This window comes from Paraburkholderia sp. CNPSo 3274 (genome assembly GCF_024206475.1).
Classification (GTDB): domain Bacteria; phylum Pseudomonadota; class Gammaproteobacteria; order Burkholderiales; family Burkholderiaceae; genus Paraburkholderia.
Genome location: NZ_JAMBPR010000004.1, coordinates 55991 through 217491, shown reverse-complemented (window position 1 = coordinate 217491; position 161501 = coordinate 55991). Strand labels below are relative to the sequence as shown.

Here is a 161501-nt window from a genome sequence, read left to right as displayed (position 1 = left end):
CCCTTGATGTCGGCCTCGTACATCCCGGCAAACAACCGATCCATCTTCTCCAGTGCTTCATTCGCCATCACGCGGATCGAACGCAACGGATGCGACTTCGGAACGAAGTCGTCCAGCTTGCGCATGGAAAACAAACTCTCGGTGAATGTGTCGGCGCCGCGCATGATCTCCAGGGGGCAAGTGGGGGTCTTCCATCAACGCTTCAGGGGCCTTCCTCGATGACGTTACCGCCGGTATTTCAGCGGCCTGATAGGGCTTCTAGCGTCTGCTACTGCGGTTGCGCCGAAACTACCGACCGATTCAGTTAAAGAAGACGCTCTTCACTATCACGTACACGATGAAGCCCAAGATCGCGGTGAAGGCAATAACTCCGACGATCTTCTGACCGCGTGTCTTAGGAGCCGACCCCGGAATTCCAACCATTTTCTCCACCTGATTCCTGTGTTGCCACGGTCTTCGAGCCAATACCGGCGCCTGCCGCACCCGCGATAGCACTGCCCACCCCGCCGCCCAGGCCCGCTATGACAGCCGCGCCCGCCGCCTGCATCTCCGCACGCTTGCTGCCGCCTTCAGCCGATCGCCCGCCCATCCCGCGCGGCGTGTCACCGGCCAGCAGTCACTACCGCCTTCGTGGATCAAGCTCTCGGGACGTTGCCGCAAGCGCCAGCGTGCCCTTGTCGAGCACGGCAGGCTCGTCATCACGCCATTCCCCGATTGATTCCACATACAGCAAACCCGGCCGCAGCCGGGGTTGTTGCTTTAACGGAAGAAGATGTTTTTCACCACCACGTACACGATGAAGCCCATCATCGCAGTGAAGGCGCACCACCAGACGATCTTTTGCGATCGCGTCTTTGGCGTTGATGTAATCGAAGGTCCCATATTGCTACCACTTGATTCCGGTTTTGCCTTGATCGTTAGAGAAGCCCCAGCCCACTGACACAGGATTGTCGGTTTTACCTACATTCGTACCTGCACCGAATCCAATGATGGTCGCAGTCCCATTTCCAGGCGACACCGTAATGCCGCCGCGCAAACCACCATATAGAGCGGAGCCACCTCCGGCATATCCGCCGGCGAAGTTGTTCGTCTGCCCTGGCCGGACCAATGTTGTGTTGTTTACCACCAGCCGCGCATCCAAGTCCCGACGTACACGCCCAACTCGAAGGCTGGGCCTGTTGTTTCAGCTAAAGAAGATGTTCTTTACGATTAAATACGTAATAAAGCCCATTCCTATCGTAAAACACGCCCACCAAATAACTTTCTGCGTACGCGTTTTGGGAGACGATGCTGGAAATGGCATATTTACCACTCCGTCCTTCACTTCGTAGCTCCTGCGCACCTTCTTGTAGCTGTTGTCGAACGGCTTGATCTTCAGCAGATGTGCTCTACTCGCATACCCACCAACAGCAGCGACGCCCAATCCCAACAGCAGCAGAAAACCTCCAAATGGCGCGGGTGGCACGTACTCATACGCGATAACCATAGTTAGAAGACCAACAATGAGCAGGCTAGTCCGTACCCAACGTGCGAAGTTCCCATCCTCAATGAACCGGATCTTCATCGCCTACTGCTCCAGTAATTCACGAGATCAGCCCAGTATTTATTCAAGGAATTTTGTACCTGTTGGCCTGCGTTGCTATTATTAAACGTGTTTGCAGTCTCGTTTATCGCTGGCCCTAACGCCGGAACCCGATCCGACAGGTTTCCTGCAATCAATCCCGTGGCTCCCGAAACTGCGTACTGGCCTACGTTCGGTCTGACGAGTTGTGCCAGAGCATCAGCGGCAAATCCAGCGACCGTTGCAGTATAAGCTGCCGCTGAGAGCCCACCTGAATAAGGTGATGGAATGGTTGCAGCAGCGGTTGCCGCCGCACTGAATCGCCCTGCATTAGTCGAGATCATTGATGCAGTATCAGCTGTCGTATTTCGCATGGAGTCTGCATCCGATTTATCGAACTTCGTGAACGGCCCTGTGATGTTGATCGAACCTGTGTTACCCGTTAGCGCATAAGTGAACTGGCTCGGCACGCCGCCCGGCGAAGCCGCGTTGTAGTTCGCGAGGATATACGACTGCAGTTCGGGGTTCGCCTGCGCCGTTATCTGCGTGAGGATCGGTTTGCCATCAGCCGCTGTGCCGCCGGACATCCATTGTGCACCCGAATCCGTCGGCATCAGGCCGACCAACGTGGTCGGCGCACCGGACTCGTTCGTGCCGTTCGCGCTCACGCCCATGATACGCAACTGGTCCTCGACCTGCGCCTGTGTGTATTTCCCGCCGCTCTCGTCCGCAAGCTGCTTGGCCAGCATCTTTTCTTCGGGATGCAATTGCCTGTTGTACCGGTCCTTTTCGCGGGACTGTACCTGCATAGCTTCAGACCAATCCACGACCATTCCACACCGAAATCGTGCCAGCGATGGCAACGCCACGCGTCAATTTCAGATTGCGGTCGGATTGCGCAGCTATCGCTAGTGCAGCGACGCCCGTGTTGATGAGGAATATGCCCCAAACAATGGGCCAGATGAGGCCTGTACAGCGCTTCAAGCACCGAGCTAGCAAAGCGCACCCGACGGTAAAACAAAGTATGTTGACGACCGGATTAGTGGTCATCGAGACACGCCGCGTTGTCGAGGCTTTGGGAGTAGTACCGAGGGTTACTGCCCCGGTGGCCATCATTAACGAAGCTACCACTCTCAGGAGCGCAAACAGATAAAGTGCCATCTGTGCGAGGGCAAAATTGCTTTTTATAGTTACCTCGTCGAATGTCGCTCCGCTCATTTCGGTTCATCCTGCTTATCGTCCTCGACTCTATAGCTCTCGCGCGCCTTCTTGTAGCTATTGTCGAAAGGCTTCAAGTGAAGCAAGTTGGCCCGCTCCGCATAAGTACCCGTCGCCAGAACGAGCATCCCAATCACGACGCCAATGAACATGGGCAAGCCAGTTAAAAGGAAATAAGAACCAACTGCTATTGCTATACCTGCAGCCCACAACAGAATGCGAAACCAGGCCGTGAAGTTGCCATTGCTGAGGATTTTCATTTTTTATTCTGCGCCGCGTTGTTGAGCCGGTTACTGGCATCATTGAACGTCGTGGTGTTCTTGATCCAGGTTCCAAATTCGGCAAAGAAAGTTCCTGCTAATGGGTACTTATTCGCCACGCCTCCGAGTGTCAGGTCCACGACGCCTCCGGCCACATAAGCGCCCGGATTAGGCCGGGCCATTTGCGCCGCGAAATCCGCCGCCCATCCCGTGACAGTCGCGCCGAAGGCTATTCCTTCGTAAATTGGTGTATAGGGCGTTGGCAACGCTGCTGCCGTTGCAGCTGCCGAACCAATACGGCCCGCATTCGCAGACACCATCGACGCTGTATCGGCTGTCGTAATACGCATGAAGTTCACATCCGACTGATCGAACTTCGTAAACGGTCCCGTCACATTGATCGATCCGCTGTTTCCCGTCAGCGCATACGTGAATTGACTCGGCACCTGTCCCGCCGACGCGCTGTTGTAGTTCGCCAGAATGTATGACTGCAACTCGGGATTCGCCTGCGCCGTTACCTGCGTGAGGATCGGTTTGCCGTCCGCCGCCGTCCCACCCGATATCCACTGTGCACCCGAGTCCGTAGGGGCCTGACCAATCAAGGTCGTCGGTGCGCCCGACTCGTTCGTCCCATTCACGCTTACGCCCATGATGCGCAGCTGATCTTCAACCTGTGCCTGGGTGTACAGTCCATCACTCTTGTCGGCAAGCTGTTTGGCGAGCGTCTTTTCATCCGGGTGGAGCTGCCGGTTGTAAAGGTCAGATGATCGGGTCCGGACTTTCATACCTTCTGATCACTCCGCGCCCGTTCCATATCGATATCGCGCCGGCGACAGAAAGGCCACAAGTCAAGACTGGATAGGGGTTGGGCTGAGCGGCAATCGCTAGTGCAGGCGACGCCTGTGTTGAGCAGGAATATGCCCAACGCAATACGCCACACCAGTGGTGTACAGCGGTTCAGACACCGCGCCAGCAGCACGTAACCCACCGCAAAGCAAAGAAGGTTGACGGCCGTATTTGACGTCGCCGACAGGCGCTGCATTGTCGAGGCTTGCGCAGCGATGCCGAGCGGAACCGCCCCGGTCGCAGTCATCAACGTGAGTACCACCTGCAGAATCGCAAACAGGTAGAGCGCAACCTGGGCGACGGCAAAGTTATCCTCGACCGCGACCCTGCCAAGTTCTGGTTCATTCATTCTCGCTATTCCTGTTTGTCGTCCTTGGACTTGTAGCTGTCGCGCGCCTTTTTGTAGCTGTTGTCGAAGGGCTTAATGTGTAGCATTCGGGCCCTACTACATAGGCCACCAACCGCCATAAGAACGAATCCAAATAGCGCCAAGAAAGCGCTCCAGATTGAGGAAGGTGCGCATTTGAACGTTACGTATGAAATCCCAATGCCAACCGCGATTAGCGTGGTACATGCCCAACCGGATAAATTACCGTCGTCTATAACTTTCATTTTTTCACCGGCTCAGTAACGAAGCTATTCCACGATGAATTTACGAAATCCTGAATTTTTTGAGAAAAAGTGCTGGCATTGAATGCGTTTGCGGCCTCATTGAATACAGGACTCGCGAGCGGATATCTCGAAGAGAAACGATCGGAAATCATGGCGCTGCCACTATTCGTCCAGTATTGCCCCACATCTGGACGGATGGCTTGACTAACCGCGTCTGCACCAATTCCGACAACTGTACCTACATAGGCAGCCGCCTCAAATATAGGTGAATATGGGGAGGGCACTGCAACTGCAGCGGCGGTCGCCGCGCTAAACCGTCCCGCATTGGTTGAAACCATCGCCGAGGCATCTGCCGTCGTATTACGCATGAAGTTGACATCCGACTGATCGAACTTCGTTAGCGGCCCCGTGATATTGATCGACCCGGTGGCGGACATTGGCGGATATTGAACCACGCTCGGCACCTCGCCCGGTGAAGCCGAGTTGTAGTTAGCGCGGATATATTCTTGCAATCGCGGATCCGCCTGCGCGGTCATCTGTGTCACGATCGGCTTGCCGTCCGCTGTCGTGCCGCCAGAGATCCATTTTGCACCTGGGTCTGTTGGAGTTTGTCCGATCAACGTATCGGGCGCGCCCGACTGGCACTTACCATTCGCGCACATGTCCATGATGCGCAACTGGTCTTCAATCTGCGCCTGCGTATATTCCCCGCCACTTTTGTCGGCCAGTTGCTTCGCAAGCGTGCGCTCGTCCTTGTAGGGGTCGCGGTCTACGTGCAACTGCCGATTGTAAAGGTCCACGGTCGAACTGCCAAACGCACCCGCGCCACCCGCTGCCGCACCCGCGCCCGTCGCGATTACGTTCGCCAGGATGTTGCCGAGCGCGGCGTTCATGTTCGCATCGCCGGTCAGGTTCGACGCCGCAATCGAATCGCTGACCTTGTTCAGCTCGCCCCCCATCTTCGAGCCAATACCCGCGCCTGCTGCACCCGCGACAGCACTGCCCACACCGCCGCCCAAGCCCGCTACGACCGCCGCGCCCGCCGCCTGCATCTCCGCACGCTTGTTGCCGCCTTCAGCCCATGCGGGGTCACCCGTCGCGCTGGCCTGCGCGTCCGCGTAGTCCCCGATGCGCTGCGCCACTGCCTGCCCTGCGGCCTGTGCAGCGTTCATGCGGTCCCCCTGCTGGTTCAGCAGGACACTCACGTCAGGCAGCTTCGACACAGTACCGTTCGTGTTCGTCGTGTCCCGGGAGAGATTCGCGACGTCCTGCCTCTGGTTTTCCCCGTCCGTCACAGTGATCGCACCTGCACTTACGGCGCTGCGCGTGGTCGCATCCGCCGATCCGCTGTCGCTCTGCGGCAACATCGGCGCCACGCCGCCCTTGTTCGACCCCGAGCCGGGGCCTACCGCCTTGCCCGTATTCGCAATCCCCACGCCCGCACTGACGCCGTTGCTCGTCGCATCGTAGTGCGAGTGGTTCGCGATATCGCTGTACGTCAGCGTCCCGGTCGTCAGGCTGTTTTGTGCTGCGTCTGCCGCACTCGTTATCACGCCGCCCTTCAGGTCCGTGTTCCCCCTCACGCTGATATCGAAGCCACCACTACCCGCATTGATCCCCGCCTGCTCGTTCACGCCCGCATAGTTCGAGTCCGCATGGCCTTTCTGCGCGCTGAAGCTCGCGCTGCCGCCGCCCTGGCTGATCGTGAAGCCGCCGCCCGCGCTGCTCTGGTGCGCGGCGCTGTTCGTCACGTCCTGCACACTCGCGATATTCAGGTTGCCGCCCACGTCCGCGATCACCTTGCCGCCGTTGATCTGCGAGCCGGTGATGTTCGTGTCGCCGCCCGAGATCACCGTCACGCTGTTCGTGCCGTTCACGTGCGAGGCATTCTGGATCGCCGCGTCGCTGTTCGCATCTCCGTGCGCATTCGCCATCGCAGCCGACACACCAAAGCCGCCGCCCAGCGTGTACTGCACGCCAATGCTCGCGCTACTGGAACTGTTCGAGCTGCGCGTCGAATCGGTGTTCGTGGTGTTGACCACGTCCACCTGGTTCTTCGCGGCCAGCAGCACATCGTTCGCGCTCACGTTCGATCCTGCAATCGTGACGTTGCCGCTGCCGGGTGTACCGTCGCCCGTTGCAACCAACACCGCCGTACCGCCCGCCGCCACGTTCGAGCCTCGCTGCGTCGTCATGTCCTCCGACGACTGGCTTTGGCTCTTGCTCGAACCGATGCTCACCTTGATGCCGATATCGGGCTTCGCGCCATCCGCAAGAGCCTTCACCCCCGTGCCGGCCACTGCCGCATCGCTCCCCGCTGCAATCGCATGCAGCGCCGCCGCGCGGTCATTGCCGCTGCCCGCAGAGTGGCTGACGGCGCGACCTTCCGAATACGCGTTGTTGATCGCATCGCCCACCGAACCGGCGAGGCCAATCGTCAGGCCGCTGCTTTGCGTCTATCAGAAAGGCCCTATATCAAGAATCCGTATTGCACCGCTGAAACGGCCTCTCTGGAGAGCAACCTCGACTTGCTCGCCTTCGCTAACGCGTTCATATTTCCACTGGACCGGTGCGAATTGCAGCGGCTGATTTTCGATATCAATTTCAAGTGCACTCTCCCGCCGGAACGCCCCGTTCAGCGGCAGTTTTAAAACGGCCCGATATCGTCGAGTACTTCGGCTCGGGTTAGGCGACCGATGCGCAACAGAACATCAACTTGGTCACCTTCGTTTACTCTTTCGTATTTCCAATCTGATGGCCCAATCACAAACAAGTGGCCCTCCACGTCCACCTCCAGCATATTTCTAGCCGGCACCTTGACCAAAAGCCGACCTTGCTGCTCGGTGTGTTCCGGCACGACGAATTTTCGTGTTACCCGGCCCTTCTTTGTTGCCGGACTCACGACACTGAAGTTGAGTAAGCCAAGTGAGATTTTGAAAACGATGAAAACTAGCAATAACCCTATAGCGAAAAATAGGCACCCGACAACGGCGCTTAGCCCGCCTTGATTGATCAGTTCGAACGGAAAAACTAGCAAGCGACTCATGAGAGCGATCTCATTTTGAGGAATTCGGATTGTTCAAGCTATTCTGGACCTTCGTTTGCGCTGGCCCGGAGAGAATTTGGACAACGTGGTTTGCAATATTGCCCGTGAGACCGGGGAGCCAAATTTGCGCTGCCGTGCCAACGCCATACGCGGTTGCCGAAGTCGCTGCGAAAGCGGACGGATCGCTCGATGGATTGACCATTCCGCCCCCTGCGAACGCTCCCGTCGCGCTTACAAGCCCGTTGTAGGTGCCGACCGCGATCTTCGCTCCGATACCACTTCCAAGTGTATCCAGAGGAAGTCCAAGTGGTGTCAAGGCGGCAGCCGCACCTCCAACTATCAGAGACTTCCCAGCGTTCGGGGCGTCGCTGCTCGTATGGGTAAGGTAACTGATCGCGTCACCTGAGAAATCGTAGGCGGTATTAAGAGCCCAAGCTCCTGCGAGCAATGGCGAAACAGTACCGACTGCGACCATCGCGAGAGCGCCTCCTGCTGCAACGCCAACTTGCGGATGAGCGTCGTGTCCTGGCAGGGCCTGTTGTTCCGGCGAGAGCGAATGGTCCGCGTTGCCATAGAGGAACGGACTGTTGTACTCAGTTGGTGCCGCACGGAACATGCTTCCACCATTCTGGCTGATGAGCGCCGTCGCGTATTGGTTTCCGTCCGGCGCCGGTCCTGCGCTTGCTGCGGCATCAACCAACCGGTAGCCGCTTGCCAACAACATCTGCTGCGCCTGGTCAGCCGTGATCGTCTGTCCGGTCTGATCTTTATAGAACTGCGCGAATTTGCTTGCGTTGTCCTTCGCCCACTGCCGCTCATCCGGATGCAACTGCCTGTTGTAAAGGTCCACGGTCGAGCTGCCAAACGCACCCGCGCCACCTACTGCCGCACCCGCACCAGTCGCGATCACGTTCGCCACGATGTTGCCGAGCGCGGCGTTCATGTTCGCATCGCCGGTCAGGTTCGACGCCGCAATCGAATCACTGAGCTTGTTCAGCTCGCCCCCCATCTTCGAGCCAATACCCGCGCCTGCTGCACCCGCGACAGCACTGCCCACGCCGCCGCCCAAGCCCGCTACGACCGCCGCGCCCGCCGCCTGCATCTCCGCACGCTTGTTGCCGCCTTCAGCCCATGCTGGGTCACCCGACGCCCTGGCCTGGGCGTCGGCGTAGTCCCCGATGCGCTGCGCCACTGCCTGCCCTGCGGCCTGTGCAGCGTTCATGCGGTCCCCCTGCTGGTTCAGCAGGACGCTCACGTCAGGCAGCTTCGACACAGTACCGTTCGTGTTCATCGTGTCCCGGGAGAGGTTCGCGACGTCCTGCGTCTGGTTTGCCCGGTCCGTCACACTGATCGCACCTGCACTTACCGCGCTGCGCGTGGTCGCATCCGCCGATCCGCTGTCGCTCTGCGGCAGCATCGGCGCCACGCCGCCCCTGTTCGACCCCGAGCCGGGGCCTACCGCCTTGCCCGTATTTGCAACCCCCACGCCCGCACTGATGCCGTTGCTCGTCGCATCGTAGTGCGAGTGGTTTGCGATATCGCTGTACGTCAGCGTCCCGGTTGTCAGGCTGTTTTGTGCTGCGTCTGCCGCACTCGTTATCACGCCGCCCTTCAGGTCCGTGTTCCCCCTCACGCTGATATCGAAGCCACCACTACATGGCTGATGCCAATCTTAAGCGACGTTCATCGCCTGCGCACGCGCAGCACAGCCGCTGCGTGACACTGCGCACGACGCCCGACTACGGCCTCGCGCCACCCACTGAAGCTTTCATGCCGTGGACGCAGGTCGCTGACCTCTACCTGCAACGCGCCGGCTTTGAACCCGGGCAACCCATGCGCCTATCCTTCGACTACCGCAACAACTGCCTCACCATCTCGCCCGAGCACATCTGATGCCCCCAAACAACAAACCCAGCTCGAAGGCTGGGTTTGTTGTTTCAGACTGCTGGGTTTGTCGCTCTAGCCGTATAAATTAGAAGAAGAATTTCTTTGCAAAGACTAGAACCAAGATACAAAGGACAACGCCAATAAATATTTTATAGGCCGTCTTCTGCTCCGGGGTCATGCGCTTCCATTCTTCGTCCGTTGGACCTCGCATCGTGTTCCTCCATCGTCACTTCTTCTCGTTGAGTGGGGTCGAATGACTCCAGGGCACCACGCCCGCCGTAATTCCTCCGGGCGAGGTTACGCCTACCTCAAGAGCCGTTGAACCGCCATAAGCGTGCGTAACAGCACCCATCAAATTAACTCTACCGAAAGGAACGGAAACGTAAACCTGGTTTCCATCTCCATTCATGAATGCATTCGTCGACGACGCATCACGCGCACCCCAAATCCAACCAAGCGTGGCTGTTGCGCCTGGCGCCCATGATGCAGGCGGAAACGACTGACTAACGCTGTATGACGTATAGACCGTACCATCGTAAAGATTGACCGCACTGCCCACCGCACCTGACAGGCTACCCGCACCGACCGTCGCGTAATTGGGCTGGAGAGTGCCCGCAGCCGCCTCCGCATTTGCTCCTTGTGCATTGATCGCTGCCGTCACCAGCGATTCACTGCATGGGCTCATGCCACTACACACCTGCGCAACCAGATCATTCTTCTTCCGGTGCATGGACTGGTTATACAGCTCGACGTTCGATGCCGTGGCTGCTCCCGCCCCACCACCGACCAGCGCACCGCCAACGCCTGCCACAACATTCGCAGCCAGGTTGCCGAGCAGCTCCGAACCCGTCGCCGATCCCACGCCCTTATAGATATCGTCCAGCTGCTTCGCCATCGCTGCCGAAACACCCGCACCCGCTGCGCCCCCAATGGCACTGAATGCACTACCGCCACCCAGACCGCCAATTAGTGCACCACCCGCAATGTGAAGGGCGGTTCGGTTACTTCCACCTTCGTCCCACGAACTCGCCTCGGCCTGGTACTTCGCGTAACCGTCCATGTCGCCCGCAGCCTGCGCCGCGTCAGCCGCTGCCTGCGCAGTCTCCTGTTTGTTTTCCGCATACGCGCCGATGCCTTGCGCCACCACCTGGCCCGCCGCCTGTGCGGCCTGCATCGTATCGGCCTGCTGGTTCAGGATGTTGTTCACGTCCGGCGTTTTCGCAACTGTTCCGTTCGTGTTTGTGGTGTCGCGCGACAGGCTCGCGATGTCCTGCTTCTGGTTCACGGCGTCGGTCAAGTTGATCGCGCCCGCACTGATCGCGCTGCGCGTCGACGCGCTCTGGTCGCCGCTTTCGTTCTGGCTCATCATCGGTGACACAGCGGGCGTACCACTCACCGAGCCTGGCCCGATCGCCTTGCCCGTCACGCCAACCCCCACGCCCGCACTGATGCCGTTGCTCGTCGCATCGTAGTGCGAGTGGTTCGCGATATCGCTGTACGTCAGCGTCCCGGTTGTCAGGCTGTTCTGTGCTGCATCGGCCGCACTCGTTATCACGCCGCCCTTCAGGTCCGTGTTCCCCCTCACGCTGATATCGAAGCCACCACTACCCGCATTGATCCCCGCCTGCTCCTTCACGCCCGCATAGTTCGAATCCGCATGCCCGTTCTGCGCGCTGAAGCTCGCGCTGCCGCCGCCCTGGCTGATCGTGAAGCCACCGCCCGCGCTGCTCTGGTGTGCAGCGCTGTTCGTCACGTCCTGCACGCTCGCGATGTTCAGGTTGCCGCCCACATCCGCGATCACCTTGCCGCCGTTGACCTGCGAGCCGGTGATGTTCGTGTCGCCGCCCGAGATCACCGTCACGCTGTTCGTGCCGTTCACGTGAGAGGCATTCTGGATCGCCGCGTCGCTGTTCGCGTCTCCGTGCGCATTCGCCATCGCAGCCGACACACCAAAGCCGCCGCCCAGCGTGTACTGCACGCCAACGCTCGCGCTACTGGAGCTGTTCGAGCTGCGCGTCGAATCGGTGTTCGTGGTGTTGACCACGTTCACCTGGTTCTTCGCGGCCAGCAGCACGTCGTTCGCGCTCACGTTCGAACCGGCAATCGTGACGTTGCCGCTGCCGGGTGTACCGTCGCCCTTTGCGACGAACGCCGCCGTACCGCCCGCCGCCACGTTCGAACCGCGCTGCGTCGTCATGTCCTCCGACGACTGGCTTTGGCTCTTGCTCGAACCGATGCTCACCTTGATGCCGATATCGGGCTTCCCACCATCGGCAAGGGCCTTCACCCCCGTGCCGGCCATTACCGCGTCGCTCCCCGCTGCAATCGCATGCAGCGCCGCCGCGCGGTCATTGCCGCTGCCCGCAGAGTGGCTGACGGCGCGACCTTCCGAATACGCGTTGTTGATCGCATCGCCCACCGAACCGGCGAGGCCAATCGTCAGGCCGCTGCTGCTGGTCTTTTGCGTCTGCGCCTGGTGCGCGGTATCGGTGGCCGAATCGATGAGGATGTTCGACGCCATGCCCGTGACGTTGCCACCCGCCAGGAGGTCACTACCCGTCACATGCAGCGTATTGCCCGCCTGGATCGCCAGATTGCCATTGATCGATCCCACCGTGCTCGCGTTGTTCGTGACACTCGACTCCTGGTCGGTTGTTGCGAGCTTGCTGGTGCCGACCGTCACTGTCAGGCCGCTCGTGCCCAGGCCCGTGCGCTTCTCCGCATAGCTGCCCGAGGACTGCATGGTGTCCTGCGTCGTGCCGATGTTCACGTCATGCGCGGCAGCGAGCGCCACATCGTTCGTCCCGACAACCGTACTGCCGTTCACGTTGATATCGTGGCCGACCGAGATCGACACGCTATCCGCCGAGATCGTGCTGCCCTGCGAAAGCGTGACGGTCGTATTGCGCGAACTCGCCACCTCCTTGCCGCTGACCACGTTGCTGTGGCTGTGCTGCTCCTGCGAGTTATCGACGTGCGTTGCGATCGCCGCACCAATATTGACATCGCCCGTTGCTGCAAGCGCCAGCATACCCTTGTCGAGGTTGACCGAGCTGCCGTTGACGTTGATGTTCTTGCCCGACACCACTGCGAGCGAATCCCCGGCGTTAAGCGTGGTCGCCGTCAACGCATCGTGCGATCTGTGCGATGACTCCGAATAGCTGCCGTGACCGTCGCTGCCGGAACTGTTGCTATCGATGGTCGAAGTTGCCTTCGCTGCATCGAGCGTGACGTTGCCCTTCGCTGCGATGGTGCCCCCGCCGCCCAGGTTGATATTCGCGCCGCTCGCCGTCAGGTCGCCGCCCACGCCTATCAGCGACACACCGCCCACGTTCACGGTGCTGCCCGTCACACTGTTGATGTTCGTGTCCGACACGCCATTCGCGCGCTCGACCACCTTGCGCTCGCCCGTCTGCACCGTGCCGATATCGTAGTTGCCGCCTACGGCCATACCGAGGTTACCGCCAACATTGAGGTTGCCCCCGTGCTGCTCGAAGTTGCCCCCTGTGATGATCGCCGCGTCGCCCGCCACGTTCATGCTCGCAACTGGCCCCATCGTCGTGCTCACGCGCGTGGCCCCCGTCGCACTCACCTGGTTGAGCGTTTTCGTGGCCGTGTCGAGGATCACGTTGCCGCCCGCGTTGAGCACAAGACTCCCGGCGTTCACCTTCGCAGAGGTCAAATCGACGTTGCCTGCTGTCGCCAGCGCCATGAGGCCGCCGCTCGTAAGCGCGCCGAACGCGTTGTTGATCGACTGGCCGTCTATCTGCATCGAGTTCGCCGCCTGCACCGTGCCGCTGTTCGTGAAGGTCTGCGCGTTCTTGAGGTCGATATCGGTCGCCGCGATGAGTGGCCCGTCCATGTTCTGCTGGCTCGCCTTCGCGAGATAGACCACGGGCACGAGCACCGACTGTCCGTCCACAAGCTGCGTCTGCATGATGATGACGTTGCTCGTGAGCTGCGCCACTTGTTCGGGCGACAGGCTCATGCCGAGCGGCAGGTCCAGCGACTTCGAAAGCGACGCGCCCGCCGCAAGCATCGCTTCATACATCGACTGGAGATCGGTATAGGGCCCAGGTACCGCCTTGCCGGTGAGCGACGTGATCTGGTTGCGCACGAGTTGCTGCTCGTAGAAGCCATCGCCCAGGCGCTTTTCGGTCGTCTGCGGATTGAGGCCAAGCTGTTGCAGGTAGTAGTCGCTCGATATGAACGCTTTCTGGTTCGTGAACGCCGGGTTCGTCTCGATCAGGTAATTCACACCGGGTATGCTCACCGGCCTGAAGAGACCGCCCTGGGGGATCGTGAGGTTTTGCAGCACGTTCTGTGCGGTCGCGCTCGCGATGACCGGATCGACCATGCTCCCGCCGCCCTTGACCGAGGCCGTGCCGCCCTTCGTGCCGCCGGCATTACCGCTCACCGCGCCGATATCCACACCGGTCAGCGACTGGCCAGCGGCAAGCCCGAGTGACGGAATGCCCGCGTTGGCCGCCGTGTTGTCGATGCGGATGCCCGTACCAGAAAGCGTGCCACCCGCGACGAAGCTGGATTCGTAACTCGGCAACGCGTAGTTGCGGATATCTGCGGGCGCGTTGCACTTGCTTGCGCAGAACGCGTAGGTCCAGTCGGGAATGCTGCCGTCATAGTTGCGGTAGTGGTAGAACCCCGAGTACGTGACCTGCACGCCAGGCGCTGCCTGTCCCGTCCAGCTAACCTGGTCGAGCGTCATGGGCGCAGCAATGTCGCCAACCGCCGCGACCGCGCTCCAGTCATTCTGGAACGTGCCGACCGATGACGTGTCGAGCCTGCCGCCCGAGACGATCTGCGCCTGCGGACTGATGCCCGCAATCAGGTTCGCGACCGCCACGCCCGTATAGGACGTGTACATGTAGTCGCTATTCATCTGGCCGCCGTGCGGCGGATCGATGTACACGCCGCCGATGCTGTTCGGGTCCGGCGTGTTGACCTTGCCCGTGCGGCCCGAAAGGCTGATGCCACGCTGCGCCAGCAGGTCAGGATCGACAGGCTGGTTAAAGCCAGTTGCGCTCACTTCGCGCCGCGTGTTCGTCACCTGACCGGCGTGCAGCTCCATATCGCCCGCCGACTCGACCAGCGCCGACTGATTGCGGATCAGCGCCGCGTTGGTGTAGTTCCCGTTCGCATCCTTGCCGCCCGCCAGCACGACCCTGCCAAGCCCGTAGATCGCGGTCGTCGCCTGCGAGTCGGTCGCCGTGGTGTCGTCGCGGTTCTCGATATCGTTCGCAAGCAGTTCCAGCGTGCCGTTGCTGTCAGTTGCACCGATGAGCGCAGTCGGTCCAACGTTGCTCAGGCCGCGGTTCGCATTCAGCGACACGCTGCCGCCCACCATGGCGCCCGTGTTCTGCAGTGTGCCCGAGTGCGTGGTGAGCGTGCCGCCCGCCATCATGGTCCCGCTATTGAAGATATCGTCCGCGTTGACGCCGAGGTTGTTGGCCGCCTCCACCAGCGCCGCATTGGTGAACGTTCCTGGCAGCGTGAAGGTGAGGTCGTGACCGGAGTTGAACTGCACATCGGCCGCGGGCGCGAAATCGCCCTGCATGCTGATCGCCACGTCATTGGCTGCGCTGTACGCGCCGCCGCCGCCCGTGAGCGTCGATGCGCTCACCGCAAGGTCGTGGGTCGCGCCGATCTGGCCGTTCGTGTTGTTGATCGCGCCCGCCGTCGTGACCATAACATCGCCGGTCAGGCCCGCAACGTTGCCGATTGCGCCGCTGGCGTTGTCCAGGTTATCACCCGTCACCGTGACGTTCGCGCCGCTCACCTGCGCGCCCTGGGTGTTCAGGATCGACGACGCATTGACGTCGAGATTGCCGTTGCCCGTGACCTGGCCGCCCGCATTCAGGAGTTCGCTGCCGCCCCGGACAGTCGTGTCGCCCCTGCCGAGGTTGCCGATGACACCGCGTGTGTTGTCAGTGGACGCAGCCCGTACGGCGAGCGTGCTGCCGTCGCCTACGGCCCCGGTGCCGGACTGGATCTGACCGTTCACGTTCGTGAGCGCACCGCCGCTGTCGATGGAAGCGGAAGCAAGCGAGCGCACCACACCCTGCGTGTTGTTCAGGACACCCGAGATGGTGGCCGAGAGATAACCCTGCGCGGCGAATACGCCCGACGTGTTGTCGACGCTCCCCGCGTTCGCGACGAGTTCGCCCGCCGTGATGATCCTGCCGCCCACGTTCGAGAGCGCACCCGCGCCGTTGCCCGGTGCAATCGTGAACGTGCCCGTGCCGGCGTGGAGGATCGAGCCTCCGTTGTCGTTGAGCGCCCAGGGCGTGAGCGAGAAGTCGGTGCTGCTGGTTTGCAGCGTGCCGCCCGACGAGTTGTCGAATGTCCCGCTGATGTTCAGGGCCATCTGCACGGCGCCGTATTGCGTGATCGTGCCGCCGTGGTTCAGCAGGTCGGTGGCCGAGAGCGCGAGCTGGTTTGCCTCGATATCGCCTTCGCTGTTGTCCAGCGTACTGGCGCTCGAGATCGTGAGGTTTGGCGCGACGACCTTGCCGCCGCTGTTCGTCATCGCACCGGTGTGGATCGTCCCGTTGGCGCCCGCGCCAAGCTGGCCGTTATCGTTCGTGAGTGTGGCGCTTGTGACGTTCAGGTCCGTGTTCGACAGTACCTTGCCGCCGGTATTGTCCAGCGTGCCGCTGACCGTCGCCGTGACGCCGCGCTGACCGCTGATCGAACCCGTCGTGTTGTTGAACGAGCCCGCCTGGGCCATGACATTCCCGTTGCTTGTGATCGCACCACCGGCGTTCGATACCGCTCCCGCGCCGTTGCCCGCGCTGACCGTCAGCGTGCCCGTACCGGCGTGCGCAATCGCGCCTGCGTCGTTATCAACTGCTGCTACCGTTACGCGCAGGTTCGTCGCGTTCGACGCGATCTGCCCGCCGTTCGAATTGTCCAGTCTGCCGCCCGCGCTCACGGTCTGCGCGCTGCTGCCCGTCTGCGTGATTGCGCCGCCCTCGTTGTTGAGGTTTCCCGGCGTCGAAACGGCTACGGTGTCCGCATCGATGTTGCCCTTCGCGTTGTCGATGGACGCACCCGTGACCGTCACGGTCGTACCCGAAAGCGTGCCGCCTGCATTGGAAAGCGCCCCGGTCGCGGTAGCCGTCAACGCATCGCCCGCGCTCGCCGAGCCGCTGTTGTTCAGGTTCCGTGCACTGAACACGGCGTTATGCAGTGCGCTGACCTGCCCCGCGTTCGTGAAGGTGTAGGCGCTAATCTGCACATTGCCGTTACCGCCGATCACGCCACCCAGGCCGTTCAGCAGCGTGCCCGTCACGCCGAGGTTCTGGCCGTCGCCGTTCAGTGACGTAATGCGGCCTGCCGTGTTGTCCAGTGACGTGCCGGACAGCGAAAAGCCCATCGCGCTCTGCATCGTGCCCTGGCCGTTGGCGATGGCCCCACCGCCGCGCACCTGCATCGTGCCCTGCGAGACGAGCACACCGCCCTCGTTCGACACATCGCCTGCCGCCGTCGCATTGAGCGGCCCCTGCGCCGAGACGTTGCCGCCCTGGTTCGAAAGGCTGCCCGCGTTGAGCGTCACGGCGCCGCCCGACATCGCGCCGTGGTCGTTGACCATTGCGCCCGTTGCCTGCGCGTTCACTGCGCCCTGGGCGCTCGTCGTCGCGCCCGAGAGATTCAGATCGCCTGCGTTCGCAGTGAGCGACAGGTCGCGGTTCGCCGCCGTCTCGCTGCCTGCGAGATCGACCAATGTACCCGAGAGCGACGCATCGCCGCCCGCGACGTTATGGCCCGTGGCTGAAAGCGCGCCCGACGAGACGACATTCAAATTCGCCGCCTGCGTCACCACGCCATCGCTGTTCACGCCCGAGGCAAGCGAACCGGTCGAATTCATCGACCCCGCGCCTGCTTGGAGTACGCCCTGCGCCGCGAGCGTGCCGCTGTTCGTGAGATCACCTGCAGTATTCACTGCAAGCGAGCCCTGCGCGTAAGCGGTGCCTGCGTTCGTAACGCCTGTATTCGAGTTCAGGGCGACGTTGCCGCTTGCGGTCGTTCTGCCCGTGAGCAGGACACGGCCATCCGAACTCAGCGTGAAGTCACCTGCCTGAGCGGCAATCACACCCGCGTTCGACACGCCCACGCCGTGCTCGTTGGATGCCAGATAGATCTTGCCCGCGTACATACCGCCTAGCTGGCTGACGTCGATCGATATGGGCGCGGGAACGCCATTGCCCGGGATCGGCGTCGCCACGAGCGTATCGTGATTGACGTTGTTCGCGCCCGCGATGACGTTCAGGCTGTTGGCATAGACCGCCGCATTGATTTGCACGGCTCTTGCCAGTAAATCCACCTGATCGACATTCGACGCGTTAAAGCCCGCGCCCTGTACGGTGATATTGCCGCCCGTGACGTTGTAGCCCGTGAGCGCGCCGTTTGCGTCGAGTTGCGGGATACCGGTCGTCAGAACGGCCCGGTTCGTATTGATGAAGTTGCCGCCATTGACAGCAATCCCTGACGGATTGGCCAGCACGACCGTGGCACGTTGACCCGCAACTTCGAGTGGGCCATTGAACTGCGAAGGGTTCGCACTGTTGACCTGGTTGACGATGATCCGCGCCGACTGGCCCGGCGCATAGTTCGGATTCCCGTTGATCTGCCCCGCCAGCTGCGTGTTCACGATCGTCGGCGAATTATTGAGAATCGCGCCGCGCTGCTGGACGTCGAACTGCGAATAGCTGTTCATCGACACGCCAACACCCGAGGGGCGGTTGACGTTCACCTGCTGCAGGCCATTGGGCGTGTCGATGACGCCGGGCGCATGGGCCCCCGATGGAATGACCTGGGCATGCGCGAGCAGCGGCGCTCCAGCCAGCAGCAACACGGTCGCCGCCAAGGCGGCCTCGCCGCTCCCCCGCTTGCCACATGCCGTCGCGCTCTCTTCGACTGCGACAAGCATGTTGCGCGCACGGCTGAACACCAGCCTGTAAATCTTGTTCATCATCGCCCGACACTTTCAGTTGGTCAGGCGATTCTGGTCAGGCGGCTATCTCAAAACACGTCAAAAATTGTCAAAGCGGCGATTGCGCAGGAGTTTCAGATTTGTCCTAGATGTATTGACCCGTTGCGCATGAACCGTGTCGCAAACCGACAACGGCAACACCGGGTTATGAACGAGCAAAGCGTCGCGCTACGCTTCGCCCTCGCCGAACACCTCCGCACAAAACGCGCGCCCCTCATCCGACAAACTCGCCGTGCCGGTTCCATCTTCGGCCTGCGTCGTCACCACCAAGCCGCTGTCCACGAGCGCCGTCAATTGTCTGCGCAATCCGCTCATCGGCACGCCGGCCTGCTTCGAGAGTTTCGCGAGCGACCACGCCCGGCCCTGAGTCTCATGCCGCTCGTGCTTCTCGGACTCGGCGCGCCACAACTGCTCGAGCACCGCAATCAGCACCGGGTCGACGCCCTGCTCGTCTGCGTCGTCGTCTTCGCGCTCTTTGTCTGCGTTCATCGCCTGTCTCCTCATGCCATCTTTGCGGCCATTTCGCCTAGCGTCTTCAGCGCGGCTTCGGTCTGCGCGTTCCATGGGTAGCTGTAGTTCAGCCGGATGTAGTGGTGGTACTCGTTGCGCATCGAGAACATGTAGCCGGGCCCGATGGTAATGCCCTGCGCGAGCGCCGCCTGATAGAGCCGCATCGAATCGACGCGCGGCGGCAGTTCCACCCACAGCACGTAGCCGCCTTGCGGCTCCGAGGTGCGCGTGCCCGCCGGAAAGAAGCGCTCGACCATCGCCCGCATGAGCCGCGCCTGTTGCCGGTAGAAGCGCCGCACGCGGCGCAGGTGCCGGTCGTAGCCATCGTGGCGCAAGTAGTCGGCCAGCGCCACCTGGGGAACCGAGGGTGTCGTGAGCGTGTTGAGGAACTTGAGCTTTTCGACCTGCGCGCGGTAGCGTCCCGGCAGCGCCCAGCCAATGCGGTACGACGCGGAGAGGCTCTTCGAAAACGAGGCGCAATGCAGCACGAGGCCGCGCGTGTCGAACTGCTTGAGCGTGGAAGGCCGCGTCTGCCCGAAGTAGAGCTCCTGATAAACGTCGTTCTCGATCACGGGCAAGTCGTGCGCCTCGGCAAGCGCCACGAGCCGCGCCTTGTTCGCGTCGGGCATGCGAAAACCGAGCGGATTCTGGAAGTTCGGCATCACCATGCAGGCCGCGACCTTCTGGCGCACCAGTACGCGCTCCAGCGCGTCGAGGTCGATGCCGGTATCCGCGTTCGTGCTCACTTCAATCGCGCGCATGCCAAGACGCTCGATGGCGTGCAGCATCGCGTAGTAGGTGGGCGACTCGACGGCCACCGTGTCGCCCGGCTTGGCCACGGCTTGCAGGCTCAGGTTGATCGCCTCGGTCGCGCCCACGGTGATGACGATTTCCTCGGGATCGACGCTCACGCCGTTTTCTGCGTAGCGCCGCGCGATCTGGCGGATCAGCTCGGGGTTGCCGGGCGGCAGGTCGTCGATGAGGTTCCAGCTCGCATGGCGGCGCGCAATGGCGTTGGCGTACTGGTTGATGCGCCGCCAGGGGAACAGCGCCGGGTCCGGGTACGGCGAGCCGAGCGGCACGGCGTCCTGCGCGCCGATGCTGCGCAGGGTGGAAAGCACGAGGCGGCTCACGTCCACGTTGGCGGGCACGGGTTGCCTCGGCGCGCTCGCCCGGCGCGGCTTGCCAGGGGAAACGGCGTCCTTGCCCTCTGACCCTTGTGCGCCCACCGCGCCGCGCCCTTGCGGCGCACCCACGCGCGCACGCACGAAATAACCCGATTGCGGCCGCGACTCGATCACGCTGCGGCTTTCCAGCAGCGCATAGGCGCGCAGCACCGTCTTGATGCTCACGCCGTGCTGCTGGCTCGCGCGCCGCACGGAGAGAATGCGCTCGCCGGGGCCGAACACGCCGCGGCGCACGGCGGCTTCGATATCGTCGGCGAGTTGCTCGTAGCGGGTCACGTTCGGGTTGCGTTCAATCAGGCGAAGGGGTGGGGCCACGCGCGCGGGGCCGATCCCGGCAAGTCTATGACAAAACGCCGCAACTGTATCCCTTGCTTTTTGGTTTTTCTGTGATCTCCGGGGGCACAGGAACACAGTAGCCTTGGGCCATCGGGCAGACCGCCCTGGAAAACGAAAAGCCAACCGCATCATGAAGAAGCCGCAAGGTCGCATCGAGCCGTATCACCACCCCGCCGCCGGCTGGGGCGCGCTCAAGCAGGTCGCCATCAACCTCATCAAGGAGAAGGTGACGGGCGGCAATTACCGCACGCTGCTCAAGCAGAACCAGCCCGACGGCTTCGACTGCCCCGGCTGCGCATGGCCCGACCGCGAGCACGCTTCCACGTTCGAGTTCTGCGAGAACGGCGTGAAGGCCGTGGCGGCGGAAGCGACCAGCAAGCGCGTGACGCCCCAGTTCTTCCAGGAGCACACCGTTAGCGAGCTGATGGCGCAATCGGACTACGAGCTGGAGCAGCACGGCCGCCTGACCGATCCGCTCGTCTACGACGCGCTGCAGGACCGTTACGTGCCGATCGAGTGGAACGACGCGTTCAAGCTGATCGCGAAGCACCTCAACGCGCTCGACGATCCGAACCGCGCCGCGTTCTACACTTCGGGGCGCGCGAGCAACGAGGCCGCGTTCCTCTATCAGCTCTTCGTGCGTATGTACGGCACGAACAACTTCCCCGACTGCTCCAACATGTGCCACGAGGCCACGAGCCGCGGCCTGCCGGGCACGGTGGGCATCGGCAAGGGTACGGTCACGCTCGACGACTTCGAGCACGCCGACACGCTGCTCATCTTCGGCCAGAACCCGGCGACGAACCATCCGCGCATGCTCGGCGAGTTGCGCGACTGCGCTAAGCGTGGCGCGACCATCGTCTCGATCAATCCTTTGAAAGAGCGTGGGCTGGAGCGTTTCGCGAGCCCGCAGCACACACTCGACATGCTCTCTCCCAAGGGCGTGCAGATCAGCTCGGTGTTCATCCGCCCGCGCGTGGGCGGCGACTTCGCGCTCATCAGGGGCGTGGCCAAGCGCGTGATCGAACTCGACGACGAAGCGCTCGTGCAAGGCACGGAACGCGTGCTCGACGTCGACTTCATCGCCGAGCACTGCGTTGGATTCGACGCCTTCGCCGTCGACCTGCGCGCCGAATCGTGGGACACCATCGTCGCCGAAGCGGGTGTGCCGATCGAAGAAGTGCTCAAGCTCGCCGATATCTACGTGAAGAGCCGTGCCGTGATTTCGACGTGGGGCATGGGCCTCACGCAGCACAAGAATTCGGTGGCGACGATCCAGTTGCTTTCGAACCTCATGATGATGCGCGGGAATATCGGCCGCCGTGGCGCGGGACTGTGCCCCGTGCGCGGCCATTCGAATGTGCAGGGCGACCGCACGGTAGGCATCGAGGAAAAGCCCACGCAGGCGTTTCTCGACCGCCTCGGCAAGGCTTACGACTTCGAGCCGCCGCATGAGCACGGTTATGACGTCGTGGAAACCATCCACGCGATGCTCGAAGGCCACGTGAAGGTGTTCATCGGTCTCGGCGGCAACTTCTCGATCGCCACGCCCGACACGCCGCGCACGTGGGAAGCCATGCGCGCGTGCGCACTCACGGTGCACGTGACCACGAAGCTCAACCGCAGCCACCTGGTTCACGGCCGCGACGCGCTCATTCTGCCCACGCTCGGCCGCACCGAGATCGACCTGCAGAACGGCGTGCCGCAAGGCGTGAGCGTCGAGGACTCGATGAGCATGGTGCACATCTCCTACGGCATGAACCGGCCCGCTTCGACGAACCTGCTTTCGGAAATCGCAATCGTCGCGCGCATGGCGCACGCCACGCTAGGTAGCGACAAGGTGGACTGGCTCGACCTCGCCGCCGACTACGCGAAGATCCGCGACGGCATCGAGAAAGTGTTCGACGGCTTCGAAAACTACAACGAGCGCCTGAAGCACCCCGGCGGCTTCCACCTGGGTGTCGCCTCGCGCGACCGCGTGTGGAAAACGCCCAGCAACAAGGCGCAGTTCGTCGTGCACGCCATCGCGCTCGATACGCCCATTCACCGCGCGCGCGCCGAGCATGGTCCGCGGCTCATGACGCTCATGACCACGCGCTCGCACGATCAGTACAACACCACGATCTACGGTCTCGATGACCGTTACCGCGGCGTATACGGCCTGCGCCGCGTGCTGTTCGCGAACCGCGAGGACATGACGATGCTCGGCTTCGAGCCGGGCCAGCACGTGGACATCACGAGCGTGTGGGACGATGGCGTGGAGCGCCACGTCGAGGACTTCATGCTGGTGGAGTACGACATTCCGCGCGGCTGCCTCGGCGCGTACTATCCCGAGACCAACCCGCTGGTGCCGCTTTCGTCCATCGCAGACGGCGCGGGCACGCCGACCTCGAAGTCGATTCCGGTGCTGCTGAGCCCGGCCACGGCTAACGATCACGCCATCGCGGCGTGATGTCTGGTCTGAAGGCCCCGGCAATGGCGCTGGCGCCTTTTTGCATGCGCTGCGCTTAGCTGGCGAGCTTGCGGAACGTCTCCAGCACCGCTTCGCCCTTGAAAGGCTTGACGATCCAGCCGCGCACGCCGGCCGCCTTGCCACGCTCCTTCATGGCCGGGCTGCTTTCCGTGGTCAGCATCACCACGTTCACGGCCGTGTTCGCCAGCTCGCTGCGGATCTTCTCGACCATCGTGAGGCCGTCCATGTTCGGCATGTTCACGTCGCTCACCACGAGCTTCACGCCGGGATTCGAGCGCAGCTTCGCCAGGCCGTCCTTGCCGTCCACCGCCGTATCCACGTCCAGACCGTTCTTGCGCAGAAAGCCGGCCACTTCGTCGCGCACCGTGCTCGAATCGTCCACCACCAGAATCTTTGCCATGTTGTTCATCTCCTTCGCGCCGCGTATGGCGCGTCTTGATCAAAATAATTCGAGTTCGCCGCTGGCCTGCTCGTCAACGGCTGCAGCCGCGGCCTGCGCGGCCGTCTCGTCAAACCCTTCGCGCGACCAGCCGAGGCTGAACACGAACCGCTGGTCGATCACCACTGCGCGGCCCGTATTCGGGCACGTGAGCCGGTACTTGATGCACAACTGAGGATTGTCGGAGCCAAACGACAAATAGCGCCGCCGATGATTGATGAGCAGCGGCACCTGCACCTGCGCGCGGCCCCAACCCGCCTCGTCGGCAGCGCGTGCGTTACCCAGATAGCGGTTACGGAACGCACCCCATACGAGATTCGTGAGTTCGGCGAGCACGCCGTTCACGTCGCGGAAGTCGCTCGCTTCGTCGCGGCCCGCGCGCGGCGGCAGCAGCTCGATCAGCGGCGCCTCCTCGGTCTGCATGAGAAGCCAGCCGCGACACCACGCGGTCTCGATCGGAATGAGCGTCAATACCTCGCCGAAGATGATGCGGTCGCGCACAATGCTCGGCGTGTCCCAGTTCACTTCGAGTCCGGCAAAGAGGCCACGCAGGCGCCCGAGCGTCATGTCGGTGATGCCGTCCACGAGCGGGTCCGGATAGTCGTGCGAGAACACATGCGCTTCGAGCGCCGCGATCAGCGTTTCAGGATCGCTTTCGTGCCAGTTGGCGCACGGCAAGCGACGCAATGGCTCGGGCAAGGCATCGCTGTGTTCGCTTGCTGCGCGCCGCAGCACGACGGGCAGTTCGGGGCGCTCCGCTTCCAGCGCGACGGCCACCGCCGCCGCGGCTTCGAGCGAGCCGCCGAAGTCCTCGCCCAGCAGCACGCCGCCCAGATCGTAATGCGTCTTCAGCGCCGCCGAGAGCGCTTCGCGTCGCACCGGCACGCACACGCAATCGTGTGCGGCTGCGGTTTGCGCTATCGCCTCGGCGCGCGCCGTATTGCTTTCCAGCAGCAACAGCTTGCTGACTGGCTTGTTCGCGTTCATGTTCCTTTCTCTGCCTTCAAAACAATTCGAGTTCGCCCGCGCTGTCGTGCACTTCGACTGCAGCGGTACTCACCACGAAATCGAGCGGCGCTTGCGTGCATACGCACAGCGTGGCGCCGATCCGAACGTCGTGATCGATCGTGAGCGCATACGACTGCACGTAGTCCGGCTTCAGTTCGCGCAGATACGGCAGGCATCCACTGCTGAGCGCATAGGGCGTGGACATGCCGAGGTCGGGGAAATGTTCGACCAGTTGCTGGTTCATGGCCCCGCAGCACAGGTTGCCGAACTCCATGAAGCATTCGGTTAGCTCACGCGAGGCATCGCCCACGTAGTAGCGCTGCGTGCGCTCGTCATCTTCGAAGTGCAGGAGCAAGAGCAGGCGGAACTGCATCGACGAAATCGTCAGGATGACCAGGTGCTCGCCTTGGGGCGCCTCGCCCACACGAGGCTCGATTTCGCAGCTGTGCTGCGCGTCGGTCACGAGACGCATGCGCGCAGCCGCGAAAAAAATCCGCTCGATGCTGTCCTTCGCGTGCGTGCCGATCATGCGTGCGCCCCGGCGCGCGTCGCTTCGAGCTGGTGACGCAGTTGCTGCGACGACGCTTCCACGCTCGCCAGCGTCGCCGCGATCATCTTGCCGCCCGCCTGAATGTCCTGGAACGTCGCGGCCGTGATGAGGTCGTTGCGGTTCAGGCTGTCGCGATAGCTCTTCGAAAGGTCCTGCGAGCGCGTGGCGAGCGAGCGCACTTCGCCCGCCACGATCGAGAAGCCGCGCCCGGCCGCGCCCGCGCGCGCCGCTTCGATCGAAGCGTTGAGCGAGACGATCAGCACATGGCTCACGATCGACGACAGCTCCTGGTTCTTCTTGTGCATGTCGTTGTTCTGCGCCATCAGCGAGATCATCTGCTCATGCCAGCGCTCGAACGTCGACGACATGAGCTTCAGGCGCGAGGCCTCGCTCGCGATACGCGCCGCGTGCTGCATGGCGTCGTCACGCTGCGCGCGCTCGCTGGCGAGCGCCGCTTCGAGTGCGTCGGCCACGGACCTGCGCTGCGCGAGTTCCGCGCGCAGCGACTCGATCTGCGCAGCCAGCGCCGCGTGTTCGCGTGCGGCGTCTTCCTGCTGCGCCGTGTGGTGCGCTTGAGCCTGTGCAAGCGCGACTGCGTGCGCGGCGTCCTGCGCGCGCGCTGCTTCACGTGCCTGCGTTTGCGCACGCTTGCCCCACACGACAGCCATGCCGGCCGCCAACGCGATGAGCGCCGCGCCTTCGATCAAATACGGTAAGACCACTTGCCACCCCCGCCATGCGCTAGCTCGCCAGCGCTGCTTCTTGCTTTGCTTGCGTTGCGTCCACCATCTTTACGGCCCACTGCTGCGGCAAACGCACGACGGTCTGGAAATTCCGGTAATCGGCGCCCTGGCGGTCGTCAGTGAAACGCAGCTCGATTGCGCCGCCCTCGCGTTCGAGGAAATCGCGCACCGCGTCCATGCCCACGCCACGGCCCGAGACTTCGGTCACGTTCGTCGCCGTCGAAAAGCCGGGGCGGAAAATGAACGCCGCGATCTCCTCGTCCCTCACCGCTTCATACGCCTGCAGCCAGCCGCGCCCCATCGCAATGCCGCGAATACGCGCGAGCGCGAGGCCGCGGCCGTCGTCGGCGAGCGTCATTTGCAGCGCATCGTTGTGCACGTTCACGTCGATGTCGATATGACCCGACTCGTCCTTGCCAATTGCGCGGCGTTGCGCCGGCATTTCAATGCCGTGGTCGAGCGAGTTGCGCAGCAGGTGCATGAACACGTTCTTCACCGTGCCGGCGGCCTCGCTGCGCAGGCGATAACCGTTGTCGGCAATCCGCACCGCCGGTTCAACCTTGCCGAGTTCCAGGGCGAGCGATGGCAGCGAGCCGGTCACGCCCGCAAGCGCATCGGCCACGCGCTCGGTGCCGATGGCGCGCAGCGTAGCGCGCAGTTCGACGCGCATCGCGCGCAGTGCGAGCAGGTCGTTGTCGTCGGTGCGATCGACAATGCGCAGCGTCTCTTCGATCGCTTCGCGCGTGACCGTGAGGCTCGCTGCGCCGTTCTGCGCGCCAGCCGCACGCGGGCCGCGCCCGAGGCTCACTTCGTTGATGCTCGAATAGTGCTCGAGCGCCGCCTTCACGCGCTCCAGATCGGCGATGAGCGCCTGCTGGTCCCACGTGTGGCTCGTGTCTTCGCGGCGCAATGCGTCGTAGCGCTGCTCGACTTCGTGCACCACGCCCGTGAGATGCTGCAAGCTATACGTGCGCGCATTGCCCTTGATCGTATGCATGTTGCGGAACAGCGCTGCAATTGCGCTCGTGTCCGCGCAGTCGTGCTGGCGAATGATGTGCTCGTTCTCGTGAATGAAGCCCGCCGAGCTTTCGACGAAATGCTGGAACTTCTCTTCGCTCACCGCGAGAATTTCGCCAATCATCTCGAGGCGACGTTTTTGCTCGCCCGCTTCGGCCGCGAGTTCGCGCAGCTCCGTCACGTCGCGCACGCACAGCATGAGGCGCACGACCACGTCGTTTTCGTCGGTGATTGCCGACCAGCTCAGGTCGAGCACCTTCGCGCGGCCATCGGGCAGCCTGCGCGTGATTTCGTTCACGAGCAGATGCTGATTGAACGCGAAGTTCACGTCGTCTTCACCAAGGCACGCGTGCACGGCGGCGTCGATTTGCGCGAGGGTGTCGGCGTCGAGATCCGTATGTGAGAACACGAGGTCCATGAGCGAACGGCCCGCAATCTCCTTCGTTTCGAAGATTGCCTCTAGATACGCCGAATACTCGTTGTGGATCGTCGCACCTTCCACCACCGTGAGAATGCCCTGCTGCATGTTCTGCAGCATCGCCTGAATGTCGGCGGTCTTGCGCTTGAGCTGCGCGGAGCTGTGCTGGATCTTCTCGATCATGCCGTTGAAGGCGACGATCGAATGACCGATTTCGTCCATGCGGGCGACGGGCACGCGGCGCGTGAAGTCCTGGCTCGACGCGATCTCGCTCATCATGGCCTGCATGCGCGAGAGCGGCCGCGTGATCTGGCGGTAGAGTAGCGCGCCGATGAGCGTGAGCAACAGCACCGCGCCGCCCGTCACGCCAGCAATGGCGCTCGTCGTGGTGTCGAGCGTGCCGTTGAGGGTGCGGATTGCGTCGTCCTTCTGGCGGTTCTTTTCCACGCGCATCGTCGTGACGATGCCTTCGAGTTCGTCGCGGTACTGCGCGACGTTCGCGAAGAGATAGGCCTGCGCGAGTTCGTTCTTGCCGTTCGCCTTCATCTTCGCGGTGTCGTCGATCGCGGAGAAGTAGTTCGCGAGGCTTTCCTGCGCCTGCGAAACCAGGCCTTCCTGCGCGTGGCTGGCTGCCGCCTTGCGCTGCAAGTCGAGCGCGGCGCGCAACGCGGCTTCCTTGTCCTTGAGTTCGTTTTGCGCGAGCGACGCGACCGTGGCGTCGGGTGCGTAGACGAGCGCCATGGTCGCGAGCTGCACGTCTTTCACGAGCGACACGAGGTCGGATGAAGCGAGCGCGCTCGGCACGACGCCCTGGGTAACCTGGCGGACGTCGGTGGCGCTGCGGCGGGCCTGCCAGGCCGCGTAGCCGCCGATGGCGGACAACGCGACGAACATCAGGACGATGAGTAGCGTGATGCGGTGACGAATGGTCATGTCGAAATCCCCGGACCTTCGGCGTGCCGGTCGCGCTATGGCTACGCGACTCGTGACACGGAGGCCAATTTATTCGCGATGGATTATCGACGCTCAGGTATGACGAAATGATGACCAGGCACAATTCGCCCGAGTGCACTGTGCGTTACACAACACTTGACGTTCGCGGTCTGTTGCGCACTGACCGGCCACGACGTGGCGCTTAGTCGGGCACGGCGGGGGCGTCGAGAAAGAGCACCATGAGTTCGTCGTCGGCATACTCGCCGTCGATGCACAGGCCGCGGGGTTCGACGCCGTAGCGCACGAAGCCGCACGAGCGGTAGAGCGCCTGGGCACGGGGGTTCAACACGCTCACCACCAGTTGCACCTGGAGCAAGCCTAGCGCACGGGCGTGAGCGATGGCTCCCTCCATCAATTGCCTTGCAATGCCGGCACCTCGCCATGCAGGGTCGACAAAGACGCCCCAAATGAGCCCCTTGTGTGCGAGCTTGCGTCGCGGTTCGCGCATGAGTCCGGTGATGCCGACGAGCGTGTCGCCCACGAATGCGCCGAATACCACCTGGTTCTCGGTGGCGCGCACCCGGACCCTGCTTTCTTCGGGCGTGCGCTGCGATTCCTCTTCATAGGTCGGGACGATCCCGGCGGGATAATTTTCGGTCGCGTACAAACGCATGGCGTGAAACGCTTGCGCATCTTGCTCGGTCAATGGACGAATCGTTGTATTCGTTGGCTTCGTTTCGTTCATGTGCAGTGCCTGGCAATGGAAAGAGAATGACTCGCGCGATTCGAGCAAGCCTATCACGTCCCCCTGCTCGCTCGCCTTGCGCTAATATGGAACACCTGCGTCGCTTCATGCGCGCAGCATCACTCCGAGGTCTCTCATGCCGCAAGCCACAACGTCCGACGCACAACCTTACTTCTGGCGCGATGCAGACCTGCCGTTCATTGAAGTACGCGCGATCGCCGACGGCCGCAAGGTACGCTACGGCCGTCACGCACACAGCACGTTCTCGATCGGCGCGGTCACGGGCGGGCGCAGCACCTACCTGAACGGGAGCACGCTCTCGCATATCAGCGCGGGCGCGGTGGTGGTCATCAACCCGGAGGTCGTGCACGCATGCAACCCGGCCGCGGACGAGCCTTGGGCCTATCGCATGTTCTATCTCGACACGGCGTGGCTCGCGAATTTACAACACGACTTGGGCTTCGGAGCGCACGAGGGCTTTCGCCCGTTCGAACAGACCTTGAGCTGGGAGCGTGATTTGTCCGATGGGCTCAACGCGCTCTACGCGTTGCTCGTCGACACGAATGAGTCGGCACTTCGCAAGGAATGCGCCGTCGTGGCTTACTTCTCCAGGCTCCAGCAGTCCCTGAATCCTGCGCCGGTTAGCGCACGCGAACCGAACGAGCGGCTCGCGCGCGCAGCGGAATTCATCGACGGCAACTACACGCGTACGCTCAAGCTCGAAGAGATCTGCGCCGCCGCCGATCTTTCCCCTTCGTACCTGATACGCGCGTTTCGCGAGCAATATGGCATGACGCCGCACGCGTACGTCGTGAACCGCCGTATCGAATTCAGCCGCGCGCAACTGCGTCGCGGGCACGCTATTGCAGACGTCGCGGCGCAAGCGGGTTTCGCCGATCAAGCGCATCTGCAGCGCGCGTTCCGCCAGTTCGTTGCCGCGACGCCCGGCCAATATCGCGGCTAACGTAGTCGTCGCGCGCTCAGCCAAGCACCAGCCAAACCGCACTGCCCGCCAGCAACAACGCCATCGCGCGGTTCACGAAGCGCACGCGCGACGGTTCGCGCAAGGCCTGGCGCAGCGACGCGCCCGCCCACGCCCAGCAAGCAATCGACAGGTAGCACACCACAAAATAGATCGCGGCGAACCGCCAGACCAGCGCATTCTCGCCGGAAGCCGCATATAAGCCCATGGCCGCCACCGAGGCGAGCCACGCCTTGGGATTGAGCCATTGCATCGTGGCGCCCACCATCAGCGAGGGCCCGCGCGCCGCGTTCGGGGAGTCGATGCGGCCATCGTCGGTGGCGAGCCGGTACGCAACGTAAAGCAGGAAAGCCACGCCCGCCCATTCGAGCGCGCGCGTGAGAAACGGCAAGCGCGCCAACAGTTCCTGCATGCCGAGGCCGATCAGCAGCAGCAACAATACGAAGCCCACGGTCGCGCCAGTGACGTGGCGCAGGCTCGCGCGCAGCCCGTAGCGCGCGCCAGCACTCAGCGCGACGATATTGACGGGGCCAGGGGTGATGGAAGTGGCCAGCGCGAAGGCGGCCATCGACAAAGCAGTGCTCACGGTTATCCTCGCTATGCTCATGGGCAATCAGTAAGCGTCGAGGGTAGACCCGCGCGCCGGCGGCGTATTGAAGAAAATTGCCCTGCCCGCGAGCGCGGCACAGCGCCGAACTCGCGCTATCATTGCGCCGCACCGACGACTCCCATTCCGGAACTGCAACGTGAAAAAGATCCTCATCATCGGCATCGGCGCGGGCGATCCGAAGTACCTGACCGTGCAGGCAATCGAAGCGCTCAACGCCGCCGACGTGTTCTTCGTGATGGACAAAGGCGCTGCCAAGGACAAGCTCGTCGCGCTGCGCAAGGAAATCTGCGCTCGCTTCATCAAGGACCACGACTATCGCATCGTGGAAGCAACGAGCCCTGAGCGACGCCGCGGCGAAGGTCTCGATTACAGGGCCGCCGTGGACGAGCTCAACCGCGACAAGCAGCGCGTATTCGAAGGCCTGATCGAAGGGGAATTGACCGACGGCCAATGCGGCGCGTTTCTCGTCTGGGGCGACCCGTCGCTCTACGACAGCACCATCCGCATTCTCGATTCGACCCTGGCCGAAGGTCGGCTCGCGTTCGATTTCGAGGTGATTCCCGGCATAAGCAGCGTGCAAGCGCTCGCGGCGAAGCATCGCGTGCCGCTCAACTTCATCGGCAAGCCGGTGAGCATCACGACGGGAAGGCGGCTCGCGGAGGGCGGTTTTCCACCGGACGTGGAAAGTGCGGTGGTCATGCTCGACGCGCAGAACGCGTACGCGCAACTCACGGGCGAAGAACTCGATATCTACTGGGGCGCTTATGTCGGCACCCCTGACGAGATCCTGATGTCGGGCCGACTGGAAGACGTGAAGGACGAGATCGTCCGCGTTCGCGCACAAGCACGCGAGGCGAACGGATGGATCATGGACACGTATTTGCTGCGCAAGCGCGGCGTGCAAGACTGAAAGGAAAACGGAACGCGAACATCGGCGTTCGCGCCCGTTGCCTGGTTCACACGCTGAGGCTTAGGCCAGCCCCACGCATACCGCCACGATAATCGAGCCGAACAACAGCACGGCGCCCACCGTCTTGCGGTTGTGCAGCTCCGTCCACAGCAGCACGCCCGTGAGCGAAAGCAGAATGAGCGCCCCGGCAAAGCTGTCGATGAACAGCACCCAGCCGACGCTCATGCCCGTACCCTTGTGCAGGTTCGTGATCGTCGAGACAAGCGAGTTATCGTTGCGCTTGAGCGTGAGCTTGTCGTTGCCGACCCAGTACTCGACCATCACGCTCTCGCCGGGAGACGTGAACATCATCTGCCAATGCTCGGGCTGCACGACTTTGCGATCGCCCCAGGCCACGTCGTGCTCCGGCTCCTTCTGCACGCGGCCCATGCGCGCGGGCAGCTTCAAATCAGGTTGCGCGCGCAACCATTTCACCATCTCTCGCGGCGTTTCGGGCGCAGGGTCGGGCACGGCAATCTGCACCGTCGAGACTTGCGGCGCGCCCGGCGAAATGCGCAGCGGCTCGGCGCGATGGTTGAGCACGAACCCCGTTGCGCCGAACAACACGCCGAGCGCCGCGCCCCACAGGCCCACCCAGCCATGTACCTTGCGCAGCCACTTGATGAAGGTCGCACGGCGCGAGCGCTTCTCGCGCTTCTCGCGCTCGTCGCGCTGTTCAGCGTCGAGACGCGTACGCGGCATTGCCGGCGCGTCGATCTCGGCGGTATCGGGAAAGCTCATGTTTCACTCCAGAGTCGCAAAAGATTGTGGTAGCAGCCCACGAGGCTGCGCCGCGCCTCTACGTCGGCGTCGCTCGCGTTGAGGCGCTGGATAGCGGTGTCCATGTCGAAGAGCAGCGCGCGCTTCGTGTCGTCGCGCACGAGGCTTTGCACCCAGAAGAAGCTCGCCACGCGCGCGCCGCGCGTGACCGGCGTAACCTGGTGCAGGCTCGTGGCCGGATAAACGATCATGTCGCCCGCCGGCAGCTTGACCTCCTGCACGCCGTAGGTGTCTTCGACCACGAGTTCGCCACCATCGTATTCGTCGGGCGACGAGAGAAAGAGCGTGCAGGAAAGGTCGGTGCGCAGCTTCACGCCGTTGGGCAGCACACGCACCGCGCCATCCACGTGACTGCCGAACGTCATGCCGCCTTCATAGCGGTTGAAGAGCGGCGGATACACCTGGTTGGGCAGCGCCGCGCTGATGAAAAGCGGATTGCGCTCGATGGCCGCTAGCACCATGTCGCCGAGCTCGCGTGCGATGGGCGTGTGCTCGGCGATCTGCACATTGCGCTTCACGGGCGCACCTGACCAGCCGGCCGTTGCGCGGCCGTCCACCCAGGCGTCGCCCGCATTGTCGACCCGCGCGCGCAACGTGCGCACCTGCTCGAGCGTCAATACATTGGGGACGTGAACCAGCATCGTCAAATCCTTCGTTGTGCCGCATAAGCGGCAAAGCGGCCGCATTCAAGCGCATGCGCGCAGTTACGCAAAAAGCCCGCACTATGCGGGCTTCGCGCGATCGCACGCAAAAACGCTCGGCGCGCGTGTAACACGCGGGCGTCAGAACCGGTAATCGGCCGTCGCGAGGAACGTGCGACCGATACCCGGCACCGACCGCCCGCCGTCCGACGGGATGAGGGCGTCATAGTAGAACTTGTTGGTCAGATTCAGCAGATTGAGCCGCACATCCCACTTCTTTTCGTGGTACGCGGCCGTTGCGTCCCAACGTGTGTAGCCGCCGGTTTCCACGTAATTCGTGTTCGCTGCGTAACGCGCCGACATATAGGTCGGACCGCCGCCAATTTCCCAATGCGGCGTGAATGCATATGTGGTCAACAGCGTGAAGGTATTGCGCGGCGTATTCGCCGGTGTGTTGCCCTGGGTGCCGTCGAGCGCCTTGAGAATCACACCGTCCATGTAGGTGTAGCCTGCGAACACCTGCCACTTGTTGGTAATGTGGCCCGTTGCGCCCGCCTGGAAGCCGCGCACGCGAATATCGCCTTCGAGCGTGTACTCGCCCGTCGAAGTTTGCGTGCGCGCGTTGTCCATCTCCTGCTGGAAGAATGCTGAGGTAACCGAAAGATTGCCGCCCAGCAGGTCCCACTTCGCGCCGACTTCATACGACTTGGTGTGTTCCGGCGAGAGATTTTGCGTGTTGTTCGTGACCGTGAGCGCTTCGAGCGACGGATCGAACGACGTGCCGTACGAGAAGTAGTACGACTGCCAGTCGGTCGGCTGATAGATCGCGCCCGCGCGCACGCTCGTGAACGTGTTGGTCTGATCCGCGTAGGCTGGCGCGCTGATCGTGTTGGCGATATGCGCCTGGAAGCGATCCCAACGCACACCGCCAATGAGCTTCCAGTGCTCGCCGATCGACATCGTTTCGTTGAAATACGCCGCGAACGTGTTTGCGCCCGACTCAGCGTGATTGCCGACCGTCGCCGTGACGTTCGAGGGCGTCGAAATATAGACCGGGTCGAGCAGCGAGAGAATCGGCAGGTTGTTGCGCGTGTAGGCCTGATTCGTGTAGCTGTCGTGGCCGACCTCGATGCCCGCGAGCATCTCGTGCTTCAGGAAGCCCGTGGTGAACTTGTATTGCGCCATCGTATCGTTGTAGATCGAGTGGTTCTCGATCACGCGATCGTGGCTCGCCAGCTTGATGTAGAGATCTTCGAGCGGCAGGTTCGTGAAGTTGCCATTCTTGAGCGCCGTGCTCGACGAGAGCGGGCCCGTGAGCACCGCGCCAGGCGCAGTCTCGCGCGCGTCCGTGAGCGAGTGCGAGAACTGCGTCTGGTTGGTGATCTTGAACTGATCGTTGAAACGGTGATCCACGCGAGCCTGAACGATCTGCACGTCCTGGATCGTGCGGTCGTCGGTCAGGCCGTAGAACGTGCTCTTCGAAGGCGCGAACGGATGGCCGTTGATCGCTTGCACGCCGTAGTCCGGCATGTCGTAGTTGTGCTGGATGAGCGCCGAGATCGTGACCTCGGTCGGCGTGCCAATGCCAAAGCGCAACTCGGGCGCGAAACCGTAGTCCTTGTTTTTCATCACGTCGCGCGTCGAGCCCATCGACTGGCCGAACGCATTCAGACGAAATGCAGCGTGATCGCCGAGCGGACGGTTCACATCGAGCGTCGCGCGATAGCGGTCGTCGGTGCCGATGGTGGTCGACACTTCGGTGAGCGGCTTGAGGTTCGCCTGCTTCGTGACCTGATTGATGACGCCGCCCGTGGAGCCGCGGCCGAACAACATCGACGAGGGGCCGTATAGCACTTCGATCGATTCGAGGTCGAAGGTATCGCGGTAGTACTGGTTGCGGTCGCGAAAGCCGTCGAGGTAAATATCGTTTTGTGCCGTGAAGCCGCGCAGGTTGATGTTGTTGCCGATCTGGCCGCCTTCCGCGCCGCCGATGGTGATACCGGGAGCGTTGCGCAGCGCATCCTGGAACGACGTGGCGCCCTGCGACTGCATCACGGCCTTGTTGATCACCGTGACCGACTGCGGAATGTCGCGCAGCGCCGAGGGCGTTTTCGCGCCGACGGTCGAGCGATCTGCCTGGAAATCCTGATCATCGCTTTGGCCGGATACGGAGATCGTGGGCAGCGTGGCGGTGTTCGTGGCGCTTGCCGCCGTTGCGGCGGCAGGCGCGCTTTGCGCGAGTGCAGACGAAGCGAAAGGTACGGCAAAGGTCAGCGCGAGCGCACTCGCGAGCGGCGTCCGGTTCAACATGAGGTCCCTGTACACGGCGTATGACCCGGCCGTGCGACACGCGGACAACTGGCGCGGACGACGCGGGTCGATTGGCTGGCTGGGCCGCCCCGAAAGGACCGAGGGAAACGACGCTAGGCTGGCTGGTCTTGTTGTTTGGCCGCGGAAGTGTCCACGGTAATGAGAATCGATATCATTCCATATGTTTCGATGCCTTTCAATCGATTTCGGCGTTTGGGCAACAGTTTGGTGGCGTGTTCGGCAAGGCTCGGCATCATTAAGGCAAATGTAATTTTCGCGACTGGAATCATCCAGTTGATAAGGACTTGATTCATCCGATCAATTGCCGGCGGGGCTGACATATTGATTGGGATATCGAATCAATATGCGAAGCCTCGCGCTACGCTGCCTGAGCGCATTCGCGGGCGCACCGCTGCCGTTCGCAAGCGGATGCCCCGCCCGCACGACGACGAGGAGCGACTCCGTATGGAGATATTCGAACGACACGCCCTGCATGATCGCCGGCTCGGCCATGCGCCCCACCATCAGGTCGAGGTCGCCGGCTTTCACTGCCCGCGGGAGTTCGGCATTCGAGTCGGTATGAATCTTCACGCCAACTTGCGGTCGCAACGGCGCAGTAGTTGGGACTTCGAACCTTCACATCTACGCCGCCATGCGTGGAGAGACGCTCGATGATTTCCTCAAAATGCGCAATACGCGAGTGCTCTACCCGGTGGCGGGAGAGGTAAAAGCGACCGAAGAATGGCAGGATGGGGAAGCGAAGTAAGCGTGCGTTGCGTGGCGGCCGCCCGGTTGCGGCCGCCGCCTAAAAATCCTGCAATCAGTCGAGCGCCCGATCATTGGGATGCGCAAACAGCGCCCGATTTTCGTTGGACAACGGATAGTTCAGGTTCATCCCCTTGGGCGGAACAGGCTGCGTAAACCACTTCGTGTACAGCCGCTCCGCTTCACCCGAAGTCTGCAGGCGAGCGATCACGCCATCGGCCAGTTTCTTGAAGACGGGATCGTCTTTGCGCACCATGCAGCCATAAACCTCCGAGAGTGGCGGCGTGCCAGTGATCAGGTAGTCCTGCTGGTTCGCCTCCTTGGCCCGCGCGCCGTACAACAGCGGCTCGTCCATGACGAACGCGACAGCGCGCCCCGTCTTCACGTTGAGAAACGACTCCGCGTGGTCTTTGGCGGCGATGAGTTGCATGTCCATCTTCTTGTCGTTGTTCATCTCGCGCAGCAGCCGGTCCTCCGACGTGCCCGCCGTGGTCACAACCGTCTTGCCTGCGAGATCGGGGAAATCCTTGATGCCAGAATCTTTTTTCGCAATCAGGCGCACGCCGTACTGAAAGAAGCTGTTCGTGAACGCGACCTGGTTGTCGCGATCCCTGGTGTGCGTGGTCGAACCGCACTCGATATCGATCGTGCCGTTCTGGACCAGCGTAATGCGGTTCTGCGAAGTGATCGGAATTTCCTTGACCGTGAGCTTGTCGAGCTTCAGCTCATTTTTCACCTCGTCGACGATCTTCAGCGCGATGTCCTGGGCGTAGCCGATCGTGTGTTGCTCGCTGTCGTAGTAGGAGAACGGCACCGACGATTCCCGCACGCCCAGGGAAATCACGCCGGTATCGCGGATTTTTTTGAGGGTAGCGCTCGTGGCGTCTTGCGCCTGAACAGGCGCGAGATACGCGCATCCCATGACGACTGCAGCGAGCGTTGCAACTTTTTTCATTTAGTCTCCTCCGGATGGTCCTTCGGCGCTTCGTGCGCCGCACCCGAGTATTCATGCCTCGCAGCGATGCGGCAATTGAAATCAGTTACGTCGACATAACTCAAGGTTAAGTCGCCAGTGATGGAACCTGCGCAGCCGTCGAGGCCAGTTTCGTTGGCAACACGAAGCGTTCCGCGCCATGACTTGTCCACACTTTTTGTTGGCAGCCCTGTGTGTAACCCTTGGAAGACCGCATCAAGTCCTTGATGCGTTTCGGTTAACCCACGGCGTTCCCAATCGCGGCATCACAGTCCCGCATCGCCTCGAAACCCACCCAACTTTTCCACAGATTTTGTTGGCAGCCCTGTGCACAACGTCTGGACAGCGAAGCTAAGTCCCTGATCGCAAACACCAATACGCCACGCGACAGAGAAGTTGCACGTTTTGGAGGCACTGGACTTGTCCACAGTTAACGGGGAAAAGTCTGTGCATATACCCCCCAACATCCGCGCCAATCCATTGATAGCACAACGGATTTTCTCTCTGCACGCAGATCGGCTCATACGCGCCTCACGCGCGCACATCCCTAAAGTTTGTAAGGGAAATGCCGTTATGCCTCGCTGTGTTGTTGGGTCTCAAGCGGCCCCATCGAAGGAATCTCATGCGCAACAATCAACCCGTCACGCAACAGGAATTCGACTATCCCGCTTCGCAGATGCTCGTCTCGGCCACCGACCTCAAGGGCCGCATTCAGTACTGCAATCCTGCGTTCGTCGCGGTGTCGGGCTTTACGAAAGAAGAGCTGATCGGCAAGGCACATAACATCATTCGTCATCCCGACATGCCGGCCGAAGCGTTCGCCGACTTGTGGGAGACCGTTCGCGAAGGCCGTCCCTGGACCGCGATCGTCAAGAACCGCCGCAAGTCCGGCGACCACTACTGGGTGCGCGCGAACGTAACGCCGGTCTCCGAGCAAGGCACGGTGGTCGGCTATCTGAGCGTGCGCGTGAAGCCCACGCGCGAGGAAGTCCGCACGGCCGAAGCCTTCTACGCGCAAATGCGCGAGGGCCGTCTGCAAGGCGTGCGGCTGCGCCACGGCTCGGTGGTGCGCACGGGCCTGGTGGGCGCGCTGCAGTCGCTCCTGCGCGTGCCTATCGCCACGCGTATCGCGTTCGGCTATGGCGCCGTGCCCGCCGTGTTCGCCGCGGCCGGCTTCGCCGCCTGGCAGGGCCTGCCGCCGCTGCCGTTCTGGGGCGCCTTCGGCGCGGCCTGCGTTTGTGCGCTCGGCGCCTGGCGTCTCACCACGCGCCACCTCGGCGCGCCACTCGCGCAGATGACCACGGCCTCCACGCGCATGGCCGCGGGCGACCTCACTGCCACGCTCGCGGTCGCCACGAACGACGATCTCGGCGACGTGCTCCAGGCGCTCAACCAGTTGCAGGCCAATCTCACGGCGATCGTGTTCGACGTGCGCTCGCAGATCGACGGCATGCTCGACGCCGCGCACGAAATCTCGAGCGGCAATCTCGATCTCTCGCGCCGCACCGAAATGCAGGCCGCATCGCTCGAAGAAACCGCCGCCACGATGGATCAACTCACGACCACCGTGCAGGCCAACGCCGAAGCCAGCGCCCGCGCGCTCGATCTCGCGCGCGACGCGCAGTCCGCCGCCGCCGAGGGCGGCTCGATCGCCGCGCAGATGGAGCGCACGATGACGGGCATCACCGACGCGTCGCGCCGTATCAGCGACATCACCGGCGTAATCGACGGCATCGCGTTCCAGACCAACATCCTCGCGCTCAACGCCGCTGTCGAAGCTGCGCGCGCGGGCGAGGCCGGCCGCTCGTTCGCCGTCGTGGCGGGCGAGGTGCGCACGCTCGCGCAGCGCTGCGCGGCGTCGGCCAGGGAGATCAAGCAGGTCGTGGACGCCAGCGTGCACGAGATCGCCGAGGGCACGCGCCTCGTTGGCAACACGACCGCGCAGATGCGCTCGATCGACGAAGCCGTGAGCCGCGTCTCGTCGATCATCACCGAGGTCGCGAACGCAAGCGGCGAGCAGGCCGAAGGCATCCGCCAGGTCAATCAGGCCGTCGCGCATCTGGACAGCGCCACGCAGCAGAACGCCGCGCTGGTCGAGCAGGCCGCCGCCACGGCGCAGCGACTGGCCGAGCAGGCCGACGTGCTCGACGAGGCCGTGCGCCTCTTCACCGTGGCGGGCGCCGAGACGCTCAAGCGCTCGAAGCCCGGTCGCACGCCGGCGCGCCGCCAGAGCGTCAATCTTGCCGAAACGACCGAGGACCTCGCGGCATAACGACCGGCACCCACGCCTCGCCGCAAGCGCAGTCGAGCCGCTTCGTCCATTGGTCTGAGAGATCGGCGTTAGTCCCATCTCGACAGTGCGGCGCGCGGCCGGCACCATGAAAACCGTCAGCAAGCCGTACCACGGTTTGCTGATCCGAGTAACAACGGCGTTTTAACGGCTCACCCGGCCTGCCCGGGCGGGCCGTTTTTTCTGGTGCGTACGCTTGGCGCCTGGCATTGCTTTGCTTCGCAACCATGACAGCGGTGCAACGCGCAACGCATTTCGCATGGCCCGTTGCAGGGCGCGCAAAAACGGACGGTGCTGCGGCAAGTCGCGTTAAACTGGCTGGCCAGGGTCGCGGCACAGCGATCTCGCTGTGTGTGTCTGCGCTCACTTGCATAAACACGCCGCGCAGCCGACCCCGTACAATGGCTCGACCACCCAACGCACGAGGACAACATCAATGCGCACGACCGGGTCTTCCGGAAACATGACCCTGCTCACCGAGCATGACGACGCGACCGGACGCGAACTGCGTTCACTGCGCCTCGAATCGGCGGCCGACGGCAAAAGCCTCTTGCTGGTCGAAGTCGACGAGCGTAAGCCGGGCATCCATCGCGAAGTGCGTTACGAAATCACGCCGGCCGAGCTGATCGCGGCTATTCGGGCACAAGGCGCCGAGTTGCCCGGGGAATCACACACGCGTTAAGCGCACGGAAACTGGCGGCACGAACGCGGCACGCGTAGTCTCGTGCCGCGTTCTGTCGCTTTCCGCTCATCTCGCGCTCGTCTCGCGCACATCTCGCGTTTCCCACTTTTCAATCCGGCGCTTTTTCACATGCGTGCCCCACTCGGCAGGCATTCTCACGCGCGTACAGGGGGTCGCTTGCACGCCTTCGAAATGCGTCCATAATCTTTACGTTACCCTCCTATCTTTCCCGTTCCTCGCCTCAAGGCGCAACGGAAGTAAGCCGATGCTACATGACCTCATCGCGCAATACGGGCCTGCGCTGGTGTTTATCAATGTGCTCGCCGGATCGCTTGGGCTGCCCGTGCCCGCGATGCCCGCGCTCGTGTTGTTCGGCGCGATGGCGGCCATGCATCCCGGTTCGATCGGCCAGCAGGTCGCGCCGGTGCTCGGGCTCGCCATCTTCGCCATGCTGATTGGCGACAGCGTGTGGTTCATGGCCGGGCGCCTCTACGGCGGCAACACGCTCAAGACGCTCTGCAAGCTCTCGCTCTCGCGCGACACCTGCGTGAAAAAGACCGAGCGCTTTTTCGGCCGCTGGGGCGTGCGCGTGCTCGCCGTCGCCAAGTTCGTGCCGGGGCTGTCGCTCGTTTCCGTGCCGATGGCCGGCGCGATGGGCGTGCCCTACCGCCAGTTCGTCGGCTTCGACGGCATTGGCGCGGCGCTGTGGTCCGGCACCGGCCTGCTCATCGGCGTGATGTTCGCGCCGCAGATCGACATGCTCATGAGCGGCGCGAGCCGCCTTGGCCGCTTCGCCCTCGTCGTGGTGGTCGTGCTGCTGGTGCTCTACGCGACCTACCGCTGGCAGCGCCGCCGCCAGCTCATCAAAAAGCTCGCGAGCGCGCGCATTACGGTGGAAGACCTTTGCCGCGCGATGGGCGCGAAGCCGCCGCCGGTCGTGTTCGACATTCGTTCAGAAGAAAAGCGCAAGCTCGATCCGTACATCATCCCGGGTGCGTTGTTCGCCGACGAGCGCAAGCTCGACGAGATCGTCGGCAAGTTTCCGAACGACCAGAAGCTCGTGATCTACTGCTCGTGCCCCAATGAAATTTCCGCGGCCTGGATGGCGAAGAAACTCGCCGAGGCCGGCTTTACCGATGTGGTGCCGCTCCTTGGCGGTCTCGATGCGTGGCGCGATGCCGGCCGCACGCTCGAGTCGCTCCAGCTGCTCGCCCACGCCGACGTCCCGGTCAACATCACGCCTAAAGCTGTCTGATCCGGGCGGCCCGCTCCCGAGCCGCCCGCACGAGGAGAACCGCCAGATGGGCACGATCACCGAAGCCGAAGTTCCCGAATCCGCGGAACTTCCTTCCGCGAGCCGGCACTCCGACACGCAGCCGCAACCCGCCGAAGCGCCATTCTCGACGCTCTCCACGCGGCGCCATCAGATGTTCCCCCAGCTCACCGACGACGAAATCGCGCGCCTTGCGCGCTTCGGCGAGCAGCGCCAGTGGGCGACGGGCGAACTGCTCTTTCGCACGGGCGAAACCGGCCCCGGCATGTTCGTGCTGCTCTCCGGTTCGGTCAAAGTGTTCCAGCGCGACGGACTGGGCCGCGAGCGACTCATCGTCGAGCACGGGCGCGGGCAGTTCCTCGCCGAAGTGGGCCAGCTTTCGGGCGGCCCGGCGCTCGTGGACGGCCTGGCGCTGGAACCCGTCGACGCGATCCTGATTCCGCCCGAGCGGCTGCGCGCAGCCATCGTCGCCGAAGCCGAACTCGGCGAGCGCATCGTGCGCGCGCTGATCCTGCGCCGTGTATCGCTGATCGAAAAGGGCGCGGGCGGCCCGATTCTCGTGGGCAAGCACGACGATCCCACGCTCGTTTCGCTGCAAGGCTTCCTCTCGCGCAACGGCCATCCGTATTCCGTGCTCGACGAGCGCGACGAAGGCATGCTTTGCGGCGTGATCGAGCGTTTCGCTGCGCGCTGCGAAGACCTGCCGCTCGTGATCTGCCCCGACGGGTCGGTGCTGCGCCATCCCAGTGCCCCCGAACTGGCCACGTGCCTCGGCATCCTGCCCGAGCTCGACGGCGAGCGCGTCTACGACGTCGCCGTGGTGGGCGCGGGCCCGGCCGGTCTCGCCACGGCGGTCTATGCCGCTTCCGAAGGCCTTTCGGTGATCGTGCTCGACTCGCGCGCGCCCGGCGGCCAGGCGGGCGCCAGCTCGCGCATCGAAAACTATCTGGGCTTTCCCACGGGCATATCCGGCCAGGCGCTCGCGGGCCGCGCGTTCGTGCAGGCGCAGAAGTTCGGCGCGCACGTGGCCATTCCGGTCTCGGTGCGCAAGCTGATCTGCGATGAAGAACCGCGCCGGCTCGAAACCTGCAGCGGCGACGTGCGCGCGCATACGGTCGTGATCGCGAGCGGCGCCGTGTACCGCAAGCCCGCAATCGAGGGTATCGATCGCTATACCGGGCGCGGGATTTACTACTGGGCCTCCCCGGTCGAGGCGAAGCTTTGCAAGCACGAGAACATCGTGCTCGTGGGCGGCGGCAATTCGGCGGGCCAGGCGATCGTCTATCTCTCCACGCATGCGCGCCAGATCGACGTGCTGATCCGCAAGGCCGGTTTTGAATCGACGATGTCGCGCTATCTGATCGACCGCGTCGCCTCGCTCTCGAACGTGCGAGTGCATGGGCACAGCGAGATCGGCGGCCTGGACGAAGACAGCAGCGGCCTCGCCGCGGTGCGTCTGAAGATGCCGTGCCCGGAGGGCGTCGACCATTTCGATTCGCGCCACCTGTTCCTCTTCACGGGTGCGGACCCGAACACTGGCTGGCTGCGAGCGTGCGGCGTGAAGCTCGACCCGCACGGCTTCGTGCTGACCGGCGACAACGAGTCGTGCAGCCTCGCGACTTCAGTCGAAGGCGTCTACGCGATCGGCGACGCGCGCGCGGGTTCGACCAAGCGCGTGGCCGCGGCGGTGGGCGAAGGAGCGGCCGTGGTCGCGCAGATCCATCAACGGCTCGCTGCGCTGCGACCGGTGACGGTGGTTGCGGGCGTCCATGCGTGAGCGCGCTGTGGATGTTGCAGAAGCGCCCACGGTTGCCGAAGCCAGTTCCTCGCTAAATCTGCCGCTCGCGGCGGCTCGTACGCTGCACCTCGCGGCGCAGGGGCTGCTCGCGCCGCCGCGCCGCAAGGCTACGCAGGACGACGTGCTCGACGCGATCCGCCGCATGGCGCAGTTGCAGATCGACACGATCCACGTGGTCGCGCGCAGTCCATATTTCGTGCTGTTCAGCCGCATTGGCGCGTTCGAGCCGGCCTGGCTCGACGCGCACCTCGCGCAAGGGCGCCTGTTCGAATACTGGGCGCACGAGGCCTGCTTCCTGCCCATCGAGGACTACGGGCTGCTGCGCCATCGCATGCTCGATCCTTCCGGCATGGGCTGGAAATACGCGGCCGAATGGCATGACCAATACCGTGACGAGATCGACGCGCTGCTCGAGCGCATTCGCGCCGATGGCGCCGTGCGTTCCGCCGACTTCGCGCGCGCCGAGGGCGCGAGAGGCAGCGGCTGGTGGGACTGGAAGCCGGAGAAGCGGCATCTGGAAGTGCTGTTCGCCACCGGCGCGCTGATGGTGGCCGAGCGGCACAACTTCCAGCGTGTGTACGACGTGGCCGAGCGCGTGCTGCCGCACTGGAACGACGCGCGCGACCTGCCGCCACGTGCCGAAGCGGAACGCGAGCTGCTCTTGCGCTCCTGCCGCGCGCTCGGCGTGATCCGCGCGGACTGGGCCGCCGACTACTTCCGCCTGCCGCGCCGCCCGTATGCCGATGCCCTGCACGCACTCGCCGACGCGGGCGCGTTGCTGCCCGTGCGAGTGGAAGGCTGGAAACACGACGCATTCGTGCATCGCGAGCACGCGGCGCTCATCGACGAAGCGGCGAGCGGCAAGCTCGGCTCCACGGTCACGACCCTGCTCTCGCCCTTCGATCCAGTGGTGTGGGACCGCAAGCGAGCGCTCGCGCTATTCGACTTCGATTACGCCATGGAATGCTATGTGCCGGCTGCGAAACGCAAATACGGTTACTTCGTACTGCCGATCTTGAATCGCGGGCGGCTTATCGGGCGAATCGACGCAAAGGCGCATCGGGCGCAACAGGTGTTCGAGGTGAAGTCGTTGCATCTGGAACCCGGCGTACGCGCGAGCGGCCGTCTGGTGGCCGACTTGCGCCGGGCGCTGCAGCGTTGCGCTGACTGGCACGGCACGCCGGCGCTACGCATCGGCGCAGCGCCGGACGGCCTCGCGGCCGCCCTGCTGGCTGCGTGAGCGTGCGGCTGCTTACCCGGCAAAGCCGCCGCACGCGTTGAGAACGACTAGTGCTCCAGCTTGGCGCGCAGTTCGCGCGCGGCTTCGAGCAACCCTTCGTAGCCCGAACGCGCGTGTTGCGGCAGGTCGGGGTCGCCCACCAGCGCGCCCAGCGTTTCGACGAGGCTGAAGACGAGGCCTTTGGCCGCGCCCGCCGCGATCTTGCCGGATTTCACGCCCTCGTCGACGTGACTGAAGGCGGCGTTCAGACTCTCCAGATCCGGTTGCGATGAACCGGCGCCAGGCTTTTGAGCGTCCTGCTTTTGCGTGTCGTCGCTCGTCATGATGAACTCGATCTCCCTTGGTGAGCAGTAGTCAAAAGAACCCCGCACTTTTCAATGTTATATACCCATCGGGTGCGGGCGTCCATTCGAGGCCCGGCAGCGCGAGGGTCAACCCAAAGCGCACTCCCGAATCTTCTCACCTTTGCCGCACACGCGCAGCGGCCGCGAGCGCGACGGCTTGTCGCTTCGTCACGCACGGCGAGTAAAAAACGCCTTGAAATCAGGGCTAATATGGATTCCGCACGATGGATAGGCAGGTGCCTCGCCTCGCTGCACATGATCGCCGATGGCGCACTCCAGCCTCTCCCGAAAACGCTCACCTTTGTGCTTTGAAGCGCGGATCCACGCCACTTTGAGTGCGTCTGCCGATCGGTTCTCGCTCACCGCATCACGCGCTGGCTTTGCGTTTCGCCCTTGTTTTCAAGGTATTTTTGCTCGTGACGGCACAGTCCACGCGCTCGCTCAATTCCGTTCAAGGTGCGTCGACACGTGCAAACATGCTCACTCCCGAAAAGCCTCACCTCTCGCGCGAACGCCCCTATGGGCGGCAAAGCGAACCCTGAACGATGCCGCGCGATGCGGTATCGTACGTAGATGTCTGCAGATGCCAATACGAGGAATCACGCGATGAACTACGCAACGAACGCGCCCGCCCGCAAGGAAATCGACTCGCTCAGGGGGGCCGCCGTCGTCGAATTCGGCACCGACTGGTGCGGCTATTGCCAGGGCGCGCAACCGCTGATCGGCGCGGCGTTCGAGCGCAATTCACAGGTGCGTCGCCTGAAAGTGGAAGATGGACCGGGCCGCGCGCTAGGCCGCTCGTTTCGCGTGAAGCTCTGGCCCACGCTGATTTTCCTGCGCGACGGCGTGGAAGTCGCGCGCGTGGTGCGTCCGCAAAACGCCGCCGAACTCGACGAGGCGTTCGCTTCGCTCGCGTAGTCGCGCCAGGCCCTCATACGAGGTCCGAACTATCCGCGCGAACCCTCCCGAAAAACCTCACCTTTGCTCGCGAGCGCGCCTGAAGTCGCGCCACGCTCACTCCTCCAGCCCGGCGAGCAGATCGTCAATCGCGCGATACACACGCTCGACGACCTCCGGCCCCACCTCCGCTTCCAGCGCCTTGTAGCGCGCCTCCAGCTCCTTCGAAATCGCTTTCACGAGCTGATGGCTCTTCTTCGTGAGCGAGACGAGCACGCGCCGCTGGTCGTCGGCGAAACGCTCCTTCGTCACGAGCCCGAGCGCCTCCATGCGCGCGAGCACACCCGCCATGCTCGGGCTGGATATCGTGCACAGGTCGGAAATCTGCCGCGGCTCGAGCGGTCCGCTTTCGTTGAGCGCACGTATCACGCGCCACTGCTGCTCGGTGAGGCCGTGCGACGTGATGAGCGGGCGAAAGCGTTCCATCATCTTTTCGCGTGCGCGCAGCAGCAGCATGGGCAGGTTGCGGTGCGCGACGCGAGTGGTCGGACGCGAAGTATCGGACATGGCGGTTTCAGCTAAACGGGGAATTCGAGGAACTGGGCGGCCCAGGGGAAACCCGGAAAATTCTCATCGACGATTGACGACGGATGATAGCAAGCGCACTATCACTCACATATTAGTGTTTCCGTGAAGCCAATCCAAGCCATGTTTTCCGTTGCCGATCATCTGCTGCACGTCGAAGGCGAGGCCTTGCCGCGCGACGTAGCCGCCGCTGCCATGCGCGCGCTGCTCGCCACGGGCACGCGTTGCCGGGCACCCGTGAGCGGCGCTGTCTACGGCACGCTGCTCAACGACCGCCACGCGCTAGAAGCGCTGGGCGACGCCGTGAACGCGCCCCCTTATAAAACGCCGCCGCGCGCGCCCATTCTCTACCTGAAGCCGCGCAACACGCTCTCGGGCCACCGCGCGCGCGTGGTCGTGCCCGGCGATGATGGCGTTCAAGTGGGCGCGTCGCTCGGCGTCGTGATTGGGCGGACTGCCGCGCGCGTCGCAGCACATGAAGCATTCGATTACATCGCGGGTTATACGCTCGTGGCCGATCTGAGCGTGCCGCACGCGAGCGTCTATCGCCCCTCGGTGCGATTTCGCGCGCGCGACAACTTCTGCGTAATCGGCCCCGCCGTGGTCGCGCGCCGGCATGTGGCCGATCCCGATCGGCTTGCCATTGCGGTGCACATCGAAGGCGGCGCGGCCTTCCATGCAACCACGGCCACGAGCGTTCGCGGCGTCGCCCAGTTGCTCGCCGATGTCACCGACTTCATGACGCTCGCCCCCGGCGACGTCATCACGCTCGGCGTGCCACATGGCGCACCCGTGGTTCAAGCCGGTGCGCGTGCAGCGATCTCCATTGGAGACTGGGCGCCGCTCGAAATCGAATTCGTCGCGGCAGGCGTGGCGCGGGGAGCACAAGCATGATGCGCGGACGCGTTGCCTATGCAGGCGCCATACACGAAGCCACGCCCGAAGGAAACCGCGTGCGGCTCGCCGACGGCCGCGTGCGCGAGGAGCACGAAGTCGTCTGGCTCGCGCCTTTCGAGCCCGGCACGATCTTCGCACTTGGGCTCAATTACGCCGAGCACGCCAAAGAGCTGCAATTCTCGAAGCAGGAAGAGCCGCTCGTGTTCCTCAAGGGGCCGGGCAGCGTGATCGGCCATCGCGGCACCACGCGCCGCCCCGCCGACGTCACGTTCATGCACTACGAGTGCGAGCTTGCCGTCGTGATCGGCCGCACCGCGCAAAACGTGAAGCGCGCGGACGCCATGCAGTACGTGGCCGGCTACACGATCGCGAACGACTACGCGATCCGCGACTACCTGGAGAACTACTACCGCCCGAACCTGCGCGTGAAAAACCGCGACGGCGGCACCGTGCTGGGCCCCTGGTTCGTCAACGCCGCCGATATCGCCAACGTCAACGCGCTCGGCCTGCGCACTTACGTGAACGGCGAACTCAAGCAGAACGGCAACACGCGCGATTTCGTCACCGGCATCGCGGATCTCATCGAGTATTTGAGCGGTTTCATGACGCTCGCCCCCGGCGACGTCATTCTGACCGGGACGCCCGAAGGCGTCGTCAACGTGAATGCGGGCGACGAAGTGGTGTGCGAGATCGACGGTCTGGGCCGTCTCGTCAACACCATCGCGAGCGACGCCGACTACGGCCGCTGATCCGCCAACGAATCGAACACGGAATACGTTAGACATGCGCATCGATCATCTCATCAACGGCCGCGCGCACACCGGGCGCGACTACTTCGAAACCGTGAATCCGGCGAACCAGGACGTGCTCGCGGAAGTGGCGCGCGGCGGCGCGGAGGAAGTCGATCTCGCGGTGCGCGCCGCGAAGGACGCGTTTCCCGCATGGGCGGCAAAGCCCGCCGCCGAGCGCGCGAAGGCGATTCGCAAGCTCGGCGAGCTGATCGCGAAGCACGTGCCCGAAATCGCGCAGACCGAAACGAAGGACACGGGCCAGACCATTTCGCAAACCGGCAAGCAACTCGTGCCGCGCGCCGCCGACAACTTCAGCTACTTCGCCGAAGTCTGTACCGCCGTGGACGGCCACACCTACCCCACGTCCACACATCTGAACTACACGCTGTTTCATCCCGTGGGCGTGTGCGCGCTCATCTCGCCCTGGAACGTGCCGTTCATGACCGCAACGTGGAAGGTCGCACCCTGCCTCGCGTTCGGCAATACCGCTGTGCTGAAGATGAGCGAGCTATCGCCGCTCACGGCCTCGATGCTCGGCCAGTTCGCGCTCGACGCGGGCATTCCGGCGGGCGTGCTCAATATCGTGCATGGCTATGGCAAGGAAGCGGGCGAGCCGCTCGTTGCGCACCCCGATGTGCGCGCGGTTTCGTTCACGGGCTCGACGGCCACGGGCAACCGCATCGTACAGGCCGCGGGCCTCAAGAAGTTCTCGATGGAGCTGGGCGGCAAATCGCCGTTCGTGATCTTCGACGACGCCGATTTCGAGCGCGCGCTCGACGCCGCCGTGTTCATGATCTTCTCGAACAACGGCGAGCGCTGCACGGCCGGCTCGCGTATTCTCGTGCAACGTTCGATCTACGCGAAGTTCGCTGAGCGCTTCGTCGAGCGTGCGAAGCGCATTAGCGTGGGCGATCCGCTCGACGAGAAAACCATCGTCGGCCCGATGATCAGCCAGGGCCATCTCGCGAAAGTACGCAGCTATATCGAACTCGGGCCGAAGGAAGGCGCGACGCTCGCGTGCGGCGGCCTCGACGCGCCGGCGCTGCCCGACGCGGTGAAGAAGGGAAACTTCGTTCAGCCGACCGTGTTCGTCGATGTCGATAACCGCATGCGCATCGCCCAGGAAGAAATCTTCGGCCCGGTTGCGTGCCTGATTCCCTTCGAAGACGAAGCTCACGCGATCCGCCTTTCCAACGACATCGCCTATGGTCTGTCCAGCTACGTGTGGACCGAGAACACTGGCCGCGCGCTGCGCGTGGCCGCCGCCGTCGAAGCGGGCATGTGCTTCGTGAACAGCCAGAACGTGCGCGACCTGCGCCAGCCGTTCGGCGGCACGAAGGCTTCGGGCGTGGGCCGCGAAGGCGGCACGTGGAGCTATGAAGTGTTCCTCGAGCCGAAAAACGTGTGTGTTTCGCTCGGCTCGCATCACATTCCGCACTGGGGCGTGTAATGGGCAAACTCGCGCTGGCGGCCAAGGTCACGCACGTGCCTTCGCTGTACCTCTCCGAACTGGACGGCCCCCACAAGGGCTGCCGCCAGGCGGCCATCGACGGGCATCACGAGATCGGCCGGCGCTGCCGCGAACTGGGCGTCGATACGATCGTCGTGTTCGATGTGCACTGGCTCGTGAACAGCGAGTATCACATCAACTGTGCGCCGCGCTTCGAAGGCATCTACACGAGCAACGAGCTGCCGCACTTCATCAAGAACATGCCGTACGCGTATCCCGGCAATGCGCAGCTTGGCCATCTGATTGCCGATGTCGCGAACGAAATGGGCGTGAAGACGCGCGCACATAGCGAAACGACGCTCGACCTCGAATACGGCACGCTCGTCCCCATGCGCTATATGAACGGCGACGAACATTTCCGCACGGTTTCGGTGGCGGGCTGGTGCATGTGGCACGACCTCGCCACTAGCGCGCGCTTCGGCCTGGCCGTGCGCCGCGCGATCGAACAACGCTACGACGGCACGGTGGCGATACTCGCGAGCGGTTCGCTGAGCCACCACTTCGCCAACAACGGCACCGCCGAAGCCTTCATGCACAAGGTTTGGGACCCGTTTCTCGAAGCGACCGATCGCAACGTCGTGGCGATGTGGGAGCGCGGTGACTGGAAAACCTTCTGCGACATGCTGCCGATGTACAACGAAAAGTGCTGGGGCGAGGGCGGCATGCACGACACCGCCATGCTGCTCGGCGCGCTTGGGTGGGACCGCTACGAAGGCCGCGCGGAAGTCGTCACGCCGTATTTCGGCAGCTCCGGCACCGGACAGATCAACGCCATCTTGCCGGTCACGCCGCTGCCCGCTTGAACACGGGAGAACGCCATGCCCCACCTCACCCTCGAATACAGCGCGAATCTCGCGGATGCGAGCAGCATGGGCCGGCTCTGCGAAACGCTGGCCCACGTGCTCGATGCGCAACGCGATGAAAACGGCGCACGCGTCTATCCACGCGGCGGCATTCGCACGCGCGCGCTGCGCTGCGAACAGTACTTCGTTGCCGACGGCAATCCCGGGAACGCCTTCCTGCACGGCTGCCTGAAGATCGGCGCGGGTCGCTCCCAAGCCGTGCGACGGGCGACGGGCGATGCGCTCTTCGACGCGATCAAGCAGCACTTCGCACAAGCTTTCGCGTCGCACGGCCTCGCGCTCTCGCTCGAAATCGTCGAGTTCAGCGAGGAAGGCGCGTGGAAGCACAACAACCTGCACACCCGGCTCAAAACCTGAGTGCACGCGCACGGGAATTCATGATGCTAGATCAGCAAACCATCTGCGCGCTGGCCGCGCAGCTCAACGAGGCGGAGCGCACGCGCACGCAGCTGCGCCATTTTTCACGGTCGCATCCGGAGATGACGATCGACGACGGCTACGCGATCCAGCGCGAATGGGTCAAACTCAAGCTCGCCGCGGGCCACACGATCAAGGGCCGCAAGATTGGCCTCACGTCGCGCGCCATGCAGCGCGCGTCGCAGATCGACGAGCCCGACTACGCGCCGCTGCTCGACAGCATGTTCATCCCCGCAGGCAGCGCGATTCGCGCGGACCGTTTCATCGCGCCGCGTGTGGAAGTGGAACTGGCGTTCGTGCTGAACCGGCCACTGCAAGGGCCCAACGTCACACTCTTCGACGTGCTCGACGCAACGGCCTACGTCACGCCGGCCATCGAGATCATCGACGCGCGCATCGAGCAGTTCGACCGCGAAACCAAAGCGCCGCGCAAGGTGTTCGACACGATTTCCGACTTCGCCGCCAACGCGGGCGTCGTGCTGGGCGGCCGCCCGGTGAAGCCGCTCGACGTGGACCTGCGCTGGGTCGGCGCGCTGCTCTACAGGAACGGCGCCGTGGAGGAAAGCGGGCTGGCCGCTGCGGTGCTCAACCATCCGGCAACCGGCGTTGCCTGGCTCGCCAACAAGATCGCGCGCCACGACGAGCGCCTCGAAACCGGCGACGTGATCCTGAGCGGCTCGTTCACGGCCCCCATTCCGGCACGCGCGGGCGATACGTTCCATGCCGATTACGGCCCGCTGGGCGGCATCGGCTTCAATTTCATCTGATCAGGATGTCGTAATCATGGCCGTCCCCGCCAACCCATTCAAGCGCGCGCTCGCGCAAGACCGCCCGCAAATCGGTCTGTGGGCCGCACTCGCCGACTCGTACGTGACCGAACTGCTTGCGAACACGGGCTTCGACTGGCTATTGATCGACGGCGAGCACGCGCCCAACGATCTGCGTAGCACGCTCGCGCAACTGCAGGCCGTCGCGCCCTACCCCGCGCACGCTATCGTGCGGCCCGTGCGCAACGACGCCGCCATCATCAAGCAACTGCTCGACATTGGCACGCAAACGCTGCTCGTGCCGATGGTCGAGAACGCCGACGAGGCACACGCCGCCGTCGCCGCGACGCGCTATCCGCCGCACGGCGTGCGCGGCGTGGGCAGCGCGCTTGCCCGTGCCTCGCGCTGGAACGGCTCTGCCGACTATCTGCATCACGCTGCGGAAGAACTGTGCGTGCTGGTCCAGGTGGAAACGGCAAGCGCGCTCGCCCAGCTCGAAGCGATCGCGAAAGTGGAAGGCGTGGACGGCGTGTTCTTCGGGCCGGCGGATTTGAGCGCTTCGATGGGCCTGCTAGGCCAACCGGGCTCGCCACAAGTGCGCGAGGCGATCTGCAAGGGTATTCGCACCGTGCGCGCGCAAGGCAAGGGCGCGGGCGTGCTCGCGGCCGATCCGGTCATTGCGAACGAATATCTCGAAGCCGGCGCGACGTTCGTCGCCGTGGGCAGCGACGTGTCGTTGCTCGCACGCAGCGCAAGTGAACTGGCCGCGAAATTCCGCCAGCCCGCGGCGCGCGGTTAACGCGCGTTCATCCCGCGTTCATCCCGTCACGCGCGGGGCGCGCTTCATTCGCCCGCTTCATTCGCCTTCCTCTCCGCTCGCCACGAGCTTGGCCAGCACGGTCGCCAGCACTTCGCGCTCGTGCTCGCTCAGCGTGGCGAGAATCGCGTCGTTCGTCGCCTTCGAGATCGTCGCTGCGCGCCGGTAGGTGCTGCGCCCCTGCGCCGTGAGCGCCACGAGCACCCCGCGTGCATCCGCCTCGTTCGAGGTCTTGGCGAGCAGGCCCTTGCGTTCGAGCACGTCGGTGGCGCGGCTCGCCTGGCTGCGGTCGAGATTCGACACGCGCCCGAGATCCGACACCGACGACGATCCGAACGCGCCCACGCTGAGCAGCAGCCGCGCCTCCGTGAGCGACAGGGAAAGCGCTGCCTCGAACGCGTCGCTCATCGTGCGATCGGTCTGCTTCTTGAGCGCATGGAGCCGGTAGGTGAACAGCTCCGCGATGTTGTACTTCCCCGTCATTCGTCTTCCCGCCTGGTTTTCAGCGGCCGCGAAATGCAGCCACGCCATCAGGATAGCATCGATGAAAGCCCTTTTCTGCAGGCATTTCATCGAAAAATTGATGCTTGCACACGCATTTATTTGCGCGTAGGATCGGCGTGACCAGAGCCCGCCAGGAGGAGACTTCCATGAATGAAAACATCCAGCGCACGCGCCCCGAATGGTGCGACCCCGCGGAATGGGCGGCGCGCGTGCAGCTTGCCGCCGTGTATCGCGTGTTTCATCTCATGGGCTGGACCGAGCTGATCTTCAATCACATTACGCTGCGCGTGCCCGGGCCGCACAAGCATTTCCTCATCAACCCGTTCGGGCTTACGTATGACGAAATCAAGGCCTCGAATCTCGTCAAGATCGATCTCGAAGGCAATGTCCTGAGCCCGAGCGAGTATCCGATCAACCCGGCCGGCTTCGTGATCCACAGCGCGATTCATGCAACCGTGGAAGACGCGCATTGCGTAATGCACACGCACACCACGGCAGGGCTCGCGGTGGCGTGTATGGACGGCGGCCTTGCGTATACAAACTTCTATTCGGCGCAGCTGCACGACATGGTCGCGTATCACGATTTCGAAGGCATCACCGTGCACGCCGAAGAAAAATCGCGCATTCTGAAGTCGATGGGCGACAAGCGGCTGCTCATCCTGCGCAATCACGGGCTGCTCTCGCACGGTGTAACCCTCGCGCACGCTTTCGCGCTGCTGTGGACGCTCAACCGCGCATGTGAGGTGCAGGTCGTGACCGATTCGATGCGCGGCCAGACGCTGCCGATCTCGCCCGCCATTACCGAACGCGCGACGCGCGACGCTTTGCAGTTCTCGCCCGAACATGGCGCGGGCCAGAACGTGCTCGACGCGCTGGTCCGTCGTGTCACGCGCATCGACCCGTCATATCAGGAGTGAAAGTTTGAACACCCCGAATCAAAAGATCACCGTCGTCGGCGGTGGTGCGATCGGCGGCCTGATCGCGGCGCGTCTTGCCCGCGCGGGCATCGCCGTGAATCTGCTCGCACGTGGCGCGCATCTGGAAGCGATTCGCCGCGACGGTCTGACGATCGTCGAAGGCGCCACGCGCTACACGCAACCCGTCAACGCCACCCACGACGCCGCAACGCTTGGCGCGCAAGACGTCGTCTTCATTTGCCTGAAGGGTCAGTCGCTCGCACAGTCGGCAGCTTCGCTCGCGCCGCTCGTGGGCGCGCACACGCATATCGTCTCGGCGATGAACGGCGTACCCTGGTGGTTCCTCCACGAATTCGGCGGCACGCACGCGAACGGCCGGCTCGAAGCGGTCGATCCGGGCGGTGTCATCTCGAAGGCGTTGCCGCCCGCGCAGGCTTCGGGCTGCGTCGTGCATCTGTCGTCGTCGATTGCGGGGCCGGGCGTGATCCGCAAGGGCGGCGGCAATCATCTGATCGTCGGCGAGGGCTCGGCGCACATGGCCGCGCGCGCGCAGGAAGCGCGCGATCTGCTTGCGAGGGCTGGCTTCGAGGTCACGAAAGCCGCGCCGATTCAGGCCGATATCTGGGCGAAGCTCTGGGGCAATATGACGATGAACCCCATCAGTGCGCTCACGCGCTCGACCGCCGACGTGATTCTCGACGACCCGCTCACGGCGCAACTCGTGAGCGCGGTCATGGCAGAAGCACGTGCGATTGGCGAAGTGCTCGGCATTCGCCTCGCGATGACCATCGAGGAGCGCAACGCGATCACGCGCAAGCTAGGCGCGTTCAAGACCTCGATGCTGCAAGACGTGGAAGCGGAGCGCTCGCTCGAAGTCGAAGCACTGCTAGGCGCGCCATATGAACTGGCGCAGCGCGTGGGCATCGCGGCGCCATCGCTCGGCATGCTGTACGGTCTTGCGCGCCAGCTCGACTCGAATCTCGAAGTGGCGCGCCAGGGACGCTAGCAATCAATCCTCGAGCGGCTTGCCCGTGAGGTCACGAATGAACGGCAACGCGAGGCACGAGATCGCCACGCACGCCATCACGTACCACGCGGGCGCGAGCAGATTGCCCGTGCTCTTCACGAGCCAGGTGGCAACGGTTTGCGCGAAGCCGCCGAAAATCGCCACGCCGATGCCGTAGACGATCGCCATGCCCGTCGCGCGCACGGCGCGCGGGAACATCTCAGGCAGCATCGTGATGGAAGGCGCGGCCTGCAGCCCCAGCAGCACGCTCAGGCCGCCCACGGTGATCAAAAGACGCGTGGCGTCCGGGCCGCTCGCCAGCCACAGGAACGCCGGGTAGATCAACAGCAAGACGCCCACGCGCGGCCAGAAGATCAGCGCGCGGCGGCTGAACCGATCGCAGAGCAGCCCCGATACGGGCGCAACCAGAAAGGTCACGACGCCAGAAACGAGCCCCGCCAGCAAGGCCGTGGGCGCGGGCACCTTCAGTTCGTGAATCGCATACGTCGGCATATAGAACGTGACGACATAGGCCGTGACCGTGGAGCCGATCGTCAGCAAGATGCCGAGCGCCGCGCGCCGCCAGTGGTCGCGCATCACGGCGAGCACCGGCATGCGCACCGCGCTCGCCTGCTGCGGCAACTGTTCGTCCAGACGCCGGCGAATCCATATGCCGAGCGGCGCGATCGCCACGCCCATGAGGAAAGGCACACGCCAGCCCCAGGCGAGCAGTGTGTCGGCGGCGAGAAAAGTCGTCAGGAGTCCCGCCATTAACGCGCCGAGCGAAACGCCCAGCCCCTGGCTCGCGAACTGCCAGCTGCCGAGCAGGCCGCGATTGGCGGGCGTGCCCGCCTCGATCAGCAGCGTGGTGGAAGCGCCCACTTCGCCGCCTGCGGAAAACCCCTGCAGCAAGCGCGCGAATACGATCAAGACCGGTGCGGCCACACCGATTTGCGCGTAGGTGGGCGCGAGGCCGATCAGCAAGCAGCCCAGCGCCATCATGAAGATGGTGAGCGTCATGGCGGGCTTGCGTCCGGCGCGGTCGGCATAAGCGCCGATCACGACGCCGCCCAGCGGCCGCATGACGAAGCCCACGCCGAAAGTCGCCACCGACGCCAGCAACTGCCCGTAGCTCGACATGGTGGGAAAGAACAATTTGCCGATGGTCAGCGCGAAGAAGCTATAGACGGTGAAATCGAAGAATTCGAGCGCATTGCCGATCGTCGCGGCGACGATCAACTGCGTGCGGCTCAGTTTGCCCTTGCGCACTCCGGTCATGCTGACGCTGTTCATGGCTCTCCTCGTCGGCCTCTTGCGGGCCTGGATAGTGGACCGTGCAACGGTAGCATTCGCCCGGGCGCACGCGCCACTGATCAAAACCCGCGTAGGTGGCGGACCGCGTACGGCATCGAAGCGTCCCTTTTATCGGCGCCTGGCGTGCGCGCCTCATCCGCGTTCGTAAGGTAAAAGAGGCATACTCGCAACACAGTCAGCACTCACGTTTCGCGCGCCGCGCCGTTTTTTGCGGTTCCGCAAACGCCATGTCGCCCACCCACGCACAAAGTGGGCCCCAAAATTGCGGCAGCGCGTCGAACGTTCCGACGAATCGGGCGGCGGCAGGTTGTGCGCCGCGCCCACGCGCTTCCAGCCGCGCGTTTCGTCCCGCTGTCTTTTTCCTCCGCCGCCACTGAAGGGTCGCCGCAGTCGCGACCCGTAAGCCAATGACAAGGATGTCCCTTACTTCTGCCTTTCGGTTCCCACGCACGTCGCGCCTGCATGCTCTCGTTGCCGTTCTCGCCGTTTCTGCCGGTCTGACGGTCGCGTTCGGCGCGTCGAGTGCAACGGCGGCGACACCGGCCACCGTCGCCGAAGCGTTCAAGCCCGGCGCGAACCCAGCGCATCCCGCCCAGCCTGCCGCGCCCGCCACTGACGCCAACGCGGCCAACCCCGCCGCACCCGTGGCGCTCACGCCCACTCAGGCGCAAGCCGCCCTGCGGGTTCTCGACGACCCCGTGCAGCGCGGCCACATGGAAGACACGCTGCGCGCCATCGCCGCCGCCGGCGCACTGGCCGTGCCCGCCTCGGCGAGCGAGCCGGCCAGTGCGCCCGCCGCGGGCTCCGGCGCGTCGGCGGCCACGCCCGCTTCGGCGCCGCTCGCGGGCGCGCTGCGCTCCAACGGTCTAGTCGTGCAGATAGCCGATCACGCCGCGCACGGCGCGCGCATGGTCGGTCAGCATCTGAACCATACGTTCGCGACGCTGCTCGGCCTCTGGTCCACGCGCAACTGGTGGCAGGACCATCTGAACACGCCGCAAGGCCACGCGCTGATGCTCGCGCTGCTGCGCGTGCTCCTGCTCACGCTCGTGCCGGCGCTCGCGCTCGCCACGCTGCTGCGCCGCGTCGTCGCTACGCCTGAGCGCGCCATTGCCGCGCACCAGGCCGCGAAACAGCGCGAGGACGCCGAACCCCCGCAAGGCGGCACGCCAATGCCGCAGCCACAAACGCCTGAAGCGACGGGCACGAGCGTCGCGCTCGCCGCGCAGGCAAAAGCCGCCGATGCGAAAGCCGACGCGCAGCAAGACGCCCTGCGCGAAGCCGCCGGCATGGAGCCTGCCGAGGGCAAAGACGATAAGGACAGCGACCCGAATGCCGGCCCCAACGCGAACGCGAGCGCCAACGCGGCAGCGCGCGCCACCGTGGTCGCGGCGCAAGCCGAGGACAACGCCGACGCCACGCCGAAAACCGCCGCCGACCGCGCGAAAGAGGCCTACCACGCGCTGCGCGGCGTGCATCACTGGCGCCTTTTGCAGCGTCTGCCGGGCGCGTTGCTCGTCATGCTGCTCGAAGTCGTGCCCGTGGTCGCCTTCGGCCTGTGCGCCGCGGGCGTGCTTTCCCTCTTCGGCCCCGACGACGCCGCGGCCGCCGAAGCCGTGGGCCAGATCGTCGATACGTATGTGATCTGCCGCGTGATCGTGATGTTCGGCAAGCTGCTGTTCGCGCCCGATGCCGCCGCGCTGCGCCTCGTGCCGCTGCCCGACGACTGGGCCGCTTACGCACAGCGCTGGCTCGTGCGCATCGTCGTGATCGGCGGCGTGGGCGGGGCGATTGGCGGCGCGGTGCCGCTCGGCATGACCGAGGACGCGCATCTCGCGCTCGTGAAGGTCGTCACGCTGGTCGGCCACCTCGCGCTTGCGGTGATGATCCTGCAACTGCGCCGCCCCGTGGCCGAAGCCATGCGCGCCGCCGCCGCACGCCATGGCTCGTATGCCTGGTTCATGCAGTGGTTCGCCGACATCTGGGTTGGCGTGGCGCTCTTCGTGGTCCTGGCGCTCTGGTTCGTCTGGGCGCTCGATCTGCGCGGCGGCTATGCAGCGCTGCTGCGCGCGGGCGGACTCTCGCTCGTCGTCCTGCTCGCCGCGCGCGTGAGCGCCATCGTGCTGCTCGGCGCGTTGAGCCGCCTGTTCGGGTTGCGCGACGATCAGGAGAAGATGAGCTTCGGCCAGCGCCGTGCGTATCGCTATTACCCTGCGCTGCGGCGCATCGTCGTCCTGGCGATCGGGATCGTGACGCTTGACCTGCTGCTGCACGTCTGGGGCCTGCGTCCCGCACGCATTCTCGCGCTCGCGCCTATCGGGCATTTGCTGGGATCTGCACTCCTGACTATCGTGATCGCCATCGTCGCCGCAGTCGCGATTTGGGAGTTCGCGAACGGCGCGGCCGAGCGGCGCCTGAACACGTGGACCGACGCCGGCGACTTCGTGCGCGCCGCGCGCCTGCGCACGCTCTTGCCGATGTTCCGCACCACGCTGCTCGTTTCGATCCTCGTCGTGGTCGGGCTCACCGCGCTCTCGCAGCTCGGCGTGAACACCGCGCCGCTCATTGCGGGCGCGAGTATTTTCGGTGTGGCGCTCGGCTTTGGCTCGCAAAAGCTCGTGCAGGACTTCATCACCGGCATCTTCCTGTTGACGGAAAACGCCATGCAGGTGGGCGATTGGGTGACGGTGGCGGGCGTCTCGGGCACGGTCGAGTTTCTCTCGATCCGCACCGTGCGCCTGCGCGGCGGCGACGGCTCGCTCTACACCGTGCCGTTCAGCTCGGTGACGACCGTGAACAACACGAATCGCGGCATCGGCAACGCGGCGGTGAAGGTGCAGATCGCGCATGGCGCGGATCTGCAGCGCGCCATCGACACGCTCAAGGAAATCGGCGCCGAGATCCGCAAGGAAGACGCGTTCAAGAACGGCATTCTCAGCGACTTCGCGTACTGGGGCGTCGATCAGGTGGATGGCGCGACCGTGACGCTCGTCGGGCAGATGCAGTGCAAGGACTCGGCGCGCTGGGGCGTGCAGCGCGAGTTCAACAAGCGCGTGTTGCTGCGCTTCACGGAGCGCGGCATCGAGCTGGCGAATCCGCAGCGCAACTTCCTCGTGCGCATGGCGCGCGGTGACGATGTCGAAGGGCATACGTATGGCGACGATCACGACGACGACGCCAGCGACAACGATCGCGCGCGGGCGCAGGCACGCGGCGCTTCGACGGCTGCTTCGCCAGGCGGCAAGCCGCGCACTGGCCGCGCCGGTGCATCGGGCGACGGTAACGGGTCGTCGAGCGGCAAGCCGAATTGATGCGTCGACACCCTGGCCGGTGCGCGGCTCACGCGCGCCGGCCTCACCCTTCGCCTCACTCGATCCATCTCCCGAAAACGCTCACCGATACGCCGCAAGCAACGTCGCGGCGCAACGCTGGCACGGTAAAGTTCTCCGTCTAATCAAGGGTCTGCGATCGGTGCCACGGTGCGCCGCACGCGCGGCGCGGCGGGTCCCGAAGAAGCTCACCTTTTCATCACCGTCATATTCGGCGATGAACCAGGACCCAGGCGACGCTCCCGATATAATCGATTTGCCATTCAACGAGGACATCTCATGAAATCACTGATTGCCCTGGTCGCCGCTGCCACCGTTGCAACGACCGCGTTCGCCGCCAACACCATCGAGAAGTTGCCGTCTGGCGTGGTCGTCGAACACATCAAGCAAGGCACCGGTCCGCAACCCGCCGCCACCGACGTCGTGCGCGTGAACTATCGCGGCACGCTCGCGAACGGCACTGAATTCGACAGCTCCGACAAGCACGGCGGCCCGGCGACCTTCCCGCTCAATCGCGTGATTCCGTGCTGGACGCAAGGGGTGCAGAAGATGAAGGTCGGCGGCAAGGCGAAGCTGACCTGCCCGGCGGCGACCGCTTATGGCGATCGCGCGGTCGGCCCGATCCCGCCGAACAGCGACCTCACGTTCGAAATCGAGCTGATCGGTATCGGGCAGTAAGGCCAGCAGATTCTGCCGGCAAAAAAAACGGGCGGCGAGGTTCAGACCTTAGCCGCCCGTTTTTGTTTTAGCAAGGACGCAGGCCTTACGCCTCGACGTCCTCGAAACTGAAGATTTCCGACTGGTCGTTGTACGAAAAGACCTCGCCATAACGCGCCCACTCGATCACGGTATCGAGCGTTTCTTCGGCGTCGACATCGGAAAGCACGTCCTCCAGCTCCTGCTCGAAGCGCACGCGCGGCGCGCGATGGCCCGGCCGCTCGTTGAGCACCTTCTTGATCCGCGCCGCGAGCGGCACGTTGCGCAGCAAGTGATCGGCGAACATGAGCTTGCGCGCCTGTGTGCCCATCTCCGCAAACACGCGCGCGGGCGGCGTGAGCAGCACATCGCCTTCGCGCACGTCGGCAAAGCCGAGCTGCTGGAGCATTTCCACGATCGGGAACAGGTCGTCCACTTCCAGGTGCAGCGAGCGTGCAATTTCCGGCATGTCGGCGCGGCCGTGATATGGCGCGGCCGCCAGCGTCTCGATCAGACCCGCCATGATGTTGGTCGACACATCCGGCAGGCGGCTGCCCACTTCGAGACGGCGATGCGTGGCCTCGGCGGCTTCGCGAGCCGTCATCTTCGCGTAGATTTCGTCCACGAGCTTGCGGAATGCCGGATCGAGCCGGTTGCGCGGATGCTTGAACGGCACCTTGATCTCGGCCGACACGCGCCCCGGATTCGACGACAAGACGAGAATGCGGTCGCACATGAACACCGCTTCCTCGATGTTGTGCGTGACGATCAGCACGGACTTGATCGGCAGACGCCCTTGCGTCCACAGGTCGAGCAAATCGGTACGCAGCGTTTCTGCGGTCAGCACGTCGAGCGCGGAGAACGGCTCGTCCATGAGCAGGAGCGTCGGGTCGACCACGAGCGCGCGCGCGAAGCCCACGCGCTGGCGCATGCCGCCCGAAAGCTCACGCGGATACGCGTTTTCGAAGCCGTCCAGACCGATCAGGTCGATGGCCGCCAGCGCCCGCTCGCGGCGCTGGCGCGCGCCCACGCCCTGCGCTTCGAGGCCCGCTTCCACGTTCTGCAGCACGGTGAGCCACGGGAACAGCGCGAAGGTCTGGAACACCATCGAGACGCCTTCGGCCGGCCCCTCGAGCGGCTTGCCGAGCCAGTTCACCTCGCCTTCGGTCGGCTCGATGAGCCCGGAGATGATGCGCAGCAGCGTGGACTTGCCCGAGCCGGAACGGCCCAGCAAGCCGACGATCTCGCCCTCGTGCAGCGAGAGGTTCACGTCGTCGAGCACGAGGCGCTCGTCCTCTTTCTTCGCGAAGCCGCGCGAAACATGCTTGACGGCGAGCACTTCCTGGCCGGGAGCGGGCCGCATCGGCAGCAGGTCGGATGAGACGATTTTCGGATTCAGCATGATGTCACTCCATCTCAATCGAGGCGCAGCCGGGACTCGGCGTACGCGTACAGCGGACGCCAGAGCACGCGATTGAACAACGTAACGAACAGGGACATCATCGCGATGCCCAGAATGATCTTCGGGAAGTCGCCGGCGGCGGTCGTTTGTGCGATGTACGCGCCGAGGCCGTGCGCGACGACTTTCGTGTCGCCCCACTGCACGAACTCGGAGACGATGCTCGCGTTCCATGCGCCACCGGAAGCCGTGATCGCGCCCGTGATGTAGTACGGGAAAATGCCCGGCAGGATGGCCTTCTTCCACCATTGCCAGCCGCGAATGCGGAAGTTCGTAGCCGCTTCCTTGTAATCGTTCGGATACGAGCTTGCGCCCGCGATCACGTTGAAGAGGATGTACCACTGCGTGCCGAGCACGATGAGCGGCGAGAGCCAGATGTCCGGATTCAGGTGAAAGCGCACGATCACGATGACGAACACAGGGAACAGCAGGTTCGCCGGGAACGCGGCGAGGAACTGCGCGAGCGGCTGGACCTTCTCGGCGAGCGCCGGACGCAGACCGATCAGCACGCCGAGCGGCACCCAGATCACCGAAGCGATGGCGATCAAGAGCAGCACGCGAAAGAGCGTGATGAGGCCGAGCACGAACACGTGCCAGACTTCATCGAGCGTCACGCCCGTGCGCACATAGGCCACCACGTGCCACACCACGAACACGGTCAGCGCGATCACGAACGCGGCCCAGACGATATCGCCAATGCGCGAGCGCTTGCTCATCGTGGTGACGACGGGCAGCGACTTCGGCAGTTGCACGCGCAACGGAATGCGCGCGAGCGTGGCGAGCAGGAAGCCCATCGGCACGAGCAGACGGTGAATGAGGCGCGTGCGGCGAATCAGGTCGAGCAGCCACGATTCCGGGGCGTCGCCCGAACTCGTGTTCTCCATGCGGAACTTGTCGGCCCACGCTACGAGCGGGCGGAACAGGAACTGGTCGTAGGCGAGAATCACCACGATCATCGCGAGAATCACCCAGCCCACGGCGTGCAGGTTCTTTTCCGCGATCGCCTGGGCCAGATACGCGCCAACACCCGGCAGCGTGATCGTATTGTTGCCCACCGTGATCGCTTCGGAGGCCACCACGAAGAACCAGCCGCCCGACATCGACATCATCATGTTCCAGATGAGGCCCGGCATCGAGAACGGCACTTCGAGCTTCCAGAAGCGCTGCCAGCCCGTGAGGTGGAAACCTCGCGAGACCTCGTCCAGATCACGCGGCACCGTGCGCAGCGACTGGTAGAAGCTGAAGGTCATGTTCCAGGCCTGGCTCGTGAAGATCGCGAAGATCGCCGCGAGCTCAGCCCCGAGCACGCGCGAAGGAAAGAGCGCGAGAAAGAACGTGACCGTGAACGAGATGTACCCAAGCACCGGCACCGACTGCAGGATGTCGAGAATCGGCACGAGGACCTGGCCCGCGCGGCGGCTCTTCGCCGCGAGCGTGCCGTACACGAGCGTGAAGGTGAGCGACGCCACCATTGCCGCGAGCATGCGCAGCGTGGTGCGCATGGCGTACTCGGGCAGGTTCGCGGGATCGAGCGAGATGGGCTGCGCCTTCAACGTCGCGATGGGCGCCATCGTTTCGTGAAAGCCGACGGCCGCCATCGCGATCAGGCCGATCATCAGCGGGAACGCCACGAAGTCCCAGCGGTTCGGCAGCACGCGCCACGCCGAGGCGTTGGCCGTGCGGTTCAGGTTGAAGCTGAACTCCATTAGCGGCCTCCGTTAGCGAGTACAGGCGTGGGCATGAGCACGCCGGCGCAGGCGCGCGCTGCGCGGCGGGTCGTTCGCAATGTGTGGTTGAACTGGTTCATGTCGAAGCACCGGCGATTGGTTATTGCGCGAATCCCTCGCGCGGCGCGTACGGCCGGCCGGGTCGGCTGGGCGTACGCGCGGAGATCCGTTACAGCTTGTCTGATTCAGACCCGAAACACGCGCGCTCGCAGGTCTCGCCAGCGCGCGGCGAGTCGCGATTCCCGGCAGGGCGTCGGAGCGCTCGCGCGCTCACGCGCGCCGATCACATCGGGATGGAGGGTGTGCTGCGTTGGCTGCAGTTGCGGCAGATGCGGCAAAAGAAGGCCGAAGTTCATACTGGTTCTCCTGGCGTCGCGGGGGACGCGTTGGGGAGGAAAGCCAGCAGACCCGGCAGAGCGCTTTCTTCAGCGCGTGGCGGCTCGCGTCTGCCCGCTTTCCTCAGTGCAATGCAAAAGGAAGCGGCATAACGGATAACTGTCACTGTCAGACATCGGAACTCCTTATCGTCACGGCGGCTGACCCCGGGGCTTGCATCGAGCCGGCGGCTCGAACGCGAAGCGGCTTCAAGGGCCTCAAGGCGCGCATGTGTCGATCCGCGCGTCGCGCTCAGGGCGCAACGAACGAACCGTGCCGCAAGCGCGCGTCGATCAGGGCGGGCTTACGGCGCGATGTCGGCCATCCGCGGCGCTCGATACGGTCAAGGCGCTGCGGCGTCGGTCGACGCTATTCAAGAGTGCACGAAGATTTACTGCTGGACGCGCACCATCTGCCTGGCTGGCAAGACGGCGGCTGAAAGAAAGGGAGCGCGGACGTCCTGCCGGTCAGGCAGCGAAACTATTCGAAGATCGACAACTGCTACTGTCCAAGGCGTCAGCCCCTTTTGTTAAGACGGGCGAATTTTAGGCGCGCCACCTGTCCGAAGTCAACACGATTCGCGTCCCGCGTCAAATCTCGTGCCAATGTCGCCACAGCGCCCGCTGGTGGCCGGCGTCCGTTCACTTCGCCATACGGCTTGCTATCCACTGCCTCTGTGCGACAACGGTTATCAAACCTCGCAGCAAGGTGCGTACCCGGCGTCCCTCGCGTCACGCGCTCTTGCGCAATGCCTGCTGGCTGGTTTCGCCGGCGCCCATACGCTCGAGCCGCTCGCTTGCTTCGGTCAGCGCCCACAGCGGCGCGCTTTGCAGCTGTCGGTCGTATGCATTCACTAGCTGCGCCACCGCCTCGAAGCCCGCTTCGTCCAGCTGCCAGCCGCCGCCCGTGTTGCCGCGCTCGAAGCAGGCGATCAGCACGGCATCGGCCGCTCGCACCTTTTCCGGTTCGAGCACGCCATATCCGGCCTCCGCAATCGATTGCGTGAGCACGTGAGCATGGAGCAAGGCGCGCGCGTCGTCGCCAGTGCCGCCGCGGCGGAGCGCGGCGAGCGCGAGATGCACCTGCAGCGCGAGTTCGTTGGCGACCGCGTGCGGGATCGGCAGCAGCATCGACTTGCTGCGTCGGGGGCGACCGGTTTGCGAGCGCTGCGGAAAAGGGATGGTCCTGGCCATGGAAGGGCAAGTAAGAGTCTGTTCCGTGCAATAACGGCACGCCGCGCCGAAGGTTAAGCGTCGACCCTCAAATCGAATGTAACGATCAGTGACAGACATGCGCCGCGCATCGCCTGGCGGGGCGGGCAACCGGCTGGCCGTGGCCGGTCGGCGGCCGCCTCAGCGCGGTTCGCCCCCGCCCTCTGCGCGCCGCGCGGCCATGAACGCCTCGATGTGGGCGATGGCCTGCTCGCACTGCTCGAAGCTCAGGAGGTGGATCGACGGATTGGGCAGGTCGAAGCCCAGTTCCTCCCCCAGCCAGCGGATGGCCTTGCCGCGCGCCTCAAAGGCGTTGACTTTGTCGCGCCGCATCTTCGCGGCCACTAGCGGTTCGAGCGCATCGTGCAGGCGGCTCTTGGCGTCGCGCAGGGCGGCGTTGGCAAGCCGGCCGAGCGGCACGTTGCGCGTGCTGCGTGCAGGCACGCCGATCCAGGCCTCACAGGGCGTGCAGACCCATAGCGGGCCGTGATCGTCGCGATACGGGTAGGCGTCGTCGGCGAAGCGCGCGAGCACCGCTTTCGCGCCGCAGTAGTCGCACAGCGGCTGCGGCAGCGCCTTGACGGGGCGGCCTACGCGCATGCGGCGCTCCTCGGGGCGATGGTCGATGGATGCATGACTTGACGGGTGAATGAGAGAAACGGTGGTCCGCTGCTGCGAGCGGTCCCTGGAGAAAGGATAACGGCAAACCCCGCGCACGGCATCAGCAGGACGGGGCGCCGCAGGCTGCCGCGCGCGATCAGTTCGCGCTCGCGGTGGCGTGCGCCTCTTCGCGCTCGAGCGCGCGCGTGTCGCGCAGGGCCGGAAAGAGCCGCATCCACAGCAGCGCGACGCAGATCGTCGCCACGCCGCCCACGAGCACGGCGCACGGCGCGCCCCACCAGCCAGCCGTGAGCCCCGACTCGAACTCACCAAGCTGGTTCGACGTGCCAATGAAAAGCGAATTGACCGCGCTCACGCGGCCGAGCGTTTCGTCGGGCGTGCGCAGTTGCACGAGCGACGTGCGCACGACCACGCTCACCACGTCCGAAGCGCCCAGCACCGCCAGCGCCATCAGCGACACGACGATATTGTGCGAAAGCCCGAACGCGATCGTCGCGCAGCCGAACACGATCACCCCGCCGAACATCGCGAGACCCGGCCGGCGCCGCAGCGGAAAGTGCGCGAGCCAGATCGAGCCCGCCAGCGCGCCCGCGGCCGTCGCCGAGCGCAAGAGACCGAGCGCGATGGGCCCGGCGTCCAGGATGTCGCGGGCGAATACGGGCAAGAGTGCCGTCGCGCCGCCGAACAGCACCGCGAACAGATCGAGCGACAACGCGCCGAGAATGACGGGCTGCGAACGGATGAACGCGATGCCCGAGAATACCGATTCGAGCGTGACGGGCGCCCGCGCGGGCGGTTTGGCGCGCAACGGGATCGTGCCCGAGAGCGTGGCCGCCGCCGCGAACGCGAGCGAGCAGGCCGCGTAGGCCGGCGTTGCGCCGATGCCGTACAGCAGGCCGCCCAGCGCCGGTCCGACGATGTTCGCGGTCTGGTTCGCCGAGGTCGACCACGCGGTCGCATTCGGCAGCTGCGAGCGCGGCACGACGCCCGGCAGCAAGGACGAAATGGCGGGCGACTCGAACGCGCGCGCCGCTCCCACGCACGCAGCGAGCGCATAGATGAGCGGCGCGCTCAGCCAGCCGCCGAGCGTGCCGGCCGCGAAGGTCAGCGCGGCGGCGCATTCGATGAGCTGGCAGACGGATGCGATGCGTCTGCGGTCGTAGCGGTCCGCCACGTGGCCGACAACGAGCGTGAGGCAGAACATCGGCAGGAACTGCGCCAGGCCGACAAGACCGAGCGCGAACGCGCTATGCGTGAGCGCGTAGATGTGCCAGCCCATGGCGACGGCGAGCATCTGAAACGCGAGCGACGACAGCACACGCGCGCCATAGAAGCGCTGGAAACCGCGATTGCGCGAAAGACTGGGCGGGTCGTCGGACGCCGCCTCCGGAGAAGGTGTGGTCATTGAACAGCGGGAAAAAGCGAAGAGTCGGGTGCGTGCGCAACCAGCAACGAGCGAGGCGCAAAGCGGCAATTTTAGTTCATGCGACGTCGCGCCACCGGATCATGGCACCGCACGATTCATGCGCTCGCAACGACGCTCGTGCGCGAACCCGCTGCCTGAACCGCGTCCTGGCCGCCATCCGGCCTTCGATATATTCCGTGGTATATTGCGCTGTCGGCGCGCGGCCAGCCGGGGGCGCCTAGCCGGGGGCGCCTAGCCGGGGGCGCCCAGCCGGGGGCGCCCAGCCGGGTCGAGGCACAGTCGCCGCACGCGCCCATGCACAGCCCGCGTTCCGCAGTGGATCAGAGGTCATCATGCACGCACCGCCGTTCCGCCTCGCCCGTACGCCGGGCGGCACATCTGCCGAAGAAACCCCGCTGCGCGTCCTGGCAAGCGCAGACTGCTGCGGCCCTTCGCAGGCCGAACTCGCCCGCGCGCGGCAGCGCACGCGCCTTGTCGAACTCGACGCCCATCTGCACTGCTCCATCATCGGCACCTGCCTGAGCACGCACGAACTGCGCAAGCTCGTTCCGAAATTCACCAGGCTCGACGCCCAGCGCGCGAGCGATCTCGAGATCCATCACGCCGCGGTCGAGCTGGCAATAGAAGGCGGCGCGGGCGGCAAGGCACTGCACAAAGCCCTCGACACGCGCTACGCAGGCGCGGTGCGCCGTTTCGCCAGCGCGCGCGACACGCGAGCCGTGCTCGCGCTCTGGAACGAATCGCTCGCGAACGGCGACATCCCGCCCGCGTACTGGGCGGTGATGACGCATCCGGCCACGACGATGGAAGTGCGCCAGGCCGCGTTCGGCGAGCTGCACATGCTCTCGCACCTGGTTGGCGCGGCCAATCGCGCCGACTTGCGCCGCCTCGTAGCGCTGGAAGCGGAAAACGCCGAACTCCAGACCAGGATCGAGCGCCAGCAGGCACGCTTGCACGAGATGAGCCGTGAGCGCGACGCAGCGCGCAATGCCCTCGATGCGCAAACCGCGCAGCTGGCGGCGCAGCGCGAGACAACGTCGCAGCACGCGCAGCTCGAAGCGCTGCAGGAAGCGCTCGCGGCACGCGACGCGCGGGTCGCGCTGCACACGAGCCGCCGCGAAATCGCCGAGCAGCGCGCGAATGCCGATGCCGCTGCGCTCCACACGCTGCGCGCAGCTCGACGAAGCCCACACGCTGATCGACGCCTTGCGCGCCGAAGTCCACGCAATGGAGCAGACAACGCAAGCGTACGAAGACCCGCAGGCCCAACGCGCGCTTCCCGAGGGTGCGCTCAAGGGCCGCCGCATCGTCTACGTGGGTGGCAGGCCGGGTTCGAATCACGCGCTCAGGCGCTGGGTGGAGTCGGCAGGGGGCGAGCTGACCGTGCATGACGGCGGCGCGGAGGATCGCAAGGGCCTGCTCGCCGCAGCGCTCGCAAACGCGGATCTCGCGGTGTTTCCCGTGGGCTGTATCGACCACGATTCGATGAGCACGCTCAAGCGCGTGTGCGAACGGCACCAGGTCACGTGGCACCCATTGCGCACGGCGAGTCTTGCCAGCTTCGTCGAGTTGATGATGCGGCTACATGCGAACGCGACGCCCACGCTCGCCGCGGTGCCCGTCTCGCGTTTCTGCTTGCGCCACGGCTAAGCGCCTGCGTTGGCGGCCGTGCGCCGCCGTGTCACATCACGTCAGGTCTTCACGAGTTTGACGAGTGCTTCGATCTCGGCCTCGCAGACCGCTGCGGCGCGCGCCTCGATGCTGCGATACAGGTGAACGATCTCTTCGCCCACCGGCGTGAGCATGCTGCCGCCGCCGCTCTGCCCGCCATGCTCCGAAACCGTGGCCGGCGACTCCAGCGCGCGGTTGAGTTCATCCATCAACAGCCACGCGCGCCTGTACGACATGTTCATGCTGCGCGCCGCAGCCGAGATCGAGCCATGTTCGCGAACGGCTTCGAGCAGCGACACCTTGCCTGGCCCGAGCGCGATCGTGCTGTCCTGAACGATGCGCATGCGAAAACGCACCTCGGGTCGGGCCGGTTTCTGCGCCTGTGCGGGCGCGGGAGCGTCTGCGCGCGGTTGATCGTTGGGGGACTTGGTCATGCGCGCAAGCATACACGATGCGTTCCGCCCGCCAGGCCCGCTGGATGGCTAACGCCCAGCAGGAAAACAGAAGCCGAAATCCTCGCAGCCGGGGCAACCGGGCGCCGGGCCCGGCGTGGCGCCCGACGCCAGCGCGAGTTCGCGCGCCAGCAGCTTCTTCCAGCGCAAGCCTTCCACGTTGCGCGCCACGATCTCAGGGAAGAAGCGCTCCAGCAGGCGCGTAACGTCATCGCGGCTACGCAGGCCGAGATCGCGCCACAGATGATCGGGTCGCAGGCACGCGTGGGCAATGATCGCGGCGAGGCAACCCACGTCGTCGGGGTCGGCTTGCGGCGCGGCAAGCGCAATGAGAAAGGCATGCATTGCCGCGGCGAACGCAGCATGCGACGCATCCGTCATAACGTGCGTGTGCGGCGCTTCATTCGTCACCGCACACACGAAGTGTCGCGCACCGAGCGCGTCGATCTGCGCGCGGGTCAAACCGAGCAACGGCAATTCGCCGCGCACCTCGCGCGCCGCGACGAGCCGCGCGAAGAACCAGGCGTCGGGCGTGCGAGACGCCTCTGGCGCCCCCGTCAGGGCGTCGCAGCGCGCGGACGCCAGAGCGTCGAAATCGCCCGACGGCGGCGCCGCGCCGGGGCCCTGACTGCCCTGAGTCATTGCGCTCACGTGCGCTCGCAGCCGCGCATCAACCGTCTACGCCGACGATCACGCTCGATGCCTTAAACAGCGCCGCTGCCTGCTTGCCCGCCGCGAGGCCGAGACGATCGACGCTGTCGTTCGTCACGATAGCCGCGATCTGCGCGCCGCCCGGGGCCGCGAGCACGACTTCCGCATTCACTGCGCCCTTCGTGACCGACGAAACCGTGCCCGCAACGACATTACGCGTGGACACCTTGCTCGCGTCGCCGTCGACCATGAGGATCACCGAGGATGCCTTCACGAGCGCGAAGGCCGGCTTGCCAGCGGCGAGACCCAGCGAAGCGGCGCTGCCATGCGTGATGATCGCGACGATCTCGAGGCCGCCGTCGGCGCGCAGCGTCACTTCGTCGTTGACAGCGCCGGCCTTGACCGCGCTGATCTGGCCGGAGAAATGGTTACGGGCGCTGGTACGCATGAAGGCCTCCATACATGAACAGGACCATGAATCGGGAAAAGAACCGGCCCTCAGTTTAGCTGTGTCAACGCGCACAGGCATTGATCGCCAAAATAGCGAATTGGGCGAGCACATGAATACAGCAGTCCAGCGTAATATATGGGCCTTTATAACGAACGGGGTGTCGAACATGTTTATCCGCAGGCTGCTGGCCTCAGTCGTCGTGGTGAGCGGTGTGATGGGCGCGATGGGTGCAAGCGCCAACGCATTCGCCGACGAATCCGATGTCAACGTGCTCTATGCAGGCTCGCTCGTCAACCTCATGGAAAAGAGCGTGGGCCCCGCGTTCGAAAAGGAAACGGGCCTGCATTTCAAGGGCTACGCAGCCGGCTCGAACAAGATCGCCAATGAAATAAAAGGCAAGCTGCGCCGCGGCGATGTGTTCATCAGCGCGAGCCCGAAGGTCAACGCGAGCCTCATGGGCGAGGACAACGGCAATCACGTTACGTGGTACGTGAATTTTGCCGAATCGCCACTCCTGATCGGCTACAACCCGAAGAGCCGTTTCGCTAACGACTTCAAGACGAAGAAGTGGGATCAGGTGCTGCAGGAACCGGGCATCCGCCTTGGCCGCACCGATCCGAAGCTCGACCCGAAGGGCGTCTTCACCGTCGAACTCATGACGAAGGCCGCGCAGGCGTACAACCAGCCTGACCTCGTGCAGAAGACGCTCGGCGCGCCGGAAAATCCCGAGCAGGTGCTCCCGGAAGAAACGCTCGTTGGCCGTCTGCAGTCGGGTCAGCTCGACGCGGGCTTCTTCTACTCGACCGAAACTTCCGACCTGAAGATTCCGGCGATCCACCCCGCGCCCGAACTGAAGATCAAGGCGAACTACACGCTCACGATTCTCAATGACGCACCCAACAGCGCCGGCGCCGCGCGCTTCGTGAACTTCCTGCTCTCGGCAGAAGGCCGCAAGCTGCTCGCCGAGCACGGCGTGGATGTGACGAAGCCTGCCGTCAACGGTCAGACCCAGGCGATCCCGCCGTCGGTGCAAGCCGTGATCGACGCCGCACAGCAATGACACAAGCCGCGCAGCGTGCCGGGCAGGTTGCCGTGAAGCGCTCTCAGCCGCTCTGGTGGCTCGGCGCGCTGCTCGCGGTCTATCTGTGCGCGCCGTTCGTTGCGAGCATTCCGCAGATCGGACAGGCGGACTGGGCCGGCGTCGACTGGCACGCCACCTGGTCGGCGGTCGGCGTGTCGGTCGCGAGCGCGAGCGTGGCCGCGCTCATCATCCTGCTGGGCGGCGTGCCGCTCGGCTACTGGCTCGCGCGTTCGCGCGCGCGTGGCATTGCGCTCGTCGGCTTCGTCGTGCAGTTGCCGCTCGCACTGCCGCCGCTCACGAGCGGCGTGCTGCTGCTGTTTCTCATCGGGCCGTATAGCGGCATCGGCCAGCTCTTCGGCGGCTCGCTTACCGACTCCTTCACGGGCATCGTACTCGCCGAGACCTTCGTGGCGGCGCCCTTCCTGATCGTCGCAGCGCGCTCGGCATTCACCGCCGTCGATCCCGTGTACGACGACGTCGCCGCCACGCTCGGCCATCACGCCGCCAGCCGCTTCTTTCGCGTCACGCTGCCCATTGCGTGGCCCGCCATCCGCGCGGGGCTCGCGCTCGCCTGGCTGCGCGCGTTCGGCGAATTCGGCGCGACCGTGATGGTCGCGTATCACCCGTATTCGCTGCCTGTTTATACCTACGTCGTGTTCGGCGGCCAGGGCCTGCCCGCGATGATGCCGCTCCTGCTGCCCACGCTCGGCATTGCGATCATCTGCGCGGTGCTCTCCGTCTATAGCCGCAGCGCACGCTCGACGCTGACGGTGAACCTGGACAACGGCGACGAACTCACGAGTATCACGCCAGCCGCCACGGCGGCGGAAAACGCCGACCTGCGTCTTGCCTTCGCGGCGCGCCGGCGTCTCGGCGCGTTCACGCTCGATGTTGCGTGGCAGCCGCAAACGCGCCGGCTCGCGATCATCGGCCCTTCGGGCTCGGGCAAGTCGCTCGCGCTGCGCATCATCGCCGGGCTCGAACGCAACGACGCGGGCTCCGTCGTGCTCGGGGCGACCGACCTCGGCGCGCTGCCGCCCGAACGCCGCCAGATCGGCTACATGCCGCAGGATTACGGGCTCTTTCCACACATGACGGTGGCGCAGCAGCTCGCGTTTCCCGTCGATGCCGACGCTACCAGCGCACGCTACTGGCTCGCGCACCTCGGCCTCGACACGCTCACTGAGCGCCTGCCTGGCCAGCTCTCGTTCGGCCAGCGTCAGCGCGTGGCGCTCGCGCGCGCGCTCACGCGGCACACGCAACTGCTGCTGTTCGACGAACCGTTCGCCGCGCTCGACACGCCGCGGCGCCGCCGTCTGCAGCAGTCGTTGCGGGCGCTGCAACGCGAGGTCGGCGCGGTGACGGTGATCGTCACGCACGACCCCGACGAAGCGGCGCTGCTCGCCGACGAAGTGCTCGTGATCGAACAGGGATGCGTGCTGCAGGCGGGCGCCGTGGCCGACGTGTTTCAGCAGCCCGCCACGCTGCGCGTGGCCGAACTGCTCGGCCTGCACAACGTCGGCGAGGGGATCGTGCGTGCTGGCGGCGCGATCGAAACGCCAACGGGACTGCGCCTGCCCTGCGCCGATACATCGCTTGCGGTGGGCTCGCGTGTGATGTGGCGGGTCTCGCCGCGCGCGCTCGTCGCGACGCAAGAAGGCGCGTGGCAGGGGCGCATTGCGGGCACGTCGCTGCGTCACGGCGACCGCTACGTTACAGTCGAAATCGCCGGAGAAACCTTCGATATCGCCGCAGAAGACGCGCCCGCATCGCATACCGGCGAGCTGTGCTTCTCGATTGACGCGAACGGCGTGCTCGCCTGGCCAGCATCGCACGGCTCCTGACTCACGACTCCTGAAAACGCTCACCTTTCGCGCCGAAGTGCTCGCGCCGGTGTCGCGCGCGTTGACAAAAAAGCCCCTTTTCAATGGGATTTTTGCATATGCGGTTAGCGATTCGATGCGCAATTTCGCACCGTTGTTCACGGTCCCCGAAAACACTCACCTTTGGGCGTCTCGCGCTCGAGCGCGCAAGGTTTTGATTGCTAACACCTGGTACTCGGCAATATTCGGATCCCTTAACCTGGGACTACCAGGAAAATCTTGCGCGCCAGAACCAGGTTCTCCTGTACATCGGGATCACGAAACTTCCGCAGCCGATCACGCGCGACGGTGATTTCGGCACGCTTCGTCAACGAACCGTCGCAACGCCACGCACGCCGCTCCCGAATCTTCTCACCCATGACCGCGACGCCGCGCTCAGATCATGAAGCGGCTGTCTTCTACGAGCACGCGCGGCAAGGGTTGAAGGTCAGCGCGCGCGAAGCGCACCAGGGAGAAGGCGCGCAAACCTTGCGGGCTCGACGGCAGCCGCGCGAGCGGGAACACGATCGAGGCACTGTTGCCCGGGCCGCCGTTTGCAAGCAGGACATTCATCGGGCTCAGGCAGATCTCGCGCATTTCGACGTTCGTGTATTGCGCGGGATTCGCGAGCACCCTGCAAATCACCGTGAGTTGGTGCTCGAGCGCTTCGCTCTTGAGGCCGAGCGCGGCGATCTCGCTCGCGTTCTGCGCAATCTGCGCCTCGACCTTCGCCACTTCGGCGACGCTTTGCACGGCGTGCTCTCCCAGCATGCGTTGCGTCCCCGCGCCGTGGCGCGTGAGCAGTTGCAGGCGCGTTCTGAGCAGCGCGCGCTCCTGTTCCAGCACGTCGCGGCGCGACTCGTCGGCGCCGATCTGCTCGAGTCCTTCCAGTGCGATCTGCTCGACCACGCGCTGCACGATCTGCTCGCGAAGGTCGCTTTCGGTTTCGCCGCACACGCGCACCTGATGGTCGTCGAAGCTCAACGTAGTCTGCATGACATCGGTGTGCACCTCGTCGCCATACTGCTCGACACCGAAGGCACACCGCTCGTTCAGGGCCATGCCGAGCACCGCGTAAGTCTCGCGCGCAAGCGCATGACTCTCGAACCATGCGTGCAGTTCAGGCGAGCGGCTCAGCACATGGCCGACCTCGTCGGGTGCGGCGAAAAATGCATGGATATAGGGATCGCTCGACCAGGTGGCGGCGCTCGCTTCGCGCGCGGGCGGCATGCGGTCCACCACGTCGCGCACATACGCGACCGATTGCGCGAGCGCGGGCACAAGCCGTTCGCGCCACTCGGGCACGAGCTTGAGCGTGGGGCTGAGCACTAGCAGACGCTCGATCAGCGTCTGGATTTGCGGCGATTCCGGCGCCTGCTTCGCGCGGGCGCGCGGCCAAAGCCTGTCCAGGATACCCATGGAAAACTCCGTTGCAGACCGCTCGGGCGCGGCGGCGGTGAAGCGTAGGGCGCACAACGAGGCCTCTTGTCGCGAACGACTATACCGCGAATCACAACCCGCCCGCGGCGACGCTGCCGCGGCGCAGCAACGGCTCGCGCTGCGTGTATGTTCCCGGAAACACTCACCTTTGGTCTTCTTTGCGACGGCCACCTTGCTACGCATGTTTGTGCGGCGCGCGCACATTGACCTGCAATCCGAATCAATTAGATGTTCGAGAAAATCGTGATCGACAGCATCACGCCGAAGCCCTTCGACGACGACGCATTCAATCCGAAGAATCTCGATTACAAGTTCTGAAACCTGAGTCGCGAGAGGAAAGGTGAGGCTTTTCGGGAGGAGCGCATGACGTTCGACTCCTGGAACTCCTCACCTATCGTTGTATCGGTGAACTCACGATGCGGTGAATGACTCACCGCCGTGCGCGCTCAACGATACTTCTGCAGCTCGGCATCCGTAATCGGTTGCGCCGGCAGATTCAGCATGCCAGGCAAGTCGCCCAGCTTCGGCAAGCCGCTGATATCGGCCCAGCGTCCGCCTGAACCTTGATAAATAAGCGTAGGCGTACCGTCGAACCCGAGGTCCTGAAAGAGCTTGATGTTGTTGTCGAGCTTGTTCTTGTCGGTGGCGGGAATGTGCGCGAGCGGTGCGATGCCGCCCGATTCGTCCTTCTCCGAGTAGTGCGTTTCCAGCTCTTTGAGCAGCGCGGCGCCGTCTTTCGACTCCAGCAGCGCGGCCGCTTTGCCCGCCGAATCGGGCTTCAGAAAGCCCATAGGAATCCAATGCACCTGCAGGCCGACCGCTTCATACGGTTGCAGTGCTTTCCACACCAGGTGACAGTAAATACAGTTTGGGTCCATGAAGACATAAAGCGTCGACTTCACGTTCGACCCATTCGCGCCTTCGACGATCGCACTCGCATTCTGCAGGCTTGCAGCAGCCGTTGCGGGCAACCAGGTGGGCTCCGGAGCACCGGCGGCCATGGCGCCAGCGCTCATGGCCAGTGCGCCTGCGGCGATCAGCATGCGTGTGAACTTCTTCATTCTTTTCCTTTGACTTGGATAGCGCGTCACGTCTCGCGCCTGTAGAGCGAAGGCTCGTATCTTAGGGTCGAGCCGTGGCGCGTCACTGACGCCAATATGGCAAAGGCGTCAGGTTAACAGCAAAGGTGAGAGTTTGCGGGAGGACGTCGAACCCTAGAACTTGAAGCGCAACTGAAACCCGATGGTAAATGGCAGATCGTCAGACGGTATCGGCGGAATGACGATGAAGTTCACGCCCACGCGCTTGTACGCGACCATCACGATAGGCGCGACCACGGGCCCGATCGTATGGTCGTGGCCGAGGCCCCAGTTGCCATAGTTGTAGCCGGAGATGATACCGCCCATCGCCGCGAGCCGCACGAAGCCCCAGTGCAGAAACTCGGGTGCCCACACTGCGCCGCCATAATAAGAGGGCCGGCGCAACGAGTTGCGAAAACCGCCTGCCGTGAGCGCCCACGTGTCGCCGGGCCAGCATTCGATGCCGAGGCCGGGGTTGAATTGTTCGAAGTCCTTGTCGGGATGGATGTGGTACGAGCCCACCATCGCGTCTACCCACAGGCCCGAACTACACCAGTTCGCCGCGTGCGCCGACTGCGCCGTGCCGAACAGCAGCAGCGGCAAGAGCAGCAGGGCAGTCGCTGCGCCGCGTTTCGTTCTCTTCGCTTGCGTTGTCGCTTTAGTTATCGTTCTGGTTGCTGCGCCACCTTGCTTCTGCCAAAACCGCATGGGCTCTCCGTCCTTTCTTGCGCCGATCCTGCAGGGGATCGTCTGTTTTCTGATTGCTGGTTCGCGGTGAATGACGAACTGTACCGCAACCCGATGCGTGCGCAATGGAGCCCAGGCTCGGACCGGGCAACTCGCTCGCCGCCGGCATGGTGCCATCGTAGCGAGTCGTCCCGATGAAAGCGAAGCGTCAGAGGCCGAGGTCGGAGAGGCCCGGATGATCGTCGGGACGGCGCCCGAGCGGCCAATGGTAGAGACGATCCGCCTCGCGGATCGGCAGGTCATTGATCGATGCATGACGGTGCGCCATCAGGCCGTTCGCGTCGAATTCCCAGTTTTCGTTGCCGTACGAGCGGAACCAGCTGCCCGAATCGTCGCGCCACTCATAGGCGAAACGCACCGCGATGCGATTGTCCGTGTACGCCCATAGCTCCTTGATCAGACGATAGTCGAGTTCACGCGCCCACTTGCGCGAGAGCAATTCGACGATTGCCTCGCGGCCCGTCACGAACTCGGCGCGATTGCGCCACACGCTTTGCGGCGTATACGCAAGCGAAACGCGTTGCGGATCGCGCGTGTTCCAGCCGTCTTCGGCGGCGCGTACTTTTTGCATGGCGCTCTCGCGCGTGAACGGCGGCAGCGGCGGACGCACTTCGGGCGACTCACTCATGGTCTTGCTCCTTGCGTTGGGCGGCGCGCCGGGACGGTGCGCGCAATGGGGATCGGCTTTGGGATTGGCTGCGGGAATCGAAACCGCTTTTCGGTGCGAGGGCTTCGAGCAACGATCGGCCTGCCGCGCGTGCGTCGAGCGCGGCATCGGCGTCGCCGCTTACGAGCGCCACGCCGATCGCGCCGTCGATCAGGATCAGCCATTGCCGCGCGAGGCGGGCGGCGACCCGGCGATCGACGCCGACGCTCGCGGCCCACGCATCGCTCTGTTCGCGCACGAAGTCGAGCAGGCGCTCCTTGTGCTCGCGCGCGACCACACGCACTGGGTCGTCGGGCGACGCGATCTCGCCAGCGGCGTTCAGAAACGCGCAACCGTGAAAGCCTTCGGAGGTGAACCACTCGCGCAATACGTCGAACATGCCGGCAAGGCGTGCCTGCGGCGTGCGTCCGCGCGCAAGCGTGCCGGCGACGAACCAGCGCATCCAGCGCTCGTCGCGCCGCGAAAGCGCAGCCGCGACCAACGCGTCCTTCGATTCGAAATACGTGTAGAAGCTCTTGCGCGCCGCACCCGCTGCGCGAACGATCGCATCGACACCCGTTGCGTGAATGCCGCCCGCGTAGATCAGCGCCTCGGCGGCGTCGAGCAGGCGCTCGCGCGCGTCGGCCTGCGGCGCTTCTGCGTTCGCTTCGGAGTTCGTTACAGCGGGCGGGCTCATGGCTAGTCTCGTTCAGCGCGATTGCGGCGGGATTGCGAAGGTCAGGGGAGAATGATCGTTCTCCCAGTTCGCAATGTAGAACGATCATTCTCCCAAGTCAAGATACTTTGCTCTCTCGCGCGCCGCGCTGCGCGCTAATGCGATCCCAAAGCGAGCGTCCTGAAACCGCGAACACGGCGGCCACGACCAGGGTGAGGCCCAGCACGCGCGTGAGCGTAAGCGGCTCGCCGAGCAGCGCCGTGGCAAGCGCCACGCTCGACACCGGCGCCACCGCTGTAAAGACCGCGGCCTCGCCGCCTGGCACGCGCGCCGCGCCCGCGTACCAGAGCCAGAATCCGCCCACGGTCGGCACGAGCGCGTAATACGCCACGCCACGCACGGCGTTCAACGGCACGGCGTGGGCGGCGCCCAGCCAGCCGGGTAGCGCGCATAAGCCCGATACGACGAAGCCGATTCCCGTCATCGCGCTAGCCTGAGCAAGGGGCGGCCACGGCCGCGAAAGCCGTTTGTTCAGCAGGACGAACAGGCTTTCGCACACGACGGCGCCGAGGATCATCGCGTCGCCCGTGAGCGAGCGGGCGCCATCGCGATGCTCCCCGGGCGCGAGTGTGACCAGCGCCACGCCGAGGCTCGCGATCGTCACCGAAACGAGCGTGTTTGCGCGCAGCCGCTCGCCCAGCACCAGCGCCGCCGTCAACGCGCAAACGGCCGGCAGGGTGCCGAGGAGGATGCCGGCGTCGCTCGCGGACGTGCGCTGTGTGCCCGCGATCAACAAGACCGTATAGCCGACGCTGCCGATCGCAGCCTGTGAGACGAGCAACAGCGCATCGCGCAGGCCGGGACGCGGAAACGCCGTACCGGTGAGACGCATGAGCAGCAGAAAAACCGGCAACGCCATCCCGAAGCGCAGCGCGGTGGCGGGCAGCGGATCGAGCCCGGCGCCGATGGCCTTGCTCGCAATGACCGTGCTGCCCACGGTCAGCATGGCCGCCGTCAATTGCCACTGCGCGACGGATCGGGGGGAGAGGGTCAAGCGTCGCGCGTTTTCGCGCGACGACAATCGTATCGACATGGAGCGCTCCTCGTGGTGATACGCCTGTATAGGCTCACCACGACGCGCCGTCTTGGATCGTTGTGCGTCAGCGCATGATGCGCGTGAAACTCATGCCGCGCGCGTGAGCCGGTAACGCCCCGGCGATACGCCGAACTGCCGCGCGAACGCGCGGTTCAGGTGGCTCTGGTCGCAGAAACCGGCGGCCAGCGCGGTCTGCGCCGGGGCATTCCCCGCCTTGAGCAGGCGCCGCGCGAGCGCCACGCGGCGATGCAGGATGTAGCCGTGCGGCGCGACGCCGAACGCACGCAGGAAGCCGCGATGGAGCTGGAAGCGGCTCAGCCCCGCCGCCTGTGCGAGTTCAGCGAGTGAGAACGGCTGGGCCGGATCGGTGTCGATCATGTCGCGCACGCGCGCAAGCGACGCCGGTGAGCACTGCGCGAGCGCGCGCCGGTGGCCGAGCGCCTCGACGAGCCGTGTCATCACCTCGAGCGCAGCGGCGTCGAAGGCCATATGTGAGAGGTCACGGCTTGGGTCAGTGACGTGTGTGAAAGCCGCATCGAACAGCGCGCGCAATCGCGGTTCGCTGATCACCGGCGCATGGAGCGCAAAAGCAGCGTCGTCACCTTGCGTGACGTCGGCTTGCAGCGCGTCGACCCAGCGCGGCTCGAAATACAGCATGCGCCACGTGCGCCCGGCGGCGTCGAGCGGGCGGCCGTCGTGCACCTCGCCCGGATTGACGAGGATGAGGTCGCCCGGTACGGCCTCAACCTGGCCCGCGTCGCTCAGCGAGACATGGCCACCGCGATCGATTACGCCAATGCCGTACTGGTCGTGCGTGTGACGCCCGAACGAGCGCCCCGTGGCGGCCGTCATCGCGTCGACGTCGCGCACGAGCGTGGCGTGAAAACGCACGGTGTGGTTCGTCACTGGCATGGTCGGCTCTCCGCTCGTTCGGGCTCCAATGGGCGTATGAGACCGGAGTTTCGCGCGGTGCGCAATGTGCGCGTGACCTGGTTGGGAAAGTGCGCGGTCGCTGCGATCCGGCCCCGTCGCGTTATGCTTCGCGAACCGGGGGGAAGAAACGCACCTCGCCAAACGTACTTACGGATGTCAACGAGTTACAGGGAGATGAGATGAAAGACCGGCCGCTTGTGTCGCTTGCGCCTCTCGTTCGCGGCGCGCGCCGCGCCTTCTGCGTGGCGCTGTGCGCAGCGAGTCTAGTCGCGTGCACGCCGCTGCGCGTGGTCACGCACAGCGTGAGCCGCACGGAAGCCGACGTGCCAGCGGGACACTACGCGATGGACGCGCATCACTGGAGCATCGTATTCGACGTCGATCACTTCCACTACACGCGCTTCGTCATGCGCTTCGACCGCGCGCAGGCGACGCTCGACTGGCAGGCAGGCGGCCTCGAAGCGGCCACGGTCGACACGACCATCGACGCCACGAGCCTCGACACCAATGTCGGCGCACTCGACGCCATGGTGAAAGGACCGCAGATGCTGGATGTACAGCGCTATGCGCAGATCCGCTTCACGAGCACGCACTTCGAGCGCACGGGCGAAGGGCGCGGCACGCTCACGGGCAATCTCACGATACGCGGCGTGACGCAACCGGTCACGCTCGACGTGACCTTGAACGGCTACGCGCCGAATCCGCTCACGAAGCAGCCCACGCTCGGCTTCGCCGCATCGGGCCATTTCAATCGCTCGGCATTCGGGTTAACGAGTTGGTACCCCGCCGTGGGCGACCGGATCGACGTGCGCATCGAGGCCGAATTCGAGCAGCCGGCGCCGGGCGCAGCGCCATAAGAGCCGCAGTCGAACCGATACCCGCAATGCGCGTTCAGGCCGTGGTCCAGTCGAGAATCACCTTGCCGCTCTCGCCCGAGAGCATGGCCGCGAAGCCCTGCTCGTAGTCGTCCACGTTGAAGCGGTGCGTGATGAGGGGCGAGAGATCGAGCCCGCTCTGCAGCATCGCGACCATCTTGTACCAGGTCTCGAACATCTCGCGACCGTAAATGCCCTTGATTTCCAGCCCCTTGAAGATGACCTGGTTCCAGTCGATGGCCGTTTGCGCGGGCGGAATACCCAGCAGCGCAACCTTCCCGCCGTGGTTCATCGACTCGAGCAGCGCCGTGAACGCGCTCGGCACACCCGACATTTCGAGGCCGACGTCGAACCCTTCGGTCATGTGCAGTTCCGCCATCACGTCGCGCAGCGACTCGCGCGAAACGTTCACGGCGCGCGTCGCGCCCATCTTGCGCGCAAGTTCGAGGCGATAATCGTTGACGTCCGTGATGACGACGTTGCGCGCGCCCACGTGCTTCGCGATCGCCACGGCCATGATGCCGATCGGCCCCGCACCCGTAATCAGCACGTCCTCGCCCACCAGGTTGAACGAAAGGGCCGTGTGCGTGGCATTGCCGAACGGATCGAAGATCGCGGCGAGATCGTCGGAGATCTCGGGCGGAATCTTGAACGCGTTAAAGGCCGGAATCACGAGGTATTCGGCGAACGCGCCTTCGCGGTTCACGCCCACGCCCGTGGTATTGCGGCACAGGTGGCGCCGCCCCGCGCGGCAGTTGCGGCAGAAGCCGCAGGTGATATGCCCTTCGCCCGACACGCGATCGCCAATCTGGAAGCCGCGCACCTCCTGGCCCATTTCGACGATCTCGCCCACGTATTCGTGGCCCACGTGCATCGGCACCGGAATGGTCTTCTGCGCCCAGTCGTCCCATTTCCAGATGTGGATGTCGGTGCCGCAGATCGCTGTCTTGCGGATCTTGATCATCACGTCGTTATGGCCGACTTCGGGCTTCTTCACGCGCGTGAGCGTGAGTCCGGGCGCGCGTTCGAGTTTGGCGAGTGCTTTCATTTGATTCGTCATCCTTGTTAAATCACGCCGAGCTGCTTGCCTACGCGCGCAAACGCTTCTACCGCGCGCCCGATCTGCCCGGACGTGTGCGCGGCGCTCATCTGCGTGCGAATGCGCGCGCGCCCCTTGGGCACGACGGGATACGAAAAGCCGATTACGTAGACGCCCTCGTGCAGGAGCGCGTCGGCCATTTTCGAGGCGACCTGGGCGTCGCCGAGCATCACCGGAATGATCGGGTGCTCGCCGGGCACGAGCATGAAGCCGAGCGCGCTCATTTCGCGGCGGAACTGCGCGCCGTTCTCGCGCACCTGGCGGCGCAGTTGTGCGCCTTCGTCGCTCGCAACCAGCTCGAGCACCGCCAGCGAAGCGGCCGCGATACTAGGCGTCAGCGTGTTCGAGAACAGATAAGGGCGCGAGCGCTGGCGCAGCAAGTCGATGACTTCCTGCTTCGCCGCGATATAGCCGCCCGACGCGCCACCCAGCGCCTTGCCGAGTGTGCCGGTAATGATGTCCACGCGCTGCAGGACGCCGCAGTGCTCGGGCGTGCCGCGCCCATGCTCGCCGATGAAGCCCACCGCGTGCGAGTCGTCGACCATCACAAGCGCGTCGTAGCGGTCCGCGAGATCGCAGATACCCTTGAGGTCGGCGATGATGCCGTCCATCGAGAACACGCCGTCGGTGGCGATAAGCTTGTAGCGTGCTCCGGCTTCGTCGGCTTCTTTCAGCTTTGCTTCGAGGTCCGAAAGATCGTTGTTCTTGTAGCGATAGCGGCGCGCCTTCGAAAGGCGCACGCCGTCGATGATGCTCGCGTGATTGAGTTCGTCGCTGATGATGGCGTCTTCTTCGCCGAGCAGCGTTTCGAAGAGGCCGCCGTTCGCGTCGAAACAACTGGAATAGAGAATACAGTCTTCGGTTTGCAAAAACGTGGCGAGCGCGCTTTCGAGTTGCTTGTGCACGGTTTGCGTGCCGCAGATGAAACGCACCGACGCCATGCCGAAACCATCGCGCGTGAGGCCGTCTTTCGCGGCGGCGATGAGACGCGCGTCATTGGCGAGGCCGAGGTAGTTGTTCGCGCAGAAGTTGAGCACGTCGCTGCCGTCTGCGAGCCGGATATCTGCCGACTGCGGCGTGGCGATCACGCGCTCGTTCTTGTAGAAGCCATCGGCGCGGATCTGGTCGAGCGTCGCGCGCAAGTGGTCGATATACGGGGTACGCATGAATCGTGCTCCTCACATAGCTGCGGCTTGCCGCAGTTTTGCTGCGGTTTGCCTGCGGTTTGCTATAGTCGCCGTCAGCCGTTGGCGAAAATTTCCTTTATTTCGAACCTAAGTTCGATATGTCGAACGCACTCTAATCGATGAGGCCGTGAATGGCAAGCACCCGCAAACCGCGAACCGACCCGGCGGGCACCGTTCCGGACGCCCCCGCATCGGCTGCAACTAACGTACCGCCTGCGTCCGCCGTACCTGCCACCGCGCCGCCGCGCGTGGGCGAGCAGATCCAGCGGCTGCGCACCGAGCGCAAGATGACGCTTGACGACCTCTCGCGCGCTGCGGGCGTCTCAAAATCCATGCTATCGGAAATCGAGCGCGACAAGGCGAACCCGACCATTGCCGTGGCCTGGCGGCTCACGAACGCGCTGGGCGTAAAACTCGATTCGCTGTTCGCCGCCCCGAAGGCGCCCGAAGCGATCGCTGTGGCCGGGCCGCACGACATCCCGACGCTGCACGGCCACGACGCGGGTTACCAGTTGCGCGTATGGGGGCCCATCGAACTGGCCGGCCACTTCGAATGGTATGAGTTGACGCTCAAGCCAGGCGGGGCGCTGGTGTCGGCCGCGCACGAACCGGGCACGCGCGAGCATCTCACGGTGCTGCAGGGAAGCATCGAGGTCGAGGCGGCCGGCGCAACGCAGCGCCTGAGGGCCGCGGACACGGCGCGCTATATCGCCGATCAGCCGCACGCGATCCGCAACGCCGGCAAGGGCGAGGCACGCGCGCTGCTGGTGGTGATCCATGGCTGACGGACCGCCTCACCGCTCGCCCTGACCGAACGGACGAGGCTGCGCAATCGGACTGACTACTGTATATTTATACAGTGAAAGTCCGACTGGAGCCGTCGATGTCCCTCCCCACCGAACTGCCGCGCGAGCACGCTCTGGCGGCCTTGCGCTTTCAGGCCGCCGCACGCGACCTCGAACACATCGTCCGCAACATCGCGCAGCGCTATATCGCGCGCCAGGTCCCGCTCACCTGGCGCCTGCTGCATGCCATCGAGGCGGAAGCACTTGCGGATCTCGGCTTCGCCAGCCGCCACGACGCCGTCATGCTTGGCCTCTTTCAACGGCCGGGCGATCTCGCCTGGCCAGAAACGGACGAGACCATCGACTTCGGACAATCCAACGCGCTTCCGGCCGTATTCGCGTTCGCGGTCTCGGCCTATGAACGCGCCGCGCAATGCGCGGATGAATCGCGCCGGCAGGCAAGGCGCAACGACGCTGTGCGGCGTGCCAGGGCTTGGGGTGGTTGATCGCATGGCGGCGATGCATCGCACGGAACGATTGCAGCAGCCATGATCCCGCTATCGCTATAATGCTCGTGTAACGCAACTAACGGAATGATAGAGATGGCGTCCTCCACTTCCTCACGCGACCTCTTCGACCAGCAACGCCAGGACTGGCAGCGCGACCCCGTCGCCGCATTCGATGCCTGGCTCGCCTCGCAGGACTTGCGCCGTTCCTCCGCCGAGGTCTATCGCGTGCAATGGGGACGCTTTCTCGAATGGCTCGCGCTCAAGCGCAAGACGATCATGACCGTGGATACCGGCACGATCGCCGAATTCGTCGCAAGCCTCGACGTGAAGAAGCCGCAACGGCTTCGCTACCTGCGGCTTATCGAGCGCGTGCTCGATCACGTGCGCGAAATCGAACTCGCCTCCACGAATCCGGCGCGCTTCATCGCTCAGGACGGCGAAGCCGCGTGGCGCAACGCGCGCGAAAATGAGCCGACCGGTTTCCTTACGCCCGCGGAGCGCGCCGCGATCATTGGCCAGTTGTTCTCGCCGCTCGTCGAACCATCGGCCGCGAAACGATGGCGCGAACGCCGTGACCGGGCGCTCGTCGCCATTTTTCTGGGCGGCGGATTGAAAACGGGAGACGCCATCGCTCTCACGCTCGATTGCGTGGCGATCGGCTCGGAGTGGGTCACGATCGAAGCCGCCAACCCGGCGTTTACGCGCGTCACGCGACTGACGCCATTTGCCGTCGACGTGCTAGGCGCCTGGCTCGAAGCGCGCCGATTGGCCGGACTGCCAGGACAGCTAGTGTTTCCGGGCTCGCCGTCGGGGCGCCCCATGCACAAGGCCACGGTGCTACGCGCCATCGACGCACTGCTGGAAGCAGCCGGCGTGGCAGAAACGCGCACCGAACGCGCGAGTCCGCAGACCTTGCGCAACACGTTCGCGGCGGACCTGTTCGAGCGCGGCGTGGATACCGATCAGGTAGGGCAGTGGCTCGGTTTCCTGCAGCCGATCTCCGCAGGGCGGCTCCATCGCGCATGGAAAACGTGGGCGGAACGTGAGGTGGCACAGGACGTATCTGCGCAAGACGACAAGGCGTGAAAGATCGCGTCCGCCGACGATCTGTCTTTTGAGAGGCGCATGCGCGTCTCCCGTAAAAGCTCACGTCAAGCCTGTTCGTGCGAATGCTTGCCCGCCATGAAGCGCGCGTACGCCGCAAGCTTCGACGCCCCTGTTCCCGAGGTGTGCTCGCACTCCGGGCAAGTGAATTCGAAACCATCGTCCACTTCGGACAACTCCGGCTCTCCTTCGTTACAGTTAGGACAACGCGCCGGCAACGCGATGTGACCATCGACCACGGTGCCGAGGCTCGCCAGTTCGGTTGCGCCCAGCCTGCCCGCGGCGGCGAGTGAACACAGCAATGACGCGACCGAGGTGTCGAGTCCTTGCTGCCCGCGTAATCCCGTGACCTGCCGGGTGAGCACGTCCACTTCGTCGGACCGTTCGCGCAGCACGGCGTCGAGCCGGTCGGCGCGGGCCTTCGCCGTCGCCAGCTGCTGGATGAAATCGAATTCCTTCTTGCTGGCATCGCGCTGGGCCGCCTGCCAGGTCGACGACATCGAGCGCAACGAATCCAGTTCGACCAGCATGGGCTTCACGCGCCGTTCGGCCTCGGCGAGCGCGTCCTTGATCTGCTGCGCGTAGTGCTCGGTGCTCTTGCGCATTTCCTCGTGCAAGCCATCGATGCGATCGCGCAAACCCGCGTTGGTGGTCTGCTCCGCCTCGACCCTTTTGCGCAGGGCGTCGTTTTCCGTCTCCAGACGCTGTACCAGCACTTCGCGGTTGCCATGCGCCGCGACGCCCTGCGCGGAAGCCGCGGCGAGCTGGCTTTCGAGTTCACGCACCCGCTCATAGGCCGCTTCCACGCGCGCTTCGCTGCGTTGCAGCATCTCATCGGCGGCCGAACGACGAGCCTCGGCCTCCCGGGTCGCCTGCTCGGCATCGAGGCGGCCGGCTTCGAATTCGGTGCGTTCAGCCTGCAGGGCTTCGCCCGCTAGCGCCAGTGCTTCCTCGAAAAGTGCGCCAAGCAGTTCGCCGGCGCGTTCTTCCAGCGCGGGCGGAATTGCCCCAGTGCCCACACGCACTTTGGAGGTCGCGCGAATGCGTTGCCAGAAGAGCTCGATGTCCTTGGGGATGTCGCTGGCGCTCCCGGTTTGGGTCAGTTCACGGACGGCAGCCATCGAGGGCTTGATCTCGAAATCGAAGAACAAGCGTTTGCAGGCATGTAAGGACAGTTCCTGTCTGCGTGCTCCGTTTTTGCGCAACTCTTCGATTTCTTCGCGGATTGCCTGGCGGTCCTGGTCTCGCATATTCGTCTTCTCGGCAGGGGAGTGGACGAATAATAACAAATTACGTTCTATTTGCTACGTTTTTGAGTATCGAGATTGCCAGGGGTCGCGAAATGGCCTCCAAGAGGCCCTTTATATCGCCTCGATATGAGGTCGGCGCGGTTTTTCCGTGAAACAAATCGAACTTTGTTTCATAAGCCCTTGTTAACGCGCGATTTTTTCGCCTGATTTTACTGCTATCCGTTGTTTCACGCGAGTGGCATCGAGGACTTTGCCCGGTGGTTGGCCTTGGATGTGGATATCTCGGGTAGCTCGCGGGGGGATTCTTGCTTGAGAGATATAAAAGTAAACACCCTTGATACCGGTTAAAAACGTTAACGCCACGGCAAATCCTTACCTGGCGGGGCTTTCCGGACGATCAGGTGAAGCTTTACGGGACCCTGGGTGAGCGCCTGCGGGACAGATGGGTGGCGGCCTTCGGGAACGCCGGTGAGCCACTGCAGGAGAGGACGTGAGCGGGTTCAGGAGTGGGGGGATTCTTGACTTCCCGGCAAGGGTGAGGCGATACGGGAGGCTGCGGGCGGACAGGTCACGCGCGGCCGGGCTCGGCCTCGGTGTTACGGGAAATGCAACGGTGAGGGGATTCGGGAGCGGCGATTGACACCATTTTTCGGCTAAATCGAGGGGCTAAAACACGTGGGGTGAGAAGGATCGGGAAAAAATGCAGATCGAAGGTGAAGTTTTTCGGGAGCCAAAGCCCGAAATCGGGCGAAATAGGCGCTTTCGGGGCCCGGAGGTGAGCTTTTTCGGGAGCTTGCACGCGAGCCGTCCAGATCTGCCGGCTGCTCGCAGGACGTTGCCGAGGACTTTTCGCGGCAAAAGGTGAGGATTTTCGGGAGGTTGCCGCAGTGCCACGAAATCGGCACCGCCCGTCGGTGCCTGGATGGATAAGGTGAGGCTTTTCAGGAGCGATTTCCTGCAGATTTCATGCCTAAGGTGAGCAAATTCGGGAGAAAGTCGGCGTTCACTGCGCTGCAGACTCCGAGATTACGGGGGCGTGGGTGGTGTTTCTCCCGGTTGGAATCCGCCTTAGGTGAGATTATTCAGGAGCGTTTTCTCGGCAACCTCGCACTTGGCTGGATTTTGCGTCTCGATCTGAGGTGAGGTAATGCAGGAGCCGATGTCGCATTGCCCTGCCTGCCACGCATGTGGATAAGTCACGGAATCCATTGGGTTTTTCTTTTCGGTGTCATGAATGGTGAGGATTTCCGGGAGGCTCCATGACGGTGCAGCGGAACCGTACCCTGACGCAAAAGGTGAGGGTTTTCGGGGGCTGTTATGGCGTGGCAGCCGCAACGACGGCCTTTGGGCGCGGATTGATGTGTTTAGCCAGCGCGGTGAGAGGTGAGAATTTTCGGGAGACGTGGGGCACATATCGGCGCCCCGTCGATTATTTGGATCGTCGATCGCCGTGCCGGGCAGCCTTTACCTCCACATTTTGGACTTTCTGAACGCTTAACCCGAATGACACCATGTTTTGCTGCAGTGCGATCGCATCGATGCGGGTTTTTTAGCCAGCGACCGGTTGGTAGCCAGGATTTCGCCACCAGCCGCGGACTTTTCTCACCGGCCGCATGAAAATATTTAAGGTGAGCGGATACGGGAGCAGATGGCATCCCTTGGCACATCAGCAGAAAAGCGGGATCCGGCCAGATCGTGCATGACGCAAAGCGCCCCGCTGGATGGGCGTCTGGCCAAAGGTGAGGCGATACGGGACGGTGTCGCGGTGAGCGACGCGCGCGATGTGCGCATCACCGGCAATGGTGAGGGAGGCCCTATAGACGCCTATCACCACAGACGGTATCCTTTCGCGAAATTCTCTCCTCGACCCGACGCATGGCCACGAAGCGCGTGAAAAAGACCGATGTGGTAAGCCCCAGCTCGGCGGAATTGCGCAAGGCCGTCGAGGCGATCGCGATCCAGCCGAAGAGCGGCAAGATCACCCTGCTGACCCGCAAGCTGTTCAACGTCCTGCTGGCCGTCGCCCAGCAGGCCGACGAGTCTGGCGATACCTACCGTGCACTGCTTTCCGACATCGTCGCCAACTCGGCGTTCGATTCGAACGATACGGCGCTCGTGAAGGAGCACCTGCGCCGCATGGTGTCGGTGCAGGTCGAATGGAGCCAGGGAACGTCGAGCCAGAAGCCCGGCCGCAAGTGGGGTATCTCCACGCTGATTGCGGACGCGGAAATTCTCGAGGATCCGCAAACCCGTCGCGTCTGGGTGGAGTTCTCGTTCGCGCCGAAGATCAAGAAGAAGTTGCTGGATCCGGTCCAGTACGCCCGCCTGAGCCTGCAATTCCAGAGTCAGTTGCGCAGCAGCGCGGGGCTTGCGCTCTACGAGATCTGCGTGCGCTATCTGACCAACCCCAGCCATCTGACGATGCGCGAGACCTGGGAGTGGTGGCGCCCGATCCTTTCCGGTACCCCGGACACCGAAGCGGGCGACGAAGCCAAACGCGAATACAAGTATTTCAAGCGCGATTATCTGCGGCCCGCAATTGCCGAAGTCAACGCGGTGACGAACATCTTCGTCGAGTTGATCGAGCATCGCGAAGGGCGCCGTGTGGCCGAAATCCAGTTTCGCGTGACCGAGCGCAAACAGCCGATGCTTGCGCTCGAAGAGCATCCGAATGTGTTCGACAGTACGCTCGTCGATCGCATGGTCAAGATCGGGATTCCGCTCAAGGAAGCGCAGTCGCTTTACGCTGACAGCGAGGAAAACCGCATTCGCGCCGCTTTGCAACTGACCGAACAGCGCATGCGCAGTACGAGCTTGCCGCCGGTACGCAGCGCCGCGGCGCTGTTCAAGGACGCGTTGAAGAAGGGCTATGCGCCGCCGGTCGAGACGGCCGCAGGCGCCACTCCGGCCGTTGGCCGCGGCGCGGCGGCAGCGGTGACGGCCGACGATCCGAAGGCGCGGCTGCTCGATGAATACGCGGCTTATCGGCGCAAGGAAGCGCGCTCGCTCTACGAGGAGCAGGGCGACATGGAGCGCGAAGTTGCGCGTCAGTCGTTTGAGACGGATGAACTGCCGGGGCTGGGCTCGCATTTGCGGGACGACTGGCGTCGTCGCGGGCTGGAATCGAAACTGGCCGATACGGCGTTTTTCGACTGGCTCGCGCGCAAGACCTGGGGCGAACCGACCGATGGTGATCTGCTCGCGTTCACGCTGAGCCAGACGCGGGCTGCCTGAGCAGCAGGAGTGGCCGGCCCGCGCAATGCGGGCCGTGGCGGTGGGGCTGTCCGGCCGATTTGGGTGTGTGAAACGATCTTGCCCCATCGTCGACGGTCTGCCCAATGCATGGCAGCCGTCGACTAATTTTCCAACCTTATTTCGTCTTCAGGATCTGCTCGATCTGCTGAAGAATCGCGTCGCGTCGATCTTTGGTGAGTCCCTTCAGGCGCAACTCGAGCCGGTCGTCGCCATATGACTTCAGGTCGCCGACGGCGACACCATCCAGTTTGATCTCCAGCCGTTGCGCATAGCGTTGCCGCCCAGCCGGTTTCGGGCTCTCCTGCGCGCTCGCCCGGCCTTTCACGATATCCGCCACCTGGCGCGTGCTGAGGTCGTCGGCAACGATGCGGTTGATGAGACGCAGCGTCGAGTCGGTGCCGCGCGCGCCGTGATAGCGCCCGACCTGATAGGCCATGTTCGAGCCAAAGCGGTCCGGGCGTGCCACCATTTCCTGCATGACCAATTCCGGCAACTTGCCGATCGATAGCGCAACGGCCACCGTCGATTCGTCGAGGCCGAGGTGATCGGCAAGTTCGCGTTGACTCTGAAAATGTTTTTCGTCGATGAATCGCTTCCACACCACCGCGTTATCGAAAACGGTCTGCGAATCGCGCTGTACGTTCAGGTCGTAACCGAGCTTGTAGCTCTGAATGCCGATCGGCAGGTCGACAACGATCGCCTTGACGACTTCCTTGTTCGCTTCTTTCAGTGCACGCACGCGACGGCCGCCGTCGCTCACGTAGTAGCTGCCCGGCGCCGCGTAGTCGGGAATCACATGAATCGCCTGCTGCTGCCCTTGCTTCGCAAGATTGACAGCGAGTTCTGCGATCGATGCCTTCAGATAAAAGTGACGCGGATTGAAGGGGCTCGGCTTGATGTCCTTGAGTGGCAACTCGATGATCTGCCCCGGACGGTAGCCTTGCGCGACGCGCCAGGCGCGGTATTCGATCGACTCGTTTTCGAGGCCGGGTGCATCGTCGAGAATAGGCTCGTCGGCAGGTTCAAGGCCAGTCACAAGCGCAGGCTGACTCGAGCGCCCAGCAACTTCGCGCGTTTTGGGCTTGTCCTGGACGAGCCCGTCGATGGCGTTGAGGCGATCGAGTGCAGTGCGCTTTTCGCTGCTCGTCGTATCAGGGCGAGCCTGAAAGCCTTTGGCGAATTGGGAGGGTTTCATTCAGGGTCCTTTATGCGCATAAAGTCAGGGGAGCATGGCCGCAATCTCGTCGGCGCATGCGCGCACTTCCACTGCGGCGAGGCGAGCGCCGCGGTCGTTCATTTGCAGAACTGTCTGGCCCAATGCCATCGCCTGCTTGTACGCCTCACGTGTGGGAATCTGCGTTCTGAGTAGAGGGAAACCAAGCTCTTCGAGGGCGCGCTTCAGCTCGCGGGTGAGCATGCGCTTCTCTTCGGTCTTGTTCAGCAGGAATACCGCGCGCAGATCTTCGTTCATGACCTGAGCCTGCTGGATGAGCTTCACGAGACCGACACTCGACCAGTAATCCGCCGGAGAGGACGAAGTCGGGATGACGGCGACGGTAGCGGCCAGCAACACCACGCCGGAGACCTTTTCCGTGATCGACGGCGGGCAGTCCACGACGATCACGTCGTAGTCGTTGATGAACTTCTTGATCTCCCGGTGGATCTGGCCACCGGCTTCGGAGAGATTGACTACCGGGAACGGGATGCCGGTGTCACCATCGGCTGACGCGCTGGCCCAATGGATCAGCGTGTTTTGACCGTCGGCATCCACGACGAGAACCCGCTTCCCCTTTTCGTGAAAGGCCGCGCCGAGATGCATCGCGATCGTGCTCTTGCCGACCCCGCCCTTTTGTTGCGTGACTGCGATTATCTCTGCTGCCAATTGGTATTCTCCTTTTTGCTATTAGCTTGGGATTTTACCTGGAATGTTTTTCAGTTCAATGATTTTTGGCGTAATTCGCGGCCAAATTGGCCATTCGGACAAGGTTTATGCGCATAAAGTTCGTGCCAGGGTATGTGGATGCCGCATGGCGGTCGCGTGCGGTACTGGAATTCGCCTCGGCGACCCCTTCGATGGTTGGTTGAGATTCGATGGGATTACGGGCGCACCGGAAGATGATCACGCGCGCGCCTCACCGCTTTATGCGCATAAAGTCAGCCTTACCCCATCGCATCCCCGTCTCACACGAGCGTGCGACTAGAAGATCTCACCGCGAATCCCACACGCGACCCCATGGCAGCAACCCGTGGTAAGAGAGTCAGGCCTCGTCGGCAGAAGCTTCCCACGCGTGCCGGCGCGTCCCCGGTAAAATCGCAGCGATTCCCGGTCTCACCGAGGCTCACCCACCACTCCCCTCTCGCACTTCCGACGCCATGATCACGATCTACCACAACCCCCGCTGCTCCAAGTCCCGCGCGGCTTGCGACCTGGTCTCCACCGCGAAGGCGAACGAGCCAGTCGAGGTGATTGAATACCTGAAGAAGCCGCTTACTGTCGACCAACTGAAGGCGCTGCACGCGATGCTGGGCGGCCCGCTGCTCGACATGATCCGCACTGGCGAAACCGAGTACACGGAGCTCGGCCTCGATGCACCTGGCGTCACAGATGATCAGCTCTACGAAGCAATTGTGCGGCATCCGATTCTGCTGCAGCGACCCATCGTCGTACGCGATGGCCGCGCCGTGATCGGCCGCCCGACCGAAAACATCGCGGCGCTGTTCGGTTGAAATCGCTGGGATGGATTCGTTGGATGGCTCACGCGCCAAAAGCGAGCGAATCGCGAGCGCGAGAGCCCGCGTGCACGGACGAGGTGCAATCACCGCCATGCACGCATGGAAATTGCATCTTTGCTAACCTGCAGACGAATCCGACGCGAGGCCCGTATTCATCGGCCCTTCACGTAAGTTGTCCACAAGCTTATGCCCAAAAACTGTGGATAAATTCGCGTTACCCCCGGTTATCCACAGCACCTCGCCGATACCGATATCGGGCAGGCCCGAGCGAGCGCGTGCGCATCGCCGGAATGCGCAGGCGTCTATGATGATGTTTCCTTTCCACTGCGCTTCGTGCGCGCCTCCGAGGAAACCGAAATGGCCTACAAAATCGCGGTTGTGGTCGGCAGTCTGCGCAAGGATTCATTCAACCGGCAACTCGCACACGCGGTGACTTCGCTGGGCCCCCCCGATTTTACTTTCGAGTATCTCGACATCGGCGTGCTGCCGCTCTACAGCCAGGATTACGACGCCGACTATCCCGAGGTGGCGCGCCGCTTCAAGCAACAGGTCGAAGCGGCCGACGGGCTGCTATTCGTCACGCCGGAATACAACCGCTCGATTCCGGGTGGGCTGAAAAATGCGCTCGACTGGGGTTCGCGGCCGTGGGGCGCGAATTCGTGGCGCGGCAAGCCGGGCGCGGTGCTCGGCACGTCGGTGGCGGCGACTGGCACAGCGCTCTCGCAGCAACATCTGCGCAACGTGCTTGCCTATCTCGACGTCGTGACGCTCGGTCAGCCCGAGATGTTCATCAAGCACGACGCGAGCCGCATCAACGAGAAAGGCGAGATCGTCAGCGAGGATACGCGCAAATTCCTGCAGGTCTTCGTCGATACCTACGCGGCGTGGGTCAAGCGCCAGCTCGGCCGCTGACGCCTCATCACGACCCACGCCGCATTTGGGCGAGCGGGCTCAGTGCAACGTGCGCCGCTGCCCCGGCATGTCCTTGTGGTGCTCGGGCGTGTCTTCCTCGTACTCGAGGAATTCGTCGGGAATTTGCGGCGCGACGCCTGCTGCCGGTCGCGTCGCTTCGGGCGCGGCAGGAACGTCCACGTGATGCGCGCCCATCACCGCTCCGGCGCCGGGCGCGCTTGCCGATGTGAGCACGGTCGCTTCGGCCTCGCTCGTTGGCCGCATCGGTTCGACAGTGGGATCGAGCGTGGGCTCAACGGGGGCTTGTGCGCGCGCGGCTTCGGTCTGCGCGGCACGGCGGCGCATGGCATCGGCGAACTCGGAGAGACCCAGTTCATCGAGCGCCGAGTGCTCGCGCGCGACCGGACGGTCTGTCGCGGGCCACGCCCACGGCGCGCCGCGTAGCGCGACTTCCGCCGCATGCTCCTCGCGCAGCGTCTCGTACGCGAGGTTGGCGTGCGCCTCGTCGCTCACATGTACGCCGATGCGCACCGCTTCCCCCGGCGGTGGCGTCATGCCTGTCTGGGCCTCGGTGGTTCGACGCACATCGCCTGTCGACGAGAAAAAACTTCCCACGAGCCGTTCGATGCCGGCCAGCACGCCCTCTGTGCGCGCCGGCAGGTCGATGTCGCCCGCCGCGAAGCCGCGTTGCAGCAGCGCGTCCTGTGCGTGGCGTGCTTCGTCGTAGGTTTGGAAAACGCCGGTCACGGTCTGTTTCATGGCAGCCTCCTTCGCCAGATGGCGACGCCTCGTTACATCATGCGCCGATTGTGCATCGCTCGTGCATCGGTTGGCGCATGCTTCGCGCGACGTCTATCCGCCAGATTCTGCGGTCGCGCTGCTTGCCGCAAGCCTCGTGCCGCGAGGCGTGTCACTCGCGTCCTGTCATGGCCGCGGGCTCTGAAGCGTCGTGTCGTGCTCGCGCTTCGCACGCGCCTGGCGGTCCTCGCGAATCGCCTCGAGCATTTTCTCCAGCAGCGCGATGTCGAACGGCTTCGATAGCACACGCACGTCGGCATTGCGCGTGCGCTCGAGCTCCTCCGCATAGCCCGTTACGAGGATCACGGGCAGGTTCGGCTCGAGCCCCTGCAGGGCCTCGGCCAGATCGATGCCGTTCATCGTCCCCGGCATGTGGATGTCGGAAAGCACGAGGTCGAAGCGCGGCGTGGGCTCGCCCTCGGCAAGCGGCGCTTCGACCCGTTCCAGCGCGCTCGCCGCGTCGCTCGCACAGGTCACGCGGTGGCCCATCATCTGCAGGAGCGCCTCGGTGCCGGCCGCGACTTCGTCGTTGTCCTCCACGAGCAGCACGTTCAGCCCGTGCTGCACCTGGGCGCTCTCCTCGCGCGGCTCGCTCGGGCGCTGCGTGGGCGGTTCGGCGAGCGAGCGCGGTAGATACAGATGCACCGTCGTGCCCGCGCCGATCGCACTGTCGATCGCGGCGAGTCCGCCGGTGCGCTCGCAGAACGCAAACACCTGCGGCAGCCCGAGGCCGGTGCCCGTGCCCTTCGATTTGGTCGTGTAGAGCGGCTCGAACGCGCGCGCGAGCACGTCCGGCGGCATGCCCGTGCCGGTGTCTTCGAGGGTGACGTGCACGAAGTCGCCGTCGAGCGGGAAGCCTTCGCCGGGCCGGAAGCTGATGTTGCGCGCGCGTACCGTGAAGCGGCCGCCGTTGGGCATCGCGTCGCGCGCGTTCACGGCGAGATTGATGAGCGCGAGCTCGAATTCGGCCACATCGACGAGCACGGGCCAGACGTCGTCGTCGACTTCGACAATGAGCGACACCTTCGCGCCGAGCGACGCGCGCAACAGCTCGCGGGCCGCCGGCAGCCAGCGCCCGACGTGGATCGTCTCGTTGCGCAGCGGCTGCTTGCGCGCCACGCCGAGCAGTTGGCGCGTGAGCGACTGGCCGCTCTTGAGCGCGCGCTCGACCGCCGAGAGTTCGCGCTCGAAGCCCGCCGCGCCGCGCCGCCGCGCGATCTGTACGTTCGCCGAGACGATCATCAGCAGGTTGTTGAAGTCGTGCGCGACGCTGCCCACGAGGTTGCCGAGCGCTTCCATCTTGCGCGATTGCCGGTAGGCGGATTCGATCGAGCGGCGCATCGAAGCCTCGGCCTGCCAGCGCTCCCACGCCTCCTCTTCGGCGGCGAGGCGCCGCAGCGAAAGCCAGATCACGCACCACAGGGCAATTGACGGCGTGAACATGGAGATGATGAGCACGCTCAGGTGCCGGGACCAGGCCGCCCAGATCGCCGGCGTGCGATACGCGCAGGTCACGTAGACGGGGTACGCGCCCACGCGCCGGAACGCGAGGATCACGTTGCTGCCGAGCAGCGAGGAATGCATGTGCACGACGCCGGACTCGGTGCCGCGCAGGAGCGCGGCGCCAAGCGGCGAGCGCGGCGTGATCGCCGAGGGGTCCGCGCGCGGCGGCGGGTCGAAGGCGAGGATCGTGCCGTCGCTGCGCACGAGGCCGAGCGACATCGGCGAGGCGGGGCCGAGCAGGTCGCGGTAGAACGAGCTGAAATAGCCGGGGCGCAAGGCGACCGAGACGAGCCCCGCGAACGAGCCGGCGTCGTCGAGGCGCGCCACGCCCATGTTGAATACGGTCTCACCGCTCACCTGGCCCTGCATCACGCGCGAGACGTGGTCGAGTACGCGGCCGTCTCGAACGCCGGTGAAGTCGTCGCGCGCGGCGATCGACACTGGTGGCGGCGGCGAGTAGCGGCTGCTCGCGAGCAACTCGCCGTCAGTCCCGAAAATCGACACCGCGGCCACCTGCGGATAACCGCCGCCGATCGCATCGAGTTTCTCGTGGATCTGCGGCTCGCTGGCGCGGATGCCGTCGTCGCTCAGGCCGCGCACGAGGTCGACCACGCGAGCGTCGAGCGCCTCGTTCATGTCGAACACCTTGAGCGCGTGCTCTTCGGCCACGCGCACGGTGCGCAGCGTGGTGTCGGTGGCGTCGGCTTCGCGCGCGCGCAAGTCGTTGTACGCCATGGCGGCGACGTAGATGCATGGCAGCACGATCGCCGCGACGAGCAGCGCGAGCAGCGTGCGTCGGCGCACCGTGAAGTCGTGGCCCGGCGCGGCCGGAAACGGCGCGTCGTCGGCAGGGGGCGGTTGGGGTGTGCGTTCGTCTGGTCGCTCGGGCCGGTCAGCAATCATCGTACGGAAAAGCAGGGAAAAGGCGGCGGGGCATTCGACATGATAAACGACCGCGATGACGCCCCGACGGCCGGTGCATACCCGGCGCGCCGCAAGCATCGCCCGGCAAATACGCCGCCCAGGGGTTTTCTTCTTCCTTGATGCCGAATGCGCGAAAATCGGCGAAGCGCAAACGTACCACAAAGGGATAATCGACGTTCTTTATTTAAGGGATGGATCGTTTATTTCCATAAATTAGCCAGAATGAGTCAATTTTGTTCGTTGATTGATTAACGGCGAGTTGCATTTGATTCAATTTGATTCGAGAATCGCAAACACGATAAATAACGCATTCGCATGAAAGCCATGCCCGCCGTAACGGCGCATGGCCATGCTACGGGGTGGCTGCAGGCATGCAGACGAAGGCCTTCACGACCGGCGCACGGGTTGCCGGTAGCCATTGGGCAACGGCGCGGCCATGCGCCTTGCGTCGGCGCACCAGCGCGCGGGTCCGCTCATGCGTCATGCATTATTCGGCCGGTTCGCAATTTTCCTGGAAGTTTCCCCTAAAGTAATTGCCCGCGCCGCCGTTAATCCGTCGAAACGCACTCCGTCCAACGCACACTCATTCAGCATATCCATGTCCTTGCCCATCGTGATCGCCGATGATTCGCTGTTAGCCCGCAAGGTGCTCACGAAGGCGCTGCCCGAGGACTGGGACGTGGCGATTTCGTACGCGTCGAACGGACACGAAGCGCTTGCCCATTACCGCGCCGGTCGCGCGGCTGTCATGTTCCTCGACCTCACGATGCCCGACCTGACGGGCTTCCAGGTCCTCGAAGCGTTGCAGCACGAAGACCTGAATACGTTCGTGATCGTCGTTTCAGCGGACGTCCAGCCTCGTGCCCGCGAGCGCGTGCAGGCGCTCGGCGCGGCGGCGTTCGTCGCAAAGCCGGTAACCCAGGAGGCGCTGCTGCCCATCCTGAAGGAGTACGGGTTGTATGCCTGATCGAGTGTTCACGGAACTCCAGCGCGACGCGCTGCAGGAGATCGCCAATCTCGGCATGGGGCAGGCAGCGACGCGACTGTCGGGGCTGCTCAACGCCTTCATCGAGCTTTCGGTGCCGCGCGTGCGCGTAGTCGCCGTATCCGAGGCCGCGGCGGCGTTGCGCGAGATGACCGGTATCGACGGCCCGGTTGCGGCCGTGCGCCAGGGCTTTCGCTCGGAGATCAAGGGCGAGGCGCTGGTGATCTGCCGCAGCGGCGAGATCGCCGAACTTGGTAGCCTGGTCGGCGGACCTTACGCGACGATCGGCGACGATGCCCTCACCGAGGAAGAGCTGATGTTCGACGTCGCCAACGCGCTCACAGGCGCGTGCGTTTCGTCGATGCTCGACCAGCTCGGGCGCATGCCGGTGTTTTCGCAGCCGGGCCTGCTCGGCGAGGCGATCATGCTCGACGAGGTGTTCCAGCCGGGCCTGCTCGCCTGGGACGTCGCGCTGCTCGTCGAAGTCAATTTCGCGCTGGAAGACCAGCGCTTTCGCGCCCACCTCGTCATGCTGATGGCCGAGGAGTCGATCCATGTCGTGAGCCGGGCCATCGACGCGTTGTTACATAGCCTATGAACGAGCCAGCCGGGTTGCCAACACTATCGGACCTCGTTGTCGAACGGGTAGGTTTCGGCATCTTCGTGGTCGATCGCGACATGAACGTGCTGAGCTGGAACCGCTTCATGCAGGATCACAGCGGTGTGACCGCCGAAGACGTGACCGGCCGCTCCATCTTCGAACGCTTCCCCGACCTGCCGCGCACGTGGCTCACGCGCAAGGTGGAAAGCGTGTTCCAGCTGGGCAGCTTCGCGTTCAGCTCGTGGGAGCAGCGCCCGTATCTGTTCCAGTTCGAGCATGACCGGCCGATCACGGGCGGGGTGGACTACATGCAGCAGGACTGCACCTTCATGCCGCTCATGCGCGGGCGCGACGTTATCGCCGTGTGCGTGACCATCTCGGATGTCACGCACGTGAGCGTCATGCAGCGCGAGCGCGAAGACGCGGTGGCCAAGCTGCGCGAATACGCCGACCGCGACGGCCTCACCGGCATCGCGAACCGGCGCTTTTTCGAAACGCGCCTCGCCGACGAATTCCTGCGCTGGCAGCGCTACGGCGGCGAGCTTTCGATGCTGCTGTTCGACCTCGACCACTTCAAGCGCATCAACGACGAATTCGGTCATATGGCCGGCGACACGGTGCTGCGCTCGATGGCGCAGCGCGTTTCAGGCGTGGTGCGCAAGCAGGATGTGTTCGGACGCTTCGGCGGCGAGGAGTTCGCGCTGCTCTTGCCGTGCACGCCGCTCGACGACGCGCTCTACGTCGCGGAGAAGATTCGCCGCACGATCGGCGACGAGCCGATCGAGGTGCAGGGTGTGATCGTGCCCGTGACGGCCAGCGTGGGCGCCGCCACTGCGCGCACGGGTGCGCCCGACTACGAAGGCATGATCAATGAGGCGGATGCCGCCCTCTACACGGCGAAGCGCCAGGGGCGCAACCGCTCGGTCGCACTCGCCTGATACCTGCCGGCGCGCAGACGGCCCCCGCTCGATCCGCCTCATCGCCCCGTGCTCAGGGGCGACGCGCCGTGTCTGCACTGCGGTCCCCCTGTGCGGGCCGCCTCGGCGGTCCCCCCCAAAGGTTGCTATACTTTTGCCCGTTTCCGGCCTTGCGCGCCTCCTGGCGAACAATTTTAGGGTCGGGTGCCTCGCGCGTGTCCGCGCGCGCGGGCGACCCGCGGCAATGCGGGCCCGAATAGAGTCGAACGCCCGTTGAGGGCGCCCCCAGCGGAGATCGTCTTGGCTGTTTCCAATCTCGTCGTGGACGATACACAACAAACCGACGCTGCCGCCGCTTCGTCGGGCAGTTCGTTTTATCTGGCGATGCGGATCCTGCCTCCTGCGCAGCGCGACGCCATGTATCAGGTCTACGCCTTCTGCCGCGCTGTCGACGACATCGCGGACAGCGACCTGCCGCGCGCCGAGCGTGCGGCGGGGCTCGACCAATGGCGCGCCGACATCGACGCGTGCTATGCCGGCACGCCGCGCGCCTCGCTCGCGGCGCTCACGCGCCATATCCATACGTTCGGGCTCCAGCGCGAAGATTTTCACGCGATGATCGACGGCATGGCCATGGACGCCGCCGAGGACATCTGCGCCCCCGACGAGGACACGCTCGACCTGTACTGCGACCGCGTGGCGAGTGCCGCAGGCCGGCTGTCGGTGAGAATTTTCGGGATGCAGGCGGAGCCGGGCCGCTTGCTGTCGCACCATCTGGGGCGCGCGCTGCAGCTCACCAACATCCTGCGCGACATCGACGAAGACGCGGACATCAACCGCTGCTATCTGCCGCGCGAGCTGCTCGCGCGTGAAGGGATCGCGGCGGGCAATCCGCACACGATCGCCGCCGACCCGTCGCTGCCGCGTGTGTGCGAGACGCTCGTGCAACGCGCCCGCGCGCACTTCGCGCAAGCCAACGCGATCATGGACGCCGCGCCCCGCGCGCAGGTGAAAGCGCCGCGCATCATGTCGGGCGTCTACCGCGTGCTGCTCGAACGCACCGTGGATCGCGGCTTCGACCTGCCGCGCACGAAAGTCAGCAAGCCGCGCGCACGGCTCATGTGGATCGTCGCGCGCTACGCGCTGTTCTGATGCCTCGGCTAGTCCACGTCATCGGCGCTGGGCTTGCGGGCCTCGCGACGGCCGTGCGGCTTCAGCGCCGCGGCGTGCAGGTGGCGCTCTACGAGGCCGCCGGCCAGGCAGGTGGACGCTGCCGCTCGTACTACGACCGCACGCTTTCGGCGACGCTCGACACGGGCAATCATCTGGTGCTGGCGGGACATGCGCGCACGCTCGAGTACGTGCGCACGATCGGCGCCGGCGACGCGCTCTCCGGCCCCACCGAGCCGGGCTTCGCGTTCATGGACATCGCCGCGCGCTCGCGCTGGACGGTGCGCTTCTCGCGTTCGCGCATGCCGTTCTGGATCGGCGACTCGCGCTCGCGCGTGCCGGGTACGCGTGCCGCAGACTATCTGGGGCTGCTGCCGTTGCTGTTCGCCAAGCCGGGCCGCACGATGGCGCAGACCATGCGCTGCGAAGGCGTGCTGTGGGACCGGCTGCTGCACCCGTTCTTTCTCACGGCGCTCAATGTCGAGCCGCGCGTGGGCAGCGCGGAGCTGGCGGGCGCGATGCTGCGCGAGTCGCTCACGGCGGGCGGGGAGTCGTTCCGGCCGCTGGCTGCGCGCGGAGGCCTTTCCAGCGCGTTCGTCGATCCGGCCTTGCGCATGCTTCAGCACGGTGGGGCGGCGATTCGCCTTGACTCGCCGCTCAGGGAGATCGCGTACGACGACGCGGCGGGCCGCGTCGTCGCACTCGATTTTCCAGACGGGCGTATCACGCTCGCTCCCGACGAGGCGGTGGTGCTGGCCGTGCCCGGCGCGGCCGCCGTGGCGCTCGTGCCAGCGCTGCAGGCGCCGCAGCGCCACAATGCGATCGTCACGGTGCACTACGCGGTGCCGGCGCCGCCGGGCCTCGTGACGCCGATGGCGCTCGTCAACGGCACGGCCCACTGGCTGTGCACGGCCGAAGGGCGACTCTCGGCGACGATCCACGACGCGCACGGCGTGCTCGACCTCGATCCCGAGGAAATCGCGCGCCGCGTGTGGGCCGACGTGGCCGAGGCAGCCTCGCTGCCGCTCGAGCCGCTGCCCGCCTGGCGCGTATGCGCGGATGCGCGCGCGACCTTTGCCGCGGTGCCCGACGAGGAATGGCGCCGCCCCGCGACGCGCACGCGCTGGAACAATCTGATGCTTGCAGGCGACTGGACGGCTACCGGTCTGCCCGCGACGATCGAAGGAGCGATCCGCTCGGGCCGCAAGGCCGCCGAGCTGCTCCTGACCGAAAATTTGGAACGTAGATGAACGATTTATCCCAAGACGCGCTAGGCGTCGCCACGCCGGACGTCGCTACGCCGGCCGTGGCGATGCCCGCTCCCACGCTCGCCGACGAGACGGCCGCACCTGTTGCCGCACCGCTCGCCACGGTCGACGCCGCCGTCGCGCGCGCGACCGACGCGATCCTCGCCGACCAGCGCGCCGATGGCCATTGGGTCTACGAACTCGAAGCGGACGCCACGATCCCGGCCGAATACGTGCTGCTCGTGCATTACCTGGGCGAAACCGCGAACCTCGAGCTCGAACAGAAGATCGCGCGCTACCTGCGCCGCATCCAGCTGCCGGACGGCGGCTGGCCGCTCTTCACCGACGGCGCGATGGACGTGAGCGCGAGCGTGAAGGCTTACTTCGCACTCAAGATGATCGGCGATGCCGAAGACGCCGAGCACATGGTGCGCGCGCGCAAGGCGATTCTCGCGGCGGGCGGCGCGGAGCAGGTCAACGTGTTCACGCGCATCCTGCTCGCGCTGTTTGGCGTGGTGACGTGGTACGCAGTCCCGATGATGCCTGTCGAGATCACGTTGCTGCCGCAGTGGTTCCCGTTCCACCTTTCGAAGGTGTCGTACTGGGCGCGCACGGTGATCGTGCCGCTGCTCGTGCTGGGCGCGAAGCGTCCGGTGGCGCGCAACCCGCGTGGCGTGCGCATCGACGAGTTGTTCCGCGGCGCGCCGGTGAGCGTGGGTTTGAACGCCCGCTCCCCGCATCAGAGCAAGGGTTGGTTCGGTTTCTTCCGCGCCGTGGACGGCGTGTTGCGCGTGACCGATCCGCTCTTTCCGACTTACTTGCGCCAGCGCGCGATCGACGCCGCAGTGGCGTTCGTGGACGAGCGCCTGAACGGCGAGGACGGCCTGGGCGCGATTTTCCCCGCCATGGCCAACGCCGTGATGATGTACGACGTGCTGGGCTATCCCGTCGATCATCCGCATCGCGCGATCGCGCGCCAGTCGCTCGAAAAGCTGGTGACGATCCACACAGAGGAAGCGTACGTCCAACCCTGCCTCTCGCCCGTGTGGGACACGTCGCTTGCGGCGCACGCACTGCTGGAGACCGGCGACGCCCGTGCCGAGGAAGCCGCGCGCCGCGGCCTCGAATGGCTGCGTCCGCTGCAGATTCTCGACGTCCGCGGCGACTGGATCTCGCGCCGTGAGGCGGTGCGCCCGGGCGGCTGGGCGTTCCAGTACGCGAACCCGCACTACCCCGACGTCGACGACACGGCCGTGGTCGTGGCCGCGATGGACCGCGTGGACAAGCTCGACAACACGAAGGCCTATGACGCCCCGATCGCCCGCGCGCGCGAATGGGTGGTTGGCATGCAAAGCAGCGACGGCGGCTGGGGCGCGTTCGAGCCGGAGAACACGCAGTACTACTTGAACAACATCCCGTTCTCGGACCACGGCGCACTGCTCGATCCGCCGACCGCCGACGTCTCGGGCCGCTGCCTTTCGATGCTCGCGCAGCTCGGCGAATTGCCGGCCGCGAGCGAGCACGCGCGCCGCGCGTACAACTACCTGCTCGAAGAGCAGGAAGCCGATGGCAGCTGGTACGGCCGCTGGGGCATGAACTACATCTACGGCACGTGGACGGCGCTGTGCGCGCTCAACGCGGCCGGCCTCGGTCACGACGACCCGCGCATGACGCGCGCGGTGCAATGGCTCGTGCAGATCCAGAACGACGACGGCGGCTGGGGCGAAGACGGCACGAGCTACAAGCTCGAATACCGCGGCTACGAGCGCGCCACGAGCACCGCTTCGCAAACGGCCTGGGCGCTGCTCGGCCTGATGGCCGCGGGCGCGGTCGATCATCCGGCGGTTGCACGCGGTATCGGGTATCTGCAGAAAACGCAGCAAGAACACGGCCTCTGGGATGAAACGCGCTTCACGGCCACGGGTTTTCCGCGCGTGTTCTATCTGCGCTACCACGGCTATCGCAAGTTCTTCCCGCTGTGGGCGCTTGCGCGCTACCGCAACCTCAAGCGCGCGGGCGTGACGCGCGTCACGGTCGGTCTGTGAGCATGGCGGCTGGTGTCAAGGCGCGCGCTCTGCCCGTGATCGCGGTGACAGGCATGGCCTTCGAGGCGAGCATTGCCGCGGGCAAGGGCCGGGACGGCGTGCGCGCCGTCTACGCCGCGCGCGCCGATCTGCTGCAGAGCGCGCTCGCGGCGGCGCTCAAGGACGGCGCGGCGGGCATCGTCAGCTTCGGCACGGCGGGCGGTCTTGCGCCCGATCTCGAGCCGGGCACCCTGGTGATCGCGCAAGCGATCGAAGGGCCGTTCGGGCGCGTCGCGGCCGACGCCGCCTGGAGCGAACGCATGTCCGACGCGCTGATGGCCTCGCCGCTCGCCGCCAAAACCCGGCGCGGCGTGGAGGCAGCCGTTGCCGCGCCGCTCACCGGCGCGGCGGACAAGGCAGCGCTGTTCAGCGCGTGCGGGGCGCTCGCCGTCGACATGGAATCGCATCTGGCCGCAGCCGCGGCGGCCGCGCATGGCGTGCCGTTCGCGGTGTGCCGCGCGATCGTCGATCCGGCGTGGCGCAGCCTGCCGAAAGCGGCAATGGCCGGCTTGCGCGACGACGGCACGACGGCGGTGCTCCCGGTCCTGCGCGAGCTGGCGCGCGACCCGGCGCAACTGGGCAGTCTGCTGCGGGTGGCGGCGGATGCGAAAGCGGCACGCCAGTCGCTGAGCGCCGCGCGTGAGGTGCTGATCGCCACCGGCGCCTTTTTCCCCAAATGACCCTGGCGGGCTATTGAAATACCTAAGGTAAACCCCTATCTCTGGTAACATCTCAGTGTTAACCCTAGGTTCGCCTCTGCGAGCTGGGGACAAATCACATTTCGGGGAGTTACCAGCCATGAATTTTCATACTCGCAAGTGGGTCAAGCCTGAAGACCTGAATCCGAACGGCACGCTGTTCGGCGGCAGTCTGCTGCGCTGGATCGACGAAGAAGCGGCGATCTACGCGATCTGCCAGCTCGACAATCAGCGGGTGGTGACCAAGTTCATGTCGGAGATCAACTTCGTGAGCTCGGCGCGTCAGGGCGACATCATCGAGCTCGGCATAACGGCCACGGATTTCGGCCGGACGTCGATCACGCTGCGCGCCGAAGTGCGCAACAAGATCACGCGCAAGAGCATCCTGACGATCGAAAAGATGGTGTTCGTGAACCTTGGCGCGGACGGCATGCCGGCCCCGCACGGCCGCGCACGCATCCGCTATGCCGACGAAGCCTACGAGCGCTATCGCCAGACCGTGCAGACGACGGCGGACGCCACGGCGCTGGCGGCGGCGAACGAGGCGGAGCGCCAGGCCGAGAGCGAGGACGCTTCGGTGCATTGAGCGGTGCGCACGGCAGGATAAAAAAACCCGGCAACCTGAAAAGGTTGCCGGGTTTTTTGCGTTCATACGCCGCCCGCCCATAAACGGGCGGCCGCGTTGCCGACTTCAGGGCGCCGAGGCTGGCTTCGCAGGCGCCGCCGTCACACCCGAAGCCGGGGCGGCAGCCGAAGCCGCAACGGGCGCCGATGCCGTCGCCGGCGCGGAAGCGGCTGCCGCCGCTACACCCGCCGTGCCGGCAGCGCCCGCCGCGCTCCCCTCGCCCGGATCATCGTAATTCGGCAGACCATTGTTCGAAGCACCGGGGGCGGCCGCGCCACCCGCGCCTCCGGCACCACCGGATTCGCCCGGGTCCTCGTAATTGGGTGCCCCGTTCTCGTTCGGTGTTGCATCTCCGCCCGGTTCGCCGTAATCGGGCAGCGGCGCATTGTTGCCACGCGAGCCGCGAATCAGCGATGCGCGCTGCTGGCGGTATGCGTCGCGCACGAACGAATACGGGTCGAGCGCCGCCTGCTTGAGCAGGTCGGTCGCGCCGAGCAGGTCCGCGCGTGCGCTGATGAACTGCGCGAGATACATGGGGTTGCGCACCGCCGGCTCGAGGTAGTTGATGACGTTGAGCTTCACGTCCACGGCCAGGCCGATGCCGTCGCGCACCGAACTGGGCCCGAACAGCGGCAGCACGAGATACGGGCCGGCCGGCATGCCGTAGTGGCCCATCGTGAGGCCGAAGTCCTGGTGATGCTTGGGCAGCCCCGCCGCCGTCGCGAAGTCGATCAGGCCGCCCAGACCGAAGGTCGTGTTCATCGCGATGCGCATGAGATCCTCGACGGCGTCGGTGATCTTCAGCTGCAGCAAGTTGTTCGCCAGGTTGTCGACGTCTCCGATGTTCGAAAAGAAGTTCGTGATCGCCTGGCGCAGCGGCTGCGGCGTCACCTTTTGGTAGCCCTTGGCGATCGGCTGCGCGACGTAGGTGTCGAGTTTGTCGTTGAACGTGAAAATCGCGCGATTCGCGGGCTCGAACGGATCGCCCGGTTTGCGTTCGGGGCCCGTGGCGCAACCCGACGTCACGAGGAGCGCCAGGCTCGCCGCCGCCATGGTGAGCGCGGCTTGATTCTTCTTCATTGGTCGATCCCCTGAGTTTCCGATCTCGCGCGTTTTGCGCGCGGCTTGCCCATCAGCACCGGCTGGAACACCACGGCGCCTATCAGCGTACAGAACAAGGACAGTGCGAGCAGCTTGCCCATGCTCGACGTGCCCGGATGATGCGATAGCCACAGGCTCCCGAACGCCGTCGCCGTGGTCGCGGCGGAAAAAAGCACCGCGTGTGTGAGGCTCGAATGCAGGAGGCCAGTCTGCCCCGCGCGCCAGGCCATCACGAAATAGATTTTGAACGCGACGCCGACGCCAAGCATCAGGGGAAGCGCGATGATGTTCGCGAAATTTAACTGAATTCCGAAGACGACGCACAGTTCGAGCGTGACGAGCGCCGATACCAGCAGAGGAATGAGCGTACGCAGCACGTCGCCGAAATTGCGCAGCGTGATCCAGAGGAGCGCCGTAATGAGCAGCACCGACCACCCCGCTGCCTGGAAAAACGCGAGAATGATCACGTTCGCCGAGTGCAGGATCGAGATCGGCCCGCCGATCGCGTTCGGCTCCGCCGCCTTCACCGCGTGTGCGAAGCGCGCGAGCATCACGTCATCGTTGGAATCGACGCCCGGCGGCACGCGCGGCGCGACGTCCACGATCGCCTGGCCGGTCGGCGCCACCCAGTCGCGCACCATCTCGGGCGGCAGGTTTTCACGCGTGATTTCCGAGGGCTCCAACAGGCGCGCGAGCTGCGCAAAGGCGAGCTTGAGCGTGAGGCTGAAAGCGGTTTCCGCGCGGTCGCGCGTGGCCGGGCTCGCGTTCGCGAGCTTCGCGAGCGAGTCGGACAGATGCTTCGCCTCGGCCGCGCCCGGCCCCGGATGGTCGCTCGCGGCGAGCGAAAGCTGGTTGGCCGCGCGCTTGAGCGTCTGCACACGCACTTCGTCGGTCACGGGCGAGGACGGCTGTTGCGTGAGCGCGGGCAGAAGCTGATGTGCGGCGCTCGAGATCAGCATGAGCTTTTGCTGCTGATCGTCGGGAATGAGCGAACTGAGCGTGGTGGCTCGCGCGACTTCCGGCAGCTTCGAGAGCCGCGCGGCGATCTTGTCGGCTTCTTCGAGCGACGGCGCGAGCACGCCCACGTCGTTGATCGAGATGACAGGCGAGTTCTTGAGCGCGAGCAGCGTCGCCATCGACTCGGTATGTGGATCCTTAAGATGCAGCGGATTGAAGTCGAAGCGCAGATGCAGCAGCAAGGGCGTCGCGCCCACCACGATGATGAGCGTGGTGATCAGCACCGGCTTGCGATGCTCGGCGAGCCATTTGTCGACGGGCGCGAGGAACGCGAAGCCCGGCGAGGCGCGCTCGCCCCTGGGATTGAACACGCGGATGAGCGCCGGCAGCACCGTCATGTTGCAGACGTACGCGACGAACATGCCCACGCCCGCGATCTGCCCGAGTTCCGAGAGGCCCTTGTAGGCGGTCGGCAGGAAGGAAAAGAAACTTTCGGCCACGGCGATGGCCGCGAGCGTGAGCGGCACGCCTATGGTGCGCGCGGTCTTGAGGAGCGCGGCGTCGAGCCGCTCGTCCTGAAAGCGCTCCTCGCGATACTTCACGCCGAACTGCACGCCGAAATCCACCCCTAGCCCCACGAACAGCACCATGAAGGCGACCGAGAGCATGTTGAACGACCCGATCATCATGAGGCCGAGCGCGGCCGTGATGACGAGACCGATCACGAGCGTGATGAGCGTTGCGCCGATCAGCTTGCCCGAGCGCAGCGCGAGCCAGAGGATGGCGAGCACGACGATGAGCGTGATCACGCCGTTGAGGGCGGCGCCGTCCTGCACCGAGGCGAACTCGTCGTCGGCGAGCGGCTGTTCGCCCGTAAGGCGCACACGCGCGCCGAATTCGCGGTCGAGATGAAGCGACGCGGCGGTCGCGCGTATCGCCTCCGACGCATTCGCGGCCGCCTTGAGCGCGGCGAAGTTGAGCACCGGCTGCACGGTGATGAACGCGAACGCGGGCTTCGTGGCCGAATCCTTGTCGACGAGCGCGCGCCACGAGAACGCAGCGGGCTTGCCAGCGAGCACCTCGTCGACGACGTTGGCGGCGCTGCCAAGCAGATTCGCCATTTGCGGCAACTTGATCTGGCCGATCGTGAGCGGCAATTGCAGCGTGGTCGTGAGCGTGCCGGCCAGACCCGCCAGGCTCGGGTCCTTCGCGAGCTGGTTCACGAGCGGGCGCGCCTGCACGAGCTGGCCCGTGGTCGAGAGCACGGTGGCCGTGGACGGAAAGAGCAGGCCGTTGTGCTGGAAGAACGGGCCGCCCGCGGGCTGCGAGACGGCGCTGAATTCGCGCGAGTCGGCCTTGAGCGCTTGCGCGAGTTTGTCGGCGGCGGCGTCGGCGAGCTCGGGCGCTTCGGCTTCGACGACCACGAGCAACGAGCTCGCGCGCTGCGGGAACGCTTTGTCCTTGGCTTCGCTCAACGCGGCCCATTGGGCGGTGTTCTCGACGAGACCGCTGACGTCGGTATTGATCTTGAAATGCTTCGCAACGTACACGCCGGAGAGCACGGCAAGCACGATCGCAAGTGTGATCACCCACGCCGCGCGGCGCACCGACCAGGCGACGAGGCTAATGATGAATGGCTTCAGCATACAGGCGAGGGGGCCCTGTCAATTAGGTTCTTTGACGCGAAACGTACGAGTATACCGGCCCCGCCCGTCCCGGCGCGGGTCATGTACACCTGGGCTCGAGGCGACGCCCCGGCAGCGCATTTGCCAAAGCCGTTATACTGGCTCAGCCGGCGGCGCGAAGGTTACGTGATTGCACTGCACTTAACCGCACGCACTGAGTCGCACTGTACCGGCGCCTGAATATCACTGTTCCAGAAGAGCGTATGAAACGTTACCTGACCGCATTTTTCGTCGCCGCCTGTTTCACGGGTGTTTCGGGCGCCGCGTTCGCGCAGACCGCACCGGACGCCATCGTCAAGGCCGCCGTGGAAGGCACCGTGAAGGCGATGCAGGCCGACCCGCAGTCACGCGGCGGCGACATGAACAAGATCACCCAGGTGGTCGAGACCCATTTCGTTCCCGCCACCGACTTCAAACGCACCACGCGTATCGCCGTTGGCAAACCGTGGGCGACGGCCACGCCTGAACAGCAGCAGAAGCTGTATGAGCAATTTCAACTCCTGCTCGTGAAGACGTATGCATCGTCGCTCTCGCAACTTCGCGATACCCAGGTGAACTTCAAGTTCGCACCCTCGAACACGGGTGCGGGCGCGAAAGACACGGTGGTGCAGTCGCATGTGATCAGCAACGGCGGCGACGACGCCATCGACTACCGCCTCGTGCAAACGCCCAACGGCTGGAAGATTTACGACATCAACATGATGGGCGCGTGGCTGATCCAGGTCTACCAGACGCAATTTGCCGACCAGATCGCCAAGGGCGGCATCGACGGGCTCATCAAGTTCCTCGTCGATCACAACGCGCGCAGCTGATCGCCGCTTGTCGATCGGTGATTGCACACGCATTGTGCCTTTGCGGGCGCTCCGGGGAATCCGGAGCGCCCGTTTCACTTTCTGCGGTGCTCCACCGCGAACTTGATCAACTCCGCCTGGCCTTCGATCTCCAGCTTACGCTTGAGGTTGAGCCGGTGCGTTTCCACCGTGCGCACCGAAAGCCCCTCGCGCTGCGCGATCTGCTTGCTCGATAGTCCTTGCGCGAGCGCGTCGAGAATGTCCCGCTCGCGCGGCGTGAGACGCTCGACGGGCGTGCTGCGCGCCGACGCATGGATCATGCGCGCACTCAAGCCCGCGCTGAAATAGGTGCGCCCGGCCAGCACCGCCTCGATCGCGCGGATGATCTCGGTGGCCGGCGAATCCTTGAGCACGTAGCCGCTCGCACCCGCGCGCACCGCCTCGGTCACGTATTCGACGTTGTCGTGCATCGAAAGCATCAACACGCGGATGGCCGGAAAGCGCTCGTGGAAAATGCCCGCGAGCGCGATGCCGTTCACGCCGGCCATGCCCACGTCCATCAGCACGAGATCGGGTTCGAGCGACGCTGCGAGCGCGATGGCCTCGTCGGCGTTGCCGGCTTCGCCTGCCACCTCGAAACCCGGCACGGCTTCGAGCCGTGCGCGCAGGCCGTCGCGCACGAGAGGATGGTCGTCCACGAGGACGAGGCGCGCGCGCTTGGCACCGGGGCTGGTCGAGTCGTTCACGTTTGCATTCGTCATCGTCATGTCGGCGCTCCTGATACGGCGGCGGCTTTGGGTGCTGCATGAGACGCAATAGGCACCCACGCGGTGACGAGCGTATGGCCAGGCTGCGAGGTGATGTCGAGGCGGCCGCCCAGCGACTCCAGGCGTTCGCGCATGTTGCGCAGGCCCAGACCCGCGCGCGGGTCGGCCAGCGCGTACGCCACGTCGAAGCCGCGGCCGTTGTCGGCAATGCCAAGCGTCACGCCGCTCGCGGCGACCTCCAGCGTGAGCGCGGCGCGCGCCGCTTGCGCGTGCCGCACGATGTTGGTGAGCGCTTCCTGCGCAATGCGAAAGAGTACGGTGTTGACGGCGTCCGGCAGCGCGGGGACTTGCGCCTTTCTACTCGCTGGCTTCGGCGCGGTTTGCGTGAAGGCGATCTCGATGCCCGTTTGCTCGGCCAGTTCGCGCGTGAGTTGCTCCAGCGCGGCGGCGAGGCCCAGGTCGTCGAGCATCGAGGGGCGCAGTGCGTGCGAGATGCTGCGCACTTCGCGCAGCGTGTCGGAAAGACGTGAGAGGCCGGTGGCGAGCGATGCTTCGGCTGCAGGCACGCGCGTTTCGCCGCGCTCGAAGCGTGCCAGCGCCGACTCCAGCAGCAGCTTCACCGACACGAGCATCTGGCTGATGCCGTCGTGCAGTTCGCGCGAAAGCCGCGCCCGCTCCTGCTCCTGCGAGTCGACCACCTGTTGCGCGAGGCGCTTGAGTTTGGCGTCGGTGCTGCGGTGCTCGCTCACGTTGAGCACGAGCGCACCGAGCGCGATCACGAGCACGCCTGCAAGTGCGATCACGCCGAGCCATTGAATGGTGTGCTCGATATTCGCGGAAGCGCGCTCGTCGATGTGCGCGAGCGTCGAATCGACGTCGTCGAGATAGATGCCGGTGCCGATCATCCAGCCCCAGCGCGGCAGCGGCACGACATAGCCGAGCTTGGGCGCGAGCTTGCCCGTGGACGGCCTGTGCCACATATAGCGCACGTAGCCGCCGCCGCGCTGGGCCGCGGCAATCAGTTGCTGGATCGTGAGCGCGCCCTGCGGGTCGCGCAGGTTCCAGAGATCCTGGCCGACGAGCGCGGGCTCGCGCGGATGCATGAGCGAGCGTCCGTGCATGTCGTAGACGAAGAAATAGCCGTCGGGGCCGAAGTCCATCTTCTGCAGCACGGCTAGCGCGGCTAGCTGGCGGTCGGCTTCGCTCTCTGGCGCGGGCAACGCGGCGCTGGCGTTTTCCTCGGGTGCGTAGAGCGGCGCGATGGCGCTCGTGGCCAGCTCCACGTAGTGGCGCAGCTCGATCTCCTTGCTCGACAGATAGGCGCTCTGCACGGTTGCGTGTTGCGTTTGCGCGAGCTGCGTGGCCTGCTGGCGCACGCCGATCCCGATGCCGGCAATGGCCGCGAGGAACGGTACGACCGCGAGCAGGAAGATTTTCGTCTTCAGGCGGCGGTCGGCGAAGAAAAATGGGGCGGGCATGACGGTGTTCGGAAGCTGAGTCTGCAAGCATAACCGGGCGCGCGCGGCAGAGGCGGCAATCCACGCGGCCTTCAAGACGGTGCTCTTGCACGACGCGTTGCACGGCAGGTACGACTATCGTTGAGCGCGCAACGAATTGTTGTCTTTCCTACGTAGTTCTACGTAGCGCGCTTACGTAGTTGTCCGGTTGTGGCTGACGGCCTGAAAGCGAATACTACCGCCCACGACATGGCGCAATGCGTCATGCACGCGCCAGTATCAACCGGCGCCTGGGCCCGGTCCTGATGCCGGGCGAAAAAGTAAAACCATAAAATGGAGACACCGCATGAGTCGGACATCCGGTTTTGTCGTCTGGACGCTGGTCGCGCTGCTTGGCGCCTTCGCGTTCGGCACCATCGCGCTCGCGCACGGCGAGCGAATCAGCGCACTGTGGATCGTGATCTGCGCCGTGTGCGTCTATCTGATCGCGTATCGCTTCTATAGCCGCTTCATCGCCACGCATGTGCTACAGCTCGACGGCCTGCGCATGACGCCGGCCGTGCGCCACAACGACGGGCTCGACTTCGTGCCCACCAACAAATACGTGCTGTTCGGCCATCACTTCGCGGCGATCGCGGGTGCGGGTCCGCTCGTGGGCCCCGTGCTGGCCGCGCAGATGGGCTACATGCCCGGCATGCTCTGGATTCTCGCGGGCGTGGTGTTCGCGGGCGCCGTGCAGGACTTCGTGGTGCTGTTCCTCTCCACGCGCCGCGACGGCCGCTCGCTCGGCGACCTCGTGAAGATGGAACTCGGCCCGGTGCCCGGCGTGATCGCGCTGTTCGGCACCTTCCTCATCATGATCATCATTCTCGCGGTGCTCGCGCTGATCGTGGTGAAGGCGCTCACGAATTCGCCGTGGGGCACGTTCACGGTGGCCGCGACGATTCCCATCGCGATCTTCATGGGCCTCTACGTGCGCTACATCCGCCCGGGCAAGATCGGGGAGATCTCGATCATCGGTTTCGTCCTGCTGATGGCTTCCATCGCCTTCGGCCAGCACGTGCATGATTCGCCCACGCTCGCAGCCTGGTTCACATTCACCGGCACGCAGCTCACCTGGATCCTGATCGGCTATGGCTTCGTCGCTTCGGTGCTGCCGGTGTGGCTCCTGCTCGCGCCGCGCGACTACCTCTCGACGTTCCTGAAGATCGGCACGATTCTCGCGCTGGCGATCGGCATTCTGATCGTCGCGCCGGAACTGAAGATGCCGGCCTTCACGAAGTTCATCGACGGCACGGGCCCGGTCTGGTCGGGCAACCTGTTCCCTTTCCTCTTCATCACGATCGCGTGCGGCTCGGTCTCGGGCTTCCATGCGCTGATCTCGTCGGGCACGACGCCCAAGCTGCTCGATAACGAAACCAACGCGCGCTTCATCGGTTACGGCGCGATGCTGATGGAATCGTTCGTCGCAATCATGGCGCTCGTGGCCGCCTCGGTGATCGAGCCGGGTGTGTACTTCGCGATGAACGCACCGCTCGCCGTGCTCGGCACGACGCCGGACGCCGTTGCGCACACCGTGGGCCAGTGGGGCTTCATGCTCACGCCTGAAATGCTGACGCACACCGCGCAAGCCGTGGGCGAAACGACCATCGTGGCGCGCGCAGGTGGCGCACCGACGCTGGCCGTGGGCATGGCCCAGATCCTGCACCAGGTGATCGGCGGCGAAGCGATGATGGCGTTCTGGTATCACTTCGCCATCCTGTTCGAAGCGCTCTTCATCCTGACCGCTGTTGACGCGGGCACGCGTGCGGGCCGCTTCATGCTGCAGGACCTGCTTGGCACGTTCCACCCTTCTTTGAAGCGCACGGAGTCGCTGCCCGCAAACCTGATCGCCACGGGCTTGTGCGTGGCCGCGTGGGGCTACTTCCTCTATCAAGGCGTGGTCGATCCGCTTGGCGGCATCAACACGCTGTGGCCGCTCTTCGGCATCTCGAACCAGATGCTCGCCGGTATCGCGCTGATGCTCGCAACCGTCGTGCTCTTCAAGATGAAGCGCGAGAAGTTCGCATGGGTCACGGCACTGCCCACGGTGTGGCTCCTCATCTGCACGCTCACGGCGGGCTGGCAGAAGATTTTCGACAGCAACCCGAAGGTGAGCTTCGTCGCGCACGCACAGAAGCTCTCGGCGGCGATCGCGGAAGGCAAGGTCGTCGCGCCCGCCAAGTCGCTCGAGCAGATGCAGCGCATGGTCTTCAACGACTACGTCGATGCAGCGCTCTCGGGCCTGTTCATCTTCGTGGTGGTGAGCATCGTCGTGTATGGCCTGATCGCGATTGCGCGTGCGCGCCGTATCGATCGTCCGACCGTGCAGGAAACGCCGTATCAGGCGATGCCGGCTGGCGGCGCGGCGGCCGTGACGAATCGCGTGCATTGATCGACGTTACTGAACGGAGCACACCATGTTCTCGGGACTTCGCGACAACGTACAGACGGCCGGGCGCTATCTCGGCCAGGCCATGCGTTTGATGGTCGGCTTGCCGGACTACGAGGGCTACGTCGCGCATGCGCGCGAGACGCATCCCGACCGCCCGGTCATGACCTATGAGGAGTTTTTCCGCGAGCGGCAAAACGCCCGGTATGGGTCGGGCTCAGGGAAGTGCTGCTAACTCCCGACTGAGCGGATACGTTCAGCACGAGGCGCGACGGCGAAGGCCGTCGCGCTTTTTTTACGTCTGTAATCTTCGCGGCTCGGCGTTCGATCAAAAAGCACTCAATTCTCGCAGTGCGGTTGCCGTTAACTTTTACGAAGTTCCACACCCATTCGACGCATGACCCCGCGCGCGGGGCACGCACGGATTCGAATCGTCGGGAATCGGACTGCGCGTTTGCCACGAGGGCAACGCTGCATCTTCAACAGTTACGCCGTAAGGTGTACGAATCAAAGAACTTCTCATGATCTTGCATCGAATTGGCGCAGCATGGCTTGCGGCCGCTCTCACCGTAACGGTTACGCCCGTTTGCGAAGCGCAATACTCCACCGACTGGATTGCGAACACCTACGGCACCAACGCGACGCACGTAGGCAACGTGGCCCGCTCGATGTGGGTCGCGCCCGAAGGCGTCATCTATACGTCGTCGATGTGGGATGAAAACGAAGGCGGCGTGGCGATTTACCAGAACGGTCAGAGCCTGGGCTCGATCGGCGGGCACGGCGACTTCCAGGGCGGCGCGATCACAGGCAACGCGACTTCGCTGTTCGTCGCGATGCAGTACAACGCGACGTATGGCAGCGGCAACATCGGGCGATACAACCGCACGAGCGGCGCGCGCGACCTGCTCATCGCCGTGAGCGCCGATACGACCGAAAAGCTCGCTGATGTCATCACCGGACTCGCGACCTCAGGCTCGCTGCTCTACGTGAGCGATTTCCCCGGCAACCGCGTGCGCGTGTACACCACGGACGGCGTCTGGCAACGCGATATCGGCGTGGCGGGCCCGGGTGCGCTGACGCTCGACGCGAGCGGCAACCTCTGGGTCGCCCAGAAGAGCGCGGGCGCCGTGCTCGAATTTAGCGCCGGCGGTCAGCTCCTGAACACCATCCAGCTGGCGTCCACGGCGCGGCCGTCGTCGCTGTATTTCGATTCGCAGACCTCACAGTTGATGATCGGCGACTCGGGTCCCGACATGAACATCAAGACCTTCAGCGTCGCGGGCACGCCTTCTCAAACCGGCACGTTCGGCATTCCGGGCGGCTATCTCGACACGACCACGGGCATCAAGGGGCAGGTGGGCGACAAGCGCTTTACGCGCGTGGTCGGCATCGGCAAGGATTCCGCGGGCACGCTGTACGTGCTGAACAATCCGTGGGGCGGCTCGTGGGACCTCGGCCGTAACGGCGGCACCGATCTGCAGGCTTACGACGGCACCGGCACGCTGCGCTGGAAGCTTCAGTCGCTCAATTTCGAAGGCAACGCGGCGCCGGATCCGGGCACCGACGGCGCGCTTTTCTACGGCGGCGTGAACCTCTATTCGGGCACGGCTGGCGGCACTTTTGTTGCCAACACCATTGACCCAATCACGTATCCGTCCGATCCGCGCATCAATCTCGCCGACACCGCGCGAGGCGAGCATTTCGCGCAGGTGGCGAGCGTGGGCGGCCAGCGCATTCTCGTGGCTGCCGGCCAGAACCCCGATACGTTCTACTTCTTCCACTTCAACGCGGCGAGCGGCTATATCGCCATTCCGGACTACACGCTGCCGGGGTCGGCGTTCAATACGACGGCCCCGGTGCGCAACGGCTTTTGTCTCGACAGCAAGGGCGACCTCTGGGTTGGCCTCGACAAGACCAACGTCATTTCGCACTACCCGCTGACCGGCTTCGACTCGACCGGCAAGCCGCTCTGGGGCGCCGCGATCACCACGCCGATTCCCGCCACGATCTCGCGGCTCACGCGCATCGTCTACCTGCCCGAAAGCGACACGATGATACTCACGGGTGAGGACGCGAGCATTGCCGACTGGACGGCGGTCGGCACGCGCGTCGAGGTGTATCACGGCTGGCTCGCCGGCAATACGAGCGCGCCGAATCCGGTGATCACGCTCACGAGTGCGAATCCCAAATCGATTGCGGCCGCCGGAAACTATCTGTTCGTAGGCTACGTGCACACCGTGCCGAACATCGATGCGTTCAACCTCACCACGGGCGCGATCGACACGACGCTCATCAATAGCAACCCGAACGCGGTGTACGTCGGCAACGACGTGGATTCGATGTATGGCCTGCGCGCGTATCTGCGCTCGACTGGCGAGTATGTCGTGACGAAGGATGACTACAACGCTGCGAGCGCGGTGGTATATCGCTGGACGCCGGTGGTGGCGAGCGCGACCACAGCGAACGCAGCGATGTCGCCATTCAGTGCGAAGTGAAAAAAAGACAAAGGGCACAACGGCTAAAACCGTTGCGCCCTTTTTGCTTTTCATCCGCCTGTGGCGGAAACCGCTTTAGCTAGCCGCGACCGTAGCCGGCTTCTTGGTCTTGGCCGCGATCTTGATCTCTTCGAGCTTGATCTCGACGTGACGCGAGAACACGTATTCAGCCGGACGCGCGCCCTCGAGCGGGATGTCCTTCACGAATGCGCCTTCGGTCTTCGGGCCGCTTATCGCGACCTTCAGCGCCTTGAGCGGATGCGCGACTGTGTCCATCACGGCGGTGGCCTCGAAGCCGCAGTGGACCATGCAGTCCGCGCACTTCTCATACTTGCCCGTGCCGTACTTGTCCCAGTCGGTGGTTTCCATCAGTTCCTTGAAGGTCTTCACGTAACCTTCGCCGACCAGATAGCACGGCTTTTGCCAGCCGAACACCGTGCGCGCCGGGTTGCCCCACGGCGTGCATTCGTAGGTCTGGTTGCCGGCCAGGAAGTCGAGGAACAGGCTCGACTGGCTGAACGACCACTTCTTGCCGTTGTTGCCGCGCTTGAAGATTTCGCGGAACAGGTTCTTGGTCTTGTCGCGGTTCAGGAAGTGCTGCTGGTCCGGCGCGCGCTCATACGCATAACCCGGCGACACCGTGATGCCGTCCACGCCGATCTCGCCGACCGTGTCGAAGAACTTCGCCACGCGCTCGGGCACGGCGTCGTTGAACAGCGTGCAGTTGATGTTCACGCGGAAGCCGCGGCGCTTGGCTTCCTTGATGGCCGCGACGGCCTTTTCGTACACGCCTTCCTGCGAGACCGAGTGGTCGTGCGCTTCGCGGTCGCCGTCGAGGTGCACCGACCAGACGAAGTACGGGTTCGGCGCGTAATCGTCCATCTTCTTTTCCATGAGCAGCGCGTTCGTGCAGAGATACACGAACTTCTTGCGCGCCATGATGCCCTTCACGATCTGCGGCATTTCCTTGTGCAGCAGCGGTTCGCCGCCTGCGATGGAAACGACCGGCGCGCCGCACTCATCGACTGCCTCGAGGCATTCCTGCAGCGACAGGCGCTGGTTCAGGATGGGATCCGGATAGTCGATCTTGCCGCAGCCATTGCAGGCGAGATTGCAGCGGAACAGCGGCTCGAGCATGAGCGCGAGCGGATAGCGCTTGTTGCCGCTGAAATGCTGGCGAAAGATGTACGAGCCAACGCGGACTTTTTGTAGCAGCGGAATAGACAAAGCGTGTCCTCCTTAAACTTCGCGCGCGACGAGCGGTTGCAAGAGCTTCGACGGCAGCTTGAATTCGACTTTTTCTTCACGGCCCGCCATCGTCGACACCTCGACAGGCCCCAACGCGCGCAGCGCGTCAATGACGTTCTCAACCATTTCTTCAGGCGCCGATGCGCCGGCCGTGATGCCGACCGTTTGCACATTGGCGAACCACTCGGACTTCACTTCCGAGCCGTCGGCGACGAGGTAGCTCGGCACACCCGTTTCGCTGCCGATCTCGCGCAGACGATTCGAGTTCGAGCTGTTCGTCGCGCCGACGACGATCAGAACCTCCACCTGATCAGACAGTTCGCGCACCGCCGCCTGCCGGTTCTGCGTCGCGTAGCAGATGTCGCGCGTGTCCGGCCCGACGATGTCGGAGAACCGCGTGAGCAGCGCGTCGATGATGCCGCGCGTGTCGTCCACCGAAAGGGTGGTTTGCGTCACGTACGCGAGCGGTGCATCGAGCGGCAGATCGAGCTTCGAAACGTCGGCTTCGCTCTGCACGAGAAGCACGGCGCCGGGAATCTGGCCGATCGTGCCCTCCACTTCAGGGTGACCGGCATGGCCGATCAGGATCAGCGTGCGGCCCGCCGCGACGTACTGGCGGCCCTGCACATGAACCTTGGTGACGAGCGGACAGGTGGCGTCGAGCACGTCGAGGTCGCGTTCCTCGGCGGCGCGTTCCACGGTCTTCGCCACGCCGTGGGCGCTGAAAATCGCCACGGCGCCTTCCGGGACTTCGTCGAGCTCTTCCACGAAACGCGCGCCCTTGTTGCGCAGGTTTTCGACCACGTGACGGTTGTGGACGATTTCATGGCGCACGTAGACGGGCGCGCCGTGTTTCTGCAGTGCGCGATCGACGATTTCGATAGCGCGGACAACCCCCGCACAAAAGCCGCGGGGTTGGGCAAGGATCACTCGCATAAGGTGGCGAACTCCGACTGCCGCAGAAGGCGAGCGAATCGGTAAAAATGACCTGATCGCCTGCGGCTGTCTAATTATTAAGGATGCAAAAATCCGCCAAAGGGGTGACGGAGTAAAAACCAGACGCGCATTTTAACCCCTTCGCCTTTCGTTTGCTGTGTGGAGCACTCGCAGGTGCGGCGTGCGCGCGACGGCGGAGCCCGGTTAGCGTCCTTTTTTTTCCGAAAAGCCTGCTGCGTGGCGCTTCCACGGCCCGCGCAAAGCGCGTCGCGCACGCTGCGAAGGACGGCGCCCGGAGCAGGCATCCCGGCGTTGCGCGGTGCAACATACCACGGGAACCCTTAAAATGTCGCGTCCTGCGGGTTGCCTGGATGGCACCCGGGGATACGACCCCATTCTGGACGCCTCGATGGAACCCGACCACTACGACGATTTTCCGGTAGCGCGCGTACTGCTGCCGAAGGCGCTGCGCGTGCCTGTCGGCGTGATCTACCACGTCGCGCGCACGCTCGACGACATCGCGGACGAAGGCGACTGGAGCTCCGAGGAGCGCCACACGCGCCTAGCCGATTTTCGCGAAGGCCTGAACGCCGTGGCTGAAGGGCGTCCCGCGCGCGTGCACCCCATGCTGTTCGCGAAGCTCGCGGACGTGGTGCGCGAGTGCCGCCTGCCGCTCGCGCCGTTTTACGACCTCGTCGCGGCGTTCGATCAGGATATCGACACGACGCGCTACGCCGACCGCTTCGCGCTGCTGGACTTTTGCCGGCGCTCGGCGAGCCCGGTCGGCCATCTGATGCTGCATCTGATCCACGAAGCGACGCCCGAGAATCTGGCCGATTCCGACGCGATCTGCACCGCCTTGCAGCTCGTCACCTTCTTGCAGGACGTGAGCGCCGACTGGGCGCGCGGCCGCATTTACCTGCCGCTCGCAGATCTTCAGCGCTACGGCGTGACGGAGCCGCAAATTGCCGCTGGCGTCGTGGACGACGCCTGGCGCGGGCTGATGTCGAACGAAGTGGCGCGGGCGAAGGCGCTGATGGTAAGCGGCGCGCCGCTCGCACTGCGCGTGCCGGGGCGCTTCGGCCTCGAACTCTGTAGCGTCGTGCACGGCGGCCTGCGCATGCTCGAAGTCATCGAGCGTAACGACTACGATGTGTTCCGCGCGCGGCCTGCGCTGCGCGCACCCGACTGGGCCGTGGTGCTCCTGCGCACGGCGGCCATGTGGCTGTCGCGCCGCGTGGGCGTGCGCGCACCTTCGATCGAGAGTAACAACGCATGACTACGACCGTTCTGTTTGCCGTCTCCTGTCTCTCGCTGCTGATCTGGCTCGTGCTGCTGTTCGGGCGCGGCGGTTTCTGGCGCGCGCGCCCGGCCGAGCCGCTGCCGATCGTCGAGCCCGCGGACGGCTGGCCCGCCGCGTGCGCCGTGGTGCCGGCGCGCAACGAGGCCGACGCGATTGGCGAGGCCGTCAGCTCGCTGCTCCAGCAGGACTACGGTGGCGAGTTTCACGTGATCGTGATCGACGACCACAGCACCGACGGCACCGCGGAAGCCGCGCGCGCCGCCGCGCTCGCGCTGCAGTGCCCGGAAAAGCTCAGTGTGATTACCGCCAAGCCGCTGCCGGCGGGCTGGTCGGGCAAGGTGTGGGCGCAGTCGCAGGGTATCGAGGCGGTGCGCACGCTCAAGCTGCCCGCCGACTACCTGCTCCTCACCGATGCCGACATCGGTCATCCGCCCGAAGCGCTCGTGCAGCTCGTGGTGCGCGCGCAGGCCGAAGGCCGCGACCTCGTCTCGCTGATGGTCCGGCTGCGCTGCGATTCATTCTGGGAAAAGGCGCTGATCCCGGCCTTCGTGTTCTTCTTCGCGAAGCTCTATCCGTTCTCGTGGGTCAACAACCCGAAGAACCGCACGGCGGCCGCGGCCGGCGGCTGCATGCTGGTGCGCCGCCAGGCGCTCGAAGAGGCGGGCGGTATCGAGTCGATCCGCGCCGAGCTGATCGACGACTGCAGCCTTGCTGCGCGCATCAAGCATCGCGGCGAAGGGCATCACCCGATCCGGCTCGACGTTGCCGCGAAGAGCGTGTCGCTGCGCCCGTACGATTCGTGGAAGGACATCTGGAACATGATCGCGCGCACGGCGTTCACGCAGCTGCGCTACTCGGCGTGGCAGCTCGCGGGCACGCTTCTCGGCATGACGATCATCTATCTCGCGCCGCCCGTGGTCGCGCTCGTGCTCGGGCCGAAGGGCTGGCCCGCGTGGATCGCCTGGGCGCTGATGTGCTGCGCCTACTCGCCCATGCTTGCCTATTACCGGCGCTCGCCGCTGTGGGCGCCGTTCCTGCCGCTCGTCGCGCTGTTCTACGTCGGCGCGACGTTCGCTTCGGCGTGGCGCTTCTGGCGGGGCAAGGGCGGTCAGTGGAAGGCGCGTGTGCAGGCGCCCGTGCGTTGAGGCGCTCGTTGTCAGAGCAGCCCATGAAAAAAGCCGTCGATTTCGACGGCTTTTTCGTTTTGACGGTGTCCGCTCGCGCGTTAGCGCTGCGTGAGCATCATGTACATCTGCACGGCGATGTCGGGCGAGAACGTGAACGGCACCCAGCCGTGGCCCGTGTGGCGCAGCACCAGCAGACGGTCGCCGTTGGATTGTTTCTGCACGGCCATCATCGGATTCTTCGTCGATGCGAAACGCCAGCCTTGCGGAATGCCGGGCGGCGGTTCGGGCTGCATCGAAGCGCGTGCGTTCGACAGTTCCTCGATCATCTGGCCGACTTGCAGCGCGTTGAGCGTCACCGTCTGGCCGCCGATCGTCAGCGTGATCTCGTTCTGCGACGGGCGCGCCACGTGCAATTCGGGCTGCGCATGCGCAGCGTTGGCCGCCTCGGCAGCGGGTTCGATGGCTTCGGCAGTGTCGGTCACGGTTGCATTGGCGGCTTCAACGGTATCTGCGGGCGCGGCGGCGACGGCCGCATCCGCGGCCGTATCGACGGCAACGGATCGCGGCTGCTCAGCGACGGCTTGCTCCGCTTCGCTGCTTGCAACGGGAGATTCCTGCTGGGGAACTGCGGCGGCGCGTTCATCGGCGCGCGGTGCGTGCGCGGCGGCGGCGGCCTGAAGGAGCTGATCGACGCCCGCTTCGAGCACGCCAATCTGGTCTTGAAGATTCATTCGAGCTTCTCAGGTAAGACCTGCGATTTTACCCGTTGCTCGCGTGCATTGCCCTTCAGGCGTTGTACGCATGTTGCAAGAAAAGTTGTAACAGTTTCCTCAGCTTCCCTCATCTGGCGTTCAGATACCCGGCCTCGCGGAACCACGCGAGCGCGTCTTTCAAGCCCTCGCGATACGGCCGCGCGCGATAACCCAGCTCGCGTTCCGCCTTCGCCGACGTGAAATACATCTTGTTCTTCGACATCTTGAGCGCATCGACGGTCACGAACGGCTCGCGCTTCGTGAAGCGCGCCACGGCTTCCGCGCCCATCGCAAGCGGATAGAGCGGCCAGCGAGGCAGCGCGATCGTGGGCGGCTTGCGGCCCACCATGCCGGCGATATCAGTGAGCATCTGCTGCAGCGGCAGATTTTCGCCGCCGAGAATGTAGCGCTCGCCAATGCGTCCGCGTTCCAGCGCGAGGAAGTGGCCGTTCGCCACGTCGTCCACGTGCGCGAGGTTCAGGCCGGTGTCGACGAACGCGGGAATCTTGCCGGTGGCCGCTTCGACGATGATGCGGCCCGTGGGCGTGGGCTTCACGTCGCGCGGGCCGATCGGCGTGGACGGATTGACGATCACGGCGGGCAGGCCGTCGCGCTCGATCATGCGTTCCACGGCACGCTCGGAAAGCACCTTGCTGCGCTTGTACACGCCAATGGCCTGCTCGGGGGTAAGCGGCGAGGTTTCGTCGGCGGAGTTGCCCGAACTCGTGACCTTGAGCGTGGCCACGCTGCTCGTGTAGACGATGCGTTCCACACCCGCGTCGAGCGCCGCGCGCATGGTGGCTTCTGCGCCTTCGAGGTTGGCGCGCTCGATCTCGTGCGGATCGGGCGCCCAGAGGCGGTAGTCGGCGGCCACGTGGAAGAGGTAGCGCACGCCGTCGAGCGCACGGCGCATGGAGGCGGCGTCGCGCATGTCGCCGGTGACGATTTCGGCGTCGAGCGCTTCGAGGTTCTTGCGCGGGCTCGTCGCGCGCACCAGCACGCGCACGGCATAGCCCTTTTCCTGCGCGATGCGGGCGACGGCCGAGCCGACGAAGCCGGACGCGCCGGTGATCAGCACGAGATCGCGGTTGGCTCGGGAGGTGTCGGTCATTGCTGGGTCGTTTCCATGTTCGGTGTTGGCGCGGCGGCGTGGCACGGATTGTACGTGGCGCGGGCCCGGCGCGTGTGCGCGTTGGCGTCTACAATGCCGACCGTAAAGGATGCATGGAGAAACGAACAATGAGCGAACCGGATCTGGATACGCGCCTCGAAACGTACTACGTGCGCGTGCGCGGGACGGTGCAGGGCGTGGGTTTTCGTCATGCGACGGTGCGCCAGGCGCACGCGTTGCGCATTCGCGGCTACGTCGCGAACATGGAGGACGGCTCGGTCGAAGCCGTGATCCAGGGCACGGCGAACCAGGTGGACCGGATGCTTTCGTGGCTGCGCCACGGGCCGCCGGCCGCGCGTGTCAGTTCGGTGGAAAGCGAGGAACGCCTGAGCGAAAAACGTTACGAACGCTTCGAGCAGCATTAAGAATCGCCCGATAAAAAAGCGGTGCGCCAGGCATCTGGCGCACCGCTTTTTCGTTTCGGACGCCGCTTACTTCACGGCCAGCAGGCTCTCCGCGAATCCCCATTCCTTTTCGACCCACTGACGCGTGCATTCGAAGCCCGCGTCGGCGGCGATCGCCGGGATTTCGTCGGCGTGATATTTGTGGCTGCTCTCGGTCCAGATCGTCTCGCCTGCGCCGATCTCGACGGCGAGATTCGCCGAGTGCACCTCGGCGTGCACGTCGCGCTTCGCGCGCAGATGCATCTCGATGCTGCGCACGTCCGGATTGAAGCGCGCGACGTGCTCGAAGTCGTGCAGGTCGAAGTCGGCGTCCAGCTCGCGGTTGATGCGTGCAAGCAGGTTCAGGTTGAACGCGGCCGTGGCGCCGATGGCGTCGTCGTAGGCGGCGATCAGCGTGTCCACGGGCTTCACGAGGTCGGTGCCGAGCAGCAGCGTGTCGCCGGGGCGCAGCATCGCGCGGATGTCACGCAGGAAGCGCGTGGCCGCGAGGCGCGCGAAGTTGCCAATCGTGCTGCCGAGGAAGAGCACGAGCAGTTGCTCGCCCTCTTTGCGCTGGCGGCTCACTTCGGAAAGCCCGGCGAGATAGTCGCGCTCGTAGCCGACGATCGAAATGCGCTCGATGTCGGCCAGCTCGCGCCGGCACAGCTGGAGCGCGGTGCGCGAAATCTCGATCGGGCAATACGACGTGGGGCGCTTGCGGCATAGCGCTTCGAGAATGCGGCGCGTCTTGCGGCCGCTGCCGCTGCCGAGTTCGGCGACTTTCACGTCGGAGGGCAGCGCCTCGACGATTTCGGACGCGTAGCGCGTGAGCAGGCGCTCCTCGCTGCGCGTGACGCCGTATTCGGGCAGCACGGTGATGACCTCGAAGAGGGCCGAGCCGACTTCGTCATACAGATACTTCGACGGCAGTTCCTTTTGCGGCGAGCGCGTCAAACCTGCTCGCACTTCGGCGGCGAATGCGCTGGCGGCGGGTGAAAGGGCGAATGCGCGCGCGGGGTCGGCAACGGCGGGGCGGGGCGCAGAAAGTGGCATGCGGGCTCCAGGGGGCGTTGGACGTTGGGGACGGCGTCGTGAATCTCGGCGGCGGGCGTTGGCGTGGCGCTCCGGGATAAGCCAGGCGCGGCTCCTGCGGCCCCGGTGAAATCTCGCTCATCGAAGCGAATTCCAGCCGCGAATTCCAGCCGCGAATTCCAGCTGGTTAAGGCGACGGCGGGCTGGCGTGGCGAGACTTACGTTCTAGTCCATCGTTGCGCGATCTGCCGGACTAAATTGCTCGGCCGGCTCCTGGCCCGCGAGCGCGCACGGCGTGTGCCCGCCTTGTCCGGCGTGGGTTTGCGCCGCCTGCCGTCGCCAAAACGCGACTAGAATGCGGTCTCGCCGATGGTTTCGCCGGCCCGCGCCTTATTCAATATCCAATTCAAATGACAACGTTCTTACCCGCACGCGCGAAATCTACGCAACGCGCCGCTCGCGATCCCGTGGTTTTCGCTTTCCGTCCCTGCGCATCCCGATGAACCAGTACGAACCCCGGCGCGGCGTTGCGCTTTCCGTGGGCGCTTCGGCGCTGTTCGCGCTGATGTCGGCCTACACACTCTTGCTCGCGCCGCTCGGCGGCCTCGATATTTTCGCGTGGCGCGTGATCTGGACCGCGCCCGGCGCGCTGGCCCTGCTGGTGCTGCGCAAGCGCGCGCCGCAATTGCGCGCGCTCGTCGCGCGCATGGTGAAGGAGCCGCGCACCGCGCTCGCACTGGTGGCGAGCGCCGCGCTGCTGGGCTCGCAGCTGTGGGTGTTTCTGTGGGCGCCGCTGCACGGGCGCATGCTGGAGGTGTCGCTCGGCTATTTCCTGCTGCCGCTCATCATGGTGCTGGTGGGGCGCTTTTACTATCACGAGCGCCTCGAACCGCTGCAATGGCTCGCTGTGGCGTGCGCCGCCGTGGGCGTGGCGCACGAGTTGTGGGCTACGCACGCGTTCTCGTGGCCGACGCTGCTCGTCGCGTTCGGCTATCCGCCGTATTTCGTCCTGCGTCGCAAGATTCACGCGGATTCGCTCGTCACCTTCGCCGTGGAGATGCTGCTGCTCGTGCCGGTAGCGGTGATCGAAGTGCGCGCGGGCGGCTCGCTCGCGCTGCTCGACGCGCACAAGTTCCTCGCCTTCGTGCTGCTGCCCGGACTCGGCGTGCTCAGCACCGTCGCGCTCGCTTCGTACCTGAAGGCGAGCCGGCTGCTGCCGATGGCGCTCTTCGGCATCCTCGGCTATGTCGAGCCGGTGCTGCTCGTGATCGTTTCGGTAACGCTGCTAGGGGAGCACCTGGGCATGCGCCAGCTCGGGACTTACGTGCCGATCTGGCTCGCCGTCGTGCTCACGGCCGTGCACGCGGCGCGGCTCGTACGGTTCGAGCGCTGAGGAATTTGCAACGGCCGCTTACTGCCGCGCTTCCTGAGCGCGCGGCGCATTGATACGCGTCGGCCCCACCTTTGCCTCGATCGCCGCGCGCAGCTCAGGGCGCCAGCCGATGCTGAACAGCGCTTCGGCGAGCACGAAGAGCGGGCCGATCATGAGGCCGATGAGATCGTCGACGAAGGCCGGCTTGCGATGCTCCCACGCGATGTGCCCGACGAACTGGAAGATCCAGCCGACCACGAACAGCGCCACGCCGCCGCCTGGCCACGCGGCGGTGCCTTGCTGCGCGAGCCATGCGCCGAAGGCCACGCACGCGACGGAGACGACCGCCATCATGAGGCCGAGCGGCACGTCCAGCACGAGGTAGTAGATCGTCGCGGCGCCGAACAGGAGCCACGCGGGCGAGACGGGAACCGGTAGCCCGAACGCGATTGCAGGTCGCGAGAGCAACACCGCAAGCGCGAGCACGATGAGCGGAATGCCGACGAAATGGGTGCCGATGTTGCGCGCGTCGCGATGATAAGCCGCGTACTGGGTGAGTTGCTCGGTCAGGTTTCTCATGGGTGTCTCTCTGTCTCCAAAATCATTATGATCGTCGGGCTGACGAGCGCAAACCTTCGGCTAGCCGACAATTGCGCCGCTTTGTGATTCGCTTGCCCCCGCTTGCCCAGCCCCGATGACTTCACGTTCCGTCCCGCCAGTCACTGCCAGTTCGCCGTCCGCCGCCGCGCTCGAGCGCAGCGCGTGGTTTCGCGGCGCGCCCGAACCGTTGCGCGACGCGCTGCGCGCGGCGGGGCGCGTGCGCACGCTGCAGGCGGGCGAGCGCCTCTTCATGCGCGGCGCCGCCGCCGACGGTCTCTACTGCGTGCTGGAAGGCGCGGTGCGTGTGGGGGCGGCGAGCGTAGCGGGCCGCGAGGCGCTGCTCGCCGTGGTCGGCCCGGCGCACTGGTTCGGCGAGATCACGCTCTTCGATGGCGGGGCGCGTACGCACGACGCCTACGCCGAGCGCGACTCAACGCTCTTTCACGTGCCGCGCGCGGCGCTCGTGGCGCTGCTCGACGCAACGCCTGCATACTGGCACGCGTTTGGCCTGCTGCTCGCGCAAAAGCTGCGCCGCGCGTTCGACGCGATCGAGGAAACCGCGCTGCTGGGCGCTTCCGCGCGCGTGGCGCGCCGGTTGCTGCTGCTCTCGAACGAGTACGGCGAGGCGGCCGGCACGCAAGGTGTGCAGCACTCGCGCCGCGTGATCAACGTGCCGCAGGAGGATCTGGCGCTGATGCTCGCGCTCTCGCGGCAAACGGTGAACCAGATCCTCCGCCAGTTCGCGCGCGAGGGGTTGCTCGTGTTGCGCTACGGCGAAATCGAGATCGTCGATGCCGCGGGTCTGGCGTTAAACGCGCAATGACGCTCATGCTTCGGCGTCAATGCACGTCCATATCGATACACGTTGACGAATTACGTCAATATTGCAGAGCGTGCCTGGGCTGCGTTGCGGCAAGATAGCGTTTGCGCCGACAATGACGCCCGATCGGCGCGGCCAGTCGCGTCGCCTTTCCCTTCCACGCCAGTCTCATATCGCTTCATGAACGACCGCGTCGTCGCCGCATTCGACTTTGATGGCACCATCACCACGTCCGACAGCTTTCGCGCGTTCATGCTCGACGCCGCCGGCCCCGCCCGCTTCGCCGCCGCCGCGCTGCGCTGCCTGCCCTCGCTCATCGGCGTCCCGCTCGGCTGGTCGCCGCGCGGGCCGACCAAGGCGCGCTTCCTGTACGCCGCGATGGGAGCCGTGCGGCGCGAGGTGCTCGAAGCCGCCGCGCAGCGCTTCGTCGAGCGCCGTCTCCCCGCGCTGCTGCGCCCGGAAATGCTCGCGCGCGTGGCTGAACACCAGGCGCTCGGGCATGAGGTCGTGCTCGTGAGCGCGTCGCCGTCGATCTATCTGCGCATGTGGGCAAAGACGGTCGGCATCGGCACCGTGCTTTCGAGCGAACTCGAATGGCGCGATGGCGTGTACATGGGACATCTGGCGGGCAACAACTGCTGGGGCCCGGAGAAGGTCGCGCGGTTGCGCGCGTGGTGGGGGGAGAACGCGCCAGCTACGCTCTACGCTTATGGCGACAGCCGTGGCGACAAGGAAATGGCCGAGCTTGCGCAGTACGCGTGGATACGCGGCGAGTCGGCGCTGCCGCCGCTCGCGGTGGCGGGCGGCTTTGGCGCGGCGTGAATGGTTCGACGCGCTGCCTGAATGGTTCGATGCGCTGCGTCGGCGCGAGATCGACGCTAACCTACGGCAACTAACCGGACCGAAGAGAGGAGACAACCCCAATGAACGGACAATGGACCCAGGTGAAGTCGCACGACGGCGGCGAATTCCGCGCCTACACGGCGCTGCCGCCCGAGGGCAGCGGCCCCGGCCTCGTGCTGCTGCAGGAGATCTTCGGCGTGAACGGCTACATGCGCGCGCTCGCCGACCGTTATGCCGAGGAAGGCTACGTCGTGATGGTGCCGGACCTGTTCTGGCGTCTGGAGCCGAACGTCGATCTCGGCTACGAAGGCGCCGACGCGCAGAAGGCGTTCTCGCTCTACGAGCGCTTCGACGTCGCCCTCGCGATGCAAGACGTGGCGCAAACGCTCGCCGCGCTGCGCGCGCATCCGCAGCATCGCGGCAAGGTCGGCGTGGTGGGTTTCTGCCTGGGCGGCAAGCTCGCGTACCTGAGCGCGACGCGCACCGATGTCGATTGCGCGATCGGCTATTACGCCGTGGGCCTCGAAAACCAACTGGGCGAAGCCTCGCGCATCACCTGTCCGCTCATGCTGCACTTCGGCGCCGACGACGCCCACTGCGACGCCGCCACGCGCGAGCGCATCACGCAGGCGCTGGCGGGCAAGCCTGGCGTCGAGCTGTATACGTACCCGGGTTGCGACCACGCGTTCGCTTCGTCTTCGCGCAAGACGTACGACAAGCCGGCGACGATGATGGCCTACTCGCGCACGCTCGCCATGCTGCGCCGGGTGCTCGGCCCGATCTACGACTTCAACGCGCTGTGGGAAGAGCACTGCTATCACGAGTTCGTCGCGCGCAACCCGAGCGACGTGATGCCGACGATGGTCGCGCAGCCCTACGTCAACCACATTCCCACGATGACGGGCGGCGTGGGCCACGACGAGCTCAAGCGCTTCTACACGCACCACTTCGTGCATTCGAACCCGGAGGATACGCGCCTGATCCCGATCTCGCGGACCATCGGCTCGGACCGCGTGGTGGACGAGTTCATCTTCTGCTGCACGCACGACCGCGTGATCGACTGGCTGCTGCCGGGCCTCGCGCCCACGGGCAAATACTTCGAAGTGCCGATGCTTGCCGTGATCTGCTTTCGCGGCAACAAGCTCTATAACGAGCACATTTACTGGGATCAGGCTTCGGTGCTCGCGCAGATCGGCGCGATCGATCCCACCGGCCTGCCGATTGCGGGCGCGCAGAGCGCAAAGAAGCTGCTCGACGAAACGCTGCCCTCGAACACGCTCATGGCGCGCGCCTGGAGCGAGAGCGAAGGCAAGCCGTTCTAACGCGTACGTTTCGCGCGTGCGTGATCAGTTGAACGGATTGTCGACGATGCCGGGCTTCTGGTCCGGCTCGTCGGCGACCTTCGCGGGCAGGTGCGGGTCGGCCTGCAGTTTCTTCACGACGTCATCGAGCGCCGCCTTCAGCGCCAGCGCGGCGGCGAGCCCGCGCTTGTCGCGCGTGAGTTCCAGCGTGCCGGCTAGCGTCACGCGCGTCGTGCCGTTCGTGAGCGTGAGCGCGTCGCCTTGTACGTTGAGCACGTCGTTGTCGTTTGCGTATGCGTCGAACACCGTTTGATCCTCCTTCTGCGTGACGGGGCGCGCCTACCAGCCCCATTTGCTCACGGCAAAGCCGCGGCCGTTGAATGAGACCTTTTCCCTGGCCGCGACGTTCGCCGGAATACCCGGGAACGCAATGCCGCTCTGCGCTTCGAGATCGCGCACCGAGCGCACGTCATAGCGATCGACAGCCGTGTTGTCCGCGACGATCGCGAACGCGAGCTGCTGCGATGGCACGTACACGACCTTGAAGATCTGCGTTGGCACGAGCACCCGCGTCGCGCCGATCGTCTGGAGCTGTGCGCCCGAGAAGAGCGGGCCGGTCACGACATAGGCGTCGCCGTACTTCGATGCGAGCTTGCGCACGGCAGTTTCGATATGGGCCCAAAGGCGCTGGTTGTTCTCGCGATTCTGCGGAACCATGTTGGCGAGTGAAAACGATTCCGCCATGGCCTGTGCATTCCAGCGATTGCCCGCGGGGCTCATGTGGCCTCGGTCGAAGCCGCTGCGCTTGTAGTCGGCGAGCGTCGCGCCTTCGCCTTCGGGCAGGCGGTCGTCTTCGAAGAAGCGGTTCGTGCGCGTCATATCCTTCGCGGCTTCGAGGTGATCGCGCGTGAGATGCTCGGCGGACCACAGCGGCCCGTGCGTGACGCCCGAATGCAGCACGACAAAATCCGAATAGCAGAGCATGCGCGTTTTTGGCGCCATGCGTTGATTCGTGAGCGTCGGGAACTGGCCGTCGGGCACGAATTGCGAACAGGCCGGTGCGGCGGCTGCATGGCTCGCGGCCGCGAGCAGCAGGGAGGAAACAAGCGAGGCAAACAGCTTCTTCATCGAAATGACAGACTGGACTGGGGTGGGATCAAGCGGGCTGAAAGTATAGCGGGCGCATGGCGGCAGGTGGAGGCGGGAGCAAAGCGCGGCGCAAAAAAACGCGCGCCCGCGAGGTGGGCGGGCGCAAGCGAGAGGTGATGCACAAGCAGATGCAATGAGCGCGGCAGCGTTGCGTTGCTGCGCGAGGAGCGAGGCGGCAAATGATGCCGCCTGCATTCAATCGATTAGATCATCAACAACGACTCAGCCTGCAAAAAGCGAATGCTCGGCGCGGACCATCTGGCGGTCCACGGCCTGGAGGCGCCATTGGCCTTCCATCGGCGAGTGCGAGGTTTCGCACGACCATGTCGCGTCGCCGTGTGCCGAACTGATTTCCTGGCGGCGGTTCACATGCAGGCCGCGTAGCGTGCACAGCGGCTCGTTTTCGAGCGGCGCGCATAGCGACGTGACACCATTCACATCGCGCAATTCACCCCATTCTGGCAGGTCGATCCCTTCGTGAGACTCGCGGGACCAGCGTTGCTGGTCGGTGTCGAGCCAGAGCACTGCATAGTCGTGATTGACGGTCGGATCGGAACCGTTGATCAGGATCGTAAGTCGCATGGCATCTCCGCAAAATTGATCGGGCGCGTCGGCAATTTCAAAGTCTAGGACGACTCCGCGCGCGCGCAAAGTGAAGAGTGCAGGACAGATCGTCGCGAGCATGGCGCGTGCCTGGGCCGGCCCCCTTTGTGTCCATTTCTGCCCGCGTAAACCCGGCTACGCTATCGCGGGGATTGAAAATCACAATTGGGAACACAAACGCCACAACCTAGATTAATAGTGCGGCGAAGTCGCCCGCGCATGCTGCATTGCACGAAGGCGAATTGCGTCGCGTCCCCACATATCAGGTCGAACGATGGAGGCACAGATGGCACAGCTAAAGGGCTCGAAGACGGAACAGAACCTCAAGGATGCATTTGCCGGCGAATCACAGGCCAACCGCCGTTATCTGTATTTCGCAGCCAAGGCCGACGTAGAAGGACAAAACGATGTCGCGGCACTGTTTCGCTCGACCGCCGAAGGCGAAACCGGCCACGCGCACGGCCACCTCGAATATCTGGAAGCGGTAGGCGACCCGGCAACCGGGCTGCCGTTCGGCAGCTCGCGTCAGAATCTGCAGGCGGCAATTGCGGGCGAAACGCACGAATACACCGACATGTACCCCGGCATGGCCAAGGTCGCGCGCGACGAAGGCTTCGACGAAATCGCGAACTGGTTCGAGACACTGGCCAAGGCGGAGCGCAGCCACGCCAACCGCTATACGAAGGCGCTGGACGTGCTGGCCGATTGAGGCGGATTGAGCGTCGCCGCGTGCTTTACGGCACGCATCCATGACGCGCGCGCTGTTTTTGTTTCGCGTGCCGGGCAAGCACCGGCGCGCATACGCGCGCGCTCGTTTAGCCGCGTATTTGGCTGATAAATAAAAGAAGGAGACGTCATGCCCCACAAGGAAGGCAGTCTCGAAGCGCCCACCCGCCATCCGCTCGACTGGCGCTCCGACGCTTTTTACGACCAGGCCCAGCTCGATACGGAACTCGCGCGCGTGTTCGATATCTGTGCGGGCTGCCGGCGCTGCGTGTCGCTATGCGGCGCGTTTCCCGCGCTGTTCGATCTTGTCGATGAAACCGATAGCGGCGAAGCACACGACGTCGACAAGGCATCGTTCGACAAAGTCGTCGACCAGTGCTATCTGTGCGATCTCTGCTACATGACGAAGTGCCCCTACGTGCCGCCGCATCCGTGGAATGTGGACTTTCCGCATCTCATGCTGCGCGCCAAGGCCGTTCACTATCGCAAGGGCGAAGTGAAGCTGCGCGACCGCGTGCTCTCGAATACCGACGCGCTCGGCCAGATCGCCGGCATTCCCGTCGTCACGCAAACGGTCAACGCGATCAATCACACGAAGGCGATGCGCGGCGCGATGGAAGACATGCTGGGCGTCGACCGCAAGGCGTGGCTGCCCGACTTCGCCACGCACAAGTTTCGTAACGTTGCAAAACGGGCGGCATCGAGCGAGGTGCGCGACGGCGAACGCACGCCGGGCAAGGTCGCCATTTATGCGACCTGCTACGTGAATTTCAACGAGCCCGGCATTGGCCACGATCTGCTCGCTGTGCTCGACCACAATGAGATTCCCTACGAGCTGGTGAAGAGCGAATGGTGCTGCGGCATGCCGCTGCTGGAGCAGGGCAATCTGGAGGGCGTGGCGCACAAGCAGTCGCAGAACATGCCGATGCTCGCGCGTTACGCGCGCGAAGGTTATGCGCTGATCGGCGCGGTGCCGAGCTGCGTGCTCATGTACAAGCACGAGCTGCCGCTGATGTTCCCCGACGACGCCAACACGAAAGCCGTGAGCGACGCGTTCTGGGACCCGTTCGAGTATCTCGTGGCGCGTCATCGCGACGGCCTGCTGAAGACCGATTTCCGCGAGCCGCTTGGCAACGTGTCGTATCACGTGCCGTGTCATGCGCGCGTGCAGAACATCGGCCGCAAGACTTTCGACCTGCTTTCGCTCGTGCCCGAAACGAAAGTCACCGTGGTCGAGCGCTGTTCGGGCCACGCGGGCACGTTCGGCGTGAAGAAGGAGTTCCACGCCATGTCGATGAAGATCGGCACGCCCGTGTTCAAGCAGATGGCGCAGGCCGAGCCAGGCCAGGCCGGGCCGAACTTCATCTCGTCCGATTGCCAGCTCGCGGGGCATCACATTGCGCAGGGCATCGAAGAGAACCAGCTAGGCGAGCCGCCGCTCGCTCATCCCATTACCTTGCTGCGCCGCGCCTATGGCATTTAGGCCCCGACGCCACCACGCAACATTCACGAGGCACGACTCATGACGATCGCGAGAAATTCGCTGTTGACGCTGGAAGCCTACGCCAGGGTGCGGGGCGATATGCGCAAACGCATCATCGAGCACAAGAAGCAGCGCGTGGTATCGCTCGGCAATCACCTCACGTTCCTGTTCGAGGACGAGACCACGATTCGCTACCAGATCCAGGAGATGCTGCACATCGAAAAGATCTTCGACGAAGACGGCATTCAGGGCGAACTCGCGGCCTATCTGCCGCTCGTGCCCGACGGCGGCAACCTGAAGGCGACCATGCAGCTCGAATACGAGAGTGAAGTCGAGCGGCGCGCGGCGCTTGCGCGGCTTATCGGCATAGAGGACAAGGTGTTCGTTCAGGTGGATGGCGAGCCGCCCGTCTACGCGATTGCCGATGAGGACCTCGAACGCGAGAACGCCGAAAAGACTTCGGCGGTGCATTTCGTTCGGTTCGAACTCACGCGGCAGATGAAAACGCGCTTGCGCGAAGGCGCCACGCTCACGATAGGCTGCGATCATCCGAACTACCGCGTACCGACGCAGACCATCGACGGCGAGGTGCGCGCCTCGTTACTCAAGGATCTCGCCTGAGGCGCTTCGCATGCCTTGTCAAACGTCCTTGCGGTACATGACGAAACCAGGCTTCACGGCCACGTCGTCGTAAAGCCGCATCGCCGTGTGATTCGTCTCATGCGTGTGCCAGTATACGCGCGACGAATTCGACGCCTTCGCGTGCGCATACACGGCTTCGATCAGCGCGCGGCCCACGCCCTGGCCGCGCGCGTCTTCTACGGTGAAGAGATCCTGCAAATAGCAGATCGGCCCTTCCAGAATCGTGTTGCGGTGATAGATGAAGTGCACGAGGCCGAGCACGCGCTCGCCGCGCACAGCGATGAGCGCGTGCATGGGCTCGTAGCCGTCGAAGAAGCGCGACCAGGTCGTGCGCGTGATGTGTTCCGGCAGCGCGGTTGCGTCGAAGCGGCCGTAAAAGCGGTTGTAGCCGTCCCAGAGCGGCAGCCATGCATCGAAATCGTCGGGCGCGACGGCGCGGACTTGAAGCGTCGTGTCGGTCATGTGTTGTCTCCTTCTCCTTGTTGACAGGCTTGCCCAAACTCCCAAGCGTAAGCGACTTGTGGCACCATTGTTAGTCCCACCGAAACATAAAACAATGGAGCCACGGGTTTGGACTACGCGTTGATGATGACGGCCTATGCGAAGCGCGCCGTGCGCAAGCTCACGCAGCAGGACCTGCTTTACGAGAGCCTGCGCCGCGCGATTCTCGACGGCGACATTGGCCGCGGCACGCGCCTCGCGTCGAGCCGCGCGCTCGCGGAGCAACTCGGCATTGCGCGCAATTCGGTGCTCTATGCGTATGAGCGGCTCGTGGAAGAGGGCTTCGTCAGCGCTACGCGCCACGGTTCGGTCGTCAACGCAGTCAGCGCCGGTGCAGCGGTAACGCCGGCACAAGCCGCACAGCGCGAGGATCCCGTACCTGCGCTTGCGCGCCGCGTGCGCGAACTGCCGCCGCGCCGCTCGGGCCGCGATGGTTCGAAGGCGCTGCGCCCCGGCGTGCCCGCGCTGGACGCGTTCCCCTACGCGCAATGGCGTACGGCGGTCGAACGCGCGTTGCGCGAGTTGCGCGCGCACGATCTCGGCTATGGCGACAGCGCTGGCATGCCCGCGCTGCGTCAGGCGATTGCACAATATGTGCGAGTTTCGCGCGGCGTGCGCTGCCAGCCCGGCCAGGTGTTCGTCACGGACGGCACGCAGTCGAGCCTCGACCTGTGCGCGCGTCTCTTCGCGGACGAAGGCGAACGTGCGTGGATCGAAAATCCGGGCTATCTGGGCGCGCGCGTGGCGTTTACGGCTGCGGGGCTGGAACTCGTGCCGATGAGCGTGGATGCGGCGGGCATGGCGGCGCGCCCAGAGGACTGGCGTGAGCGGCCACCACGACTCGTCTATCTCACGCCGTCGCACCAGTATCCACTTGGCTGCGTGCTGAGCCTCGAGCGGCGGCTCGCGCTGATCGAGCAAGCGCGCGCGTGCGGCGCGTGGATCGTCGAGGACGACTACGACAGCGAGCTGCGCCACGACGGGCCGCCGCTGCCGTCGATCCAGGGCCTCGCCGACGACGCGCCCGTGATCTATCTCGGCACGTTCAGCAAGACGCTTTTTCCGGCGCTGCGCATCGGCTTCATGATCGTGCCGCAGCGTGTGGCGGCGCAGTTCGCGCAGGCGCATCACACGCTCGTGCGCCAGGGGCGCGTGGCGGAACAACTGGCGCTGGCGGAATTCATCGAAAGCGGGCGCTACGCGCGCCATTTGCGGCGCATGCGCAAGCTCTACGAAGAGCGCCGTGACGGTCTGGTCGCCGCAATCGATAAACATCTGGCCGGCATGATGACGGTGTCGGCGGACGCGGGCGGCATGCATTTGAGCGTACGCCTCGACGCGCCGCTCTCTGACGCCGATGTGAGCGAAGCCGCGCGCGCACATGGCCTGCATCTCTCGCCATTGAGCGCGTATTGCGTCGATGCACCGGACGCCACGCGCTACAACGGCTTCCTGCTCGGCTATGCGGAGACGCCGCCGCAGGTTGCCGACACGCTCATGCAGACGCTCGCGCGCATCGTGCGCGAGCGTCTGCCAGCGGCTTCATCGCTTACTGATGGCCCGCGATCCCATGCGGCAGATAGGGCGCTTCGAGCGTCTTGATCTCTTCGTCGGAAAGCTTGAGCGAGAGCGCCGCGACAGCGTCTTCGAGATGCTGCGGTTTCGACGCGCCGATGATCGGCGAAGTGATGCTGGGCTTGTGCAGCAGCCAGGCGAGCGCAACCTGCGCACGCGAGACGTTGTGCGCACGGGCGATGGTTGCGACCGCATCGATGATGGCTTTGTCCGCATCGGCGCCGTAGAGTGTCTTGCCGAACTTGTCGCTGGCCTCGCGCTCGCTTGTTTCGTTCCAGTCGCGCGTGAGGCGGCCGCGCGCGAGCGGGCTCCACGGCATCACGGCAATGCCCTGATCGGCGCATAGCGGCAGCATTTCACGCTCTTCCTCGCGATACAGGAGGTTCACGTGGTCCTGCATGCTCACGAACTCGGTCCAGCCGTTCAGGCGCGACGTGTAGAGCGCCTTGCTGAACTGCCAGGCGTGCATGGACGAAGCGCCGATATAGCGCGCCTTGCCGGCCTTCACCACATCGTGCAGCGCTTCGAGCGTTTCTTCGATGGGCGTGTTGTAGTCCCAGCGATGGATCTGATAGAGATCGACGTAATCGGTGCCGAGCCGTTTGAGGCTATGGTCGATTTCCGTGAGGATGGCCTTGCGCGAAAGACCCTGGCCGTTCGGACCGGGCCGCATGCGGTTGTAAACCTTCGTGGCGAGCACGATGTCGTCGCGCTTGACGAAGTCGCGCAGCGCGCGCCCGACAATCTCCTCCGAGGTGCCGTCCGAGTAGGTGTTCGCGGTGTCGAAGAAGTTGATGCCGGCGTCGAGCGCCTGGCGGATGAGCGGGCGGCTGGCGTCTTCGCCGAGCGTCCACGGGTGCGTGCCGCGCTCGGGCGCGCCGTAGGTCATGCAACCGAGGCAAAGACGCGAAACCTGCAGACCTGTCGAGCCGAACCTGACGTAATCCATTGCTGTTGCTCCTGGCGAAAAGGCGATTCAAGCAGAGGAAGTGCGTGCGCCGCGCGAGGGCGGCGGACTTTCGCAAGGGTATAACAGGCCGGGAGAACGTGCAGGGCGTGCCGCGTCAGAACATTTCCATCACGCGGTGGTAGAGCATGCCGACTTCGATCGCGGGCCGCCGCCACGCGTGTCCGCCGGGGAAGCGCGCGTGCCGGAGCCGCGCGAACAGATCGAACGAGGTGCGCTCGCCGACGATGGCCTGCGCAACGAGACGCCCCGCAATGCCTGTGAGCGCGACACCGTGCCCCGAAAAGCCTTGCACATAGTAATAATTCGGGTCGATCGCGCCGAAGTCTGGCGCGCGGTTGCGCGTGACATCGACAAAGCCGCCCCACGCGTATTCCACGCGCGCGCCGGCGAGCTGCGGGAACGTATCGCTCATGCGCGTTTGCATGGCCGCCGTAAGGCGCTCGGGCGCGGCGCCTGTCGAATCGGCGCGCCCGCCGAACAGCATGCGGTCGTCCGCCGAGACGCGGAAATAGTCGAGAAAGAAGTTGTTGTCGCACACGGCGGAACGTTGCGCGATCAACGAGTCAGCCATTTCACGCCCCAGCGGTTCGGTCGCGATGATGTACGACGCAATGGGCGCGATGCGCGCGGCCACGCTGTCGGGCAGCACGCCGCCCGGAGCGGCGTTGCAGCACGACACCACGAAGCGGCAGCGTACTTCGCCGTGCGCCGTTTTGACCACGGGCCGGGCACCGCGTACGACTTCGAGCGCACGCGTATGCGCGAAGAGTTGCGCGCCTTCGCGTCGCGCGGCGGCAGCGAGGCCAAGACAGTACTTGAGTGGATGAAGATGCCCCGAGACCGGATCGTAGACGCCCGCGATATAACGCTGCGATGCCACGCGTGCGCGCGTGGCATCGGTGTCGAGCCATTCGAGGCGATCGTAGCCCCAGCGCGTGCGAGCGGCGTCCATCCACGCGCGCAGGTCCGGCACGCGCTTTGTTTTCGTTGCAACGGTCAGATAACCCGGCGTGAAGTCGCAATCTATACCATAGCGCGCAATGCGTTCGCGCACGAGGTTCACGCCCTCGATGGAGAGCGCCCACGCCGCGCGTATGCCCTGTTCGCCGAGTTGCTTTTCGAGTACTTCGTCTTTGGCGAAGCCCACGAGCGTCTGCCCGCCATTGCGGCCCGAGGCACCCCAGCCGGGACGATGCGCGTCGAGCACCACGACCGACAGGCCGCGCGCGCGGCACTCGAGCGCGACCGAGAGCCCGGCGAAACCCGCGCCGATCACGCAGACGTCGGCGTCGAGCGTGCCTTCGAGCATGGGCTCGTCGTCGGCGGGGCGCGTGGCGGTGGCTTCGTAGTACGAGTGGCGGGCGAGGGCGTCCGCCTGGGCGTCGAGGTCGAGTGTCATTAGGGCTTGTTCACATTCATAACGGGCTTGCGAACGTGCCTTGCCGGCTGTATTGCAAGGAGGGTGGCGCGCCGTTTGGCCGAGCCAAACAAGCGACGCGCGACGCCGCAATGCAGCCGGCAAGGCACGTTCCCCAAACTTTGAATTTTATTCCACGGGCTGGCCGCCAGAAGGGCCGATCGCTGCGTCATGCTCCTCACGAATACGTCGAGTATTCGCTTCGTCACAGTCCTTGCGCTCGGCCCTTCCGGCGGCCAGCGCAAGCCCGTTATGAATGTGAACAAGCCCTAAAGCAGGTCCTTCATTCGATACCACGCCATCGCGAGCACGAGGGCAGGGGTTCGCAGTGTAGCGCCGCCTGGGAAATCGCGGTGACGGATCTTGCCGAACAGGTCGAAGCGCGCGGCCTGGCCGTGGATCGCTTCGGCGATCAGCGTGCCCGCGAGTCCCGTGGTGTTCACGCCGTGGCCCGAGAAGCCCTGCGCGAAATACACCGTGGGCGAGAGGCGGCCGAAGTGCGGCGCGCGGTTCATCGTGATGTCCACGTAGCCGCCCCACGCGTAATCCACCTTCACATCGGCGAGTTGCGGAAACGTTTTCAGCATGTCGCGGCGCATGGCTTCGCCTAGATTGGGCGGCGCGAAGGTGGAATAGCTCACCTTGCCGCCCCAGAGCAGGCGCGTGTCCGCGGCGGGACGGAAGTAGTCGAGCACGAAGCGGCTATCGCATACGGCAGCCTGAGCGGGCATCAGCGCGTTCATGCGTTCGGCGCCGAGCTTTTCGGTGGCGATCACATAGGTGCCCACGGGCATGATCTTGCGCGCCAGCGCGGGCGCGAGATGGCCCAGATACGTATTGCATGCGAGCACGACGAATTTCGCGCGCACGTTGCCACGCGCGGTTTCGATCACATGTGCGCCGTTTTCTTCGCGCAGGCGCGTGACGGGGCTGTTTTCGTACACGCGCACGCCGGCTTCGACCGCCGCGCGCGCCAGCCCGAGTGTGTAGTTCAGCGGATGCAGATGCCCGCTATCGGGATCGTAGAGGCCGCCGGGATAGCGCGACGACGCCACGTAGCGCCCCACCCCGTCGCCGTCCACGTACTGCAAGCGGTCGTAGCCGAAGCGCTGCGCCGCCTCGTCGCGCCAGCGCTTGAGCGCATCCACGTCGCGGGCCTTGTTCGCGGCGGTGAAATAGCCTGCCGTGAGCGCGCAGTCGATGTTGTGCTGCTTGACGCGCCGCTTAACGATGTCGAGCGTTTCCAGACCCATGTCCCAGATCTGCCGGACCTCGGCTTCGGGCATGAACTGCGCGAACGTGTCGATATCGCAGGCAAAACCGCCAATCAACTGCCCGCCGTTTCGCCCGCTTGCGGCCCACCCCATTCGCGAGGCTTCCACGAGCGCGACGCGGTGGCCGCGTTCCGCGAGGTTGAGCGCGGCCGAAACACCTGTGAGGCCCGCGCCGACCACGCAGACGTCGGCATCGAGCGCACCTTCGAGCGCGGGGTGCGTGGTGGTGTCGTTGGCGGTGGCCGCGTACCAGGACGGGGCATGAGGCTGATTGGCGAATTTGAGCATAGGGAAAGCAAATCAGGAAGCAGCGGGCGACAGCACGAGGCCGGCGCCCGCCGCGACTTCATCAGAACGAGTAGATGAACTGGGCGCCCAGCAAGTCGTTGCTCTTGCCGTACGAACCATCGCTGTTCAGGAACACGCGCTGCGTGGCCCAGTCGTGGCGATATTCCACCTTCACCTGGATCTGCTGCGTCGGGTAGAACAGCAGGTCGAGCGCGACGTCCTGGCGTGTCGCGCCCTTGCACTCGAAGCCGAAGCCGCCGCCGGCCTTCGAGTTTGCCAGGCAGTCAGCACCAATGCCGAAGCCGTTGTACGGGTCCATGCCGTTCGAGTTGAGCACGATGCCACCGCCGCCGCCGCCGTTCTTGCCGTTCGCGAGCAGGTCGTAGCGCGCCGTCACGCCCATGCGGCCCACCACCGGCGCGTTGAACTTGCGGTGCGCGAGCAGCGAGAAGCCGTACCACTGCGCGTTGCCGCCGTTGAACGCCGCGCGCTGCTGCTGGCCGTAATCGACTTCGGCGCTGTACTGGATGTCCGCGAGCGTGTAGGTCGCGTCCATTTCGCCGAAGAAGAAGTAGCCGCCCGAACTCGACGCCTGGCCGCCCACGCCGTACACGGCCTGGCCCGTCGTCGAATCGAATGCGCTCGGCAGCGTCTGGCGGCCGATGTTGAACGAGCCGCCGATGTCGAGTGCGCTGGACCACGTGTAGTCGGCACGCGCCGTGAACGTCGGGATCCTGTTGCTGGTGGTGATCGGGTCTCCGAGCGCGTTCTGGCCCGTCTGCACGACCGCGCCATTGGTGCGGTACTGCTCGTTGCCGATCATGAACTTGAACGCCCACTGGCTGCCGTCCGGCGTGTAATTCCAGCCAATGCCCACATAGCTGCCCGGATCCGAGAAGTCGTAGAGCAGGTTGTGCGTGAGCGTGAGCATCTGGTTCGACTGCTGCACCTCGTAGCCGCCGAAGCTCGGCATGAGACCGGCGACGAACGTGCCCGTGGAAGTCACCGGCACGGTCACGACGGCGGTGTTCAGGATATTGTTGCCAATCTCGCCGTGCTCGTTCTGCAGCAGCGTGATGCCGTTGCCGCGGTTGGGCATGAGCGTGATTTCGGCAGACGGCGCCATCGGGCCCACGCCGAAGGTCTTCTTGATGTCGAGATAGACGTCGCCGAACGTGCTGTTGAAGTAGTTATACGCACCGGTGTGGTTTGCGAACAGGAACGACGAGGTGCCCGGCGCGCGGTTGTAGATGTACGTCGGGTCGATATAGCCGGTGATCGAAAGGCCCGCGAGCGGACCGGTATTGGCGGCGTCGCTGAGCGAATCGACCTTGAGTTGCTGGCTCGCGATCTGCTGCTTCATCGCATCGACCTGGTCGTTGGTCAGGTTTGCCTGCGCCTTGCCGTAATCGGGCGAGCTGATGTCGATCGGTGCTGCTGCGGCTACGGGTGCCACCGGTGCTGCGGCTACCACCTTGCCTGTGCTCTTCGACTGTGCCAGCTCGGTCTTCAGGGACTTGACCTCTTTTTGCAGGGCGTTGAGCTGCTCCTGCAGGGCCTTGATCTGTTCGCTGGTCGAGTCGGCAAAAGCGAGCCCTGGCAACGCCCCGGCCACCAGCAGACAGATTAACTTCTTCTTCATTGGAATTCTCCTTGTTGGTCGTTATTACAGATACTTCGGCGTGTGGTTGGGGCGCGGCGGGCGGCGCGGCGCCGCCACCCGCACGGGTCGCATATGGGTTCTTATGGATTCCTCATCACGCCGCGCGCCGACCGATCGGCGCACCCACCGCGCCGGCAGGGGCGGTGGGCGTGATGGCTTCCGAGGCATCGGGCTGGACGAAGGCGAGCTGCATGTCGCGCATGCGCTTCTTCTCGCGCGCCGACATGAGCTGGTTCACGGCGATCACGCCAATCGTCACGGCGCTGATGAAGAGCGTGGCGAGGGCGTTCATCTCCGGGTTCAGACCGAGGCGCACGCGCGAGAACACGACGAGCGGCAGTGTGGTCGAGCCCGGTCCGGAAAGGAACGCGGAGAGCACGAGGTCGTCGATCGAGAGCGTGAACGAGAGCAGCCACCCCGAGAGCAGCGCTTGCGAGATGAGCGGCAGCGTGATGACGAAGAACACCTTGAGCGGCGTGGCGCCGAGATCGAGCGCGGCTTCCTCGAGCGACTTGTTCATCTCCTTCACACGCGACTGCACGATGATCGCCACATATGAGACGCACAGCATGACGTGGCCGATCCACATGGTCAGTACGCCACGGCCCTTTGGCCAGCCGAGGAACTGCTCCATTGCGACGAAGAGGAGCAGCAGCGAAATGCCCTGAATGACCTCGGGAATCACGAGCGGCGCGTTGATCATGCCCGCGAAGAACGCGAAGCCCCTGAAGCGGCCCATGCGGGCGAGCACGTAACCGGCCCATGTGCCGATCGCGACAGAGGCGAACGCCGTCATCAGACCGATTTTCAGCGACAGCCACGCGGCGCTGAGCAGTTCGTCGTCCTGCAGCAGGGCGGCGTACCACTTCAGCGAGAAGCCCGACCATACGGTGACGAGCTTGGACTCATTGAACGAATACACCACGAGGCTGACGATCGGGATATACAGGAACAGCATGCCGAGCGTGAGCACGCCTGCGGAGAGTGCGCGATTGGGCTTGATCATTTGCGGTCCTCCAGTTCCTTGACCTGGTTGTGCTGGAAGAGAGCCATCGGCACGAGCAGCAGCAGCACCATCGCGACGGTGACGGCGGAGGCCATAGGCCAGTCCATGTTGTTGAAGAACTCGTCCCACATCACGCGGCCGATCATGAGCGTGTCGGCGCCGCCGAGCAGTTCGGGAATCACGTACTCGCCCACGGCGGGAATGAACACGAGCAGGCTGCCCGCGATGATTCCGTTCTTCGAGAGCGGCAGCGTGATCCGCGTGAAGGCCACCCAGGGCTTCGCGCCCAGGTCGTAGGCGGCTTCGAGCAGCGTGAGGTCCATCTTCACGAGGTGCGCGTAGAGCGGCATCACCATGAAGGGCAGGTACGAATAGACCATGCCGATGTAGACGCCCGCGTCGCTGTGATAGAGACGCAGCGGCGAGTGGATCAGGCCGATGGCCATGAGCGCGTGGTTGAGCAGGCCGTCGTCCTTGAGAATGCCGATCCACGCGTACACGCGGATCAGGAACGATGTCCAGAACGGCAGCATCACGGCCATCATGAGCAGGTTGCGTGTGGCCGGGTTCGAGCGCGCGATGTAGTAGGCGATGGGGTAGCCGATCAGCAGGCAAAAGATCGTGGAGACCGCCGCCATCTTCAGCGAGCTGATATAGGTGGCGATGTAGAGGCTGTCCTGCAGCAGGAACGCGTAGTGCCCGAGTTGCAGCGCAAAGTGCACCATGCCGTCCTTCATCTCGACCAGGTTCGAGTAGGGCGGTACGGCCATCACCTGGTCGGCGAAGCTGATCTTGAGCACGAGCACGAACGGCAGCGCAAAGAAAAGCGTGAGCCAGATGAACGGCACGCCGATCACGGCGGTGCGGCCCGAAGGCACGAAGCGGGAGAAAAAGCGCACGATTGCGGGACGGCGCGCATCTGCGGCTGCGCGGCCTGATCCAGGCGTGGTGGGAATAGTGGTACTCATGATTGAGGCCTCCTTACTGCGTGAGCACGACGCCGCTGGCCGGCGACCAGGACACGTAGACATCGTCGTTCCAGGCGGGCGCACCCTCGTTCATGAGGTGCGAGCTGGAGAGGTTCGAGACGACCACCTTGCCGCCCGGCAGACGCACGTGATAAAGCGAATAGCTGCCCATGTAGGCGACATCCGTGACCACGCCACGCGCCCAGTTGTGCGGCGTGCCTGGCTTCTCGCGCGTCACGCGCACGCGCTCCGGCCGCACCGAAATGCCCACGGGCATGCCGAGCGGGCCCGTCACGCCGTGGCTCACGTACATGCGCGTTTCGAGGTCTTCGCTTTCCACGAAGATGTGATCCGGCTCGTCCTCGACGACCTTGCCTTCGAACAGGTTGGTCGAGCCGATGAACTCGGCCGAGAAACGGCTGTTGGGGAATTCATAGACTTCGCCGGGCGATCCGATCTGCACGATGCGGCCTTCGCTCATCACGGCGAGGCGGTTGGCCATGGTCATCGCCTCTTCCTGATCGTGCGTGACCATCACACAGGTGACATCGACTTTCTCGATGATGTTCACGAGTTCGAGCTGCGTCTTCTGGCGGATCTTCTTGTCGAGCGCCGACATGGGCTCATCGAGCAGCAGGAGCTTGGGGCGCTTCACGAGCGAGCGCGCGAGCGCCACGCGCTGCTGCTGACCGCCGGAGAGTTGGTGCGGCTTGCGCTTCGCATAGCTGCTCATCTGCACGAGGTTCAGCGCGTCGGCTACGCGTTCGCGGATCTCGTTCTTCGGCACGCCTTCCTGCTTGAGACCGAACGCGACGTTCGTTTCGACGCTCATGTGCGGGAAGAGCGCATACGACTGGAACATCATGTTGACGGGGCGGCGGTACGGCGGCAGCGACGCGAGGTCTTCGCCATCGACGAAGATGCGCCCCGACGTGGCCGTTTCGAGGCCCGCGAGCATGCGCAGCAGGGTGGATTTACCGCAGCCCGAACTGCCGAGCAGCGCAAAAAGCTCGTTCTTGGCGATGCTCAGGCTCACGTTGTCCACGGCGGTGCTCTCGCCGAACTTCTTGACGACGTTTTCGATACGTACGAATGCGTCGTTCTTTGCCGGGGTCGCGTTGGCGCGCAGAGCTTCTGGGGCGTTGACTTTAGACGTCGAGTTCATGATCTGACCTTGGTTCCTTTCTGATCGCAGTACACGTTTTTCAGGCGCGAGTCGGCCCGCACGGGGCGCTGACGCGACTCGCGATTAGTACTGCGAACGGAGCTCGGGAAAGGCTCGCGCGCGTCGTCAAAAAAGGGGGGCGGCGCTGCGCGGCCGGACTTCGGAATTGCGCACTTCAGGCGGAGAGGGGTCGAGCGATCCCTCTTCCGCGTTGTCTCCTTCTTGTTTCCTTCAGGGGGGAATCAGCGTGTCAGCGACCGGTCTTCAACTGGGCCCACAGACGGTTTTCAAGGCGCAGGATGTCAGCCGGCATCGGCTTCATCAACGTCATCTTCTTGAGCACGTCTTCCGGCGGGTACACCGTCGCGTCCTGCGCGACTGTCGCCGTGACGAACTGGCGTGCGGCCTTGTTCGCCGTCGGGTAGAACACTTCGTTGGTGATTTGCGCGTTGACCTTCGGATCCGAGATGTAGTTGATCCACTTCATCGCATTTTCGGGGTGCGGCGCATCCTTGGGCACGACCATCACGTCGAACCACAGCAGGCCGCCTTCCTTCACGTTCGAGAACTTGACGTCATACGAGCGCTTGGCTTCCTCGGCGCGGCGGTGCGCGATGCCGACGTCGCCCGACCATGCCACGGCTACGCAGATATCGTTGTTCACGAGGTCGTTGATGTAGCCCGACGAATTGAACTGGGTGATATACGGACGGACTTTCTTCAGCACTTCAAACGCGGCCTGATAATCCGCGGGGTTCGTGCTGTTGGGGTCCTTGTGCATGTATTGCAGCGTCGCTGCGAACACGTCCACGGCCTGGTCGAGGAACGACACGCCGCAGCCCTTGAGCTTCGAGAGATTTTGCGGATCGAGCACGAGCGCCCAGCTATCGACCGGCGCATTCGGCCCGAGTGCCTTTTCCACCGCCTGCTTGTTGTAGCCGATGCCGTCGGTGCCGAACGCCCAGGGCACGCCGTACTGATTGCCCGGGTCGGCATCGGCGATCATGTGCATAAGCACGGGATCGAGGTTCGCGAGGTTGGGGATCTTCGACTTGTCGAGCTTCTGGTATACGCCGGCCTGGATCTGCTTGGCCATGTAATTCGATGTGGGCACAACGATGTCGTAGCCCGAGCTGCCTGCGAGCAGCTTGGCTTGCAGTGTGTCGTCGCTATCGTAGTTATCGTACTTTACCTTGAGGCCCGCTTCCTTTTCGAAGTTCGGGATCGTGTCTTTCGCAATGTAGTCGGACCAGTTGTAGACGTTCAAATCGCCGTCGGCCGCGTGCGCAGTCTCGCTGGAAATGGCCGTGAGGCCTGCACACGCTGCGAGGGCCGCGATCGCGACCGCATGACGAAGATGACTAACACTCATGTTGCTTTCCCCTGAAGATGAAGATCGGCGGGAGGCCCAGCACCCCGTTGCGCCGCCCGCCGTGGACTAGTCGCGTTAAGAAAGACCCAGTTGTTGCGCAGTAGCGTCGACGGCCTTCTTCGCCTTCGACACGATTTCATCGATCTCGCCGCGCGTGACGACGAGCGGCGGCGAGAGCAGCATGCGGTCGCCCGTGGCGCGCATGATGAGGTTGCCGTTGAAGCAGAAGTCGCGGCAGAGCGTGCCCACATCGCCGCCATTCGCGAAGCGCTTGCGCGCCTTCGGATCTTCGGCGAGCTGCAGGCCCGCCACGAGACCCGCGCCCGAGATGTCGCCGATGATCGGATGATTGGCGAACGTCTCGCGCAGGCGCTGCTGGAAGTACGGGCCGGTGTCGTTCTTCACGCGCGTGACGATGCCTTCGTCGCGCAGCAGCTTGAGGTTCGCCACGGCCACGGCGGCGGCGACCGGATGCCCCGAGTACGTGAGGCCGTGATTGAAGTCGCCGTTCTCGATGAGCGCCTTGGCGATGCGGTCGTGAATGCCCACTGCGCCCATCGGCACATAGCCGCTAGTGAGGCCCTTGGCCATCGTGATGAGGTCGGGCTCGAAGCCGAAGTGCTGATGCGCGAACCATTCGCCGGTGCGGCCAAAGCCGCCGATCACTTCGTCGGCGCAGAGCAGGATGTCGTACTTGCGGCAAATGCGCTGAATTTCCGGCCAGTAGGTCGAGGGTGGGAAGATCACGCCGCCCGCGCCCTGGAACGGCTCACCGATAAAGGCGGCCACGTTCTCCGCGCCCACTTCGAGAATCTTCGCTTCGAGCTGCTGCGCGCGCGCGAGACCGAATTCCTCTGGCGACATGTTGCCTTGCGCTTCGCCATAGAAGTACGGCTGGTCGATGTGCACGATGTTCTCGACCTTCGAGGGCATCTGCTCGTGCATGTAGCCCATGCCGCCCAGCGTACCGCCTGCAATGGTCGATCCGTGATACGCGTTCCGGCGCGAGATGACGACCTTCTTCGAGGGCTTGCCTTGCGTGAGCCAGTACTGATGCACAATGCGCAGCACCGTGTCGTTGCCTTCGGAGCCGCTGTTGCAATAGAAGAAGTGGTTGAACGGCTCGGGCGAAAGCTGTGCGAGCAGTGCCGACAATTCGATGACCGGCGGGTGCGTGGTCTTGAAGAACGTGTTGTAGAAGGGCAGTTCCTGCATTTGCTCGTATGCGGCGTCGGCCAGTTCCTTGCGGCCATAGCCCACGTTCACGCACCAGAGCCCGGCCATGCCGTCGATGATCTGGTTGCCTTCCGAGTCCCACAGGTACACGCCTTTCGCCTTCACGATCACGCGGCTGCCCGTCTTGTTGAGCGAGCCCATGTCCGAAAACGGATGAATGTGATGCGCGGCGTCCAGCGCGCGGTACTCGCTCGTCGAGCGTGTCGTTCGGCTGGATTGGGCGCGTAGCGTCGTCGGCACTTCCTGCAGCGCGCTGGCGGGGGCGTCGATTCGATAGCTCATTGCTGTGTCTCCTTTCGTTTACACGTGCAGCAGCAGGTGCTTGCGTTCCCACGAACTGATCACGCGGAAATACGCTTCGTATTCGGTTTCCTTGAGCGCGAGGTAGGCGCGCACGAACTTCTCGCCGAGGATGTCCTTGAGCGGCTCGCACGAGCCCATCAGCGTGAGGCCTTCTTCGAGGTTGCGCGGCAACTGGTAGGGCAGCGAGTAGCCGTCGCTCACGAGCGGCTCGGTGGGCTTGAGGTGCTGCGTCATGCCCAGATAGCCGGCGGCCAGCGTGCCGGCGATCGCGAGGTACGGGTTGGTGTCCACGCCGGGAATGCGGTTTTCCACGCGGCGCGCGGCCGGCGAAGAATACGGCACACGGAAACCCACAGTGCGGTTGTCGTAGCCCCAGGCCACGTTGATCGGCGCGGCCATGAAACGCGAAAGGCGGCGATACGAGTTGATGTACGGCGCGAAGATCGGCATGAGTGCGGGCGTGTACTTCTGCAGGCCCGCGATATACGCATAGAACATGTCGGTGGGCTTGCCATCCGAACCCGTGAAGAGGTTCTGGCCGCTTTCCGCGGAAACGAGGCTCTGGTGCACGTGCATGGCCGAGCCCGGTTCGTTCTCCATGGGCTTCGCCATGAAAGTGGCGTACATGTGGTGGCGCAGCGCTGCTTCACGCACCGTGCGCTTGAAGAGGAACACGCGGTCGGCGAGATTGAGCGGATCGCCGTGCATGAAGTTGATCTCCATCTGCGCCGCGCCCACTTCGTGAATGAGCGTATCGACTTCGAGGCCCTGAATATCGCAGTACTCGTAGATGTCTTCGAAAAGCGGGTCGAACTCGTTCACCGCTTCGATCGAATAGGCCTGACGGCCCGTTTCCGGACGGCCCGTACGGCCGATGGGCGGCGCGAGCGGAATATCCGGATCCTTGTTCATATCCACGAGATAGAACTCGAGTTCCGGCGCGATCACCGGCTTCCAGCCCTTCGCGGCATAAAGGTCGAGCACGCGGCGCAGCACGCGGCGCGGCGAGATCTCGACCGGCGTGCCGTCGAAATGCACGCAGTCGTGAATCACCTGTGCGGTGGGATCGACGGCCCACGGAATGATGCGGATCGTCGAGGGGTCGGGCACACACACCATGTCGGGGTCGGTGACTCCCGTGAGGCTCCCGTCTTCGGGGTAATCGCCCGTCACGGTCTGGATCATCACGGCTTGCGGCAAGCGCATCGCCTCGCCCGATTCGAACTTGCTGCGCGGGATGATCTTGCCGCGCGCAATGCCCGCCATGTCGGGGATGATCGCTTCGATTTCGGTGATGTGGTGCTTCTTCAGGAATTCGTCGATTTCATGCATGATCTTTCTCTCTGTTTTGTATGAGCCGGCATCAAGCGTGGGCGGCGCGCGGCGCGTGCGCCACGTCGTGTCCGGCCCCGCCCGGTATTCGGGCCAGCATGTGGTTGCGGCAGGCTTCGCCGAACGCGTGGAAGATGGCGGTGGACAGCGCGTCGGCGGCGTATTTCCATTCGGGGTGCCACTGCACGCCAAGCGCGAAGCTCTGTGCGTTCGCTACGCTCACGGCTTCGATGAGGCCATCGGGTGCGAATGCCTCGGCCACGAGGCCCGCGCCCAGCCGTTCGATGCCCTGGCCGTGCAGCGAATTCACGCGTGCTTCGCGTGCACCACTCGCAAGCTGTTGCAGCACACCGCCTTCCACGAGCTTCAATGCGTGCGCCGGACCGTATTGCGTGTCGAGCGGATCGTCCTTGTTCTCGCGATGGTCGTCATAGCGTGCAACGTTGTGCACCTGCTGATGCAGCGTACCGCCGAACACCACGTTCATCTCCTGGAAGCCGCGGCAGATGGCGAGCACTGGCACGCCGGCTTCGATCGCGGCGCGCATGAGCGGCAGCGTGGTGGCGTCGCGAGCGGGGTCGTGCAGCGTGCCTGCCTCGCTCGCCGGGCCGCCATAACGATCCGGCTCTACGTTCGAATAGCTGCCCGTGAAAAGCAGTCCATCCACGGCTTCGAGAATGTCGGCCGCAGCCTGCCGCTCGCCCAGGGCGGGCAGCACGAATGCGAGCGCGCCTGCTCCATCCACAGCCGCGGCGATGTACTTCTCGCCTGCAACGTGTGACGCGTGCGGTCCCATCATCGTGCGGTCGGCAGTAACACCAACTAATGGTCTGATTCGCATGACTAATGATTCGCTTGCTTGCCCGTGCGTGATGGGTCGGCGCGACGGGCGTGACATGACCTTGCAGCCTTGCGGGACGCAAAACTACAAACCCTGTGTGCTCCGCGCAGCGGCGCTAACGTATGGCGCTGCGCGTGGAGATCATGTAGGCGGTTCGTTTCTTGCCGTTGTGAGGTGCGACGGTGTTCAGGCGTGCGCAGCCACATCGCAGTGGCGCGACAAGACACTTCGCGAACCAACGACGGCGAAGAAAACGAACGACGCAGGAAGGAGAGGCGCTAGGGCAGAAGCGACGCGACTTCGTCCGTGTGGACGGCAATGAAGGCGCGTGCGGAGACCGAGTTGTGACGCCGAACAGAGCGGCGGGAAAGGATCGTGAAGACGGACAGGAACAGGCGAGAGGCAAGCCTGCCGCTACTGCCGTCGGCGATGGCGGTGCAGTCACTGCGAAGACACCTCGCATGACTACGATCCCACCTCACCAGAGGGCCACGGACTCTCACAATAACACTCGACTGGTTGCGTTGAAAAAGACGTCTGGTTCAAGCATTCGAGTTCGTCAATTTGGGAGATGCATTAAACATTGAACGACATCGATGTATTGCTTTCCAAACTCGGCCAACTCGCTATGTTTCTCGCATAAAACGCGGTTTTTGCGTTGCAACGCGGCAGAAACGATGCAGTGTTCGACCTGTAGTTCAGCATATACGAGTCAAAAAGGGCGTCAATTATTTTTTCAAATTTTTGATGTCAGCACTTTCCCCGAGAGCCCTGTGAAATAGCACCCTGTGCGAAATATCGGCTCCTGCACTTATATTTCGAATAACTTACAGGGGTTTGTACTGACGCAAAATAAAGCAAACTGATTAGAATATTCAACACTCCACTGCGCCCTGTCCACGTGGTCTCACTGCCAACAGTCCTTCATCGTGTCCGAGTCCGCATCTGTGTCATCCGAAGTCGCCACGCGCCTGCGCTATGTTCGCAAACGCTATGGTTTGTCGCAGCGCGAACTCGCCAAGCGCGCGGGCGTGACCAATGGCGCGATCTCGCTGATCGAGCAAAGTCGCGTCAGTCCCTCTGTTGGCTCGCTCAAGAAGCTGCTCGAATGCATACCGATGAGCCTCGCCGAATTCTTCACATTTGACCTGATGGAAGGGACAGAAGTCGTGTCGCGGCGCGGCGAAATGCCGAACCTCGGCAACGAATCGATCGAGTTCTATCTGGCCGGCGCGAACATGAAGGACCGCAACATGGGCATCATGCGCGAGGTCTATCAGCCGCTTGCCGATACCGGCCCTGAAATGCTGGTGCACGCGGGGCACGAAGGCGGTGTGGTCGTCGCCGGGCAACTCGAGCTGACCGTGGAGAGCACGACGTGGCTGCTCGACCCCGGAGACAGCTACTACTTCGAAAGCCGCTTCCCGCACCGGTTTCGCAATCCCAGCGCGAACGAAGTCTGCGAAGTGGTGTCGGCCAATTCGCCGCCCACCTTCTGACTCCCTGATCGCGCGAACCCGTTTCACCTGACGCCGCGTTGCGACGTGCAAGGTGGATCGCAAATCATTGAGGCATCCTGATGGAAAAGAAAACTCTCGCTTACTGGCAGGACAAGGCCGCGACGCTTTCGATCGAAGGCCGCGCATTCATCGACGGCGCGTATCGCAACGCGTATTCGGGCCGCACGTTCGATTGCGCGAGCCCGATCGACGGCCGCGTGCTCGCGAGCGTGGCCGATTGCGGCGCAGCCGATGTCGATGCCGCGGTCGGCGCGGCTCGCCGCGCGTTCGACGCAGGGGTATGGGCAGGCCTGAATCCGCGTGCGCGCAAGGCCGTTCTGCTGCGCTGGGCCGCGCTCATGCGCGAGCATCTCGACGAACTCGCGCTGCTCGAAACGCTCGACGCAGGCAAGCCCATTGGCGACACGACGACCGTGGACGTGCCGGGTGCGGCTTATTGCGTGGAATGGTTCGCTGAAGCCATCGACAAGGTAGGCGGCGAGGTCGTGCCCGCCGATCATCATCTCGTGGGGCTTGTTACGCGCGAGCCCATTGGCGTGGTAGCTGCCGTCGTGCCGTGGAATTTCCCAATCCTGATGGCTTCGTGGAAGTTCGGGCCCGCGCTCGCGGCGGGCAACAGCGTCGTGCTCAAGCCTTCGGAGAAGTCGCCGCTCACGGCCATTCGCGTGGCGCAACTCGCGCACGAGGCCGGCATTCCGGCGGGCGTGTTCAACGTGCTCCCGGGTGGCGGGGAGCCTGGGAAGCTGCTCGGCCTGCATCGCGACGTGGACTGCATCGCGTTCACAGGCTCGACCAACGTGGGCAAGCAGATCATGCAGTACGCCGGCCAGTCGAATCTCAAGCGCGTGTGGCTGGAGCTTGGCGGCAAGTCGCCCAACATCGTGCTGCACGATTGCCCGGATCTCGACCGTGCGGCGAACGCGGCGGCGGCCGCGATCTTCTACAACATGGGTGAAATGTGTACGGCGGGTTCGCGCCTGCTCGTCCATCACGAGATCAAGGACGTTTTCCTTGCGAAGCTCGTCGAGGCCGCGAAGGCCTATAAGCCTGGGAATCCTCTCGATCCAGATGTGTCGATGGGCGCGATCATCGACAAGATTCAGCTAGACCGGGTACTGAGCTATATCGAAGCCGGCCGCAAGGATTCGAAGCTGCTGACAGGCGGCGAACGCGTGAATGCCCAGGGCGGCGGCTTCTATGTCGAGCCCACGGTGTTCGATACGCATCACGATGCGAAGATCGCGCGCGAGGAAATCTTCGGGCCGGTGCTTTCGGTCATCACGTTCAGCACGATCGACGAGGCAGTGCGCATTGCCAACGACAGTGACTACGGGCTCGCGGCTGCCGTCTGGACCGCGAACCTCACGCACGCGCATGAAATTTCGCGCAGGCTGCGTGCGGGCACGGTGTGGGTGAACTGCTACGACGAAGGCGGGGACATGAACTTCCCATTCGGCGGCTTCAAGGAATCCGGCAACGGCCGCGACAAGTCGTTGCACGCGCTCGAAAAGTACACGGAACTCAAGTCCACGCTCGTGCGGCTGCGCTAACGCGCGTTACCGCTCCACCAGCGCGCCGAGATTGGCGCGCACCCGCTGAAGCATCGCGCTGAACTGCTCGGCTTCTTCAGGCGTGAAGCCCGCCAGGGCTTCCGCCTGGACTTCGTCGCCCACGCGGCGTGCGCCCGTGAGCACGCCTTCCGCCTTGGGCGTGAGGCTCACCAGCCATTCTCGGCGGTCGTCCGGGTTGGGCGTGCGCGCGACCCAGCCGCCTTCTTCCATGCGCTCGAGCAGCCGCCCCGCGGAAATGGGCGCCACTTCCAGCAGTTCGGCGAGGCGCGCCTGATTCATGTCGCCGTAGTGCGCGAGGTACGCGATCATGCGGCACTGCGCGCGCGTGAGTTCGAGCGACGACTTCGCAAGCTCGTCGTAACGTTTGCCATAGAGCCGGCCCACGTCGACGACCAGGAAGCCAAAGCGCTTTTCGAGGTCGGTAGTCATCGCGCGATTATACGGGCGTGCGGCTTGCGCCTTCTCACGAGCGTCCTCTGCCTGGCGATACCGATTGCGTCGGCGGGGGCGAGTCGTATAATAAGCAGGCTTATTAATTCGGCACGCTCCGCCCCCAATCAAGATAGCCGCAAGACAACCGCACGATGACCGCAGTCATGCAGGACGGCGCCGCCGCGCAGCATCGGGCGGAGTCGGGCAAGGAAGCCCCGCTCAATCGCGGCATGATCACGCTTTCGATCATGCTCGCCACGCTGATGCAGACGCTCGACAGCACGATCGCCAATGTCGCGCTGCCGCACATGCAGGGTACGCTGTCTGCCTCCCAGGACGAGATCACCTGGGTGCTCACCTCGTATATCGTCGCGGCCGCCATTGCGACGCCGCTCACCGGCTGGCTCGCCGACCGCTACGGCGTGAAGCGGTTGCTGGGAGTCGCGATTGCGGGCTTCACCGTGGCCTCGGCGCTATGCGGGCTTTCCGAAACGCTCGGCGAGATCGTCGCTTCGCGGCTGTTGCAGGGCGTGTTCGGCGCGTCGCTCGTGCCACTCTCGCAGTCCATTCTTCTCGACATCAATCCGCGCGAGCGCCAGGGGCAGGCCATGGCGGTGTGGGGCATGGGCGTGATGGTCGGCCCCGTGCTAGGGCCAACGCTCGGCGGCTGGCTTACGGATAGCTACAACTGGCGCTGGGTGTTCTTCATCAACGTGCCGGTGGGCCTGTTCGCGTTTTTCGGCGTCTCGACGTTCATGCCCGCGCGTGTGCCGGGCCGCACGCAGCGCTTCGACGTATTCGGCTTCGCCACGCTCGCGCTTGCCATCGGCGCGCTGCAGGCGTTGCTCGACCGCGGCGAGCAGCTCGACTGGTTTGGCTCGCTGGAGATCCGCATCGAGGCGCTGGTTGCAGCCATTGCCTTTGCTTTCTTCATCGTGCATACGGCCACCTCGGGGCCCGGCACGTTTTTTCGCTACCAGCTGCTCAAGGACCGCAACTTCGCAACGGGCACGCTCTTCATCTTCGTGATCGGCGCGGTGCTCTACGCCACGCGCGCGCTGCTGCCGCCCATGCTGCAGAACCTCATGGGCTATCCGGTCGCGACCACCGGGCTCGTTACCGCGCCGAGCGGCGCGGGCACCATGGTCGCCATGCTGATAGCGGGGCGCATGCTGAAACGCGTCGACGCGCGCGTCATGCTGCTGTTTGGCTTCATGGTCTCCGCGTACGCGCTATGGCAGATGATGCAGTACACGCTGGTGCTCTCGCCCTCGGATATCGTGTGGCCGGGCGTGGTGCAGGGCTTTGGCCTGGGTTTCGTATTTGTGCCGCTTTCCGCGCTGACTTTCTCGACGCTGACACCGCAACTGCGCGCGGATGGCACGGCCACCTATAGCCTCATGCGCAACATCGGCAGCAGTATCGGCATTTCGATCGTGCAGACCTTCGTCACGCGCGGCACGCAGATCGCGCATTCGGACCTCGCCGCGAACATCACCCCGTTCAATCCGGCGGTTCAGCAGATGCTCGAAAGCGGTTCGCGGTACGATCTTGCCGTGCTCAACCAGTCGATCACGCAGCAGGCTCAGATGATTGCGTATCTGAACGACTTCAAGATGATGTTCGTGGCTACGCTGCTCGTAATTCCGCTGCTCTTTCTGATCCGCACCGGCCCGAGCGCCGCCACCGTCGATACGAGTCACGCGGCGATGGATTAGCGAAACGGTTCGTCTTCCGTTTCACCCTGGCCCGCGGCACGTCCGCGCGCCTTGCATTCGCGAATCCGATGCTCTCTGCCGTTTCCACTCTCCTACCGGTTTTCGGCCTCATTTTCGCGGGCTTCGCCTGCCGTCGCACGAATGTCCTCGGCCCGGCCGCGGCTTCTGAGCTGAACCGCTTCGTCGTGTGGCTCGCGCTTCCCGCGCTGCTCTTCGATATCCTTGCGCACGCAACGTGGCACGAGCTTTATCAGCCGGCATTCGTCGCCGCGTTTGGTCTTGCCGGGCTCGCCGTGTTCATCGCCGTGGTGGGCGCGCGCGTGTTCCTCGGCCGCCCGCTAGCGGATGCGAGCATCGACGGGCTTGCCGCCGCGTATCCGAATACCGGCTACGTGGGCTTCCCGCTGTGCATGATCGCATTCGGGCCGTCGAGCCTCACGCCCACGACCATCGCGACGATCCTCGTGGTCTGCGTGCTGTTCGCCATCGCGATCGTGCTGATCGAAACGGGGCTGCAAAGCGAGCGGCGTCCGCACCGGCTTGCCATCAAGGTCGTGCGCTCGCTCCTGCGCAATCCACTGCTGGTTGCGCCGGCGCTGGGGGCAGTCGTTTCGGCCGCGCATGTCACGCTGCCCGCTAGCGCGGAAACGTTCCTCAAGCTGCTGGGCGGCGCGGCGAGCCCGTGCGCGCTCGTAAGCCTCGGGCTCTTTCTCGCCGAACGCCGCGCGAGCGGCGAGGCGCCGCGTGAGTCGTCGTGGTGGCTCACGCTCTCCAAGCTCGTCGCGCAACCGCTGCTCACGTGGTGGCTGGCCGATCGCGTATTCGGGCTGCCCGACCCGCTCGTGGAAATCGCGGTGTTGCTCGTGGCGCTGCCCACGGGCACCGGCCCGTTCATGCTCGCAGAGTACTACCGGCGCGAGGCGCACGTGACTTCGCGCACCATTTTGCATTCCACGGTCGGTTCGCTCGTCACGCTCACGCTGATCTTGCTGCACCTGCACCACGGCTGAAAGCCGGCGAGGCACGATGCTTGCTGGCATGAAAGCCACTACGATCGATCAGGAGATTCGACGATGAACTGGCTACGACGCTTAAGCGCCGCGCGCGCCTCACTCGTCATCACCGTGGTGCTGACTGCAGCGGGCACGGGAGCTTGCACGCTGGGCGGCGCCGCCGCAGGCGGCTATGTCGGCAACAGGGCCACCAACGGCAGCGCGGTGGGTACCGTGGGCGGCGCCGTGGCCGGCGGCGTGATTGGCCATGAACTGAGCAAGTAAGCGCGCCGCGCGCGCGTCGGGATGTTGCGCCCCGGCGCGCGCGAGCCTTCCTGCTACTTCACTGCGCCAAGCGCGAGTCCCTTCACCATGTAGCGCTGCAGCCAGGCGAATACCACGGACACCGGCAGCGTGGCCGCGAGCGTCGCCGCCATGACGAGCTGCCATTCCACGGTGTACTTGCCGGCCACCATGTCGGTGACCTGGACCGTGAGCGTCTTGTTCTCGGGCGAGCGGATCAGCGTGTAGACCACGGCGAACTCATTCCACGCGCTGATGAACGTGAAGATCGCCGTGACCACCACGGCCGGCACCGCGAGCGGCAAGAATACGCGGAACACGGCGCCCGTGCGGCTGCAGCCTTCGAGCCACGCCGATTCTTCGAGGTCGCGCGGCACGGTCTGGAAATACGACGAGAGCATCCACACGGCAAACGCAATATTGAACGCCGCATAGGAGACGATCACGCCGATCTTCGAGTCGACGAGATTGCCATCGCCGTACGGAATCATCGCGGCGAGCCGGAACAGGCCGACCACGAGCAGAATGGGCGAGAGCATCTGCGTGACGAGCAGGAACTGGCGGTAAACGCCGCGCCCGCGGAACGGAAAGCGCGCGAGCGCGTAGGCGGCCGGCAGGCTCACGGCGAGCGCGAGCGCGGTGGAAAGACAGCTCACCACAATGCTGTTGCGCAGCGCGACGCCGAAGTTCGCGGCCTGCCACATGTCGACATAGTTCTGCCAGCGCCACTGCATCGGCAGCCAGCGCGCCGGATAGACGAACACTTCCGATGCCGGCTTGAACGAGGTGAAGAACATCACCGCGAACGGGAACAGCACGGCCACGACGAGCGGCGAGAGCGCGAGCCAGCACCAGATCGAGCGTTTGAGCTTGCGGTTCATGCGAGGTCTCCTTCGGCGCTGCCGCGTTTTGCCTGCAGGCGCAGGTAGACGACCGAGAATGCGAACAGGATGACGAGCATGATGAGCGAGACGGCGGCGGCTTCGCCAGGTCGTCCTAACCGGAAGCCGAGTTCGTAAAGGTAGGTGACGAGAATATGCGTGCTGTCGTCGGGACCGCCTTGCGTCATCACCCAGATGATCGGGAACGAGTTGAACACGTAGATCACGTTCAGCAGGATCGCCATGTTGATGAACGGCTTGAGCAGCGGCAGCGTGAGCTGGCGGAACTGTTGCCAGGCACTCGCGCCGTCGATGCGCGCGGCTTCGTAAATATCGCCCGGCACCGAGGAAAGGCCGCCCAGCAGGATCGTGGTCGTGAAGGGTATCGACACGAGTATGCCCACGCAGATTTCCACCGGGAACGCATATTCGGGCGTCGCGAGCCAGTGGATCGGCCCGGAAGTGAGGCCCAGGCGCTGCAGCGTGACGTTGACCATGCCGTAGTCGTCGTTGAACGCCCAGCGCCAGACCACGGCCGTCATCGTGAGCGAGACGGACCACGGCAGCATGACGATCGTGCGCGCAATGCCGCGGCCGTAAAAGTCCTGATTGAGCACGAGCGCGACCGGCACGGAAATCCCCACCGTGCCCACCACGACGAAGAATGTCCAGATCAGCGTGTTCCTCAGGGCGCTCATGAACACCGGGTCGCCGAACACGTTATAGAAGTTCTGCAGGCCGCTGAAGTCGCGAATCTGCCCGAAGCGCGACACATCGTGCAGCGACTGATACACGATGTTGAAGATCGGATAGCTGATGATGAAGAGCGCGAGCACGAGACTCGGCACGATCAGGAGCCAGGGCGCGCGGGGCGCGGATACGGCGCGGGGTTGTCGGCTCATGCGAGTTCGTGCGCGTGATCGGTCGGGGGCATCGCCGGCCGGTGCTGTGGCGGGCGAGGGCTTCAGGGGACCCGTAGTCATGTCGAATCGTCAGTGCTTCGAAACGTCGGTTCTCAGGCGTTGCGGTGCGCGCCGGAAACTTCGGGCGCGCGCCGGTGTTGCCATTAAGGCTTGCTTGCAGGTTTATTTGCCAAACTTACTTGCCAAGCGACTTGTTCGCTTCGGTGGCCGCCTGGTTCAGCGCATCGGCGGGCTTGGCCTTGCCGAGGTAGACCGACTGCATCGCGTTGGTCACGGCCTTTGCGGTGTCTTCCCAGCCCGTCACGGTCGGCGCGAACTTCGCATGCGGCAGGAGCGCGATGAAGGCTTGCGTGTCCGGGTCCTGGAACACGGGGTCGCTCGCTTCAGCCTTCGTGGTCGGCAGGAAGCCTTCCGTGCTCGTGAACTGCACGCGCGGTTCCTTCGTGAACAGGTAGTCCAGGAACTTCCAGGCGCTCTTCTTCACCTTGGAGTTCTTGAACATCATGATCGAGTCGGTCACCGCGTAGGTGGCGGGCGTCGTCGCAACCGGGATCGGGTCGATGCCGTACTTGATGTTCGGTGCTTCCTTCTTCAACTGCTTGGCGAGGAACGGCGCCGAGATCATCATCGCCACGCGGCCCTGCTTGAAGAGGTTCTGCACGTCTTCACGGCTGTAGCCCGTCACGCCCGGCTGCGTGAGACCTTCGTCGATCATGGTCTTGTACAGCGTCGCGGCCTTCACGCCAGCCGGCGAGTTGAATGCCGCCTTGCCGTCCTTGCCCACCACTTCGCCGCCGTGGGTCCACAACGCGTAGTAGAAATACACGTCGGTTTCGATTTCCTTGCCTTGCAGACCGAAGCCCGCAATGCCCTTCGCCTTCAGCTTCTTCGAGGCGTCGATCACGTCGTTCCAGGTCTTCGGGCCGCTCGGATAGCCGACCGAAGCGAGCATGTCCTTGTTGTAGTACAGCGCGCGCGCCGAAGCGGCGATCGGCAGGCCGTAGGTCTTGCCGTTGATTTGACCCGGAGCGAGGAACGGACCGATGAAGCGGCCCTTGAAGTTCGCATCCATGTACGGGTCGAGCGGCTCGGCAATGTCGTCCTTCACGAAGTCGAGCAGCCAGCGCGTGCCGATGATCGCGAGGTCGGCGTTGGCGCCGCCGGAGATGTCCGTTTGCAGCTTCTGTTGCAGCGAGTCCCAGTTCACGTCTTCGATCTTGATCGTGATGCCGGGATTGGCGGCCTCGAACTGCTTGGCCATTTTCTCGAAGTACGGGGCGGTGGCGTCGCTGTAGTGGGCGACGGTCACGCGGACCGTATCGGCGTGCGCCGCGGCGGTGATGCCGGCAAACGCTAGCGCGACGGCGAGCTTGCCGAGCATGGTGGTTGCACGTGCCTGAAACGACATTCTCTTTCTCCTGTGTCGATGGGAATTGGCGCTTTAGCGCTTAGTCCCATCCCATGCGGGTTGTTGTTGCTGGTGGTTGTTCCTGCTTATGTCGCCGCCGTGACCCGGCTGCTGGGTTGCGTTGTTTGAAAAAATCCTACAGGATGAAAAAAGCGTTGTCACCTGGTAAACTCGATATTGTTTCGAACGCCGGAATTTGCATAACATGCTGTAAAACAGGGGAAATTCATGCGCTGCAGCAGCGCGACGTGGTCGGTATAAACCCCTATACGGGCAACCGCGTGTCATTCGTATGTAGGAAATTTTCAGGCTCTCCGGCAAGACTGGCGAGCCGCACGGAGAGTCGACATGAGCCGGGTGGTGCTGGTGACGGGCGCGAGCGGCGGTATAGGCCGCGCGCTATGCAAACGGTTTCTGGAAGCGGGCGACACGGTGCTCGCGCTCGACCGCGACGCGGCGGGCGTGCGACAGCTCGCGGCGGAATTCGGCGAAGCGGGCGCGGCGCGGCTCGAACCGCTCGCCGCCGACGTGAGCGATCAGGCCGCCGTGACCGAAGCCGTGGCGCGCGGCGTGGCGGCGCGCGGCCCGGTGGACGTGGCCGTGGCGAATGCGGGCGGCGCGCTCGGCACGACGCTCGCGCATACCGACGCCGCGAGCTGGCGGCGCGACATCGACCTGAACCTGAACGGGACCTACTACACGGTCGAAGCCGTGCGCGCCTCGATGATCGAACGCCGGCGCGGCGCGCTCGTGCTGATCGGCTCGGTGAACGGCCTTTCGGCGCTCGGCCACCCCGCGTACAGCGCGGCGAAGGCGGCCCTCGTGAGCTACACGAAGGCGCTCGCCATGGAGCTGGGCCCGCACGGCATACGTGCGAACATCGTTTGTCCCGGCACGGTGAAGACGCCCGCGTGGCGCGCGCGTGTCGAGCAGCATCCGGAGATATTCGAAGAACTAAGCAAATGGTATCCGCTCGGCGACGTCGCCACGCCCGAGGATATCGCCGACGCCGTGCAGTTTCTCGCCTCGCCGCAGGCGCGCGTGATCACGGGCGTGGCGCTGCCCGTGGACGCGGGCCTCATGGCGGGCAACCGGCTGATGGCGAACGAGTTGACGCTCGATCCGTTCTGAGGCGCGCACGCGACGTTTCGACCTGAAAAGACTTCACGCAAACGAGGACAGCATGGCAGCGGTACAACTGAACGGCATCTACAAGCGCTATGGCGACACCCAGGTCGTGCACGGCGTCGACCTCGACATCGAAGACGGCGAATTCGTCGTGCTCGTCGGCCCCTCGGGTTGCGGCAAGACCACGGTGATGCGCATGATCGCCGGCCTCGAAGACATCTCCGGCGGCGACCTCACCATCGGCGGCACGCGTGCGAACGCGCTTCCGCCGCAGCAGCGCAACATCTCGATGGTGTTCCAGAGCTACGCGCTCTACCCGCATCTCTCGGTCTACGACAACATCGCGTTCGGTCCGCGCGTTCGCAAGGAGCGCGAGGACGGGTTCAAGCCGCGCATCGAAGCCGCCGCGAAAATGCTCAACCTTTCGGGCTACCTGGAGCGCCTGCCGCGCGCGCTCTCGGGCGGCCAGCGCCAGCGCGTCGCGATGGGCCGCGCCGTGGTGCGCGAGCCTGCGCTGTTCCTCTTCGACGAGCCGCTTTCGAACCTCGACGCCAAGCTGCGCGTGCAGATGCGCACCGAGATCAAGGCGCTGCACCAGCGCCTGCGCAACACGGTGGTGTACGTCACGCACGACCAGATCGAGGCGATGACGATGGCCGACCGCATCGTCGTGATGAACGCAGGGCGCATCGAACAGATTGGCCGCCCGCTCGACCTTTACGACAAACCGGGCAATCTGTTCGTGGCGAGCTTCCTGGGCTCGCCTTCGATGAACTTTGCCGTTGGCACGGTGATGAGCGACGCGCGCGGCACGGCGCTCGTGCTCGAAGACGGCGTGCGTATTGCCCTGCCGGAAGGCAAGGCTCAAGCGGGCACGCGCGTGACGCTTGGCGTGCGGCCCGAGCACATCGAGGCGGGCGGCGAC

General features: G+C 64.4%; 140 protein-coding genes and 5 pseudogenes (1 of these 145 cut by a window edge). 62 read left to right on the top strand and 83 right to left on the bottom strand.

The genetic code is table 11. The features are described from left to right. The 9 genes and pseudogenes from M3I54_RS04365 to M3I54_RS45315 all read right to left on the bottom strand — a co-directional run. Positions 1 to 164, bottom strand: a pseudogene (locus M3I54_RS04365) (IS5/IS1182 family transposase); the annotation flags it as partial. Positions 165 to 1183: 1019 nt separating this feature from the next. Further along, on the bottom strand, positions 1184 to 1564 hold the full coding sequence (locus M3I54_RS04360) for a hypothetical protein (protein ID WP_254333317.1): 381 nt from the start codon (positions 1562 to 1564) through the stop codon (positions 1184 to 1186). Continuing rightward, entirely contained in the window at positions 1561 to 2388 is an 828-nt protein-coding gene (locus M3I54_RS04355) for a hypothetical protein (RefSeq protein WP_254333315.1), read from the bottom strand. The genes M3I54_RS04360 and M3I54_RS04355 overlap by 4 nt, the downstream gene beginning before the upstream one ends. A gap of 387 nt (positions 2389 to 2775) precedes the next feature. Continuing rightward, positions 2776 to 3039, bottom strand: coding sequence for a hypothetical protein (locus M3I54_RS04350; protein WP_254333313.1), 264 nt, complete (start codon positions 3037 to 3039; stop codon positions 2776 to 2778). Next, a complete protein-coding gene (locus M3I54_RS04345) occupies positions 3036 to 3824 on the bottom strand; it encodes a hypothetical protein (RefSeq protein WP_254333312.1) in 789 nt (262 codons plus the stop codon). Before M3I54_RS04345 ends, M3I54_RS04350 begins: the two co-directional genes overlap by 4 nt. Beyond that, positions 3821 to 4234, bottom strand: a complete 414-nt coding sequence (locus tag M3I54_RS04340; RefSeq protein WP_254333311.1) for a hypothetical protein — start codon at positions 4232 to 4234, stop codon at positions 3821 to 3823. Before M3I54_RS04340 ends, M3I54_RS04345 begins: the two co-directional genes overlap by 4 nt. A gap of 1048 nt (positions 4235 to 5282) precedes the next feature. Further along, positions 5283 to 6953, bottom strand: a pseudogene (locus M3I54_RS04335) (hemagglutinin repeat-containing protein); the annotation flags it as partial. A gap of 191 nt (positions 6954 to 7144) precedes the next feature. Next, positions 7145 to 7543 (bottom strand): hypothetical protein, encoded by a 399-nt coding sequence (locus tag M3I54_RS04330; protein WP_254333310.1) that lies wholly within the window; start codon positions 7541 to 7543, stop codon positions 7145 to 7147. 835 nt (positions 7544 to 8378) lie between these two features. Next, positions 8379 to 9206: pseudogene (locus M3I54_RS45315) on the bottom strand (hypothetical protein); the annotation flags it as partial. A 53-nt stretch (positions 9207 to 9259) separates the two neighbouring features. On the opposite strand from M3I54_RS45315, the gene M3I54_RS04320 reads away from it, so the two are divergent. Beyond that, on the top strand, positions 9260 to 9436 hold the full coding sequence (locus M3I54_RS04320) for a hypothetical protein (protein ID WP_254333309.1): 177 nt from the start codon (positions 9260 to 9262) through the stop codon (positions 9434 to 9436). A 220-nt stretch (positions 9437 to 9656) separates the two neighbouring features. On the opposite strand, the gene M3I54_RS04315 is transcribed toward M3I54_RS04320, so the two are convergent. The 3 genes from M3I54_RS04315 to M3I54_RS04305 all read right to left on the bottom strand — a co-directional run bounded on the left by M3I54_RS04315 (position 9657) and on the right by M3I54_RS04305 (position 20416). Then, positions 9657 to 18422, bottom strand: coding sequence for a hemagglutinin repeat-containing protein (locus tag M3I54_RS04315; protein WP_254333341.1), 8766 nt, complete (start codon positions 18420 to 18422; stop codon positions 9657 to 9659). A gap of 189 nt (positions 18423 to 18611) precedes the next feature. Next, complete coding sequence (locus tag M3I54_RS04310; RefSeq protein ID WP_254333308.1) at positions 18612 to 18932, bottom strand: ArsR family transcriptional regulator; 321 nt, start codon at positions 18930 to 18932, stop codon at positions 18612 to 18614. Between the two features lie 11 nt (positions 18933 to 18943). Beyond that, the gene (locus tag M3I54_RS04305; protein WP_254333340.1) at positions 18944 to 20416 is read right to left on the bottom strand and encodes a PLP-dependent aminotransferase family protein; all 1473 of its coding nucleotides are present in this window, start codon (positions 20414 to 20416) and stop codon (positions 18944 to 18946) included. Positions 20417 to 20606: 190 nt separating this feature from the next. Between M3I54_RS04305 and M3I54_RS04300 the strand changes: the two genes are divergently transcribed. Further along, positions 20607 to 22928, top strand: a complete 2322-nt coding sequence (locus M3I54_RS04300; RefSeq protein WP_254333307.1) for an FdhF/YdeP family oxidoreductase — start codon at positions 20607 to 20609, stop codon at positions 22926 to 22928. Positions 22929 to 22983: 55 nt separating this feature from the next. On the opposite strand, the gene M3I54_RS04295 is transcribed toward M3I54_RS04300, so the two are convergent. The 6 genes from M3I54_RS04295 to M3I54_RS04270 form a co-directional block, all read right to left on the bottom strand. Continuing rightward, entirely contained in the window at positions 22984 to 23349 is a 366-nt protein-coding gene (locus tag M3I54_RS04295; protein WP_028229743.1) for a response regulator, read from the bottom strand. Between the two features lie 39 nt (positions 23350 to 23388). Next, entirely contained in the window at positions 23389 to 24375 is a 987-nt protein-coding gene (locus M3I54_RS04290) for a chemotaxis protein CheX (protein WP_254333306.1), read from the bottom strand. Positions 24376 to 24391: 16 nt separating this feature from the next. Continuing rightward, complete coding sequence (locus tag M3I54_RS04285) at positions 24392 to 24925, bottom strand: hypothetical protein (RefSeq protein ID WP_254333304.1); 534 nt, start codon at positions 24923 to 24925, stop codon at positions 24392 to 24394. Beyond that, positions 24922 to 25614, bottom strand: coding sequence for a methyl-accepting chemotaxis protein (locus M3I54_RS04280; RefSeq protein ID WP_302058837.1), 693 nt, complete (start codon positions 25612 to 25614; stop codon positions 24922 to 24924). The genes M3I54_RS04285 and M3I54_RS04280 overlap by 4 nt, the downstream gene beginning before the upstream one ends. 73 nt (positions 25615 to 25687) lie before the next feature. Next, complete coding sequence (locus tag M3I54_RS04275; RefSeq protein WP_254333300.1) at positions 25688 to 28057, bottom strand: HAMP domain-containing protein; 2370 nt, start codon at positions 28055 to 28057, stop codon at positions 25688 to 25690. A gap of 202 nt (positions 28058 to 28259) precedes the next feature. Then, the gene (locus tag M3I54_RS04270) at positions 28260 to 28802 is read right to left on the bottom strand and encodes a GNAT family N-acetyltransferase (protein ID WP_254333298.1); all 543 of its coding nucleotides are present in this window, start codon (positions 28800 to 28802) and stop codon (positions 28260 to 28262) included. A 136-nt stretch (positions 28803 to 28938) separates the two neighbouring features. Here M3I54_RS04270 and M3I54_RS04265 point away from each other — a divergent pair, with 136 nt between their 5' ends. Next, entirely contained in the window at positions 28939 to 29766 is an 828-nt protein-coding gene (locus tag M3I54_RS04265) for an AraC family transcriptional regulator (protein ID WP_254333296.1), read from the top strand. A gap of 16 nt (positions 29767 to 29782) precedes the next feature. Here the strand turns inward: M3I54_RS04265 and M3I54_RS04260 are convergent, their stop codons facing one another. After that, positions 29783 to 30370: a LysE family translocator gene (locus M3I54_RS04260; RefSeq protein WP_254333294.1), complete on the bottom strand. Its 588-nt coding sequence runs from the start codon at positions 30368 to 30370 to the stop codon at positions 29783 to 29785. A 160-nt stretch (positions 30371 to 30530) separates the two neighbouring features. Between M3I54_RS04260 and cobF the strand changes: the two genes are divergently transcribed. Further along, positions 30531 to 31304 (top strand): precorrin-6A synthase (deacetylating), encoded by a 774-nt coding sequence (gene cobF / locus M3I54_RS04255; RefSeq protein WP_254333292.1) that lies wholly within the window; start codon positions 30531 to 30533, stop codon positions 31302 to 31304. A 60-nt stretch (positions 31305 to 31364) separates the two neighbouring features. Here cobF and M3I54_RS04250 read toward each other — a convergent pair whose 3' ends face one another. The 5 genes from M3I54_RS04250 to M3I54_RS04230 all read right to left on the bottom strand — a co-directional run bounded on the left by M3I54_RS04250 (position 31365) and on the right by M3I54_RS04230 (position 35683). Then, a complete protein-coding gene (locus tag M3I54_RS04250) occupies positions 31365 to 32084 on the bottom strand; it encodes a PepSY-associated TM helix domain-containing protein (RefSeq protein ID WP_254333290.1) in 720 nt (239 codons plus the stop codon). After that, entirely contained in the window at positions 32081 to 32764 is a 684-nt protein-coding gene (locus M3I54_RS04245) for a Fe2+-dependent dioxygenase (protein ID WP_254333288.1), read from the bottom strand. The genes M3I54_RS04250 and M3I54_RS04245 overlap by 4 nt, the downstream gene beginning before the upstream one ends. A gap of 141 nt (positions 32765 to 32905) precedes the next feature. Next, on the bottom strand, positions 32906 to 35074 hold the full coding sequence (locus tag M3I54_RS04240) for a TonB-dependent siderophore receptor (protein WP_254333286.1): 2169 nt from the start codon (positions 35072 to 35074) through the stop codon (positions 32906 to 32908). A gap of 113 nt (positions 35075 to 35187) precedes the next feature. Further along, a complete protein-coding gene (locus M3I54_RS04235; protein WP_254333284.1) occupies positions 35188 to 35388 on the bottom strand; it encodes a hypothetical protein in 201 nt (66 codons plus the stop codon). Positions 35389 to 35392: 4 nt separating this feature from the next. Further along, positions 35393 to 35683, bottom strand: coding sequence for a LysR substrate-binding domain-containing protein (locus M3I54_RS04230; protein WP_302058831.1), 291 nt, complete (start codon positions 35681 to 35683; stop codon positions 35393 to 35395). A 1-nt stretch (position 35684) separates the two neighbouring features. On the opposite strand from M3I54_RS04230, the pseudogene M3I54_RS04225 reads away from it, so the two are divergent. Continuing rightward, positions 35685 to 35840: pseudogene (locus M3I54_RS04225) on the top strand (gallate dioxygenase); the annotation flags it as partial. Between the two features lie 54 nt (positions 35841 to 35894). Here the strand turns inward: M3I54_RS04225 and M3I54_RS04220 are convergent. Beyond that, positions 35895 to 36794, bottom strand: a complete 900-nt coding sequence (locus tag M3I54_RS04220) for a transporter substrate-binding domain-containing protein (RefSeq protein ID WP_254333280.1) — start codon at positions 36792 to 36794, stop codon at positions 35895 to 35897. 640 nt (positions 36795 to 37434) lie between these two features. Between M3I54_RS04220 and M3I54_RS04215 the strand changes: the two genes are divergently transcribed. The 5 genes from M3I54_RS04215 (at position 37435) to M3I54_RS04195 (ending at position 44095) form a co-directional block, all read left to right on the top strand. Then, positions 37435 to 39084: a PAS domain-containing methyl-accepting chemotaxis protein gene (locus tag M3I54_RS04215; protein WP_254333278.1), complete on the top strand. Its 1650-nt coding sequence runs from the start codon at positions 37435 to 37437 to the stop codon at positions 39082 to 39084. Between the two features lie 454 nt (positions 39085 to 39538). Beyond that, the gene (locus tag M3I54_RS04210; RefSeq protein ID WP_028207914.1) at positions 39539 to 39784 is read left to right on the top strand and encodes a hypothetical protein; all 246 of its coding nucleotides are present in this window, start codon (positions 39539 to 39541) and stop codon (positions 39782 to 39784) included. Positions 39785 to 40049: 265 nt separating this feature from the next. Next, positions 40050 to 41039 carry a DedA family protein/thiosulfate sulfurtransferase GlpE gene (locus tag M3I54_RS04205; protein ID WP_254333276.1) on the top strand — a complete coding sequence of 330 codons (990 nt, stop codon included), beginning with the start codon at positions 40050 to 40052 and terminating at the stop codon, positions 41037 to 41039. Positions 41040 to 41085: 46 nt separating this feature from the next. Next, on the top strand, positions 41086 to 42834 hold the full coding sequence (locus M3I54_RS04200; protein ID WP_254333275.1) for an FAD-dependent oxidoreductase: 1749 nt from the start codon (positions 41086 to 41088) through the stop codon (positions 42832 to 42834). Beyond that, entirely contained in the window at positions 42827 to 44095 is a 1269-nt protein-coding gene (locus M3I54_RS04195; protein WP_254333274.1) for a winged helix-turn-helix domain-containing protein, read from the top strand. The genes M3I54_RS04200 and M3I54_RS04195 overlap by 8 nt, the downstream gene beginning before the upstream one ends. A gap of 47 nt (positions 44096 to 44142) precedes the next feature. Here the strand turns inward: M3I54_RS04195 and M3I54_RS04190 are convergent, their stop codons facing one another. Continuing rightward, entirely contained in the window at positions 44143 to 44418 is a 276-nt protein-coding gene (locus tag M3I54_RS04190; protein WP_201699573.1) for a hypothetical protein, read from the bottom strand. Positions 44419 to 45045: 627 nt separating this feature from the next. Between M3I54_RS04190 and M3I54_RS04185 the strand changes: the two genes are divergently transcribed. Next, positions 45046 to 45357 (top strand): thioredoxin family protein, encoded by a 312-nt coding sequence (locus M3I54_RS04185; RefSeq protein WP_254333273.1) that lies wholly within the window; start codon positions 45046 to 45048, stop codon positions 45355 to 45357. Positions 45358 to 45453: 96 nt separating this feature from the next. On the opposite strand, the gene hpaR is transcribed toward M3I54_RS04185, so the two are convergent. Continuing rightward, entirely contained in the window at positions 45454 to 45852 is a 399-nt protein-coding gene (gene hpaR / locus M3I54_RS04180) for a homoprotocatechuate degradation operon regulator HpaR (RefSeq protein ID WP_133183917.1), read from the bottom strand. A 192-nt stretch (positions 45853 to 46044) separates the two neighbouring features. On the opposite strand from hpaR, the gene M3I54_RS04175 reads away from it, so the two are divergent. Genes M3I54_RS04175 through hpaI form a run of 7 tightly spaced genes read left to right on the top strand, consistent with a single transcriptional unit; the run spans position 46045 to position 51965 of the window. Continuing rightward, entirely contained in the window at positions 46045 to 46815 is a 771-nt protein-coding gene (locus M3I54_RS04175; RefSeq protein WP_254333339.1) for a fumarylacetoacetate hydrolase family protein, read from the top strand. Beyond that, entirely contained in the window at positions 46812 to 47567 is a 756-nt protein-coding gene (locus M3I54_RS04170) for a fumarylacetoacetate hydrolase family protein (protein ID WP_254333272.1), read from the top strand. Before M3I54_RS04175 ends, M3I54_RS04170 begins: the two co-directional genes overlap by 4 nt. A gap of 34 nt (positions 47568 to 47601) precedes the next feature. Then, on the top strand, positions 47602 to 49059 hold the full coding sequence (gene hpaE / locus M3I54_RS04165) for a 5-carboxymethyl-2-hydroxymuconate semialdehyde dehydrogenase (protein WP_254333270.1): 1458 nt from the start codon (positions 47602 to 47604) through the stop codon (positions 49057 to 49059). Further along, positions 49059 to 49922 (top strand): 3,4-dihydroxyphenylacetate 2,3-dioxygenase, encoded by an 864-nt coding sequence (gene hpaD / locus M3I54_RS04160; RefSeq protein WP_254333268.1) that lies wholly within the window; start codon positions 49059 to 49061, stop codon positions 49920 to 49922. The genes hpaE and hpaD overlap by 1 nt, the downstream gene beginning before the upstream one ends. A gap of 15 nt (positions 49923 to 49937) precedes the next feature. Next, a complete protein-coding gene (locus tag M3I54_RS04155) occupies positions 49938 to 50339 on the top strand; it encodes a 5-carboxymethyl-2-hydroxymuconate Delta-isomerase (protein ID WP_254333267.1) in 402 nt (133 codons plus the stop codon). A gap of 23 nt (positions 50340 to 50362) precedes the next feature. Beyond that, on the top strand, positions 50363 to 51166 hold the full coding sequence (gene hpaH / locus M3I54_RS04150) for a 2-oxo-hept-4-ene-1,7-dioate hydratase (protein ID WP_254333338.1): 804 nt from the start codon (positions 50363 to 50365) through the stop codon (positions 51164 to 51166). Positions 51167 to 51182: 16 nt separating this feature from the next. After that, positions 51183 to 51965 carry a 4-hydroxy-2-oxoheptanedioate aldolase gene (gene hpaI, locus M3I54_RS04145; RefSeq protein ID WP_254333266.1) on the top strand — a complete coding sequence of 261 codons (783 nt, stop codon included), beginning with the start codon at positions 51183 to 51185 and terminating at the stop codon, positions 51963 to 51965. Between the two features lie 57 nt (positions 51966 to 52022). Here the strand turns inward: hpaI and M3I54_RS04140 are convergent, their stop codons facing one another. Beyond that, on the bottom strand, positions 52023 to 52466 hold the full coding sequence (locus M3I54_RS04140; RefSeq protein ID WP_254333265.1) for a MarR family winged helix-turn-helix transcriptional regulator: 444 nt from the start codon (positions 52464 to 52466) through the stop codon (positions 52023 to 52025). Positions 52467 to 52633: 167 nt separating this feature from the next. Between M3I54_RS04140 and M3I54_RS04135 the strand changes: the two genes are divergently transcribed. Next, positions 52634 to 53404 (top strand): class II aldolase/adducin family protein, encoded by a 771-nt coding sequence (locus M3I54_RS04135; protein ID WP_254333264.1) that lies wholly within the window; start codon positions 52634 to 52636, stop codon positions 53402 to 53404. 4 nt (positions 53405 to 53408) lie between these two features. Beyond that, a complete protein-coding gene (locus M3I54_RS04130; RefSeq protein ID WP_254333263.1) occupies positions 53409 to 54410 on the top strand; it encodes a 2-dehydropantoate 2-reductase in 1002 nt (333 codons plus the stop codon). A gap of 3 nt (positions 54411 to 54413) precedes the next feature. Here M3I54_RS04130 and M3I54_RS04125 read toward each other — a convergent pair whose 3' ends face one another. After that, the gene (locus M3I54_RS04125; protein ID WP_254333262.1) at positions 54414 to 55703 is read right to left on the bottom strand and encodes an MFS transporter; all 1290 of its coding nucleotides are present in this window, start codon (positions 55701 to 55703) and stop codon (positions 54414 to 54416) included. A gap of 437 nt (positions 55704 to 56140) precedes the next feature. Between M3I54_RS04125 and M3I54_RS04120 the strand changes: the two genes are divergently transcribed. Both M3I54_RS04120 and M3I54_RS04115 read left to right on the top strand, forming a co-directional pair. Continuing rightward, positions 56141 to 59035, top strand: coding sequence for a mechanosensitive ion channel family protein (locus M3I54_RS04120; protein ID WP_254333259.1), 2895 nt, complete (start codon positions 56141 to 56143; stop codon positions 59033 to 59035). 297 nt (positions 59036 to 59332) lie between these two features. Next, on the top strand, positions 59333 to 59731 hold the full coding sequence (locus M3I54_RS04115; RefSeq protein ID WP_201699559.1) for an FKBP-type peptidyl-prolyl cis-trans isomerase: 399 nt from the start codon (positions 59333 to 59335) through the stop codon (positions 59729 to 59731). Positions 59732 to 59816: 85 nt separating this feature from the next. On the opposite strand, the gene M3I54_RS04110 is transcribed toward M3I54_RS04115, so the two are convergent. The 6 genes from M3I54_RS04110 to M3I54_RS04085 form a co-directional block, all read right to left on the bottom strand. Beyond that, the gene (locus tag M3I54_RS04110; RefSeq protein WP_254333257.1) at positions 59817 to 61151 is read right to left on the bottom strand and encodes an AAA-associated domain-containing protein; all 1335 of its coding nucleotides are present in this window, start codon (positions 61149 to 61151) and stop codon (positions 59817 to 59819) included. A 14-nt stretch (positions 61152 to 61165) separates the two neighbouring features. Next, complete coding sequence (locus tag M3I54_RS04105; protein ID WP_254333255.1) at positions 61166 to 62914, bottom strand: ABC transporter permease subunit; 1749 nt, start codon at positions 62912 to 62914, stop codon at positions 61166 to 61168. 206 nt (positions 62915 to 63120) lie between these two features. Next, positions 63121 to 63291, bottom strand: coding sequence for a hypothetical protein (locus M3I54_RS04100; protein WP_254333253.1), 171 nt, complete (start codon positions 63289 to 63291; stop codon positions 63121 to 63123). Positions 63292 to 64041: 750 nt separating this feature from the next. Then, a complete protein-coding gene (locus M3I54_RS04095; RefSeq protein WP_254333251.1) occupies positions 64042 to 64440 on the bottom strand; it encodes a hypothetical protein in 399 nt (132 codons plus the stop codon). 222 nt (positions 64441 to 64662) lie between these two features. Continuing rightward, positions 64663 to 65121: a zinc-finger-containing protein gene (locus M3I54_RS04090; protein ID WP_254333249.1), complete on the bottom strand. Its 459-nt coding sequence runs from the start codon at positions 65119 to 65121 to the stop codon at positions 64663 to 64665. Positions 65122 to 65278: 157 nt separating this feature from the next. After that, positions 65279 to 66547: an MFS transporter gene (locus M3I54_RS04085; RefSeq protein WP_254333247.1), complete on the bottom strand. Its 1269-nt coding sequence runs from the start codon at positions 66545 to 66547 to the stop codon at positions 65279 to 65281. 353 nt (positions 66548 to 66900) lie between these two features. Here M3I54_RS04085 and M3I54_RS04080 point away from each other — a divergent pair. Then, positions 66901 to 68218: pseudogene (locus M3I54_RS04080) on the top strand (DUF2325 domain-containing protein). Between the two features lie 41 nt (positions 68219 to 68259). On the opposite strand, the gene M3I54_RS04075 reads toward M3I54_RS04080, so the two are convergent. From M3I54_RS04075 to M3I54_RS04065, 3 genes are read right to left on the bottom strand one after another with little or no spacing between them, the layout of a single operon-like run. Then, entirely contained in the window at positions 68260 to 68673 is a 414-nt protein-coding gene (locus M3I54_RS04075) for a winged helix-turn-helix domain-containing protein (protein WP_375542088.1), read from the bottom strand. A 48-nt stretch (positions 68674 to 68721) separates the two neighbouring features. Continuing rightward, positions 68722 to 69333: a nitrogen fixation protein NifQ gene (locus M3I54_RS04070; protein ID WP_254333336.1), complete on the bottom strand. Its 612-nt coding sequence runs from the start codon at positions 69331 to 69333 to the stop codon at positions 68722 to 68724. A 28-nt stretch (positions 69334 to 69361) separates the two neighbouring features. Then, on the bottom strand, positions 69362 to 69790 hold the full coding sequence (locus M3I54_RS04065) for a molybdopterin-binding protein (RefSeq protein ID WP_069261529.1): 429 nt from the start codon (positions 69788 to 69790) through the stop codon (positions 69362 to 69364). Positions 69791 to 69959: 169 nt separating this feature from the next. On the opposite strand from M3I54_RS04065, the gene M3I54_RS04060 reads away from it, so the two are divergent. Next, a complete protein-coding gene (locus tag M3I54_RS04060) occupies positions 69960 to 70853 on the top strand; it encodes an extracellular solute-binding protein (protein ID WP_254333245.1) in 894 nt (297 codons plus the stop codon). After that, a complete protein-coding gene (locus M3I54_RS04055; protein WP_302058830.1) occupies positions 70850 to 72718 on the top strand; it encodes an ATP-binding cassette domain-containing protein in 1869 nt (622 codons plus the stop codon). Before M3I54_RS04060 ends, M3I54_RS04055 begins: the two co-directional genes overlap by 4 nt. 233 nt (positions 72719 to 72951) lie before the next feature. Here the strand turns inward: M3I54_RS04055 and M3I54_RS04050 are convergent, their stop codons facing one another. From M3I54_RS04050 to M3I54_RS04015, 8 genes are all read right to left on the bottom strand, one after another. Continuing rightward, entirely contained in the window at positions 72952 to 73116 is a 165-nt protein-coding gene (locus tag M3I54_RS04050; protein ID WP_254333241.1) for a hypothetical protein, read from the bottom strand. Positions 73117 to 73132: 16 nt separating this feature from the next. After that, the gene (locus M3I54_RS04045) at positions 73133 to 74155 is read right to left on the bottom strand and encodes a hypothetical protein (RefSeq protein ID WP_254333240.1); all 1023 of its coding nucleotides are present in this window, start codon (positions 74153 to 74155) and stop codon (positions 73133 to 73135) included. 467 nt (positions 74156 to 74622) lie between these two features. Beyond that, the gene (locus tag M3I54_RS04040; protein WP_254333238.1) at positions 74623 to 75237 is read right to left on the bottom strand and encodes a thioredoxin fold domain-containing protein; all 615 of its coding nucleotides are present in this window, start codon (positions 75235 to 75237) and stop codon (positions 74623 to 74625) included. 153 nt (positions 75238 to 75390) lie between these two features. Then, positions 75391 to 75963 (bottom strand): hypothetical protein, encoded by a 573-nt coding sequence (locus tag M3I54_RS04035; RefSeq protein WP_254333236.1) that lies wholly within the window; start codon positions 75961 to 75963, stop codon positions 75391 to 75393. 187 nt (positions 75964 to 76150) lie between these two features. Further along, a complete protein-coding gene (locus M3I54_RS04030) occupies positions 76151 to 76630 on the bottom strand; it encodes a nuclear transport factor 2 family protein (RefSeq protein ID WP_254333234.1) in 480 nt (159 codons plus the stop codon). Next, positions 76623 to 77345, bottom strand: a complete 723-nt coding sequence (locus M3I54_RS04025; RefSeq protein ID WP_254333231.1) for a TetR/AcrR family transcriptional regulator — start codon at positions 77343 to 77345, stop codon at positions 76623 to 76625. The genes M3I54_RS04030 and M3I54_RS04025 overlap by 8 nt, the downstream gene beginning before the upstream one ends. 97 nt (positions 77346 to 77442) lie before the next feature. Beyond that, positions 77443 to 78417 carry a DMT family transporter gene (locus M3I54_RS04020; protein ID WP_254333229.1) on the bottom strand — a complete coding sequence of 325 codons (975 nt, stop codon included), beginning with the start codon at positions 78415 to 78417 and terminating at the stop codon, positions 77443 to 77445. A gap of 90 nt (positions 78418 to 78507) precedes the next feature. After that, on the bottom strand, positions 78508 to 79332 hold the full coding sequence (locus M3I54_RS04015; RefSeq protein WP_254333227.1) for an AraC family transcriptional regulator: 825 nt from the start codon (positions 79330 to 79332) through the stop codon (positions 78508 to 78510). Positions 79333 to 79532: 200 nt separating this feature from the next. Between M3I54_RS04015 and M3I54_RS04010 the strand changes: the two genes are divergently transcribed. After that, entirely contained in the window at positions 79533 to 80210 is a 678-nt protein-coding gene (locus M3I54_RS04010; RefSeq protein WP_254333224.1) for a YceI family protein, read from the top strand. A 34-nt stretch (positions 80211 to 80244) separates the two neighbouring features. Here M3I54_RS04010 and tdh read toward each other — a convergent pair whose 3' ends face one another. Continuing rightward, positions 80245 to 81276, bottom strand: coding sequence for an L-threonine 3-dehydrogenase (gene tdh, locus M3I54_RS04005; RefSeq protein WP_254333222.1), 1032 nt, complete (start codon positions 81274 to 81276; stop codon positions 80245 to 80247). 17 nt (positions 81277 to 81293) lie between these two features. Further along, positions 81294 to 82493 carry a glycine C-acetyltransferase gene (locus M3I54_RS04000; protein WP_254333220.1) on the bottom strand — a complete coding sequence of 400 codons (1200 nt, stop codon included), beginning with the start codon at positions 82491 to 82493 and terminating at the stop codon, positions 81294 to 81296. 152 nt (positions 82494 to 82645) lie between these two features. On the opposite strand from M3I54_RS04000, the gene M3I54_RS03995 reads away from it, so the two are divergent. From M3I54_RS03995 to M3I54_RS03985, 3 genes are all read left to right on the top strand, one after another. Beyond that, on the top strand, positions 82646 to 83299 hold the full coding sequence (locus M3I54_RS03995) for an XRE family transcriptional regulator (RefSeq protein WP_254333218.1): 654 nt from the start codon (positions 82646 to 82648) through the stop codon (positions 83297 to 83299). 98 nt (positions 83300 to 83397) lie between these two features. Beyond that, on the top strand, positions 83398 to 83805 hold the full coding sequence (locus M3I54_RS03990) for a DUF2471 family protein (protein WP_254333216.1): 408 nt from the start codon (positions 83398 to 83400) through the stop codon (positions 83803 to 83805). A gap of 96 nt (positions 83806 to 83901) precedes the next feature. Then, positions 83902 to 84894 carry a tyrosine-type recombinase/integrase gene (locus tag M3I54_RS03985; RefSeq protein ID WP_254333214.1) on the top strand — a complete coding sequence of 331 codons (993 nt, stop codon included), beginning with the start codon at positions 83902 to 83904 and terminating at the stop codon, positions 84892 to 84894. Positions 84895 to 84959: 65 nt separating this feature from the next. On the opposite strand, the gene M3I54_RS03980 is transcribed toward M3I54_RS03985, so the two are convergent. Beyond that, positions 84960 to 86162 carry a DNA-binding protein gene (locus tag M3I54_RS03980; protein ID WP_254333212.1) on the bottom strand — a complete coding sequence of 401 codons (1203 nt, stop codon included), beginning with the start codon at positions 86160 to 86162 and terminating at the stop codon, positions 84960 to 84962. A gap of 1875 nt (positions 86163 to 88037) precedes the next feature. Between M3I54_RS03980 and M3I54_RS03975 the strand changes: the two genes are divergently transcribed. Next, positions 88038 to 89396 (top strand): replication initiation protein, encoded by a 1359-nt coding sequence (locus M3I54_RS03975; protein WP_254333210.1) that lies wholly within the window; start codon positions 88038 to 88040, stop codon positions 89394 to 89396. A 136-nt stretch (positions 89397 to 89532) separates the two neighbouring features. Here M3I54_RS03975 and M3I54_RS03970 read toward each other — a convergent pair whose 3' ends face one another. Together M3I54_RS03970 and parA are read right to left on the bottom strand one after the other, a co-directional pair. Then, the gene (locus M3I54_RS03970) at positions 89533 to 90612 is read right to left on the bottom strand and encodes a ParB/RepB/Spo0J family partition protein (RefSeq protein WP_254333208.1); all 1080 of its coding nucleotides are present in this window, start codon (positions 90610 to 90612) and stop codon (positions 89533 to 89535) included. Positions 90613 to 90636: 24 nt separating this feature from the next. Continuing rightward, positions 90637 to 91299 (bottom strand): ParA family partition ATPase, encoded by a 663-nt coding sequence (gene parA / locus M3I54_RS03965; protein ID WP_254333206.1) that lies wholly within the window; start codon positions 91297 to 91299, stop codon positions 90637 to 90639. Between the two features lie 491 nt (positions 91300 to 91790). On the opposite strand from parA, the gene arsC reads away from it, so the two are divergent. Together arsC and M3I54_RS03955 are read left to right on the top strand one after the other, a co-directional pair. Next, complete coding sequence (gene arsC, locus M3I54_RS03960) at positions 91791 to 92144, top strand: arsenate reductase (glutaredoxin) (protein WP_254333204.1); 354 nt, start codon at positions 91791 to 91793, stop codon at positions 92142 to 92144. 363 nt (positions 92145 to 92507) lie between these two features. Continuing rightward, positions 92508 to 93062 carry an NADPH-dependent FMN reductase gene (locus tag M3I54_RS03955; protein WP_254333202.1) on the top strand — a complete coding sequence of 185 codons (555 nt, stop codon included), beginning with the start codon at positions 92508 to 92510 and terminating at the stop codon, positions 93060 to 93062. 39 nt (positions 93063 to 93101) lie between these two features. Here M3I54_RS03955 and M3I54_RS03950 read toward each other — a convergent pair whose 3' ends face one another. Further along, positions 93102 to 93821: a hypothetical protein gene (locus tag M3I54_RS03950; RefSeq protein WP_254333201.1), complete on the bottom strand. Its 720-nt coding sequence runs from the start codon at positions 93819 to 93821 to the stop codon at positions 93102 to 93104. A gap of 165 nt (positions 93822 to 93986) precedes the next feature. Next, positions 93987 to 96266: a hybrid sensor histidine kinase/response regulator gene (locus M3I54_RS03945; protein ID WP_254333198.1), complete on the bottom strand. Its 2280-nt coding sequence runs from the start codon at positions 96264 to 96266 to the stop codon at positions 93987 to 93989. A 619-nt stretch (positions 96267 to 96885) separates the two neighbouring features. On the opposite strand from M3I54_RS03945, the gene M3I54_RS03940 reads away from it, so the two are divergent. From M3I54_RS03940 to M3I54_RS03905, 8 genes are all read left to right on the top strand, one after another. Continuing rightward, positions 96886 to 97254: a response regulator gene (locus tag M3I54_RS03940; RefSeq protein ID WP_028202798.1), complete on the top strand. Its 369-nt coding sequence runs from the start codon at positions 96886 to 96888 to the stop codon at positions 97252 to 97254. Next, positions 97247 to 97870 (top strand): chemotaxis protein CheC, encoded by a 624-nt coding sequence (locus M3I54_RS03935; RefSeq protein ID WP_110383369.1) that lies wholly within the window; start codon positions 97247 to 97249, stop codon positions 97868 to 97870. Before M3I54_RS03940 ends, M3I54_RS03935 begins: the two co-directional genes overlap by 8 nt. After that, positions 97867 to 98811, top strand: coding sequence for a sensor domain-containing diguanylate cyclase (locus tag M3I54_RS03930; protein WP_254333196.1), 945 nt, complete (start codon positions 97867 to 97869; stop codon positions 98809 to 98811). Before M3I54_RS03935 ends, M3I54_RS03930 begins: the two co-directional genes overlap by 4 nt. A gap of 279 nt (positions 98812 to 99090) precedes the next feature. Beyond that, positions 99091 to 99942, top strand: coding sequence for a presqualene diphosphate synthase HpnD (gene hpnD, locus M3I54_RS03925; RefSeq protein ID WP_254333193.1), 852 nt, complete (start codon positions 99091 to 99093; stop codon positions 99940 to 99942). Next, positions 99942 to 101210 (top strand): hydroxysqualene dehydroxylase HpnE, encoded by a 1269-nt coding sequence (gene hpnE, locus M3I54_RS03920; protein WP_254333191.1) that lies wholly within the window; start codon positions 99942 to 99944, stop codon positions 101208 to 101210. The genes hpnD and hpnE overlap by 1 nt, the downstream gene beginning before the upstream one ends. Continuing rightward, the gene (shc, locus tag M3I54_RS03915; RefSeq protein ID WP_375542087.1) at positions 101207 to 103252 is read left to right on the top strand and encodes a squalene--hopene cyclase; all 2046 of its coding nucleotides are present in this window, start codon (positions 101207 to 101209) and stop codon (positions 103250 to 103252) included. Before hpnE ends, shc begins: the two co-directional genes overlap by 4 nt. A 53-nt stretch (positions 103253 to 103305) precedes the next feature. Then, positions 103306 to 103971 carry a phosphorylase gene (locus tag M3I54_RS03910; protein ID WP_254333189.1) on the top strand — a complete coding sequence of 222 codons (666 nt, stop codon included), beginning with the start codon at positions 103306 to 103308 and terminating at the stop codon, positions 103969 to 103971. Positions 103972 to 104089: 118 nt separating this feature from the next. Beyond that, positions 104090 to 104575: an acyl-CoA thioesterase gene (locus M3I54_RS03905; RefSeq protein ID WP_254333187.1), complete on the top strand. Its 486-nt coding sequence runs from the start codon at positions 104090 to 104092 to the stop codon at positions 104573 to 104575. 105 nt (positions 104576 to 104680) lie between these two features. Here the strand turns inward: M3I54_RS03905 and M3I54_RS03900 are convergent, their stop codons facing one another. Beyond that, on the bottom strand, positions 104681 to 105694 hold the full coding sequence (locus tag M3I54_RS03900; protein ID WP_254333185.1) for a VacJ family lipoprotein: 1014 nt from the start codon (positions 105692 to 105694) through the stop codon (positions 104681 to 104683). Then, positions 105691 to 108318: an MMPL family transporter gene (locus M3I54_RS03895; protein ID WP_254333183.1), complete on the bottom strand. Its 2628-nt coding sequence runs from the start codon at positions 108316 to 108318 to the stop codon at positions 105691 to 105693. The genes M3I54_RS03900 and M3I54_RS03895 overlap by 4 nt, the downstream gene beginning before the upstream one ends. Positions 108319 to 108560: 242 nt before the next feature. Between M3I54_RS03895 and M3I54_RS03890 the strand changes: the two genes are divergently transcribed. Next, positions 108561 to 109169: a phospholipid-binding protein MlaC gene (locus M3I54_RS03890; RefSeq protein WP_254333181.1), complete on the top strand. Its 609-nt coding sequence runs from the start codon at positions 108561 to 108563 to the stop codon at positions 109167 to 109169. Positions 109170 to 109243: 74 nt separating this feature from the next. Here the strand turns inward: M3I54_RS03890 and M3I54_RS03885 are convergent, their stop codons facing one another. Together M3I54_RS03885 and M3I54_RS03880 are read right to left on the bottom strand one after the other, a co-directional pair. Continuing rightward, the gene (locus tag M3I54_RS03885; RefSeq protein ID WP_254333332.1) at positions 109244 to 109909 is read right to left on the bottom strand and encodes a response regulator transcription factor; all 666 of its coding nucleotides are present in this window, start codon (positions 109907 to 109909) and stop codon (positions 109244 to 109246) included. Between the two features lie 2 nt (positions 109910 to 109911). After that, complete coding sequence (locus M3I54_RS03880) at positions 109912 to 111393, bottom strand: cache domain-containing protein (RefSeq protein ID WP_254333179.1); 1482 nt, start codon at positions 111391 to 111393, stop codon at positions 109912 to 109914. Positions 111394 to 111718: 325 nt separating this feature from the next. On the opposite strand from M3I54_RS03880, the gene M3I54_RS03875 reads away from it, so the two are divergent. The 3 genes from M3I54_RS03875 to M3I54_RS03865 all read left to right on the top strand — a co-directional run bounded on the left by M3I54_RS03875 (position 111719) and on the right by M3I54_RS03865 (position 116298). Then, on the top strand, positions 111719 to 113806 hold the full coding sequence (locus M3I54_RS03875; protein ID WP_254333177.1) for a carbon starvation CstA family protein: 2088 nt from the start codon (positions 111719 to 111721) through the stop codon (positions 113804 to 113806). Positions 113807 to 113831: 25 nt separating this feature from the next. Beyond that, positions 113832 to 114038: a YbdD/YjiX family protein gene (locus M3I54_RS03870; RefSeq protein WP_254333175.1), complete on the top strand. Its 207-nt coding sequence runs from the start codon at positions 113832 to 113834 to the stop codon at positions 114036 to 114038. A 286-nt stretch (positions 114039 to 114324) separates the two neighbouring features. After that, the gene (locus M3I54_RS03865) at positions 114325 to 116298 is read left to right on the top strand and encodes an SMP-30/gluconolactonase/LRE family protein (protein WP_254333173.1); all 1974 of its coding nucleotides are present in this window, start codon (positions 114325 to 114327) and stop codon (positions 116296 to 116298) included. A gap of 75 nt (positions 116299 to 116373) precedes the next feature. Here the strand turns inward: M3I54_RS03865 and hpnH are convergent, their stop codons facing one another. Together hpnH and ispH are read right to left on the bottom strand one after the other, a co-directional pair. Next, positions 116374 to 117525 (bottom strand): adenosyl-hopene transferase HpnH, encoded by a 1152-nt coding sequence (hpnH, locus tag M3I54_RS03860; protein ID WP_254333171.1) that lies wholly within the window; start codon positions 117523 to 117525, stop codon positions 116374 to 116376. A 12-nt stretch (positions 117526 to 117537) separates the two neighbouring features. Continuing rightward, complete coding sequence (gene ispH, locus M3I54_RS03855) at positions 117538 to 118482, bottom strand: 4-hydroxy-3-methylbut-2-enyl diphosphate reductase (protein ID WP_254333169.1); 945 nt, start codon at positions 118480 to 118482, stop codon at positions 117538 to 117540. Positions 118483 to 118891: 409 nt separating this feature from the next. Here ispH and hpnC point away from each other — a divergent pair, with 409 nt between their 5' ends. Next, the gene (gene hpnC / locus M3I54_RS03850) at positions 118892 to 119761 is read left to right on the top strand and encodes a squalene synthase HpnC (RefSeq protein ID WP_254333330.1); all 870 of its coding nucleotides are present in this window, start codon (positions 118892 to 118894) and stop codon (positions 119759 to 119761) included. Then, positions 119758 to 120930, top strand: a complete 1173-nt coding sequence (locus M3I54_RS03845; RefSeq protein ID WP_254333168.1) for a glycosyltransferase — start codon at positions 119758 to 119760, stop codon at positions 120928 to 120930. Before hpnC ends, M3I54_RS03845 begins: the two co-directional genes overlap by 4 nt. 80 nt (positions 120931 to 121010) lie before the next feature. On the opposite strand, the gene M3I54_RS03840 is transcribed toward M3I54_RS03845, so the two are convergent. Both M3I54_RS03840 and hpnA read right to left on the bottom strand, forming a co-directional pair. Beyond that, positions 121011 to 121643, bottom strand: a complete 633-nt coding sequence (locus M3I54_RS03840; protein WP_254333167.1) for a hypothetical protein — start codon at positions 121641 to 121643, stop codon at positions 121011 to 121013. A gap of 109 nt (positions 121644 to 121752) precedes the next feature. After that, positions 121753 to 122775 (bottom strand): hopanoid-associated sugar epimerase, encoded by a 1023-nt coding sequence (hpnA, locus tag M3I54_RS03835; RefSeq protein ID WP_254333166.1) that lies wholly within the window; start codon positions 122773 to 122775, stop codon positions 121753 to 121755. 128 nt (positions 122776 to 122903) lie between these two features. Here hpnA and M3I54_RS03830 point away from each other — a divergent pair, with 128 nt between their 5' ends. Continuing rightward, positions 122904 to 123200, top strand: coding sequence for an acylphosphatase (locus M3I54_RS03830; RefSeq protein WP_254333165.1), 297 nt, complete (start codon positions 122904 to 122906; stop codon positions 123198 to 123200). A gap of 66 nt (positions 123201 to 123266) precedes the next feature. On the opposite strand, the gene egtD is transcribed toward M3I54_RS03830, so the two are convergent. Then, positions 123267 to 124271 (bottom strand): L-histidine N(alpha)-methyltransferase, encoded by a 1005-nt coding sequence (egtD, locus tag M3I54_RS03825; protein ID WP_254333164.1) that lies wholly within the window; start codon positions 124269 to 124271, stop codon positions 123267 to 123269. A 478-nt stretch (positions 124272 to 124749) separates the two neighbouring features. On the opposite strand from egtD, the gene rarD reads away from it, so the two are divergent. After that, entirely contained in the window at positions 124750 to 125643 is an 894-nt protein-coding gene (gene rarD / locus M3I54_RS03820) for an EamA family transporter RarD (protein WP_254333163.1), read from the top strand. A gap of 18 nt (positions 125644 to 125661) precedes the next feature. Here rarD and M3I54_RS03815 read toward each other — a convergent pair whose 3' ends face one another. Beyond that, on the bottom strand, positions 125662 to 126201 hold the full coding sequence (locus M3I54_RS03815; RefSeq protein WP_254333161.1) for a DUF962 domain-containing protein: 540 nt from the start codon (positions 126199 to 126201) through the stop codon (positions 125662 to 125664). Positions 126202 to 126316: 115 nt separating this feature from the next. Here M3I54_RS03815 and M3I54_RS03810 point away from each other — a divergent pair, with 115 nt between their 5' ends. The 3 genes from M3I54_RS03810 (at position 126317) to M3I54_RS03800 (ending at position 129207) form a co-directional block, all read left to right on the top strand. Continuing rightward, positions 126317 to 127045 carry a Crp/Fnr family transcriptional regulator gene (locus tag M3I54_RS03810; protein WP_254333159.1) on the top strand — a complete coding sequence of 243 codons (729 nt, stop codon included), beginning with the start codon at positions 126317 to 126319 and terminating at the stop codon, positions 127043 to 127045. 177 nt (positions 127046 to 127222) lie between these two features. After that, positions 127223 to 127864 carry an HAD-IB family hydrolase gene (locus tag M3I54_RS03805; protein ID WP_254333158.1) on the top strand — a complete coding sequence of 214 codons (642 nt, stop codon included), beginning with the start codon at positions 127223 to 127225 and terminating at the stop codon, positions 127862 to 127864. A 101-nt stretch (positions 127865 to 127965) separates the two neighbouring features. Continuing rightward, the gene (locus tag M3I54_RS03800; RefSeq protein ID WP_254333156.1) at positions 127966 to 129207 is read left to right on the top strand and encodes a dienelactone hydrolase family protein; all 1242 of its coding nucleotides are present in this window, start codon (positions 127966 to 127968) and stop codon (positions 129205 to 129207) included. Positions 129208 to 129231: 24 nt separating this feature from the next. Here M3I54_RS03800 and M3I54_RS03795 read toward each other — a convergent pair whose 3' ends face one another. From M3I54_RS03795 to M3I54_RS03785, 3 genes are all read right to left on the bottom strand, one after another. Further along, entirely contained in the window at positions 129232 to 129492 is a 261-nt protein-coding gene (locus tag M3I54_RS03795; RefSeq protein WP_254333154.1) for a hypothetical protein, read from the bottom strand. A gap of 33 nt (positions 129493 to 129525) precedes the next feature. Continuing rightward, positions 129526 to 130314, bottom strand: a complete 789-nt coding sequence (locus tag M3I54_RS03790) for a DNA/RNA non-specific endonuclease (protein WP_254333151.1) — start codon at positions 130312 to 130314, stop codon at positions 129526 to 129528. A 243-nt stretch (positions 130315 to 130557) separates the two neighbouring features. Next, a complete protein-coding gene (locus tag M3I54_RS03785) occupies positions 130558 to 130917 on the bottom strand; it encodes a DUF3564 domain-containing protein (RefSeq protein WP_042268533.1) in 360 nt (119 codons plus the stop codon). 307 nt (positions 130918 to 131224) lie between these two features. Between M3I54_RS03785 and M3I54_RS03780 the strand changes: the two genes are divergently transcribed. The 3 genes from M3I54_RS03780 (at position 131225) to M3I54_RS03770 (ending at position 133768) form a co-directional block, all read left to right on the top strand. Beyond that, entirely contained in the window at positions 131225 to 131647 is a 423-nt protein-coding gene (locus M3I54_RS03780) for a rubrerythrin family protein (protein WP_254333149.1), read from the top strand. 147 nt (positions 131648 to 131794) lie between these two features. After that, positions 131795 to 133147 (top strand): heterodisulfide reductase-related iron-sulfur binding cluster, encoded by a 1353-nt coding sequence (locus M3I54_RS03775; protein WP_254333147.1) that lies wholly within the window; start codon positions 131795 to 131797, stop codon positions 133145 to 133147. Positions 133148 to 133186: 39 nt separating this feature from the next. Continuing rightward, entirely contained in the window at positions 133187 to 133768 is a 582-nt protein-coding gene (locus M3I54_RS03770; RefSeq protein ID WP_254333145.1) for a DUF3501 family protein, read from the top strand. A gap of 18 nt (positions 133769 to 133786) precedes the next feature. Here M3I54_RS03770 and M3I54_RS03765 read toward each other — a convergent pair whose 3' ends face one another. Next, on the bottom strand, positions 133787 to 134251 hold the full coding sequence (locus M3I54_RS03765) for a GNAT family N-acetyltransferase (protein WP_254333143.1): 465 nt from the start codon (positions 134249 to 134251) through the stop codon (positions 133787 to 133789). Between the two features lie 108 nt (positions 134252 to 134359). Here M3I54_RS03765 and M3I54_RS03760 point away from each other — a divergent pair, with 108 nt between their 5' ends. Further along, positions 134360 to 135892 carry a PLP-dependent aminotransferase family protein gene (locus M3I54_RS03760; protein ID WP_254333141.1) on the top strand — a complete coding sequence of 511 codons (1533 nt, stop codon included), beginning with the start codon at positions 134360 to 134362 and terminating at the stop codon, positions 135890 to 135892. On the opposite strand, the gene M3I54_RS03755 is transcribed toward M3I54_RS03760, so the two are convergent. The 12 genes from M3I54_RS03755 to M3I54_RS03700 all read right to left on the bottom strand — a co-directional run bounded on the left by M3I54_RS03755 (position 135840) and on the right by M3I54_RS03700 (position 150203). Next, positions 135840 to 136814 (bottom strand): aldo/keto reductase, encoded by a 975-nt coding sequence (locus tag M3I54_RS03755; RefSeq protein ID WP_254333139.1) that lies wholly within the window; start codon positions 136812 to 136814, stop codon positions 135840 to 135842. The genes M3I54_RS03760 and M3I54_RS03755 overlap by 53 nt on opposite strands. Positions 136815 to 136929: 115 nt before the next feature. Continuing rightward, positions 136930 to 138234, bottom strand: a complete 1305-nt coding sequence (locus tag M3I54_RS03750; protein ID WP_254333137.1) for an FAD-binding oxidoreductase — start codon at positions 138232 to 138234, stop codon at positions 136930 to 136932. Positions 138235 to 138521: 287 nt separating this feature from the next. Further along, complete coding sequence (locus M3I54_RS03745) at positions 138522 to 139814, bottom strand: FAD-binding oxidoreductase (protein ID WP_254333134.1); 1293 nt, start codon at positions 139812 to 139814, stop codon at positions 138522 to 138524. A gap of 61 nt (positions 139815 to 139875) precedes the next feature. Continuing rightward, on the bottom strand, positions 139876 to 141456 hold the full coding sequence (locus M3I54_RS03740) for a DUF3138 family protein (RefSeq protein ID WP_254333132.1): 1581 nt from the start codon (positions 141454 to 141456) through the stop codon (positions 139876 to 139878). A 115-nt stretch (positions 141457 to 141571) separates the two neighbouring features. Next, on the bottom strand, positions 141572 to 142483 hold the full coding sequence (locus M3I54_RS03735) for an ABC transporter permease subunit (RefSeq protein ID WP_254333129.1): 912 nt from the start codon (positions 142481 to 142483) through the stop codon (positions 141572 to 141574). Continuing rightward, on the bottom strand, positions 142480 to 143451 hold the full coding sequence (locus tag M3I54_RS03730) for an ABC transporter permease subunit (RefSeq protein ID WP_254333127.1): 972 nt from the start codon (positions 143449 to 143451) through the stop codon (positions 142480 to 142482). Before M3I54_RS03730 ends, M3I54_RS03735 begins: the two co-directional genes overlap by 4 nt. Positions 143452 to 143464: 13 nt before the next feature. Further along, the gene (locus M3I54_RS03725; protein ID WP_254333125.1) at positions 143465 to 144616 is read right to left on the bottom strand and encodes a polyamine ABC transporter ATP-binding protein; all 1152 of its coding nucleotides are present in this window, start codon (positions 144614 to 144616) and stop codon (positions 143465 to 143467) included. Between the two features lie 250 nt (positions 144617 to 144866). Beyond that, entirely contained in the window at positions 144867 to 145988 is a 1122-nt protein-coding gene (locus tag M3I54_RS03720) for a polyamine ABC transporter substrate-binding protein (protein WP_254333123.1), read from the bottom strand. Between the two features lie 75 nt (positions 145989 to 146063). Further along, the gene (locus M3I54_RS03715; RefSeq protein ID WP_254333121.1) at positions 146064 to 147506 is read right to left on the bottom strand and encodes an aspartate aminotransferase family protein; all 1443 of its coding nucleotides are present in this window, start codon (positions 147504 to 147506) and stop codon (positions 146064 to 146066) included. A gap of 18 nt (positions 147507 to 147524) precedes the next feature. Beyond that, positions 147525 to 148859, bottom strand: coding sequence for a glutamine synthetase family protein (locus M3I54_RS03710; protein WP_254333119.1), 1335 nt, complete (start codon positions 148857 to 148859; stop codon positions 147525 to 147527). 31 nt (positions 148860 to 148890) lie between these two features. Beyond that, a complete protein-coding gene (locus tag M3I54_RS03705; protein ID WP_254333117.1) occupies positions 148891 to 149700 on the bottom strand; it encodes a gamma-glutamyl-gamma-aminobutyrate hydrolase family protein in 810 nt (269 codons plus the stop codon). Between the two features lie 278 nt (positions 149701 to 149978). Continuing rightward, entirely contained in the window at positions 149979 to 150203 is a 225-nt protein-coding gene (locus M3I54_RS03700; protein WP_236596917.1) for a hypothetical protein, read from the bottom strand. A gap of 444 nt (positions 150204 to 150647) precedes the next feature. Here M3I54_RS03700 and M3I54_RS03695 point away from each other — a divergent pair, with 444 nt between their 5' ends. Together M3I54_RS03695 and M3I54_RS03690 are read left to right on the top strand one after the other, a co-directional pair. Beyond that, on the top strand, positions 150648 to 151199 hold the full coding sequence (locus M3I54_RS03695) for a cupin domain-containing protein (RefSeq protein ID WP_254333115.1): 552 nt from the start codon (positions 150648 to 150650) through the stop codon (positions 151197 to 151199). Positions 151200 to 151279: 80 nt separating this feature from the next. Further along, positions 151280 to 152770, top strand: coding sequence for an aldehyde dehydrogenase (locus M3I54_RS03690; RefSeq protein ID WP_254333114.1), 1491 nt, complete (start codon positions 151280 to 151282; stop codon positions 152768 to 152770). Between the two features lie 6 nt (positions 152771 to 152776). Here the strand turns inward: M3I54_RS03690 and M3I54_RS03685 are convergent, their stop codons facing one another. Then, positions 152777 to 153220: a MarR family winged helix-turn-helix transcriptional regulator gene (locus tag M3I54_RS03685; protein ID WP_254333113.1), complete on the bottom strand. Its 444-nt coding sequence runs from the start codon at positions 153218 to 153220 to the stop codon at positions 152777 to 152779. A gap of 233 nt (positions 153221 to 153453) precedes the next feature. Between M3I54_RS03685 and M3I54_RS03680 the strand changes: the two genes are divergently transcribed. The 3 genes from M3I54_RS03680 to M3I54_RS03670 all read left to right on the top strand — a co-directional run bounded on the left by M3I54_RS03680 (position 153454) and on the right by M3I54_RS03670 (position 156218). Then, positions 153454 to 154941: a DHA2 family efflux MFS transporter permease subunit gene (locus tag M3I54_RS03680; protein ID WP_254333328.1), complete on the top strand. Its 1488-nt coding sequence runs from the start codon at positions 153454 to 153456 to the stop codon at positions 154939 to 154941. Between the two features lie 68 nt (positions 154942 to 155009). Further along, positions 155010 to 155951, top strand: a complete 942-nt coding sequence (locus M3I54_RS03675; protein ID WP_254333112.1) for an AEC family transporter — start codon at positions 155010 to 155012, stop codon at positions 155949 to 155951. A 63-nt stretch (positions 155952 to 156014) separates the two neighbouring features. Continuing rightward, complete coding sequence (locus M3I54_RS03670; RefSeq protein ID WP_233884092.1) at positions 156015 to 156218, top strand: glycine zipper 2TM domain-containing protein; 204 nt, start codon at positions 156015 to 156017, stop codon at positions 156216 to 156218. A gap of 53 nt (positions 156219 to 156271) precedes the next feature. Here M3I54_RS03670 and M3I54_RS03665 read toward each other — a convergent pair whose 3' ends face one another. The 3 genes from M3I54_RS03665 to M3I54_RS03655 form a co-directional block, all read right to left on the bottom strand. Continuing rightward, complete coding sequence (locus M3I54_RS03665) at positions 156272 to 157117, bottom strand: carbohydrate ABC transporter permease (protein ID WP_233884094.1); 846 nt, start codon at positions 157115 to 157117, stop codon at positions 156272 to 156274. Next, a complete protein-coding gene (locus M3I54_RS03660) occupies positions 157114 to 158019 on the bottom strand; it encodes a carbohydrate ABC transporter permease (RefSeq protein WP_254333111.1) in 906 nt (301 codons plus the stop codon). The genes M3I54_RS03665 and M3I54_RS03660 overlap by 4 nt, the downstream gene beginning before the upstream one ends. Positions 158020 to 158215: 196 nt before the next feature. Beyond that, positions 158216 to 159448 carry an ABC transporter substrate-binding protein gene (locus M3I54_RS03655; RefSeq protein ID WP_254333110.1) on the bottom strand — a complete coding sequence of 411 codons (1233 nt, stop codon included), beginning with the start codon at positions 159446 to 159448 and terminating at the stop codon, positions 158216 to 158218. A 348-nt stretch (positions 159449 to 159796) separates the two neighbouring features. On the opposite strand from M3I54_RS03655, the gene M3I54_RS03650 reads away from it, so the two are divergent. Next, complete coding sequence (locus M3I54_RS03650) at positions 159797 to 160579, top strand: SDR family oxidoreductase (RefSeq protein WP_254333109.1); 783 nt, start codon at positions 159797 to 159799, stop codon at positions 160577 to 160579. 52 nt (positions 160580 to 160631) lie between these two features. Then, positions 160632 to 161501 carry the 5' portion of an ABC transporter ATP-binding protein gene (locus M3I54_RS03645; protein ID WP_254333107.1) on the top strand. The gene runs 192 nt beyond the window's last position, so only the first 870 of its 1062 coding nucleotides appear in the window; the start codon lies at positions 160632 to 160634; its stop codon lies off the right edge, out of view.

Coding starts and splice junctions, on each gene's coding strand:
- M3I54_RS04360 (WP_254333317.1), bottom strand. CDS start 1,564: ATGAAGATCCGGTTCATTGAGGATGGGAACTTCGCACGTTGGGTACGG.
- M3I54_RS04350 (WP_254333313.1), bottom strand. CDS start 3,039: ATGAAAATCCTCAGCAATGGCAACTTCACGGCCTGGTTTCGCATTCTG.
- M3I54_RS04345 (WP_254333312.1), bottom strand. CDS start 3,824: ATGAAAGTCCGGACCCGATCATCTGACCTTTACAACCGGCAGCTCCAC.
- M3I54_RS04340 (WP_254333311.1), bottom strand. CDS start 4,234: ATGAATGAACCAGAACTTGGCAGGGTCGCGGTCGAGGATAACTTTGCC.
- M3I54_RS04330 (WP_254333310.1), bottom strand. CDS start 7,543: ATGAGTCGCTTGCTAGTTTTTCCGTTCGAACTGATCAATCAAGGCGGG.
- M3I54_RS04315 (WP_254333341.1), bottom strand. CDS start 18,422: ATGAACAAGATTTACAGGCTGGTGTTCAGCCGTGCGCGCAACATGCTT.
- M3I54_RS04310 (WP_254333308.1), bottom strand. CDS start 18,932: ATGAACGCAGACAAAGAGCGCGAAGACGACGACGCAGACGAGCAGGGC.
- M3I54_RS04300 (WP_254333307.1), top strand. CDS start 20,607: ATGAAGAAGCCGCAAGGTCGCATCGAGCCGTATCACCACCCCGCCGCC.
- M3I54_RS04295 (WP_028229743.1), bottom strand. CDS start 23,349: ATGGCAAAGATTCTGGTGGTGGACGATTCGAGCACGGTGCGCGACGAA.
- M3I54_RS04290 (WP_254333306.1), bottom strand. CDS start 24,375: ATGAACGCGAACAAGCCAGTCAGCAAGCTGTTGCTGCTGGAAAGCAAT.
- M3I54_RS04285 (WP_254333304.1), bottom strand. CDS start 24,925: ATGATCGGCACGCACGCGAAGGACAGCATCGAGCGGATTTTTTTCGCG.
- M3I54_RS04280 (WP_302058837.1), bottom strand. CDS start 25,614: ATGGCTGTCGTGTGGGGCAAGCGTGCGCAAACGCAGGCACGTGAAGCA.
- M3I54_RS04275 (WP_254333300.1), bottom strand. CDS start 28,057: ATGACCATTCGTCACCGCATCACGCTACTCATCGTCCTGATGTTCGTC.
- M3I54_RS04270 (WP_254333298.1), bottom strand. CDS start 28,802: ATGAACGAAACGAAGCCAACGAATACAACGATTCGTCCATTGACCGAG.
- M3I54_RS04265 (WP_254333296.1), top strand. CDS start 28,939: ATGCCGCAAGCCACAACGTCCGACGCACAACCTTACTTCTGGCGCGAT.
- M3I54_RS04250 (WP_254333290.1), bottom strand. CDS start 32,084: ATGAGCTTTCCCGATACCGCCGAGATCGACGCGCCGGCAATGCCGCGT.
- M3I54_RS04245 (WP_254333288.1), bottom strand. CDS start 32,764: ATGCTGGTTCACGTCCCCAATGTATTGACGCTCGAGCAGGTGCGCACG.
- M3I54_RS04240 (WP_254333286.1), bottom strand. CDS start 35,074: ATGTTGAACCGGACGCCGCTCGCGAGTGCGCTCGCGCTGACCTTTGCC.
- M3I54_RS04235 (WP_254333284.1), bottom strand. CDS start 35,388: ATGAATCAAGTCCTTATCAACTGGATGATTCCAGTCGCGAAAATTACA.
- M3I54_RS04220 (WP_254333280.1), bottom strand. CDS start 36,794: ATGAAAAAAGTTGCAACGCTCGCTGCAGTCGTCATGGGATGCGCGTAT.
- M3I54_RS04215 (WP_254333278.1), top strand. CDS start 37,435: ATGCGCAACAATCAACCCGTCACGCAACAGGAATTCGACTATCCCGCT.
- M3I54_RS04210 (WP_028207914.1), top strand. CDS start 39,539: ATGCGCACGACCGGGTCTTCCGGAAACATGACCCTGCTCACCGAGCAT.
- M3I54_RS04205 (WP_254333276.1), top strand. CDS start 40,050: ATGCTACATGACCTCATCGCGCAATACGGGCCTGCGCTGGTGTTTATC.
- M3I54_RS04200 (WP_254333275.1), top strand. CDS start 41,086: ATGGGCACGATCACCGAAGCCGAAGTTCCCGAATCCGCGGAACTTCCT.
- M3I54_RS04195 (WP_254333274.1), top strand. CDS start 42,827: ATGCGTGAGCGCGCTGTGGATGTTGCAGAAGCGCCCACGGTTGCCGAA.
- M3I54_RS04190 (WP_201699573.1), bottom strand. CDS start 44,418: ATGACGAGCGACGACACGCAAAAGCAGGACGCTCAAAAGCCTGGCGCC.
- M3I54_RS04185 (WP_254333273.1), top strand. CDS start 45,046: ATGAACTACGCAACGAACGCGCCCGCCCGCAAGGAAATCGACTCGCTC.
- hpaR (WP_133183917.1), bottom strand. CDS start 45,852: ATGCTGCTGCTGCGCGCACGCGAAAAGATGATGGAACGCTTTCGCCCG.
- M3I54_RS04175 (WP_254333339.1), top strand. CDS start 46,045: ATGTTTTCCGTTGCCGATCATCTGCTGCACGTCGAAGGCGAGGCCTTG.
- M3I54_RS04170 (WP_254333272.1), top strand. CDS start 46,812: ATGATGCGCGGACGCGTTGCCTATGCAGGCGCCATACACGAAGCCACG.
- hpaE (WP_254333270.1), top strand. CDS start 47,602: ATGCGCATCGATCATCTCATCAACGGCCGCGCGCACACCGGGCGCGAC.
- hpaD (WP_254333268.1), top strand. CDS start 49,059: ATGGGCAAACTCGCGCTGGCGGCCAAGGTCACGCACGTGCCTTCGCTG.
- M3I54_RS04155 (WP_254333267.1), top strand. CDS start 49,938: ATGCCCCACCTCACCCTCGAATACAGCGCGAATCTCGCGGATGCGAGC.
- hpaH (WP_254333338.1), top strand. CDS start 50,363: ATGCTAGATCAGCAAACCATCTGCGCGCTGGCCGCGCAGCTCAACGAG.
- hpaI (WP_254333266.1), top strand. CDS start 51,183: ATGGCCGTCCCCGCCAACCCATTCAAGCGCGCGCTCGCGCAAGACCGC.
- M3I54_RS04140 (WP_254333265.1), bottom strand. CDS start 52,466: ATGACGGGGAAGTACAACATCGCGGAGCTGTTCACCTACCGGCTCCAT.
- M3I54_RS04135 (WP_254333264.1), top strand. CDS start 52,634: ATGAATGAAAACATCCAGCGCACGCGCCCCGAATGGTGCGACCCCGCG.
- M3I54_RS04125 (WP_254333262.1), bottom strand. CDS start 55,703: ATGAACAGCGTCAGCATGACCGGAGTGCGCAAGGGCAAACTGAGCCGC.
- M3I54_RS04120 (WP_254333259.1), top strand. CDS start 56,141: ATGTCCCTTACTTCTGCCTTTCGGTTCCCACGCACGTCGCGCCTGCAT.
- M3I54_RS04115 (WP_201699559.1), top strand. CDS start 59,333: ATGAAATCACTGATTGCCCTGGTCGCCGCTGCCACCGTTGCAACGACC.
- M3I54_RS04110 (WP_254333257.1), bottom strand. CDS start 61,151: ATGCTGAATCCGAAAATCGTCTCATCCGACCTGCTGCCGATGCGGCCC.
- M3I54_RS04105 (WP_254333255.1), bottom strand. CDS start 62,914: ATGGAGTTCAGCTTCAACCTGAACCGCACGGCCAACGCCTCGGCGTGG.
- M3I54_RS04100 (WP_254333253.1), bottom strand. CDS start 63,291: ATGAACTTCGGCCTTCTTTTGCCGCATCTGCCGCAACTGCAGCCAACG.
- M3I54_RS04095 (WP_254333251.1), bottom strand. CDS start 64,440: ATGCTGCTGCCGATCCCGCACGCGGTCGCCAACGAACTCGCGCTGCAG.
- M3I54_RS04090 (WP_254333249.1), bottom strand. CDS start 65,121: ATGCGCGTAGGCCGCCCCGTCAAGGCGCTGCCGCAGCCGCTGTGCGAC.
- M3I54_RS04085 (WP_254333247.1), bottom strand. CDS start 66,547: ATGACCACACCTTCTCCGGAGGCGGCGTCCGACGACCCGCCCAGTCTT.
- M3I54_RS04075 (WP_375542088.1), bottom strand. CDS start 68,673: ATGACCAAGTCCCCCAACGATCAACCGCGCGCAGACGCTCCCGCGCCC.
- M3I54_RS04070 (WP_254333336.1), bottom strand. CDS start 69,333: ATGACTCAGGGCAGTCAGGGCCCCGGCGCGGCGCCGCCGTCGGGCGAT.
- M3I54_RS04065 (WP_069261529.1), bottom strand. CDS start 69,790: ATGCGTACCAGCGCCCGTAACCATTTCTCCGGCCAGATCAGCGCGGTC.
- M3I54_RS04060 (WP_254333245.1), top strand. CDS start 69,960: ATGTTTATCCGCAGGCTGCTGGCCTCAGTCGTCGTGGTGAGCGGTGTG.
- M3I54_RS04055 (WP_302058830.1), top strand. CDS start 70,850: ATGACACAAGCCGCGCAGCGTGCCGGGCAGGTTGCCGTGAAGCGCTCT.
- M3I54_RS04050 (WP_254333241.1), bottom strand. CDS start 73,116: ATGGGTGAGAAGATTCGGGAGCGGCGTGCGTGGCGTTGCGACGGTTCG.
- M3I54_RS04045 (WP_254333240.1), bottom strand. CDS start 74,155: ATGGGTATCCTGGACAGGCTTTGGCCGCGCGCCCGCGCGAAGCAGGCG.
- M3I54_RS04040 (WP_254333238.1), bottom strand. CDS start 75,237: ATGAAGAAGTTCACACGCATGCTGATCGCCGCAGGCGCACTGGCCATG.
- M3I54_RS04035 (WP_254333236.1), bottom strand. CDS start 75,963: ATGCGGTTTTGGCAGAAGCAAGGTGGCGCAGCAACCAGAACGATAACT.
- M3I54_RS04030 (WP_254333234.1), bottom strand. CDS start 76,630: ATGAGTGAGTCGCCCGAAGTGCGTCCGCCGCTGCCGCCGTTCACGCGC.
- M3I54_RS04025 (WP_254333231.1), bottom strand. CDS start 77,345: ATGAGCCCGCCCGCTGTAACGAACTCCGAAGCGAACGCAGAAGCGCCG.
- M3I54_RS04020 (WP_254333229.1), bottom strand. CDS start 78,417: ATGTCGATACGATTGTCGTCGCGCGAAAACGCGCGACGCTTGACCCTC.
- M3I54_RS04015 (WP_254333227.1), bottom strand. CDS start 79,332: ATGCCAGTGACGAACCACACCGTGCGTTTTCACGCCACGCTCGTGCGC.
- M3I54_RS04010 (WP_254333224.1), top strand. CDS start 79,533: ATGAAAGACCGGCCGCTTGTGTCGCTTGCGCCTCTCGTTCGCGGCGCG.
- tdh (WP_254333222.1), bottom strand. CDS start 81,276: ATGAAAGCACTCGCCAAACTCGAACGCGCGCCCGGACTCACGCTCACG.
- M3I54_RS04000 (WP_254333220.1), bottom strand. CDS start 82,493: ATGCGTACCCCGTATATCGACCACTTGCGCGCGACGCTCGACCAGATC.
- M3I54_RS03995 (WP_254333218.1), top strand. CDS start 82,646: ATGGCAAGCACCCGCAAACCGCGAACCGACCCGGCGGGCACCGTTCCG.
- M3I54_RS03990 (WP_254333216.1), top strand. CDS start 83,398: ATGTCCCTCCCCACCGAACTGCCGCGCGAGCACGCTCTGGCGGCCTTG.
- M3I54_RS03985 (WP_254333214.1), top strand. CDS start 83,902: ATGGCGTCCTCCACTTCCTCACGCGACCTCTTCGACCAGCAACGCCAG.
- M3I54_RS03980 (WP_254333212.1), bottom strand. CDS start 86,162: ATGCGAGACCAGGACCGCCAGGCAATCCGCGAAGAAATCGAAGAGTTG.
- M3I54_RS03975 (WP_254333210.1), top strand. CDS start 88,038: ATGGCCACGAAGCGCGTGAAAAAGACCGATGTGGTAAGCCCCAGCTCG.
- M3I54_RS03970 (WP_254333208.1), bottom strand. CDS start 90,612: ATGAAACCCTCCCAATTCGCCAAAGGCTTTCAGGCTCGCCCTGATACG.
- arsC (WP_254333204.1), top strand. CDS start 91,791: ATGATCACGATCTACCACAACCCCCGCTGCTCCAAGTCCCGCGCGGCT.
- M3I54_RS03955 (WP_254333202.1), top strand. CDS start 92,508: ATGGCCTACAAAATCGCGGTTGTGGTCGGCAGTCTGCGCAAGGATTCA.
- M3I54_RS03950 (WP_254333201.1), bottom strand. CDS start 93,821: ATGAAACAGACCGTGACCGGCGTTTTCCAAACCTACGACGAAGCACGC.
- M3I54_RS03945 (WP_254333198.1), bottom strand. CDS start 96,266: ATGATTGCTGACCGGCCCGAGCGACCAGACGAACGCACACCCCAACCG.
- M3I54_RS03940 (WP_028202798.1), top strand. CDS start 96,886: ATGTCCTTGCCCATCGTGATCGCCGATGATTCGCTGTTAGCCCGCAAG.
- M3I54_RS03935 (WP_110383369.1), top strand. CDS start 97,247: ATGCCTGATCGAGTGTTCACGGAACTCCAGCGCGACGCGCTGCAGGAG.
- M3I54_RS03930 (WP_254333196.1), top strand. CDS start 97,867: ATGAACGAGCCAGCCGGGTTGCCAACACTATCGGACCTCGTTGTCGAA.
- hpnE (WP_254333191.1), top strand. CDS start 99,942: ATGCCTCGGCTAGTCCACGTCATCGGCGCTGGGCTTGCGGGCCTCGCG.
- shc (WP_375542087.1), top strand. CDS start 101,207: ATGAACGATTTATCCCAAGACGCGCTAGGCGTCGCCACGCCGGACGTC.
- M3I54_RS03910 (WP_254333189.1), top strand. CDS start 103,306: ATGGCCTTCGAGGCGAGCATTGCCGCGGGCAAGGGCCGGGACGGCGTG.
- M3I54_RS03905 (WP_254333187.1), top strand. CDS start 104,090: ATGAATTTTCATACTCGCAAGTGGGTCAAGCCTGAAGACCTGAATCCG.
- M3I54_RS03900 (WP_254333185.1), bottom strand. CDS start 105,694: ATGAAGAAGAATCAAGCCGCGCTCACCATGGCGGCGGCGAGCCTGGCG.
- M3I54_RS03895 (WP_254333183.1), bottom strand. CDS start 108,318: ATGCTGAAGCCATTCATCATTAGCCTCGTCGCCTGGTCGGTGCGCCGC.
- M3I54_RS03890 (WP_254333181.1), top strand. CDS start 108,561: ATGAAACGTTACCTGACCGCATTTTTCGTCGCCGCCTGTTTCACGGGT.
- M3I54_RS03885 (WP_254333332.1), bottom strand. CDS start 109,909: ATGACGAATGCAAACGTGAACGACTCGACCAGCCCCGGTGCCAAGCGC.
- M3I54_RS03880 (WP_254333179.1), bottom strand. CDS start 111,393: ATGCCCGCCCCATTTTTCTTCGCCGACCGCCGCCTGAAGACGAAAATC.
- M3I54_RS03875 (WP_254333177.1), top strand. CDS start 111,719: ATGAGTCGGACATCCGGTTTTGTCGTCTGGACGCTGGTCGCGCTGCTT.
- M3I54_RS03870 (WP_254333175.1), top strand. CDS start 113,832: ATGTTCTCGGGACTTCGCGACAACGTACAGACGGCCGGGCGCTATCTC.
- M3I54_RS03865 (WP_254333173.1), top strand. CDS start 114,325: ATGATCTTGCATCGAATTGGCGCAGCATGGCTTGCGGCCGCTCTCACC.
- ispH (WP_254333169.1), bottom strand. CDS start 118,482: ATGCGAGTGATCCTTGCCCAACCCCGCGGCTTTTGTGCGGGGGTTGTC.
- hpnC (WP_254333330.1), top strand. CDS start 118,892: ATGGAACCCGACCACTACGACGATTTTCCGGTAGCGCGCGTACTGCTG.
- M3I54_RS03845 (WP_254333168.1), top strand. CDS start 119,758: ATGACTACGACCGTTCTGTTTGCCGTCTCCTGTCTCTCGCTGCTGATC.
- M3I54_RS03840 (WP_254333167.1), bottom strand. CDS start 121,643: ATGAATCTTCAAGACCAGATTGGCGTGCTCGAAGCGGGCGTCGATCAG.
- hpnA (WP_254333166.1), bottom strand. CDS start 122,775: ATGACCGACACCTCCCGAGCCAACCGCGATCTCGTGCTGATCACCGGC.
- M3I54_RS03830 (WP_254333165.1), top strand. CDS start 122,904: ATGAGCGAACCGGATCTGGATACGCGCCTCGAAACGTACTACGTGCGC.
- egtD (WP_254333164.1), bottom strand. CDS start 124,271: ATGCCACTTTCTGCGCCCCGCCCCGCCGTTGCCGACCCCGCGCGCGCA.
- rarD (WP_254333163.1), top strand. CDS start 124,750: ATGAACCAGTACGAACCCCGGCGCGGCGTTGCGCTTTCCGTGGGCGCT.
- M3I54_RS03815 (WP_254333161.1), bottom strand. CDS start 126,201: ATGAGAAACCTGACCGAGCAACTCACCCAGTACGCGGCTTATCATCGC.
- M3I54_RS03810 (WP_254333159.1), top strand. CDS start 126,317: ATGACTTCACGTTCCGTCCCGCCAGTCACTGCCAGTTCGCCGTCCGCC.
- M3I54_RS03805 (WP_254333158.1), top strand. CDS start 127,223: ATGAACGACCGCGTCGTCGCCGCATTCGACTTTGATGGCACCATCACC.
- M3I54_RS03800 (WP_254333156.1), top strand. CDS start 127,966: ATGAACGGACAATGGACCCAGGTGAAGTCGCACGACGGCGGCGAATTC.
- M3I54_RS03790 (WP_254333151.1), bottom strand. CDS start 130,314: ATGAAGAAGCTGTTTGCCTCGCTTGTTTCCTCCCTGCTGCTCGCGGCC.
- M3I54_RS03785 (WP_042268533.1), bottom strand. CDS start 130,917: ATGCGACTTACGATCCTGATCAACGGTTCCGATCCGACCGTCAATCAC.
- M3I54_RS03780 (WP_254333149.1), top strand. CDS start 131,225: ATGGCACAGCTAAAGGGCTCGAAGACGGAACAGAACCTCAAGGATGCA.
- M3I54_RS03775 (WP_254333147.1), top strand. CDS start 131,795: ATGCCCCACAAGGAAGGCAGTCTCGAAGCGCCCACCCGCCATCCGCTC.
- M3I54_RS03770 (WP_254333145.1), top strand. CDS start 133,187: ATGACGATCGCGAGAAATTCGCTGTTGACGCTGGAAGCCTACGCCAGG.
- M3I54_RS03765 (WP_254333143.1), bottom strand. CDS start 134,251: ATGACCGACACGACGCTTCAAGTCCGCGCCGTCGCGCCCGACGATTTC.
- M3I54_RS03755 (WP_254333139.1), bottom strand. CDS start 136,814: ATGGATTACGTCAGGTTCGGCTCGACAGGTCTGCAGGTTTCGCGTCTT.
- M3I54_RS03750 (WP_254333137.1), bottom strand. CDS start 138,234: ATGACACTCGACCTCGACGCCCAGGCGGACGCCCTCGCCCGCCACTCG.
- M3I54_RS03745 (WP_254333134.1), bottom strand. CDS start 139,814: ATGCTCAAATTCGCCAATCAGCCTCATGCCCCGTCCTGGTACGCGGCC.
- M3I54_RS03740 (WP_254333132.1), bottom strand. CDS start 141,456: ATGAAGAAGAAGTTAATCTGTCTGCTGGTGGCCGGGGCGTTGCCAGGG.
- M3I54_RS03735 (WP_254333129.1), bottom strand. CDS start 142,483: ATGATCAAGCCCAATCGCGCACTCTCCGCAGGCGTGCTCACGCTCGGC.
- M3I54_RS03730 (WP_254333127.1), bottom strand. CDS start 143,451: ATGAGTACCACTATTCCCACCACGCCTGGATCAGGCCGCGCAGCCGCA.
- M3I54_RS03725 (WP_254333125.1), bottom strand. CDS start 144,616: ATGAACTCGACGTCTAAAGTCAACGCCCCAGAAGCTCTGCGCGCCAAC.
- M3I54_RS03720 (WP_254333123.1), bottom strand. CDS start 145,988: ATGAGTGTTAGTCATCTTCGTCATGCGGTCGCGATCGCGGCCCTCGCA.
- M3I54_RS03715 (WP_254333121.1), bottom strand. CDS start 147,506: ATGAGCTATCGAATCGACGCCCCCGCCAGCGCGCTGCAGGAAGTGCCG.
- M3I54_RS03710 (WP_254333119.1), bottom strand. CDS start 148,859: ATGCATGAAATCGACGAATTCCTGAAGAAGCACCACATCACCGAAATC.
- M3I54_RS03705 (WP_254333117.1), bottom strand. CDS start 149,700: ATGCGAATCAGACCATTAGTTGGTGTTACTGCCGACCGCACGATGATG.
- M3I54_RS03690 (WP_254333114.1), top strand. CDS start 151,280: ATGGAAAAGAAAACTCTCGCTTACTGGCAGGACAAGGCCGCGACGCTT.
- M3I54_RS03685 (WP_254333113.1), bottom strand. CDS start 153,220: ATGACTACCGACCTCGAAAAGCGCTTTGGCTTCCTGGTCGTCGACGTG.
- M3I54_RS03680 (WP_254333328.1), top strand. CDS start 153,454: ATGATCACGCTTTCGATCATGCTCGCCACGCTGATGCAGACGCTCGAC.
- M3I54_RS03675 (WP_254333112.1), top strand. CDS start 155,010: ATGCTCTCTGCCGTTTCCACTCTCCTACCGGTTTTCGGCCTCATTTTC.
- M3I54_RS03670 (WP_233884092.1), top strand. CDS start 156,015: ATGAACTGGCTACGACGCTTAAGCGCCGCGCGCGCCTCACTCGTCATC.
- M3I54_RS03665 (WP_233884094.1), bottom strand. CDS start 157,117: ATGAACCGCAAGCTCAAACGCTCGATCTGGTGCTGGCTCGCGCTCTCG.
- M3I54_RS03660 (WP_254333111.1), bottom strand. CDS start 158,019: ATGAGCCGACAACCCCGCGCCGTATCCGCGCCCCGCGCGCCCTGGCTC.
- M3I54_RS03655 (WP_254333110.1), bottom strand. CDS start 159,448: ATGTCGTTTCAGGCACGTGCAACCACCATGCTCGGCAAGCTCGCCGTC.
- M3I54_RS03650 (WP_254333109.1), top strand. CDS start 159,797: ATGAGCCGGGTGGTGCTGGTGACGGGCGCGAGCGGCGGTATAGGCCGC.